At 71.8% G+C, this 226,574-nt stretch carries 196 protein-coding genes, 1 tRNA gene and 5 pseudogenes (2 of these 202 running past the window's edge); 110 read left to right on the forward strand and 92 right to left on the reverse strand.

Annotated elements, in window-relative coordinates:
- The 7 genes in view from ACWY4P_RS11605 to ACWY4P_RS11635 are tightly spaced (at most 22 nt apart) and all read left to right on the forward strand, a layout consistent with a single transcriptional unit that may run on beyond the window.
- A protein-coding gene (locus ACWY4P_RS11605) for a beta-galactosidase (protein WP_456210427.1) crosses the window boundary here: on the forward strand, positions 1-71 show its final stretch. It extends 3,646 nt beyond the left edge of the window; only the last 71 of its 3,717 coding nucleotides appear in the window; the start codon falls outside the window, past its left edge; the stop codon is at positions 69-71.
- The gene (locus ACWY4P_RS11610; RefSeq protein ID WP_456210429.1) at positions 71-2,074 is read left to right on the forward strand and encodes a glycoside hydrolase family 31 protein; all 2,004 of its coding nucleotides are present in this window, start codon (positions 71-73) and stop codon (positions 2,072-2,074) included. Before ACWY4P_RS11605 ends, ACWY4P_RS11610 begins: the two co-directional genes overlap by 1 nt.
- 22 nt (positions 2,075-2,096) lie before the next feature.
- Complete coding sequence (locus tag ACWY4P_RS11615; protein ID WP_456210431.1) at positions 2,097-4,244, forward strand: GDSL-type esterase/lipase family protein; 2,148 nt, start codon at positions 2,097-2,099, stop codon at positions 4,242-4,244.
- Positions 4,245-4,255: 11 nt separating this feature from the next.
- On the forward strand, positions 4,256-5,698 hold the full coding sequence (locus ACWY4P_RS11620) for an alpha-L-fucosidase (RefSeq protein ID WP_456210433.1): 1,443 nt from the start codon (positions 4,256-4,258) through the stop codon (positions 5,696-5,698).
- A gap of 5 nt (positions 5,699-5,703) precedes the next feature.
- A complete protein-coding gene (locus tag ACWY4P_RS11625; RefSeq protein WP_456210434.1) occupies positions 5,704-6,645 on the forward strand; it encodes a hypothetical protein in 942 nt (313 codons plus the stop codon).
- Entirely contained in the window at positions 6,642-7,553 is a 912-nt protein-coding gene (locus ACWY4P_RS11630; RefSeq protein WP_456210436.1) for a CARDB domain-containing protein, read from the forward strand. Before ACWY4P_RS11625 ends, ACWY4P_RS11630 begins: the two co-directional genes overlap by 4 nt.
- A 10-nt stretch (positions 7,554-7,563) precedes the next feature.
- Positions 7,564-10,686 carry an alpha-N-acetylglucosaminidase TIM-barrel domain-containing protein gene (locus ACWY4P_RS11635; RefSeq protein ID WP_456210438.1) on the forward strand — a complete coding sequence of 1,041 codons (3,123 nt, stop codon included), beginning with the start codon at positions 7,564-7,566 and terminating at the stop codon, positions 10,684-10,686.
- A gap of 230 nt (positions 10,687-10,916) precedes the next feature.
- On the opposite strand, the pseudogene ACWY4P_RS11640 reads toward ACWY4P_RS11635, so the two are convergent.
- The 5 genes and pseudogenes from ACWY4P_RS11640 to sucC form a co-directional block, all read right to left on the reverse strand.
- A pseudogene (locus tag ACWY4P_RS11640) lies at positions 10,917-11,096 on the reverse strand (hypothetical protein); the annotation flags it as partial.
- A 149-nt stretch (positions 11,097-11,245) separates the two neighbouring features.
- A tRNA-Leu gene (locus tag ACWY4P_RS11645) sits at positions 11,246-11,330 on the reverse strand.
- 145 nt (positions 11,331-11,475) lie between these two features.
- Complete coding sequence (locus ACWY4P_RS11650; RefSeq protein WP_456210440.1) at positions 11,476-13,020, reverse strand: aldehyde dehydrogenase family protein; 1,545 nt, start codon at positions 13,018-13,020, stop codon at positions 11,476-11,478.
- A 39-nt stretch (positions 13,021-13,059) separates the two neighbouring features.
- Positions 13,060-13,977, reverse strand: a complete 918-nt coding sequence (gene sucD, locus ACWY4P_RS11655) for a succinate--CoA ligase subunit alpha (protein ID WP_456210442.1) — start codon at positions 13,975-13,977, stop codon at positions 13,060-13,062.
- Between the two features lie 13 nt (positions 13,978-13,990).
- The gene (gene sucC / locus ACWY4P_RS11660) at positions 13,991-15,121 is read right to left on the reverse strand and encodes an ADP-forming succinate--CoA ligase subunit beta (RefSeq protein ID WP_456210444.1); all 1,131 of its coding nucleotides are present in this window, start codon (positions 15,119-15,121) and stop codon (positions 13,991-13,993) included.
- Between the two features lie 190 nt (positions 15,122-15,311).
- On the opposite strand from sucC, the gene ACWY4P_RS11665 reads away from it, so the two are divergent.
- From ACWY4P_RS11665 to ACWY4P_RS11690, 6 genes are all read left to right on the forward strand, one after another.
- Complete coding sequence (locus ACWY4P_RS11665) at positions 15,312-16,994, forward strand: thiamine pyrophosphate-binding protein (protein ID WP_456212889.1); 1,683 nt, start codon at positions 15,312-15,314, stop codon at positions 16,992-16,994.
- A gap of 11 nt (positions 16,995-17,005) precedes the next feature.
- Positions 17,006-18,235, forward strand: coding sequence for a formyl-CoA transferase (frc, locus tag ACWY4P_RS11670; RefSeq protein WP_456210446.1), 1,230 nt, complete (start codon positions 17,006-17,008; stop codon positions 18,233-18,235).
- Between the two features lie 71 nt (positions 18,236-18,306).
- Positions 18,307-20,421 carry an acetate--CoA ligase family protein gene (locus ACWY4P_RS11675; RefSeq protein WP_456212890.1) on the forward strand — a complete coding sequence of 705 codons (2,115 nt, stop codon included), beginning with the start codon at positions 18,307-18,309 and terminating at the stop codon, positions 20,419-20,421.
- Between the two features lie 75 nt (positions 20,422-20,496).
- Positions 20,497-21,888, forward strand: a complete 1,392-nt coding sequence (locus ACWY4P_RS11680) for an OFA family MFS transporter (RefSeq protein WP_456210448.1) — start codon at positions 20,497-20,499, stop codon at positions 21,886-21,888.
- A gap of 145 nt (positions 21,889-22,033) precedes the next feature.
- Positions 22,034-22,309 carry a ribosomal protein L7/L12 gene (locus ACWY4P_RS11685; RefSeq protein WP_456210450.1) on the forward strand — a complete coding sequence of 92 codons (276 nt, stop codon included), beginning with the start codon at positions 22,034-22,036 and terminating at the stop codon, positions 22,307-22,309.
- A 214-nt stretch (positions 22,310-22,523) separates the two neighbouring features.
- A complete protein-coding gene (locus ACWY4P_RS11690; protein WP_456210452.1) occupies positions 22,524-22,667 on the forward strand; it encodes a hypothetical protein in 144 nt (47 codons plus the stop codon).
- Between the two features lie 17 nt (positions 22,668-22,684).
- On the opposite strand, the gene ACWY4P_RS11695 is transcribed toward ACWY4P_RS11690, so the two are convergent.
- Positions 22,685-23,368, reverse strand: coding sequence for a GntR family transcriptional regulator (locus ACWY4P_RS11695; protein ID WP_456210454.1), 684 nt, complete (start codon positions 23,366-23,368; stop codon positions 22,685-22,687).
- Positions 23,369-23,531: 163 nt separating this feature from the next.
- Between ACWY4P_RS11695 and ACWY4P_RS11700 the strand changes: the two genes are divergently transcribed.
- Positions 23,532-24,923 (forward strand): L-lactate MFS transporter, encoded by a 1,392-nt coding sequence (locus ACWY4P_RS11700; protein WP_456210456.1) that lies wholly within the window; start codon positions 23,532-23,534, stop codon positions 24,921-24,923.
- The gene (locus ACWY4P_RS11705; protein WP_456210458.1) at positions 24,920-25,030 is read left to right on the forward strand and encodes an MFS transporter small subunit; all 111 of its coding nucleotides are present in this window, start codon (positions 24,920-24,922) and stop codon (positions 25,028-25,030) included. Before ACWY4P_RS11700 ends, ACWY4P_RS11705 begins: the two co-directional genes overlap by 4 nt.
- A gap of 187 nt (positions 25,031-25,217) precedes the next feature.
- On the opposite strand, the gene ACWY4P_RS11710 is transcribed toward ACWY4P_RS11705, so the two are convergent.
- Entirely contained in the window at positions 25,218-25,607 is a 390-nt protein-coding gene (locus tag ACWY4P_RS11710; RefSeq protein WP_456210460.1) for an ATP-binding protein, read from the reverse strand.
- 575 nt (positions 25,608-26,182) lie between these two features.
- On the opposite strand from ACWY4P_RS11710, the gene ACWY4P_RS11715 reads away from it, so the two are divergent.
- Positions 26,183-27,076 (forward strand): hypothetical protein, encoded by an 894-nt coding sequence (locus ACWY4P_RS11715; protein WP_456210462.1) that lies wholly within the window; start codon positions 26,183-26,185, stop codon positions 27,074-27,076.
- Positions 27,061-27,627 carry a GNAT family N-acetyltransferase gene (locus ACWY4P_RS11720; protein ID WP_456210464.1) on the forward strand — a complete coding sequence of 189 codons (567 nt, stop codon included), beginning with the start codon at positions 27,061-27,063 and terminating at the stop codon, positions 27,625-27,627. Before ACWY4P_RS11715 ends, ACWY4P_RS11720 begins: the two co-directional genes overlap by 16 nt.
- A 646-nt stretch (positions 27,628-28,273) precedes the next feature.
- Here ACWY4P_RS11720 and ACWY4P_RS11725 read toward each other — a convergent pair.
- A pseudogene (locus tag ACWY4P_RS11725) lies at positions 28,274-28,723 on the reverse strand (transposase); the annotation flags it as partial.
- 87 nt (positions 28,724-28,810) lie between these two features.
- Complete coding sequence (locus ACWY4P_RS11730) at positions 28,811-30,196, reverse strand: serine/threonine-protein kinase (RefSeq protein ID WP_456210466.1); 1,386 nt, start codon at positions 30,194-30,196, stop codon at positions 28,811-28,813.
- A gap of 159 nt (positions 30,197-30,355) precedes the next feature.
- On the opposite strand from ACWY4P_RS11730, the gene ACWY4P_RS11735 reads away from it, so the two are divergent.
- The 11 genes from ACWY4P_RS11735 to ACWY4P_RS11785 all read left to right on the forward strand — a co-directional run bounded on the left by ACWY4P_RS11735 (position 30,356) and on the right by ACWY4P_RS11785 (position 44,115).
- Entirely contained in the window at positions 30,356-32,326 is a 1,971-nt protein-coding gene (locus ACWY4P_RS11735) for a molybdopterin oxidoreductase family protein (RefSeq protein ID WP_456210468.1), read from the forward strand.
- A gap of 2 nt (positions 32,327-32,328) precedes the next feature.
- Complete coding sequence (locus ACWY4P_RS11740; protein ID WP_456210470.1) at positions 32,329-34,209, forward strand: NAD(P)H-dependent oxidoreductase subunit E; 1,881 nt, start codon at positions 32,329-32,331, stop codon at positions 34,207-34,209.
- On the forward strand, positions 34,206-35,066 hold the full coding sequence (locus tag ACWY4P_RS11745) for a 2Fe-2S iron-sulfur cluster-binding protein (protein ID WP_456210472.1): 861 nt from the start codon (positions 34,206-34,208) through the stop codon (positions 35,064-35,066). Before ACWY4P_RS11740 ends, ACWY4P_RS11745 begins: the two co-directional genes overlap by 4 nt.
- Positions 35,067-35,080: 14 nt before the next feature.
- Positions 35,081-35,935, forward strand: a complete 855-nt coding sequence (gene fdhD, locus ACWY4P_RS11750; protein WP_456210474.1) for a formate dehydrogenase accessory sulfurtransferase FdhD — start codon at positions 35,081-35,083, stop codon at positions 35,933-35,935.
- A gap of 158 nt (positions 35,936-36,093) precedes the next feature.
- Positions 36,094-36,678, forward strand: a complete 585-nt coding sequence (locus ACWY4P_RS11755) for a TetR/AcrR family transcriptional regulator (protein ID WP_456210475.1) — start codon at positions 36,094-36,096, stop codon at positions 36,676-36,678.
- Positions 36,679-36,756: 78 nt separating this feature from the next.
- Positions 36,757-38,124, forward strand: a complete 1,368-nt coding sequence (locus ACWY4P_RS11760) for an MFS transporter (protein ID WP_456210476.1) — start codon at positions 36,757-36,759, stop codon at positions 38,122-38,124.
- 78 nt (positions 38,125-38,202) lie between these two features.
- The gene (locus ACWY4P_RS11765) at positions 38,203-38,961 is read left to right on the forward strand and encodes an SDR family NAD(P)-dependent oxidoreductase (RefSeq protein ID WP_456210477.1); all 759 of its coding nucleotides are present in this window, start codon (positions 38,203-38,205) and stop codon (positions 38,959-38,961) included.
- A 203-nt stretch (positions 38,962-39,164) separates the two neighbouring features.
- Complete coding sequence (locus tag ACWY4P_RS11770; protein WP_456210478.1) at positions 39,165-40,355, forward strand: serine hydrolase domain-containing protein; 1,191 nt, start codon at positions 39,165-39,167, stop codon at positions 40,353-40,355.
- Positions 40,352-41,575 carry a serine hydrolase domain-containing protein gene (locus ACWY4P_RS11775; RefSeq protein ID WP_456210479.1) on the forward strand — a complete coding sequence of 408 codons (1,224 nt, stop codon included), beginning with the start codon at positions 40,352-40,354 and terminating at the stop codon, positions 41,573-41,575. Before ACWY4P_RS11770 ends, ACWY4P_RS11775 begins: the two co-directional genes overlap by 4 nt.
- Positions 41,576-41,622: 47 nt before the next feature.
- On the forward strand, positions 41,623-41,985 hold the full coding sequence (locus tag ACWY4P_RS11780) for a MerR family transcriptional regulator (protein WP_456210480.1): 363 nt from the start codon (positions 41,623-41,625) through the stop codon (positions 41,983-41,985).
- A gap of 165 nt (positions 41,986-42,150) precedes the next feature.
- Complete coding sequence (locus tag ACWY4P_RS11785; protein ID WP_456210481.1) at positions 42,151-44,115, forward strand: exo-alpha-sialidase; 1,965 nt, start codon at positions 42,151-42,153, stop codon at positions 44,113-44,115.
- Positions 44,116-44,125: 10 nt separating this feature from the next.
- On the opposite strand, the gene ACWY4P_RS11790 is transcribed toward ACWY4P_RS11785, so the two are convergent.
- A complete protein-coding gene (locus ACWY4P_RS11790) occupies positions 44,126-45,172 on the reverse strand; it encodes a bile acid:sodium symporter family protein (protein ID WP_456210482.1) in 1,047 nt (348 codons plus the stop codon).
- Between the two features lie 184 nt (positions 45,173-45,356).
- Between ACWY4P_RS11790 and ACWY4P_RS11795 the strand changes: the two genes are divergently transcribed.
- From ACWY4P_RS11795 to ACWY4P_RS11815, 5 genes are all read left to right on the forward strand, one after another.
- Complete coding sequence (locus ACWY4P_RS11795; protein WP_456212891.1) at positions 45,357-46,214, forward strand: LysR substrate-binding domain-containing protein; 858 nt, start codon at positions 45,357-45,359, stop codon at positions 46,212-46,214.
- Between the two features lie 225 nt (positions 46,215-46,439).
- Positions 46,440-48,266: an AMP-dependent synthetase/ligase gene (locus ACWY4P_RS11800; RefSeq protein ID WP_456210483.1), complete on the forward strand. Its 1,827-nt coding sequence runs from the start codon at positions 46,440-46,442 to the stop codon at positions 48,264-48,266.
- 20 nt (positions 48,267-48,286) lie between these two features.
- A complete protein-coding gene (locus tag ACWY4P_RS11805) occupies positions 48,287-49,006 on the forward strand; it encodes a hypothetical protein (RefSeq protein WP_456210484.1) in 720 nt (239 codons plus the stop codon).
- 261 nt (positions 49,007-49,267) lie between these two features.
- Complete coding sequence (locus tag ACWY4P_RS11810; protein ID WP_456210485.1) at positions 49,268-50,101, forward strand: aldo/keto reductase; 834 nt, start codon at positions 49,268-49,270, stop codon at positions 50,099-50,101.
- A 280-nt stretch (positions 50,102-50,381) separates the two neighbouring features.
- Entirely contained in the window at positions 50,382-51,572 is a 1,191-nt protein-coding gene (locus ACWY4P_RS11815; protein ID WP_456210486.1) for a S1 family peptidase, read from the forward strand.
- A 100-nt stretch (positions 51,573-51,672) separates the two neighbouring features.
- Here ACWY4P_RS11815 and ACWY4P_RS11820 read toward each other — a convergent pair whose 3' ends face one another.
- From ACWY4P_RS11820 to ACWY4P_RS11830, 3 genes are all read right to left on the reverse strand, one after another.
- Positions 51,673-52,599 carry a class I SAM-dependent methyltransferase gene (locus tag ACWY4P_RS11820; protein WP_456210487.1) on the reverse strand — a complete coding sequence of 309 codons (927 nt, stop codon included), beginning with the start codon at positions 52,597-52,599 and terminating at the stop codon, positions 51,673-51,675.
- A 95-nt stretch (positions 52,600-52,694) separates the two neighbouring features.
- Complete coding sequence (locus tag ACWY4P_RS11825; RefSeq protein WP_456210488.1) at positions 52,695-53,969, reverse strand: cytochrome P450; 1,275 nt, start codon at positions 53,967-53,969, stop codon at positions 52,695-52,697.
- 102 nt (positions 53,970-54,071) lie between these two features.
- Positions 54,072-54,377, reverse strand: a complete 306-nt coding sequence (locus ACWY4P_RS11830; RefSeq protein WP_456210489.1) for a 4a-hydroxytetrahydrobiopterin dehydratase — start codon at positions 54,375-54,377, stop codon at positions 54,072-54,074.
- A 94-nt stretch (positions 54,378-54,471) separates the two neighbouring features.
- Between ACWY4P_RS11830 and ACWY4P_RS11835 the strand changes: the two genes are divergently transcribed.
- On the forward strand, positions 54,472-55,275 hold the full coding sequence (locus ACWY4P_RS11835; RefSeq protein WP_456210490.1) for a helix-turn-helix domain-containing protein: 804 nt from the start codon (positions 54,472-54,474) through the stop codon (positions 55,273-55,275).
- On the opposite strand, the gene ACWY4P_RS11840 is transcribed toward ACWY4P_RS11835, so the two are convergent.
- Together ACWY4P_RS11840 and ACWY4P_RS11845 are read right to left on the reverse strand one after the other, a co-directional pair.
- Positions 55,265-55,651, reverse strand: coding sequence for a nuclear transport factor 2 family protein (locus ACWY4P_RS11840; RefSeq protein WP_456210491.1), 387 nt, complete (start codon positions 55,649-55,651; stop codon positions 55,265-55,267). The genes ACWY4P_RS11835 and ACWY4P_RS11840 overlap by 11 nt on opposite strands.
- A gap of 156 nt (positions 55,652-55,807) precedes the next feature.
- On the reverse strand, positions 55,808-56,590 hold the full coding sequence (locus tag ACWY4P_RS11845; protein WP_456210492.1) for a hypothetical protein: 783 nt from the start codon (positions 56,588-56,590) through the stop codon (positions 55,808-55,810).
- Positions 56,591-56,706: 116 nt separating this feature from the next.
- Here ACWY4P_RS11845 and ACWY4P_RS11850 point away from each other — a divergent pair, with 116 nt between their 5' ends.
- Both ACWY4P_RS11850 and ACWY4P_RS11855 read left to right on the forward strand, forming a co-directional pair.
- Positions 56,707-57,291, forward strand: a complete 585-nt coding sequence (locus tag ACWY4P_RS11850; RefSeq protein WP_456210493.1) for a TetR/AcrR family transcriptional regulator — start codon at positions 56,707-56,709, stop codon at positions 57,289-57,291.
- Positions 57,288-58,610, forward strand: a pseudogene (locus ACWY4P_RS11855) (MFS transporter); the annotation flags it as partial. The gene ACWY4P_RS11850 and the pseudogene ACWY4P_RS11855, both read left to right, overlap by 4 nt.
- On the opposite strand, the gene ACWY4P_RS11860 reads toward ACWY4P_RS11855, so the two are convergent.
- Complete coding sequence (locus tag ACWY4P_RS11860; RefSeq protein ID WP_456210494.1) at positions 58,611-59,999, reverse strand: amino acid permease; 1,389 nt, start codon at positions 59,997-59,999, stop codon at positions 58,611-58,613. It lies immediately after the preceding pseudogene.
- Positions 60,000-60,035: 36 nt separating this feature from the next.
- Entirely contained in the window at positions 60,036-62,198 is a 2,163-nt protein-coding gene (locus ACWY4P_RS11865; RefSeq protein ID WP_456212892.1) for a phage holin family protein, read from the reverse strand.
- Positions 62,199-62,436: 238 nt separating this feature from the next.
- Between ACWY4P_RS11865 and ACWY4P_RS11870 the strand changes: the two genes are divergently transcribed.
- Genes ACWY4P_RS11870 through ACWY4P_RS11880 form a run of 3 tightly spaced genes read left to right on the forward strand, consistent with a single transcriptional unit; the run spans position 62,437 to position 64,585 of the window.
- A complete protein-coding gene (locus tag ACWY4P_RS11870; RefSeq protein WP_456210495.1) occupies positions 62,437-63,177 on the forward strand; it encodes a cinnamyl alcohol dehydrogenase in 741 nt (246 codons plus the stop codon).
- A gap of 11 nt (positions 63,178-63,188) precedes the next feature.
- Positions 63,189-63,797: a hypothetical protein gene (locus tag ACWY4P_RS11875; RefSeq protein WP_456210496.1), complete on the forward strand. Its 609-nt coding sequence runs from the start codon at positions 63,189-63,191 to the stop codon at positions 63,795-63,797.
- Positions 63,794-64,585 (forward strand): fibronectin type III domain-containing protein, encoded by a 792-nt coding sequence (locus ACWY4P_RS11880; RefSeq protein ID WP_456210497.1) that lies wholly within the window; start codon positions 63,794-63,796, stop codon positions 64,583-64,585. The genes ACWY4P_RS11875 and ACWY4P_RS11880 overlap by 4 nt, the downstream gene beginning before the upstream one ends.
- A 34-nt stretch (positions 64,586-64,619) precedes the next feature.
- On the opposite strand, the gene ACWY4P_RS11885 is transcribed toward ACWY4P_RS11880, so the two are convergent.
- A complete protein-coding gene (locus ACWY4P_RS11885; RefSeq protein WP_456212893.1) occupies positions 64,620-65,645 on the reverse strand; it encodes a dipeptidase in 1,026 nt (341 codons plus the stop codon).
- A gap of 288 nt (positions 65,646-65,933) precedes the next feature.
- Here ACWY4P_RS11885 and ACWY4P_RS11890 point away from each other — a divergent pair, with 288 nt between their 5' ends.
- From ACWY4P_RS11890 to ACWY4P_RS11900, 3 genes are all read left to right on the forward strand, one after another.
- Positions 65,934-66,716 carry an MBL fold metallo-hydrolase gene (locus ACWY4P_RS11890; protein ID WP_456210498.1) on the forward strand — a complete coding sequence of 261 codons (783 nt, stop codon included), beginning with the start codon at positions 65,934-65,936 and terminating at the stop codon, positions 66,714-66,716.
- Positions 66,713-67,375 (forward strand): DedA family protein, encoded by a 663-nt coding sequence (locus tag ACWY4P_RS11895; protein WP_456210499.1) that lies wholly within the window; start codon positions 66,713-66,715, stop codon positions 67,373-67,375. Before ACWY4P_RS11890 ends, ACWY4P_RS11895 begins: the two co-directional genes overlap by 4 nt.
- A 161-nt stretch (positions 67,376-67,536) precedes the next feature.
- The gene (locus ACWY4P_RS11900) at positions 67,537-67,878 is read left to right on the forward strand and encodes a hypothetical protein (protein ID WP_456210500.1); all 342 of its coding nucleotides are present in this window, start codon (positions 67,537-67,539) and stop codon (positions 67,876-67,878) included.
- 88 nt (positions 67,879-67,966) lie between these two features.
- Here the strand turns inward: ACWY4P_RS11900 and ACWY4P_RS11905 are convergent, their stop codons facing one another.
- From ACWY4P_RS11905 to ACWY4P_RS11915, 3 genes are all read right to left on the reverse strand, one after another.
- Complete coding sequence (locus tag ACWY4P_RS11905; RefSeq protein ID WP_456210501.1) at positions 67,967-68,737, reverse strand: 2-phosphosulfolactate phosphatase; 771 nt, start codon at positions 68,735-68,737, stop codon at positions 67,967-67,969.
- A gap of 334 nt (positions 68,738-69,071) precedes the next feature.
- Complete coding sequence (locus ACWY4P_RS11910) at positions 69,072-69,194, reverse strand: hypothetical protein (RefSeq protein ID WP_358702876.1); 123 nt, start codon at positions 69,192-69,194, stop codon at positions 69,072-69,074.
- Between the two features lie 149 nt (positions 69,195-69,343).
- On the reverse strand, positions 69,344-69,691 hold the full coding sequence (locus ACWY4P_RS11915) for a hypothetical protein (RefSeq protein WP_456210502.1): 348 nt from the start codon (positions 69,689-69,691) through the stop codon (positions 69,344-69,346).
- A gap of 310 nt (positions 69,692-70,001) precedes the next feature.
- Here ACWY4P_RS11915 and ACWY4P_RS11920 point away from each other — a divergent pair, with 310 nt between their 5' ends.
- Together ACWY4P_RS11920 and ACWY4P_RS11925 are read left to right on the forward strand one after the other, a co-directional pair.
- Positions 70,002-70,745, forward strand: coding sequence for an XRE family transcriptional regulator (locus ACWY4P_RS11920; RefSeq protein ID WP_456210503.1), 744 nt, complete (start codon positions 70,002-70,004; stop codon positions 70,743-70,745).
- Positions 70,746-70,748: 3 nt separating this feature from the next.
- Positions 70,749-71,219 (forward strand): NUDIX domain-containing protein, encoded by a 471-nt coding sequence (locus ACWY4P_RS11925; protein ID WP_456210504.1) that lies wholly within the window; start codon positions 70,749-70,751, stop codon positions 71,217-71,219.
- 423 nt (positions 71,220-71,642) lie between these two features.
- On the opposite strand, the gene ACWY4P_RS11930 is transcribed toward ACWY4P_RS11925, so the two are convergent.
- Positions 71,643-73,268 (reverse strand): FAD-dependent oxidoreductase, encoded by a 1,626-nt coding sequence (locus tag ACWY4P_RS11930; RefSeq protein ID WP_456210505.1) that lies wholly within the window; start codon positions 73,266-73,268, stop codon positions 71,643-71,645.
- Positions 73,269-73,426: 158 nt separating this feature from the next.
- On the opposite strand from ACWY4P_RS11930, the gene ACWY4P_RS11935 reads away from it, so the two are divergent.
- The 12 genes from ACWY4P_RS11935 (at position 73,427) to ACWY4P_RS11990 (ending at position 84,320) form a co-directional block, all read left to right on the forward strand.
- A complete protein-coding gene (locus ACWY4P_RS11935; protein WP_456210506.1) occupies positions 73,427-74,629 on the forward strand; it encodes a SchA/CurD-like domain-containing protein in 1,203 nt (400 codons plus the stop codon).
- 138 nt (positions 74,630-74,767) lie between these two features.
- Positions 74,768-75,175, forward strand: a complete 408-nt coding sequence (locus ACWY4P_RS11940; RefSeq protein WP_456210507.1) for a cupin domain-containing protein — start codon at positions 74,768-74,770, stop codon at positions 75,173-75,175.
- On the forward strand, positions 75,172-76,437 hold the full coding sequence (locus tag ACWY4P_RS11945; protein ID WP_456210508.1) for a beta-ketoacyl-[acyl-carrier-protein] synthase family protein: 1,266 nt from the start codon (positions 75,172-75,174) through the stop codon (positions 76,435-76,437). Before ACWY4P_RS11940 ends, ACWY4P_RS11945 begins: the two co-directional genes overlap by 4 nt.
- 20 nt (positions 76,438-76,457) lie before the next feature.
- Positions 76,458-77,690: a beta-ketoacyl synthase N-terminal-like domain-containing protein gene (locus ACWY4P_RS11950; RefSeq protein ID WP_456210509.1), complete on the forward strand. Its 1,233-nt coding sequence runs from the start codon at positions 76,458-76,460 to the stop codon at positions 77,688-77,690.
- Positions 77,690-77,947 carry an acyl carrier protein gene (locus ACWY4P_RS11955; protein WP_456210510.1) on the forward strand — a complete coding sequence of 86 codons (258 nt, stop codon included), beginning with the start codon at positions 77,690-77,692 and terminating at the stop codon, positions 77,945-77,947. The genes ACWY4P_RS11950 and ACWY4P_RS11955 overlap by 1 nt, the downstream gene beginning before the upstream one ends.
- Position 77,948: 1 nt before the next feature.
- Entirely contained in the window at positions 77,949-78,413 is a 465-nt protein-coding gene (locus ACWY4P_RS11960; RefSeq protein WP_456210511.1) for an SRPBCC family protein, read from the forward strand.
- A gap of 2 nt (positions 78,414-78,415) precedes the next feature.
- Positions 78,416-78,745, forward strand: coding sequence for a TcmI family type II polyketide cyclase (locus ACWY4P_RS11965; protein ID WP_456210512.1), 330 nt, complete (start codon positions 78,416-78,418; stop codon positions 78,743-78,745).
- A gap of 24 nt (positions 78,746-78,769) precedes the next feature.
- On the forward strand, positions 78,770-80,812 hold the full coding sequence (accD, locus tag ACWY4P_RS11970; protein WP_456210513.1) for an acetyl-CoA carboxylase, carboxyltransferase subunit beta: 2,043 nt from the start codon (positions 78,770-78,772) through the stop codon (positions 80,810-80,812).
- On the forward strand, positions 80,809-81,420 hold the full coding sequence (locus ACWY4P_RS11975) for an acetyl-CoA carboxylase biotin carboxyl carrier protein (RefSeq protein WP_456210514.1): 612 nt from the start codon (positions 80,809-80,811) through the stop codon (positions 81,418-81,420). The genes accD and ACWY4P_RS11975 overlap by 4 nt, the downstream gene beginning before the upstream one ends.
- Before the next feature lie 5 nt (positions 81,421-81,425).
- Positions 81,426-82,904: an acetyl-CoA carboxylase biotin carboxylase subunit gene (locus ACWY4P_RS11980; RefSeq protein WP_456210515.1), complete on the forward strand. Its 1,479-nt coding sequence runs from the start codon at positions 81,426-81,428 to the stop codon at positions 82,902-82,904.
- Positions 82,905-82,973: 69 nt separating this feature from the next.
- Positions 82,974-83,534, forward strand: coding sequence for a hypothetical protein (locus ACWY4P_RS11985; RefSeq protein WP_456210516.1), 561 nt, complete (start codon positions 82,974-82,976; stop codon positions 83,532-83,534).
- A gap of 114 nt (positions 83,535-83,648) precedes the next feature.
- Positions 83,649-84,320 carry a class F sortase gene (locus ACWY4P_RS11990; protein ID WP_456210517.1) on the forward strand — a complete coding sequence of 224 codons (672 nt, stop codon included), beginning with the start codon at positions 83,649-83,651 and terminating at the stop codon, positions 84,318-84,320.
- 72 nt (positions 84,321-84,392) lie between these two features.
- On the opposite strand, the gene ACWY4P_RS11995 is transcribed toward ACWY4P_RS11990, so the two are convergent.
- From ACWY4P_RS11995 to ACWY4P_RS12010, 4 genes are all read right to left on the reverse strand, one after another.
- Positions 84,393-85,499, reverse strand: a complete 1,107-nt coding sequence (locus ACWY4P_RS11995) for a methyltransferase (protein WP_456210518.1) — start codon at positions 85,497-85,499, stop codon at positions 84,393-84,395.
- On the reverse strand, positions 85,496-86,569 hold the full coding sequence (locus ACWY4P_RS12000; RefSeq protein WP_456210519.1) for a right-handed parallel beta-helix repeat-containing protein: 1,074 nt from the start codon (positions 86,567-86,569) through the stop codon (positions 85,496-85,498). Before ACWY4P_RS12000 ends, ACWY4P_RS11995 begins: the two co-directional genes overlap by 4 nt.
- Before the next feature lie 118 nt (positions 86,570-86,687).
- Complete coding sequence (locus ACWY4P_RS12005) at positions 86,688-87,671, reverse strand: MBL fold metallo-hydrolase (RefSeq protein ID WP_456212894.1); 984 nt, start codon at positions 87,669-87,671, stop codon at positions 86,688-86,690.
- 374 nt (positions 87,672-88,045) lie between these two features.
- A complete protein-coding gene (locus tag ACWY4P_RS12010) occupies positions 88,046-89,293 on the reverse strand; it encodes an aminotransferase class I/II-fold pyridoxal phosphate-dependent enzyme (RefSeq protein WP_456210520.1) in 1,248 nt (415 codons plus the stop codon).
- 192 nt (positions 89,294-89,485) lie between these two features.
- Here ACWY4P_RS12010 and ACWY4P_RS12015 point away from each other — a divergent pair, with 192 nt between their 5' ends.
- The gene (locus tag ACWY4P_RS12015) at positions 89,486-90,094 is read left to right on the forward strand and encodes a hemerythrin domain-containing protein (RefSeq protein ID WP_456210521.1); all 609 of its coding nucleotides are present in this window, start codon (positions 89,486-89,488) and stop codon (positions 90,092-90,094) included.
- Here ACWY4P_RS12015 and ACWY4P_RS12020 read toward each other — a convergent pair.
- A complete protein-coding gene (locus ACWY4P_RS12020; RefSeq protein ID WP_456210522.1) occupies positions 90,030-90,821 on the reverse strand; it encodes an ANTAR domain-containing response regulator in 792 nt (263 codons plus the stop codon). The two genes, ACWY4P_RS12015 and ACWY4P_RS12020, sit on opposite strands and share 65 nt — an antisense overlap.
- Before the next feature lie 164 nt (positions 90,822-90,985).
- Here ACWY4P_RS12020 and ACWY4P_RS12025 point away from each other — a divergent pair, with 164 nt between their 5' ends.
- Positions 90,986-92,239, forward strand: a complete 1,254-nt coding sequence (locus ACWY4P_RS12025; protein ID WP_456210523.1) for a PAS domain-containing protein — start codon at positions 90,986-90,988, stop codon at positions 92,237-92,239.
- A gap of 4 nt (positions 92,240-92,243) precedes the next feature.
- On the opposite strand, the gene ACWY4P_RS12030 is transcribed toward ACWY4P_RS12025, so the two are convergent.
- Complete coding sequence (locus tag ACWY4P_RS12030) at positions 92,244-93,050, reverse strand: SigB/SigF/SigG family RNA polymerase sigma factor (RefSeq protein ID WP_456210524.1); 807 nt, start codon at positions 93,048-93,050, stop codon at positions 92,244-92,246.
- Positions 93,051-93,266: 216 nt separating this feature from the next.
- Between ACWY4P_RS12030 and ACWY4P_RS12035 the strand changes: the two genes are divergently transcribed.
- The 5 genes from ACWY4P_RS12035 (at position 93,267) to ACWY4P_RS12055 (ending at position 100,010) form a co-directional block, all read left to right on the forward strand.
- Positions 93,267-94,232, forward strand: coding sequence for a TIGR03557 family F420-dependent LLM class oxidoreductase (locus tag ACWY4P_RS12035; protein WP_456210525.1), 966 nt, complete (start codon positions 93,267-93,269; stop codon positions 94,230-94,232).
- Positions 94,233-94,255: 23 nt separating this feature from the next.
- Entirely contained in the window at positions 94,256-96,067 is a 1,812-nt protein-coding gene (locus ACWY4P_RS12040) for a thiamine pyrophosphate-requiring protein (RefSeq protein ID WP_456210526.1), read from the forward strand.
- 80 nt (positions 96,068-96,147) lie between these two features.
- Entirely contained in the window at positions 96,148-97,239 is a 1,092-nt protein-coding gene (locus ACWY4P_RS12045; RefSeq protein WP_456210527.1) for an enolase C-terminal domain-like protein, read from the forward strand.
- A gap of 108 nt (positions 97,240-97,347) precedes the next feature.
- Entirely contained in the window at positions 97,348-97,905 is a 558-nt protein-coding gene (locus tag ACWY4P_RS12050) for a type 1 glutamine amidotransferase domain-containing protein (RefSeq protein ID WP_456212895.1), read from the forward strand.
- Entirely contained in the window at positions 97,902-100,010 is a 2,109-nt protein-coding gene (locus ACWY4P_RS12055; RefSeq protein ID WP_456210528.1) for a catalase, read from the forward strand. The genes ACWY4P_RS12050 and ACWY4P_RS12055 overlap by 4 nt, the downstream gene beginning before the upstream one ends.
- Before the next feature lie 70 nt (positions 100,011-100,080).
- Here ACWY4P_RS12055 and ACWY4P_RS12060 read toward each other — a convergent pair.
- Positions 100,081-100,607 (reverse strand): annotated as a pseudogene (locus tag ACWY4P_RS12060) (TIGR03086 family metal-binding protein).
- 286 nt (positions 100,608-100,893) lie between these two features.
- On the opposite strand from ACWY4P_RS12060, the gene ACWY4P_RS12065 reads away from it, so the two are divergent.
- From ACWY4P_RS12065 to ACWY4P_RS12075, 3 genes are all read left to right on the forward strand, one after another.
- Positions 100,894-101,277: a DUF2795 domain-containing protein gene (locus ACWY4P_RS12065; protein WP_456210529.1), complete on the forward strand. Its 384-nt coding sequence runs from the start codon at positions 100,894-100,896 to the stop codon at positions 101,275-101,277.
- A gap of 146 nt (positions 101,278-101,423) precedes the next feature.
- Positions 101,424-102,251: a class I SAM-dependent methyltransferase gene (locus ACWY4P_RS12070; RefSeq protein ID WP_456210530.1), complete on the forward strand. Its 828-nt coding sequence runs from the start codon at positions 101,424-101,426 to the stop codon at positions 102,249-102,251.
- 33 nt (positions 102,252-102,284) lie between these two features.
- Positions 102,285-102,644 (forward strand): VOC family protein, encoded by a 360-nt coding sequence (locus ACWY4P_RS12075; protein ID WP_456210531.1) that lies wholly within the window; start codon positions 102,285-102,287, stop codon positions 102,642-102,644.
- Between the two features lie 9 nt (positions 102,645-102,653).
- On the opposite strand, the gene ACWY4P_RS12080 is transcribed toward ACWY4P_RS12075, so the two are convergent.
- The 6 genes from ACWY4P_RS12080 to ACWY4P_RS12105 form a co-directional block, all read right to left on the reverse strand.
- On the reverse strand, positions 102,654-105,056 hold the full coding sequence (locus ACWY4P_RS12080; protein WP_456210532.1) for a DUF5107 domain-containing protein: 2,403 nt from the start codon (positions 105,054-105,056) through the stop codon (positions 102,654-102,656).
- Positions 105,057-105,166: 110 nt separating this feature from the next.
- Positions 105,167-105,721 carry a GNAT family N-acetyltransferase gene (locus ACWY4P_RS12085; RefSeq protein WP_456210533.1) on the reverse strand — a complete coding sequence of 185 codons (555 nt, stop codon included), beginning with the start codon at positions 105,719-105,721 and terminating at the stop codon, positions 105,167-105,169.
- Between the two features lie 44 nt (positions 105,722-105,765).
- Entirely contained in the window at positions 105,766-106,524 is a 759-nt protein-coding gene (locus ACWY4P_RS12090) for a 4'-phosphopantetheinyl transferase family protein (RefSeq protein ID WP_456210534.1), read from the reverse strand.
- Positions 106,525-106,566: 42 nt separating this feature from the next.
- Positions 106,567-108,729 (reverse strand): prolyl oligopeptidase family serine peptidase, encoded by a 2,163-nt coding sequence (locus tag ACWY4P_RS12095; protein WP_456210535.1) that lies wholly within the window; start codon positions 108,727-108,729, stop codon positions 106,567-106,569.
- A 113-nt stretch (positions 108,730-108,842) separates the two neighbouring features.
- A complete protein-coding gene (locus ACWY4P_RS12100; RefSeq protein WP_456210536.1) occupies positions 108,843-110,192 on the reverse strand; it encodes a M20/M25/M40 family metallo-hydrolase in 1,350 nt (449 codons plus the stop codon).
- Complete coding sequence (locus tag ACWY4P_RS12105; protein ID WP_456210537.1) at positions 110,185-111,018, reverse strand: M55 family metallopeptidase; 834 nt, start codon at positions 111,016-111,018, stop codon at positions 110,185-110,187. The genes ACWY4P_RS12100 and ACWY4P_RS12105 overlap by 8 nt, the downstream gene beginning before the upstream one ends.
- A 114-nt stretch (positions 111,019-111,132) precedes the next feature.
- Here ACWY4P_RS12105 and ACWY4P_RS12110 point away from each other — a divergent pair, with 114 nt between their 5' ends.
- Complete coding sequence (locus ACWY4P_RS12110) at positions 111,133-112,011, forward strand: hypothetical protein (RefSeq protein WP_456210538.1); 879 nt, start codon at positions 111,133-111,135, stop codon at positions 112,009-112,011.
- 139 nt (positions 112,012-112,150) lie between these two features.
- Here the strand turns inward: ACWY4P_RS12110 and ACWY4P_RS12115 are convergent, their stop codons facing one another.
- A complete protein-coding gene (locus ACWY4P_RS12115; protein ID WP_456210539.1) occupies positions 112,151-112,360 on the reverse strand; it encodes a 4-oxalocrotonate tautomerase family protein in 210 nt (69 codons plus the stop codon).
- 120 nt (positions 112,361-112,480) lie between these two features.
- Entirely contained in the window at positions 112,481-113,248 is a 768-nt protein-coding gene (locus ACWY4P_RS12120) for an SDR family oxidoreductase (RefSeq protein ID WP_456210540.1), read from the reverse strand.
- A 78-nt stretch (positions 113,249-113,326) separates the two neighbouring features.
- Here ACWY4P_RS12120 and ACWY4P_RS12125 point away from each other — a divergent pair, with 78 nt between their 5' ends.
- Positions 113,327-114,232: a helix-turn-helix transcriptional regulator gene (locus tag ACWY4P_RS12125; protein WP_456210541.1), complete on the forward strand. Its 906-nt coding sequence runs from the start codon at positions 113,327-113,329 to the stop codon at positions 114,230-114,232.
- Positions 114,233-114,247: 15 nt separating this feature from the next.
- Here the strand turns inward: ACWY4P_RS12125 and ACWY4P_RS12130 are convergent, their stop codons facing one another.
- On the reverse strand, positions 114,248-114,661 hold the full coding sequence (locus ACWY4P_RS12130) for an ATP-binding protein (protein WP_456210542.1): 414 nt from the start codon (positions 114,659-114,661) through the stop codon (positions 114,248-114,250).
- Between the two features lie 120 nt (positions 114,662-114,781).
- On the opposite strand from ACWY4P_RS12130, the gene ACWY4P_RS12135 reads away from it, so the two are divergent.
- Together ACWY4P_RS12135 and ACWY4P_RS12140 are read left to right on the forward strand one after the other, a co-directional pair.
- The gene (locus tag ACWY4P_RS12135; RefSeq protein WP_456210543.1) at positions 114,782-115,603 is read left to right on the forward strand and encodes a helix-turn-helix domain-containing protein; all 822 of its coding nucleotides are present in this window, start codon (positions 114,782-114,784) and stop codon (positions 115,601-115,603) included.
- Positions 115,600-115,842 carry a DUF397 domain-containing protein gene (locus ACWY4P_RS12140; protein WP_456210544.1) on the forward strand — a complete coding sequence of 81 codons (243 nt, stop codon included), beginning with the start codon at positions 115,600-115,602 and terminating at the stop codon, positions 115,840-115,842. Before ACWY4P_RS12135 ends, ACWY4P_RS12140 begins: the two co-directional genes overlap by 4 nt.
- 910 nt (positions 115,843-116,752) lie before the next feature.
- Here the strand turns inward: ACWY4P_RS12140 and ACWY4P_RS12145 are convergent.
- Positions 116,753-117,481 (reverse strand): alpha/beta hydrolase, encoded by a 729-nt coding sequence (locus ACWY4P_RS12145; protein ID WP_456210545.1) that lies wholly within the window; start codon positions 117,479-117,481, stop codon positions 116,753-116,755.
- 130 nt (positions 117,482-117,611) lie between these two features.
- Here ACWY4P_RS12145 and ACWY4P_RS12150 point away from each other — a divergent pair, with 130 nt between their 5' ends.
- The gene (locus ACWY4P_RS12150; RefSeq protein ID WP_456210546.1) at positions 117,612-118,466 is read left to right on the forward strand and encodes a helix-turn-helix domain-containing protein; all 855 of its coding nucleotides are present in this window, start codon (positions 117,612-117,614) and stop codon (positions 118,464-118,466) included.
- An 8-nt stretch (positions 118,467-118,474) separates the two neighbouring features.
- On the opposite strand, the gene ACWY4P_RS12155 is transcribed toward ACWY4P_RS12150, so the two are convergent.
- The 4 genes from ACWY4P_RS12155 to ACWY4P_RS12170 form a co-directional block, all read right to left on the reverse strand.
- On the reverse strand, positions 118,475-119,605 hold the full coding sequence (locus ACWY4P_RS12155) for a hypothetical protein (protein WP_456210547.1): 1,131 nt from the start codon (positions 119,603-119,605) through the stop codon (positions 118,475-118,477).
- A gap of 4 nt (positions 119,606-119,609) precedes the next feature.
- Entirely contained in the window at positions 119,610-119,924 is a 315-nt protein-coding gene (locus ACWY4P_RS12160; protein WP_456210548.1) for a hypothetical protein, read from the reverse strand.
- A gap of 130 nt (positions 119,925-120,054) precedes the next feature.
- Complete coding sequence (locus tag ACWY4P_RS12165; protein ID WP_456210549.1) at positions 120,055-121,329, reverse strand: sensor histidine kinase; 1,275 nt, start codon at positions 121,327-121,329, stop codon at positions 120,055-120,057.
- Positions 121,319-121,996: a response regulator transcription factor gene (locus tag ACWY4P_RS12170; RefSeq protein WP_456212896.1), complete on the reverse strand. Its 678-nt coding sequence runs from the start codon at positions 121,994-121,996 to the stop codon at positions 121,319-121,321. Before ACWY4P_RS12170 ends, ACWY4P_RS12165 begins: the two co-directional genes overlap by 11 nt.
- Before the next feature lie 126 nt (positions 121,997-122,122).
- On the opposite strand from ACWY4P_RS12170, the gene ACWY4P_RS12175 reads away from it, so the two are divergent.
- Positions 122,123-123,898 carry a glycosyltransferase gene (locus tag ACWY4P_RS12175; protein ID WP_456210550.1) on the forward strand — a complete coding sequence of 592 codons (1,776 nt, stop codon included), beginning with the start codon at positions 122,123-122,125 and terminating at the stop codon, positions 123,896-123,898.
- Here the strand turns inward: ACWY4P_RS12175 and ACWY4P_RS12180 are convergent.
- From ACWY4P_RS12180 to ACWY4P_RS12205, 6 genes are all read right to left on the reverse strand, one after another.
- Positions 123,795-124,532 carry a class I SAM-dependent methyltransferase gene (locus ACWY4P_RS12180; protein WP_456210551.1) on the reverse strand — a complete coding sequence of 246 codons (738 nt, stop codon included), beginning with the start codon at positions 124,530-124,532 and terminating at the stop codon, positions 123,795-123,797. The genes ACWY4P_RS12175 and ACWY4P_RS12180 overlap by 104 nt on opposite strands.
- Before the next feature lie 94 nt (positions 124,533-124,626).
- Positions 124,627-127,188 carry an ATP-binding SpoIIE family protein phosphatase gene (locus ACWY4P_RS12185; protein WP_456210552.1) on the reverse strand — a complete coding sequence of 854 codons (2,562 nt, stop codon included), beginning with the start codon at positions 127,186-127,188 and terminating at the stop codon, positions 124,627-124,629.
- 101 nt (positions 127,189-127,289) lie between these two features.
- On the reverse strand, positions 127,290-128,243 hold the full coding sequence (locus ACWY4P_RS12190) for a hypothetical protein (RefSeq protein ID WP_456210553.1): 954 nt from the start codon (positions 128,241-128,243) through the stop codon (positions 127,290-127,292).
- 97 nt (positions 128,244-128,340) lie between these two features.
- Positions 128,341-130,911, reverse strand: a complete 2,571-nt coding sequence (locus tag ACWY4P_RS12195; RefSeq protein WP_456210554.1) for an MFS transporter — start codon at positions 130,909-130,911, stop codon at positions 128,341-128,343.
- A gap of 203 nt (positions 130,912-131,114) precedes the next feature.
- Positions 131,115-131,564 (reverse strand): SRPBCC family protein, encoded by a 450-nt coding sequence (locus ACWY4P_RS12200; RefSeq protein WP_456210555.1) that lies wholly within the window; start codon positions 131,562-131,564, stop codon positions 131,115-131,117.
- Positions 131,565-131,683: 119 nt separating this feature from the next.
- Entirely contained in the window at positions 131,684-132,262 is a 579-nt protein-coding gene (locus ACWY4P_RS12205; RefSeq protein WP_456210556.1) for a TetR/AcrR family transcriptional regulator, read from the reverse strand.
- Between the two features lie 215 nt (positions 132,263-132,477).
- Between ACWY4P_RS12205 and ACWY4P_RS12210 the strand changes: the two genes are divergently transcribed.
- From ACWY4P_RS12210 to ACWY4P_RS12220, 3 genes and pseudogenes are all read left to right on the forward strand, one after another.
- The gene (locus tag ACWY4P_RS12210) at positions 132,478-133,920 is read left to right on the forward strand and encodes an MFS transporter (RefSeq protein WP_456210557.1); all 1,443 of its coding nucleotides are present in this window, start codon (positions 132,478-132,480) and stop codon (positions 133,918-133,920) included.
- A 125-nt stretch (positions 133,921-134,045) separates the two neighbouring features.
- Positions 134,046-134,255: pseudogene (locus tag ACWY4P_RS12215) on the forward strand (carboxylesterase family protein); the annotation flags it as partial.
- A gap of 271 nt (positions 134,256-134,526) precedes the next feature.
- Complete coding sequence (locus tag ACWY4P_RS12220; protein ID WP_456210558.1) at positions 134,527-135,567, forward strand: Rv2578c family radical SAM protein; 1,041 nt, start codon at positions 134,527-134,529, stop codon at positions 135,565-135,567.
- 37 nt (positions 135,568-135,604) lie between these two features.
- Here the strand turns inward: ACWY4P_RS12220 and ACWY4P_RS12225 are convergent, their stop codons facing one another.
- A complete protein-coding gene (locus ACWY4P_RS12225; RefSeq protein ID WP_456210559.1) occupies positions 135,605-135,961 on the reverse strand; it encodes a MerR family transcriptional regulator in 357 nt (118 codons plus the stop codon).
- 70 nt (positions 135,962-136,031) lie between these two features.
- Positions 136,032-136,850, reverse strand: a complete 819-nt coding sequence (locus ACWY4P_RS12230; RefSeq protein ID WP_456210560.1) for an SDR family NAD(P)-dependent oxidoreductase — start codon at positions 136,848-136,850, stop codon at positions 136,032-136,034.
- Between the two features lie 58 nt (positions 136,851-136,908).
- Between ACWY4P_RS12230 and ACWY4P_RS12235 the strand changes: the two genes are divergently transcribed.
- Positions 136,909-137,445, forward strand: a complete 537-nt coding sequence (locus tag ACWY4P_RS12235) for an N-acetyltransferase family protein (RefSeq protein WP_456210561.1) — start codon at positions 136,909-136,911, stop codon at positions 137,443-137,445.
- An 87-nt stretch (positions 137,446-137,532) separates the two neighbouring features.
- Here the strand turns inward: ACWY4P_RS12235 and ACWY4P_RS12240 are convergent, their stop codons facing one another.
- A complete protein-coding gene (locus ACWY4P_RS12240) occupies positions 137,533-138,192 on the reverse strand; it encodes a HEAT repeat domain-containing protein (protein ID WP_456210562.1) in 660 nt (219 codons plus the stop codon).
- 494 nt (positions 138,193-138,686) lie between these two features.
- Between ACWY4P_RS12240 and ACWY4P_RS12245 the strand changes: the two genes are divergently transcribed.
- Complete coding sequence (locus ACWY4P_RS12245) at positions 138,687-140,426, forward strand: 3-hydroxyacyl-CoA dehydrogenase family protein (RefSeq protein WP_456212897.1); 1,740 nt, start codon at positions 138,687-138,689, stop codon at positions 140,424-140,426.
- A gap of 118 nt (positions 140,427-140,544) precedes the next feature.
- Positions 140,545-141,369, forward strand: coding sequence for a TetR family transcriptional regulator (locus ACWY4P_RS12250; RefSeq protein WP_456210563.1), 825 nt, complete (start codon positions 140,545-140,547; stop codon positions 141,367-141,369).
- Positions 141,370-141,459: 90 nt separating this feature from the next.
- On the opposite strand, the gene ACWY4P_RS12255 is transcribed toward ACWY4P_RS12250, so the two are convergent.
- Entirely contained in the window at positions 141,460-143,319 is a 1,860-nt protein-coding gene (locus tag ACWY4P_RS12255; RefSeq protein ID WP_456210564.1) for a glycoside hydrolase family 97 catalytic domain-containing protein, read from the reverse strand.
- A gap of 163 nt (positions 143,320-143,482) precedes the next feature.
- On the opposite strand from ACWY4P_RS12255, the gene ACWY4P_RS12260 reads away from it, so the two are divergent.
- The 8 genes from ACWY4P_RS12260 to pssA all read left to right on the forward strand — a co-directional run bounded on the left by ACWY4P_RS12260 (position 143,483) and on the right by pssA (position 154,525).
- The gene (locus tag ACWY4P_RS12260) at positions 143,483-146,344 is read left to right on the forward strand and encodes a glycosyl hydrolase family 95 catalytic domain-containing protein (protein ID WP_456210565.1); all 2,862 of its coding nucleotides are present in this window, start codon (positions 143,483-143,485) and stop codon (positions 146,342-146,344) included.
- 378 nt (positions 146,345-146,722) lie between these two features.
- Complete coding sequence (ccrA, locus tag ACWY4P_RS12265; protein WP_456210566.1) at positions 146,723-148,087, forward strand: crotonyl-CoA carboxylase/reductase; 1,365 nt, start codon at positions 146,723-146,725, stop codon at positions 148,085-148,087.
- Positions 148,084-150,120, forward strand: a complete 2,037-nt coding sequence (locus ACWY4P_RS12270; protein WP_456210567.1) for a protein meaA — start codon at positions 148,084-148,086, stop codon at positions 150,118-150,120. The genes ccrA and ACWY4P_RS12270 overlap by 4 nt, the downstream gene beginning before the upstream one ends.
- Entirely contained in the window at positions 150,117-151,091 is a 975-nt protein-coding gene (locus ACWY4P_RS12275) for an HpcH/HpaI aldolase/citrate lyase family protein (protein WP_456210568.1), read from the forward strand. The genes ACWY4P_RS12270 and ACWY4P_RS12275 overlap by 4 nt, the downstream gene beginning before the upstream one ends.
- Before the next feature lie 5 nt (positions 151,092-151,096).
- Positions 151,097-151,603: a MaoC family dehydratase gene (locus ACWY4P_RS12280; RefSeq protein ID WP_456212898.1), complete on the forward strand. Its 507-nt coding sequence runs from the start codon at positions 151,097-151,099 to the stop codon at positions 151,601-151,603.
- A 1-nt stretch (position 151,604) separates the two neighbouring features.
- Positions 151,605-152,825: an acyl-CoA dehydrogenase family protein gene (locus ACWY4P_RS12285; protein WP_456210569.1), complete on the forward strand. Its 1,221-nt coding sequence runs from the start codon at positions 151,605-151,607 to the stop codon at positions 152,823-152,825.
- A gap of 181 nt (positions 152,826-153,006) precedes the next feature.
- Positions 153,007-153,663 (forward strand): phosphatidylserine decarboxylase, encoded by a 657-nt coding sequence (locus tag ACWY4P_RS12290; RefSeq protein WP_456210570.1) that lies wholly within the window; start codon positions 153,007-153,009, stop codon positions 153,661-153,663.
- Positions 153,650-154,525 carry a CDP-diacylglycerol--serine O-phosphatidyltransferase gene (gene pssA / locus ACWY4P_RS12295; protein ID WP_456210571.1) on the forward strand — a complete coding sequence of 292 codons (876 nt, stop codon included), beginning with the start codon at positions 153,650-153,652 and terminating at the stop codon, positions 154,523-154,525. The genes ACWY4P_RS12290 and pssA overlap by 14 nt, the downstream gene beginning before the upstream one ends.
- 95 nt (positions 154,526-154,620) lie before the next feature.
- Here the strand turns inward: pssA and ACWY4P_RS12300 are convergent, their stop codons facing one another.
- Entirely contained in the window at positions 154,621-155,754 is a 1,134-nt protein-coding gene (locus ACWY4P_RS12300; RefSeq protein WP_456212899.1) for a glycerate kinase, read from the reverse strand.
- Positions 155,755-155,975: 221 nt separating this feature from the next.
- Here ACWY4P_RS12300 and ACWY4P_RS12305 point away from each other — a divergent pair, with 221 nt between their 5' ends.
- Positions 155,976-157,079 carry an ADP-ribosylglycohydrolase family protein gene (locus ACWY4P_RS12305; protein ID WP_456210572.1) on the forward strand — a complete coding sequence of 368 codons (1,104 nt, stop codon included), beginning with the start codon at positions 155,976-155,978 and terminating at the stop codon, positions 157,077-157,079.
- 13 nt (positions 157,080-157,092) lie between these two features.
- Here the strand turns inward: ACWY4P_RS12305 and ACWY4P_RS12310 are convergent, their stop codons facing one another.
- Positions 157,093-157,302 (reverse strand): DUF397 domain-containing protein, encoded by a 210-nt coding sequence (locus ACWY4P_RS12310; protein ID WP_456210573.1) that lies wholly within the window; start codon positions 157,300-157,302, stop codon positions 157,093-157,095.
- Positions 157,299-158,147: a helix-turn-helix domain-containing protein gene (locus ACWY4P_RS12315; RefSeq protein ID WP_456210574.1), complete on the reverse strand. Its 849-nt coding sequence runs from the start codon at positions 158,145-158,147 to the stop codon at positions 157,299-157,301. The genes ACWY4P_RS12310 and ACWY4P_RS12315 overlap by 4 nt, the downstream gene beginning before the upstream one ends.
- 154 nt (positions 158,148-158,301) lie before the next feature.
- Here ACWY4P_RS12315 and ACWY4P_RS12320 point away from each other — a divergent pair, with 154 nt between their 5' ends.
- Complete coding sequence (locus ACWY4P_RS12320) at positions 158,302-159,441, forward strand: Fic family protein (protein ID WP_456210575.1); 1,140 nt, start codon at positions 158,302-158,304, stop codon at positions 159,439-159,441.
- Positions 159,442-159,477: 36 nt separating this feature from the next.
- On the opposite strand, the gene ACWY4P_RS12325 is transcribed toward ACWY4P_RS12320, so the two are convergent.
- A complete protein-coding gene (locus ACWY4P_RS12325) occupies positions 159,478-160,221 on the reverse strand; it encodes a hypothetical protein (protein ID WP_456210576.1) in 744 nt (247 codons plus the stop codon).
- A gap of 118 nt (positions 160,222-160,339) precedes the next feature.
- On the opposite strand from ACWY4P_RS12325, the gene ACWY4P_RS12330 reads away from it, so the two are divergent.
- A complete protein-coding gene (locus ACWY4P_RS12330) occupies positions 160,340-161,086 on the forward strand; it encodes an SIR2 family NAD-dependent protein deacylase (RefSeq protein WP_456210577.1) in 747 nt (248 codons plus the stop codon).
- Positions 161,087-161,337: 251 nt separating this feature from the next.
- Here ACWY4P_RS12330 and tnpB read toward each other — a convergent pair whose 3' ends face one another.
- From tnpB to ACWY4P_RS12345, 3 genes are all read right to left on the reverse strand, one after another.
- Positions 161,338-162,801, reverse strand: a complete 1,464-nt coding sequence (tnpB, locus tag ACWY4P_RS12335) for an IS607 family element RNA-guided endonuclease TnpB (RefSeq protein WP_456210578.1) — start codon at positions 162,799-162,801, stop codon at positions 161,338-161,340.
- A gap of 276 nt (positions 162,802-163,077) precedes the next feature.
- On the reverse strand, positions 163,078-163,611 hold the full coding sequence (locus tag ACWY4P_RS12340) for a methylated-DNA--[protein]-cysteine S-methyltransferase (protein WP_456210579.1): 534 nt from the start codon (positions 163,609-163,611) through the stop codon (positions 163,078-163,080).
- Positions 163,612-163,640: 29 nt separating this feature from the next.
- Entirely contained in the window at positions 163,641-165,113 is a 1,473-nt protein-coding gene (locus ACWY4P_RS12345) for an AlkA N-terminal domain-containing protein (RefSeq protein WP_456210580.1), read from the reverse strand.
- Positions 165,114-165,263: 150 nt separating this feature from the next.
- On the opposite strand from ACWY4P_RS12345, the gene ACWY4P_RS12350 reads away from it, so the two are divergent.
- From ACWY4P_RS12350 to hemC, 5 genes are all read left to right on the forward strand, one after another.
- Positions 165,264-165,761, forward strand: coding sequence for a CU044_2847 family protein (locus ACWY4P_RS12350; RefSeq protein ID WP_456210581.1), 498 nt, complete (start codon positions 165,264-165,266; stop codon positions 165,759-165,761).
- A 3-nt stretch (positions 165,762-165,764) separates the two neighbouring features.
- Positions 165,765-168,227: a VMAP-C domain-containing protein gene (locus tag ACWY4P_RS12355; RefSeq protein ID WP_456210582.1), complete on the forward strand. Its 2,463-nt coding sequence runs from the start codon at positions 165,765-165,767 to the stop codon at positions 168,225-168,227.
- Positions 168,221-169,189: an AAA family ATPase gene (locus ACWY4P_RS12360; protein ID WP_456210583.1), complete on the forward strand. Its 969-nt coding sequence runs from the start codon at positions 168,221-168,223 to the stop codon at positions 169,187-169,189. Before ACWY4P_RS12355 ends, ACWY4P_RS12360 begins: the two co-directional genes overlap by 7 nt.
- 3 nt (positions 169,190-169,192) lie before the next feature.
- Positions 169,193-173,422 (forward strand): SAV_2336 N-terminal domain-related protein, encoded by a 4,230-nt coding sequence (locus ACWY4P_RS12365; RefSeq protein WP_456210584.1) that lies wholly within the window; start codon positions 169,193-169,195, stop codon positions 173,420-173,422.
- Between the two features lie 93 nt (positions 173,423-173,515).
- A complete protein-coding gene (hemC, locus tag ACWY4P_RS12370) occupies positions 173,516-174,451 on the forward strand; it encodes a hydroxymethylbilane synthase (RefSeq protein ID WP_456210585.1) in 936 nt (311 codons plus the stop codon).
- A gap of 99 nt (positions 174,452-174,550) precedes the next feature.
- On the opposite strand, the gene ACWY4P_RS12375 is transcribed toward hemC, so the two are convergent.
- Positions 174,551-175,552, reverse strand: coding sequence for a PhzF family phenazine biosynthesis protein (locus ACWY4P_RS12375; protein WP_456210586.1), 1,002 nt, complete (start codon positions 175,550-175,552; stop codon positions 174,551-174,553).
- Positions 175,553-175,649: 97 nt separating this feature from the next.
- Between ACWY4P_RS12375 and ACWY4P_RS12380 the strand changes: the two genes are divergently transcribed.
- The gene (locus ACWY4P_RS12380; protein ID WP_456210587.1) at positions 175,650-176,582 is read left to right on the forward strand and encodes a LysR family transcriptional regulator; all 933 of its coding nucleotides are present in this window, start codon (positions 175,650-175,652) and stop codon (positions 176,580-176,582) included.
- 31 nt (positions 176,583-176,613) lie between these two features.
- Here ACWY4P_RS12380 and ACWY4P_RS12385 read toward each other — a convergent pair whose 3' ends face one another.
- From ACWY4P_RS12385 to ACWY4P_RS12400, 4 genes are all read right to left on the reverse strand, one after another.
- Positions 176,614-177,060 (reverse strand): nitroreductase family deazaflavin-dependent oxidoreductase, encoded by a 447-nt coding sequence (locus ACWY4P_RS12385; protein WP_456210588.1) that lies wholly within the window; start codon positions 177,058-177,060, stop codon positions 176,614-176,616.
- Positions 177,061-177,169: 109 nt separating this feature from the next.
- A complete protein-coding gene (locus tag ACWY4P_RS12390) occupies positions 177,170-178,579 on the reverse strand; it encodes a phytoene desaturase family protein (RefSeq protein WP_456212900.1) in 1,410 nt (469 codons plus the stop codon).
- A gap of 62 nt (positions 178,580-178,641) precedes the next feature.
- A complete protein-coding gene (locus tag ACWY4P_RS12395) occupies positions 178,642-179,472 on the reverse strand; it encodes an inositol monophosphatase family protein (protein ID WP_456210589.1) in 831 nt (276 codons plus the stop codon).
- Between the two features lie 120 nt (positions 179,473-179,592).
- A complete protein-coding gene (locus tag ACWY4P_RS12400; RefSeq protein WP_456210590.1) occupies positions 179,593-182,856 on the reverse strand; it encodes an amidohydrolase family protein in 3,264 nt (1,087 codons plus the stop codon).
- 249 nt (positions 182,857-183,105) lie between these two features.
- Between ACWY4P_RS12400 and ACWY4P_RS12405 the strand changes: the two genes are divergently transcribed.
- Positions 183,106-184,023 carry a zinc-binding dehydrogenase gene (locus tag ACWY4P_RS12405; protein WP_456210591.1) on the forward strand — a complete coding sequence of 306 codons (918 nt, stop codon included), beginning with the start codon at positions 183,106-183,108 and terminating at the stop codon, positions 184,021-184,023.
- Positions 184,024-184,028: 5 nt separating this feature from the next.
- Here the strand turns inward: ACWY4P_RS12405 and ACWY4P_RS12410 are convergent, their stop codons facing one another.
- On the reverse strand, positions 184,029-186,506 hold the full coding sequence (locus ACWY4P_RS12410) for a sulfatase (RefSeq protein WP_456210592.1): 2,478 nt from the start codon (positions 186,504-186,506) through the stop codon (positions 184,029-184,031).
- A gap of 220 nt (positions 186,507-186,726) precedes the next feature.
- Between ACWY4P_RS12410 and ACWY4P_RS12415 the strand changes: the two genes are divergently transcribed.
- Positions 186,727-187,578: a hydrolase gene (locus ACWY4P_RS12415; protein ID WP_456210593.1), complete on the forward strand. Its 852-nt coding sequence runs from the start codon at positions 186,727-186,729 to the stop codon at positions 187,576-187,578.
- On the opposite strand, the gene ACWY4P_RS12420 is transcribed toward ACWY4P_RS12415, so the two are convergent.
- Positions 187,575-188,354, reverse strand: coding sequence for an AraC family transcriptional regulator (locus ACWY4P_RS12420; RefSeq protein WP_456210594.1), 780 nt, complete (start codon positions 188,352-188,354; stop codon positions 187,575-187,577). The genes ACWY4P_RS12415 and ACWY4P_RS12420 overlap by 4 nt on opposite strands.
- 147 nt (positions 188,355-188,501) lie before the next feature.
- On the opposite strand from ACWY4P_RS12420, the gene ACWY4P_RS12425 reads away from it, so the two are divergent.
- On the forward strand, positions 188,502-189,671 hold the full coding sequence (locus ACWY4P_RS12425) for an MFS transporter (RefSeq protein WP_456212901.1): 1,170 nt from the start codon (positions 188,502-188,504) through the stop codon (positions 189,669-189,671).
- Between the two features lie 29 nt (positions 189,672-189,700).
- Complete coding sequence (locus ACWY4P_RS12430; RefSeq protein WP_456210595.1) at positions 189,701-190,492, forward strand: maleylpyruvate isomerase family mycothiol-dependent enzyme; 792 nt, start codon at positions 189,701-189,703, stop codon at positions 190,490-190,492.
- Positions 190,493-190,519: 27 nt separating this feature from the next.
- On the opposite strand, the gene ACWY4P_RS12435 is transcribed toward ACWY4P_RS12430, so the two are convergent.
- Positions 190,520-191,131 carry an NADPH-dependent FMN reductase gene (locus ACWY4P_RS12435; RefSeq protein WP_456210596.1) on the reverse strand — a complete coding sequence of 204 codons (612 nt, stop codon included), beginning with the start codon at positions 191,129-191,131 and terminating at the stop codon, positions 190,520-190,522.
- A gap of 170 nt (positions 191,132-191,301) precedes the next feature.
- On the opposite strand from ACWY4P_RS12435, the gene ACWY4P_RS12440 reads away from it, so the two are divergent.
- Positions 191,302-192,159, forward strand: coding sequence for a helix-turn-helix transcriptional regulator (locus ACWY4P_RS12440; RefSeq protein ID WP_456210597.1), 858 nt, complete (start codon positions 191,302-191,304; stop codon positions 192,157-192,159).
- 67 nt (positions 192,160-192,226) lie between these two features.
- The gene (locus ACWY4P_RS12445) at positions 192,227-193,108 is read left to right on the forward strand and encodes a polysaccharide deacetylase family protein (protein WP_456210598.1); all 882 of its coding nucleotides are present in this window, start codon (positions 192,227-192,229) and stop codon (positions 193,106-193,108) included.
- A gap of 112 nt (positions 193,109-193,220) precedes the next feature.
- Here ACWY4P_RS12445 and ACWY4P_RS12450 read toward each other — a convergent pair whose 3' ends face one another.
- Positions 193,221-194,117: an alpha/beta hydrolase gene (locus tag ACWY4P_RS12450; RefSeq protein ID WP_456210599.1), complete on the reverse strand. Its 897-nt coding sequence runs from the start codon at positions 194,115-194,117 to the stop codon at positions 193,221-193,223.
- Between the two features lie 532 nt (positions 194,118-194,649).
- Between ACWY4P_RS12450 and ACWY4P_RS12455 the strand changes: the two genes are divergently transcribed.
- Complete coding sequence (locus ACWY4P_RS12455) at positions 194,650-195,060, forward strand: VOC family protein (protein ID WP_456210600.1); 411 nt, start codon at positions 194,650-194,652, stop codon at positions 195,058-195,060.
- 73 nt (positions 195,061-195,133) lie between these two features.
- On the opposite strand, the gene ACWY4P_RS12460 is transcribed toward ACWY4P_RS12455, so the two are convergent.
- The 3 genes from ACWY4P_RS12460 to ACWY4P_RS12470 all read right to left on the reverse strand — a co-directional run bounded on the left by ACWY4P_RS12460 (position 195,134) and on the right by ACWY4P_RS12470 (position 197,119).
- Positions 195,134-195,337 (reverse strand): DUF397 domain-containing protein, encoded by a 204-nt coding sequence (locus ACWY4P_RS12460; protein WP_456212902.1) that lies wholly within the window; start codon positions 195,335-195,337, stop codon positions 195,134-195,136.
- Positions 195,338-195,352: 15 nt separating this feature from the next.
- Positions 195,353-195,949 carry a DUF5753 domain-containing protein gene (locus tag ACWY4P_RS12465; RefSeq protein WP_456210601.1) on the reverse strand — a complete coding sequence of 199 codons (597 nt, stop codon included), beginning with the start codon at positions 195,947-195,949 and terminating at the stop codon, positions 195,353-195,355.
- A 438-nt stretch (positions 195,950-196,387) separates the two neighbouring features.
- A complete protein-coding gene (locus tag ACWY4P_RS12470) occupies positions 196,388-197,119 on the reverse strand; it encodes a phosphotransferase family protein (protein WP_456210602.1) in 732 nt (243 codons plus the stop codon).
- A 125-nt stretch (positions 197,120-197,244) separates the two neighbouring features.
- Here ACWY4P_RS12470 and ACWY4P_RS12475 point away from each other — a divergent pair, with 125 nt between their 5' ends.
- The 5 genes from ACWY4P_RS12475 (at position 197,245) to ACWY4P_RS12495 (ending at position 200,439) form a co-directional block, all read left to right on the forward strand.
- On the forward strand, positions 197,245-198,195 hold the full coding sequence (locus tag ACWY4P_RS12475; protein WP_456210603.1) for an SDR family NAD(P)-dependent oxidoreductase: 951 nt from the start codon (positions 197,245-197,247) through the stop codon (positions 198,193-198,195).
- Positions 198,196-198,227: 32 nt separating this feature from the next.
- Entirely contained in the window at positions 198,228-198,734 is a 507-nt protein-coding gene (locus ACWY4P_RS12480) for a hypothetical protein (RefSeq protein ID WP_456210604.1), read from the forward strand.
- A gap of 62 nt (positions 198,735-198,796) precedes the next feature.
- Positions 198,797-199,072, forward strand: a complete 276-nt coding sequence (locus ACWY4P_RS12485) for a type II toxin-antitoxin system Phd/YefM family antitoxin (protein WP_456210605.1) — start codon at positions 198,797-198,799, stop codon at positions 199,070-199,072.
- Positions 199,017-199,319 (forward strand): type II toxin-antitoxin system RelE family toxin, encoded by a 303-nt coding sequence (locus ACWY4P_RS12490; RefSeq protein WP_456210606.1) that lies wholly within the window; start codon positions 199,017-199,019, stop codon positions 199,317-199,319. Before ACWY4P_RS12485 ends, ACWY4P_RS12490 begins: the two co-directional genes overlap by 56 nt.
- Before the next feature lie 64 nt (positions 199,320-199,383).
- Positions 199,384-200,439, forward strand: a complete 1,056-nt coding sequence (locus ACWY4P_RS12495) for a lipoyl protein ligase domain-containing protein (RefSeq protein ID WP_456210607.1) — start codon at positions 199,384-199,386, stop codon at positions 200,437-200,439.
- Positions 200,440-200,464: 25 nt separating this feature from the next.
- Here the strand turns inward: ACWY4P_RS12495 and ACWY4P_RS12500 are convergent, their stop codons facing one another.
- From ACWY4P_RS12500 to ggt, 8 genes are all read right to left on the reverse strand, one after another.
- Positions 200,465-201,223: a polysaccharide lyase gene (locus tag ACWY4P_RS12500; RefSeq protein ID WP_456210608.1), complete on the reverse strand. Its 759-nt coding sequence runs from the start codon at positions 201,221-201,223 to the stop codon at positions 200,465-200,467.
- A gap of 63 nt (positions 201,224-201,286) precedes the next feature.
- A complete protein-coding gene (locus tag ACWY4P_RS12505; protein WP_456210609.1) occupies positions 201,287-202,855 on the reverse strand; it encodes an NCS1 family nucleobase:cation symporter-1 in 1,569 nt (522 codons plus the stop codon).
- Positions 202,856-202,959: 104 nt separating this feature from the next.
- On the reverse strand, positions 202,960-203,961 hold the full coding sequence (locus ACWY4P_RS12510; RefSeq protein WP_456210610.1) for a TIGR03842 family LLM class F420-dependent oxidoreductase: 1,002 nt from the start codon (positions 203,959-203,961) through the stop codon (positions 202,960-202,962).
- A 62-nt stretch (positions 203,962-204,023) separates the two neighbouring features.
- Entirely contained in the window at positions 204,024-205,427 is a 1,404-nt protein-coding gene (gene hydA, locus ACWY4P_RS12515; RefSeq protein WP_456212903.1) for a dihydropyrimidinase, read from the reverse strand.
- Positions 205,424-206,767 carry an aspartate aminotransferase family protein gene (locus ACWY4P_RS12520; RefSeq protein ID WP_456210611.1) on the reverse strand — a complete coding sequence of 448 codons (1,344 nt, stop codon included), beginning with the start codon at positions 206,765-206,767 and terminating at the stop codon, positions 205,424-205,426. The genes hydA and ACWY4P_RS12520 overlap by 4 nt, the downstream gene beginning before the upstream one ends.
- Positions 206,764-207,606 (reverse strand): nitrilase-related carbon-nitrogen hydrolase, encoded by an 843-nt coding sequence (locus tag ACWY4P_RS12525; protein WP_456210612.1) that lies wholly within the window; start codon positions 207,604-207,606, stop codon positions 206,764-206,766. Before ACWY4P_RS12525 ends, ACWY4P_RS12520 begins: the two co-directional genes overlap by 4 nt.
- Positions 207,607-207,769: 163 nt before the next feature.
- The gene (locus tag ACWY4P_RS12530; protein WP_456210613.1) at positions 207,770-209,473 is read right to left on the reverse strand and encodes a hypothetical protein; all 1,704 of its coding nucleotides are present in this window, start codon (positions 209,471-209,473) and stop codon (positions 207,770-207,772) included.
- 160 nt (positions 209,474-209,633) lie between these two features.
- Positions 209,634-211,523 carry a gamma-glutamyltransferase gene (ggt, locus tag ACWY4P_RS12535; protein ID WP_456210614.1) on the reverse strand — a complete coding sequence of 630 codons (1,890 nt, stop codon included), beginning with the start codon at positions 211,521-211,523 and terminating at the stop codon, positions 209,634-209,636.
- A gap of 131 nt (positions 211,524-211,654) precedes the next feature.
- On the opposite strand from ggt, the gene ACWY4P_RS12540 reads away from it, so the two are divergent.
- The gene (locus ACWY4P_RS12540) at positions 211,655-212,401 is read left to right on the forward strand and encodes a hypothetical protein (RefSeq protein ID WP_456210615.1); all 747 of its coding nucleotides are present in this window, start codon (positions 211,655-211,657) and stop codon (positions 212,399-212,401) included.
- Between the two features lie 215 nt (positions 212,402-212,616).
- A complete protein-coding gene (locus ACWY4P_RS12545) occupies positions 212,617-214,227 on the forward strand; it encodes an alpha/beta fold hydrolase (RefSeq protein WP_456210616.1) in 1,611 nt (536 codons plus the stop codon).
- A gap of 70 nt (positions 214,228-214,297) precedes the next feature.
- On the opposite strand, the gene ACWY4P_RS12550 is transcribed toward ACWY4P_RS12545, so the two are convergent.
- From ACWY4P_RS12550 to ACWY4P_RS12590, 9 genes are all read right to left on the reverse strand, one after another.
- Positions 214,298-215,017 (reverse strand): alpha/beta fold hydrolase, encoded by a 720-nt coding sequence (locus tag ACWY4P_RS12550; RefSeq protein WP_456210617.1) that lies wholly within the window; start codon positions 215,015-215,017, stop codon positions 214,298-214,300.
- A 48-nt stretch (positions 215,018-215,065) separates the two neighbouring features.
- Positions 215,066-215,911: a helix-turn-helix domain-containing protein gene (locus tag ACWY4P_RS12555; RefSeq protein ID WP_456210618.1), complete on the reverse strand. Its 846-nt coding sequence runs from the start codon at positions 215,909-215,911 to the stop codon at positions 215,066-215,068.
- A gap of 64 nt (positions 215,912-215,975) precedes the next feature.
- The gene (locus ACWY4P_RS12560; RefSeq protein WP_456210619.1) at positions 215,976-216,806 is read right to left on the reverse strand and encodes an alpha/beta fold hydrolase; all 831 of its coding nucleotides are present in this window, start codon (positions 216,804-216,806) and stop codon (positions 215,976-215,978) included.
- 220 nt (positions 216,807-217,026) lie between these two features.
- Entirely contained in the window at positions 217,027-218,250 is a 1,224-nt protein-coding gene (locus ACWY4P_RS12565; RefSeq protein ID WP_456210620.1) for a PucR family transcriptional regulator, read from the reverse strand.
- Between the two features lie 144 nt (positions 218,251-218,394).
- Complete coding sequence (locus ACWY4P_RS12570; protein ID WP_456210621.1) at positions 218,395-219,261, reverse strand: amino acid ABC transporter permease; 867 nt, start codon at positions 219,259-219,261, stop codon at positions 218,395-218,397.
- A complete protein-coding gene (locus ACWY4P_RS12575) occupies positions 219,258-219,902 on the reverse strand; it encodes an amino acid ABC transporter permease (protein ID WP_456210622.1) in 645 nt (214 codons plus the stop codon). Before ACWY4P_RS12575 ends, ACWY4P_RS12570 begins: the two co-directional genes overlap by 4 nt.
- Positions 219,903-219,937: 35 nt before the next feature.
- Positions 219,938-220,852: a glutamate ABC transporter substrate-binding protein gene (locus ACWY4P_RS12580; RefSeq protein ID WP_456210623.1), complete on the reverse strand. Its 915-nt coding sequence runs from the start codon at positions 220,850-220,852 to the stop codon at positions 219,938-219,940.
- 17 nt (positions 220,853-220,869) lie between these two features.
- The gene (locus ACWY4P_RS12585; protein ID WP_456210624.1) at positions 220,870-221,616 is read right to left on the reverse strand and encodes an amino acid ABC transporter ATP-binding protein; all 747 of its coding nucleotides are present in this window, start codon (positions 221,614-221,616) and stop codon (positions 220,870-220,872) included.
- Between the two features lie 139 nt (positions 221,617-221,755).
- Positions 221,756-222,196, reverse strand: coding sequence for a DUF6278 family protein (locus ACWY4P_RS12590; protein WP_456210625.1), 441 nt, complete (start codon positions 222,194-222,196; stop codon positions 221,756-221,758).
- 152 nt (positions 222,197-222,348) lie between these two features.
- Here ACWY4P_RS12590 and ACWY4P_RS12595 point away from each other — a divergent pair, with 152 nt between their 5' ends.
- A complete protein-coding gene (locus ACWY4P_RS12595) occupies positions 222,349-224,187 on the forward strand; it encodes an SGNH/GDSL hydrolase family protein (RefSeq protein WP_456210626.1) in 1,839 nt (612 codons plus the stop codon).
- Positions 224,188-224,212: 25 nt separating this feature from the next.
- On the opposite strand, the gene ACWY4P_RS12600 is transcribed toward ACWY4P_RS12595, so the two are convergent.
- From ACWY4P_RS12600 to pcaDC, 3 genes are all read right to left on the reverse strand, one after another.
- Positions 224,213-224,989 (reverse strand): exodeoxyribonuclease III, encoded by a 777-nt coding sequence (locus tag ACWY4P_RS12600; RefSeq protein WP_456210627.1) that lies wholly within the window; start codon positions 224,987-224,989, stop codon positions 224,213-224,215.
- 51 nt (positions 224,990-225,040) lie between these two features.
- A complete protein-coding gene (locus ACWY4P_RS12605) occupies positions 225,041-225,682 on the reverse strand; it encodes an MBL fold metallo-hydrolase (protein WP_456210628.1) in 642 nt (213 codons plus the stop codon).
- Positions 225,683-225,748: 66 nt separating this feature from the next.
- A protein-coding gene (pcaDC, locus tag ACWY4P_RS12610) for a bifunctional 3-oxoadipate enol-lactonase/4-carboxymuconolactone decarboxylase PcaDC (RefSeq protein WP_456210629.1) crosses the window boundary here: on the reverse strand, positions 225,749-226,574 show its 3' portion. 533 nt of this gene lie beyond the right edge of the window; the window shows 826 of its 1,359 coding nt (coding positions 534-1,359); its start codon lies off the right edge, out of view; its stop codon occupies positions 225,749-225,751.

Raw genomic sequence — 226,574 nt, forward strand, 5'->3', positions numbered from 1 at the left:
CCGGGGACGGCAACGCCCTGGACCACGCCGACTGGGCCGACGCCAAGCTGACCTGCGGCGGCGGTGCCTGATGCCCGGTGTGAGCCGAACCCTCCGCCGCTGCTCGGCGGCGCTGGCCCTGGCCGCCCCGCTGCTCGGCGCGGCCCCGGCAGCCGCCGAAACCGGGACGATCAACCTCGCGACGCCGGGCTACGAACTGCGCGTCGCGACGGACCGGCTGACCCTCACCACGGTACGGGCGGGCCGGACCGTCCTGGCCACGGCGGCGGGGGCGTTCCGGTTCCGGATCGGCGGTGACTGGTACCTCGTCCGGGAGGTCACCGGCAGCGCCCGCGACGGCGACACCCTGCGCGTCACCGCCGCCACCGATCTGCCGGGCGTCACCGTCGACCTGAGGATCACCCTGCGGTCCGACCGGTACGACGTGAAGTGGTCGCTGTCCGGGGCGACCGCGGACGCGCTCAGCACGGCATACGACCTGAACAGCGCTGTGCACTGGTACGGGCACGGCGAGAACAGCGACCAGACGGTCCAGCCGTGGCCACTGGACTCCGGGCAACTGGTGGACACCGGGTTCAGCCCGGCGTCGTACCAGGTGGTGTCCCCCTTCTGGTACACCGCGAGCGCCACCGGGCTGCGGGTCGACACCGGTGAACCGATGGACGTGCGCATCAACTCCGGCGGCAACGGGCTGGGAGAGTTCACCGTCACCGGGGAGCGGCCCGCCGCCTCCACCGTGTTCGTCGAGGACACCCCGGCCGAGGTGTATCGCGACCACATCGAGCTGGTCGGCAAACCCGAGCGCTCCGACACCCCCTACGAGCAATACGCCACCCCGCTGTGGAACTCCTGGGCCCAGCTCTACACGGAGCAGAATCAGGACAACGTCATCGACTGGGCCCGTTCGCTGGCCGACGCGGGACTCGACGGGCACGCGGTACAGGTCGAGGAGAGCGTGATCGCGGCCGACTTCGGCGAACGCTTCCCCGATCTGCCCGCCCTGTCCCAGGAACTCGGCCGCCTCGGATTCGACCTCGGCATGTGGACCGGTCTGTACATGCCCGAGACCGCTGCCAACTTCGCCTACGCCGTCGACCACGGGTATCTGCTGAAGGACCCCTCCGACCCGTCCAAGCCATGCCTGTTCACCTGGTGGAACGGCCGCCGGACCGGGCTGATCGACCTGGCGAATCCGGCCGCGCGGCAGTGGTACACCGAGGATCTGAAGGCGCAGACGCGCGAATCCGGAGTGGCCGGATTCAAGTTCGACACCGCCTTCTTCGACGACCGGTGCGCGCCCTACCCGGGAGCGACCCGTGCCGACTACGTGACCTACGGCACCGAACTGGCCGACGAGTTCGACCAGCAGGGGGCGGGGCTACGGGTCGCGTGGAACGCCGCGCAGGCCAAGGGCTTCGCCACCCGCACGGCCGACAAGCCGACCACCTTCGGGGGCCTGCGCGCCTCGGTCTCGGCCAACCTGGCGGTATCCACGGTCGGTTACCCGTTCGTCGAGACCGACATGATCGGCGGCTCGCTCCTGTATCCGCCGCCCACCAAGGCGGTCCTGGTCCGCTGGGCGCAGGCGGCTTCCCTCATGCCACTCATGTACGCGTCGACCTCGCCCACCGGCGTACGGGACGCGACGACCGGCGAGTGGGTCGGCTATGACCGGGAGACGGTCCAGCTCTACCGCGCGGCCATCGCCACGCACGAGCGGCTGGCCCCGTACATCTGGGACCAGGTGCAGCAGACGCTGAAGACAGGCGATCCGATCATGCGGCCTCTGTTCTTCGACTTCCCGAAGGACGAGGCAAGTTACACGGTCTCCGACGAGTGGATGCTCGGTCCGGCCGTGCTGGCCGCGCCCAAGCTCGACCAGGGCGCTACCCGGGACATCTTCCTGCCGTCCGGAGTGTGGCGCGACGTCAACCGCGGCACGGTCGTCCACGGCCCCGTGACGCTCAAGGACTACGCGGCGCCCCTCGGGATCACCCCGGCGTTCGTGAACCTCAAGGCCGACGGCGCCGCCAAGGCGCTCAAGGCACTCCACCATGCCGGCGCGGCGCGGTAGGAACCGTTCCTGAGGAGGACCCGTGCTCGGAGTGTTCAGAGGGCTCGGACACCGCGGATTCGCCGCCATGGCAGCGGCCATGGCGGCCACCCTGGCGGCGCTGCTCATGGCGGCGCCGGCCGAGGCCGGGCAGCCGGCCTGGACGGGTACGTGGGCCACCGCGCAGCATGCCTCGTACGACCCCGGCACCTCGGAGGTGACCGTACGCATACCGGTGCGCGTCAGCGCCGGCGGGTCAAGCGTGCGGATCCGGCTGACCAACGGATTCACCGACCAGCCGGTGACGATCGGTCACGCCACCGTGGGGCTGCGCGGCGGCGGTTCCGCCGTGGCGCACCCGTACGACCTGCGGTTCGGCGGGAAGCGCGAGGTGACGATCGCGGCGGGCGAGCAGGCGGTCAGTGACCCGGTCCGGCTCGCCGTGGCCGCCCGAATCGACCTGGTGGTCAGCCTGTACTTCCCGGGCCGGCTCACCCACATCAGCCAGCACTGGATGGGGCTACAGACCGTCTACTGGACCCCGGACGGCGGCGGTGACCACGCCGGGGACTCAGCCGGAAGCGCCTTCACCACGACCGACTCCACCTTCCCGTTCCTGACCGGGGTCGACGTTCGGGGCGGTGACGCGAAGGGCGCCGTGGTGGCGCTCGGCGACTCCATCACCGACGGGGCGTCGTCCACGGCGAACGCCAACCGGCGCTGGCCCGACTACCTGGCGGCCCGGCTTTCGGCCTGCTCGTCCACCGCCGGGGTGCTCAACGAGGGCATCAGCGGCAACCGGATCACCGCCGGGACCGACGGCAACCCGTCGGCGCTGGACCGGCTGGAGCGCGACGTGCTGTCCCAGCCGAACGCCCGGACGTTGATCCTTTTCGAGGGCGTGAACGACCTCAGCTGGGGTGGCGCCACCGGCGACCAGGTGATCGACGGTATGCGGCAGATCGCGCGGCGGGCCCACGCCCGCGGGCTGCGGGTGATCGGCGCGACCGTGGTCCCGTACCGGGGATGGGGCGACTGGTGGACCGAGGACAAGGAGGCCGACCGGCAGCGGGTCAACGCGTTCGTCCGTGACTCCGGCGGCGTCCTCGACGGGTACGCCGACTTCGACAAGGCGGTACGGGATCCGGCCGACCCCACCCGCTACGCCGCCGCGTTCGACTCCGGTGACCATCTGCATCCCAACGACACCGGGATGAAAGCGTTCGCCGACGCGGTCGACCTGGCCGCCCTCGGCGTGGCCCGCGACTGCCCCTCGGCCCGCGTCCGGCTGACCCCTTACCAGCCGAGCCTGCGGGCCGGTCAGGCCACGGAGGTGACGACGACCGTCACCAACACCGGCCCCACCGCCGTCACCCGCGTCAGCACCCGCCTGGAGCTGCCACACGGCTGGTCCGCCGAACCGGCCGGCAGCGCGCGGATCCGCACCCTCGCCCCGGGCGACAGTGCCGCCGTCACCTGGACCGTCACCCCCGCGGCCGACGCGGCATGGGGCACTCACCCGATCGGGACGGGCGTCTCCTACCGCCAGGGCGGCCGGCCACGGCACGACTCCGACGGCGTGGACGCCACCGTCGTGCCTGTCCCGTCCGAGGTGCGGGCGCCGTACCTGACGACCGCCACGGCCGACGACGCCCAGTATGCCCAGAACAGCGGTCCGAACAGTGGCCAGTTCGCCGTCTGGGCGGGCGGCCGGGACCTGTCCGGCGGGAAGGACGAGAAGGCAGCCGTCTATCTGCCCGGCGCCGCGCCGCGCTCGGGCAGCGTCACCGCCCGGGTGGTCGGCCAGACGGGCAGCGGGCCGTCCGCCAAGGCCGGGATCGCCGTCGCAGGCGACCTGACCGCGCCGGAGAAGGGCGGCTACGCCGTGCTGACCATGTCGGCGCAGTACGGCGTGGAGTTCATGACCGACAGCGACGGCGACGGCCGCCTGGACACCTGGGCCGGCGGCGGCGCCTCCTACCACCCCGCCTGGCTGCGGCTGGTCCGCGACGGCACGACGTACACCGCGTACGCCAGTACCGACGGCACCGCCTGGCAGCAGGTCGGCACCGCGACCGTGCCCTCGGCGAGCGGCACCGGGGACGCCGGTGTCGTCGCCAGCGCCGTCAACCTCAACTATCCGGGCCAGACCACCGCAGCCGTCTTCGACTCCTTCTCCGTCACCGAGTGAGAGGCACCTTCATGGCAGTCAGTCGCAGAAATCTCCTGACCACCGCGACCGCCCTCGGCGGGGCGGTACTGCTCTCCCCGCCCGGGGTCGCCCAGGCGCTCAGCAAACCCGCGCACACAGGCATTCCCGACTACACGGCCACCAAGGCCTCCCTCGACACCCACCCGGTGCCGCGCTGGTACAAGGACGCCAAGTTCGGCATCTTCGTCCACTGGGGCGTCTACTCGGTACCCGGCGGCACCGGACGGCAGAACGCCGCCGAGTGGTACCTGTGGTACACGAGCTACAAGGACACCGCCGAGTGGAAGTACCACCGCGACACCTACGGCCAGGATTTCGTCTACGACGACTTCATCCCGCAGTTCAAGGCCGAGAACTTCGACCCGGACTCCTGGGTGAAGCTCTTCGAGCAGGCGGGCGCCCAGTACTTCGCGCTGACCAGCAAGCACCACGACGGATTCGCGCTCTTCCCCAGCGAGGTCACCGACCGGCACTCCGTCGCGTACGGCCCGAAGCGCGACCTGGTCGGTGAGCTGATGACCGCCGCCCGCAAGCGCGGCACCGTACGGCCGGGCCTCTACTACTCGCTCGGCGAGTTCTTCAACCCGTCGATCGGCCGGCCGATGAAGAACTTCTACACCGACGAGGAAATCCCGATGGTCGGCTACAAGCCGGTCGAGGACTACGTCGGCGACTACGAGCTGAAGCAGCTCTACGAGATCATCGACCGGTACGACCCGGAGCTGCTGTGGGCGGACGGCCAGTGGTTCCGGCCGACCGGCGACCCGGCATGGCGCAGCCAGGAGCCCATGGCGCACTACTACAACCAGGCCAAGAACCGGCGGAACCCCAAGGGCGTCGTGGTCAACGACCGGTTCGACACCCACTTCGACTTCGCGACGTACGAGCAGCGCACCAACCCCACGATGGACCCGCAGAAGTGGGAGTGCTGCATCACCATGGGTTACTCCTGGGGCTACAACAAGCACGAGCTGGACGAGGACTACAAGACCTCCGAGTTCCTGATCCACCTGCTCGCCGACGTGGTCAGCAAGAACGGCAACCTGCTGCTCAACATCGGCCCCAAGCCGGATGGCACCATCCCCGCCATCATGCGGGAGCGGCTGCGCGACATCGGCGCCTGGCTGGACGTCAACGGCCCGGCGATCTACGGGTCGACGCCGTGGGTGCGGGCCGAGGAGGAGGGCAGCCCACTCGGCATCCGTTACACGGTCACCCCCGGCAGGTTCAACATCATCGCGCTGGGCGCCCCCAGCGGAACCCTGTCGGTGCCCGCCGACATCCCGGTCGGCGCCGGCTCCAGGATCCGGCTGCTCGGCCACCAGGGCCCGCTGCGGTGGACCCGCAAGGACGGCAAGATCCACATCACGGTCCCCTCCGCTCTCCCCAGCGACATCGCGAACACCTTCACCGTCGACTGGGACCGGGGATGAGCCTCATGACCGGACGCGACGAAACCCGATTCGACACCCTCGGGCCCACCCTCACGGTGACCACGGTGCCCGCGGACCCGGCCGGCGGCGACGCGGTGACGGCCACCGCCGTCCTCACCAACGACTGCCCGTTCCCCCTGCGCAACACCGTCCTCCACCTGATCGACCCGCGCACGACAACGGCCACCCGGACCATCGCCCTCGGCGACCTGCGACGCGGCGCGAAGGTGACCCGCAGTTGGCGGACCCGGATGCCCGCCGGTGTGGCCGGACAGGTGGCGTTCACCGCGCACGTGGTATTCGACGTCGACGCGCACAGCGCCGACTGCGCCCGCGCCGCCCGGACGTTCACCATCCCGTACACCCCCAACGAGGTGCGGGCGCCCTACAGGACGTACGCCACCGCCGAGGGCACCGAGTACGGCCAGTACGGCACCGAGCTGGTGATCTGGGCGGGCGGCCGGGACCTGTCAGGCGGTACCGACGAGAAGGGAATCATCTACCTCCCCGGCGCCGCCGCCGCGTCCTGCGTGGCCCAGGCCAAGGCGGTCAGCCTGACCGGCACCGACAACCCCGTCGCCAAGTCGGGGATCGCGATCGCCAACGACCTGACCGCGCCGGAGAAGGGCGGCTACGCCGTGCTGACCATGGCGGAACACTACGGCCTGGAGTTCCTGACCGACAGCGACGGCGACGGGCGCCTGGACACCTGGGCCGGCGGCGGCGTCTCGTACCACCCCGCCTGGCTGCGGCTGGTCCGCGACGGCACGACGTACACCGCGTACGCCGGCTCCGACGGCACCGCCTGGCAGGAGGTCGGCACCGCGACCGTCCCCTCGGCGAGCGGCACCGGGGACGCCGGTGTCGTCGCCAGCGCGGTCAACGTCAACTATCCCGGCACGACCGTCCAGGCGATATTCGACCACTTCACGGTGGAGGCAACGTGAGCGGCAACCCGGGCAGCCGGCCCTACCGGCCCGAGGAGGACTTCCTCAGCCCGCCCGTCTCGCTGACCGTGTCGCCGACGAGTCCGGAGGCGGGCTCGGCGGTGACGCTGACCGCCACCGTCACCAACACCGCCCCGATCGCGCTGGGTGACACGGTGCTCTACCTCGCCGTGGACGGCACGGGGCGGCCGTCCCGTCTGGGCAGCCTGGCGCCCGGTGCCACGGCCACCCGCAGCTGGCGGACCCGGCTCGCCGACGACGCCGAGGGCCTCGTCTCGTTCACCGCCCACGCGCTCTTCGACGTCCACCGCGACGGCTCCGACTGCGCCCGCGCCACCTCGTCGGTGCGGCTGCCGAACCTGTCGCTCGCCGGTGCCTTCGACAACGCGGGCATCGCCTCCGACGACGCCCTCACGGTCGCCGACATCGACGGGTCGCGGTCCAGCCTGTCCGCGCAGGCGCTGGCCTCGGTCGGGCTGACACCGGGGGCGGCGGTGACTTCCGACGGGACGGCCTTCACCTGGCCGGACACCCAGCCGGGCAACAAGGACAACGTCGTCGCCTCCGGGCAGACCGTGCTGCTGTCCGGTTCGGGCTCCCGGCTGGCCTTCCTCGGTACCAGCACCTGGGGCGAGGGCAAGGGCGAGGGAGCCGTCGTCTACGCCGACGGCACGCGGCAGGCGTTCTCCGTCGCCGTCCCGGACTGGTACGGGGCGAACGGCTCCGCCGCGGTGGTGGTGCCGTACCGCCACATCTCCACCGGCCGGGACGACACCCCGGTCAGCCTCTACGTGTTCGGCGTCGAAATTCAGGACAAAGAGGTGCGCGCCGTCGTGCTGCCGAAGGTCAGCGACGGCCTGCAGTCGGGCGTCCCCGCACTGCACATTTTCGCGATGACGGTCGCCTGAAAGGACATTCATGAACAGCAACGAAGGCGTCAGCCGCAGACGAGTGCTGACCGGAGCGGCCGCCGTGGGCGGCGCGCTGCTGCTGGCGCAGCCGCAGGCCGCCCGGGCCGCCGCCGAGAACGGGAGCGCCGGGCCGTTCGACACGGCACCGGCCGCTGCCGCGCTGCGGCGGCTGGTGCCCGGCCACCACCAGCAGGTCACGCTGCGCGCGGTGGCGGCCGGCGGCGGCGACCACTTCCGGGTCACCGGCCGGGCCGGGAGCATCACAGTGGAGGGCACCAGCCCCGCCGTACTGCTCACCGGGTTCAACCGGTACCTCGCCGAGGCCGCGAAGGCCGACATCTCCTGGAACGGCGAGCAGCTGAACCTGCCCCGGCTGCTGCCCTCGCCCGGCACGGAGATCACGGGAGCGGCGAACGTCGCCCACCGGTTCGCGTACAACGACACCAACGAGGGCTACACCGGCGCCTACCGGGGCTGGAAGGCCTGGGAGCGCGAGATCGACGTGCTCGCGCTGCACGGCATCAACGAGGTGCTCGTGTACATCGGTGCCGACGCCGTCTACTACGACACCTTCCGGGACTTCGGCTACTCGGACGCCGAGCTGCGGGCCTGGATCCCCGCCCCTTCCCACCAGCCCTGGTGGCTGCTCCAGAACATGTCGGGGTTCGGCGGTCCGGTGTCCAAGCAGCTCATCGACCAGCGGGCCGCCCTTGCCAAGAAGATCATCAACCGGGTGCGGGAACTCGGCATGACCCCCGTGCTGCCCGGCTACTACGGCACCGTGCCGGACGACTTCCTGGCCAAGAACCCCGGCGCGTCGCTGGTCGCCCAGGGCACCTGGGGCGCCTTCAAGCGCCCCGACTGGCTCGATCCGCGCACGGACCTCTTCGCCAGGGTCGCCGCCGCCTTCTACCGGCACCAACGGGAACGCTACGGCGACAGCTCGATGTACAAGATGGACCTGCTGCACGAGGGCGGCAACGCCGGTGACGTGCCGGTCGACGAGGCGGCCAAGGCCGTCGAGGCGGCGCTCCAGAAGGCACACGCCGGGGCGGTCTGGGCGATCCTGGGCTGGCAGACCAACCCGAGCCGGGAGATCCTCGGCGCGGTCGACAAGAGCACGATGCTCGTCGTCGACGGCCTGTCCGACCGCTACACCACCGTCACCGACCGGGAGAGCGACTGGGACGGCACCCCGTACGCCTTCGGCAGCATATGGAACTTCGGCGGTCACACACCGATCGGTGCCAACGCTCCCGACTGGGTGGACCAGTACCCGAAGTGGCGGGACAAGACGGGCAGCGCGCTCGCCGGGATCGCGATGATGCCGGAGGGCGCCGACAACAACCCCGCCGCGATGGCCCTGTTCACCGAGTTGGCCTGGACGCCCGGCACCATCGGCCTCGACGACTGGTTCGCCTCGTATGCCGTGTCCCGGTACGGCGGCGAGGACCCGCACGCCGTCGCCGCCTGGAAGGCGATCCGTGACACCGCGTACAACATGTCCCGCGCGGACGCGTGGAGCGAGGCGCCCGACGGGCTGTTCGGCGCCCGGCCGAGCCTGGGCGCCAACAAGGCCGCCGCGTGGGGCCCGGAGGCCGACCGCTACGACACCACGGCCTTCGACACGGCGCTCACCGAACTGCTCCAGGTCGCGCCGGGGCTGCGCGACAGCTCGGCCTACGCGTACGACCTGGCCGACGTGACCCGTCAGGTGCTGTCCAACCGCAGCCGGGTGCTGCTGCCCCAGATCAAGGCGGCGTACGAGGCCGGGGACCGCGGCCGTTTCGACCGGCTCACCAAGACCTGGCTCAGCTGGATGAAGCTGATGGACAAGGTGCTGGCCACCAGCGGCCAGCACCTGCTCGGACGGTGGCTGGCCGACGCCCGTTCCTGGGGCGCCACCAAGGCGGAGAAGGACCAGCTGGAGTACGACGCGCGGTCGATCATCACCACCTGGGGCGGCCGGGCGAGCAGTGAGGAGGGCCTGCACGACTACGCCAACCGGGAGTGGTCCGGGCTGCTCAGCGGCCTCTACCACCTCCGCTGGAAGACGTACTTCGACGAGTTGTCCGCGGCGCTCGCGGCCGGCCGGCAGCCGGCCGAGATCGACTGGTTCGCGCTGGAGGACCGCTGGGCGCACCAGCACGACAGCTACCCGGTGCGGACGTCGGGCGACATCCACAAGCTGGCCCGGAAGGTGCGGGACACCCTGGCCGCGGATCCCCACCAGGTGGCGCTGACCGCGTCCGCCGACCGGGGAGCGGTGGCCGAGGGCCGCCCGGTCACGGTCACCGTGTCGTTCACCAACCGCAATGGATTCGGCCCGGCGACGGATGTGAGCCTGTCGGTCGACGCGCCGGAGGGGATGGCCGCCGAGCCGGTCGGCACGACCACCGCGGCGTCCGTCGCCCCGGGCGAGACATTCTCGGCGAGCTTCCGGGTCACCCTCACCCCCGCGGCCGCCGGTGAGCTGGTCTCCCGGGTGCCGGTGGGCGCCTCCTACCGGACCGGCGGCTCGCGGGGCTCGGCCGCGGCGGCGGTCCGTCTGATGGCGGGCACCGGTGTACAAGCGCCTTACCGAACGGCTTCCTTCAACGACGCCGTCTTCGGCCAGTCGGGGGACAGACTCGCCATCGAGGGCGGGGGCGCCGATCTGTGGGGTGGCACCAATGAGTTCGCCACGATCCACCGGGTCGCCGCCTTCGGGTCCGGCTCGGTCGCCACGGTCCAGGTCACCTCTCAGGACAGCACTGGCGGCTGGGCCCGCGCCGGGCTGATGGTCCGTAACGACCTCTCCTCGAACGGCGACGGCTCGGCCGGGTACGTCAATCTGGCGGTGACTCCGTCCAACGGATGCGCGCTGTCCTGGGACGCCGACGGCAACGGAAAATTCGACTCGATCGAACTGGCCGGGTCCTTCACCGCCCCGGTGCATCTGCGGCTGACGCGCTCCGGCAACGCCTATACCGGCGAGTGCAGCGGTGACGGCGTCTCATGGACCACGGTCGGCACGGCCACCCCGGGCGGCGTTGCCGACGCCCAGGACATCGGGGTATTCATGACGGCTGCCAACGGCTGGACCGGCACCCGGGGGATCGCCGGTTTCCAGGGCTTCTCCGTCACCTGAGCCGGCGGGGTCCGCGCGGTCCTGTTCAAGGCCCGCTCCTCAAAGTGGCCCGAGGCATTGTTGCCCGTCGGGTACTGACGCGAGCCTCTTGAGGCCGCGGGATTCCCGGTCGGCGTCAGTGGCCGGGGTCCCTGCCGGTCCCATCGCGGTTCGTGGCCGCCGCGTCCGGGGTATGCGTGGGCGGTCATACGCCACGGGCGGGCGGCGTGGCGGCGGAGGGCGTCGGAGGTGATGCGCAGGCCGGTCCAGTCGAAGTCCGCGCGCCGGCGCAGGGCACAGCCCGCTTCGCGCGCGGCGGCCGCGAGGTGGTGGCAGGCGAGTTGGCGGAGGGTGAGGTGGAAGGACAGGCCCGTCTCGGCCGCCTCGGTCAGCCACCCCCATGGCGGAAGCTTGTGTACCGCACCGACCACGCCCGATAAGGCAAGGGCGGCATGAGATCGAGAGAAACCCCAGGCCGGCGCACTACCACCGCGACAATCTCACGCCACCCATTTCGACCGCCTGGTCGACGCCTCATGCAGAAAGCCTGGTCAGCGCGCTGACCAGGCCTTTGAGTGAGTGTCCGAGGGGGGACTTGAACCCCCACGCCCGATAAAGGGCACTAGCACCTCAAGCTAGCGCGTCTGCCATTCCGCCACCCGGACCAGGTGTGCTCCGCGGCTCCCCGCGGCGACAGGGACAACGATACCAAGGTTTTGGAGTGCGTTTCACCTGCGTAAGGACCGCGCCCCGGGCCGCGCCGACCTGCGGTGACGCGGCTCGGGGCCGGGCGGGGGTCACGGTGGGTGGTCAGGCGGGCATCAGGTGGTAGTCGGGGAAGTTGCCGGGGGTGTGGTCGGGGTCGGGGCCTTCGGTGACGGCGTGGACGAGGAGGTCGCCGCCGACGAAGGCGCCGCGCCAGGAGGCGCCGAAGCCGCCGAAGAGCTCGTCGCGGTCGCCGCGGGAGCGGGGTTTGCCGTGGCCGGTTTTGAAGGCGCGGATCTGGGGGGCGAGGCGCCGGTAGGTGGCGGGGTCGTCGCAGGAGAGGGTGGCGACGAGGGCGCCGTTGCTGGCGTTCATGGCGGCCAGCAGCTCGGCCTCGGTGTCGACCAGGACGAGGGTGTCGACGGGGCCGAAGGGCTCGGCGTGGTGGAGGGGGGAGGACGGGGGCGGGTTGAGGAGGGTGACCGGGGCCAGGTAGGCGGAGCGGTCCTGGTCGGGGAGGAAGTGGCCGTCGGCGAGGTCGCCGCGGTGGAGGGGGATGGCGCCGCGGTCGATGGCCTCGGCGACCTGGTCGCCGAGTTCCTTGGCCTTGGCGGCGTTGATCAGAGGACCGAAGTCCAGCTCGGGGAGGGGGTCGGCCGGGTGCGCGACGGCGAGGGGGTGGCCGAGGCGGATGGCGCGCACGGCCGGGAGGTAGACGGCGAGGAAGGCGTCGAAGGAGGAGCGCTGGACGACGAAGCGGGGGTAGGCGGTGCAGCGCTGCTTGGCGTAGTCGAAGGTCTTGCGGATCCGGGGGCCGAGCTCGTCCCAGCCGGTGAAGTTCCAGATGCCCCAGGCGTTGAGGCCCTCCTGTTCGAGGATGTGGCGTTTGCCGAGGTCGGCGACGGCGGTGGCGACGCGGGCGCCGGTGTCGCGGCCGCCGACGAAGGAGACGCAGCCGATCTCGGGCGAGCGGACCAGGGCCTCGGAGAGCTCACCGCCGCTGCCGCTGACCAGGGTGACGGGGATGCCCTCGCGGGCGGCGAGGGCGGAGGCGAGGGTGAGGCAGGCGAGGCCGCCGTCGGTGGGGGTCTTGGCGATCACGGCGTTGCCGGCCAGGGCCTGGACCAGCATGGCGTGGGCCAGGACGCTCATCGGGTAGTTCCAGCTGGCGATGTTGGAGACCGGGCCGGGGAGCGGGCAGCGGCCCTCCAGCATGCGGTCGCTCTCGTCCGCGTACCAGCGGACGCCGTCGATGGCCCGGTCCACGTCGGCCTGGGCGAGCCGCCAGGGCTTGCCGATCTCCCAGACCAGGAGGAGGGCGAGCAGTTCGCGGTGGGCGGCGAGCGCGTCGAGGGTGGCGGCGACGCGGGCGCGGCGTTCGGGGAGGGCGATGTGGCGCCAGGCGCGGTGCTGGTCGAGGGAGGCGCGTACGGCCTGGCGGGCGGTCGCCGCGTCCAGCCGGGGCGGGCCGGCGATGGGGGTGCCGTCGACGGGGGTGGTCGCGGGGAGGGGGTGGCCGTCGGCGTGCCAGCGGCCGTCCCACAGGTTGCGGACGCGGTCGTCCCGGAACGCCTCGGGCGCGGCGGCCAGGCTGCGCTGCCAGGCGTCGGCCCAGGTGGTGCCGGGTTTATGGGTGAGGGTGGCTGCCATCTGTGGACTCCGCTCTCGGGGCACGGGCGCGGTCACCGTTCACACCACCTTCCCCCGTCGGGCGCGGCTCGCCTCGCCCGCGTCCGCCAGAAGGGCGAACACCAGCGCGGCGGTCTCCGTCGGGGTGGCCCCGACCCGTACGCCGGCCGCCTCCAGCGCCTCCTGCTTGGCCCGGGCGGTGCCCGAGGAGCCGGAGACGATGGCGCCGGCGTGGCCCATGGTCTTGCCCTCGGGGGCGGTGAAGCCCGCTATGTAGCCGACTACCGGCTTGGTGACCTTCGCCTTGATGAAGTCCGCGGCGCGCTCCTCCGCGTCGCCGCCGATCTCGCCGATCATCACGATCAGGTCGGTGTCGGGGTCGGCCTCGAAGGCGGCCAGGGCGTCGATGTGGGTGGTACCGATCACGGGGTCGCCGCCGATGCCGACGCAGGACGAGAAGCCGATGTCCCGCAGCTCGTACATCAGCTGGTAGGTCAGCGTGCCGGACTTCGACACCAGACCGATCCGGCCCGGCTTGGTGATGTCGGAGGGGATGATGCCCGCGTTCGACTGCCCCGGGGAGATCAGACCCGGGCAGTTCGGGCCGATGATCCTGGTGGCGCGGGCCCGGGCGTAGGCCTGGAAGGCGACCGCGTCGTGCACCGGGATGCCCTCGGTGATCACGACGGCGAGCGGTATCCCGGCGTCGGCCGCCTCGGTGACCGCGGCCTTGGCGAACGGCGGCGGGACGAAGAGGACCGTCACATCCGCGCCGGTGGCGTCCATCGCCTCGCGCACGCCGCCGAAGACCGGCACCGTACGGCCGTCGACGTCGACCCGCGTCCCGGCCTTGCGCGGGTTGACCCCGCCGACGATGTCGGTCCCGGCCGCGAGCATCCGGCGGGTGTGCTTCATGCCCTCCGCGCCGGTCATGCCCTGGACGATGACCTTGCTGTCCTTGGTGAGGAAGATTGCCATGGCGTAAGCCCCCTTATGCGGCTGACACCGCGAGTTCGGCGGCCCGCGCCGCGGCGCCGTCCATGGTGTCCACCTGGTGTACGAGCGGATGGGCGCGCTCGGCGAGGATCGCCCGGCCGCGCGCCGCGTTGTTGCCGTCGAGCCGGACGACCAGCGGTTTGGTGAGGGTGACGGTGTCCAGGGCGCGGACGATGCCCTCGGCCACCGCGTCGCAGGCGGTGATCCCGCCGAAGACGTTGACGAGGACGGACCGTACGTCGGGGTCGCCGAGGACGACGGAGAGGCCGCCCGCCATGACCTCGGCCGAGGCGCCGCCGCCGATGTCGAGGAAGTCGGCGGGGCGGGCGCCGCAGCCCGCGACCACGTCGAGGGTGGACATGACCAGGCCCGCGCCGTTGCCGATGACGCCGACCCGGCCGTCCAGCTTGACGTAGTTCAGGCCCTTGGCCGCCGCCTGTGCCTCCAGATCGACGCCGCCGGTGTCCGCCTCGTACGCGTACGTCCTGCGGAAGCGCGCGTTGTCGTCCAGCGTCACCTTGCCGTCCAGCGCGACGATCGCCCCGCCACGCGTGGCCACGAGCGGGTTGACCTCGACCAGCAGCGCGTCCTGCTCGGTCAGCACGGTCCACAGACGGCGCAGGATCCCCGCCGCCGCGGCCGGCAGCCCGCCCGCCGCGGCGATCTCGGCGGCCTTCGCCTCGGTCACGCCCTCCCTGGGGTCCACCGCGATCCGGGCCACCGCCTCGGGGTGGCGGGCCGCCACCTCCTCGATCTCCATGCCGCCCTCGGCGGAGGCGATCGCCAGGAATCGGCCCAAGGCCCGGTCCAGGGCGTAGCCGACGTAGAACTCGCGTTCCACCTCGACCGGTTCGGCGACCATCACGCGGTGGACGGTGTGCCCCTTGATGTCCATGCCGAGGATCTGGCGTGCGGTCAGTTCGGCGGCCGCCGGGTCCGCGGCGAGCTTGACGCCGCCCGCCTTGCCCCGTCCCCCGGTCTTCACCTGCGCCTTGACGACGACTCGGCCGCCCAGCCGCTCGGCCGCCGCGCGGGCCGCGGGCGCCGAGTCGACGACCTCCACCCGCGGCACCAACACGCCGTAATGCTCGAAGAGTTCCCGTGCCTGATGTTCGAACAGGTCCATGCCCGCTCCTTTGGTCCCGGTCGCAGCGCTTGGTCAAACCCTTGCCGAACGCCCCCTGGACATCGATCAGTCGATGCGAGATAACAATGTTCATACCGCATAACGTCGACTGTATGCAATCTGGCTCCATGTGAGACATGTGAGCCACGCGAGACCGCACCCCACCCCCGACGAAGGGACGCGCATCGCCATGCCCGACGACAGCCAGGAACTCATCTCCGGCGGGCACTTGGTCGCCAAGGCGCTCAAAGCCGAGGGCGTCGACGTCATCTACACGCTCTGCGGCGGCCACATCATCGACATCTACGACGGCTGCGTCGACGAGGGCATCGACGTCATCGACGTGCGCCACGAACAGGTGGCCGCCCACGCCGCCGACGGCTACGCCCGGATCACCGGCAAGCCCGGCTGCGCCGTCGTCACGGCCGGCCCCGGCACCACCGACGCGGTCACCGGCGTCGCCAACGCCTTCCGCGCCGAGTCCCCCATGCTGCTCATCGGCGGCCAGGGCGCCCACACCCAGCACAAGATGGGGTCCCTCCAGGACCTCCCGCACGTCGACATGATGGCGCCGATCACCAAGTTCGCCGCCACCGTCCCGGACACCGCCCGCGCCGCCGACATGGTCTCCATGGCCTTCCGCGAGTGCTTCCACGGCGCCCCGGGCCCGTCCTTCCTGGAGATCCCGCGCGACGTCCTGGACGCCAAGGTCCCGGTCGAGAAGGCCCGTGTCCCCGAGGCCGGGAAGTACCGGGCCTCCACCCGCGCCTCCGGCGACCCCGAGGCCGTCGAGAAACTGGCCGACCTGCTGGTGCGGGCCGAGAAGCCGGCGATCCTGCTGGGCAGCCAGGTGTGGACCTGCCGGGCCACCGACGCGGCCATCGAGCTGGTACGGACCCTCAACGTGCCCGCGTACATGAACGGCGCGGGGCGCGGCACCCTGCCGCCCGGCGACCCGCACCACTTCCAGCTCTCCCGCCGCTACGCCTTCTCGAACGCCGACCTCATCGTCATCGTCGGCACCCCCTTCGACTTCCGCATGGGCTACGGCAAGCGGCTCTCCCCCGACGCGACGGTCGTGCAGATCGACCTCGACTACCGGACGGTGGGGAAGAACAGGGACATCGATCTGGGCATCGTCGGCGACGCCGGGCTCGTCCTGTCCGCCGTCACCCAGGCCGCCTCGGGCCGCCTCAACGGGGGCGCGGGCAAGCGCAAGGAGTGGCTGGACGAGCTGCGCGCCGCCGAGCAGACCGCGATCGAGAAGCGGCTGCCGCAGCTGCGGTCCGACGCCTCCCCCATCCACCCGTACCGGCTCGTCAGCGAGATCAACGACTTCCTCACCGAGGACTCGATCTACATCGGCGACGGCGGCGACATCGTCACCTTCTCCGGCCAGGTGGTGCAGCCCAAGTCGCCCGGCCACTGGATGGACCCGGGGCCGCTGGGCACCCTCGGCGTCGGCGTGCCGTTCGTGATGGCCGCCAAGCAGGCGCGCCCCGACAAGGAGGTCGTGACGCTCTTCGGGGACGGGGCGTTCTCCCTCACCGGCTGGGACTTCGAGACGCTGGTCCGCTTCGATCTGCCCTTCGTCGGCATCGTCGGCAACAACTCCTCGATGAACCAGATCCGTTATGGCCAGAAGGCCAAGTACGGCCAGCAGCGCGAGCGGGTCGGCAACACGCTGGGCGATGTGCCGTACGACCAGTTCGCGCGGATGCTCGGCGGCTACGGCGAGGAGGTCCGCGACCCGGCGGACATCGGCCCGGCCCTGCGGCGCGCCCGCGAGTCCGGCAAGCCGTCGCTGATCAACGTCTGGGTGGACCCGGACGCGTACGCCCCCGGAACGATGAACCAGACGATGTACAAGTAAGGGGCCGTGAGATGACCAAGGCTCTTGAGGGCGTGCGCGTCCTCGACATGACACACGTACAGTCCGGCCCCTCCGCCACCCAGCTGCTGGCCTGGCTCGGCGCGGACGTCATCAAGCTGGAGTCCACCACCGGCGACATCACGCGGGGGCAGCTGCGCGACCTTCCGGACGTCGACTCCCTCTACTTCACGATGCTCAACTGCAACAAGCGGAGCATCACCCTCAACACCAAGACCGAGCGCGGCAAGGAGATCCTCACCGAGCTCATCCGGCGCAGCGACGTCATGGTGGAGAACTTCGGCCCGGGCGCCGTGGACCGCATGGGCTTCAGCTGGGAGCGCATCCAGGAGATCAACCCGCGGATCGTCTACGCCTCGATCAAGGGGTTCGGCGAGGGCCCGTACACCAAGTTCAAGGCGTACGAGGTGGTCGCCCAGGCCATGGGCGGGTCGATGTCCACGACCGGCTTCGACGACGGGCCGCCGCTGGCGACCGGCGCCCAGATCGGCGACTCGGGCACCGGGGTGCACTGTGTGGCGGGCATCCTGGCCGCGCTCTACCAGCGCACCCGCACCGGGCGCGGCCAGCGCGTCAATGTGGCCATGCAGCACGCGGTGCTGAATCTGTGCCGGGTCAAGCTGCGCGACCAGCAGCGGCTGGCACACGGCGCGCTCGCGGAGTACCCGAACGACAGCTTCGGGGACGAGGTGCCGCGCTCGGGCAACGCGAGCGGCGGCGGGCAGCCCGGCTGGGCGGTCAAGTGCGCGCCCGGCGGGCCCAACGACTATGTGTACGTCATCGTGCAGCCCGTCGGCTGGCAGCCGATCACCGAGCTGATCGGGCGGCCCGAGCTGGCCGAGGACCCGGAGTGGGCGACGGCCGAGGCGCGGCTGCCCAAGCTGGCCAAGATGTTCCAGCTGATCGAGGAGTGGTCCAGCACCCTGCCCAAGTGGGAGGTGCTGGAGGCGCTGAACGCCCACAACATCCCCTGCGGGCCGATCCTGTCCACCAGGGAGATCGTCGAGGACGCGTCGCTCGCGGCCAACGAGATGGTGGTGAAGGTCGACCACCCCGAGCGCGGCACCTTCACCACCGTCGGCTCGCCGCTGAAGCTCTCCGACTCCCCGGTCGAGGTCGAGCGCTCGCCGCTGCTGGGCGAGCACAACGAAGAGATCTACGTCGGGGAGCTGGGCCTCGGCGACGAGGAACTGCGGCTGCTCAAGTCGAACGGAGTGATCTGACGGTGGCGGACGAGTCGGACCAGACGGACCAGACGGACCAGACGGACCAAACCAACTACGACACAGCGGCGGTGCGGGCCGTGCTCGACGCCGCGCGCGCCGAGGGGCGCTCGGCGCTGACGGCGCCCGAGGGCAAGCTGATCACCGACGCGTACTCCATTCCGACCCCGGCCGAGGGGCTGGCGGAGTGCGCGGACGACGCGGTGGCGCTCGCCGACCGGATCGGCTTCCCGGTCGCCCTCAAGATCGTCTCCCCGGACATCCTGCACAAGACCGACGCGGGCGGGGTCCAGGTGGGGCTGACCTCGGCGGCCGAGGTGCGCGGCGCGTTCACCGCGATCGTCTCCAACGCCCGCGCGTACGACCCGAAGGCCCGGATCAAGGGCGTGCAGGTGCAGCAGATGGTGCCGGCGGGCGGCCAGGAGGTCATCGTCGGCGCGGTCACCGACCCGACCTTCGGGAAGGTCGTCGCGTTCGGCCTGGGCGGGGTGCTGGTGGAGGTGTTGAAGGACATCACCTTCCGGCTGGCCCCGGCGAGCAGGGACGACGCGCTGTCGATGCTGGACTCCATCCGGGCCGCCGAGGTGCTGCGCGGCGTACGCGGCGGGGCGCCGGTCGACCGTGAGGCGCTGGCCGACCTGGTGGTCCGGATCTCCCGGCTGGCCGCCGACTTCCCGGAGATCGCCGAGGTGGACCTCAACCCGGTCTTCGCCTCCGCGAGCGGGGTGCTGGCCGCCGATGTGCGGATCCTGCTCAGTGACGCGCCGCCCGCCGAGCGCCGCCGCTACTCGCGCGAGGAGATCCTGGCCGCGATGCGGCGGCTGATGCAGCCGCGCTCGGTCACCGTGATCGGCGCGTCCAACGAGCAGGGCAAGATCGGCAACTCGGTGATGCGCAACCTCATCGACGGCGGCTTCCCCGGCGAGATCCACCCGGTGAATCCGAAGTCCGACGACATCCTGGGCCGCAAGGCGTACAGGTCGGTGACGGATGTGCCGGGCGAGGTGGATGTGGCGGTCTTCGCGATCCCCGCGAAGTTCGTCCCCGCCGCGCTGGAGGAGGTCGGCCGCAAGGGCATCCCCAACGCCGTCCTGATCCCGTCCGGCTTCGCCGAGACCGGCGAACACGAGCTGCAGGACCGGATCGTGGCGATCGCCGAGGAGCACGGGGTCCGGCTGCTGGGGCCGAACATCTACGGCTACTACTCCACCTGGCAGGACCTGTGCGCCACCTTCTGCACCCCGTACGACGTCAAGGGCCCGGTGGCGCTCACCTCGCAGTCCGGCGGCATCGGGATGGCGATCCTCGGCTTCGCCCGCACCACCCGCACCGGCGTCTCGGCGATCGTCGGCCTCGGCAACAAGTCGGACGTGGACGAGGACGACCTGCTCACCTACTTCGCCGAGGACCCCAACACCCAGTGCATCGCCATGCACCTGGAGGACCTCAAGGACGGCCGCGCCTTCGTCGAGGCCGCGCGCGCCACCGTGCCGAGGAAACCGGTCGTGGTGCTCAAGGCGGGCCGTACGGCGGCGGGCGCCAAGGCCGCGGGCTCGCACACCGGCGCGCTGGCCGGGGACGACGCGGTCTACGACGACATCCTGCGCCAGGCCGGGGTGATCCGCGCCCCGGGCCTGAACGAGATGCTGGAGTACGCGCGGGCGCTGCCCGTGCTGCCCACGCCACAAGGTGACAACGTCGTCATCATCACCGGCGCCGGGGGCTCCGGGGTGCTGCTGTCCGACGCCATCGTCGACAACGGGCTGTCGCTGATGGAGATCCCGGCGGACCTGGACGCGGCCTTCCGCCGCTTCATCCCGCCCTTCGGCGCGGCCGGCAACCCGGTCGACATCACCGGGGGCGAGCCGCCGGCCACCTACGAGGCCACCATCCGGCTGGGCCTTACGGACCCGCGCATCCACGCGCTCGTCCTCGGCTACTGGCACACCATCGTCACCCCGCCCATGGTGTTCGCGGAGCTCACCGCGCGGGTCGTCGAGGAGTTCCGGGCGCGCGGCATCCACAAGCCCGTGGTGGCCTCTCTCGCGGGCGACACCGAGGTCGAGGAGGCGAGCCAGTACCTCTTCGAGCACGGCGTGGTGGCCTACCCCTACACCACCGAGAAGCCGGTGGCCGTCCTGGGCGCGAAGTACCGCTGGGCCCGGTCCGCGGGGTTGCTCACATAAGGCCCACCGTTCTCCCGAGCACGAAGAGTTTGGACAGGGGGCGCTGGCCAGTTCCTTCGAAGCCAAGGGGACGTCATGAGCACAGAGCAACACCGGGATGGAACCGTGCCGTTCCGGGAAGTGCAGGACGGCAAGGGGCGCGTCTACCGCGTCGGCGAGACGGACCGCGACATTCTCGGCCACAGCCGGAAGTTGATGGTCTATCTGCCGTGGATCGCGATGATGGCCATCAGCGTGTCCGAGTACGCGTACGGGTCGGCCGAGGACACGCTCTCCGAGGCACACGGCTGGAGCCAGAGCAACACCTTCTGGATCCTGAGCGTGTGGGTGTTCTTCCAGGCGGGGATCGCCTTCCCGGCCGGCTGGCTGCGGGAGAGGGGGATACTGACCGCCCGCAGGGCGATGTTCATCGGGTCGGCGCTGTGTCTGGTCGGCTTCCTCGCCCTCTCCCACCTCGACAACGTTGCCGCCGCGATCTGCGGCTTCGGCGTCATCGGGGGGCTGGGCTCCGGGCTCGTCTACGCCACCTGCATCAACATGGTGGGCAAGTGGTTCCCGGAGCGGCGCGGCGCGAAGACCGGTTTCGTCAACGGCGGCTTCGCGTACGGCGCGCTGCCGTTCATCTTCATCTTCAACTACTGGTTCGACACCGGAAACTACAACGAGGTGCTCGACCTCATCGGTGTCTATGTGCTGATCGTGGTGGCGGTCTGCGCCTGGTTCTTCAAGGACCCGCCCAAGAACTGGTGGCCCGCGCACATCGACCCGATCCGCTTCAGCGGCAACGCCAAGACCGCGGCGAGCCTGGCCAAGAACCCGCCCGCGGTGCGGCAGTACACGCCCAAGGAGGCCATCAGGACGGGAGTGCTGCCACTGATGTGGCTGTCCCTCGTGATGACGGCCGGAGTGTCCATCTTCGGCATCTCCTTCCAGGTCGACTACGCCAAGGACGTGGGCTTCGGCCCGCTGGTCGCGGCCTCGTCGATGGGCCTCATGTCCGTCATCAACGGCGTGGGGCGCGGGGTCGTGGGCTGGCTGTCGGACATCTGGGGGCGCAAGAACACCCTGGTGTTCGTGATCCTGGTCCTCGGGCTCGCGCAGTTCGGCGTGATCTGGGCCGGGAACCTGCACAACGAGGCGCTGTTCCTCTTCTTCGCCTTCCTCTCCGGCTTCGGCGGCGGCGCCTTCTACCCGATGTTCGCCGCCCTGACCCCGGACTACTTCGGCGAGAACTACAACGCCACCAACTACGGCCTGGTGTACAGCGGAAAGCTGGTCAGCGGGCTGTTCGGCGGCGGCCTCGGCTCCATGGTGGTCGACGACTGGGGCTACGACGGTGCGTACGCGCTGGCCGGAGGCATCTCCATAGTGGCGGCCGGGGTCGCTCTGCTGCTGCGCCAGCCGGGCCGACCACGGATCCGGGACATCGCGCCCAACCCGCAGCCGATCAGCCGGGAGGCGGTCTGACGGTGGCGTGAGGACGTCGGTGTGAGGACGTCGGTGTGAGGACGGCCGTCCGACGGCGGCGGATCCGGGACGGCGGCACGCCTGGCACCACGGGCGTGCCGCCGTCCCGATTCCGCTTCCCCCTGTGATCGTTAGGATCGCGGCCATGGAGATTGCCGTATTCATGCTCATCCCGCTGATCGGCCTGATGTGGTCGTCCATCGAGCGCAGGATCGACAGGGCGAACCGCAGGACCGCACAGCTGACCCGCAAGGTCGACCTGATCCTCGATCACCTGGGCATCCAGGAACCCCAGCCGGAGCTGGAGCGGGTACGGGCTCTCGTCGGGGAGGGAAGGAAGATCCACGCCGTCAAGGCCTACCGGGAGATCACCGGGGCGGATCTGAAGGAGGCCAAGGAAGCGGTCGACCGCATGGGGTGAGGCGCGCCATGGGAAGCTCGTACACCACTTACCCCGAGCGCGGCTTCTGGGCTCGTGATGGCCACGTCGAGGTGTGGCTCCACCTCCTGTCCGAGGAAGCCGCCCAAGTCACCGAGCGTCCGGCGTGGCTCGACGCGGCTCAGGACCACTGGCGCTTCCAAGCCACAACGGCCCGCGGCTGCTGCGATGGGCACCAGCGATCCCCAAGGATGTCGTGAACGGCTTCGGCACAGGCGGCGAAGGTTCGTACTTCATCGGAGACTTGGACACGGGCCCCATGCTGAAGTTCGCCGACGCCTTCATCGTACTGCTGCGGGGCGAGATCACCGATGAACCAGGCACGGTCTGGGCCGGCTGAGACGGCCCAAGGACCGATCAGTCGCCGTCGCGCTCGCGCTCGTGGTACGTACGCCGGGTGTGCTCGGTGTGGGCGCGCATGACGTCCGTGGCGCGCTGTTCGTCGCGGGCGGAGATGGCCGCGATCAGCTCGCGGTGTTCGATCCAGGACTGCTTGCCGCGCTGGCGGGCCACCGGAGTGTAGTACCAGCGGACCCGGCGGTCCACCTGGGCGGCCAGCTCGGCCAGGACCGCGTTTCCCGCGAGCTCCATCACCTTGGCGTGGAACTCCGCGTTCGCCGCGACCGCGCCGTCCACATCATCCGCGAGCACCGCGCGCTCGCCCTTGGCGCACAGCTCCTCCAGGGCCTCGACCCCGGACGGCCCGGCGTGCGCGGCGGCCAGCCGGGCGGCCTCGGCCTCCAGGAGGGTGCGGACCGTGAGCAGCTGGTCGGCCTCCTCCTCGGTGGGCTCGTGGACGAACGCGCCCTGGGCGGGGCGCAGATCCACCCAGCCCTCCGTGTTCAGCCGCTGGAGCGCCTCGCGCACCGGCTGGCGGGAGACTCCGAGATGGCCGGCGAGCTCGCTCTCGACGAGGTGCTGGCCCGGGCGCAGGGCGCGGGTGGTGATCAGCTCCAGCAGTGCCTCGTAGACGCGCTCGCGGAGCGGCCCCGGCCGTTCCAGCTTCGGCACCGCGCCCTGCGGCAGTCCTCTGGCCAGCATCGGGCCCCCTTCGGATTCGTCGACTCGGGCTTCTCGGCTACTCGGGCTCCCTCGGCGGACAGGCTCCCCCGATTGGTTATTGTCTACAGTTTACTCATACTGTCCACGCATTGACCGTCTGACATCTGGTCAGGCAGTGGCCGAATTACTTAAAGTCCAGGCCATGCCCTCCACTCCCCGCCTCGCCTTCCTCGACCGCTCCCGCACCCTCGCACCGCCGGGCTGGAGCCGCTGGCTGGTCCCGCCCGCCGCGCTGTCCGTCCACCTCGCCATCGGCCAGGCGTACGCCTGGAGCGTGTTCAAGCCACCGCTGGAGTCCTCGCTCGACCTGTCGGGGACGGCGAGCGCACTCCCCTTCCAGCTGGGCATCGTGATGCTGGGCCTCTCGGCCGCCTTCGGCGGCACACTGGTCGAGCGCAACGGCCCGCGCTGGGCGATGTTCGTGTCCCTGGTCTGCTTCTCCTCCGGCTTCCTCGTCGCCGCGCTGGGCGCCGCCACCAGCCAGTACTGGCTGGTCGTGCTCGGCTACGGCTTCATCGGCGGCATCGGCCTCGGCATCGGCTACATCTCCCCGGTCTCGACGCTGATGAAGTGGTTCCCCGACCGCCCGGGGATGGCCACCGGCATCGCCATCATGGGCTTCGGCGGCGGCGCGCTCATCGCCTCGCCCTGGTCGACCCGGCTGCTGGAGGAGTTCGGCACGGACAGCTCCGGCATCGCGTCCACCTTCCTGGTGCACGGGCTCACCTACGGGGCCTTCATGGCGCTCGGCGTGCTGCTGGTACGGGTGCCGCCGGACGGCTGGCGGCCGGCCGGCTGGGAGCCGTCGAGCACGCCGGGCCGCCTGGTCAGCACCGCCGACGTCTCGGCCCGCAACGCCATCCGCACCCCGCAGTTCTGGTGCCTGTGGGTCGTGCTGTGCATGAACGTCACCGCGGGCATCGGCATCCTGGAGAAGGCCGCGCCGATGATCACGGACTACTTCGCGGACACCTCCACCTCGATTTCCACCTCCGCCGCCGCGGGCTTCGTGGCCCTGCTGTCGGCGGCGAACATGACCGGGCGGATCCTGTGGTCCTCGACCTCGGACCTGATAGGCCGCAAGAGCATGTACCGGATCTACCTGGGCGTGGGCGCGCTGATGTATCTGGCGATCGCACAGCTCGGGGACTCCTCCAAGCCGCTGTTCGTGGTCTGCGCGCTGGTGATCCTGTCCTTCTACGGCGGCGGGTTCGCGACCGTACCGGCGTATCTGAAGGACCTCTTCGGCACCTACCAGGTGGGCGCGATCCACGGGCGGCTGCTGACGGCCTGGTCGCTGGCGGGGGTCCTCGGCCCGTTCATCGTCAACAAGGTCGCCGACCACCAGAAGGAGGCCGGACACACCGGCCCCGGGCTCTACTCGCTCTCCCTGACCATCATGATCGGCCTGCTCGCCGTGGGCTTCGTGGCCAACGAGCTGATCCGGCCGGTCCATCCACGCTTCCACGAGCCCGCCGCAGAGCCAACCGACACCCGGGAATCCACCCCCGCCGAGAAGGGTACGGACCGATGAAGAACCGCACGGCGCTGACCGTGGCCGTCTGGGCCTGGGTGGTCCTCCCGTTCGGCTACGGGGTCTACGAGCTCGTCCGCAAGGCCAGCCAGCTCTTCACCGGCTGAGCCGAACCCCACCGTGTCCGGGCGGATTTGCGCCACTGGCGGATCCGTAGGCAGAGGCCCTGGCCGCCCGAACGTAACGGGCCAGGGCCTCTTCGTCCCGTCGCCCGGCCGGGGGAGCCCCTGGGGCTCGGTCCGGAGAGGGAGTCTCGCGGAGTTCACCAGCCGGTTTCGACGTTGAGCGGCAGGATCACGGGTCGAGGTGATCGTGCTCCGGAACCGGCTTGCACCGCATCTCACCCCAGACGTGCTTGCCCCAGCGGTACCGGTCCGTCCCCCATCGGTCTGTGAGTGCATCGACCAGTAGAAGCCCTCGACCTCGGGTGTTGTCGCCATTGGAGTCCGTCCGCATAAGAGGCATGGTCCGGGACCGGTCCACGACGCCGAGGCGGACGAACTTCTCGGACGGTCGGGTGACGACGACCCGGATCGACTCCAGACGGGCGTGGTTGACGGCGTTGGAAACCAGCTCGGTGATCACCAGCACGGCGTCCTCGATCAGGTCCTCCTGACCCCAGGCAGTCAGTGCGGCTCGTACCAGTTTGCGGGCGACTTCTGCGCTCTCAGGTACGCGGCGCATGGTCTGAGAATATCCGGGGTGCCCTGTGGGGCGAGGCGTAGCGGTCACAGTCATCAGGACCTCAGTAGGTGCGAAGTGAGCGGCCTTGTCCGAGTGAACGACGGCGCGCCGCACCGAGGGAGGAAACATCGCCGGGGTGCGCAAACCACCCAGCCGGTAATTTCTTGACCTACTCCTCTCACAGAGGGGACCCGCATGGCTACGGTGGGTACATGGAGGGGAACGAGAGACTCATCAGCTCCATGCAGGAGAGCGGACTCACCCAGGCCGAGTTGGCGGACGCGGTGAACACTCACCTGCTCAGCAACGGCTACGAAGGCACGGTCAGCGACCGGACGGTCCGCAACTGGCTGACCGGAAAAACCCGCTGGCCGCACCCTCGGCAGAGGGCGGCGTTAGAGGCAGTATTCGGATGTACTGCCGAAGAACTGGGATTCGTCCCACCGGCCCGAAGACACCCCACCACACAACCGGAGGAACCCGTGAGGCGCAGGAATTTCCTGACTGCCACCACTGGTACGACGGCCGCGGTTGTCGTACCTCTCGTCGCACAGCATTCCGTAGGCACCTCCGATGTGATCCGGCTCCGCTCGGGCCTGGACGCCCTGACGGCCCTGGACCAGAAATGGGGAGGCCACGACGGTTTGGAGCGCGCGGCCCTCGCCGGGGCCGCCGAGACGCTGGAGAAGCAGAAGCTGGGGGCCTCCCAGCGCATCCGGCTGCGGCTGTTCGGCATCGCCGCCGAATACACCACAGCTGCGGCGTGGAGCGCTCTGGACGCCCGGCAGCCCGACCGGGCCCAAGCTCTCCTGGACAAGGCGCTCTACCTCGCCGGGATGGCGAACGACCCCATCGCCGAGCTGGATGTCTGGAACTTGTACGCGATGCTGGCCCGCGAGCGCGGGGAGTACGCCGACGCCGTCGGCTCCGCACAGGCCGCCCAGCACACCGCTATCACGCGGCGGGACCCGCTGTTCGCCTCCCTCGCGCATGCCCGCACGGCCGTCGGGCACTCGTACCTGGACCGACAAGCCGCCTTACGGTCCCTCGGGTATGCCCACGAGGCACTGGACAAGGCGTCCTTCGATGAGCCCCGGCCGAGCTGGGTCGCCTTCTACGGGCCTGCCGAGCTGGCCGCCCTCACTGCCATCATCCAGGAGCGGATCGGCGATCCCGCGGAGGCCGAGGCCGCCTCGCACCGGGCTCTGGCCACCATCCCCAAGCAGTTCCACCGCAATCGTGCTATGACCACGGCACGGCTCGCCCTGGCCCAGCTCCACCAGCGCGACATCGACCAGGCGTGCGCCACCGCCTCCACGGTCTTCGGGCTGATGGCAGGCCATCCGATTCCCGGCCGATTGCGGTCCCTCCTCGGCGACTACTACCGCGACTTGATGACCCTTGCGCCGGACGCGAGCGTCGCCCAAGAGTGGGGAGACCGCTACCGATCAGAATGGAGCCGAGCTTGAGCGCCGCAGAACTGGACATCCGCCACTTCACCCACGAGGACCTTCCAGAGATACGCCAGACGCTGATCGACGTACACGCCGACGCCTATGCGGACGCGATGAACTTCGAGTTCAACCAGCGCTTCCCCTGGTTCGTAGATCACTGGGGCGGCCACCCGGAATTCTCATGCATGATCGCGTTCGCCGGTGACGAGGCAGTGGGCTTCGCCTACGGCGCCCCAGCTAACCCCGGTCGCGAATGGTGGCGTGAGCATCTCGACCCGGCCCCGGAGAAGAGCCGCACGTTCTCCTTTTCCGAGCTGGCTGTCCGTACGAAGTGGCGTAAGACGGGGCTGGCCGAGCGCCTGACCCGTGCACTCATGGAGGAGCGGGGTGAGGACCTCGTGGTGCTACTCGTCGACACGGAGCACCCTCGGGTGCAGGCCCTGTACGAGACTTGGGGCTTCCGGAGGGTGGGGAAGCGCCAGCCCTTCCCCGACTCCCCGGTGTATACCGTGATGCTCGCCGAGCTTCCACTGAAACCACTCAGGACGCACGAACCCGTCACCTGACCTCAATACCAGTGACTTACCCAGCCGAGGCATGGACTTGTGGTGAGTTTGAGACGGCGACACGCCGTCGCTTCGGCGTGTCGCCGTCTCAAACTCACCACAGCCTCACTGGCATTGCACCCGTCATTTGATGACGACTCGTCAGTCGGCCTGTCCGCTGGTGAAGGGCCAGTGCCCAGCGAGACGTCCTGCTTGTCGGAATGCGCGCGCGGGACTGAGGTTGTCCCGTATGGGGTGACAGTTAGCGCCCCCGGAGGGCCGTGTTGTGGAGCAGTTGGCTGGCTGGGCCAGGAATCAGGCCCCCCAGGGCCCCGCGTTCTGCCTCATGGTGTTCGCGGCGCTCAGCCCTCGTGCGAGTCCCTGGTCCGCTGCCGCACGCTCCAGTGCCCCGCGTTGCCCCGAACCGCCTCTGTGCCGCAGTACGGCCAAGCACGCCCCGACTGCGGCCGCGAGCACGACCGCCATGGAAACAACGAAGATCATGTGTCCCCCTCTTTGTCTGGTGGAACCGTCCCGTGGTCCCTCGTTGATCTGTATTGTCGCCTGCCGCCCGCTCACAGAAAAGCCTGATCTTTGCTTGGGCGCCGCGGACATGCCTCGGAGTACATGTTCCGCTGCGCCCTGCTCAAGAGAGGCAGTCTCTGGGGGCGTGCTCGACACGGGCCCTCGCACGTCGGTGGACCTGGTTCTCGGCTTCCTGCTGGGAGCTGAGTTGTTGCTGGCCTCGCCTCTTGCGGTGCGGCATCAGCGGTCCGGTGCCCAGGTAGCCGCCATCGGCGATCACTGGCACCCCTTGGCAGGCCCGGTCGACGCCGGATTCGGTAAAGGCCCGGCAGTCGTTGCGGCTGCCGGGAAGCGGATCGCCGATGGCTACCATCAAACGGCTGTTGGCGTCGATGACCACCCGCAGGTAGGTCGAGTACCGGTAGTTCTTGCTCGAGGCCGCGATACTGCGGTCACCGGTAAGAACCAGCGTGCCGTCCACGATGTACACGGTGTCCCTGCGTATCCGGCGAACCGGTGAGATCGCCAGCAGTGGCGCCAGATGATCAAGAATCCGGTCCGCAGCCGACTTCGAGATCCCGAACAGCGGCGCGCTCGATCCACTTCGGATCATCCGCTGAGATCACCCCACCCATGCCTGACCAACGCATCAACAACCACACCAGTTACGGGACAACATCTAGCTTCGACGAATGCACCAGTCGCGGGTGGACGGGAGTACGGCCATGACCACGGCGGCAGCCGCCGCAACGGCCGTCAGTGGGGCGACGACGAAGACAACCGTTGAGATGGGCGAGTCCTCCGTCAGGTTCGCGCCCGTCAGAAAGGCTTGCGCACTGGCGCTCGCACCCTGCAGGAACACCACGGCGCCGGTTGCCGCGATGATCCGGCGCCCGGCCGGAGCGCGCCGGGACAGCAGCCATGCACCCGTGGCGAGCATGACCATCGCCACCACGCCCACCACCAGATTCGCCCACAACAACCCCATCGGCGCACCGGGTTCTTCCAGGAATTCGGTCGCCTTGATGACAAGGACCAGAAGCCCTGGAAGGCACAACAGCGCCAGCGCCACCGCTCCGGTCGCGGTACCGCCACCGTGCTTGACCTCCGGCGCCGGGCGGCCCGCCGCCGGAGGGGTGGCCGTCCGGGTCTCCCATAGCCGTGTGTCGCCATCGCGCCGTTCGGGGCGGATCGGCTGCGGCCCGCCGCCGGAGGCGGGATGGGGCTCCGGGCGACGCAGGCGTTCGGCCACGGCGGATGCGTCGTCGGGCCGGTCATCGGGCCGTTTGGCCAGGAGATCCAGTACCAGGGTGCTCAACTGGTCGTCGATGTCGGGCCGCACGGACTGCGGCGACACCGGGGTTCGGTTCAGATGCCGGTGGAGGATGGCGCCGACGCTTGAGCCGGTGTCGGCGGTCTCCACCCACGTGGTCCCGGTCAGCAGTTGGTACAACACGCAGCCGAAGGCGTACAGGTCAGTGCGCGCGTCGACGGCGTGGCCCTCGATCTGCTCGGGCGCCATGTAGAGCGGAGTCCCCACGGACAGCCCGGTGGCGGTGATCTGGGTGGCGTCCGCGAGCCGGGAGATTCCGAAGTCGCAGACCTTCACCCGCCCGTCGTCGGTCAGGAAGAGGTTGGCCGGTTTGATGTCGCGGTGCACCACCTCGTGCCGGTGGGCGGCGGTGAGGGCGTCGAGGATCTGCACCGCCCAGTCCGTCACCTGCGCGATGGGCAGCCCGCCCGGATGGTCTTTCAGTACCGCGGTCAGATCACGCCCGCGCATCAGCTCCATCACCAGGAACAGGAGGCGCAGGCCTTCGTCGTTGTGATCGCCGATGTCGTGGACCGTGGTGATCCCCGGATGGTTCAACGCCGCGGCGTATTCGGCCTCCCGCCGGAACCGAGTCATCGCGGCCTCGTCGGCCGCCCCGCTCAGCGGCAGGATCTTCACCGCGACCGGGCGGCGCATGCGCAGGTCGATGCCCTGCCACACCTCGCCCATACCGCCCTGGCCGAGAGGTGCCTCCAGCCGGTACCGCCCGACCAGCTCCAGACCTCTGCGCATCAACTCTCCTCAGCCCGGGAGCCGTTAGCCAGACATACGCCACTTGGCTTGATCAGCTTAAGGGGTCGCTCTGGGCCTGCTCCGCAGCCTTCCCTAACCGCTTCAGCAGGCATACTGTATTCAATATCCTGTCGACGATGCCGGCGTTGCCGACGATGTATGAGCTGCCATAAGGAGCCCGTCGTGGCCCGTAACCGCAACCGACAGCCCAGGCGCTACCCCCGCCTCACCCACCCGCTCGTACGGGACCCGGCGAGCGGCGAACTGCGCCGCGCCACCTGGGTGGAGGCCCTCGACCGGGCCGCCGCCGGGTTCGCCGCCGCCACCGGGACGCACGGGCCCGACGCGTTCGGCATGTTCTCCTGCGCCCGCGCGACCAACGAGATGAACTACGTGGCCCAGAAGTTCACGCGCGTGGTCATGGGCACCAACAACGTGGACTCGTGCAACCGCACCTGCCACGCGCCCAGCGTCGCGGGCCTGTCGGCGGTCTTCGGCTCCGGGGGCGGCACCTCGTCGTACGCCGAGGTCGAGGACACCGATCTGATCGTGATGTGGGGCTCCAACGCCCGCTTCGCGCACCCCATCTTCTTCCAGCACGTGCTCAGGGGCATCCACAACGGCGCCCGGATGTACGCCGTCGATCCGCGCCGCACCTCCACCGCCGAGTGGGCGGAGAGCTGGCTGGGGCTCAACGTCGGCACCGACATCCCGCTCGCCCATGCCGTCGGCCGCGAGATCATCCACTCCGGGCTCGCCAACCGTGCCTTCATCGACCGCGCGACCAGCGGCTTCGAGGAGTACGCGGCCGAGGTCGAGCCCTGGACCCCGGCCGTCGCCGAGAAGGTCACCGGCGTGCCCGCCGCCGCGATCCGCGACCTCGCGCACGCCTACGCCACCGCCGAACGCGCCCAGCTCTGCTGGACGCTCGGCATCACCGAACACCACAACGGCACGGACAACGTCCGGGCGCTGATCAACCTGTGCCTGCTGACCGGCCACGTCGGCCGCCACGGCTCCGGGCTGCAGCCACTGCGCGGGCAGAACAACGTGCAGGGCGGTGGCGACATGGGCGCCATCCCCAACCGGCTGCCCGGCTTCCAGGACATCCTGGACCCGGCGAGCCGCGGGAAGTTCGAGGCGGCGTGGGACGTGGTCATCCAGCCGCGCTACGGGCTCAATCTCACCGAGATGTTCGAGGCGATGGAGGAGGGCCGGCTGCGCGCGGTCTACTGCGTCGGCGAGAACCCGGCCCAGTCCGAGGCCGACAGCGAGCAGGCCATCCGCAGGCTGCGGGCCCTGGACCACCTGGTGGTCCAGGACATCTTTCTGACGAAGACCGCCGAGCTGGCCGATGTCGTGCTGCCCGCCACCGCCGCCTGGTGCGAGACGGACGGCACGACCACCAACAGCGAGCGGCGGGTGCAGCGGGTGCGCAAGGCGGTGGATCCGCCGGGCGAGGCGCGTGAGGACATCGACATCATCTGCGAACTGGCCCGGCGACTCGGCCACGACTGGAAGTTCACCGGCGCCGAGGAGGTGTGGAACGAGCTGCGCGCCGTCTCCCCCGACCACTTCGGGATGACGTACGAGCGGCTCGCAGAACACCACGGCATCCAGTGGCCCTGCCCCAGCACCGACCGGCTGGAGCCCAGCTATCTGCACGGGCGGCTGTGGGCGGCGGACCCGGCCCGGCGCGGGCCGCGCGCCCCCTTCGGCCCGGTCAAACACGATCCGCCGGTCGACCTGACCGACGACCGCTACCCCATCCGGCTGACCACGGGGCGGCGCCTCGACTCGTACAACACCGGGGTGCAGAGCGGCGGTTTCGCCTCCCCGCTGCGGCGCGGCGAGTACATCGAGCTGTGTCCGGAGGACGCGGACCGCTACGGGGTGGTGGCCGAGGAGGAGGTACGCGTGGCGTCGCGGCGCGGCGCGGTGGTGGCTCCGGTGTGGATCGATCCGGGGCTGCGGCCCGGGCTCGCGTTCATGACCATGCACTTCCCCGACGAGGTGGACACCAACTCGCTGACCATCGAGGCGAATTGCCCGATCGCCGGGACGGCCGAGTTCAAGGCGTCGGCCATCCGGATCGAGAAGCTTCCCGTGCCCGCCGATGTGAGGAGCTGAGCGTGGATCTGCGCTTCGGTGACAGCAAGCCGACGGACGAGGAGCGGGCCGCCGTCGACGCGCTGCTCGGCCCGCCCGAGTCCGCCTGGGAGGGCGCCGACGACCGTACGGAAGGCGATCTGCGCTGGGCGCGCGGCGGGCGGGCGGCGCGCGAACGGCGCGACCTGCTGTTGCCGGGGCTGCACGCGATCAACGACCGCGTGGGCTGGATCAGCGAGGGCGCGCTGGACTATCTGTGCCGCCGGCTGACCGTGCCGCCCGCCGAGGGCTACGGCGTGGCGACCTTCTACGCGATGTTCTCGGTCCGCCCCCGCCCGGCCACTGTCGTCCACGTCTGTACGGACCTGGCCTGCGCAGCCCGCGGCTCGGACGAGGTGTGCGCGGGGCTTGAGCGCGACCTGGGGGCGGCGGGGTCGGCCCGGGCGGGCGGTGCGGTCTGGCAGCCGAGCCCGTGCCTGGGCCTGTGCGAGCGCGCCCCGGCGGCGCTCGCCATCCGCGCGGGGGCTCCCACGACCGCCGTCGTCGCCCCCGCCACCCCCGCCGCCGTCGTCGAGGCCGCCCGCGCGGTGGCGGACGCACCGGCCGAGCCACCCGCCGTGGCCGCCGTCCCGCAGGCCGGGGCCGGGGGCGGGGGCGGGGCCCACGGGCTGCGGCTGCTGCGGCGGGTCGGGGCCGTGGATCCGGCGAGCCTGGACGACTACCGCGCCCACGGCGGCTACGCCGCTCTGCGGCGGGCCTTCGCGCTCGGGCCCGCCGGGGTGATCCGCGAGGTGAGCGACGCGGGTCTGGTGGGGCGGGGCGGGGCCGCGTTCCCGACCGGGCGGAAGTGGGACGCCACCGCCCGGCAGCCCGACCACCCGCACTACCTGGTGTGCAACGCGGACGAGAGCGAGCCGGGGACGTTCAAGGACCGGGTGCTGATGGAGGGCGACCCGTACGCGCTGATCGAGGCCATGACCATCGCCGGGTACGCGATCGGCGCCCACCACGGCTACCTCTACCTCCGGGGCGAGTACCCGCGCGCCCTCGCCCGCCTCGAGCACGCCATCGGCCAGGCCCGCGCCCGCGGGCTGCTCGGCCCGGACGTGCTGGGCCAGGGGATCGCGTTCGACATCGAGATCCGGCGCGGCGCGGGCGCGTACATCTGCGGCGAGGAGACCGCGATCTTCAACTCGATCGAGGGGCGGCGCGGCGAGCCGCGCAGCAAGCCGCCGTTCCCCGTCGAGAAGGGCCTGTTCGGCAAGCCGACCGCGGTCAACAATGTCGAGACGCTGGTCAACGTCCTGCCGATCCTGACCGAGGGCGCCGAGGCGTACGCGAGCATCGGTACCGAGTCCTCCACCGGCACCAAGCTGTTCTGCGTCTCCGGCGCCGTGGACCGCCCCGGCGTCTACGAGCTGCCGTTCGGCGCCACGCTCCGCGAGCTGCTCGACCTCGCCGGACCGCCACCCGTGCTGCGCGCGGTGCTGCTCGGCGGGGCGGCGGGCGGCTTCGTACGCCCCGACGAGCTGGACGTCCCGCTCACCTTCGAGGGCACCCGGGCCGCGGGCACCACGCTGGGCTCGGGGGTGGTGCTGGTCCTCGACGAGAACGTGGAGCTGCCGCGCGTGCTGCTGCGCATCGCGGAGTTCTTCCGCGACGAGTCCTGCGGCCAGTGCGTGCCCTGCCGGGTGGGCACCGTGCGGCAGGAGGAGGCGCTGCACCGGATCAAGGACCGTACGGGGGCGGCCGCGGCCGGCGACATCGCGCTGCTGCGGGAGGTCGGGCAGGCGATGCGGGACGCCTCGATCTGCGGTCTGGGCCAGACCGCCTGGAACGCCGTCGAATCCGCCATCGACCGGCTCGGCGTCTTCGACGCCCCTCAGAACGGAGCCCCCGTATGACCGCCGTCCCGCTCCAGCCGCCGCGCCGCCTGGTCGACTTCACGCTCGACGGGGAGCCGGTGCGCGCCCCCGAGGGGTCCACGCTCCTGGACGCGTGCCGCGCCTCGGGCAAGGACGTCCCGACACTGTGCCAGGGCGACACGCTCACCCCCAAGAACGCCTGCCGGGTGTGCGTCGTGGAGGTCGAGGGCGCGCGGACCCTCGCCCCGGCCTGCTCGCGCCGTGTGGAGCCGGGCATGGAGGTGCGCACGGACACCGACCGGGCCCGGCACGGCCGAAAGGTGGTCCTGGAGCTGCTGGCCTCCTCGACCGATCTGTCGACAACGCCGCGCGCCGCCGAGTGGATCGAGGAGTACGGGGCCGAGCCGGGCCGCTTCGGGCCGGACGCCGCCCGGGTGGACGAGCAGCCGAAGGTCGACAACGACCTCTATGTCCGCGACTACGACAAGTGCATCCTGTGCTACAAGTGCGTGGACGCGTGTGGTGAGCAGTGGCAGAACACCTTCGCCATCGCGGTCGCGGGCCGCGGCTTCGACGCCCGTATCTCCACCGAGCACGACGCCCCGCTGACCGACTCGGCCTGTGTCTACTGCGGCAACTGCATCGAGGTGTGCCCGACCGGAGCGCTCAGCTTCAAATCGGAGTTCGACATGCGGGCGGCCGGGACCTGGGACGAGTCGGCGCAGACCGAGACCACGACCGTGTGCGCCTACTGCGGCGTCGGCTGCAACCTCACGCTCCATGTGCAGGACAATGAGATCGTGAAGGTCACCTCACCGCACGACAACCCGGTGACCCACGGCAATCTCTGCATCAAGGGCCGCTTCGGCTACCAGCACGTGCAGAACCGGGACTGACGGGACTGATCTATATGGGACGGGTCACCGAGCGCCGCCGCGTCATCCGCATCCGGGACGGCGCGGTCAGCACGCGCCCGGACACCCTCGTCGCCGAGGAGCCGCTGGAGATCCGGCTGAACGGAAAGCCGCTGGCGATCACCATGCGCACGCCGGGTGACGACTTCGCGCTCGCCGCCGGATTCCTGGTGAGCGAGGGGGTCCTGGGGCGGGCGGACGAGCTGGCGAACATCGTCTACTGCGCGGGGGCGACCGAGGACGGCTCCAACACGTACAACGTGGTGGACGTGAAGCTGGCGCCCGGCGTCCCCGTCCCCGACATCACCCTGGAGCGCAACGTCTATACGACCTCGTCGTGCGGGCTGTGCGGCAAGGCCAGCCTGGACGCGGTGCGCACCACGGCCCGCTGGCCGGTGGGCGACGACGGACACGCCCCGGTGCGGATCGCCCCGGAGACGCTCGCCTCCCTCCCCGACCGGCTCCGCGCCGCGCAGCGCGTCTTCGACCGGACCGGGGGGCTGCACGCGGCCGCGCTGTTCACGCCGGAAGGCGAGCTGCTGGACGTACGCGAGGACGTGGGCCGCCACAACGCGGTGGACAAGCTGGTCGGGCGGGCGCTGCAGCAGGGGCTGCTGCCGCTGTCCGGGGCCGTGCTGCTGGTCTCCGGCCGGGCCTCCTTCGAGCTCGCGCAGAAGGCGGTCATGGCGGGGATCCCGGTCCTCGCGGCCGTCTCGGCGCCCTCGTCGCTGGCCGTGGACCTGGCCGCCGAGACCGGGCTGACGCTGGTCGGCTTTCTGCGCGGCGCCTCCATGAACGTGTACGCGGGCGAGCACCGGCTTGCCCTGCGGACAGCGGCCGGCAGGGCCTGACACCGGTCTGCCCGCTGCACGGGATGACGGACCGGCCGGTGAGGAGCGCCCCCTGCGCCGGCCGGTCCTTCCCTCCTTGCCCCAACGATTGCCCCAACGATCTCACGCGGCGCGCCTTTTATTGACCGATCGTTCTCATTACATCTAGAGTCTGCGCCATGGCCAGGACCAAGGAATTCGACCCCGACGCGGCGCTGCAGTCGGCTCTTGAGCTGTTCTGGCGGCGCGGCTACGAAGCCACGTCGATGGCCGACCTCGTCGAGCACCTGGGCATCGGCCGCGCCAGCATCTACGCGACCTTCGGCAACAAGCACGAGCTGTACCTGAAGGCCCTGGACCGATACGCCGAGACACGCGACCCGCTCCTGCTGGGCGGCCTGTCCCAGCCGGGCCCCGCGCTGCCCGCGGTGCGGGCGCTGGTGCGCGGCTTCGCCGCCGAGGCCACCTCCCCGGAGGACCGGCGCCGCGGCTGCTTCATCACCAACAGCGCGGCGGAACTGGCCCCGCACGACCCCGCGGTGGCCCGGCGGGTCGAGATCAGCTGGGGGCATGTCGAGACCCCGCTGTACGCCGCGCTGATCCGCGCCCAAGCCCAGGGCGAGCTGCCCGAGGACCGCGATCCGCGCGCGCTGGCCCGGATGCTGCTCGTACTGATGCAGGGGCTGCGAGTGGTCGGCAAGGCGTCCGAGGACCCGGCCAGGGTCCGGGACGCGGCCGAGCAGGCGCTGGCCCTGCTGGACTGAGCCGCGCACACCAAACCCGGTCGAGCGCTCTTACGCATAGCCCAATAACAAACCGTTCGGTCAATAATCGGGGGATCCATGACCGCTACAGATGCCGCCCACGCCGCCACCGTCGGGCAGCGCGGCGCCTTCGCCCTGCTCGGCAGCGTCCAGGCCACACTGATCTTCACGCTCGCCGCGATCTCCGTACCGCTCCCCCGCATCGGGCGCGAATTCGGCCTCCAGCGCTCGGACCTGATCCTGCTGAGCGCCGCCTACGGGCTGACCTTCGCCGGGCTGCTGCTCTTCGGCGGGCGCCTGGCCGACCGGTACGGCGGACGGCGGACGCTCACCGCGGGGCTCGCGCTCTTCGCCGCCGCCTCGGCCGCCGCTCCGCTCGCCCCCGGCATCGAGGCCCTGCTCGCGACGCGGTTCGCGCAGGGCGCGGGGGCGGCGCTCAGCGCGCCCGCCGCCATGGCCGTGCTGCGCGCCGTCTTCCCCGCCCCCGCCGCGTACGGCAGGGCGATGGCGACCTGGGGCGGTCTTTCGGTGCTCGGCGCGACCGCGGGCAATCTGCTCTCCGGCGTCATCTCGACCCTGCTGTCGTGGCGCTGGAACTTCGCCGTACCGCTCGTGGTGGCCGGCGCCGCCCTCGCCCTCGCGCCGCGGCTGCTACCGGACACCAAGCCGTGCGGGGGCAGGGCGCTCGACCTCCCGGGCGCCTTCCTCGCCACCTGCGGCATCACCCTGGCCAGTTACGGGCTCGTGGTCACCGACGGCCACCCCTGGTCGTCGGCCGGCGTGCTCGTGCCGCTGCTCGCGGGGGCCGCGCTGCTCGCCGCGTTCTGGGGCGCCGAGCGCCGCGTCCGCGACCCGCTGCTGCCGCCCCGCTTCCTGCTCGACCGGCGGCGGGCGCTGGCGCTCTCGGCGATCGCGCTGACCGCCTGCGGGACCGCGATGACCTTCGTGACCCTCTCCCTCCACCTCCAGCAGGAGCGCGCCTGGTCGGCGCTGCGGACCTCGGCCGCCTTCGTGCCGTTCGCCGTCGCGCTGCTCGCCTCGGGGCGCGCGGCGGGGCCACTCATCGGGCGGTACGGGGCCCGGGCCGTGACCGCCGCCGGGCTCGGCGCGGGCGGCGCGGGGCTCGCCCTGCTCGCGCTCGGCGGGCTCGACGCGGACGCCCCGTACGCGTACGGGCTGCTGCCGGGTCTTGTGCTGCTGCCGATCGGTACGGCGGCCTCCTTCGCGGGCGCCGCCGTACTCGCCACCGACGGCGTGCCGCGGGGGCAGGCCGGGCTCGCGGGCGGCGTGATGAACACGGCGATGGAGTTCGGCCCGACCGTCCTGTTCGCCGTCCTGCTCACACTCGGCGGCGACGCCTCGTCCCTGGCCGCGACGGGGGCCGCCCTGGTGGCGCTCGCCGCCCTCACCGCGCTGAGCCGGCGCACTGAACCACTGCCGTCCTGAACCGCTGCCGTCCTGGACCGCTATGCCGCATCACCCGTCACCCATCACCTCACCCACCCATCTCTCAAGGAGTCACCCATGAACCGCTTCCCCGGCAAGACCGCGCTCGTCACCGGCGCGGGCTCCGGTCTCGGCCGCGCGATCGCGCTCGCCTTCGCCGCCGAGGGCGCGTCCGTGGTCGCCGCGGGGCGTACCGCGGCCACGCTGGACGAGACCGTCAGGCTCATCGAGGCCGTCGGCGGGACGGCCGCCGCCGTCGCGGCCGATGTCACCGACTCCGGGCAGGTCCGCGCGCTCGTCCGGGAGACCGTCACCCGGTTCGGCGGGCTGGACATCGCGGTGAACAACGCCGGGATCCTGCGCGGCACCGGGCCCGTCGGCGAGGTGAGCGAGGAGGACTGGGACGCGGTGCAGCGGACCAACGTCACCGGCGTCTGGCTGGCCATGAAGCACGAGATCGCGCACATGAAGGACCACGGCGGCGGCGCCATCGTCAACATCTCCTCCAACCTGGGCGTACACCACCGGATCCCCAACCTCGCCGCGTACATCACCTCGAAGGCGGCGGTGTCCGCGCTCACCCGCGCCGCCGCCCTCGACCACATCCCCCAGGGCATCCGCATCAACGCGGTCAGCCCCGGGGCCGCCGCCACCACGATGTCGCTGCGGCCCGGCGAGACGGAGGCCGAGCGGGCCGAGCGGATGAAGCGGGACACCCCGCTGGGCCGGGTCGCGGAGGCCGAGGAGGTCGCGGCCGCGGTGCTCTACCTCGCCTCGCCCGCGGCCGGCGCGGTGGTCGGCACGGACCTGGTCATCGACAGCGGGGCCTCGGCCTGACGGCTCGTCGGGGTAGGGCTGGCCATACCGGGGCGGTAGGGCTGGCGTGACCTTGGGACTAGGGCTGGCGTGATGGTCCCCGCACCGCCGGCTCCGGGATGGTGGTGAACATGAAAGCACCCGCTGTGACCTCCTCCGTCCCGACGTCCGCGCATAGGCTCCGACGGGGGCGACTCCATTCGAAGAAGCTCCGGTTAAGGGGCGTGGCCGCGGCCGCGGCGCTCGCCGTGGTCGCGGCCGGCGGCGTCGCGGCGGTCCCGGCCGCGGCGTCCTCGGACACCTCGCCCGGCCAGGAGGCGCTGCGGGCCGAAGTGGCCGAAACCCTGCGGGAGGCCGGGTACATCGGCATGTCCGTGGAGGTGCGCGACGGCCGTCGCCGGATACACGCCCGCGCGGGCGAGGCCGAGTTGCACACCGGCCGCCCGGTTCCGTACGGCGCCGACTTCCGGGCCGCCAGCGTCACCAAGACCTTCGTGGCCACCGTCGTCCTGCAACTGGTCGCCGAGGGGCGGCTGACGCTGGACGACACGGTGGACAAGTGGCTGCCCGGCGTCGTCAGCGGCCACGGCAACGACGGCCGCCGCATCACCATCCGGAATCTGCTCCAGCACACCAGCGGCATCTACAACTACGGCCTGGAGGAAGACCTGGGGGACACGGCCGAGGACTTCGAGCGGACGAAGCTCTACCACATCGATCCGGAGCAGAGCATCGCCGGAGCGATGCGGCACGACCCCGACTTCCCGCCCGCCGACCCGGACGACCCGGCACCGAAGTGGAACTACTCGAACCCCAACTATCTGCTCGCCGGCCTGATCATCAAGAAGGCCGCCGGGCGGCCCTGGGCCGACGAAGTGCGCGACCGCATCATCCGGCCGCTGGGGCTGAAGGACACCTACGAGCCCGGCGACGACCCGTATCTGAAGCAGCCGTACGCCCATACGTACCACCGCTTCCCCGGCTCCGGCCAATGGACCGATACCACTGTTCGAAATATCTCGTGGGCCGACGCCGCTGGGTCGCTGGTGACCAGCCAGCGGGACCTGGACCGGTTCTTCACGGCCCTGTTCGGCGGTCGCCTCCTGCCCGCCGCGCAGCTCGCCGAGATGCGCCGTACGGTCCCCGTGGGCGCCGACTTCGAGATGGCGTTCCCCGGGCTGCGGTATGGGCTCGGGCTGATGCGGCAGCCGCTGAGCTGCGGCGGATACCGCTGGGGCCACGGCGGTGACCTCGAAGGCGGCACGGTGCGGACGGCGTTCAGCGCGGACGGACGGCGGTCCGTGGTGATCAGTGCCAGCGGGACCACCTCGGACGACGAGCGGTTGCTCAGGGCCGAGAAGGCCGTACAGGCGCTTGTGGACCGTGTGATGTGCGGTGAGGTGGCGCGCCGATGAGCGCGGTGCGGCGGCGCCTGGCCGCGTCCCTGGCCACCCTGGCGGCCGTCGCCGCTCTGGCGGCGGCGGCCCCCGCCCAGGGTGAGGCCTACGCCCCAGCGGAGACCCACGCTCCGAGGAAGGGCGGCGCTCCGGGGATGGGCGGCGCGGAGGTGTTGCGGCGCGATACGGCGACGGTCCACGGGGCCGGGGTCGTGGGGGTCGCGGCCGTGCTGGACACTCCGTCCGGCACCGCGGCGGCCCGCGCGGGAGAGGCCGATCTGCGCACCGGCGCTCCCATGCGCACCGATGCCCATTACCGCGCGGGCAGCACGGTGAAGAGCTTTGTGGCCACCGTCGCGCTGCAGCTGGTGGGCGAGGGGCGGCTGGCGCTGGAGGACACGGTGGACAGGTGGCTGCCCGGCGTCGTCAGCGGCCATGGCAACGACGGCCGCCGCATCACGGTGCGGCAGTTGCTGCAGCACACCAGCGGGCTGCGCGGCTATACGAGCATCCGCGAGGTGTTCCCCGCGGGGTATTCCGCCCGGGGCTACTACGAGAACCGCTTCCGCCACTACACCGCCGGGGAGCTGGTGGCCGCCGCGGTGGGTTATCCCCCGAATTCCGAGCCCGGGGCGGCCTATCGCTACTCCAACACCAACTATGTCCTCATCGGAATGATCATCGAGAGGGTCACCGGACACCCCTGGCGCACGGAGGTCCGCGACCGGGTCATCCGCCCGCTGGGGCTCACCGGGACGTCCCTGCCGGGCGACCGCCCGTACCTGCCCGCCCCGTACGCCCACGGGTACCACACCTACTCGGAGGACGGGCGCCGCGTCGACACCACGGTCTTCAACTCCACGGCGGCCGACGCCTCCGGCGACCTGGTCACCACCCCGCACGACGTCAACCGCTTCTTCAGCGCGCTCATCACCGGCCGGCTGCTGCGCCCCGCCGAGTTCGCCGAGATGCGGCGGACCGTCCCGATACCCGACGAGCCGGGGCGCCGCGCCGGCCTTGGTCTGGAGACGACCCCGCTGAGCTGCGGCGGCTTCTACTGGCATCACGGTGGCAACGCCCTGGGCTACTCCAGCGAGAACGGCGTCACCACCGACGGGCGCCGCGCGGTGACCGTGTCGACCAACAGCTTCGACGAGTCCGACACGGCGGGGCAGGAGCGGGCCGACAAGGCCGTGAAGGCCCTCATAGACGACGCGCTGTGCGGTCGTGGCGGGTAAAGTCTGACACCAGCTGGAGGCTTAAGGGCGCAACGAGGGGACGTGGCATGCGCATCGGTGAACTGGCCCGGCGCACCGGGGTGAACGAGCGGCTGCTGCGCTACTACGAGCAGCAGGGACTGCTCCGGCCGAAGCGCCTGCCCAGCGGCTACCGCGTCTACCGCGAGTCCGACGTGCCCGCGGTGAACCGCATCCGCTCACTGCTCGCCGCCGGGCTGTCGACCGCCACGATCGCGCAGATCCTGCCCTGCCTGCGGGAGGAGGACGAGCGCCTGGTGCCCACCTGCCCCGACCTGATCGCACAGCTGCGGGAGGAGCGGGCACGGATGACCTCGGCCATCGAGGAGCTCGAGACCTCACGCTCACTGCTGGACTCGGTGATCATGGCCGGCCTGGCGACGGCTGGCTAGCGGCGCGCCGCTCGGCCCAACCCGCTTGGCTCGCACACGATCTGACGCACGGTCCTTGTCCGGCGCGGGGGCGAGACGGGACACTTCTCCGGCAGCACCCGATCAGACGTGGGACGTCTTGATGTCGTGATGTCCAGATGCCACTGAAAGGGCAGGTCGGTGACGATGGCGTCAGATCTTCGCGCTACACGCAAACGGTCCAGACCATGGCGGCGCCGCGCGTCGGCGTTCCTCGCCGCCGCGGCGCTGGCCCTGATCCCGATTCCGGTGCGGGCCGCGGAAGCGGAGTCATCCGCCGCCGCGGCCCGCACCGACTTCGAGCAGCAAGTTCTCTTCAAGTCTTCCCAGGACAGCGGATACTCGTGCTTCCGGATCCCGGCCATCGTGAAGTCGAAGGACGGCACGCTGCTGGCCTTCGCCGAGGGGCGGGTGGACAACTGCGGCGACGCCGGTGATATCGACCTGGTTCTCAAGCGCTCCACGGACGGCGGCCGCACCTGGAGCCCGCTACAGGTGATCAACAAGGGCGCCGGCGACACCCACGGCAACCCGGCGCCCATCGTGGACCAGCGCACCGGCCGCATCCTGCTCGCCAGTACGTACAACACCGGGCGCGACGACGCACAGGGCTGCGATGTGCCCTGTGACCGGACCCCGCACCTCCAGTACAGCGACGACGACGGCGCGACGTGGTCCACCCCGCGCGACCTGAGCGACTCGCTCCTGCCCGCCTCGTGGAACTCCTGGTACGCCACCGGGCCCGTGCACGGCATCCAGCTGACGCACGGCCGGCACCGGGGGCGGCTGCTCTTCACCGTCAACACCGAGAGCCACGACGGCACCCGGATCACCGCCAACCACGCCGCGCTGGCCTACAGCGACGACGGCGGTGACACCTGGCGCATCGGCGCGGTGGACAGCTGGCCGGTCGCGGCGGACGGCACCTTCCGCCAGAAGCCCTCCGAGATGACTCTGGTGGAGCGCGAGGACGGGTCGGTCTACGTCAACGGGCGCGAGCAGGACGGCACGGACCTCGGCCACCGCGACTTCGCCGTCAGCCGGGACGGCGGCGAGAGCTTCACCGGGCCGTTCCGCACCATCCCCGACCTGTACACCCCCCAGGTGCAGGGCTCGATCCTCCGGCTGCGGAGCGAGGACCGGGACGGCTACAGCCGCCTGCTGTTCGCCGCGCCCGCCGACCCCGACCGGCGCCGCACCATGATGGTCCGCTCCTCGTGGAACGAGGGCCGCGGCTGGGACGGCGTCGACCGCGGCAAGGTCGTGACCACCGACTGGTCCGGCTACTCGGACATGGTCGCCATCTCGCGTGACGAGGTCGGGCTGATGTACGAGGGCGGCGCGGTCGACGCCCGCGACGAGATCCGCTTCGCCCGCTTTACCGAGGACTGGCTCGGCCCGCGCCGCGGCCCCGACCCGACCACCTCCGACCGGGCGCCCGACGCCCGCCCGGCCACCGTGCTCGGCGGTCCGGCCCCAACCGAGGGGCGGTTCGGGCGGGGGCTCTCGTTCGACGGCACGGATGACGCCGTCCACGTCCCCTTCCGGCCCTCGCTGCCGCTGGGCACCCGCGACTTCACGGTGAGCCTGTGGTTCCGCTACACCGCCACCTCGGGCCAGCAGCCGTTCCTGTGGATGGGCGGCATCGGCAACCGGCAGCCGCAGGTGTGGCTGCGCGGCGAGCCCTCCAGCGGCCGGGTACGGGCGCTGATCACCACGGTCAACGGCACCGCCACCTTCACCAGCGCCTCGGTGAGCACCGACTCCGCGTACAACGACGGGCAGTGGCACCACGCCGCGCTCACCCGTGCCGGGGGCCGGCTGTCCCTGAGCGTGGACGGGGGCACGCCGTTCTCCACCGCCGATGTGCCCGGGCCGGTCAGCCGTACCTCGCCGTTCGGCATCCATGTCGGCGAGGCCGTCGACAGCCGCTCGCACCTGACGGGCGACCTGGACGAGGTGCGGATCTGGGGGCGTGCGCTGTCGGACAGCGAGCTGCGGCGGGTCCGTGAGTTCAACGCCACGCTGAACGGCCCGAACGGCCCGGGCGCCAAGGATTCCGCCGCGCTCGTACGGCTCCCCTTGGACCACGTCCGCCCCGCGGACGACTAGCGCCTGAGGCTCAGGCGCCGACCGGCGCCTGAGCCTCGTGCGGCTGGGCCGTCGCGGGGGTCGGCTCCGGGGCCACCGGCTCCGGAGCCGAGTCGGCGAAGCGCCGGGCCAGCACCGCGCAGACCATCAGCTGCATCTGGTGGAAGAGCATCAGCGGCAGCACGGCCAGGCTCGCCTGCGCCCCGAACAGCACGCTCGCCATGGGCAGCCCGGACGCCAGGCTCTTCTTCGACCCGGCGAAGACGATCGCGATCCGGTCCTCGCGGTGGAAGCCCAGCCGCCGGGAGCCGTGCCAGGTGAGCGTGAGCATCACCGCCAGCAGCACCGCCTCGACGGCCAGCAGCGCGCCCAGCCGCGCCAGGGTCACCTGGTGCCAGATGCCCCGGACCATGCCCTCGCTGAACGCGGCGTAGACGACCAGGAGGATCGAGCCGCGGTCGGCGTAGCCGAGGACCTTGCGGTGGCGGGCGACGAAGCCGCCGACCCAGGGGCGCAGCAGCTGCCCGGCGAGGAAGGGCGCCAGCAGCTGCAGGGCGATCTTCAGTATCGAGTCCGCCGAGATTCCGCCGCCCCCGCCGCCCAGCAACAGCGCGGCCAGCAGCGGGGTGACGACGATGCCGATCAGGCTCGAGAAGGAGCCCGCGCAGATGGCGGCCGGGACATTGCCCCGGGCGATCGAGGTGAAGGCGATCGAGGACTGGATGGTGGAGGGCACCAGGCACAGAAAGAGCAGGCCGGTGTAGAGCGGGTGCGTCAGCACATACGGCACCAGGCCGCGGGCGGCCGTGCCCAGCACCGGAAAGACCACGAAGGTGCAGGCCAGCACGGTCAGATGGAGCCGCCAGTGGCGCATTCCGTCCAGCGCCTCGCGGGTGGACAGCCGCGCGCCGTACAGGAAGAAGAGAAAGGCGACCGCGACGGTGGTCGCCCCGTCGGCGGCGGTCGCGGCGGGGCCGCTCGCGGGAAGCAGCGCGGCGAGGACGACGGTGCCGATCAGAGCGAGGATGAACCAATCCAGAGGAAGCCAGGACGGGAGGGTGATCTTACGGCGGTGCATGCGCTCGCTTTCTCGACGTTCTCGGCGTTCTCGGCGCTCTCGGCCGGCGCCCTGGCTTCTCGGCGCCCTGGGCGGCAGGGACGGATGCCCTCGCCAGCATGCTCTTGATCACCGCTATCGGGAATCCCACTGACCGCTCTGACTGTCATCGTGAACCGCGATGACCGCCGCCTACACTTGTGGTGTGTACGACCCCTCCCAGCTGCGCACGTTCCTCATGGTCGCCCAGACGCTGAGCTTCACCCAGGCCGGCCACCGCCTCGGCCTGCGCCAGTCCACCGTCAGCCAGCATGTGCGCAAGCTCGAGGACGAGGTCGGCCGGCCGCTGTTCACGCGCGACACCCACGGGGTGGAGCTGACCGAGGACGGCGAGGCGATGCTGGGCTTCGCCCGGACGATCCTGGAGGCGAACGAGCGGGCGGCGAGTTGGTTCCAGGGCACCCGGCTGCGCGGGCGGCTGCGCTTCGGCGCGTCGGAGGACTTCGTACTGACCCGGCTCCCCGAGATCCTGGAGGGGTTCCGCCGCGACCACCCCGAGGTGGACCTGGAGCTGACCGTGGAGCTGTCGGGCACGCTGCACGAGCGGCTGGCGGCGGGGAAGCTGGATCTGGTGCTGGCCAAGCGGTCCGAAGAACGGCCGGGGGGCCGGCTGGTGTGGCGGGACAAGCTGGTGTGGATCGGCGCGGAGCGGCTGCGGCTCGACCCCGACCGCCCACTGCCGCTGATCGTCTTTCCGCCGCCTGGCCTCACCCGGGCCCGGGCGCTGGAGGTGCTGGAGCGGCACGGCAGGCCCTGGCGGATCGTGTGCACGAGCGGCAGCCTCAACGGACTGGTCGCCGCGGCGCGTGCGGGCCTGGGGGTCATGGCGCATACGCGCGGCCTGATCCCGCCGGGCCTGGCGCGCATCCCGGACCGGGCCGGGCTGCCCGATCTGGGCCCGGTGGAGTTCGTACTGCTGCACGGGAGGCGGCAGCGGGACTCCGCGGCCCGGGCCGCGGCCGACCGGCTGGCCGCCGCGATCCTGGCGGGCCCCGTGCCCTGACCCACGCGCCGGCCCATGTCCTGACCCACGCACCGGCCCGTGTCCCGACCCGCGCCCCGGCCCGCGCACAAATCCGTGCCTGATGCATTGACCCGCGCCCCGAGCTGTGCCCTGATGGGAGAGATTCGGTGGAGAAAGTCGTCACACATGAGCCGCACAACGGGCTCATAGCCCCAGATCAGATACGGTCACGGCGCTGTGCGGAGCGCTTCAAGGAGCTAGTCATTGCGCGAGTTCACCGTCCCCCCGTTGACGAGCCCTCCGCAGACCGGAGGCCTGGCGGATCCCGTGTTCGAGCATGCGGACACGGATCCGGACCGGGTGGCGCTGGGGCGCAAAACGGAGGATGGCCAGTGGCTGGATGTGTCCTCGGGCGAGTTCCGTGACCAGGTGCTGGCGCTCGCGAAGGGGCTGCTGGCCCAGGGCGTGCGCTTCGGCGACCGCGTCGCCATCATGTCCCGTACTCGCTACGAGTGGACGCTGTTCGACTTCGCCCTGTGGTCCATCGGGGCGCAGAGCGTGCCGATGTATCCCACCTCCTCCGCCGAGCAGGTCTTCTGGATGCTGCATGACGCGGAGGTCTCCGCCTGTGTCGTGGAGCACGAGGACCACGCCATGACGATCGGCTCGGTGGTCGGGCGGCTGCCGATGCTGGCCCGGCTGTGGCAGCTGGACGCGGGCGCGGTGGACGAGCTGACCGCGGCCGGGGCGTCGGTGGACGACGAGGTGGTGCACCGCCACCGCAAGGCGCTCCAGCCGGAGAACCCCGCGACCATCGTCTACACCTCGGGCACCACCGGCCGCCCCAAGGGCTGCGTCATCACGCACGCCAATCTGATGGCCGAGTGCGACACCGTGGTCGCCCGCTACGAGGAGGTCTTCCACTCCAAGCGGGGCGACGAGGCCGCGACGCTGCTGTTTCTGCCGCTCGCGCATGTCTTCGGCCGGATGGTCGAGGTCGCCGCCATCCGCGGCCGGGTGAAACTCGCCCACCAGCCGAGCCTCACCGCGGCCGCACTGCTGCCCGATCTCCAGTCGTTCCGGCCGACGTTCTTCCTGGCCGTGCCGTACATCTTCGAGAAGGTCTTCGCCGCGGCCCGCAGAAGGGCCGAGGCGGAGGGCCGGCTCGGCCCGTTCGACAAGGCCGTGGACGTCGCGGTGCGGTACGCGGAGGCGCAGGAGGCCAAGGCCTTCGGCATCGGGCCCGGGCCGGGCGCCTCGCTGCGCATGCAGCACCAGTTCTTCGACAAGATGGTCTACAGCAAGGTGCGGGCGGCGATGGGCGGCCGGGTCCGGCACGCCTTCTCGGGCGGCTCGGCCATGGAGCGGCGGCTCGGACTGTTCTTCGCGGGCGCGGGCGTCACGATCTTCGAGGGGTACGGGCTCACCGAGACCACCGCGGCGGCCGTCGCCAACCCGCCCGACCGGACCCGCTTCGGCACGGTGGGCGTCCCGCTCCCGGGCACCACCGTGTACATCGAGGACGACGGCGAGGTCCTGCTGTCGGGCGACCAGATCTTCGACGGCTACCACGGCGACCCCAAGGCGACCGACGCCGTGCTGCGGGACGGCTGGCTGGCCACCGGTGACCTGGGCACCCTGGACGACGACGGCTATCTGACGATCACCGGGCGGAAGAAGGAGATCCTGGTGACCTCCAGCGGCAAGAGCGTCTCGCCGGTGGTCCTGGAGGAGCGGGTCAGGGCGCATCCGCTGGTCGCCCAGTGCATCGTCGTCGGCAACGACCGGCCGTATGTGGCGGCGCTGGTCACGCTGGACGCCGAGGCCGTCGCGCACTGGCTGACGATGCGCGGCCAACCGGAGCTGCCCGCGCAGGAGCTGGTCCGCGAGGCGGATCTGGAGATGGAGATCCGGCGGGCCGTGGTCGCCGCCAACACGCTGGTTTCCCAAGCCGAGTCGATTCGTACGTTCCGGATACTTGCCGCTCAGTTCTCGGAGGAGCATGGTCTCCTGACGCCTTCGCTGAAATTGAAGCGGAAGGCGATCGAGCAGGCGTATGCCGTCGAAATCGAGGCGCTCTACCATTCCTGAGCCGCAAAGGGGGCACGGAAATGATCGACATCATTCTCCCCGAACTTCCCGAGCGCGAGCTGGCACTGGTATCAGAGGAATTCTCCGGGCCTTCGGGCCATGTCCCGCGGCGGCCCGCCGCAACCGCGGCCGCCGCCCTGGCGGGGCGCGTCGCGCTGGGCGGGCCGTTGTCCGTGCCAGTGACGACGGAACTCGTGGGCCGGGTTCCGGAGCTGAAGGCGTATGTGGAATCGGAGGCCAACACGACAGACGAGGCAGAGAGCGCGGCCTACCACTTGGTGCATCTTTCGGTCAGCTGCGCGCGAGAAGCAGCCAATCCCCAACTGCATACGGTCAATCTTGATCTGACCCTCTCGGCCGAACCGGCCGGAAATCGCCGGGCCACCTTCCAGCCGGTGGCCTGGTCCATGACGCCGCTACAGCTCAGCGGGGAGGTCCGGGCCACCGGCCCGGCCCACCTCGGCCCGCGGCTGGGGTTCGTGGGGCAGGATCGAGCCGCGCGGGACGCACGGGTCTGTCTGGAGGCGCGGCGCGAGCTCAGGTCCGACCCGGGCTGGGAGATCCGCCGCACCCCCACGGCGAGCATCGGCGGCACCTACCGGCTGGCCATGGTGGTGCGGGCACCGCGCGCCACGGTCAGCCGGGCCGCCGTCGAGGTGGGCGCGACGGTGCGCGAAGGGCATGCCCTGCGGCGGTTCCGGGCGGAGCTCCCCGAACCGCTGCTGCTCGCCGCGGTGTGAGGATCCCGGCCTCGCACTGGCCGCCGAGTCCGCCCCGGTACCCCCTCCCGCGCGTTCTGGTCCGCGGTGGCCGAGTCGGTCGCCGCGGGCCGGGTGGCCGACGGCCGGCTGCGGGTGCCGGCCGCGGCCTGCCGTACATACCAGCGCGCCCGCCCCCACCTGCGGGAGAACCTGGTGGTGCTGCGCAGGAATGCGACTCGGCCCCAGCTCGTTGACATGGGAGATGTACGTACCCGTAATCGACGTAAGGATCGACCGCTCGTGAGCAAGGTCCCCTTCATCACCCTCAGCAACGGCGTCCGGATGCCCCAGCTCGGCTTCGGCGTCTGGCAGGTCCCGGACGACGAGGCGGCCGACGCGGTCCGCACGGCGCTCGACGCCGGGTACCGCAGCATCGACACCGCCGCGATCTACGGCAACGAGGAGGGCACGGGAAGGGCCATCGCCGCGTCGGGCATTCCGCGCGACGAGCTGTTCGTGACCACCAAGCTCTGGAACTCCGACCAGGGCTACGACTCCACCCTGCGCGCCTTCGACACCTCGCTGTCCAAGCTCGGCCTCGAGTATGTGGACCTGTATCTGATCCACTGGCCGCTGCCTGCGGTCGACAAGTACGTGGACACCTGGAAGGCGTTCGAGAAGATCTACGCCGAGGGCCGCGCCAAGGCCATCGGGCTCTCGAACTTCCACCCGACCCACATCCAGCGGCTGCTCTCGGAGACCGAGGTCGCCCCGGTCATCGACCAGGTCGAGCTGCACCCGCAGCTCCAGCAGGCGGAGCTGCGCGCCTTCAACGCCCGGCACAACATCGCCACCGAGGCGTGGTCCCCGCTCGGCCAGGGCAAGGGCCTGCTGGAGGACGACCGGCTGAAGGCCATCGCCGAGAAGCACGGCAAGTCCCCGGCCCAGGTGGTGCTCCGCTGGCACCTGGACCTGGGCAATGTGGTGATCCCCAAGTCGGTCACGTCGTCCCGCATCGAGGAGAACATCGACGTGTTCGACTTCGAGCTGGACGCCCAGGACCTCGCCACGATCGACGCGATGGACTCCGGCAGCCGCCTCGGCCCGGACCCGGAGCACTTCAACATGGTGTGATTCCGCGCCGCACACACGGCCGCGCCGCACACGGCCCGTCGAGCGCCCCGTCCTCTCCCGAGGGCGGGGCGTTCGCACAACCGCTGGATCGGCGGCGGCTGTTCGGGTGGCGTCGCCGTGCGCCGGGCCCCGGGCCGCCTCCGGCGGCGGGCTCGGGGCGGGCTGGCGGGCGGTCGTGCCGGGTCTGCCGCGGCGCGCAACCGGGGAGAGCGGGCAGGTGGGCGGCGCGTGTCGGACCGGCTTACGTTGACGCAAGCCCCACGACACAAGGAGACACCCGATGCTCCGCAGACACAGACCTGCCCTCACCGCTGGTTGTGCCCTCGCCATCGCCGCTCTCTCCCTGACCGCCATACCCGCCCTGGCGACATCCGCCGCGGCGGAACCCGGCCCCACGGCCGGGGCCCCCACCGGGGTCCCCACCGAAGTCCCCACCGAGATGCTGGACGCGATGCGGCGCGATCTCGGCCTCACGGCCGACGAGGCGAGGGCACGGATCACCAACGAGTACCGGGCCGGTACGGCCACCCCCGCCCTCCGCAGAAGCCTGGGGACCGCGTTCGGCGGCGCGTGGGTGACCGGCAAGACCGCCGAGCTCACCGTCGCCACCACCGACCAGGGCCGGCACGGCATGATCACCGCCGCCGGCGCCAAGGCCGTGACGGTCAGCCACAGCCTCGACGACCTCACCGCCGCGAAGGGCGCCCTGGACCGTGCGGCCGAGCGGCGCGCGCCGACGGCCACGGCCGCCGCCGTCTGGTACGTGGATGTGAAGAGCAACAGCGTGGTGGTCCAGTCGGCCGACCCGGACGAGGCCGCCGCCTTCGTCACCGCCAGCGGCGTGGACCGCGGCATGGTGCGGGTCGTGGAGTCCGCCGAGCAGCCGAAACCGCTGGACGACGTGCGCGGCGGCGAGGCGTACTACATCAACGGCACCGCGCGCTGCTCGATCGGGTTCTCGGTGACGAAGGACTCCCTGGGCGGCTTTGTCACCGCGGGCCACTGCGGCGACGCGGGCGCCACCACCACTGGCGTCAACAAAGCCGCCCAGGGCACCTTCCAGGGCTCGCGCTTCCCGGGCAACGACTACGCCTGGGTGGCGGTCAACAGCAGTTGGACGCCCACCCCCGTGGTGCTCGGCCCCGGTGGCTCCGTCGTCACGGTCGCCGGCTCCCAGCAGGCGCCGGTGGGCTCCTCCGTCTGCCGCTCCGGCTCGACGACCGGCTGGCACTGCGGCACGATCGAGCAGCTGGACACCAGTGTGCGGTACTCCGAGGGCCTGGTCAGCGGCCTGTCCCGGACGACCGTGTGCGCCGAGCCCGGCGACTCCGGCGGCTCGTACATCTCCGGCAGCCAGGCCCAGGGCGTCACCTCGGGCGGCTCCGGCGACTGCACGGCCGGCGGCACCACGTACTTCCAGCCGGTGAACCCGATCCTCGAGGCGTACGGCCTCACCCTCACCACCGGCTGAGGGCTCGGCGCGCCTCCGGAGCCCCCGCCCATGGCCCGGTCGCCCGGTGACCGGGCCACGGGCGGGGCCTGGTCACCAAAGTCCGGTCACCAGGGTCCGGTCACCGGGGCCTGACCGCCGCGTGGACGGTCTGTGCGCTCAGCCAGAACGCGTCCGGCCGGCGCAGCACACCCGCCTCGTCGTCCGGGTCGAGCAGCCGGTCGAGCGTGGCGCGGTCCGTCGCGTCGAGGCGGTCGGCCAGCCCCTCGGACAGGCGGGTGAGGTCGGCGTGCAGCAGGCGGCGGGCCGGGGCGTCGAGCGGGGCGGGCAGGTCGGTCAGGAAGGAGCGGCTGCGGGCCCCGGTCAGCCCGGCCGCCGAGAGCATGGCCGGCCAGTCCTCGACCGTCTCCTTGGCGTCGGGCAGCTCGGCCCGCATCTCGGTGTACACCTCCTCCTGCACGGCGTCGAGGCGGGTCAGCAGGCCGGGGCGGCCGATGCCGATGTCGCGGGGCAGCGCGCGCAGCGACAGCCCGCCCTCGACCAGGGCCAGCACCCCGCCGGGGCGCAGCGCGGCGGCGAGCCGGTCGACGGCTCCCTGCTGGTCCCCCAGGTGGTGCACCGCCCTGCTGGACCAGATCAGCTCCGCGTCGCCCACCTCGGCCAGCCCGTCGGGCAGTTCGGCCAGGTGGGTCCGTACGCGGTCGGCGACCCCGAGCCGCGCGGCGCGGTCGCGGGCCCGCGCCAGCAGCTCCGGGGTGCCGTCCACGGCCACCACCTCGGCGTCGGGGAAGGCACGGGCGAACAGGCACGTGGCGCCGCCGGGCCCGCTGCCCACGTCGAGCGTGCGGCGCACGTGTCCCTCATCGAGCCTGAGGAGCCCGCGCAGCCACTCGATGGCCTGCTCGACGGCGGGGGTGTATACATCCGCGCTCTGTTCGAGGAACTGCCCGAAGGCGGCCCAGTCCATGTGCGAGTGATCGCCATGGGCGGGGCCACCGTGGGCGTGTGTGTGGTCGGTGTGGGTGTGGGTGTGCTGGTGACCGGTCATGCCACGAGCCTGCTCCCGCACCGTGCGACCGACAAACTTTGTTGCCGTTTCCGCAAAGCGGGCCGCCGCATGTCCGCCGCGTGTCCCGGGCGGTACTAGCCCCCGGCGACCCGAGTGGGGGTGAAGGTGACCGGCAGCGATTCCAGACAGCGGTACCAGACGGAGTCCGCCCACTTCAGCTCGTCGGGGGCGACCGCCAGCGTCAGGTCCGGAACGCGGTCCAGCAGCACCTCGATCGCCGTCTCCGCGATGATCCTGGCCGTCTCGGGGCCGCCCACCGGACAGCCGTAGTCGCCACCGCTGAAGGCGACATGGGAGTGGTTCCCGGCGTGGCCGACGAGGCCGTCGGGCCACAGCAGCGGGTCGGCGTTGGCGGCGGCCAGGCAGAGGACGACGAGGTCGCCGGTGCGGATGCGCTGACCGCCGAGGACGGTGTCGCGGGTGGCGTACCGCCCGATGAGGTTCTGGAGCGGGGAGTCCGCCCACAGCACCTCGTTCATGGCCTCACCGATGCTGCGGCGGTTGCCCGTGAGGGTCATGGCGAAGCGCTCGTCGGTGAGCATCAGCCGGAGGGTGTTGCCGATCCAGTACGAGGTGAGCGGCAGCGCCGCCGCCATCAGCATCATCACGTCCGCGACATGCTGCTCCTCGGTGAGGTACGGGGTGCTCAGGAGGAACGTCGAGGTCAGGTCGGGGCCCGGCGCCTCGCGCTTGGCCTTCACCAGCCCCGCCACATACGCGGCGGCCCGCTGCTGGCCGGCCATGGCGTCTGTGTCGGAGACGAACGAGACGGTCAGCCCCTCCGCCAGGGCCGCGATTCCGGCCTCGTCCCCGGACAGGCCGAACACCTCGCCCATGGCGAGGGTGGGCACCGAGTAGATGTAGTCGTACACCAGATCCGCGCTACCGCTCAGGGTGAACTTGTCGATCAACTGGTCGGCGAAGCGCTCGCAGTGCCCGCGCAGCACGAAGGGGTCGATCGTGGCGAGGACCTCGCTGACGGCCGCCGCGCGCTGCCGGTGCTCCTCCCCCTCCGTGAAGGGCATCATCGGGCTGTACGCCACCCACGGCATGAGGGACCAGTCCGGCGGCACACTGTCCCAGCCGTTCCAGCGGCGCGGGTCCCGGCCGTAGGTATCGACGTCGGACAGCACCTGGCGCGTCTCGCGGTAGCCGACGACGAACCAGGCGGCGACGTCGCCTTCGAGCAGAACGCGGGCAACCTGCCCGTCGCGTCGTATCCGCCGGTAGGTCTCGGCCGGCTGCCGCCGGAACTCAGGCCCGTACAGCCGTGCGGCGTGGGCGGGGCAGCCCGGGGGCGGCGTGCCCGGTGTATTGCTCGGGTCCTGCGGTTCTTGGGGGTTCGTCACTGCATCGTCTTCCTCGGAGCGGCATTTCTGGGGGGGGCTGCCGGGAGGCTAACGAAGTGATCAGATCAGGCCAACTCCCGTATCAAATCCGCACGGATTTATCTAGGCAACGCCCTGCCCGCGCGCGATGTCCTCAATGCGGTGGGCGAGCCGGAGGTCGAGTTCGGTCACCTTGCCGCCGACGCTGTGCGTGTTCACCGAGACGCCGACCTTGTTGTAGCCGAGCGTCAGATCGGAGTGGTGCCCCAGCTCCTCCTGCGCCTCGGCGACCTCGGCCACCAGGCGGGCCGCGGCCGGGTGGCCGGGGAAGGAGTACCCGCGCACCAGCCGGTCGTCCCGCAGCGACCAGCCGGGAAGGTCCTCCAGGCCTCGCTCGATCTCCTCGTTCGACAGCGGCTCGACTGCCATGGCCCGTCCCTTCCGTCGTGACTGGTCCCACCTTCCCACGCCCCGCGCGGGCCGCACGCGAGGCGGGAGATCCATGTTCGGTTACCTTCGGGGCATGACGACTGCCGTGATTGCCCCTGGGGTGGGCGCGCTGCTGCGCGAATGGCGGGACCGGCGACGGATCAGCCAGCTCGAGCTCGCGCTGCGCGCCGACTCCTCCGCCCGCCACATCAGCTTCATCGAGACCGGGCGGGCCAGGCCCAGCCAGGAGATGGTGCTGCGCCTCGCGGAGCACCTCGACGTACCCGTACGGGAGCGCAACGCCCTGCTGATCGCGGCCGGTTACGCGCCGCACTACCCGGAGACCCCGGTGGACGACCCGTCGATGGGCCCGCTGCGCGAGGGCATGGAGCGGCTGCTGACGGGCTACGACCCGTACCCGGCCATCGTCGTCGACGGCATGTACCAGGTGGTGGCGGCGAACCAGGGCATGGCGATGCTGCTGGAGGGGGTCGCGGACCACCTCCTCCGGCCGCCGATGAACGCGATGCGCATCACCTTGCACCCGGACGGCCTGGCCCCGCGCATCCTCAATCTGCGCGAGTGGCGCGGCCATCTGCTGGAGCAGATGGAGCGGCAGCTGGCGCTGATGCGGTCCTCGCCACTGCGGAAGCTGTACGACGAGGTCAGCGCCTATCCGCTGGGCGCGGGGGGCCGGGAGGAGGCGGCCGTGGGCGGGGACCACGCGCCGTTCGCGCTGCCGATGGTGATCGAGCACCGCGGACATGTGCTGTCCTTCGTGTCCACGATCGCGACCTTCAACACCCCCATGGACGTCACCGTCTCCGAGCTGGCGATCGAGACCCTTCTCCCGGCCGACCCGGAGACGGCGCAGACCCTCCGGCGGCTCATGCCGTAGGCGCCGCCGGGACCCGGTCCAGGAAGCCGAGGACGGAGCGGATCCGGCCGTCCTCGGCCAGCGTGATCACGTCGGACCCGGCGACCGGTGCGGAGCCGTCGGCCGTCGAGACCAGCTCCCAGGTGAAGCGGGCGGTGTCGTGGTGTCCGTCGACGGTCCCGGTGTGCTGGAAGACGAATCCGGGGAACTGCTCCTGGGCCCCGGCGATGACCGCCGCGAGCTGGTCGTGGCCGCTGACCTGGGCGAGCGGGTCGGTGTAGCTGCCGTCCTCGCTCCAGGCGGCGGCGACGGCCTTGGCGCGGGCCTCGGCGTCGGTCGCGTTCCACGCCTCGAAGTAGCGGGCGACGGCGGTCTCGTACTGCGGCTGGGCGGTCATGGCAGGGCTCTCCTCGTGATGGAATCCGCTGGTGGGGCCGGGTTCCGAGCCGGAGTGCGCCGGCCCGGAACCCGATGCCTCCACCCTGCCGCCGACGGCTCGTCCGGTCGATTACCCGCCAGGTAATGGCGGTGGCCCGGCTCGGGACACCCCGGCTCAGGACAGTTCCGACCAGGCCTTCTCGGTCAGGTCCGCGACCTTGTCGGGCTGGTTGGCCACACCGCCGCCGAGCGTGCGGACCTGGACGGTGAGCCCGTCGCCCGTGCGCTGGCAGTAGCTGACGTGCACGGAGTCCGCGGTGGGTTTGGAACCGGCCGCGGTGGGCTGGTTGTACAGCACGCAGGAGACGTCGCCGAAGGTCTTGAGTTCGTCCTGCGGCTTGGCCAGGCCGAGGCGCTTCGGGTCCTGGTAGGGGACGTACGGCTGCGGGGACCGGCCACGGACCGCGACCAGCGTCACGGTCGTCTGGACATCGCTGTCGGCGTACCGCTGCACCACGGCGGCGGCACCGCCGTACGCCTCGGACAGCCGCTCACCGCTCTTGCGGTCCTCTTTGGTGATGGCGTCCGCCATCTCCTCGGCCTTGGGGACGCCCGCCGCGCGCTGGATCTCCGCGAAGGGTCTGAGCCCGTCGAGCTTCGCGGGAGCGCTGAGTTCACCGCTGCCGCCCCCGCCGCCGAAGCCCCCGCCGCCGTCGTCGTCCGAGAGCAGTACGGGTATGCCGACCGCGGCGAGGCCGACCACCAGGCCGAGGGCCGCGGTGACCAGCGGGGTGCGCAACGAGATCGGGCCCTGCCGCCGCGGGGGCGGGAGCGGGACCGCGGCGGGAAGCTGTCCCGGCTGCGGCGGGACGCCGGCGCCCGGCTGCGGCGGGACGCCGGCGGGCTGCGGGGGAAGCCCTTGGGGCTGAGGGGGCGTCGGGGGCTGCTGCTCAGTCATGTCGGCCTCAAGGTTTCTCACGAGTCGTCACCTATGTGTCGGTGCATCATTCTGGCCCAACAGGCTGGATCGTGACCCCAGTAGACACTGTCTACTCTTCCTGGTAGACAGTGTCTATGAGCGAGCAGGACACGGGGCTGCGGTCCCGCTTGATCGAGGTCGGCGTGGATCTGGTGACCAGGGAGGGGATGCAGTCCCTGTCTCTGCGGGAGATCGCCCGCCGGGCCGGGGTGTCCCACGGAGCCCCGCGCCGCTACTTCCCCACCCACCTGGTGCTGTTGTCCGCGATCGCGCGTCAGGGCTTCGGCAAACTGGCCGCCGGGGTCGCCGAGGCGGTCGGGGACGGGCGGGCGGAGCCGCGCGCCCAGCTGATGGCACTGGGGCGGGTCTACCTCGACTTCGCGCTGACCGACCGCGGCATGTTCGAGCTGATGTTCCGCCATGACCTGCTGGAGAGCGACCACCTCGGGCTGCGCGAGACCAGCCTGCCGCTCTTCGAGGTGCTGGTCGACCTGGTCGCCCGGGCGCGGCCACCGGCCGACGCCGCGCCCCAGGTCGTCGCGGGCGCGCTGTGGGCCAATCTGCACGGCATCGCCCAGCTGTGGGGCTGGGGCAGCCTCCAACTCGCGACGGCCACCGACGACGTCGACCCGCTGCTGCGCGCCGCGCTGGACGCGCACCTGGGCCCGGAGGAGCGATGAGCCCACAACACCACCGGCTGCTCACGCTCGTCGGCAGCGTCACCGGGGCCGCGATCGTCGCCCTGGACGGCACCGTGCTGACCATCGCGCAGCCCGCCATGCGTCGGGATCTGCACGCCTCGTTCGCCGCGGTGCAGTGGACCAGCACCGGCTATCTCGTCGCGGTGGCGGGCCTGCTCGTGTTCGCCGGCCGCCTGGGCGACCGGTACGGCCACCAGCGGCTGTTCGCCGTCGGCACCCTGGGCTTCGCCGCCGCGTCGGCGGGCATCGGCCTGGCGCCCGGAGTCGGCTGGGTGATCGGCCTGCGTGTCGCCCAAGGGGTGTTCGGCGCGCTGCTGCAACCGGCCACCCTCGGCATGCTGCGGGCCGCGTACCCGCCGGACCGGATCGGCATGCCCATCGCCCTGCGCACCAGCGCGATCGGGGTGGCGGCCGCGGCCGGTCCGCTGGTCGGCGGGGCGCTGACGGACCAGCTGGGCTGGCGCTCCGTCTTCTTCCTCACCGTGGCGCCGGCGCTGCTGATCGGTGTCCTGGCGCTCGTGGTCCGGATCCCGGAGCCGAAGCGGGTGCCCGATCTCCGGCTCGATCTGCCCGGCGCCCTCCTCCTCGCGGTGGCGCTGGCGTCTCTCGTCCACACGCTCGTCGCGCTGCCGGAGACCGGCCGGCCGGCGGCGACCGCGCTCGGGTTCCTCGTCACGGCGGTGGCGGGCGGCGCGTTCGCCCGGCATGCGCGGCGCACCGCGCACCCCCTGCTGCCGCCGAGCGTGCTGCGGTCGGCGGCCGTCGCCCCGGCGCTCGGCATCCTGGTGGCGGCGTCGGCCGCGATGTTCGGGGCCCTGTTCCTCGGCACGTACTTCCTCCAGGACGTGCTCGCGCTGGACCCGCTGCAGAGCGGGCTGAGAGCGCTGCCGCTGCCCGCGATGATGGTGCTGGGCGCGCCCGTCTGTGCCGTACTGCTGCGCCGGTACGGAGCCCGCCGGACGGCCATGGCGGGGATGGCGCTGCTCGCCCTCGGCGTCCTGCTGTTCTCCCGGCTCGACGAGGAGTCCACGGCCGTGGCGATCGGCGGCTGCTTCCTCGCGATCGGCGCCGGGTTCGGCGCGGTGATGGTCACCGCGACGGCCGTGATCGTGCGCCAGGCGCCGGTGGGTCACGCCGGGGTGGCCGGCGGGCTTCAGCAGACCGCCCTGAACGTCGGCCCGGCGCTGGGCGTCGCGGCGGCGACCATGCTGATGGCCCTCACCGCGAGGGGCACCACACTGGCGGTCCTGGCGGCCGTCGCCGGGGCCGGGGTGCTGCTCGCCGCCGCGCTTCCGGGGTCAGACGACGGTCTCGGCGGCCGGGGGCGCGCCGCCCGGGGGGACCGGCTCCGTGGCAGCCTCGGGGCCGGGCCGGGCGGCGGCGCGGCGGGCGGCCATGAGGATGTAGACCAGCACCCCGGCGAAGAGGAAGAGCGTGCCCTGGTACACGGCGGCGTATCCGGCGCCCGCGACCAGCCAGAAGGAGAAGCCGAAGCCGAGCAGCGCGAGCACCAGGTCCCGGGCGAAGCGGCCGGCGCGCACCTCGTCCCGGCGCCCCGACAGCAGGAAGTGGACCTGGGCGCCGGCGGCCAGCAGATACGGGACGGTCGCCGAGAAGGTGGTGATCAGGACCAGGGACTCGAAGACCCCGCCCGAGCCTGAGGTGTAGTTGAGGACGGTGAGCAGCGAGGCGAGGGCCGTGCCGACGAGCACCCCGAAGGTCGGCACCCCGCGCCGCTTGGCGGCGAACGCGGCGGGGAAGAGCCCGTCGCGGGCGGCCGCGTACGGCGCCTGGGCGCTCATCAGGATCCAGCCGTTGAGCGCGCCGACGATGGACACCACGGCGGCCAGGGCGATGAGGGTGCCGCCCCAGGAGCCGCCGAACATGGCGTCCACGGCGTCGGAGAAGGGCGCCGTGGAGTTCACCAGGTCCCGGTGGGCGACGGTGCCGAAGACCGACACCGTGCCGATGAGGTAGACCACGGCGGCGCCGACGGTGCCCAGCACGCTGGCCCGCCCCACATTGCGCTCCGGGTCGCGCACCTCCCCCGCGCTCATCGACGCCGACTCGACGCCCACATAGCTGTAGAGCAGGATCGCGGCCGCCGCCGACAGACCGCCGATCGCGCTGCCGCCGCCGGCGTGGAACGGGCCGAGGTTGTGCGGGTCGAAGAAGAAGAGCCCGGCGACGGCGACGAAGAGCAGCGGCACGAACTTCAGCACCGTGGAGACGATCTGCACCGCGCCGACCCACCGCGTGCCCGCCAGGTTCGCTAGCGCCGGGAGCCACAGCGCGAGCAGCGCCACGGCCAGGTCGGCACCCTTGGACTCGTGGCCGGGGGCGAGCACATGGACATAGCCGACGGCCGCCACCGCAAGCGCCGCGTTGCTCACCCAGGTCATGGTCCAGTACGACCAGGCGGACAGGAATCCCGCGAAGTCGCCGAACGCCGCGCGCGCGTAGACGTACGGCCCGCCGGTGCGCGGATCGCGCTCCGCCAGCCGTCCGAAGACCAGCGCGAGCGCGACCGCGCCGACGGTCAGGACGACGAAGGCGAGCAGACTGACGGTGCCGTACGGGGCGACGGAGGCGGGCAGCAGAAAGATGCCGCCGCCGATGATGTTGCCCATGACGAGCGCGGTCGCCGTGGGCAGGCCGAAGCGGCGGGCGGGGTGCGGGTCATGCATTCCGCCATGGTCAAGGAAGGTGCACGGTACACAAAATCAGCGGGTTTTGTCCGGCAGGGGCGGCGGGGCCGCCGGAGATGCTGCGGCGACATCGCCGAGGCGCCGTGGTTCCTCGCCCGGCCGCCCGTCGGCGCCCTGGCCCGCGGAGGCCGTCCGGCACGGGATCTGCGGGCCGTCCGCCTCCCGCAGCCAGCGCCGCAGCACCGCGTGCACCCGCTCGGCCCCCACCAGCTCCTCCCCCGGCCGGATGGGCGGGCTGAGCTCGAGGGGCCACAGCAGAAAGGGGCGGCTCTGTGCCCCGCCGAGCCCCCCGTGCGAGCCGATCTGCCCCTCGAAGGCGTGCACCTCGCCGGTCGCCGGGTCGTAGGCGGAGTTGACCATGATGTCGGCGGCGTTCGGAAAGCGCGCGGTGCGCCGTACGGCGGCCACGGCGCCGTGCCCGAAGGCCGTGAGCGGGCTGCGCCCCACGACCCGGCCGGTGTCGAGGTGGTGCTCGGCGCCGTCCGCGCCCAGCACCACCGCGCCGTGCCGATCGGACCGTACGAGCAGGAAGCCCACGCCGGGGTGGTCGGCGAGGGTGCGCAGCAGCGCGGGGTGGCGGCGGTCGATCTCCTCGCGGCTCATCCGTCCCGGCACATCGGGGAAGGACACCAGCCCCAGGTTGCCCGAGGCGAGCACCACCGGGTCGGACGGGCCGTGCCCGTCGCCGTCCCGCTCGGGCCTGCGCAGCGCGGCGCGCGCCGCCTCGCGCGCCTCGGCGCCGCTCGGTGTGCGCCCGGCGCGGCGGGGCACGGGCAGTGCGCAACCGGCCCGCACCAGGTCCTCCAGGGTGAGGCCGTAGGCGCCGGCGAAGGTCGGGCCAGGGCTCTGCCCGTGGTCGGAGAGCAGCACGATGCGGTAGTCGCGCGGCGCGTGCGCGACGACCGTGGCGATCAGCGCCACGCAGCGGTCGAGGCGGCGCAGCACCTGGTGGGTGTCGCGGCTGCGCGGCCCGGAGTGGTGGGCGACCTCGTCGTACGCCACCAGGTCGGCGTAGATCGCGGTGCGCCCGGACAGGATGTCCCCCATCACGGCGGCGACCACGACGTCGCGCTCCACGACGGTGGCGAAGGCGCGGATGAACGGGTACAGCCCGCCCCGCCCCACGCGTGGCGTCTCACGGCGCAGCCTGGCGCGCGCCGACTGGCCGAGCTCGCGGAAGATCTCGGCGAGGAAGGAGCCCGCGGTACGGGTCGCGTTCGCGGGGTCCCTGAAGTACGCGAAGTAGCCGCTCCGGGAGCGGTTGTGCCGGCCGCGCCGGGCGGCCACCGAGAGCACCAGGGCCAGTTCCTCGGCACCGCCGGTGAACAGGTTGCCGCGGCTGGCCCCGTCGACGGTGAGCAGCCCCTCGTCGCCGGTGCGGGCCGCGGCCCGGCGCTGGAGTTCGGCCGCGCTGGTCGGCCGGTTGCTGACGATGACCTGCCGGGTCTCCTTCTCGTACCAGCGGAAGGCCGGCACGTCCTCGGTGGAGCCGTGCAGGATGCCGAGCTGGCTGGCGCCGGTCTGGCTGGACCAGTCGGTGCGCCAGGGGGTGAGCGTATGGGTGGTGTCCACCCAGCCGGCGACGGTCTCCATGATCGGCGGCCGGTTGCCGCGGGGCCGCACCGCGTCCCGCAGCACCTCGTGTCCCACGCCGTCGATCTGGAGAAACACCGTCCCGGGCGGCTGCGGCGGCCCGCCAGTCTCACCTTGTCGGCGCCGACGGCGCCGTCGGCGGTCTGCGAGCCGCGCCAGCCGCCGGCGGTAGGCGCCGTCGTCCCGTACGGCCAGGAACGTGCTGGTCGCCGAGGACGCGGCGGACATCACGGCCGCGACCACCACGGCGGTCTCCGGCTCGGCGGCGCCGCGCCCGTCCGGGGTCAGATTCAGCGCGATCAGCAGCAGCGAGCCGTTGAGCGCGAACACCAGCAGCCCGAGCACAAACGCGGGCACCAGCAGCAGGGCCCGCACCAGCAGCGGCCACACCAGCGCGCTGAGCAGACCGAAGGCCCCGGCGCCGCTCGCGGCGGTGATCGCGACACGGGTGGTGCTGTCCCCGTCGGCGGACTGCAGCCGGAAGTCGGGGAGGATGCCCGCGAGGGCCAGCATGGTGAGCGTGGACACCGCCCACACCGCGATCACCCGCAGCAGGGCCGCGCCCACGGTTTTCCAACGGGGCATCTGCACGCCGCACTCACCTCGTGTTCCGGGCCCGCTCGGCACTCGCGGGCCGTCCCCCAGCCTGTCACAGCGGATCTCGGGCCCGGCCGGGGTCGTTTCTCCAGCCGGGGTCGTTTCCCTATAAGAATCTCGTTCATTGATATGGACACGCCATGCGCACAGGCCTACCGTGACTCTTGGTCTAGACCATGATCCATTCAGGGGGACATCAGGAGAACGGAACACTGGAGGTGATCACATGCCCGCGTTACGCATCAGAGTGGGAATCGCCGTCGCCGCGCTCGTGGGAGCGCTGACGGGCCTGGCATCAGGGGCACCCGCGACGGCCGGACCGGCCGCCGCGCCGACCGTGCCCGCCGGGTCTGCCGTGCCCGCCGGGTCTGCCGTGCCCGCCGTGCAGTCGCCTACGGACGGCTGGCAGCAGAAGTCCTTCAGCTACTCCATGCACAAGCCATGGAACCTGGACGTGAACGAGCGCTACAAGTACGACTCGGGCTCCAAGACACACACCATGTGGGTGTACTCCACCGACGAGCCGCTGGAAGAGGGCAGCTCGACCGATCCGCGCACCGAGATGCGCTGGAAGCAGGAGTACACCTCGGGCAAGCACATGTGGGACGCCGACGTGTACATCCCGTCCGGCACCAATGGCGCGGACTTCATGCAGATCCTGCGGGTCAAGCACCCGTCCGGCACCCCCGCGACCGACATCATGCTGCGGGTGTCCAGCGAGAACGGCGGCACCGTCAAGCGCTACACGGACCAGGTCATCAAGGCCGGCGTCTACAACAAGTGGTGGAACCTGAAGGTCGCGCACGACGCGGACGCCGGACGGATCCAGGTCTACGCCGACGACCAGCTGGTCCTGACCGTCGACGACCGGGGACCGGCGACCCGCCACTTCAAGAACGGCGTGTACCACCACGGCAGTGGCCGGGCCGAGGCCCGCTTCCGCAACATCCACTATTGGGTCAAGTAGAGGAGCGCGAGATGTCGGGGAAACACCGCGCGATCGCCGCGGTTTCGGCCGCCTGCGGACTGCTGCTGACAGCCGCGAACACCGCCCACGCCGAGGTCGAGCCCGGCGGCTGGACCTCGGAGTCCCCCTCGTTCAAGGTGCAGGAGCGGGGCTGCGGTCAGGTCGACGACCTGACCTTCAAGCTCACCTGCTCCACCGCCAGCGGGGACCAGCGCGCCGAGCGGCGGTACGACACGTACACCGGCGGCACCCGCCAGTTCGAGGGGTACTTCAAGGTCACCAGCATGGGCGGCACCCGGATCAGCCTGAAGCAGACGTTCAACGACACGGACGGCGACGCGGGCCCGTACTTCATGCTGGCCGTCGAGCGCGGCGGGCGGCTGTACGCCGTGCACGGCGGGGACACCCTCTCGGGCGCGGGGACCGTCGGCGCGACGGTGCGGGTGAACACCGTGCACCAGGTGGGCAAGGAACACCGCACCTACATCAACGGATCGCTGAAGCACACCGTCGACAGCCCCGGCGGCAGCTTCTACGACAAGTTCGGCGCCTACCGCACCAGCAGTGGCAACGGCCCGGCCACGGTGGTGTGGAGCAACGTCAAGTTCTGGCGCAAGTGAGCGGCGCGCTCCGAGCCCTGGCGGCGGCGGTCCTCGTCGTCGCCGGCCTGGCCGGCTGCTCGTCGCCGCAGCCGGCCGGGTCCCCGGCCCCGGCCCGCTCCGCCGCATCGGCCACCACCTCCGCCACCACCTCGGCCACCGGCACCAGGCTCACCGCGACCCTGACCTCGCCGGTCGACATCACTCTGAGGTGGACGGGCACGGAGCCGGGGGCCGCCGGGCGGATCGTGGAGTTCGCGACCGAGCCCGAGGGGCCGTACACGATCCTGGAGTACGTCCCGCTCAACCAGACCTCGTACAAGCACCCCGACCTGATGCCCCGGACACCCTTCTACTACCGCGTGCGCCCCTACTACGGGCCCGTCTCGCACCCCGTCGAAGTGCGGCTGCCGAAGGGGAAGTTCACGGCGAAGGAGCAGCAGAACGACCACGAGTGGGCGCCGCCCCGGACGCTGCGCCAAACGGCGGTGCGCACCGGCTCCGTCAGAAACGCCGCCACGGCCCGGGCGGCCGCGCCCACCGGCCTGAGGGCGACCGTCATGCACGCCAACGGCATCCGGTTCACCTGGACCGACCACGCCTCCGACGAGCAGGGCTACCTGCTGGAGGACCGGCCGCGGGGCGGCGACCGCTTCCGGCCGGTCGCCGTCCTGGACCCGGACATCAACTCCTTCGGCCTGATCACCCTGCCGAACGAGAAACGGGCCGCGTATCGGGTGCGGGCCTTCTCCTACGGCAAGGGGTCCAACGTCGTACACCTCAGGACGGGAGCCGCGCCGGAGCAGTGACGACCGGTAACGAGCAGTGACGAACGGTGACGGCTCACGCGGGGCGGCCGAGCTCCTTGCGGAACAGCTCCAGGACGTTTCCGCCGAGGATCTTGAGGATGTCGGCCTCGGGAAGGCCCCTGCGGACCAGCGCCTCCGTCACCAGGGGCAGGCCGCGGGGGCCTTCCAGGCCGGGCACCACCAGCTCGGCGTACTCCAGGTCCTCGCAGCACGGCGGGCTGGTGTCCGCGCTGACCTCCTTGATGAAGTCGGGCCCCAGGCCCACCCGGTCCACGCCCGCGACCCCGGCGATATGCAGGAGGTGATCGGCCAGCCGGTCCACCGTGCGCTCGGCGGGGTCGGTGGCCAGGAACTCGCCGAGGAAGTTCACGCACACCATGCCACCGGTCGCGACGACGCCCCGGATCTGCTCGTCGGTGAGGTTGCGGTGGTGGTCCAGCAGGGCACGGGCCGAGGAGTGCGTGGCCAGCACGGGCCGGGTGGCCAGCTCCAGCACATGGGCGACGCCCGAGGCGCCCAAGTGGGAGACGTCGAAGAGGATCCCCAGGCGCTCCATCTCCGCCAGCGCCGCCACCCCCGCCTCGGTGAGCCGGCTGCCGGTGGCGTCCTCACCGCTGCCGTCGGCCAGGGCGGTACGGCCCCAGTGGGCGATGGACGCCATGCGCACCCCGAGCCGGTGCAGGGTCGGGATGAGCTCCACGTTCGCGTCCAGCCCGGGGGCGCTCTCCAGCGCCAGGACCAGCGCGATCCTGCCCTCGGCCAGGGCGCGGTCGATGTCGTCCCCGTCCAGGCACAGCCGTACCTCGTCCGCGTTGCCCTCGGCCAGGGTGTGCGCGCACTCGATCATCCGCAGCGTCTCGCGCAGCGCGCCCTCGGGGCGGAACTGGTCCTCGATGAAGACCGGCAGCACCTGCAGATCCACCCCGCCCGCACGCAGCTGGGGCAGCCACTGGTCGCGGAAGAAGGAGGCCCAGCGGCGCGGCGGGCGGGCGGCGACCGCGATCAGCAGGTCGTTGTGGGCGTCGGCGACCACCGCGCGGCGGTGGAGTTCCAGGTCCAGGTCCAGGGACACGTAGGGGCTTTCCTTCGCGGTCGAGCTGTCACGAGGCGGGGTCGGGGCCGGGTTCGGGGCCGGAAGCGGCCATGGTGCCGTACGGGTCGGGCGCCGGGCCACGGAATATCCGGCGGGACAACGAGTGGGGGCGACAGGGCACGACCGGCACGACCACGCTCATCGGGCCTCGTGTCATCGAGGGAGTGCCGTTCAACCGCCGTCGTGCGCGGTGAGAGGATGCAACGAGCACATGCGCCCGCCGCGTGGGCGGCACGACGAGGAGGGAGGCTCCGAGTGTCGGTGGAGATCACCTGGTGGGGGCATGCCACCACCACCGTGCGGGACTCCGGCGTGCGGGTGCTGACCGACCCGCTGTTCGTACGGCGGCTGGCGCATCTGCGGCGCCGCCGGGGGCCCGTGCCGCCGCCCGCCGCCGCGGTCGCCGATGTCACGCTGGTCTCCCATCTGCACGCCGACCACCTCCACCTCGGATCGCTGATGCGGCTGCGGCCCGGCACCCGGCTGGTGGTGCCGCGCGGCGCGGGCCGGGCCGTGCCGGGGCTGGGGCAGGTGGCCCGGGCACGGGAGCTGCGGGTCACGGAGGTGCGGCCAGGCGAGGAGATCGCGGTGGGCGAGGTGCGGATCCGCGCCGTGCCGGCCGCGCACGACGGCAGACGGCTGCCGTACGGGCCGAGCCGGGTGCCCGCGCTCGGCTACGTCCTGCGGGGCGAGTCCACAACGTACTTCGCGGGCGACACCGGGCTGTTCGACGGCATGGCGCGGGCGGTCGGCGACTGCGACGTGGCGCTGCTGCCGGTCGGCGGCTGGGGCCCCTACCTCGGCCACGGCCACCTCGACGCCCACCGGGCCGCCCAGGCGCTGGCCCGGCTGGGCGCGCGCAGCGCGGTGCCCGTGCACTACGGCACGTACTGGCCGATCGGCCTCGACTGGGTCCGGCCGCACGAATTCCACGCGCCCGGCGACGACTTCGTCCGGCACGCCGGGCGGCTGGCCCCCGACGCGGTGGTGCATCCGCTGCGGCACGGCGAGTGCGTACGGCTGGAGACCGCCAGATGACCGGTGACGTACTCGACGGGCTCGGCGAGCTCGCGCGGAGCGTGCCGCCCGAGTCGACCCAGCAGGCGGTGGGCTATCCCTCGCTGTTCCTGCTGGTGGTGGTGGGCTCGCTGGTGCCGGTGGTGCCGACGGGCGCGGTGGTGAGCTCGGCCGCGGTGGTGGCGACCCACCAGAGCCTGCCGCCCCTGTCGCTGCTGGTCGTCTTCTGCGTGGCGTCCTTCGCGGCGTTCCTCGGGGACATCACCCTGTACTGGCTCGGCCGCCGCGGCGTCCGCTCGAAGAACGGCTCCCGCTGGCTCGCCCAACTCCACGGCCGCGCCGCGCCCGAACGCCTGGCCCAGGCGCGGACCCGCCTCGACGAGCACGGGGTGGCCGTACTCGTACTGTCCCGGCTGCTCCCGGCCGGGCGGATCCCGGTGATGCTGGCCTGCCTGCTCTCCCGCATGCCGATGCGCCGCTTCGCGCGCGGCGACGCCCCCGCGGTGCTGGCCTGGTCCGGGACCTACGCGCTGATCGGCATCCTGGGCGGGTCGCTCTTCGCCAGGCCCTGGGAGGGCGTGGCCGCCGCGGTCGCCCTGACCGTCCTCGTCGGCACCGCCCCCGCCCTCTGGCGCCGCACCCGCGCCCGCCGCCGCGCACACGGCGAGGCGACGGGCTGATCCGGTCGCCGCGCACCACACGGCCTTGGTGCCCCAGCAGAGCGACTCGTCGTCGAAGTACCACCAGCAGGACATCCAGCCGCACAGCCAGGGTTCAGCGGCCTCACGCAACTGGCAAAGAGCCAACCCCGTATCTCCCGCACGTCAAGCAAGGAGCTGTCTTGCGCTATCGCGGATTGATCCTCGACTTCGGTGGCGTGCTGACCACCCAAATGAGGCTGAACGGAGAAGCCTTTGAGAAGTCCGAAGGGCTCGAACCCGGCGCCTACTTCGTCGCGCTCGGACGCAACCCCGAGGGCGTCCGCGTCTACGCAGACCTGGAGGTCGGTCGTGCGACACAGGAGGACTGGAACCGGGTCATCGGCAAAATTCTCGGTGTCGACAGGCTGGGACGCGATGATCCTTTCCGAACTGGAGCAGGTCAGGAAGCCGTCCCCCATCATCTACCAGCGGTGCCTGGACGCGCTGGGGCTGACCGGCCCCGAGTGCATTTTCGTCGATGACCACGCCAAGAACCTGCCTCAACTGCTGCCCCCGCTCTGGGCTGGGTCCGGAGACCCTTCGAGAACGCAGCGCCCAGCCCCGGCCCAGCTATTGCGGGGTCGTGTCCGGCGAGCTGATGAAGGCCCCGTCGGTGAGCACGGGTACGGTCGCGGAGGCGTTCAACTCGACCGCGACGGCCACGTCCTCAGCGAACCCGCCCTCGGCCAGTTCGATCCCCGAGGAACAGGCGGCGACGGCAGCGGCCACGTCGAGGGTCTGCGCGAAGGAGGACCGTGCGGCGGCTGCCTCGGGGGCCAGCGGGCCGACGCCGTGCGACTCCAGCTCGGCGATGATCGCCCCGGCCCCCAGCGCGTCCTCCAGCGCGGGCCGCAGGGATCCGTCCGGCCAGCGCTCCCCCGCGGCGATCACCGCGAGCGGCCGTTCCGGGCTCCCGTAGCCGCTCCGCACCAGCCATCGGCCGACGGCCGCCGCGTTCCGCAGGCAGCCCGCCACCACCGTCGAGCCGCCCGCCGCCGCGGAGATGGCTGACCCGTTGGGCGAGGGCAGCACGAGCCGGGGAGTGAACGGCGCCCGCCGGAGCGCCGCCGGGGAGAGCGACCAGGGGGCGGCCGCGGTGGCAGCCCGCCGGCCCACGGCCAGTTCCGCGCCCTTGTCCCGCGCGAAGGCGGTCGCGGTCTCGTCGCGCCAGGCGTACGGAATGACCCGGGTGCCCGCCTCGACGGCGACGCTCACCGAGGTCGTGAAGGACAGCACGTCGACCACCACGAGACAGGCCACGTCCGGCGCGAGCCGCCGGGCGCCGATGGGGCCCCACTCGAATCGGACTCCGTAGCCCCGCTGCAGAAACCAGTCGCTCATGATGGTCGAGTCTGACACCGATGGGATCAACAGGGCCGAGGTCGCGTCAGGAGATCAGTTGCGGCAGGTGGCCATGAGGACACCGCACGCCGACTCGCCATCCCCGGCTGTGCCGTGCAGCTTGCCTTACGGCACCGGACCGCCGCCCGCGCCAACACGCCATTTCACGTGCCGTCGCCGCTGACAACCCCAACCGCATCGCCCCGAGCCGTCCGCAGCCGTAGCTGCTCGCAACCCCCTGCCCTACCACCCACGTTGCCGAACCAAGGGCGCGGGTGGTCCAGCATCGCTTATGAGGTTGTTGTGTGTGGAGCCCGACCAGGTTGGGCAGCCCTCAGTACCGCTGTCGGCCGCCGGGATAGTGGATCGGCTCGCGGCATTCCGGCGCGTCAGCAGGAGCGGGCTCGTTGCCCAGCGCGTAGCACAGGGCCGCGTGCAGTTGCTCCGCCTCTGCCACCGTCAACACCAGTGAAGCAAGGGCGACGTGCTGCCCGGAACGGACGACGTGAAGTGGCAGCGCAAGGTGACCATCCCTTTCACGGCGCAGACGCCGCCCCGGCACGGGCCCGACCTGCCACCCTTCTGACCCACCTGTCCGGGGTCGGCTCATTCGCACGCCCCCTTCTCAAGCTTCGGGTCATCGTCCAGGTCGTCGTCCGGGTCGCTATCGGCACAGGCGGGCAGCCGCCCGCCCCGACTCTCGGCGACCCGCAACGCATCGCGCAGCGCCTCACTCAGGCACTTCACGAGGAACCGCAGTTCCCCCGTGCCAACCTTGTGATCGCCGAGCATCTTGCCCGCATGGCCGAGAAGTTCGGCCCCCGCCTTGAGCTGAACTGCCTCCATCTCATCGGCGAGCCTCGCCAGACGACTGTTGCCGTCATCGTCCGTCACGAGATAGCAGCGCTTCCCGGCCGCGCTCGGCCACGGCAGCAGACGGGGCCGCGTGCTCATGACGCCACCGCCTTCGTCGGCGTATCTGGGCACCGGACACCTGGCCGGATTTCGGTGGCCCGGCGTCGACCTGGAGCGGGCAGCACCAGCTCTAACAGCCGTTCCACGAATCAAGCGATAGTCTTCCTCACGTTGACGCTCCTCACAGCGTTGACCGCGCTCCCGGGCCGCCTGCAACGGTCGCGGGAGTGTTTTCGCGATCATCGCGCTGTGATCAGGACGTAGGAACCTCCCGTAAACCCCACTTCGGGACGTCCCACATCGGGTAAAACGTCCCTAGTGCCGTCCCGACACGTGGGGAGAGACTCTGATGCCGAACGAGAGGCTACGCGCCGCCATGGCAGCCGGAGGCTGGACGTATGCCACCCTCGCCGCAAAGGTCGAGGTGGATCCCAAATCTGTTGAAAGATGGGTCAATCTGAACCGCACGCCGCGACGCACCACGGCCATGGTGACAGCGGAAACGTTAGGAGAAGACGTGCACGCCCTATGGCCAGCGCTCCGCCAAGCGCGCGCCGCCCGCGCGGTCAGTCCCGAGCTCGTGGCGCTTTACGAGCAGCGCGCGGACATCCCGGTATCCGCGTTCGTGGAGATGCTGACGCAGGCCCGCGAACGGATTGATGTACTTGTGTACGCCGCCGTCTTCCTGCACGAGGCGTACCCCCGCCTGAACGATCTTCTACGGGAGCGAGCCGCCGAAGGCTGCGCCGTGCGTATCGCCGTTGGCGACGCCGACAGCCCCAACGTCCAGCAGCGCGGCCAGGAGGAGAAGTTCGGCCACGGCATCGAGTCACGCTGCCGACTCGCCCTGATGCACTACCGGCCCCTGCTCGACACTCCGAGCATCGAGGTCCGGACGCACGGAACGACCCTCTACAACTCGCTCTACCGTGCGGATGATCAACTCATGGTCAACGCCCATGTCTGGGGCGTGAACGCGTACGGCGCACCCGTCTGGCACCTCCGCCGACACGACGAGGGCGGGATGTTCGACACCTACGCCCAGAGCTTCGACGCCGTATGGGCGACGGCGACGCCGGTGCAGGAGGGGTGACCCATGGCGCGGACCGAGTACTACGACGATCCCGACGCTCCCGGGCCGAACAGCTTGGTTGTCGCCGCGTCCGCCGTCGTCACCGACGAGACCGGGCTCATCCTGCTCCAGCGTCGCCGGGACAACGACCTCTGGGCTCTGCCCGGCGGCGGCATGGAGATGACCGACTCGCTACCGGGAACAGCGGTCCGCGAGGTCAAGGAAGAGACCGGACTCGACGTAGAGATCACCGGACTCGTCGGCACGTACACCGACCCACGCCATGTCATCGCCTACACAGACGGCGAGGTCCGCCGACAATTCAACGTATGCTTCACCGCCCGCATCGTCGGGGGTCAGCTTGCGATCTCCAAGGAGTCCACAGAACTCCGGTTCGTCCCGCCGGAGGAGCTTGCCGATCTCCCCATGCACCACACCCAGCGGCTCCGACTCCGCCACTTCCTGGAACACCGCGACCGGCCGTATCTCGGCTGACCCCGTGCACCCGGGGCGTGCCTCATCACCGCAGATCAGCGCGCCGCCCAAGGCACCGAGAAAGACATACTCTCGCGGACGGCTTGCGAGGGAGTCACCAACGTGACCCTCTTCAGGCAGGCCGAGGACGAGCGGTTGGTACGCATCGAGTGGCACCGCGAAGGACGCGCGTTGCGTGTCGAGTGACGTGCGCAATCCGGGCTTCCCTGCGAATGCGCGGCTTCGTTGACTGAACCGACTACTGGCGGTGCCGCTGAGCGGCGAACCAACGGACAAGGTTCCACGCGCGCCTGATGCGCTCGATCTCCGCCTCGGGGGAAGGCGGTGCCACGGCAGGCCGTGCTCCGGGCTCAAGCCGGCTGCGGGCCCGGCCGGCGCGAAGTCGCAGCGCGGTCGGCCGGGCCCGCCCGGATCGGTCGGGCGTCAGCGGCAGAGGACGGATCGGAGGACGTCGGTCAGGACCCGCTCCGGCTCGCGCTCGGCGTTCTGTGCGCGCCAGGCGATGAAGCCGTCGGGGCGGACGAGGACCGCGCCTTGGGGGGTGGTGCCGTGGAGTTCGGTCCAGTCGGTGCCGGGGTCGGGGGTCAGGTCGTGGGTGGGGTCGGGGCCGAGGCGGTAGGCGGCGAGGGGGATGTCGAGGCGGTCGGCGACGCGTAGGGCGGCGCCGTGCCAGGCGGCGCCTTCGGGGCCGGTGAGGAGGACGCAGCTGCGCTCGTAGAGGTCGAGGGTGGACATGCGGACGCCGTCGCGGTCGACCCACAGGTGCGGGGCGCGGCTGCCGGGGTCGCCGGTGGCGGTGAAGCGGTCGGGGACGACGGGGGTGGCGGGGTCGGCGCCGAGGACCGCGTCGGAGGCGTAGCGGTAGCCCATGGCCACCGCGAGCACATCGCGCTGCCGGCCGGTGGACGGTGGTGCGGTGTAGCCGGGGTGGTTGTGTTCGGCGGAGCGCGCGGCGGCGCGGGCGCTGGTGGCCACGGCGACCGGCTGGCGTTCGGCGCCGTAGGTGTCCAGCAGGCCGGGGCCGGCCCAGCCGCCGAGGACGGCGGCGAGTTTCCAGGCCAGGTTGTGCGCGTCCTGGATGCCGGTGTTGGAGCCGAAGGCGCCGGTGGGGGACATCTCGTGAGCGGAGTCGCCGGCGAGGAAGATCCGGCCGTCGCGGTAGCGCTCGGCCACCCGTTCGGCCGCGTGCCAGGGGGCCTTGCCGGTGATTTCGACCTCCATGTCACGGACGCCGGTGGCCATGCGGATGTGTTCGGCGCACCGCTCGTCGGTGAAGTCCTCCAGGGTCTCGCCGGTCTCGGGGTGCCAGGGGGCGTGGAAGACCCACTGTTCGACGTTGTCCACCGGGAGCAGCGCCCCGTCGGCGGCCGGGTTGGTGAGGTAGCAGGCGATGAAGCGGCGGTCGCCCACCACGTCGGCGAGCCGCTTGGCGCGGAAGGTGACGCTGACGTTGTGGAACAGCTCGCCGCGGCCGGTCTGGCCGATGCCGAGGCGCCTGCGTACGGAGGAGCGGGGGCCGTCGGCGGCGATGAGGTAGTCGGCGCGCACCACGGAGGTGCGCCCGGACTCCCGGTGCTGGACGACGGCGGTCACCCCGTCGGCGTCCTGCTCGAAGGAGATCAGTTCGGTGGAGAAGCGCAGCTCGCCGCCCAGTTCCTGGGCGGTCCGCAGCAGGACGGGTTCGAGGTCGTTCTGACTGCACAGGCACCATCCGGAGGGGCTGAGCCCGCGCATGGCGCCGCCCGGGTCGATCTCCCGGAAGAGCCAGTGGTGGTCCACTCCGGTGAGGGATTCGGCCTGGAGGATGCCGTGGTTGCCGGCCAGGACGGACGCGGCTTCGTGGATCGCGGACTCCACTCCCGCGGTCCGGAACAACTCCATGGTGCGGAGGTTGTTGCCGCGCCCGCGTGGGTGCGTGGAGGTGCTCGCGTGTTTCTCCACGAGCAGGTGTCCAACGCCCAGACGGCCCAGGAAGAGTGAGGCGGACAGTCCCACCAGGGATCCGCCCACGACGAGTACTGGCACACGCTCATCGACATGGGGATTCATCTCGCTGCTATTCCCGGGGTTTTGGCCCTGGTCAGGCGTCTGGCGGGCCCCTTCGCCCGGATGGCTCACATATCTCGCGGCATCCGTGGGAGCGCTCCACGATCGTCTAACGGGCGCCGCGTCCGGCGAAGGACGCCCCCGGAGGAGGAGTGGAACCTATGAGCACCCTGCCCAAGACTTCGCGGCGCGCGAAGTCCACGACGACGACCGAGCCCCCGCCCCGGCATTCCATGCTCACCGACGCCCGGCTGCGTGTGGTGTTGCTGGTGTCGGTGCACGCGGGCGCCGAAGAGCGTTTTTTGCATGCCTACGAGCAGTTGTCCCAACAGGTGGCCGCGGTCCCGGGACACATCAGCGACCAGTTGTGCCAGTCGATCGAGAACCCCTCGCAGTGGCTGATCACCAGCGAGTGGGAGAGCGCCCCGCCGTTTCTGAGCTGGGTGGAGAGTCCCGCGCACCGCGAGATGGTCAAGCCCCTCCACGGATGTGTGGAGGACACCCGGTCCCTGCGGTTCAGCGTGTTGCGGGAGACCTCCTCGGCCAAGGGCGGGTCCGGCCGCCGCGCCGCGCCCCCCGTGCAGCTGGCCCCGCGGGTCGGCGACGGCCTGGTGCGGCACGCCCTGACCTTCACCGTCAAGCCCGGCAGCGAGCAGAGCGTGGCCAAGATCCTGGCCGACTACGCCCCGCCCGAGGCCCGGGTGGACGAGAACACGCGGCTGTGCCGCACCTCGCTGTTCATGAGCGGCAACCGTGTCGTACGGGCGGTCGAGGTCAAGGGCGACCTGGTGGCGGCGCTGCGCCATGTGGCCAGGCAGCCGGAGGTCCGGGCGGTCGAGGAGGCCATCAACCCGCATCTGGAGGAGGACCGCGACCTGGACGACCCGGAGGCCGCGCGGGACTTCTTCATGCGGGCGGCGCTGCCCGTGGTGCACCACCTGACGGCGGACCCCAGCCGGCCGCCTCATCTCCAGCGCCACATGCTGCTGTACCCGGTCAAGGAAGGCTGCGGGCCGGCGGTGGCCAGCCTGCTGGCCCGTCAGGACGACCTCGCGGTGAGCAAGGCGAAGGCGGCGATGGCGGACGGCGGCGGCAAGGGGCAGCACACGATCGTGAGCAGCACGGTCTTCCAGCGCGACGACATCGTCGTACGCATGGTGGACATGGACGTGCCGCTCGACCGTGAGCTCGCGGTGGCGGCCGGGGTCAGCGGGTCGCGCGCGGCCGCCGTGCTGGGCCGGCTCCTCGACGCGGGTGACGACGGCAAGAAGAAGATCGATCTGTCGAGCGAGGCGGGGCTGCGGCGCTTCCTCACCGACTGCGACATGGAACCGGTCACCGACCGCCGCGCGGCGGACTACTGACACTCTCCCCTCCCCCGAGAACTCCCCCTCCCCCTTTCTGTCCCCCCCTCTGTCCCCTCTGTCTCCCTGTTCCCGCCCTTCCCGTACCCAGTTTTCATCCGTCGTGCGCGGCGGCCGCGCCGCCGTCTGGAGGCCACTATGACCACGCAGTCCCACCTCGTCGTCGACCTGTCCGCGGTCGCCCCCAACCGCCGCCGCGGCGGCGATGTGCGCGCCATGCTCACCCCCACCACGGTGGGCGCCACGAGCGGCTTCATGGGCATGGCCGTCGTGCAGCCCGGCGAGCGCGTCACCGAGCACTACCACCCGTACTCCGAGGAGTTCGTGTACGTCGTCTGCGGTGAGCTGGAAGTGGACCTGGACGGGACGGCGCACCCGCTCCGTGCCGACCAGGCGCTGCTGATCCCCACCCACATGCGCCACCGGTTCCGCAACGTGGGCGACACCGAGGCCCGGATGGTCTTCCACCTCGGCCCGCTGGCCCCGCGCCCGGAGCTGGGCCATGTGGACACCGAGACCGCCGAGCCCGCCGAGGCGGCGTCGTGACCCGACGGGTGGTGGTCACCGGACTCGGTGTCGTCGCCCCCGGGGGCGTGGGCGTCCCGGCCTTCTGGGACATGCTCACCGCGGGTCGCACGGCGACCCGCGGCATCACGCTGTTCGACGCCGCGAGGTTCCGCTCGCGGATCGCCGCCGAATGCGACTTCGACCCCGTGGCCTGCGGACTGTCGGCCGAGCAGATCGAACGCTCGGACCGGTATGTGCAGTTCGCGCTGGTGGCGGCCACCGAGGCGATGCGGGACGCCGGGGTTGCGCCCGGGGGGAAGGACCCGTGGCGGATAGGCGTGTCGATGGGGTCCGCGGTGGCCGCCTCCACCCGTCTGGAGCAGGACTACGTCAAGGTCAGCGAGTCCGGCGCGCGCTGGGACGTGGACCACCGGCGGGCGGGTCCGTATCTGCACCACGCCTTCTCGCCGAGCGCGCTGGCCTCCGGCGTGGCGGAGCTGGCGGGCGCCCAGGGGCCGGTGCAGACCGTCTCGACGGGCTGTACGTCGGGTCTTGACGCGATCGGGTACGCCTTCCAGACGATCGAGGAGAACCGGGCCGATGTGTGTGTGGCGGGGGCGGCGGACACCCCGGTCACCCCGCTCACGGTGGCCTGCTTCGACTCCATCAAGGCGACCTCGACGAACAACGACGACCCGGCCCACGCGTCCCGGCCGTTCGACGCCCACCGCGACGGCTTCGTCCTCGGCGAGGGCGCGGCCGTGCTGGTCCTGGAGGAGCTGGAGCACGCCCGGGCCCGGGGGGCCCACGCGTACTGCGAGTTCAAGGGGTTCGCCACCTACGGCAACGCCTACCACATGACCGGTCTGACCCAGGAGGGCCTGGAGATGTCCGAGGCGATCAACCATGCGCTCGGCCACGCCCGTATCGACAGCACCGAGATCGACTACGTCAACGCGCACGGCTCCGGCACCAAGCAGAACGACCGGCACGAGACCGCCGCGGTGAAGCGGTCGCTGGGCGCCCACGCGTACAAGACGCCGATGAGCTCGATCAAGTCGATGGTGGGGCATTCGCTGGGGGCGATCGGCGCGATCGAGCTCGCCGCCTGCGCCCTGGCGCTGGCCCACGGGGTGGTCCCGCCGACCGCGAACTACGAGACCCCGGACCCCGAGTGCGACCTGGACTATGTCCCGCGCACGGCGCGCGCCCTGCCGCTGCGCAATGTGCTGTCGGTCGGCAGCGGGTTCGGCGGCTTCCAGTCCGCGGTGGTGCTGAGCCGGGCGGGGGGTGCGGCATGAGCGTAGCGGGAGGGAGGCGCATGAGCTCCCGTGGGGCGGTGGTGACCGGGCTCGGTGTCATCGCGCCGAACGGCGTGGGCACCGACGCCTTCTGGAAGGCGACCCGGGAAGGGATCAGTTTCCTGGACCGGCTCACCCGCCGGGGCAGCGAGAACTTCCCGGTCCGGGTCGCGGGCCAGATCCGCGGCTTCGACCCGGCCACGATGATCGAGGAGCGGCTGCTGGTCCAGACCGACCGCTTCACCCATGTCGCGCTGGCCGCGGCCGACCTCGCGCTGGAGGACTCACGGCTGCCGGTCGACGACCTGTCGCCGTTCGCCGTGGGGGTGGTGACCGCGGCCGGTTCCGGGGGCGGCGAGTTCGGCCAGCGCGAGCTCCAGCAGCTGTACGGCAAGGGGCCGCGCCATGTGGGCCCGTTCCAGTCCATCGCCTGGTTCTACGCGGCCAGCACCGGCCAGGTCTCCATCCGCGGCGGCTTCAAGGGCCCCTGCGGCGTGCTGGCGGACGACGAGGCCGGCGGTCTGGACGCGCTGGCGCACGCGCGGCGGTCGATCCGGCACGGGGCGGACGCGATCGTCGTGGGCGCCACCGAGGCCGGGCTCGCCCCGTACTCGATGGTGTGCCAGCTGGGGTGGCGGGAGCTCAGCCGGGCCCGGGACGCGGGCCGGGCCTATCTGCCGTTCACCACCGACGCGTGCGGCTTCGTGCCCGGGGAGGGCGGGGCGATGTTCGTCGTGGAGGAGGAGGGGGCGGCCCGGCGCCGCGGGGTGCCGATCCGCGGGTTCATCAGCGGCCATGGGGCGACCTTCACCGGGGCCTCGCAGTGGGAGCGGTCCCGGGAGGGGCTGGCCCGCGCGATCCGGGTGGCGCTGGAGGACGCGGAATGCGCGCCCGAGGAGATCGACGTGGTGTTCGCGGACGCGCTCGGCGTGCCGGAGGCGGACCGGGCCGAGGCGCTGGCGATCGCCGACGCCCTGGGCCGGCACGGCACCCGCGTCCCGGTGACCGCGCCGAAGACCGGCTTCGGCCGGGCGCACTGCGCGGCTCCCGCGCTGGATGTGGCGGCCGCGGTGCTCGCCATGGAGCACCGCATGGTGCCGCCCACGCCGTATGTCACCGACGTCTGCCATGAGCTCGACCTGGTCACCCGCAGTCCCCGCCCCGCCGAGCTGCGGTGTGCGCTGGTGCTCAGCCGGGGGCTCATGGGTTACAACGCGGCGCTCGTGCTCCGCGGCCCGGAAGGAGATATGTGATGTCCCGTCAATTCAGCCACCAGGAGTTGGCCACGCTCATGAAGAAGTGCGCCGGCCTGACCGTCGACCCGACCGTCCTCGCGGGGTCGCCCGAGATGACCTTCACCGAGTTCGGCCTCGACTCGCTCGGTCTGCTCGCCATCGTCGGCGAGCTGGAGAACCACTACGGCACCCCGATCGAGCCGGGCGCCGAGAGCTGCAAGACCCCCAATGACTTCATCGACGTCATCAACGCCTCAATCACCGCAGGAGCATGAGATGCCCGGGCACACCGACAACGAGATCACCATCGCGGCGCCGCTGGACCTTGTGTGGGACATGACCAACGACATCGAGAGCTGGCCGGACCTGTTCAGCGAGTACGCCTCGGTCGAGGTGCTGCGGCGGGAAGGGGACACCACCACCTTCCGGCTGACCATGCACCCCGACGAGAACGGCAAGGTCTGGAGCTGGGTGTCCGAGCGCGAGACCGCCCGCGATGTGCACACCGTGTGGGCGCGCCGGGTCGAGACCGGCCCGTTCGCCTTCATGAACATCCGCTGGGAGTACGACGAGATGCCGGAAGGCACCCGGATGCGCTGGACCCAGGACTTCGAGATGAGACCCGACGCGCCGATCGACGACGCCGGGATGACGGACCTCATCAACCGCAACTCCAAGGTCCAGATGGAGCTCATCCGGGACAAGATCGAGCAGCGCGCCCGCGCGACGGTGGAGGCCTGACGATGTACCGCACCATGATCGTCGCCAAGATGAACCGGGACGCGGGGCCCGACATCGCCAAGGTCTTCGCCCACTCCGACCGGGGCGAGCTGCCGAAGCTGATCGGTGTCACCGGCCGCAGCCTGTTCCAGTTCGGCGATGTGTATCTGCATCTGATCGAGGCCGAGCAGCCGCCGGCCGAGCAGGTCGCCCGGTACGCCAAGCACCCGGAGTTCCGTGACGTCAGCGCGCGGCTCCAGCCGTTTGTGCAGGCGTACGACCCGGAGACCTGGCGCGAGCCGAAGGACGCCATGGCGCAGGAGTTCTACCGCTGGGAGCGCGACCGCGCCTGAGGAGGGCCGGAAGGGAGCACCACTGTGGTCGCGGACTGGGTGCGCTGCGAGCGCTGCGCCGACCTGATCTACGGCAAGAGGTTCGCGCGCACCCTGCGCGTATGCCCGGACTGCGGCTGGCACAGCCCGTTGACCGCGCGGCAGCGGCTGGACCAACTGCTCGACGCCGGCTCCGCGGCGCCGGTCGGCGAGGTGCAGCCGCTGCACGATCCGCTGGAGTTCGCCGACACCCGGCCGTACGCGGAGCGGCTGGCGGACGCGCGGGCGAAGACGGGCCTCACGGAGGCGGTGATCTGTGCCCTGGGCCGGATCGAGGACCAGCCCGTGGTCGTGGCGGCGATGGACTTCCGGTTCCTCGGCGGCAGCCTGGGCTGCGGAGTGGGCGCGCTGATCTGCGAGGCGGCACGGGTCGGCCTCGCCCGGCGCGTCCCGCTGCTGCTGGTCACCGCCTCCGGCGGGGCCCGGATGCAGGAGGGCACGCTGGCCCTGATGCAGATGGCCAAGACCGCGCAGGCGATGGCCGAACTCGACGAGGCCGGGATTCTGACGGTCTCGCTGATCACCGATCCGACGTACGGGGGCGTGGCCGCGTCCTACGCCACCCTCGCCGATGTGATCGTCGCCGAGCCCGGCGCGCGGCTGGGCTTCGCCGGGCCCAGGGTCATCGAGCAGACGACCGGGGAACGGCTGCCGGAGGGCTTCCAGACCGCGGAGTTCCTGATGGAACACGGCATGGTCGACGACATCGTGCCCCGCGCCGCCCTCCGCCCCACCCTGGCCCGACTGCTGTCCCTGGGCGCCCCGGCCCCGCCCGGCGTGCCCGACACGCCGGGCGGGGGCCGCGCGGAGGAGTCGGCCGGCGCGGCGCACGCGGCGCCGGCCGGCCCCACCGGCCAGGCGTCCGCCGCGGCGGACGCGCGGGCGGAGCGGGAGCGCGCCGCGCCGCGCGGCGAGCGGCAGGCCACCGCGTGCGGGCAACCGCACGCGGTGCCGAACGACGGGCCGGAGGCGTCCGCCGCCCACGGCCCCGCCGGTGCGCCGGCAGACGTACCGACCGCCGGGCCGCACGCCAACCCGGACAGCCGTCCGGGCGCCGCCATCGGGCACCTGGGCGTGGCGACGAGGGCGCGGGGCGCAGACGAGCCCACCACTCGGCGCGCCGCCCACGGCGAGACCGCGCGGGGCGCGGTCGTGCGGCGTGTCGGGGATGTGGCGGAGCGGGAGGCCTGGGAGGCGGTGCGGGCGGCCCGGCATCCGGATCGGCCCACCGTGATGGACTACATCGGGCATATCCTCGACGACTTCCACGAGTTGCACGGCGACCGGCTCACCGAGGACTGCCCCGCCGTGGTCGGCGGTCCCGGGCGGCTGGGCGGGCGGCCGGTGATGGTGATCGGGCAGCACAAGGGCGGGGCGAGCCTGGCGGAGCGGCAGGCGCACCGGTTCGGGATGCCCGCGCCCAGCGGCTACCGCAAGTCCGCGCGGCTGATGCGGATGGCGGCGAAGCTCGGGCTGCCGGTGGTCACCCTGGTCGACACGCCGGGGGCCAACCCGGGCCCGGACGCGGAGCGCGGCGGCCAGGCGCTGGCCATCGCGGAGAATCTGCGGCTGATGGCGCGGCTGCCGGTGCCCGTGGTGGCCGCGGTGGTCGGCGAGGGGGGTAGTGGCGGCGCGCTCGCGCTGGCCGTCGCCGACCGGGTGCTGATCAGCGAGGGCGGCGTCTACTCGGTCATCAGCCCCGAGGGCTGCGCCGCCATCTTGTGGAAGAACCCCGAGGCGGCCCAGGCCGCCGCGGCGGCCCTGCGGCTGGACCCGAGGGAGCTGTTGCGGCTCGGGGTGGTCGACGGGGTCGTACCGGAGCCGCCGGACGGCGCCCACCGCGATCCCGCCAAGGCCGCCGCCCTGCTCGGCGACGCGCTCGCCGAGACCCTGGGCGAGCTGGTGCCGTGGGACCCGGAGCGGCTGCTGGGGGCGCGGGCGGAGCGGTTCCGCCGCTTCGGGCTCGATACGGGGGTCCCCGCCGGGTCGGCCGGCGCGCAGCTACACACCGGGAGAGGTACATCGTGACAGCGGACAGCCACATCACGGACCATCGCGAGAACGGGCACCGGCCGGGCGCGGTCGTACTGCCTCCGCACGCCACGCTGGATTCCCTGTGCCGCAGTGTGACGGAGCTGGCGAAGGCGGCGGCGAAGCAGCCGCGCCGTATCACGCTGCGGCACGGGCAGACCACGGTCGAGATGGAGTGGCCCGATCCGGCCGGGCCGGACCACGCGCCGTCGTCCGGCCTCCCCCTGGCGCCGGCCCCCGCTCCCCCGCAAGCCCCCGCTCCCCAGCCGCAGCCGGCGGGGCCCGCCATGGCGGACGGGGTCGGCGCGGTGCGGCCGGAGGCCGGGCCGCGGCAGGCGGGGGCCGGGCCGCGGTATGTGTGCGCGTCGACGGTCGGCACCTTCTACCACGCGCCCGAGCCGGGCGCCCCGCCGTTCGTCGCGGTCGGGGACATGGTCAAGCCGGGGCAGCCGGTCGGTGTGCTGGAAGTCATGAAGATGATGAGCACCATCGAGTCGGACGTCGCCGGGCGGGTGGTGGAGATCCTGGTGCCCAACGGGCAGCCCGTGGAGTATCAGCAGCCCCTGATCGCGGTGGAGCCCGGGCCCGCCGCCGGGCCGGTGTGATCCGCGTGTTCTCCACCGTCCTCGTCGCCAACCGCGGCGAGATCGCGCTGCGTGTCCTGCGCGCCTGCCGGGAACTCGGCATGCGCACCGTCGCGGTGTACTCCACCGCCGACCGCGACTCGGCCGTGGTCAGGCTCGCGGACGAGGCCGTGCACATCGGCCCGCCGCAGTCGAAGGCCAGCTATCTCAGCGTCCCGGCGATCATCGAGGCGGCGCACCGCACCGGGGCGCGGGCCATCCACCCCGGATACGGATTCCTGTCCGAGGACCCGGACTTCGCGGAGGTGTGCGAGGACTCCGGGATCACCTTCATCGGCCCGCCGGCCACGGTGATGCAGCGGCTCGGCGACAAGGCGGCGGCCCGCGCGCTGATGGCGGAGGCGGGTCTGCCGGTGCTGCCGGGCAGTACGGGCGCGGTGGCCACGCCGGCCGAGGCCAAGGACATCGCCGGGCGGATCGGCTATCCGCTGATCCTCAAGGCGGTGGCGGGCGGCGGCGGCCGCGGCATGGCGGTGGTCCGCGCCCCGGACGCCCTGGTGCCCGCGTTCAACGAGACGCGGGCCCACGCCCGCGCGGTGTTCGGCGACGAGCGCCTGTACATGGAGCGGTTCGTGGAGGACGCGCGCCATGTGGAGGTGCAGGTGCTCGCGGACCGGCACGGCAAGGTGGTCCACCTCGGCGAGCGCGACTGCTCCGTACAGCGGCGGCATCAGAAGATGGTGGAGGAGGCCCCCGCGCCGAACCTGCCCCAGGAGCGGCGCACCGCGATGTGCGCGGCGGCGGTGCGCGGCGCGGCGGCGGTGGGCTATGTCGGGGCGGGCACCTTCGAGTTCGTGCTCACCCCCGACCATGAGTTCTATCTGATGGAGATCAACTGCCGGCTCCAGGTCGAGCACCCGGTCACCGAGATGGTGACCGGGATCGACATCGTCCGGGAGCAGATCCTCATCGCGGCCGGGCAGCCCCTGACGTTCGGTCAGAGCGACGTCGTACGGCGCGGAGCGGCGATCGAGTGCCGGGTCAACGCCGAGGACCCGGACCGCGGCTTCGCGCCCACACCCGGCTCGCTGACGGAGTTCGTGCCGCCCGGGGGGCCTTTCGTACGGGTGGACACGCACGCCTTCCCCGGCTGGCGGGTGGGCCCGGACTACGACTCGCTGCTGGCGAAGGCCGTCGCCTGGGCGCCCGACCGCGAGCAGGCGCTCGCCCGCATGGACCGTGCCCTGGGCGAGTTCCGGGTCGGTGGCGGGGGCGTACGGACCACGCTGGGCTTTCTGCGGCGGGTGCTGGCGCGCCCGGAGTTCCGGTCGGCGACGCACACCACCGGGCTGATCGAAACGATGGGCCGAAAAGATGACTCATCGTCAGCCCATTCGCGCGGCGAACGAGTGAAGACCACGGGGATCTCCACCCGGAGGGCTTACAACCAGGCCGAAAGCGGGCCGCGCCAAGTGGCAGCCGGGCCCCGCGTCGCTGACGGTTGATGAGACACCTACGCGATCCCTTTATCTGGCAAATGTCAGTAATCGTGCAGGTGCCGGAAGGACTGACTCATGCGATCAACTCGCGCACTCATCGCCGGGACCGCGCTTGCCGCATCCCTGACTCTGGGCGCACCCGCCGCCGCGTTCGCCGCTGACGTCTCCGACCCGGGCGGCCACGGGGGCTACTCCAGCGGTCAGGAGGCCGAGGACTACGGCTCCGGCGGCTCCTGGAAGGAGAAGGAGAGCAAGGGCAAGGAGGAGGGGGACTGGAGCGGTAGCAAGGGCAAGGAAGAGAAGGAAGAGGGGGGCTACGGCGACAAGGGGGGCTACAGCGACAAGGGGGACTACGGCAGCAAGAGCGACTACGGCAGCGATTACAGCAAGGGCTACGGCAAGGAAAAGGAAGAGGACAGCTACGGCAAGGGCAAGGACGAGCACAGCTGGGGCGGCAGCAGCTCGTACGGCAAGGAGCGCGAGCACGGCAAGCCGCACGGTGGTGTCCACACCGGTGGCGGCGGCATGGCCACCACCGGTGGCGGCATGGCCGCCGGCTCGGTCCTGCTCCTCGGCGGCCTCGGCGCCGGCGCCTACGCCCTGCGCCGCCGCAAGCCCGCTGGGACCGCGATCTGAGCTGACCGCTTTTCGTAGCCCCGCTGCCGTGGCCAACACCGCTTGTGGCGGTTGGCCACGGCAGCGCCACGCTCTCCGCCGGCGAGCTCTCCGCCGGCCAGAAAGGCAGAATCCATGGGCAAACAGGGCGGTGCCGACGGCAACACCCGCGTCATCCGCTGGGCCGCCGCTTCGGCCCTCATCGGCGTCTTCCTGATCTACAACTCGGTCGACGCGGCCTCCACCCAGCCGTCGCAGAAGAAGCCCGCGGCCTTGGGACCGACGCTCACCCCCCGCCCGCAGACGGCCGCCCCCCAGGAGGTCCGGCTCGGGCCGGCGCTGCCGCGCTCGCCCGCCAGGCATCTGGACATCCCCTCCATCAGGGTGAGCGCGCCGTTCACCGAGCTGACGCTCGACCGGTCGGGGGTGCTGATCCCGCCGCCCGCCGACAACAACAACCTGGTCGGCTGGTTCAACGGCGGCCCCTCACCCGGCGAGCGGGGAAACGCCATCGTGGCGGGGCATGTGGACACCAAGACGGGCCCGGCGGTGTTCTATCCGCTCAGCTCGCTGAAGACCGGGAGCCGGGTCACCATCACCCGCGCCGACGGGATCGTCGCGACGTTCGCCGTCGACTCGGTGGAGACGTTCAGCAAGGCGAACTTCCCCGATGAGCGGGTGTACGGGCAGACCCCCGACGCGCAGCTGCGCCTGATCACCTGTGGGGGTTCATACGACCGCGCCGTCCGCGACTACACCGCCAATGTCGTCGTGTTCGCCCACCTCGACTCCTTCCGGTGGGCCTGACCCCGCCCTGAAAAACCGCCAGGTGCCCGCGTGAACTCCGTCACGCGGGCACCTCCCGGTTGTGGTGCGCGGTCACGCGGCCACGCGGCCCGGCACACGGCTGTCGAACGCGTGCAGATAGGGGTTGACGGGGCTGATGCCGGTGACACTCAGTCCGGCCTCCGTCATGCGTGTCACCAGGCTGTCCGAGGAGTGTTTCCGGCCTCCCACGTTGAGGAGCAGAAACAGGTCCATGGCGGTGGTGAACCGCATCGAGGGGCTGTTGTCGAGGAGGTTCTCGATCACCAGGACCCGGGCGCCCGGCCGGGCCGCCGCCACCACGTTGGCCAGCGTCCGGCGGGTCGACTCGTCGTCCCATTCCAGGATGTTCTTGATGATGTACAGGTCGGCCCGCACCGGGATCTCGCGGCGGCAGTCACCGGGCACCAGCCGGGCGCGCGAGGCCAGCGGTCCGCCGTCGCGCAGCCGCGGGTCCGCGTTCGCCACCACCTGCGGGAGGTCGAGCAGCGTGCCGCGCAGCGCCGGGTGCTTCTCCAGCAGGGACGCCAGGACATGTCCCTGGCCGCCGCCGATGTCCGCCACCTCCGCGGCCCCGTCGAGGTCGAGGAAGGCGGCGAGCTCCGCGGCGGACTGTCTGCTTGAGGTGGTCATCGCCTTGTCGAACACGCGGGCCGAGTCCGGCGCGTCCTCGTGCAGATAGGCGAAGAAGCCCTTGCCGTGGATGTCGTCGAAGGCGCAGGTGTCGGAGCGTACGGCCTCGTCGAGCCGCGGCCAGGTCTCCCAGGTCCACGGCTCGGTGCACCACAGACAGATGTACTTCAGGCTGTCGGGGGCGTCCTCGCGCAGCAGCCGGGACATCTCGGTGTGCGCGATGCGGCCGTCGTCGGTCTCGGCGAACACACCGCAGCAGGACAGGGCGCGCAGCAGCCGGCCCAGCCGATCGGGCTCGGCGCCCACCGCGGTCGCCAGTTCCGCGACGGTGGCGGGCCGCTCCCCCAGGGCGTCGGCGACGCCCAGGGAGGCCGCCGCGCGGACGGCCGCCGCCCGGGCGGCGCCGAAGACGAGCTCCCGCAGCTGCGGGGCGGCCTTCGACGGGACGCCGTCGGCGGGGGCGGTGTTGGTGTTGGTGCCGGGGGAAGCGGTCGCCGCGGTGGGCGCAGCGGTCCTTATCGAGGTCATGACGTCTCCTTCTCGCACCGGCCGGCGGGCTCGGAGACCGTGCAGGTGTTGCCCTCGAAGGTGTTGCCGGGGCCGGCGTCCCGGTCGGCGAGGTCGGCGGGCAGGTTGTTGGTCAGCACGTTGTCCTTGATGGTGTTACGGGCGTTCTTGGTGCCCACGACGCTGGGGAAGAGCACGATCCCGCCGGACATCGTCGAGGCGCCCACGTTGTCCCGCACCGCGTTGCCCGTCACCCGCGTGTCCTCCACACCGGTGAGGAGGATGCCGGTGCCCTGGATGAAGCCGAGGCGGGGGTTGGGCGGGCAGTACTTGTTGTTCTCGTAGACCTTGTTGTTGATGACCGACAGGTCCCCGGCGCGGGGCGTCCCCTCGTCGCCCACGACGAACACGCCGCCGCAGTTGCCGGTGAGGGTGTTGCCCTGGACGGTGAGGACCCTGAGGCGCCGGATGCCGACCCCGACCCGGTTCCCGGTCAGCCGGTTGTCGCGGACGACCGCGCCCTTGGTGTCGAGGGCCGCGCCCTCCTCGTCGACGGTGTTGGCGAGGAAGATGCCCGACTGGCCGTTGTCCTTGGAGGTGTTGGAGCGGAAGGTGCCGCGGGTGGACTTCTCCTGGCCGATGCCCTGCTGGCCGTTCTGCGCGGCGGTCACCTGGCGTACGTCCATCCGGTCGGTGTGGATCCCCCAGATGCCGTTCTTGGTGAAGCCGGTGACCTTCAGCGAGCGGATCCGTACACCGGTGACGGGGTGTTCGGCCGTACCGGTGACGCAGATGCCGGTCTCGGCCTTGCCGCAGGTGTTCGCGGACGCCTTCTCGGCCGGTTTGACGACGGTCTTCTTGCCCTCCCCGCGCAGGGTCAGGCTCGAGGTGGTGATCAGCACGTTCTCCCGGTAGGTACCGGCCTTGACGACGATGGTGTCGCCGGGCTTGGCGGCCTTCACCGCGGCCTGGATCGACTCGCCCGGGTGGACGACGTGCTGGGTCTTGGCGTGGGCGGTGGGCAGCGGACCGAGTTCGATGACAAGGGCGGCCGTGAGGACCGCCAGGTAGCGAAGCTGTCGAGTGCGCATGAACAGGAAGCTAGGTGGGGTGCGCACCACCTGCCACTTATGACCACTGATGCACTAATTTCCACGACTCGTCATGGCTCACGCCCGCCCGGCGGTTCAGTGGTGGCTCAGCCGTGGCTCAGTCGTCGCGGTCGAGCACGCGCGAGCCCCCGACCGGCAGGTCCCACAGCGCCTCGCGCGGCAGCCCCGCCGCCTCCCACGCCGCGCGGACCCGGAACAGCGGCTGTAGCGGGGGCTCGGCGGAGAGCAGGAAGGTGGACCAGTGCATGGGCATCATCAGCCGCGCGCCCAGGTCCCCGAACGCCCGTACGGCCTCCTCCGGGTCAGTGTGCACCGGACGGAGCATCCAGCGCGGGTCGTACGCGCCGATGGGCAGCAGTGCCAGGTCGATGCCCGGGTAGCGGCGGCCGATCTCCCGGAACCAGTGTCCGTAGCCGGTGTCGCCCGCGAAGTAGGTCCGCCGGTCGCCCGGGGCGGTGATGACCCAGCCGCCCCACAGGGAGCGGCAGGTGTCGGTCAGGGTGCGCTTGCTCCAGTGGTGGGCGGGTACGAAGTCGAACCGCACCGGCCCGCCTTGGCCCGGCAGTTCGGCCGCCTCCCACCAGTCGAGCTCGGTGACGTCGGTGAAGCGGCGCACGCGGCACCAGGCGCCGAGCCCGGCCGGCACGAACAGGGGGGTGTCGCGCGGCAGCCGCCTGAGCGTGGGCGCGTCAAGGTGGTCGTAGTGGTTGTGGCTGATGACCACCGCGTCGATGGGCGGCAGATCCTCCCAGCGCACCCCGACCGGGGTGACCCGGGGCGGGGTGCCGAGGATCCGGCGGGACCAGACGGGGTCGGTGAGCACGGTCAGCCCGCCGGTCCGCAGCACACAACTGGCGTGCCCCGCCCAGGTGACCGCGGTGTCGCCGGGCCCGACGACCGGCGGCGGGCCCGGCTCGAAGGGGAGTTCGGGGATCTGCAGCAGCGCCTCGACGGGCGGGCGCAGCCGGCCCTCCCGGGCCAGCCGGGCCATCGCCCGGACACCGGGCAGCGGGGAGGTGAGGCGGTGGGCGAACGACCGCGGCCAGGTGCGGAGCTCGCCGCGGGCGCGTGGGGGTGCCAGGCCCGGTCCGGGCGGTCTCTGCTCCGACTCCCCCGGCCTTCGGCCGGGAGGTGCCCCCTGGGGCTGCCGCCGCGGGGCCCGCGGCGCCGGATGCAGGGGATCCGTCCCAGCGGTGGCCGGGGAAGGGGCGCCCTCGTACCGGGCGCCGCGGTCGATGTGCCGCTTCCGCGGCGCGGCGGGCGACTCCGGCAACTCCGCCGGGGACACCCCCAGCGGCGGCTGGGGGAGCCGTAGCCAGCGTCGCGGGCCCGAGAAGATCGCCCGGATGGGGCCCAGCCGCGGGGGCCCCGCCGGGGCGGGGCGCGCCCGCCCGGCGGGGCGTCGGTCGGCCGGCTGGCCCTGGTCGGCCGGTTGGGCGTGGTCGGCCTGGTCTGTCATGGCAGTGGGCTCCCTTCGGTGCCGGTCGGCCTCGGCCCGGCCTGGGTCAGCTCGCGGAAGGCCGTGTCGAAGGCGGTCAGCGCCTCGGCCACCTGCGGCACCCGCAGCGGGTCCGCGGCGGCGAGGGCGGCCAGCCGCGCCTGGTCCCCGGTGCCGAGCAGCGGCAGGGTCGACAGCCGCACCCGCAGGGTGTGCGGGGCGTCGCCGAAGCGGTGGCCGCCCGGTACGGGGCGGCGAAGCCGCCGGGTCAGCTCGCGCTCCAGCTCCACCGAGTCGGTGATGCCGCGGGCGGCGAGGTCGCCGCGCAGCTCGTCGAGGTCGGCGTACAGCTGGCGGCCGGCCTGCGGAGGGCGGCACAGCGCGCCGACCGCGGTGAGCGCGCGGTAGGCCGCCGCGGCCACCACCCCATGGGCGCGAGCCGCGGCCGCCGTGCGCTCGCGGACCGGCTCGGGCTCGTCGAGGGCGTGAGCGGCGGCCGCGGCGACGGGCGGCAGCAGCGTGGCCCGCAGCGCGTCCAGAGTGGACAGCACCCGGGCGCGCAGCTCGACGCCGCGCCCGGTGGCGGGGAACCGGGCGACCGCGGCGGGCCAGCCGGGCGGGGTGAAGGCGCCCGCCAGGTCGGTGAGCACCACCACCTCCTCGGGGCACATCTCGGCGGGGCTGAGCAGCACCGTGCCATGGGGGTGGTGCACGGTGTCCCGCCAGGTCTCGTCGCTCACGATCAGCATCCCCTCGGCCACGGCCGCCTCGCACACCTCGTGCAGCAGCTCGGGCGGGGCGGTGGTGCCGGTCGGGTCGTCGGCGACGGACAGCAGCAGCACCCGCGGCTCGCCGCCCTCCGCGCGCACCCGGCGGACGGTCTCCAGCAGCGCGAACGGGTCGGGGACGCCACCGCACTCGGCCGGCACCGGCGCGTGGTAAGTGGGGCGGCCGGCGAGCCGGGCCAGCGGCGCGTACCAGGAGGCGCTCGGCCGGGTCAGCAGGACGTCGCCGCCGGCCGCGGCGAGCAGGGAAAGCAGCAGCGACTGCCCGCCGGGCGCGGCCGTGACATGCTCCGCGTCGGTCCACAGGCCGCGCCGCTCCCAGTAGCCGCACGCGGCGGCGCGCAGGGCCGGGCCGCCGCCGACCGGCTCGGGCGCGGTACGGCCGGCCGCCCCGGCGAAGCGCGCGGCCAGCTCCGGGAGGACCGGCAGACCGCCGTCCTCCGGGTCCGCCGGAGCCGGGGCGGTCAGCTCCCGCTGCATTCGAAACACACCTCCGGATCGTCCGACTCGGCCGTGTCCGCTGTGTCTGCTGTGCCTGCTGTGCCTGCTGTTTTGGCTGCGTCTGTTCCGACCTGTCCACCTTCGCAGATCGGCGGATGCGGCGGCGGAGCCGACACGTGGCCGGTGCCGTTTGCCCGGGGCGGCGGCGGGCACCCGGCCCGCATGACAGGGATGCCTCAGCAACACGACGTGGTGGACCTGCTCACCGCGGACCACCGCGAGGTCCAGGGTCTCTTCGAGGGGTACCGGGCGAGCGCCGACCCCGGGGAGCGGCGGCTGCTGGTGGAACGGATCACCGTCGAGATCGTGCGGCACTCGGTCGCCGAGGAGCAGTATCTGTACCCGACGGTCCGCAAGGCGCTGCCCAACGGGGACGAGGTCGCCGAGCAGGAGATGGAGGAGCTCTCCGAGGCCGAGCGGATCCTGGGCGACCTGGAGCAGCTGGACGCCGCGGACCGGCGGTTCGACGCGCTGGTCCGCGAGCTGTACGACGTGGTGTCCATGCACATCCGGGGCGAGGAGGACGTGATCTTCCCCGAGCTGCGCGAGCGGCTCACCCCCGAGGAGCGGATGGCCCTCGGGCTACGGGTCGGCGAGGCCAAGACCGCCACCCCGACCCAGCCGTACTCCGGCCGGGCACAGAGCGGCCGGGCACAGAACGGCCGGGCACAGGGCAACCCGTCGTCCGACGCCGGCGGGGTCAGCAAGGGCAAGGTCAGCAAGGAGCGTCCGTTGGCCGAGCGGGTGCGGGAGTGGCTTCATGGTTCCGGCCCTGCCTGACGAGCCTGGCCAGGTCCTGCTCGATGCCGCGGCCCCGGGTGCGTACGACGGTCTCGGCGAGCTCGGCCAGCTTGCGGTTGGTCCGCTGGGACGTGCGCCGCAGCAGGTCGAAGGCGGCGTCCGCGTCGCAGCCCAGCACATGCATCACGATGCCGGACGCCTGGTCGACCACCGGGCGCGAGTGCAGCGCGGCGCCCAGTTGGTCGAGCTCGGTCAGCGCGGCGCGGTAGCGCCGGTCGCGCGCCAGGCTCTCGGTGGCGAGGTCGCCGAGCAGCCGGGTGGCGCCCTGGGCCGCCGCCTCCAGAGGGCCGGGGCGCAGCCCGTAGACGGAGACGGTCACGGTCAGGCCCTCGCACACGAAGGGCAGGGTGGTGCTGGAGCGCACGCCCGCGTCCAGGGCCCTGGCCCGGTAGCCCGGCCACCTCCGCTCGTGCAGCAGGTCGTCCGCGCCCGCCGGGCGGCCGGTGGCCCGGGCGGCCGGGATGGGGCCCTCGCCCGAGGCCAGCTGCACCGAGACCAGCGCGGACAGGTCGGGATGGGTGGCCGCGGTCGGCGGCTCCTCGGGGCCGGCCCCGCCGGGGTCCGGGCCGAGGAGGGCGGTGACGGTGGCTCCGCAGCTGGCGGGGGTGCACGACGCGGCCTGGTCCGCCAGCTCGGCGAGACCGCGGTCCAGGGAGGGGGCGTCGGTCCGGCAGGACCGGGCGCGGGTGAGGGCATGCTCCGGCATGGTGGGGTCCAGTCCTTTCTCTGCGGTCTCTGCGGTCTCCGGTATCGGGTGATGGCCCGGCTCCCGGCTCCTCGATGCATCCCGTCTCTTCGGCTGCCCGCTCCGTCCGGGGGGAAACGGGCGATGCCGCGATGCCCCTCACCCGGTCGGGCTACGGTGTGCCCATGGCCGGGGCACAGGAGTACGGCGCGGAGCTGGCGGATTTCCGCAGACGCGTTGACGAATTGCAGACCGCGCGGGCGCTGCCCCCGCACGAGCGGCTCTCCGTGCTGGACGCCGCCCTGATCGAGCTCCAGCACGTGGCGGATGTGCTCTGGCCGTGGTACGAGGAGCTGGCCGCGGCCGCCCGGGCCCCCGGCGCGGGCCGTACCGACCCGCGCGAACAGCAGTTGCTGCGCGCCCTCTTCCAGCGGCTGCCGATCGCCGTCGTGCTGCTGGACCACGACTGCGTCGTACGGCGGATGAACTTCTCCGCCACGGAGCTGTTCCAGACCCGCGCGGGCTACGCCACCGGTCGCCCGCTGACCGACTCGCTGCGGCCCGCCGGGCGGGCGGTGCTGCGCTCCCAGGCCGCCGCCGTCGCGCGCGGCGAGGGCGGGCGCGGCCTGGTGGTGCATCTGCCGGGGCCCGGAAGCGGCGGGGCGCTGCGGGTGACCCTCACGGCGCTGCGCCCGCCGGGCGAGTCGCACCCCGCCGTGCTGGCCACCTTCCAGCCCGCCGGCGAGGGCGCGGCGACCGCCGCGGCCCCCGCCGTGCCCGCCCGGGCCACCGGGGGCCGGCTGCCGGGGGGCCGGCCCGACCTGGACGCGGTGACGCGCCACGCCGAGTTGCTCGACCTGGTCGAGGACATGGCGACCGCGCTGCTCGACGCGGCGCTCGCCGACAGCGGGCCCGAGGCCGTGCTCAGCAGGGCGGCGGCCGTGCTGCACGGCCGCTTCGCGGACTGGGTGATCGCCGATCTGTGCCCGGACCCGGCGCGGCCCGGGACCGCCCGCCGGGTGGTGGCGCTGGGCCCGCCCGAGGCCGCGGGCGACCGCGCGGCCTCGGTGGCCGGACAGGATCCGGCCGACGCGCCGCTGGTGGCCGAGGCGATGCGCGACGGGGTGTCCGCGCTACAGGTGCAGCCCCATGACGCGGACGCCTTCGGCCGCGACGCCTCGAGCGCGCCGATCCTGACCCGCGAGGAGGTGACCTCGCTGCTGTGCGTCCCGCTGCGCGCCTCGCCCTCGGAGCCGGTGCGGGGCGTGCTCACGCTCTTCCGTACGGGCGGGCGCGGAGCGTTCCAGATGGCGGAGGCGGGTGTGGCGGACCGGGTCTCCCGCCTTGTCGCCGCGGCGATGGGCCGGCCCTCACGACAAGCGGCTGAGCCGGCGGCGGAAACGGCGGCGGCTGAAACGGCGGCGGCGCCCGGCTCGTAGGGCCTCAGGCCGCGTCGGCCTCGACCTGCTCACACAGCCGCGAGCAGGTCCGGCTGATCAGCCGGGAGACATGCATCTGGGAGATGCCGAGCCGGTCGGCGATCCGGCTCTGCGTCTCGTCGCAGAAGAAGCGCAGGTAGAGGATCTGCCGCTCGCGCTCGGGCAGCGCGCGCAGCCGCGGCTTGAGGGATTCGCGCCGCACCACCAGGTCGTACCCGGGCTCCGCCGAGCCGAGCGTGTCGACCAGCGCGAATCCGCCGTCCGCGCTGGGGAGTTCCGCGTCCAGGGACAGCGTGGAGAAGCTCTCCAGGGCCTCCATGCCGTCCCGGACCTCCTCCTCGCTCAGGCCGGTGTGCCGCGCGATCTCTGCCACGCCCGGCGTGCGGTCGTCGGGCGAGCGGGTCAGCTCGTGGACGGCCGTGCGCACGCGGCTGCGCAGCTCCTGGACGCGGCGCGGGACGTGCAGGCTCCACATGTGGTCGCGGAAGTGGCGCTTGACCTCGCCGACGACGGTCGGCACGGCGAAGCTCTCGAAGGCACTGCCGCGGTCCGGGTCGTACCGGTGGACCGCCTTGACCAGGCCGAGCATGGCGACCTGGCTCAGGTCCTCCGCGGATTCGCCGCGGTTGCGGAACTGCCGGGCCAGCCGATCGGCCATCGGCATCCAGGCGCGGACGATCCGCTGCCGCAGGGCGTCCCGCTGCGGGCCGTGAGGCAGAGTGGCCAGGCGGCGGAAGTCGGCGGCGGTATCGGGGGCGTCGTGATGGGGGTGCTTCCTACGGGCTCGTACGCGCGTTGCTGTGGACGTCATGCGCGGCTCTCCCTTGGCCTGTGGTGGGTGTCGCCAAAGGAGCGGACTCTGGCACGCCGAGCTGACCGCTCCATCGGCGTGCCTCCGGTCCGAAGCACGAGAAGCGCATGCCCCCCTCCCACGGCCCCAAACAGGGTTTCCTTCCCGGTCCCCCGGTTACCCGTCGTCCCGTGGCACCGGCGCCTTGACGGGCACGAGCGTTCGAGGAGGGTCCCCATGACCGAGTACGGCTATTTCCTGGCCGCCGAGGAACACGGGCCCGCCGACCTCGTCGAGCAGGCGCGGATGGCGGAACAGGCGGGCTTCTCCCACCTGTGGATCTCCGACCACTACCACCCCTGGAGCAGGGAGCAGGGCCAGTCCTCGTTTGTCTGGTCGGTGATCGGCGCGCTCGCCCAGGCGACCTCACTGCCCGTGCAGACGGCGGTGACCTGCCCCACCATCCGTATCCATCCGGCGATCGTCGCCCAGGCCGCCGCCACCAGCGGGGTGCTGCTGGAGGGCCGCTTCCGGCTGGGGGTGGGCTCCGGGGAGGCGCTGAACGAGCATGTGCTGGGCGACCGCTGGCCGCAGGCGGCCATCCGGCTGGAGATGCTGGAGGAGGCCGTGACGGTGATCCGCCAGCTGTTCGAGGGGCACCAGGTCAACCACCACGGCAAGCACTACACGGTGGAGAACGCGCGCCTGTACACGGTGCCCGAGGAGCCGGTGCCCATCGACATCGCGGCGTTCGGCTCGGCCGCCGCCGCGCTGGCCGGGCGGGTCGGTGACGGCTTCATCACGATGGTCCCCGACGCGGAGCTGGTCGCGCGGTTCCGGCGCGGCAGCGGCGCGGCCGGCAACGCCAAGCCGGTCCGCGGCGGTCTGAAGGTGTGCTTCGGCCCGGACGCCGACGAGGCGCTGCGCACCGTCCACCGGCTGTGGCCCACCGAGGCGCTGCCGGGCGCGCTGCTGACCCAGCTGGCCACCCCGTCCCAGTTCGAGCAGGCCTGCGAGCTCGTCACCCCCGAGCGGCTGGCCCAGCAGGTGACCTGCGGCGACGCCCCGGACGCGCATGTGGCCGCGCTCAGCGCGTACGCCCACGCCGGCTTCGACACCGTCTACGTCAACCAGATCGGCCCCGACCAGCGCGGCTTCTTCGACTTCTACCGCGCCAAGGTACTGCCGCAGCTGACCGGTTGAACCGGTCGACAGGAGTGACCACCATGACCATGAAAGTCGCCGACTACGTCCTGGCCCGGCTGCGCGAGTGGGGTGTCGAGCAGGTCTTCGGCTACCCGGGCGACGGAATCAACGGCCTGCTCGCCGCGTGGGGGCGGGCCGACAACGAGCCCCGGTTCGTGCAGTCGCGGCACGAGGAGATGGCCGCGTTCGAGGCCGTCGGGTACGCCAAGTTCAGCGGGCGGCTCGGGGTCTGCGCGGCCACGTCGGGTCCGGGCGCGATCCATCTGCTGAACGGCCTGTACGACGCGAAGCTCGACCACGTCCCCGTGGTCGCGCTGGTCGGCCAGACGCACCGCAGCGCGATGGGCGGCTCGTACCAGCAGGAGGTGGACCTGCACAGCCTCTTCAAGGACGTCGCCTCCGACTTCCTGGAGACCGTGACGGTCCCCGAGCAGCTGCCGAACGTGCTGGACCGGGCGATCCGCACCGCGTACGCCCGCCGCTCCCCCACCGCCGTGATCATTCCGGCGGACGTCCAGGAGCTGGACTACTCCCCGCCCACCCACGAGTTCAGGATGGTCCCCTCCAGCCTGGACCGCAGCGGCTGGTCGGCGGTGCCCTCCGCAAGCGCGGTGGAGCGGGCCGCGGATGTGCTGAACGCCGGCGACAAGGTGGCGATCCTGGTCGGCCAGGGCGCCGCGGGGGCGCGTGCGGAGGTCGAGGCGATCGCCGACCTGCTGGGTGCCGGGGTGGCCAAGGCGCTGCTCGGTCTCGATGTGCTCAGCGACGAGCTGCCGTATGTCACCGGCTCCATCGGCCTGCTGGGCACCCGGCCCTCGTACGAGCTGATGCGGGACTGCGACACGCTGCTGACGATCGGCTCCAGCTTCCCGTACGCCCAGTTCCTGCCGGAGTTCGGCAAGGTCCGGGCGGTGCAGATCGACCTCGACCCGCACATGATCGGCATGCGCTACCCGTACGAGGTCAACCTGGTCGGCGACGCCCGCGAGACCCTGCTGCGGCTGATGCCGCTGCTGCGGTCCAGGGAGGACCGCGAGTGGCAGGAGGAGACCATCGCGGAGGTACAGCGGTGGCGCGAGGTGATGCGGCACCGCGCCGAGCTGACCGCCGACCCGATCAACCCCGAGTACGTCGCCCACTGCCTGGACTCGCTGCTGCCCGGAGACGCCATCCTCACCTGCGACTCGGGCTCGGTGGTCAACTGGTACGCCCGCCATCTGCGGATGCGCGCCCAGATGCGCGGCTCGCTGTCGGGCACGCTGGCCACCATGGGCAGCGGGGTGCCGTATGCGATCGGCGCGAAGTTCGCACAGCCCAACCGGCCGGTGGTGGCGCTGGTCGGGGACGGCGCGATGCAGATGAACGGCATGGCCGAGCTGATCACCGCGGCCAAGTACCGGCACGCGTGGGACGATCCGCGGCTGGTGGTCGGGGTGTGGAACAACCACGACCTGAACCAGGTGACCTGGGAGATGCGGGCGATGAGCGGGGCGCCGCAGTTCCTGCCCTCGCAACAGATCCCCGATGTGCAGTACGCGCGGTTCGCCGAGTCGCTGGGCCTGACCGGCATCCGGGTGGAGAAGCCCGAGTACGTCGAGCAGGCGTGGCGCGACGCGCTGAACGCGGACGGCCCGGCGGTGGTCGAGTTCCTGACCGACCCGGACGTGCCGCCGATTCCGCCGCACGCGACCTGGGAGCAGCTGGAGGCCACCGTCGAGTCGATGGTCAAGGGCGATGCGGACCGGGCGGGCATGGCGCGTCAGGGTCTGAAGGCGAAGATGCAGGAGTTCCTGCCGCACCGGCCGCACCGCGGCAGGAAGAGCGAGGGATGACGGGGGACCGAGAACGTGGCCGCCGCACCGTGGAACGTGGCTGGAGCATGTCATGAAGAGCGTGCCATGAAGAGCGTGCCATGAAGGTGGAGCGGCTCGACGTCACGGCGTACACGGTGCCGACCGACGCCCCCGAGGCGGACGGCACCCTCGCCTGGAACGAGACGACCATCGTGGTGGTGGAGGCCCGCGGCGAGCAGACGACCGGGCTCGGCTGGACCTACGCCCCGGCGGACGCCGGGTCGGTGGTGTGCGATCTGCTGCGCGGCGAGGTGGTGGGGCGTTCCCCGCTGGATGTGGCGGGGGCGAACGAGGCGATGAGCCGCGCGGTGCGCAACGCCGGCCGCCCGGGCCTGGTGGCCTGTGCGATCTCCGCGGTGGACCTGGCGCTGTGGGACCTCAAGGCGCGGCTGCTGGGTGTGCCGCTGGTCCGGCTGATCGGCGCGGTGCGCGAGACGGTGCCGGTGTACGGCTCCGGCGGCTTCACCACGTACCACGACACCCATCTGGCCACCCAGCTGACCGGCTGGGTGCGCGGACACGGCATCGACCGCGTCAAGATCAAGGTCGGCGAGGACCGGGGACGGGCCGTCGAGCGCGACCTGGCCCGGGTGCGCCACGCCCGGGAGACCATCGGCCCGCACGCCGAGCTGTATGTCGACGCCAACGGCGCGTACACCCGCAAGGAGGCGGTGCGGGTGGGCCGGGCACTCGCCGAGCAGGGGGTGGGCTGGTTCGAGGAGCCGGTGTCCTCCGACGACCTGGAGGGGCTGCGGGTCGTCCGCGACGCGGTGGTGTGCGATGTGGCGGCCGGCGAGTACGGCTACGACCTGCCGTACTTCGCCCGGATGGCCCCGGTCGTCGACTGTCTGCAGGCCGACGCCACACGCTGCGGCGGGCTCACGGTGTGGCTGCGCGCCGCGGCCGTCGCCGAGGCCCACGGCCTGGAGGTTTCCGCGCACTGCGCACCGCACGCACACGCTCACGCCGCCGCGTGCGTGCCCAATCTGCGCCACCTGGAGTGGTTTCACGATCATGTGCGCATCGAGTCCGCGTATTTCACGGGCGCGCTCGACCCCACAGGTGGCACGGTGCGGCCGGGGGCGAGCGGCGAGCCGGGCCACGGCATGACCTTCCGGCACGAGGCCGCCGCCACATACCGCGTGCTGTGACACGCCTCCCCGGACGCGCCTCCCCGTCCACGGCGTTTCCGGTTTCGGCCCCACCCGGCTGGCTACCCGCTTCCGCGGAGCACTCGGAGCCGAAGGGACGTGATCACCATGCAGGTGGCCTTCCTTGTCGCGCCGGAGGGCGTTGAGCAGGTGGAGCTCACCGACCCCTGGCAGGCAGTTCTCAACGCCGGCGGCACGCCCCGCCTGGTGTCCACGAGGCCCGGCCGCGTTCAGGCGTTCCACCATCTCGACAAGGCGGACACCTTCGGCGTGGACCGGATCCTCGCCGACACGACGGTCGACGAGTACGACGCTCTGGTGCTGCCGGGCGGGGTCGCCAACCCCGATCTGCTGCGGCTGAACCCGAGGGCCGTGGGCTTCGCCAAGGGCTTCTTCGACGCGGGCAAGCCGGTCGCCGCGATCTGCCACGCCCCTTGGACCCTGGTGGAGGCCGACGTGGTGCGCGGCCGGACCCTCACCTCCTGGCCGAGTCTGCGCACCGACATCCGCAACGCGGGCGGCACCTGGGTGGACGAACAGGTGCGGATCTGCGAGAGCGGCCCCAACACCCTGATCACCAGCCGTAAGCCGGACGATCTCAAGGCGTTCTGCGGGGCATTCCTCGACGTGTTCGCCGGGCTCGGCAAGAAGGGAACGTTCCGATGACCGATCGCAAGGAACAGCAGCGCGAGGTGTACCGCGCCGCCGACCCCGCTGAGGGCCCGCTGACCACGGACCAGGGGGTGGCGGTCGACCACACCGACGACTCGCTCACCGTGGGCGAACGCGGCCCGACGCTGATGGAGGACTTCCACTTCCGCGAGAAGCTGATGCACTTCGACCACGAGCGGATCCCGGAGCGGGTGGTGCACGCGCGCGGCGCGGGCGCGTACGGCTACTTCGAGCCGTATGAGTCCTGTGCGGAGTTCACCCGGGCCGCCTTCCTCCAGGACCCGTCCGTGCGCACTCCGGTGTTCGTACGGTTCTCGACGGTGCAGGGGCCGCGCGGCTCGGCGGACACGGTGCGCGATGTGCGCGGCTTCGCCACGAAGTTCTACACCTCCGAGGGCAACTACGACCTGGTCGGCAACAACATGCCGGTGTTCTTCATCCAGGACGGCATCAAGTTCCCGGACTTCGTGCACGCGCTCAAGCCCGAGCCGCACAACGAGATCCCCACCGGCGCGTCCGCACACGACACGCTGTGGGACTTCGTGTCGCTACAGCCCGAGACCATGCACATGATGATGTGGCTGATGTCCGACCGGGCCATCCCGCGCAGCTTCCGCATGATGCAGGGGTTCGGGGTGCACACCTTCCGGTTCGTGGACGCGCGGGGCCGGGGGACCTTTGTGAAGTTTCACTGGAAGCCCAGGCTCGGGGTGCACTCGCTGGTCTGGGACGAGGCACAGGAGTGCCAGGGCCGCGACGCGGACTTCAACCGGCGCGACCTGTGGCAGGCGATCGAGGCGGGCGAGTACCCGGAGTACGAGCTGGGGGTGCAGCTGGTCCCGGAGGAGGACGAGTTCACCTTCGACTTCGATCTGCTCGACGCCACGAAGATCATTCCGGAGGAGCAGGTACCGGTCCGGCCCATCGGCCGGATGGTGCTCGACCGCAACCCGGACAACTTCTTCGCGGAGACCGAGCAGGTGGCCTTCCACACGGGCAATGTGGTGCCCGGCATCGACTTCACCAACGACCCGCTGCTACAGGCCCGTAACTTCTCGTATCTGGACACCCAGCTGATCCGGCTGGGCGGCCCCAACTTCGCACAGCTCCCTGTGAACCAGCCGGTGGCCCCGGTCCGCACCAACCAGCGCGATGGCTACCACCAGACGGCGATCCACACCGGGACGAGCTACTCCCCGAACTCGCTGGGCGGCGGCTGCCCGGCCCTCGCCGGCGCGGACGGGTACGCGTTCTCCCACTACGCCGAGCGGGTCGACGGCGCCAAGATCCGCAAGCGCAGCGAGAGCTTCAAGGACTTCTACAGCCAGGCGGCGCTCTTCTGGAACAGCATGAGCGACTGGGAGCGGCAGCACATCGTCGAGGCGTTCCGTTTCGAGCTGGGCAAGGTCGGGGCGGTGCAGGTGCGCGAGCGCACCGTCGGCCAGCTGGCACACATCGACTCGGCCCTGGCGACGTCCGTGGCCGAGGGCATCGGGGTGGTGCCGCCCGCCCCTGCGAACACCGAGCACAAGCCCCTGGCCTCCCCCGCGCTGAGCCTTGCGAACCTGCGCGGCGACGGCTCCATCCGCACCCGCCAGATCGCGGTGCTGGTCACCGACGGAGTGGACACCGGCCAGCTCACCCAGGCCCAGGAGGCGCTGAGCTCACAGGGCGCGGTCGTCGAGGCCCTGGCCGCGCACGACGGGAAGGTGCGCGGCAGCGACGGAAACGGCTATGCGGTGGACCGGGCGCTGCCGACGGTCGCCTCGGTGCTCTACGACGCGGTGCTGCTGCCCGGCGGGCCGACCGGCACCCCGGACCTGAGGTCGGACGAGACGGCGATGCGGTTCGTCCGCGACGCCTACCGGCACGGCAAGGCGATCGGGGCGCTGGGCTCGGGCGTGGGCCTCCTGGCCGCGCTGGTGTCCGCGCTGGAGCCGGAGGGGCTGCATGTCGCCTCGGGGCATGGGCATGTGTGCGCGGACCGGGGCGTGGTCACGGACGCCACGACCGGGTCCGCGAGCGAGGAGTTCACCCGGGCCTTCACCGAGGCCATCGCCGCCCACCGGCACTGGGACCGCCCCCGGCTGCGCTGCTGAGGAGCGGTAGGCAGGACTGAACGGGCACCGCGACTCGGGCGCGGTGCCCGTTCTCAGTCTTGTCGTTCGTTTAGGCCTCGCGGCCGAGGAGGGCGAGCAGCTTGGTCTGGGCGTCGGCCCCCGACGGGGGCTCGACGGCGGCGGCGAACATCCCGCTCTTCTCAGGTCCCACGCGTGGACCGCGGCGTCGATCGTCGTCTCCGCGCAGTACTCCGCGGCGGGGGTCTCGCCGAAGGAGAGATCGACCGTCCGCTCCAGGGCCCCCGGGGCGGTGAACGCCTCGCGCGCCGCGGCGGCCACCTCGTCCCAGGCGGCGACGGGGTCCCCGCCCAGCAGGTCGCCGTCGAAGCTTTCGCCCTGTTCGGCGACCGTCTGCCCGTCCCGTACCAGCGGCGGCACCCACATCTGCTCGACCGCCAGATGGTTGACCAGGTCGCGTACGGTCCACTCGGTGCACGGCGTCGGGTCGTCCCACTGGTCCGGCCGGATGGCGTGCACCCGCTCGGTGAAGAGGTCCAGCGCCTCGCCGTGCCTGGCGAGCAGCGGATTGCCGCGGCCGGACCGCTCGGCCTGTCGATCCCGCTCCCGGTCAGCCATGGCGTCCCTTCCCCTCGCGCAGTCGGGTGGCGGCAACCGCGCCACATCTGCGACAGGTACCCCTGCCCTGGACGGCCTAACACGGCCGCACCCCCAGCATGGACACGGCATGGACACGGCACCGGGCGCGGGCCCCTGAATTCCCGCACCCGATGCCGTTCCTCACTCCCAATGGCCGCTCGGCCGACCACCGGGTCCCCTCACGCGGGCGCCGTCAAACGTCGTGTCGATGGCCGCGCGGCGGGTACGCAGAGGGAGAACCAGAAGCGAACGTGAGGACGGTGCCATGCAACGAGGCAGCAACCGGTTGAGTGTCCACAAGGACGACGAGATGAAGCACGAGCTACAGGAGCTGATGCGCTCGGGCCGCCCCACCCGGGCCGAGGGGTGGTACGACCCCGAGCCCGCGGCCGACGACGACCCCGAGGTCACCACGGGGCCGGTGCCGCCCCTCGGCGCGGGTGGCGAGGCCGAGGCGCTGCGGTTCGAACTGGCCCGCCATCTGGGGCGCACCCCGTTCCCGGCCAAGCGCGGGGCCCTGCTGCGCGCCTTGCACCAGGCGCACGCCCCGGACCGGCTGACCGAGCAGGTGGCACGGCTGCCCGAGGACCACACCTACCGCACGGTGCAGGAGGTCGTGTCCGGGCTCGGTCTGCACCCCCGGGCATAGCGCCCGGACATAGCACCCGGGAGGCGCCCGGGGCACACCCGGGGCACACCCCCTCCGACCGGATGGTGAGACGCATCTCTCGCCATGCGAGATGACGGCGTACGGTGGCGACAGCCCGTCAGGTCGTCTCGAAGGGGAGCCGAGCCATGCCCGAGAACACCAGCGCAGCCACCGCCACCGCCGTCTACACCCACGGACACCACGAGTCGGTGCTGCGCTCCCACACGTGGCGCACCGCGGCCAACTCCGCCGCGTATCTGACCGGCCGGCTCAAGCCCCACATGCGGATCCTGGACATCGGCTGCGGCCCGGGCACCATCACCGCGGACCTGGCCGAGCTGGTCCCCCAGGGCGAGGTCATCGGGGTGGACGCCGCGCCCGCCGTCCTGGAGCAGGCCCGGGCGGTGGCCGCGGAGCGCGGAGTGTCCAATGTCCAGTTCGCGGTCGGCGATGTCCACGCGCTGGACTACCCCGACGACTCGTTCTGCGTCGTCCACGCCCATCAGGTGCTCCAGCACCTCGGCGACCCGGTGGCCGCGCTGCGCGAGATGCGCCGGGTGTGCAAGCCGGGCGGCATGGTGGCGGTGCGCGACTCCGACTACTCCGCCATGACGTGGTACCCGGCCGTCCCCGGCCTGGACGGCTGGGCGGCCCTGTACCAGCGGGTGGCCCGCGCCAACAGCGGCGAGCCGGACGCCGGCCGCAGGCTGCTGTCCTGGGCCCGCCAGGCGGGCTTCACCGACATCACCGCGACCGCCGGGACATGGTGTTACGCCACGGCCGAGGAGCGGGCGTGGTGGAGCGGCCTGTGGGCCGACCGCACCGTCGCCTCGTCGTACGCCCAGCAGGCGGTGGAGGGCGGCCACGCCACGGAGGACGAGCTGCGGCGGATCGCGGACGCGTGGCGGGAGTGGGGCGCGGCGGAGGACGGCTGGTTCACCGTCCTGCACGGTGAACTCATCTGCCGCGTCTGACGCCCCGGCGCCTCGTCAACTAGGCTCGCCCGCATGGACATTCTCGGGACCTCGCTACGGGTGTGCGTCAAGGATCTGGACGCGGCGATCGCCGTGTACGAACGGCTGACCGGCGCCGAGGCGCTGCGCTTCCAGCGCGGGGGTGTCTCGGTGGCGGCCGTCGGCTGCTTCTTCCTGATGAGCGGTCCCGAGGCGGAGCTGTCCATCCTCCGCAAGGTCACGGCGACGCTCGCGGTGAAGGACGTGGACGAGGCGGTGGCCGATCTGAAGGCGGTGGGCGCGGAGATCATCGCCGGTCCGCTGCCCACCCCGATCGGCCGCAACCTGGTGGCCCGTCACCCCGACGGCTCGGTCTTCGAGTACGTCGACCGCAATCCGGGACAGGCGCCCTGACGGGCGCCGTTACGCGGGCCGCATCCGGAACTCGTACCGCTCCGGGAGCGGGTGCTCGGCGCGCGCCCGCTCCCGGACGTCGTCGGACTCGGTCACCGGGTCCCCGTCGCCCGCGACGATCCGTTCCGCGATCGCGTACCAGGTGTCGCTGAGCGTCTCGTCGCTCTCGCGCAGATCCGCCACCTCGAAGCCCTCGTCGAAGACCGCCCGGGCGGCCACCGCGTCGCCCTGGGCCAGCAACACCTGGGCCGTGAGCAGCCGGAAGCGCCCGCGCTCGCGGACGGCGGGGCGCAGCGCCCCGAGCACCGTACGCGCCTCCTCGGCGCGCCCCACCGCGAGCAGCGCGACGACCGCCTCGCGCCCGAGCGCGGCCTCGGCCGCCTCCGTCGCGGCCGGATCCGCGAGCGCCGCCGACGCGGCGCGGCCGACGCCCCCGCCGACGCTCTCCTCCGCCGCCGTACCGGGCACGTGGCCGGCGCCCGCCCGCGCGGGGAGGTGCGCCGACATCCCCGCGCCCGGCACGTCCAGCGCCTCCGCGAGCCCCGGAGCCGACGCGGCGCGGCCGACGCCCCCGCCGACGCTCTCCTCCGCCGCCATGCCGGGCGCGCGGCCGGCGCCCGCCCGCGCGGGGAGGTGCGCCGACATCCCCGCGCCCGGCACGTCCAGCGCCTCCGCGAGCCCCGGAGCCGGCGCACGCTCGGACGACCCGGCCACCGCGGCCGGGACCCGGGCCGACCGGCCGCCGTTCGTCCGGGCGGGCAGCGGGGCCCCCGCGAGGATCAGGTCCATCGCGCGCAGCAGGCGGTCGGCGGCGCGGGCCGGGTGGCCGGCGGCGGTGTCGGCGACGGCCAGACAGCGCAGCGCCCATGGCGTCTCCGTGCACCGCAGCGACCGCTCCCAGCTGCGGGTGGCCTGGGCGCGGTCGCCCGCGTGCCACTGGGCCACGCCCAGGTGGTACTCGGCGGCGGCCGTGGAGGGCGCCGACTCCAGGAGGTCGCGCCAGGCCGGTGCGGCCAGGGAGCAGCCGGGGTCGGTCAGGGGCCGGCCCGCCTCCCAAGCCGGAAACGCGCCGGTGCGCAGCAGGCGGCGCCACGGCTCCTGGGGCTCGCCGAGCGTGTCCGGGTCGAAGGGGGTGCCCGGCAGCCGGTAGCCGCCGCGCTCCACCTCCAGCGCGCCCCAGCCGGAGCCGGTGGCCAGCCGCTCGCCGGGCTCGGCGTCGGCGTACGGGCGCCAGGCGGCGTAGGCCGCCGCCACGGCGGCGCGCGGCGCGGCCGACTCCAGCCGGGCCTCGACCTCCCGCCGGGCCGCCGCCCAGTCCGCGCCGTGGACCGCCGCCGGGTCGGCGGACAGCGGTCCGTACGCCTCCAGCCAGGCGAACTCCTCCCCCGCCTCCAGCCGGACATGCTCCAGCTGGGTGCGGGCGAGCCCGGCCTGGATCTCGGCGTAGCCCGCGGTGCCGGGCTCGGTCAGCCACCGCTGCCAGCGCCGGCCGCCCGGCCCCGCGCCCCACAGGAAGAGCTTGCGGCCGCGCAGCAGGTCAGTGGAGGTCTGGACGAGGCCATGGCCCTCCTGGTCGAGCGAGGCGATCCAGGGGCGCGCGTCCTCGGGCAGGTCGTAGAAGTAGTCGGCGGGGTAGGTGGCGCGCAGCGGGTACGTACGGTCGGCGCCGTCCCACTCCGGGACGGGGACGTGGCGCAGGGTGCGGCTGTAGCCGAAGTGCCAGGCGGCGTCGGCGGGGGCGAGGACGCGGGTGCCCTCGTCCTCGGGGACGGCGATGTTGGACCACCAGTAGACGGGCGCGGGCTGGTGGTGCGGGTTGCGGATCCGTACCCCCACATACAGGAAGTCGGAGTCCCGCGGCAGCCACAGGTCGACCTGGAAGGGCAGGTCGCGCAGCCGCTCCCACTCCCACAGCCGCACCATGTCGCCGCCGTCGGGCGCGGGGACGCGGGCGGCGTGCAGCGGGGCGCAGGCCAGGGTGGTGTGGCCGGTGGCGCCGATGTTCCACTCGATGCCGCCGGAGAACCAGGCGCCGCTCAGGCCGAAGTCGGCGGGCTGGAGCACGGGGTTGCGGTAGAGGAGTTCACGGCCGGTCGGCTTGTGGTGGAGGGAGTGCACCCGGCCGCCGAGGCCGGGCAGCACGGTGACCCGCAGCCGGTCGTTCTCGAGGACGAGGGCGTCGAGCCCGGCGGGGGCCCGCCCGCGCCCGTAGCCGTCGCGCAGCCGCACCGGCAGCACCGAGCGCAGCGGCTCGTACGCGGCCTGGCGGGCCATGTCGGCGGGCAGCGTGGCGCGCGTGTCCTCGTCGATACGGTGCACCTCGCGCGGGAGCCGCAGCGCGGGCAGGGGGTTCTCGGGCCCGAGCGGGGCGGTGGGAAGGGTCAGGGTGGTACGTCGCAGGCTCGTGGCCACGGGCTGCCTCACTCCGACTGCCTTGGGTCGCCCCCGGCTGCGGCGACCGTCCGATGACCATGGAACAACGGCGCGGCCGAGCTGAACAGAGCGTCAGCTGAACAGAGGCGTCAGCCCTGTGCGCCCTGCGCCTCGAATATGTCGCTGGTGATGGCGTAGCGCTCGTGGTCGCGCCACGCGCCCTCGATGTAGAGGTATTCGGGCGAGTAGCCCTCGTGCCGGAAGCCGTACCGCTTCACCAGCGCCAGCGACGCCTCGTTGCCGGGCTGGATGTTGACCTCGATGCGGTGCAGGGCGAGCGGCCCGAAGGCGTGGCCCAGCACGAGCCCGAGCCCTTCGGAGACATAGCCGTGCCCGGCGTGGGGCGCGAAGGCCCCGTAGCCGATGGAGGCGCCCTGGAAGGCGCCGCGGATGATGCTGTTGACGTTGATGAAGCCGGCGATCGCGCCGGTCTCGGGCAGGCAGACCAGGAACCCCTCGTGGTCGTCCCGCTCCAGCTTCGTCATGAAGGTGTCGAAGGCCTCGTCGGAGGCGGGCGCGGTCAGCCACGGGTGGTGGAGGGCGGCGCTGGTGCGGGCGAGCCGGGTGAACTCCGCGCGGTCGGTCCGCTCGATGTGGCGGATCGCCACGCGGGGTCCCATGGCAACGTACGGCGTGTCGGGCATCCGCACATCCTAAGCCGGTCGTGCCGCTGCCCGTCCGGCGGATTCTAGGGAGCCTTCTCCAGCAGCGCGTACGCCGCGGCGTACCCAGGTCCATCGGCAGAGTCGGAGTCGGTGGCGGCCGAGGCGAGGTGGCCGGTGGGAAGGTCGGTCAGTGTCCAGGGGCCGACCGGCACCGACTCCTCGCCCGTGCCGACGTAACTGATCGCCGGGTCCTGGGACAGGCCCGTGCCGATGCCCTTGAGATACGCCTCCTTACGCGTCCAGCAGCGCGCGAAGGCGGCGGGTCGGTCGGCAGCGGGGAGCGCGGCCAGCTCGGCGCGCTCGGTGGGATGCAGGCTCTGGGCCACCTGGTCCACGACGGACACGGGCTGCGTCTTCTCCACGTCGGCGCCGATCGGCGAGCCCGCGAAGGCGAACAGCACCAGGTCGCCGGCGTGCGACATGTTGAAGTGCAGCGGCATGCCGACGACGGCGGGGCGGCCGTGGGGTCCGCCGCAGCCGGGGCAGTCCTCCCGGGTGAACGGCACGGCCGCGGGCTCGATGTCCAGATAGGCGCCGAGCAGCTCCCGCAGGCCCAGGTGCGCGGCGGTGTACCGGTGCTGGTCCTCCGTCCGCACGAACTTCCCGGCGCGCTCCCGCTCCTCGGCGTCGAGGATCTTGCCGGGCGCGCCCTGGTCCATCGCGGAGATGTACCGGGAGACGCTGAGCAGCCAGGTCTCGGGCGCGCCGGGCGGCCACGCGCCGGCCACGGCGGCGGGCAGCGGATCGCGGCCGACAACGCGCGGGGCCGTTGGGGATATCAACTCGCTCCTCCAGGTGGGTCGGTGAGGCGGGCTCGGATCACACTACGAGGTTGAGTCGGCCAGCTCCAGGGCCGGAATGCCGGGCGGAGCCAGGCCGAACGCCCTTGCGTACAGGCCGAGTTCGGCCTCAACGGCGCGGATCATGGTGTCCGCCCGGCGGAAGCCGTGCCCCTCGCCCTCGAAGGTGAGATACGCGTGCGGGACACCGCGCCCGGCGACCGCCGCCAGGAAGCGCTCGCACTGCACGGGCGGGCAGACCCGGTCGTCCAGGCCCTGCAGCAGCAGGAAGGGCGAGGTGACCCGGTCGGCGCGGTACGCCGGGGAGCGGTCGCGGTAGCGGTCGGGGACCTCGGCGAGCGGCCCGATCAGGGACTCCATATAGCACGACTCGAAGTCATGCGTCCCGTCGTCGGTCCACTCCGTGAGGTCGAGGACCGGGTATTTGACCGTGGCGCACGCGTACAGCTTGGTGGTGGCGAGCGAGGCGGCCGCGGTCCAGCCGCCCGCGCTGCCGCCCCGGATGGCGAGCCGGGCCCGGTCCGCGCTGCCCTCCTCGGCCAGCGCCTCGGCGACGGCCGCGCAGTCCTCGACGTCCACCACGCCCCACTGCTCGCACAGCCGGTCCCGGTAGGCGCGGCCGTAGCCCGTCGAGCCGCCGTAGTTGACCTCGGCGACGCCGATGCCGCGCGAGGTGAAGTACGCGATCTCCAGATCGAGTACGAGCGGGGCGCGGTCGGTCGGGCCGCCGTGCGCCCACACCACGTACGGCGGCGCCTCGCCGTCGGGCGCGGTGTGGTCGGGGTTGTGCGGGGGATAGATGTGCGCGTGGACGTCCCGGCCGCCCGGCCCGGTGAAGGTGCGCTCCACCGGCCGCGGGTAGTAGGCCGGGTCGACGGGGTCGGTGTGCGCGGCGCCGATGACCCGGGCGTGGCCGGTACGGGTGTCCAGCTCCACCACCTCGTACGAGCTGTGCGGGCTCGCCGCGACGCCGACCACCCGGCTGTCGGCCACCGCAAGCGTCGCCTCCCACTCGGTCCAGCGGCCCGGCGCGTCGACCAGCTCGCCGCTGCGCGGATCGAGGATGCCGAGCCGGGCGGCGCCCCGCCCGTGCACGACGGCGATCAGCCCGCCGGGCAGCAGCGCGAACCAGCGCCTGCCGAGCCTCCACAGCGGCCCGCCGAACTCCTCCTCGCGTGGGCAGAGTACGACCGGCCGTGCCTCCCCCGCTCCCCCGTCGGTGCCCGGAGCGGCGTCGGCGTCGAGGGCCGCGCCGGCCTCGCGGCGTCCGCCCGTGTCGCCCGCCGGGCTCGCGCCTTCGCCTCCGGCGAGGGGCACGCCGCCTCCGGCCCCCGAGGCCGTGTCGGCGCATACCTCACCCAGGTCGAGCCGGTGCAGATTCCACCAGCCCGTGCGATCGGCGGCCGCGAGCAGCGTGCCGTCGGCGGCCCATTCGGCCTGGGCGACCGACTCGCCCGGCCCGCCCAGCACCGGGCGGGCTCCCGCGAACGTGCCATCCTTCGCCACCCGGGCCACCATCAACGCCGTGCCGTCCCACGGCATCTGCGGATGGTCCCAGGCGATCCAGGCCACCCGCCGCCCGTCCGGGGAGAGCTGGGGCCCGGTGACGAAGCGGTGCCGGTCGTCGGTGAGCTCGCGCACCGCCGTACGGTCGTCGGCGGCCGAGCCGTCCAGCGGCACCGCGGCGATCGCGCGGCGTACGTCGGTCGGCCCCTCGCCGGTGAACTCCTCCAGCACGCCCCACACTTCGCCACGGTCGGCGTGCAGCCGCAGATCCGCCCAGCGCAGCCCGCCGCCGACGTCCGACACCGGGGTCAGCGGGCGCGGCGGGGCGCCGGTCGGGTCGTCCGGCTCGTACGCGTACAGCTGCTGGTCGGCGAAGTGGACGAAGACAACGAGCGGGCCGCCCGCCGGGCGGGGCACGGCCGCCCACGGCAGACCGCCGTACTCCATGACCCTGCTGCATACGTTCCACGGCGCGGGCAGCACGCTGACCTCGGCGCCGCCGGGCCGGCGCCGCATCAGCGTGCGGCGGCCGCCCTCGTCGGGGCGCGGCGCGGTCCACCACACCTCGTCGCCGACCGTGCCCACGTACTCCGGGCGGCCGCCGTGCGACGCGGCGAGCGCGGCGTCGATCGGGGACCGCCAAGCGCCGTAGGGGGTCGTGGCCACCGTGCTGTCACCCATTCCGTCACCTAACCCCAATGCCATTGATTTTGCGGTGAGTTTGAGACGGTGACACGCCGTCGCTTCGGCGTGTCGCCGTCTCAAACTCACCGCAAGTCCAGCCTCGGCCCCGCTCACGCTCTCCGCAGGAAGTGGTCGAGCACCCGGACGCCGAAGTGCAGCGCGTCCACCGGCACCCGCTCGTCCACGCCGTGGTACAGCGCCTGGTAGTCGAAGCCCTCGGGCAGCCGCAGCGGCGAGAAGCCGTATCCGACGATGCCGAGCCGGGAGAACTGCTTGGCGTCCGTGCCGCCGGACATGCAGTACGGCACCGCGTGTGCGCCCGGATCGAAGTGTTCGACCGCGGCCCGCATGGCCGCGAAGACCGGGCTGTCGGGCGGGGCCTGAAGGGCCGGCGACCGGTGGTGGAACTCCCAGTCGACGTCCGGCCCGGTGAGCCGGTCCAGGGTGGCGTGGAACTCCTCCTCACCGCCCGGCACGATCCGGCCGTCCACATACGCCGTGGCGCTCCCGGGGATGACGTTGACCTTGTAACCGGCCTCCAGGACCGTCGGGTTGGCGCTGTTGCGGACCGTCGGCTCGATGAGGGCCGCGGCCGGCCCCAGCTCGGCGAGCAGCGCGTCGACGTCGAAGTCGGCCGCGCCCACGTCGGCCTTGACGCCGCGCAGCGCCGCGAGTTCGGTCAGCGCGGCCTTCACGGTCGGCGTCAGCCGCACCGGCCAGCGGTGTTCGCCGATCCGCGCCACGGCCGCGGCCAGCCGGCTGACCGCGTTGTCGCGGTTGACCTTCGAACCGTGTCCGGCCGTGCCCCGGGCGGTGAGCCTCAGCCAGGCCGTGCCGCGCTCCCCCGCCGCGATGGGGTACAGCCGTATCCCGGACCCGGCGTGGAAGGTGAAGGCGCCCGACTCGCCGATGCCCTCCGTACAGCCCTCGAAGAGCCCGGCGTGCTCGTCGGCGAGAAAGCCGGAACCGGCCTCCGCGCTGTCCTCCTCGTCCGCGGTGAAGGCCAGCACGATGTCGCGGCGCGGCCGCACGCCCGCGCGGGCCCAGGCGCGGACGACCGCGAGCACCATCGCGTCCATGTTCTTCATGTCGATGGCGCCCCGGCCCCACACCACGCCGTCGCGCACGTCCCCCGAGAACGGGTGCACGCTCCAGTCGGCGGGCTCGGCGGGCACCACGTCCAGATGGCCGTGGACCAGCAGCGCGGCAGCGGACGGGTCGGTGCCCTCGATGCGGGCGACGACGTTCGTCCGCCCCGGGTCCCGCTCCAGCAAGGTCGCGTCGATGTCCGCCTCGCCCAGCCGCTCCGCGACGTATTCGGCGGCGGGGCGCTCCGCGCAGTCGCCGCCACCGCGGTTGGTGGTGTCGATGCGGATCAGCTCGGAGGTGAACCGCACCACCTCCTCCAGCGCGAGCCCGTCGATCGCCTCGGGCACCTCTGTCAGCTGCGACTCAGCCATACTGCTCCTCCACCGCGGCCGACACGAGCGTGGTGACCGCCTTGAAGCAGCGGATGCCCTCATACATGCTCGGCGAGGTGTACGCCACGCGCCGCACCCCGCTGGGCTCCACCCCCGGCACGACGCTCGCCGCCCCCACCAGGTGCTCCGCGTCGAACTCCAGCTCCACGGTGAACGGCCCGGCCTGCTCGGGCTCATGACGCACCGCCAGCGCCGCCGCCTGCCGCGCGGCCGCCCGGATGTCCGCCGCCGTGCGGGCCGGGGTGCGGCACACCGCCGCGTACCGCGAGACGTAGTCCTTCACCGCGACCGACCGCGCCCCGGGCGCGTACCCCTTGGCGTCCTCGCAGGTCCGGTCGTCCCCGGTGACCAGCACCACGGGCACCCCGTACTCGGCGACGACCAGCGAGTTGAGCCGGCCCTCGCTCGCGGGCACACCGTCCACCCACACACCGGTGATGGAGTTGGCGAGGTAAGTGTGCGCGAGGACGCCCTCGGTCCCGGCGCCGGTGTGATAGCCGACGAACGCGATGCCGTCGACATCGCCGTGCTGCACACCCTCGACCATGCTCAGGCTCTTGTGCTTGCCCGTGAGCATGACGGCCCGCTCGTCCAGCTCCTCCAGCAGCAGATTGCGCATGGACCAGTGCGCCTCGTTGATCAGCACCTCGTCCGCGCCCCCGTCGAAGAACCCGGTGACCGCCGCGCTCACATCCGAGGTGAACAGACGGCGGCAGCGCTCCCACTGTGGTGTGCCGGGCAGCACGTCCGCGGGCCAGGTCACACCCGTGGCGCCCTCCATGTCGGCACTGATGAGGATCTTCAAGACTGTCCCCGCTCCTCCCAGGTCACGTGTCCACCTGACTATGCCCCAAGACGGCCCCGGTACGGCACGGCTTGGCTGCGGTGTCGGCCCGCCGGTGGGACCAGTGTCGCGATCATGCACATGGAGGAGACCGAGGACTTGTGGCGGACCGCTCTCGCCGACCGCGACCCGCGCGCCGTCGAACGGTTACTGCGGTGCAGTGCGGCACTGCCGAAGCTGCTACGGCACGGTGAACAGCCGGGGTCGATCGAGGCGGCCGAGTTGCGCGGGCTCCTGTTGCTGGGCGGCGACGGCGAAGTCCCGTTCGCCGCGGACTCCCCGTGGGGTACACCGGCCGGCGCCGACTTCGCCGAGGCCATGGCGCGCCTCTGGACACCCGTCACAGGATCCTGCCCTCGCTTCCTCGCGGCGCTGCACGCGGAAGTGCTCGGGCTGGCGCTGGTCGCCGTGAAGGGCGAGTACCTGCTCGCGTACCTGTATCTCGCCGACCGCTCGGGGGATCCGCCGCGCGACCTGGCGGACCTGCCCTCGAGGTCGCGGTACGAGTCCCTGGAGGTGCTGTGGGGCACAGCCTCGACCCACCTCGGTCCGACGGACGCCGTCCCCATACTGGACGAACCGCTCCCCGCGGCCGTCCGGGACCTCGCCGCGGTCCACGCCTCCCTCAGGTCCTTCGACTTCGATCTGCGCCTCGACCGCTTCACCACGACGCTCGGCGCCTCGACCCTCGCGAACTACGCGGGCGAGGACCCCGACGACTACGACGAGACTGACGACTTCGTCCGTGCGGTGAACGGCGAGTTCGACCGCTGGATACGGTTTTGCACATGCGACTCCGCTGCTGAGGCCTACTTCCTCGACATGGCCGACCGCGACGCCGACGGCACCCCCCGGGTCGCGCTGTCGGGCATCAACGGCACCTCCGAGCGGCCCGGCGCCCCCTTCTGGGACTGGGGCGACGAGGCGCTGCCGTCCCTGCTCTTCTGTCTTTGAGGGCGGCGGAACGCCGACGAGGACGGCGAGGAACAGGTGATCACCGAAGCGCGCGATATTGCGTGGGATGCAAGACCCGGAGGGGCTAGCTGTGTGGGGCTCGGCGCCACAGTGCCGGACCCCACACAGAAGGTGGAGGTCAGTCGTCGCCGTTGAGCATGGCGGCGGTCAGGACGTTGCCGCCGAAGCCCCAGCCGCCGTCGGCGACCTCGTCGACCAGCACGACGGTGTTGGGGCGGGCCCGCTCACCGTAGATCTCCGCGTACAGGTCGGTGGTGCGCTCGACGATCTTCTTCTTGTCCTCGGCGGTGATGGTGCCCGCGGGGACCTTGAAGTGGGCGAAAGGCATGGGTGTTTCTCCTTGAGTGGGTTCTTCCGTGATGCGGAAATACGTGTCGGAGAACTTGCGGCCATGGGGGCCGGTTCTCGGCTGGTGCCTACGTGGTCAGGGGCTGGCGTGGGTGCGTCCTCACACCATGCCCCCGTTGGCCCGCAGGACCTGGCCGTTCACCCAGTGCCCTGCCGGGCTGGTGAGGAAGGCGACCACCCGGGCGATGTCTTCCGGGGTGCCCAGCCGCTCCAGGGGCGGGGCCTTGGCGAGCTGGTCGATCTGCTCGGGCGTCTTGCCTTCGAGGAACAGGTCCGTGGCTGTGGGGCCGGGGGCGACGGTGTTGACGGTGACGTCCCGCCCGCGCAGCTCGCGGGCGAGGATCAGCGTGAGCGACTCGACGGCCGCCTTGCTCGCCGCGTACGCACCGTAAGCGGGGAACCGGGTACCGACCACGGAGGTCGAGAACCCCACGAACGAGCCGCCTGCGCGCAGTCGCCGGGCGGCCTGCTGGGCGACGACGAAGGTGCCGCGGATGTTGGTGCGGTGCACGGCGTCGAGCACCGCCAGGTCGAGGTCGGCGATGGGCGACAGAGCGAGTCGGCCGGCGCAGTTCACCACGGCGTCCACACCGCCGAACTCCAGCTCAGCACGGTCGAACAAGGCGGCGACCGCATGCTCGTCCGCGACATCCGCCTGCACGCGGATCGCCCGCCCGCCGACGGCGATGATCGCCGCCACCGTCTCCTCGGCGGCAGCCGCGTCGCGGGCGTAGTTGACCACGACAGCCAGGCCGTCTTGGGCGAGCTTGAGGGAGACCGCCCGGCCGATACCGCGTGATCCGCCGGTGACGACGGCAACCCGCCCGGCCGCCGGAGGGGGAGTGGGAGTGGGGTGGTTCGTAGTCATGTCCTCCACGATGCGCGGCACCGGCCGGCTGAACCAGGGGATGTCATCCCCTGTGTCGGTGGCCCGGCCGGACGCAGAATGGCAGGCATGGGTTCTGTGAAATACACCGAGCTAGGGGCTTTCCTGCGGTCGCGACGTGAGCGCATCCGCCCGGCCGACGTGGGGCTCCCTTCCGGGCCCCGGCGCCGGGTGCCCGGGCTGCGCCGCGATGAGGTCGCCCAGCTCGCCGGCGCATCGGTGGACTACTACAACGAACTCGAACGGGGAGCCGGCTCCCAGCCCTCCGAGCAGATGATCGCCGCGCTGGCGAGGGCCCTGCGTCTGACCGCTGACGAGCGCGACTACCTCTACCACCTGGCGGACCGCCCGGTGCCTGTGCACGGCTCAGCAGCCTCGCACGTTCACCCCGGCATGCTCGACCTGCTCACCCGTCTGACATCGACACCCGCACAGGTCATCACCGACCTGCACGTAACCCTGGTACAGAACCCGCTGGCGGTGGCACTGCTCGGGGACCACTCCGGCCTCCGGGGCGCCCGGGCCAGCTTCGTCCACCGGTGGTTCACCGCCCCCGACGCCCGGCAGCTGTATCCCGAAGCCGACCATGAGGACCAGTCCAGAGCCTTCGTCGCCGACCTGCGGGCAGCCGCCGCCAGACGAGATGCCAAAGACACCGAAGCCAGCTCAATGATCAGCTCGCTGCTCGACACCTCCCCCGAATTCGCCGCCCTGTGGGCCGACCACGACGTGGCGTTCCGGCGCGGCGACCGCAAACGCCTCAACCACCCCACACTCGGGCTGATCGAGGTCAACTGCCTCAACCTGTTCAGCGAGGACGGCCGACAGCGGCTGCTCTGGTTCACCCCCGCAGTCGGCACCGACAGCGCCGACCTCCTCGATCTGCTCGCCGTCCTCGGCACCCAAAAAGTCACCGGCCCGACACGCGTCAAGACTGACAACACGCCCACCCCGGCTCCGAGCTGACCACCACGCCAGGGCTCAGAGCCGGACCCGAGCCCAGACGGTCTTCCCGACGACACGCTCCCGCACGCCCCACGCCTCGGCGAACGCGTCCACGATCGCCAGCCCGCGCCCGGACTCGGCGTCCGGCGTCGCATCATTGACGACCGGCAGCCCATCGCCGGGGTCCGACACCTCGATGCCGATGAGCTTCTCGGCGTCGTAGGCGATACGTACCTCGTAGTACCTCCCCGGTACGCGGCCATGCCGCACCGCGTTGGCCGCCAACTCCGACAGCACGAGCAACGCGACCTGCGCGGAGCCCGGGGCCACCCCCCACCTGCACAGAGCGGCCCCGGCCGACTGGCGGGCGCGGTGAACAGACTGAGGGACGGGTGTAAACCTCTGCTTCCAGCCATGGCGGGGGTTTACATCATGACTTTGTGTGTTCATGCCCCCACTGTCCGTGCAGGTGACTAGCGTGACCAGTAACGGAACGTCGACCGCGGCTGCCGCCAACTCCGCTCGAACGGACGTTGATCGGCGTTGAGCCGCGTTGAGGGGGTGGATGGGATGTCGCAGCCCAAGAAGAAGGACTCCGCGCCACCGACGATGCAGTACTTCGCCGCTGTGCTGCGGATTCTGCGCGAGCACGCGGGGCTGACGCAGGAGGAGTTGGGCGAGCGGATGCACTACACGGGGTCGGCGGTGAGCGCGGTGGAGACGTGTGCGAAGCCGCCGACGGACGACTTCGTCGAAGCGGCCGAGAAGGCACTGGACGCGGGCGGGTTGCTACGCTCGGCAATCCGGTTTCTGCGGTTGGAGCGGTATCCGGAGTACTTCCAGGGCTTCGTGCAACTGGAGCAGGAAGCACTGAGTGTGTCGTCGTACTGCACGCAAGTGATCGACGGGCTCCTGCAGACCGAGGAGTACGCCCGCGCGCTGCTCCGCAGCAACTACCCGCCGTTCGAAGAGGACGAACTGGAACAGCTCGTCACGGCTCGAATGGATCGCAAGGCGCTGTTCGACCGCAAGCCTATGGCCCTGATTCACACCGTGATCGAAGAAGCAACACTGCGGCGACAGATCGGCGGCCTGGAGTCCATGGGCCGCCAGTACGAACACCTCCTCACCAGGGCGGCTCGCCCCAACGTAACGTTCCAAGTCATGCCAGCGAACTGCGCCGAACACGCGGGACTACGCGGGCCCATGAAGCTGATCGTGACGCCCGACGAGACTTCCCTGGCTTACATGGAAAGCCACGGAGAGAGCATGCTCGTCTCCAAGCCCAACAAGGTGGGCACACTCGTCCGGCGCTATGCGATGATCCGGGCGCAGGCCCTCAGGCCGGAGGAATCCGTAAGCTTCGTCGAGCAGTTGATGGGTGAGCTATGAACGAACTCGTATGGTTCAAGAGCAGCTACAGCGACTCCGGCGGCGGCGACTGCGTCGAGGTCGCCCTCGACTGGCACAAGTCCAGCTACAGCGACTCCAGTGGCGGCGAATGCGTTGAGATCGCCACCACTCCCGCCACCGTCCAGGTCCGGGACTCGAAGATCCCTGACGGGCCGAACCTCCACATACCCGCCGACGCCTGGGCGGACTTCCTCGCCTTCGCCACCCGCTACCGGTAAGCGGGGCGGGCTGCGCTTCGCCCGCGCCTATGCGCCATCTCGCGGCATTCGGCTCACGCGGGTGCGGCTTTCGTCTCGGACCCTCCGGGTCCAAAGCGCCAGCGAGAAGGGGGAAAGGGGCGGCTGGCCCGGCGTCCCGATTCCTCGGCCCGGCAGGCGGCTGAGCTCAAAGAGGCTCCGCTGCGCTCCGCCGCGACTGCTGCCGCGCGGTGGCTGGCCGGTCAGCCCAGCGGTGCGCTGGACCGAGGCCCGGGAGCGCGACGGATGGGCGAGCACCGGGGGACGGGATCGGTTCTCCCCCCACCTGCTCTAGGAAATACGTTTGATGCAGTACTTGATGCAGATCAAGTGTTTTTTTGAGAGCAGGTGGAGAGAGAGCCCCAACCGGACCGGCCTCCACCGCTTCGGGCGCCCAACCGCCGTCCCCCCGCTCGCGAGCCGGTGACGCCCCCTTGGGCTGGACGGCGACGAAGCCTCCGGCCGCCCCCACCCCTTCCCGCTGCTGGCCGCTGTGCGCCGAAGGCGCGAGACGATGCCGCCCGCGGCAACCGGACCATGCCGTCCAACGGCGCTGGCCCGTACGTCGCGCTCCCGCGCCCCGGTCCAGCGCATCGCTGGTCCCCTTGCCCAGCCACCGCGCGGCAGCAGCTGCGGCGGAGCGCAGCGGAGCCTCTTTGAGCCCAGCCGCCCACCGGGCCAAGGAACCGGGACAACGGGCCAGCCGCCCCCCTTCCCCCTTCTCGCCGGCGCTTTGGACCCGGAGGGTCCGAGACGAAACCCGCACCGCCCGAACCGAATGCCGCGAGACGGCGCACATGCACAGGCGTAGCGCAGCGAAGCCAACCAGCGCAGCAAAGCGAAGCCACCCGCGCAGCCGGCAGCACACAGCAGTCAGCCCGAACCGAAAACCTCAGTAGCCGAGCTTGAGCAAGAGGTCGGCGAGCTCGACCGGCGTGGTGATCATGCAGTCGTGGCCGGTCGCCAGTTCCCACACCTGCGCCGGGGTGCCGTTGGGCTGAATCGCGGGGACGGGGCGCCGGGTAAAGCCTTCGGGCTCGCCGACAACGCAGTGGATATGCGTCCGCGGGATCGTGTTCACGGCCGGGTTGTCCAGCCGGACCGGTTGCTGGAGGCAGCGCACGGGCTGATCCGACAGCATCGTGCGCAGCCACGCGACGTCCGCCGGGTCGGTGACTCCGAACAGGCCCATGGGTGGCGGCATTTCGGGGAGCGGCGGAACGCGCCAGCCGCTGGCGGACGCCAGGGTACGGTCGATCAGGTTCTGGGTCACGGGGAGGACATCGGCCGCGGTCTCGCCGTCCTCCGGGACCATCGCGTCGAGGTAGACCAGATGCGCTATCCGGTCCGGGACCTGGTTGGCCGCGGATGAGATGACCAGCCCGGCGTAGCTGTGTCCCACGAGGATCACCTCATTCAGGTCCTCCTCGGTGATCAGCCTGACGACGTCGTCGACGTGCGTGTCGAGCCCCACCTCGGGGCTGAGCAGATGGGCTTTGTCGCCGTAGCCGGTCAGCGTCGGCGCGGACACCTGGTGTCCGGCCGACGCCAGCAACGGGACCACCCGCTCCCAGCACTGTCCGCTGTGCCAGGCGCCGTGTACCAGCAGATACGTAGACATGGTTTCGCTCCTTGCCGTTGCTTGTCGGCTGACCACGCTGCCGACCGGGCCCCGGCCGAGCCAGAGCCCCCGCGATCCTGGGGGTGACAGGACCAGGCACACACGCAGTGGCACGCATTACCGTGGCGAGATGACGGACGAACCGAACCTGCTGGGCGATTACGTGCGCGCCCGCCGTGAGCTCGTCACTCCTGAGCAGGTCGGTATCCCCGCTGTGGGGGTACGGCGCGTGCCGGGCCTACGACGGGAGGAGGTCGCGATGCTCGCCGGCATCAGCGCCGACTACTACCTGCGCCTGGAGCAGGGCCGCGACCGCAACCCCTCCGTGCAGGTCCTGGAGTCTCTTGCGCGCGTGCTGCGGCTCGACGAGGACGCGACGGCGTACCTGCTGCGCCTCGGCGCCGACAAACCCCGACGGCGCCGACGCCCGCGCCGGAGGGAAACCGTCCCTCCGGGCATCGTCAAGTTCGTGGCCACGCTCCCGCTGCCCGCGTTCGTCGAGGGCCGCTACTTCGATGTGCTCGCCGCCAACGGCCTGGCGACTGCCGTGTCACCGCGCCTCACGGTGGGAGGCAACCGCCTGCTGGACGCGTTCCTCGACCCGGCCGAGCAGGCCCTCTACCCGGACTGGGAGAACGCCATCGTGGGCATGGTCGCCGGGTTCCGCGAGTCCGTCGGGACCGATACGGACGACCCTCGCTTCATCGAGCTCGTCGGTGAGCTCTCCCTCGCCAGCCCCCGCTTCAGCAAGCTGTGGGCTCGCCATGACGTAGTGGTGTGCGAAGGCACGACCAAGTGCATCGACCACCCCCAGGTCGGTCGCCTGCGGCTGAACCAGGAGCGGCTGGGCATCGGCGGCGCGGCAGGCCAGACGCTCATCGTCTTCCACCCGGACCCCGGCAGCGACAGCGCCGACAAACTGGCGCTCCTCGCCTCCGCCGTCCAGACACCGGCCGCACCTCGAGGAGCGGGCCACCCGAGGTAGCCGATGGCTTATGAAACTGTTCGCTGCGGGGGCGGCCCCGGCTCCCTCCATATATGCGTATTCGGAGTCTCAATAGGAGAACTGTCGAACGGTACGCGTTTCCCGTTGTCCCACGCCTCTTCCCGTTGACCAGCCGGCCAATGAGGCGTCGAGTTCAGGCCGGGCTCGATAGAATTCCCCGGGTTCTCCCGGGTTTTCGACTGCGCCAGGAACTGGGGCGGGTGACCCGCACGATACTGAAGCAGCTCGAAGTTCGGGTACGCATCACCCTCGAGCTTGACCTGGGAGCCACCCGAATCGTTCAACTTGATTCCGATGTCCCCGTTCACGGCAAAAACTGGCATTTTGCTGTTGATACCCTTGTACTTCACCTGGAGAGAGCCGTTGTTGTCCAGGTAAACCTTGACCTTGTTCTCCCAGAAGCCATTACCGATATCCTTTGCCGGAATTACCTTTGTCGAGGGCGGTATGTATGTCTTTCCCACCATCCGACCCGGGATGATCTCCACCGACGGGGTGACGGTGTAGGTGATCTTTCCGGTGGCCGTATCCCACGCGAAGGCTACACGGTACGGAGCGTTCACATTAGCCGAGAATGAGCGATTGTCGCCCTCCAGTACGCCGAATGCCCCCGTTTTGTACGGGATGAAGAACCTGCCGAGGATGACCCCATGATTGCCGCTCAGCGGGCGGACCCATGTCGTTGTCCGTGACGACATCGGAGGTATCGCGCCGAAGTATTTATCGTATACGTCGGCCAGTTGGCGCGCCTGGTTGATTCTGTCATCCGTCGTGACGACGAACCCGAGTGAAGGCAGCAAGCCCGGGTTGGTTACTTTCGCCCCGCCGCCGCCCCCCGCCACTTCGAATGCCTTGCCAACAGCCTTCACCTCGGTGTCGGTGGCCACAATCGCTCCGAGGTTATTGAGCACCTCGCCGTCCACAGCGCCTCCGCTGGGTCCTCCCCGCGCGATGGTCAGATTGCTGATGTCGTTTCCGAAGTCCTTCGCGCCCGCCTGGTAGGACGAGATCGCCGGAGACAACACACCGGTAATCCACCCCTTCAGATCCCGGACGGCACCGGTCGTCTTATCAGAATAATTATAGAGATTTTGCGGAACCGCAGATGCTTCACCCATGCGCTCAGTTCCCTTCGGGATTCTTGAGGAGGGCCGCACGGGCCTTTTCCGCCTGCGAGGTCGCATGGTCGACCTTGGCTTTGATACCGAGTACTTCCTGGCCAAGTCTGCCCAATGCGGCCTGCTGGGCATTGAACTCGGATTCGAACTTCTGACGCTTCCCGCCTCGCCATTCCCTCGTGAACTGATTGAACTGCGCCGCGCGTTGCCCTGCGCGCAGCTCTGCGAGCGCTTTTATTTTGTCGTGGAACAGGGCGAGCCCTTTGCTCAGCGCTTCCGCGGCGTTGAAGTCGTATGCGACCTGCTTCGGGGCAGTCACTACCCTGGCCTCCTTGCCTCAATAATTTCCCCGTGCCGCCTTTCCGAGCCGCATACCGGGGCGCAGGTAAGCGGCAACTTTGTCACTAGAGGGCCGGAATGTCATTGATGCCCAGCGCACAGCTCTTGACCTACCGTGCAATGGACGGCAGCCGCCCGACGGCACACGTCCCGTGCGCCGTGTCCGCGAAGTGGAGGGTGCCACCATGGCGGACCGCGATCTCGCGGGCGATGGCCAGGCCGAGCCCGGCTCCGCCGGACTTTCGGGTGCGGGCGTCCTCCAGTCGGCTGAACCGTTTGAAGACCCGCTCCCGGTCCGCCGCGGGGATTCCGGGGCCGTCGTCGCGGACCTCGAACACGACGGTGTCCCCGCCCTCGTGGCACTCTGCACCGACCGCGACCTCGACCGTGGTGCGGGCGTAACGGCAGGCGTTGCCCAGCAGATTGCGCAGCAGCCGTTCGAGCTGGACGTCGCTGCCACGGACCCAGACCGGCGGGTCGTCGGCGACACAGCGGATGTCGAGCGGTCGGGGGTGGCGCAGATGACGGTGTTCCACCGCCAAGTCGTGGGCGAGGTCGGTGAGGTTCACCCTCGTGTCGGCGGCGGGCGCGCCGCCCTCCAACTGGGCCAACAGCAAGAGGTCGTGGCTGAGGTTCTGAAGCCGCACGATGTCCCGGAGGGCGTCGCGTACGCGGGCCTCCCAGTCGACGCCGTCCGGGTGCGTCAGTGAGGATTCCAGGGAGGCCCGGAGCCCGGCGAGGGGGCTGCGCAGCTCGTGGGAGGCGTCGGCGACAAAGCGCTGCTGGAGTTCGGCCGACCGCTCCAGCCGGTCCAGGGTCGTATTGATGGTGCGTGCGAGCCGGGCGATTTCATCGGCCGAGCCCGAGGACGAGACCGGCACCCGACGGCCAAGCGACCGGGCCGTGATGTCCTCGAGTTCCCGGCGGATGGCCTCGACCGGGCGCAGCGCCCGGTCCGCCGCCATCCACGCGGTGACGGCGAGGATCACGACGGCGAGGGGTCCCCAGAACGCCAGGCCCCATCCGAGACCGGCCAGGTAGCCGAACGCGGATCCGCCGGTCTGGACCGACCACCAGAGTTCGGCGGCGAAGAGGAGGGCCGTGGCGGCGCCGACCACGAGCGCGACGCGCAGCCGCAGGGAGAGAGCCTGTCGGGCGGGCCGCGCGAACGCCCACACCGTGGCTCCGAGGATCAGCATGACGGCCGGGCCCTCGACCTCGGGCCTCCGTACCAGCTCCAGGACATCCACGTTCGGGAGACACACGGCGGCCGCGATGAGCAACCAGGCCACGGTGAGTCCGGCCCGGACGGCGGCGCGTATGTGCGGCGCGACCGCCTTGCGCCAGGGGCGTGCCACCCGGGTGTTCGGCGCTTCAGACGCCATGGCCGGTCATGCGGTAGCCGATGCCCCGGACCGTTTCGATCGACGCGCAGCCGAAGGGCGTGTCGATCTTTCGGCGCAGGGCGCTCACATACACCTCGACGATGTTCAGATCGCCTTCGAAATCCGCCGACCAGACCTGATCCACGATATCTATCTTGGGGACGACTTCACCGGCCCGCCGCGCCAGGCATTCGAGCACCGCGAACTCCTTGGCGGTCAGTCTGATCTGGACGTCGCCGCGGCCGCTGGACCGGTTGGCGGGGTCGACCCACAGATCGCCGATGCGCAGCACGGTGCGGGTCCGGGCGCCTCCCCGGCGGAGCAGGGCCCGCAGCCGGGCCTCGAGCACCACATACGAGAAGGGCTTGGCCAGGAAGTCGTCGGCGCCGGTGTCCAGCGCCTCGGCCTCGTCGTACTCGCCGTTCTTGGCCGTCAGCATCAGGATGGGCGTCTCGATGTCCTCCGCCCGCAGCCTGGCGCAGACCCGGTATCCGTTCAGGCCGGGCAGCATGATGTCGAGCACGATCGCCTGATACGGGTTCTGGCGCGCCATGTACAGGCCGACCAGGCCGTCATGGGCCACGTCCACCGCGTATCCGGCCGCTTCCAGGCCCCTTTTCAGGGCGACCGCGAGCCCTTCCTCGTCTTCCACCACCAGTAGCCGCACCGCCTCAGTATCCACAGCCGTTCCCGCTGCCCCTGAAGAGGTCTTCAGGATCCTTCAGCGTCGTCTCAGCAGCTCCGGGTGAGCATCGGGCCCTTCCCTGCTGCCCTTCGGCCCTCGAGGTGACCTGTGACCATCACCCGCATCAGCCCCGCCCCGGTGCCCGGCGCCCCGGACACCTCCGGAGAAGTCAGGACGCCGCGGGGCCGGTGGGTGGCTCTGGCCGTGGCGGTCGTGACGACGCTCGCCGCCGTCGTGCAGCAGGTGCTGCACGCGGTGGGCGTCGCCGGCGGGCAGCCCTGGCCCTGGCTGCTGGTCGCCGCCCCGGCGTGGCTGCTCGCCCGAAGGACCCCGCGGGCGGTGCACCATCCACCGCCCGTGGTCGTACGAGCTGTCGACCGGCTGAGGCGAATACCCGCGTGGGCGGGCGCCGTCGGGGTGCTGGCCCTGGCCGCCGCCGTATGGGCCGCTCTTCAGGACCACGAGCCGCTGATCGGCCACGAGGAGGCGGTGTACGGCAACAAGGCCCGCTCCTGGCTTGACGGCACCCCGGACGCGGGCTGGGGCACCTACCGCCCGGTGGGGCTCCCCGCGCTCGGCCGGATCGCCCTGGCCGTGTACGACGGCGTGGGGGCGCTGCGCGTGGTCGCGCTGCTCCTGACCCTGTTCACCCTCACCACGACGTATTTGGTCGCCGCTCGGCTGACCACTCCCCGACGGGCCGTGGTGGTGGCGCTTCTGCTCCTCAGCGGACTGGGCTTCCTGCGCCGCGTCCCGCTGTTCCTCAACGACATCGGCGCCACGGGCCTGCTCCTGATCGTGGTCTATCTGCTCGTCCGCGCCCAGGAGAAGCCCGGTTCACGAGCGCTGGCGCTGCTGCCCTTCGCGGCGCTCGCCGCCTTCTATCTGCGGTACGGCGTGGTGGGCACCCTCGCGGCCGTCGTCGTCGCCGCCGTCCTCGCGTACGGCCCCCGGGCCTGGCTGGCCCAGGGCCGCCGACTGGCCCTGTGCGCGGGCGTCTTCCTCGCCGGGCTCATACCGCACTTCGTCTACGCCACCGAGGTCACCGGCAGCCCGCTCGGCCTGATCCTCTCCGCGACCGCGCAGGCCGGCCGGGCCTACGTGGGCGACGGTCTCGTCTACTACCTGGCCGTCTTCCCGTACCGGCTGGCAGGCGACCTCGGCGCCGTCGTCATGGCCGCGGGGCTCTGCGGCCTGGGCGCCGCGGTCCGGCGCCGCCGACAGCAGCAGCGGCGGCCCCACGATCGGCGCCGTGTCTTTCTCGGCATGTCCGCGGTCCTCACCTTCGTCGTGCTGGGGGTGGCCACGGACGGCGAGCCGCGCTTCGTCTATCTGCCGGTCGTCCTGCTGACCGTGCTCGGGGTACAGACCCTCGCCGAGTCGGCCGGCCGCTGGTCCGCGACCGTGCTCGCCGCCGTCGCCGCGCTGGCCGCCGTCACCGTGCCGGCGACCGCCCAGTACGTGGCGCACGCCGCGATGCCGGGCCCGACCGCCCAACGTGTCTCGACCCTCGCCGTGGCACGGCAGCTCTCCGGTGACCGGCCCTGCCTGCTGGTCACCGGCTACGAGCCCGACCTCGGCTGGTACTCCGGCTGCGACGCGGTCACCTTCGGCCAGTACCGGCGGATGGCACCGGCCTCCGGAGTCGAGGTGAGCCTCATCCTCTTCGAACGGGGTCGGCTTCAGCCCGGCCCGGCGTCCTTGCGCCACCTCATCGGCGGGCGTGCCACCACGACCCGCACGATTCCCACCGAAGGCTCCCTCGGCACGGCCACCGTCATCACGTTGCAGGCCGAACGCCACCCGGGGCGACCACGAACCACTGCGCCGGCAGGTCGATCCGCGTCCCGTCCGCCCGGTACTCGGTCTGGGGCAGCGTCGTGAGCCCGTGGGCCAGCACCGTCAGTCCCGCCTCGCGCAGCAGCTCCGGCACCTCCGCGGTGTGCGCGTCGGCGGGGCGCAGGCCGTGGTCGAACACCCGGCGCAGCTTCGGCGGCGGACCGCTCGGGCCCCGCGCGGCGTCCCGTAGCACGGCCTTGGACTCCTCGGTCAGCTCGGCCACGAACGCCCGCCCGCGCCGCCCCAGCAGGGTGGCCACCGCCTCGGCGACCGGCCGCCGGTCCGGCGGGTCGCTCTGGTGGATGACGGCGCGCATGTACACGTTGGCGTCGCCGAGCCGCTCGTGGAGTTCGCGTACGCGCGCGGCGTCGGTCAGGTTGAGCTGCTCGAACTCCGCCGCCTTCGCCGTATCGGCGCGTTGCGCGTGTTCGATGGCGGCCCGTGACAGGTCCACGCCGATGGCGCGGGGGAAGTGGGAGGCCAGATAGCGGGTCTGGGTGCCGTTGCCGCAGCCGAGGTCGGCGATCGGCAGGGCGGTGTCGGCGTGCGGGGCCAGCAGGTCCAGGTGCGGGGCCGCGGCCAGCGACGGGTCGGCGTCCCAGATGGCCTCCCCCGGCGCGTCCGAGGTGTTCTGCCAGTAGCTCTCCCACGCCTGCCGGTAGCGCTCCGACACGCTCATCCGCCGCTCCCCGTAGTAGTGGCCTCCCTCCGCCCGTACGCTCCAGGTGACTATCGCCGCTCCCGGGGCCCGGGCAAGGGCCCGGCGCTTTCCTTCACGCGATTTTCGCGCCCGCGCGCGCCGGGTGGGGAGGGCGGGGAGGGCGAGGAGGACCGGAAAGGGTCTGCTCGAACCAGACGGTCTTGCCGTCCGCCGACCGGCTGCTGCCCCACTCCCGCGCCAGGCCGCCGACCACCCGCAGCCCGCGCCCCGTCTCGTCGTCGCGGCCCGCGCTCAGCAGCGTCGGCAGTTCGTGGTCGTCGTCGAAGACCTCCCACAGCAGCGCCTCCGTACGGACCAGGCGCAGCACGACATGGTGGGTGTGGGCGTGCCGTATCGCATTGGTCACCACCTCGCTGACCAGCAGCTCCGCGGTCTCCACGGCCTCCGGAAGCCCCCATTGGAGCAGCCGCTCCCGCACCAGCCGCCGCGCCCGGCCCACTTCGCGTTCCTCCAGCGCGAGCCGCCACTGCGCCACGTCCCCCGCCGGTATGCCGTTCAGCCGGGCCATCAGCAGCGCCACGTCGTCCTTGCGGCCGCCCCGGGTGTTGAGGGCTCGGATGATGGTGTCGCATGCCTCGTCCATCGACGCCGCCGGGTGTGCGGCGGACTCGCACAGCGCCGCGAGCCCGGCGCCTATGTCCTGACCGCGCACCTCGACCAGGCCGTCCGTGCACAGCACCAGGCGGTCGCCGGGCGCCACCCGTATCCTGGCCGTCTCGAAGGGCACCCCGCCGACCCCGATGGGCGCCCCGGTCGGCAGGTCGAGCAGTTCGCTGCGGCCGTCCTCGGCGCGCACCAACACGGGTGGGATATGGCCCGCGTTGGAGATCAGCAGCTCGGAGCGGATGGGGTCGTAGACCGCGTAGAGGCAGGTGGCGAGGTAGTGCTCGCCGAGCCGCTGTGCCAGGTCGTCCAGGTTGCGCAGCAGCTGGGCGGGCGGCAGGTCGAGGGCCGCCATGGTCTGTACGGCGGTGCGTAACTGGCCCATCATCGCGGCCGCGTTGAGCCCGTGTCCCATGACGTCGCCGACGACGAGGGCGGCGCGCGAGCCGGACAGTTTGACGCAGTCGAACCAGTCGCCGCCGACCCGGCCGAGCCGGGTGCCCGGTAGATAGCGGGTGGCGGTGTCGCATCCGGCCATGCGCGGGGTGATCTGGGGCAGCATGCTGTCCTGGAGCGTCTCGGCGACGTTCTCCTGGTAGGTGTACATCCGGGAGTTGTCGAGCACCAGGCCCGCGCGGGCGGCGAGTTCGGCGCCCGTCGTACGGTCCATGTCGTGGAACCGCTCCCGTCCGGCGCGGCGCATCAGCACCATGAAGCCCAGCACCACGTCACGCGCCTTGAGCGGCACGATCAGCAGGGACCGCCCGTTGATCAGCGGGCGCAGGTCCCGCTTCTCGAACTGCCCGGCGATCCGGTCGCCCAACGCGTCGTCGATGTAGGTGATCAGCACGGGGTCGCCGGTGACCATGCACTGGAAGAACGGCGTGTGTTCGGGGAACGCGATGGTCTCCCCGACCGGCACGGTGTCGTCCCAGCGGCCCGGTTCGTCGTTGTGCTCGACCCACACCCGGTGCCAGACGGTGGTGACGTCGGGCGGGCCGTCGGGGAATCCCTCGCCGGCCAGCACCTGGGCGCGCAGATGCGTCCCTGCGAAGTCGGCGAAGCGGGGCACGGCGGCGCTGGTGACCTCACGGATGGTGCGGGCGAGGTCGAGCGAGGTGCCGATGCGCCCGCTGACCTCGTTGAGGAATTCCAGGCGCTCGCGGACGGCGGCGTACTCCAGGTCGAGGCCTTCGGGCGCGTACGGGTCTTCAGATGCGTACGCGTCTTCGGGTGCGTACGGCACACCGGGGGCGTGCGACGCTTCCCGCGCGCCCCCGGCGGACGCCGCGCGCCGTGCTGCCTCCTGACGCTCCTGCCGCGCCTGCCGCGCCTGACGCTCGCGATAGCGGGGCATGCCCCAGTCCGGGGTCACCGGCACCCGCTCGTGCCTGCTGATCTCCATTACCGGATAGCCGAGTTCAAGCATCTGCGCGACGATCCGGCCGGCCCTGACCGGGCCCATGTTGGGCAGGATGTCCGGCAGCCGCCCGGCGAGCCGGTCCGCGCCGGGGAACTCGGTGTGCAGCGCGAAGCCGGGCGAGAACCGCTCCCGCTCCCCACCGGCCGCGCGCTCCGCCTCGGCCGGCCCCGACGCGTCGGCCGCGAGCACGAGCAGCCGCTCCGGCCCCGGCCCGACCAGCGGATAGGCCCACCACAGCACATCGACCGGGCCGTCCTCCCGATCCGCCATCCGGGCCCGCCCGGCGGTGGGGTAGGGCGCCGCCCCGCCCAGCGGGGCGTCCAGGCCCGGCCCGCGCTCCCCGCCCTCCCAGTCCGCCCCGCCGAGCGCGCCCGAAACCGGCATCAGATCGACGGCCCGGCAGCCCACGGCCTCCTCCCGGCTCCGCCCGAAGAGCCTGCGCGCACCCGAACTCCAGTGCGTCACCAGCCCGTCGCCGTCGACGACCACCACCGCGAGCGGCATCCTCCCGGACCCGCCACCTCGCTGCACCGGCACCCGTGGCACCCCGCCCAGCTCATCGTCGCCGCGCGACGTGCCACGGTCCATAGCCGGAAGACTCCTTAGCCAGGCAAGATCTGCTCCCCTGCTACCCACGGTACGACCGCCGCGGGGCGCCGCGCGCCGCAATACCCGAATAGGGGGATCTCTCAGCCGCGTATGGTCACGCCGTGGCGCGTGCGCAGTCGGCGCAGCTCCCACAGGGAGACCCCGGTCACCGACAGCGGGCCGCCGAACAGGGAGCAGAACTGGGCCCACAGCGGCCCGCCCGGCATACCGCTCCCGGTCGCGTTCAAGACTGCGATGATCCACACCATCACCACGGTGATCACGGCCGGCAGCGCGGCGTGCACATAGGCGGTGTTGAAGGCGGAGCGGGCTACATAGGCCGAGGCCATGAACAAGAACGGCAGCAGCCACAGCACGAACCAGAGCGCCGGGACCGCGGCCACGAACAGCCACACCCCGTGCAGCCCTTCCAGCACCTCGGGGTTGGCCGAGATCGCCCACGCCGTGGCGGCGAGGGCGGCCACGGTCAGGACGTACCAGCCGACGGTCTTCGCCGGGACGCTGAGCCGGGAGCGCAGCAATCGCCGCCGCTCCGGGGGCGCGTAACGGATGAAGAGGGCGATGACCACCGGTCCGGCGATGAGGAGCAGGATCGGGGTCAGGAGGAGCTGGGCGGCGCTCTCGCTGGCCTGGTCCTTCAGGCCGTCGTCCGACCCGTACATGTAGTAGAGCGCCAGCGTCGCGAGGACGCCGAGCACCGTCCGGGCGATCTGGACGCGGTCCACCACGGGGTCGTGGACGCGTCCGCCGCCGTCCTGGTCGAACAGTTTCCGCGCGGGCCGGTGCGACAGGCGGAGCAGGGGGACGAGGAAGGAGAGGAAGGGCACCCGCCGGTACCAGCGCCGACCCGTGGGCGCCGGCCGGTAGGGCCCGGGCGGTGGCGGCGGGGGCGGCCCGTAGGGGTTCGGCGTCGGCGGTCCGTACGGATCGGGCGTCGGCGGCGGCCCGTACGGATCGGGTGCCGGGGGCTGCGGTCCCCAGCGGTTTCCTCCCTGCCCGGGGCCGTTCGGCGGACCCCATCCCCCCGTTGCCATGATGACTCCTCTTCACCCGTGCGTTCGACGACGCGTTCTCGCCAGTGGCGGGGAAGTCTAAGGCACGAAAACCAACTGCCCGCGTGCCCCGGAGCGCTCAGTCCTCGTGGCCGAGTTGCAGGTCACGCTCGGTGCGGCCGCCGCCCGCGATCTGAAGGACCGTGGCGATCGGCGGGTAGCCGGCCGCGATCACCGTGTACTCGCCCGCCGAGAGGTCGACGAAGCGGAAGGCGCCGTCCACCGTGGTGGTCGCCGTGTCGACGACGTTGCCGGCCGCGTCCAGCAGCGTGACGCGCGCGTCCTCGACGAGCCGTCCGCCGCCCGCCCGCACCACGCCGCGCAGCACCGCGCCGCCCGCGAGCTCGATGTCCTGCCGGGTCTCGCGGGCGGCCTGGACGGTGACCGGCAGCGCGGCGGGGCGGAAGGCGGGGGCGCTGGAGGCGAGGGTGTACTCGCCCGCCACCAACTCCGCGATCACATAGCCGCCGTCGAGCCCGCTGCGGGTGGTGGCGACGACCTCGCCGCGCACATCGGTGAGGGTGACCATCGCGTCCCGCACCGGCGCGCCGTCCGCGGTGCGCACGGTCCCGGCCAGCCGCCCCGCGCCGCCGAGCACGACATCCAGGTCGACCGGGCGGTCGCCGACCGTGACGCTGACCGCCCGCGGCTGATGGCCGCCGGCCGCGGCGATCAGGACGTACGAGCCGGCGCCCGGCGTGCTCAGCGCGTACCGTCCGTCCTCCCCGGTGGCCCCGCGCCCGATCTGGCGTCCCGCGACGTCGATGAGGGTGAGCGCCGCCCGTGGGACCGTGGTGCCGTCGTGGTGCTGGACGGTGCCGCAGACCGGGATGCCGGCGGTGGTGGGTGCCGGGGCGGTCCGGGGCACGGTGCGCGCGGCCGGGACGACGGGGTCTTGCTGGACGGCAAAGTCGGTGTGGGACACCAGAGGTTTCTCCTTCAGCAGGAAGGCGAGCAGGAAGCCCAGGACGAGCACCGGCACGAGATAGAGGAAGATCCGCGGCATGGCGTCGGCGTACGCCGCGATGTAGCCGTCGCGCAGCGCACTGGGCATCGAGTGCACCAGTTGCGGGGTGACCGACTCGGGGTCGGAGATCCCGGAGGCGGACGCCCCCGGATCCGAGCCGGCTGCGGGGAGTTCGACCACGAGCCGGTCGGCGAGGCGGTGGGCGAAGAGGGTGCCGAAGACGGCCGCGCCGACGCTGCCGCCCATCTGCCGGAAGTAGTTGTTGGCGCTGGTGGCGGAGCCGATGTCGGCGGGGCGTACGGAGTTCTGGACGGCGAGGACCAGCACCGGGAGGACCAGCCCCATGCCGAGCCCGAGGATCCCCATCCACAGGCTGTAGTCCTGGCGGGAGGTGTCTTCGTCCAGCCGGGAGAGCAGCCACATGCCGACGGCGGAGAGCGCGCCGCCGAGGACGGGGAAGATCCGGTACCGGCCGGTGGCGCTGATGAGCTGGCCCGCGGCGACGGAGGCCACGACCATGCCGCCCATCATGGGCAGCAGCAACAGCCCCGACTCGGTGGCGCTGACGCCGTCGACCATCTGGAGAAAGGTGGGCAGATAGCTGGCGGCCCCGAAGAGCGCCACGCCGAGGACCGCGCCGATGAGCCCGGTGACGCAGAAGACCGAGTCGCGGAACAGCCGCAGCGGCATGATCGGTTCCAGCGCCACGGACTCGACGACGACGAAGAGGATCGCGCTGCCCAGCGCCCCGAGCGCGAGCCCGAGGATGACGCGGGACTTCCACGGGTACTCGGTGCCGCCCCAACTCGTCAGCAGCACCAGGCAGGTCGAGGACACGGCCAGGAGCAGCGCGCCCAGGTAGTCGAAGCGCGCCTGTCGGGTCGGCCTGGGGAGCTTGAGCGCGACAGCCACGACGGCCAGGGTGACCAGGCCGAAGGGCACATTGACGTAGAAGCACCAGCGCCAGGACAGATGGTCGGTGAAGAAGCCGCCGAGCAGCGGCCCGGCGACCGACGCGAGGCCGAACGAGGCGCCGATGAGCCCCATGTAGCGGCCGCGCTCGCGGGCCGGGACGATGTCCGCCATGATCGCCTGGATGCCGATCATCAGGCCTCCGGCGCCCACGCCCTGGACCGCCCGGAAGGCGATCAGCTCCTCCATCGTGCGGGACCAGCCCGCGAGCGCGGAGCCGGCCACGAAGACGGCGATGGCGACGAGGAAGACGCTCTTGCGCCCCATGAGGTCGCCCAGCTTGCCGTAGACCGGGAGCACGATGGTCGAGGCGAGGAGATAGGCGGTGACGGTCCAGGACATCTTGTCCAGGCCGTGCAGTTCACCGACCACCTTCGGCAGGGCGGTGGCCACGATGGTCTGGTCGAGGGCCGCCAGCAGCAGCGTGAGCACCAGCCCGAAGAAGACCATCCGGACCCGGGCCGGGCTGAGCCCGGCCGGAGCGCCACCGCCCGCCGCACCGGGGCCCGGTGTCTCCCGGGCGGCCTCGTGCGCCGTCTGCCGCGCCGCCTCTTGCGCCTGCTGGGCCTGCTGGGCCGCCTGCTGGGCTTGTTGCGCCTGCTGGGCCTGCTGGGCCGCTTCTTGCGTCGTCCGGGCCCAGCCGGGTACGGGAGCGGCGGCGCGCCCCGGCTCGCCCCCCTTGGCCAGGGGGGTCCAGGTGATCCCGCCCACGTCCTTCTCCCCTCGTCGCGCCTGCACCGCCGCCCATTTCTCGCATTACGCGACAACTGTGAGCAAGCGCGACGAATCGCCGCTGACCGGTGGGGAGAGGGACGTGAAAGGCTTTCGCCCCGGTCGGAGGGTGTGCGGCGGCTCATCGCGCCGCGGAGAAAACCACCCGATCCGGTGAGCCTTCGGTTACTTCTGCTTCGCGACTACTTCTGCTTCGCGACCTCGGTGGCGAGGTTGGCGAGCAGCGCGTCGTAGATCCGGGCCAGGCCCTTGGGTGCGAAGGTCCGCTCGAAGAAGCCGCCGATGCCGCCCGCGCCCTGCCAGGTCGAGGTGACGACCACCCGCGCCTGACCCTCGCCCGCCGGGGTCACGGTCCAGGTGGTGACCATCGAGGAGTTGCGGTCCTTCTCGACCAGCTGCCCGTCGGTCGGCTCGGTCACCTCGAGCAGACAGTCACGCACCCGCTTGCTGGTGGCCTGGAGCTTCCAGTGGACCAGCGTGCCCTCACCGTCGCCGCCCTCGCGCACCTCGTACTCGCTGAACTGCTCCGGGAGCACCCCGCCGCGCGTGCCGCTGTAGTCGGCCAGCGCGTCGAACACGTCCTCGGGGCTGCCCGCGACGATCCGCTCGGTGGTGGCCTCGACCTGGCCCATTGCTCTCCTCCGCTCGTTCCCGGCGCCCCGGCCTGCGGCGCCCTCGACTGCGGCAAGCCAACCATTTTTGCTGGGACTTTGCACAATTGACGAGCACCCTCGGCCAGGCGGCCACCGGCTCAGCGCGGGGCGCGGACGCCATCGAGCGCCACGCCGAGGACGCGGTCGCGCTGGGCGTCGTCGAGGAAGTTGGTCGCGGTGATCCCGGCCACCATCCGCAGCAGGTCGTCGAAGTCCATATCGGTGCGGGCCTGGCCGGCCTGCCGTGCCCGGTCGAAGAGCGGGCCGCCCGCCCGGTACATCGACTCGCGGCAGGCCTGGAAGATGTCCGACTCGCCGTCCATGGCCTCGCGGATCGCCCGCTTGGTGACGCTGTAGCCGACGAACCGGCGCAGCCACGAGGCCAGCGCCTCCCAGGGCTCCAGCGCGGCGACCTCCTCGGCCACCCGGCAGAGCGCGGCGACCTCGTCCGCGTAGACGCTCTCGAAGAGATGGCGGCGGGTGGGGAAGTTCCGGTAGAGCGTGGCGATGCCCACCCCCGCGCGGCGGGCGATGTCCTCCAGCGGCGCCTCCGCGCCGCTCTCGGCGAAGACCTCGCGCGCGGCGGAGAGCAGCGCGTCGTAGTTGCGCGCGGCGTCCCGGCGGTGCGGGCGCTGGGCCTCGACGATCTCGTCGACGGGGAGCTGCGGGACGGTCACGGGGGCCTCCGGGTGGAAACGGTTCGAGGCAGTCGGTTGAAAGTGGAGGTTCGCCTCCGCTAGAGTGGAGGTACACCTCCACTTTACCAGTTTCGGGGCCGTGCACCATCGGCCGCGCACCCTCGTGCGCCCGCCGCTCCACCGTGCCCGCGCCCCTGGTCAGCCGCGCCCCGGCGCGCGCCGGCCCGTCCCCTGCCCCATCCGGAGAGGTTTCCATGCCCCGCAACTCCGCCCGCCTCACCTTCGCGGTCCTCGCGACAGGCGCCGGCGTGTTCTCCATGCTCCAGTCGCTGATCGCCCCGGCCCTGCCGACCGTGCAGCACGCCCTGCACACCTCGCAGTCCACCGCGACCTGGGTGATGACCGCGTATCTGCTCTCCGCCTCGATCTTCACCCCGATCCTCGGCCGCGTCGGCGATCTGATCGGCAAGAAGCGCACTCTGGTCGCGGTCCTCGGCGCACTGACGGTCGGCTGCCTGCTCGCGGCGCTCGCGCCCACGATCGGCGTCCTCATCGTCGCCCGGGCGATCCAGGGCATCGGCGGCGCGCTCTTCCCGCTCTCCTTCGGCATCATCCGCGACGAGTTCGCCGCCGAGAAGGTGAGCCCCAGCATCAGCAACCTCTCGGCGGTGATCGCCGCGGGGGGCGGCGTCGGCGTGGTCGCCGCCGGGCCCATCGTCGCCGCGCTCGACTACCGCTGGCTGTTCTGGCTGCCCGTCGGCGTCGTCGCCGCCACCGCGCTGATCGCCCTGCGCTTCATCCCCGAATCCCCCACCCGCGCCGCCGGGCACGTCAACTGGGCCGGCGCCCTGCTGCTCTCGGGCTGGCTGGTCGCGCTGCTGCTGCCGCTCAGCCAGGGGGCGGTCTGGGGCTGGGGATCGGCCCGCGTGATCACGCTCTTCGCGGCCGCCGCGCTGCTGTTCGCCCTGTGGCTGCTGGCCGAGGCCCGCTCCGCCAACCCGCTGATCGACCTGCGCGTCATGCGGCTGCCCGCCGTGTGGACCACCAACGCCGCGGCGCTGCTGTTCGGCGCGGGCATGTACGCCATCTGGTCCTTCCTCCCCGGCTTCGCGCAGACCCCGTCCGCCGCGGGATACGGCTTCGGCGCCGACGTCACCGGAGCCGGGCTGCTGATGCTCCCCATGCTGATCGCCATGTTCGGCGCGGGCGTGCTCAGCGGCCGTCTCGAGCCGCGCCTCGGCGCGAAGCGGCTGCTGGTGACGGGCGCCGCGCTCGGCGCCGTCGCCTGCGGCTTCCTCACCCTGTGGCACGACCGGCAGTGGCAGGTGGCGTTCGTCGCCGGAATCTTCGGCCTCGGCATCGGCCTGGCCTTCGCCTCGATGGCCAACCTCATCGTGGGCAGCGTCCCCGCCGAGCAGACCGGCGCCGCGACCGGCATGAACGCCAACATCCGCACCATCGGCGGCTCCATCGGCGCCTCGGTCACCAGCGTGCTGGTCACCAGCCGCCTCCAGCCCTCCGGCCTGCCGTACGAATCCGGCTACACCCACGGCTTCGCCCTGCTGACCTTCCTCTGCCTCGCCGCCGCCCTCGCGGCCCTGCTCGTCCCGGCGCGCCGCGCACGCCACACGACCGGCTCCCTCCGCGCCGCCGGCGGCCCGGCGCAGGCCGTGCTGTCCCGTGTCCCTGAAGCCTGAGCTCGTGCCATCGCTTCCCACCGTCCGAGCCATCCGTAAATCGCTGGCGCGGCATCCGGATACGGCGGATGATTCGCGGGGTCGGGGGCCACCGCGACCCTTCTCCGTCCGGAGGGGAAGTTGTGATGACCGTTGCCGATTCCGAGCCGTCCGGGTCCCGGCCCGAAGTCCGCGCGGCGGCCGGGGGGCTGCGCGGCAGCCGGGAGTCGGGGGTGGCGGTCTTCCGTGGCATCCCGTTCGCCGAGCCCCCGGTCGGCGCGTTGCGATTCGCCGCGCCGCGCCCGATACGGGGCTGGAGCGGGGTCCGGGAGGCCGTCGCGTACGGCCCGCCGCCCACGGCGACCCCGGCTGGCCCGCGTACGACCCCGGTCAACGCCTCGTTCAGCTCTTCGACGCCCGGCCGGCTGTCACGGCCTACCCGGAAGAGCCCTCCCGCCTGATCTGGGAGAGCCACACCTTCCCCGTGCTGCCGCTGATCAGCCGGTAGCGTCGGCCGCCGCCCGAGTTCCTCCTCCACCATCACCGCCCGACCGGGCCGCGGGGGTGCCCGCGAATGAAACATGTGTTCTAATTCTGGGGACGAGCGAGACCCCGGAGGTGCATGCCATGCGCTGGGACAACCTGACCGACGGCGACGGGGCGTCCGCGCCCGCCCTCTTCGCGGCGGACACGGTGACCACCCGCACCTTCGACACCCCCGAGTTCCGCGGGATCACCTTCCACGAGATCCGCGCCCGCTCGATCGTCAACCGGGTGCCCGGCGCCTCCCGGATGCCGTTCGAATGGACGGTGAACCCGTACCGCGGCTGCAGCCACGCCTGCGTCTACTGCTTCGCGCGCAAGACGCACAGCTATCTCGACCTCGACACCGGGCTCGGCTTCGACACCCAGATCGTGGTGAAGATCAACGCCCCCGAGCTGCTCCGCCGCGAGCTGGCCTCCGGCCGCTGGCGCGGCGAGCACATCGCCATGGGCACCAACGTCGACTGCTACCAGCGGGCCGAAGGCCGCTACCGGCTGATGCCCGGCATCCTCACCGCCCTGGCCGAACGCGCCAACCCCTTCTCCATCCTCACCAAGGGCACCCTGATCCTGCGCGACCTGGAGCTGCTGCGGCGCGCGTCCCGCGTCACCGACATCGGCGTCTCCGTCTCGGTCGGCTTCACCGACCCCGAGCTGTGGCGCACCGTCGAGCCGGGCACGCCCTCGCCCCAGCGCAGGCTGGAGGCGGTGCGCACGCTGACCGACCACGGCATCCCGTGCGGGGTGCTGATGGCCCCGGTGATCCCCTTCCTCGGCGACTCCCCCGAGCAGTTGCGCGCGACCGTACGGGCCGTCGCCGCGGCCGGGGCCACCTCCGTGACGCCACTCGTGCTGCATCTGCGGCCCGGCGCCCGTGAGTGGTTCACGGCCTGGCTCGCCCGCCACCACCCGCACCTGGTGCGCCGGTACGAGGCGCTGTACGGCGGCGGGACGTACGCGCCCCGGTGGTATCAGCGGCGGATCACCGGGATGGTCCACGAGTTCGCCGACGAGTACGGCATCGGCCCGTACCGCGCGGGCGCCCACCGGGGCGTCCCGGACGCGGCCGGTGTGCCGGACGCCCCGGCCACGACCGCCGCGCCCGACCAGCTGACACTGCTGTGAGCGCCTACGGCACGTCCGCGCGCCGGGTGCGGGGGCGTTATGCGGGCGTGTCCACCCCGCTCAGGGCGGCCGCCAGCCGGTCGCGGGCCTCGGTCTGGGCGGCGATGCGCGCGTCGAGGACGGCGAGCCGTTCGCGGGCGATCCTGAGTCCCTCGGCGGCGGGCCGCGCGCTCGTCATGTCGCCGTCCAGGCACGGCAGGAAGCAGCGGACGTCGTCCAGCGTGAGGCCCACGGCGAGCAGCTGGCGGATGTTGCGGACGCGGACGGCGGCGCGCTCGTCGTAGTCGCGGTACCCGTTGTGCTCGCGCGAGGACGTGATCAGCCCCGCCTGCTCGTAGTGGCGCAGCGCGCGCGGCGTAACGCCCGTGGCCTTCGCCAGTTCCCCGATCCGCACCGGTCCCACCTCCGGTGCCCGTTTCTACCAGCCGCGCGGGGCGCCGCGGAACGCGCCGCGGAAGCCGCGCTCAGCCGACCACCGCCCCGCCGTCCACCGGCAGGACGACGCCCGTCACGAACGACGCCCCGGGCGAGGCCAGTTGGACGATCGCCCACGCCACCTCCTCCGGCCGCCCGATCCGCCCCAGCGGGGTGTGGGCCAGCTGCCAGGCCCGTACCTTGACGCGCTGCTCGGGCGTCAGCCCCTGGTGCTCCCCGATCGGCGTCTCGATCGCGCCGGGCGCGACGGCCACCACCCGCACCCCGCGCGGCGCCACCTCCACCGCCCAGCTGCGGGTCAGCGTTTCGAGGGCCGCCTTCGTCGCCGCGTAGAGGGAGTTGCCCGGCCAGGCCCGCTGGCCGATGGAGGTGCTGACGTTCACCACCACGCCGCGGGTCTCCTCCAGCGGGCCGAGCGCCGCCCCCGTCAGCAGGACGGGCGCCAGGAGATTGGTCGCCAGCAGCGGGGTGGCCGCCTCGCGGGTGATGTCGCCCAGCGGCGCGGAGCGCACGATCGCGGCGTTGTTGACCAGCACGTCGAGTCGGCCGTGCGCCTCGGTCACGCGCCGCACGATGTCCTCGGCGCCGCCCTCCGCGGTGATGTCGGCCGGGAGGGGCTGAATCCGCGGGTGGCCCGCCGCGGTCTCGGCCAGCGGCCCGGGCCGCCGCCCGACCGCCACCACCCGCGCCCCCTGTCCGGCGAGCGCCCGGGCGGTGGCCCGGCCGATCCCGGTGCCCGCGCCGGTGACGAGGGCGACCTTGCCGTCGAAGCCGTCAAAGCCGTCAAAGCCGTCAAAGCCCTTGAACGGGTCGGTGGTCTTGGTGTTCATGTCGCTGCTGTGGTCCATGGCAGGGATCCTGCGAGCCTGCCGCCAATGGCAGGGTCAAGCGGCCTACGGTGGACGGATGAACGGCGTACGTGTGAGGGACATGACGGAGGCGGACATCGAGGCCGTGGCGGCGGTGCGGGTGCGCGGGTGGCAGGCGGCCTACCGGGGGCTGGTACCGCAGACGCACCTGGACGGCATGAGCGTCGAGAAGGACGCGGAGCGTCGCCGGGAGTTCTTCTCCAGAGGCGTGGGCGACGTCGTCAACCTCGTGGCCGAGAGCGCGGCCGGCGAGGTGGTCGGCTGGGCGTGTTTCGGCCCGTACCGGGACCGTGATCTGCCCTCGGGGGACGCGGAGCTGTACGCGATCTACGTACGCCCCGAGCTGGTCGGCGACGGCATCGGGCACGCCTTGATGGCGGAGTCCGTCAGCCGCGCCGCCGAACGCGGCTTCCCGCTCCTGCGGCTGTGGGTCCTGGAGGGCAACGCCCACGCCCGGCGCTTCTACGAGCGCGCGGGGTTCGCCCCGGACGGCGGCCAAGAGGACTACGAGGTGGACGGCGTCCCCGTCCCCGAGCTCCGCTACGCACGGGCGCTCGCCCCCATAACCGTCTGAGGCCCCGGCCCCCTGCGGCGTATCAGTGGCATATCAGCGGCGGGGGCGGCGGGCCCGCGGGCCGGGCCGACCGCCCACCGCCACGCGTCAACGCACCCGCGCCCGGCCCGGCTTGTCCGGGGCGGGGCGGCGTGGGGCGAGGCCGCCGCCCCCGCCGCTGATGCGCGCCAGCGCCGCCGCCGCTGCCGCGCTCAGGCGGGGGTGGCGGGCGGCGGAGGTGAGAGCGGGGACGGCGCGCTCGTCACCGATCGCGCCGAGGCCCTCGACGCAGGCGCGGGCGATCAGCCAGTGGCGGTCCCGCGCGCCCAGTTGGCGTTCCAGGGCGGCGACGAGGGCCGGGACGGACTCGGGGGCGCGCAGTTCGACGAGCAGCCGGATGGGGTGGAGGGAGTACGCGGTGCGCAGCGGGTTGGTGGCCAGGGCGGCCGCGGCGCGGGCGGTGCGTGGGTCGCCGAGGCGGGCCAGGACGCGGGCGGCGGTCGCGCAGCGGGCCGGTTCGCGGTAGTTGAGGAGGAGGACGAGGGTCTCGAAGGCGCGCCGGTCGCCCGCGCTGCCGAGCACGAACGCGGCGGTCTCCCGCGCCCACAGCGGCTGCTCGGGCGCGACGAGGATGCGGGCGAGCTGTTCGCGGGCGGCGGGGCTGCCCTGCCGTACGAGAGCGAGCAGCGCGGCGTGCGCCCTGGTCTCCTCCGGGGACGAGAGCGAGGCCCGCACCCGGTCGGTCAGCACGCGGAATTCTTCGTCCATGTCGTGGTCTCCCCTCCCCGGTGACCGGCGCCCCGGCGCGCGGGTCACGAAATGAGCTCTGGCGTCTTGGTTACCCGCCAGTTAAACTGGCGACACGAGCAGCACCCCTGCTCTGGCGGCCTGGTGACGCAGCCGCCGTGTGAAGTCGGTTCGGCAGTGCAGATGTGTACGGCGTGGCCCCGGGACAGGGCCGGCCGTGTGTCTCCCACGGGCAGTTTCCTCCGTGTGGCGCTGTCCGTCAGGGAGCGTGCAAGCCCTTCCGCCGGAGTTTCGTGTCAGCCCTCCGCGCATGACCGAAAGCTCCTCTCAGTCGTCACGTCATCCCCACTTCCGGGGAACACCCTCTGGAGTCCGCGATGGACCGTCTTCCGACCAACGACGCCGGCCGTCCCTCCGGCCGTCCCTCTGGCCGTACGCCCAGCCGTACGCCCTCCCCAGATATCTCCCCCTCCGGGGCCCCGCTCACTACTGTCGCCGTCATCGGGCTCGGCACAATGGGCACCGGAATCGCCGAACTGCTGGCCCGGGCGGGCCGCGAGGTGGTCGGCGTCGACATCAGCGAGAGCGCCGCCCGCCGGGCCGTCGCCGCGCTGGAGACCGCCACCGCCCGCGCCGTACGCCGCGAGCGGATGACCGAGCGGGAGCGACAGGAGGCCCTGGCCCGCTTCCGCGTCTGCACCGATCTGCGGGCCGCGGCCGACGCCGACCTGGTGATCGAGGTGGTGCCGGAGAGCTATGACATCAAGCACGAGGTCTTCACCGCGCTGGATGCCGTCGTCCGGCCCGACACCATCCTGGCGACCGGCACCAACGCGCTGTCCGTGACCCGGCTGGCGGCCGACTCCGCCCGCCCGGAGCGCGTCCTCGGCCTGCACTTCTTCAATCCCGCGCCCGCCATGAAGCTCGTCGAGGTCGTCTCCAGCGTGCTGACCGCCCCGGCGGCCGTCGCGGCGGTCACCGCGCTCGCCCGCGAGCTGGGCAAGGAGCCGGTGGCGCTCGGCGACCGGCCGGGGTTCGTCGCCGACGGGCTGCTGTTCGGGTATCTCAACCAGGCCGCCGCGATGTACGAGGCGAAGTACGCCGCGCGCGAGGACATCGACGCCGCGATGCGGCTGGGCTGCGGCCTGCCGATGGGGCCGCTGGCGCTGCTGGACCTGGTCGGCATCGACACGGCCCGTACCGTCCTCGAGGCGATGTACGCCGCCTCCGGCGACCGGCTGCACGCGCCCGCGCCCATCCTGGGCCAGCTCGCCGAGGCCGGGCTGACCGGCCGCAAGGCGGGCCGCGGCTTCTACACGTACGAGGCGCCGGGCAGCGGCGTGGCGGTCCCGGACGCGCTGACCCCGGACCCCGCCGGCCGGGCCCCGGCCGCCGCGCGCCCGGTCCGCGCGGTGGGGGTCGCGGGTTCGGGCACCATGGCGAGCGGGATCGCCGAGGTCTTCGCCAAGGCGGGCCACGAGGTCGTCCTGGCCGCCCGCACCCCGGAGAAGGCGGAGGCGGCCAAGGCCAGGATCGCCCGGTCCCTGGCGCGGTCGGTGACCAAGGGCCGGCTGACCGAGCAGGCCCGCGACGAGACGCTGGCCCGGATCGTCCCCGCCGGGTCGCTGGACGCCTTCACGGATGTGGACCTGGCGGTCGAGGCGGTCGCGGAGGACCTGGCCGTCAAGCAGCAGCTGTTCGCGACGCTGGACAAGGTCTGCCGGCCGGGCACGGTGCTGGCCACCACCACCTCCTCACTGCCGGTGATCGCCTGCGCCCGCGCGACCTCGCGCCCACAGGACGTGATCGGCCTGCACTTCTTCAACCCGGCGCCCGCGATGAAGCTGGTCGAGGTGGTGCGTACGGTCCTCACCGCGGACGACGTGCGGGCCACCGCGCACGCGGTGTGCCGGGCCGTGCGCAAACACCCGGTGGACTGCGGCGACCGGGCCGGCTTCATCGTCAACGCCCTGCTGTTCCCGTATCTCAACAACGCGGTGAAGATGGTCCAGGAGCACTACGCCTCGCCGGACGCCATCGACGCCGCGATGAAGCTCGGCGGCGGCTATCCGATGGGCCCCTTCGAGCTGCTGGACGTCGTGGGCCTGGATGTGTCCCTGGCCATCGAGAAGGTGCTGCACCGAGAGTTCCGCGAGCCCGGCCTGGCGCCCGCGCCGCTGCTGGAACACCTGGTCGCGGCGGGGTGCCTGGGGCGGAAGACGGGGCGCGGCTTCCGCGAGTATGCGAAGGCCTGAGGAGCGGGCGGGCTGGGGCGGACTGCTGGAGCCCGCTCCAGGTCCGCCCCCGCACGAGCACTCCGAGGCATGCGGGGTCCAGGGCGCATCCCCCCGGAAAATGCAGTACGTTCCCCCCATGTCCCAGCCTCTGAAGGCCACCCGTACGCCGCGTACGAACCGCTCGAACTCCTCCACCGGCAGCGCGGGCACCGGCACCCGCCGGGCCACCGCGCAGCGCCTGACCATGCGCCGCAAACTGGCGGCATCGGCCATGGAGTTGTTCGCCACCCAGGGCTATGAGGCGACGACGGTCGACGAGATCGCGGCGAGAGCGGGGGTCGCCCGCCGCACCTTCTTCCGCCACTTCCGCTCCAAGGAAGAGGCGATCTTCCCGGACCACGACGACACGCTGGTGCGGGCCGGGGACGTGCTGGACGCGGCGCCGCCGCACGAGCACCCGCTGGACACGGTGTGCCGGGGGATCAAGGAGGTCATGCGGATGTACGCCGCCTCCCCCGCGGTCTCCGTGGAGCGCTACCGCCTGACCCGCGAGGTGCCCGCCCTGCGCGAGCGCGAGATCGCCTCGGTGGCCCGCTACGAGCGGCTCTTCACCCGCTATCTGCTGGGCCACTTCGACGAGGGCGCCCACCACGACGGCGACGACGACCCGCTGCTCGCGGAGGTCGCCGCCTCCGCCGTGGTGACGGCGCACAACCACGTCCTGCGGCGCTGGCTGCGCGCGGGCGGTGTGGGCGATGTGGAGGGGCAGCTGGACCACGCCTTCGACATCGTCCGCCAGACCTTCGGCACGGGCATCGGCGCCGCCCGCCCCGTCGCCGGGCGCCCGGCGGCCACGGTGTCGGCCAAGGGCGAGGAGGAGGACGTGATGGTGATGGTCGCGCGGACGGACGCCCCGCTGGACGAGGTGATGCGGACGATCGAGCGGGCCCTGAAGCGGTAGCCCCCATCGCTGGTTGTCTCCCCCGCCCGCCCCTCCCCTCCCGATCTGCCGCCGGGGAGGGGAGGGGCGGACTGAGGGAAGAACCCCCCGCTAGCCGGCCGGCGTGAAGCGGACCGCGAAGCCGCCGTTCTTCGGGACGGCGACCGAGAGCCGGGAGTCGGCCGTCACCTCGCGGGTCTCGGTGACGATCTGGCCGTCCGCGCCGTCCTTGTAGAGCTCGGCGCGCCACTTGCCGGCGCCCAGGAAGCTCAGGCGCTCGTCCAGTGTGCGCGCGTCGCCCGAGGTGATCGCGCCGAGGTACCAGTCGTCGCCGGACCGGCGGGCGAACACCGCGCGGTCGCCGGGGGCCCCGTCGACCAGCTCGGTCTCGTCCCACACCGTGGGCACGGACCGCAGGAACGTCCGGGCGAGCGGCTTGCTGTCGTACGACTCGACGCTGTCGGCGAAGTGCTGCACGCCCGACTCGTACACCACGGACAGCGCGAGCTCCGCCGCGTCGCTGGTGGGCCGCACCCCGGTGAAGGTGACGGGCGTGAAGTCCATGGAGCCGATGAGGTTCCGGGTGAAGGGCAGCGTGGTGTAGTGCGCGGCCGGGAAGGGTTCGCGGCCGGGCTTGGGGCGGGTGCCCTCGGCGCCCTTGACCGCTTCGGTGCTCATCAGCTGGGGCCAGGTGCGCTCCTGGCCGCGCGGGATGGTGGCGCCGTGGAAGTTCAGCATGAACTGGTACTTCGCGCTGTCCTTGAAGACCGCGTCGTACCAGCGCATCCGGTCCTGCCCGTCGGACTCCAGGAAGTCGATCTTCAGCCCGACCACGCCCCAGGACTTCCACAGCGGCATCAGCCGGTCGCGCTCGCTCTGCGCGTCGATGGTCTGCCAGCGGGCCCACAGCCAGACGCCGACGCCCTTCTCCTTGGCGTAGGCGGTCAGCTCGGGCATCCAGTCGTTGCTCCAGCCGGAGTCGACGAGGACGTAACTCCAGCCCTCCCGGGCGGCGAAGTCGACGAACTTCTTCTGGGCGGCGAGGCTGGTCGGGCTCTGCCCGTCGGACCACCAGGACCACGCGGCCTTGCCCGGCTTGATCCATGAGGTGTCGGCGACCTTGGAGGGCGCGGCGAGGTCGGTGGGCAGGTCGCTCTCGGTGACGGTGGCCAGGTCGCCGATGACCAGGGTGCGCCAGGGCGTGGTGAGGCCGGGGGAGCTGACCTCGGCGGGGTCGGGGAGGGTCAGCTTGAAGCGGTCGGTGGCGGCGTCGAGGGTGAGGCGGGAGCCGCCGTAGGAGCTGTTGAGGTCGGCTTCCTCGACGAGCAGCCAGCTGTCGCCGACGTGGAAGAGCGACGGGTAGCCGTAGTCGCCGGCCTTCGCGTCGGCGACGGTGGTGTGGTCGTGGGCGGACTCGTAGTCCTGGCGGCCGTTGTCGTACGGCAGCAGGAAGGAGTCCGCGGTCGGCGGGACGGCGAACTCGGTGGTCTCGCCGAGCACGGTGACCGTGCCCTTGCCGGGCAGCACGTAGCGGTAGGCCAGCCCGTCGGCGGAGACCCGGAAGACGACCTTCAGGGTCTGTCCCTGCTTGCGGAAGGTGAAGGTGGACTCGGAGGCGTCGGAGGTGTGGTGGGTGCGGCGGCCGGTGGTGGTCGTGTACGTCTCGTGGATCCGCTTGTCGCTGCGGCCTTCGTAGCGCAGCCCGGCGCTGAAGTCGGCGTCGGCGGTGCGGATGCCGAGCGCGGAGGGGCGCAGGACGGTGGTGCGGCCGTCCTGGGCGGACAGGGTGAGCCCGCCCTCGCGGGTCAGCGTCAGCTGCCCGCTGACCTGGCCCTGCCCGGTCAGCCGCCAGCTGCGGTCATCGGCTTTGGCGTTCGCCGCAGCCCCCTCGCCTGTCAGTGGCACGAGGACGGCCGCGGCGCAGGCGATGGCCGCGGCGGCTCTGGTGACCCTGGATCGTATGACGCGCAACGTTCCCTCCCGATGGGGTCGGCTCTAGGTGTGCGGCCCGATACATCTGACCTATCAGGTGTCTTGACGCATCATTAGCCCCTACCTACGCTCCCGTCTAGCCAAATCATCGGATCAATCTGCCGAACAATCTGGACGTCTCTTGGGACGGAGCTGAAAGAAAATGGCAGTCAGCAGACGTGGATTCCTGGGCCGGGTGGCGGCCGGCGCCGCCGCCGGGACGACGGCGGGGGCCACCCTCGCCGAGCCGGCCTCGGCGGCGGCGCAGCAGCCCGTGGCCCTGCGGGGCATGCGGACCGACAGGGAGTGGGAACGGTTCCTGGCCGGGCAGGACCTGCTCTGGAAGCGGATGCCGCGCACCTGGTACGAGGGGCCCTTCCTCGGCAACGGGCTGTTCGGCTCGATCGTCTACCAGGAGCCGGGCGAGAACGCCCTGCGGTTCACGGTCCACCACAGCGAGTCCCAGGACCACCGCCCCGACCAGGGCGGCAGCGACTGGGGCGTGGCACGGCTGCCGGTCGGCAATCTGCTGCTGCACCCGGTCGGCGCCATCACCGGCGTCGATCTGCGCCTGGACCTGTGGAACGCCGAGGCGAGCGGCACGATCACGACCGACAAGGGCACGCTGAAGCTGCGCGCCCTGGTGCACAACGACCGGACGATGCTGCTGGCCACCGTGGAGGCGAGCGCGGGCGAGGAGGGCTTCCGCTGGGAGTACCGCCCCTCCCCCGCGGTCAGCCCGCGCATCGTCCGCGAGAACCCGCCGGCGGGCTTCGAGCCGAACCCGGCCCCGGTCAGCCGCACCGAGGACGGTCTTGGCATCACCGTCCAGTCGCTGGTCCCGGGCGGGCAGACGGCCAGCGTGCACAAGGAGCGCGGCAAGGGCCGGGAGCGCACGTACTACCTGGCGGTCGCCCACTCCTTCCCCGGCACGGACGCGGAGGGCCGGGCCCGGACCACCGTCCGCAAGGCGTCGGCGCTGCCCGTCTCCAGCCTGCTGCGCTCCCACCGCGACTGGTGGCACCGCTTCTACCGCAAGAGCTTCATCTCCGTACCCGACGGCATGCTGCAGAGCTTCTACTGGATCCAGCTCTACAAGCTGGCCTGCGCGGCCCGTGAGCACGCCCCCGTCATGGCCACCACCGGCCCCTGGGTGGAGCCCACCCCCTGGCCCGGGGTGTGGTGGAACCTCAATGTGCAGCTGGAGTACTGGCCGGTCCACGGCTCCAACCACCTGGAGCTCGACGCGATCCCGCGCACCCTCACCGAGAACACCGATGTCCTCATCAAGGCGCTGGGGCCCGAGTACCGGGCCGACTCGGCCGGGCTGCGCCGCTCCACGGACGCGCAGTGCGAGGACAACGGCTCGATGCCGGTCCCGGGCGTCGGCGACGCGGAGGTCGGCAATCTGCCGTGGGCGCTGCACAACGTCTGGCTGACCTACCGGCACTCCATGGACCGGGGCCTGCTGGAGGATGTGCTCTACCCGCTGCTGCGCCGCTCCACCAACTACTACCTGCACTTTCTCCAGGAGCAGCCGGACGGCAGGCTGCATCTGCCGAAGACCTTCTCCCCCGAGTACGGGTCGGCCCCGGACTGCAACTACGACCTGGCGCTGCTGCGCTGGAGCTGTACGACCCTGCTGGAGACCGTCGAGCTGCTGGGCAAGGACGACGAGCTGGCGCCGAAGTGGCGCGAGGTGCTGGACAAGCTGGTGGACTACCCGGTGGACGAGAACGGCTTCATGATCGGCACCGGGGTGCCGTTCGCGAAGTCGCACCGCCACTACTCCCACATGCTCTCCGTCTACCCCCTCTACCTGGTCAACTGGGACCAGAAGGAGAGCCGCGACCTGATCGAGCGCTCCCTGGACCACTGGATCAGCTTCGAGGGCGCGCTGCGCGGCTACAGCTTCTCGGGCGCGGCCTCGATCTCCACCCAGATGGGCCGGGGCGACGACGCGCTGAAGTATCTGCGCGAGCTGGTGGCGCGGTTCATCCAGCCCAACACGCACTACTACGAGGCGGGCCCGGTGATCGAGACCCCGCTGTCGGGCGCGCAGTCCATCCACGACATGCTCTGCCAGAGCTGGGGCGACACCATCCGCTTCTTCCCGGGCGTGCCGGGCGAGTGGCGGGATGTCGCCCTGCACGACTTCCGCACCCAGGGCGCGTTCCTGGTCAGCGGGGTGCGCAAGGGCGGTACGACGCGGTGGGTGCGGGTGCGCAGCCTGGCCGGGGAGCCGTGCCGGGTCCGGCACTCGATCGCCGGGCGGGTGACGGTGGCCGGGGTCGGCGGGCCCGCCCCGAAGTGGCGCGAGGTGTCCGACGGCGTGATCGAGCTGGAGCTGGACCGGGACGAGGAGGCGGTGGTGTACCCGGCGGGGTCGCGGCCTGACTTCGAGATCGCGCCCGTGAAGGTCACCGTACCCGCCGAGCGCTGGGGGCTGCCGGCGCTGCCGGAGACGGGCGCGGCCACCCAGGTGGATCTGGTCGGCCACTTCGACAACGACGCCATCACCACCGAGATGTACTACGGGGACGGCGACTTCGACGGCACCGGGCGGACGTATCCGATGGTCCAGCTGCCGCAGACCGGGCAGACGGAGGACGACGGGATCACCTTCTCGTTCACCAACGGCAGCGAGGGCTCCAACAACAACGTCGTCGCGGCCGGCCAGAAGATCTCCGTCCCGGCGGGCTCGTACGTGAAGCTGCATGTGCTGGGCTCCGGCGACACGGCGGATGTGACGGTGCCCGCCGAGATCGGTTACGCGGACGGCTCGACCGCGAAGGTGGACGTCCGGCTCACGGCCTGGCTGTCGGGCCCGAAGTACGGCGAGACGGAGGCGGTGCGCACCAGCCAGATCCACACCCGCACCGGCCCGCTGGGCACCAAGGCGGCGATCTTCCACCAGAAGGTGGAGCTCGACCCGGCCAAGGAACTGTCCACCGTCACCCTGGGCGCCCCGTCGGGGACCGCGAGGGCGCACATCTTCGCGCTCACCCTGGAGAAAACCGGCTGACAGCGCGAAGAGCGGATACCTGTTCGCACACAATCACACACCGAACGCAACGGCCGTCCCTTCCGGGGCGGCCGTTGCCGCTCATGTGTGCCCTCAAGATGACAACTGAGAGAATTTGTTGGCACGCAGTGTCTTGCGACCTGGCACAGGGTGCCATACCGTGAAGTTGTCCGGGTGGACGACGCGCAGGAAAAACTTGGCGCGCCGACTGTCCCCGCGAACCGCTTTGCGCGCCCGGACCGCCTGCGTCACCAGGCACCCTCCGCGCTACCCGCGCGCCGCTCAGCAGCACCTCCGCCGAACCGACGGCACCAGCAGCAACCGTCAATGAGCCCAGCGTTCCCTCAAGCGTCCCCCGACGCTTCGCCGGAGGCACCGATGAACGAAATCCTGGACGCGATCCTGGCGTCGACAGCGACCGACCACGGCTCCCCCGCGCTGGGGCCCGCGGACTTCGCGGCCCTGCCCGTCCCCGAGTCGTACCGCGCGGTGACCGTGCACAAGGACGAGGCCGAGATGTTCGCCGGCCAGACCACCAAGGAGAAGGATCCCCGCAAGTCACTGCACGTGGACGAGGTGCCGGTGCCCGAACTCGGCCCCGGCGAGGCTCTGGTGGCCGTCATGGCCAGCTCGGTGAACTACAACTCCGTGTGGACCTCGATCTTCGAGCCGCTGCCCACCTTCGGCTTCCTGGAGCGGTACGGCAAGCTCTCCCCGCTCGCCAAGCGGCACGACCTGCCGTACCACATCATCGGCTCCGACCTCGCGGGCGTCGTGCTGCGCACCGGCCCGGGCGTGAACATCTGGCGGCCGGGCGACGAGGTCGTCGCGCACTGCCTCTCCGTCGAGCTGGAGTCCGCGGACGGCCACAACGACACCATGCTCGACCCCGAGCAGCGGATCTGGGGCTTCGAGACCAACTTCGGCGGTCTCGCCGAGCTCGCCCTGGTCAAGTCCAACCAGCTCATGCCCAAGCCCAGGCACCTGAGCTGGGAGGAGGCGGCCGCCCCCGGCCTGGTCAACTCGACCGCGTACCGGCAGCTGGTCTCCCGCAACGGCGCCGGGATGAAGCAGGGCGACAACGTCCTGATCTGGGGCGCCAGCGGCGGCCTCGGCAGCTACGCCACCCAGTTCGCCCTCGCCGGCGGCGCCACCCCGATCTGCGTGGTCTCCTCGCCCCGCAAGGCCGAGATCTGCCGGGCCATGGGCGCCGAGGCGATCATCGACCGCAGCGCCGAGGACTACCGCTTCTGGAAGGACGAGCACACCCAGGACCCGAGGGAGTGGAAGCGCTTCGGCAAGCGCATCCGCGAGCTGACCGGCGGCGAGGACGTGGACATCGTCTTCGAGCACCCGGGCCGGGAGACCTTCGGCGCCTCGGTCTACGTCACCCGCAAGGGCGGCACCATCGTCACCTGCGCGTCTACGTCCGGCTACACCCACGAGTACGACAACCGCTACCTGTGGATGTCGCTCAAGCGCATCCTCGGCTCCCACTTCGCCAACTACCGCGAGGCCTGGGAGGCCAACCGCCTGATCGCCAAGGGCAGGATCCACCCCACCCTCTCCAAGGTCTACTCCCTGGAGGACACCGGCCAGGCCGCCCACGACGTGCACCGGAACGTCCACCAGGGCAAGGTGGGCGTCCTGTGCCTCGCCCCCCAGGAGGGCCTGGGCGTGCGCGACCCGGAGCTGCGCGAGCGCCACATCGACGCCATCAACATCTTCCGGGGCGCCGCATGACGGCCCGCGAAGAACGGAGCGAAAAGCGGAGGGAAAAGGACCGGCCCTGGCTGATGCGGACGTACGCCGGCCACTCCTCCGCCGAGGCGTCCAACGAGCTGTACCGGCGCAACCTCGCCAAGGGCCAGACCGGCCTGTCCGTCGCCTTCGACCTGCCGACCCAGACCGGCTACGACCCCGACCACATCCTGGCCCGCGGCGAGGTGGGCCGGGTCGGCGTCCCGGTCTGCCACCTCGGTGACATGCGGCTGCTGTTCCAGGACATCCCCCTGGAGCGGATGAACACCTCCATGACCATCAACGCCACCGCCATGTGGCTGCTGGCGCTGTACCAGGTGGTCGCGGAGGAGCAGGGCGCGGACGTGGCCGCGCTCCAGGGCACCACGCAGAACGACATCGTCAAGGAGTACCTGTCGCGCGGGACGCATGTCTTCCCGCCCGGGCCGAGCCTGCGGCTGACCACCGACATGATCGCGTACACGGTCAGGGCCATCCCCAGGTGGAACCCGATCAACATCTGCAGCTACCACCTCCAGGAGGCCGGGGCCACCCCGGTGCAGGAGATCGCCTACGCGATGTCGACCGCGATCGCCGTGCTGGACGCCGTACGGGCCTCCGGGCAGGTGCCGCAGGAGCGCTTCGGCGATGTGGTGGCCCGTATCTCCTTCTTCGTGAACGCGGGCGTCCGGTTCATCGAGGAGATGTGCAAGATGCGCGCCTTCGGCCGCATCTGGGACCGGATCACCCTGGAGCGCTACGGCGTCCAGGACCCCAAGCACCGCCGCTTCCGCTACGGCGTCCAGGTCAACTCGCTGGGGCTGACCGAGGCCCAGCCGGAGAACAACATCCAGCGCATCGTGCTGGAGATGCTGGCGGTCACCCTCTCCAAGGACGCCCGCGCCCGCGCCGTACAGCTCCCGGCCTGGAACGAGGCCCTGGGGCTGCCGCGCCCCTGGGACCAGCAGTGGTCGCTGCGCATCCAGCAGGTCCTCGCCCACGAGAGCGACCTGCTGGAGTACGACGACATCTTCGCCGGCTCGCACGTCATCGAGGCCGAGGTCGACGCGCTGACCGAGGCCGCCATGGCCGAGATCGACCGGATCCAGGAGATGGGCGGGGCCATGGCCGCCGTCGAGTCCGGCTATCTCAAGGCGCAGCTGGTCGCCTCGCACGCCGAGCGCAGGGCGCGCATCGAGGCGGGCGAGGACAAGATCGTCGGCGTCAACTGCTACGAGTCCACCGAGCCCAATCCGCTCACCGCCGACCTGGACACCGCGATCATGACGGTGGACCCGGCGAACGAGGCGCGGGTGGTCCAGGCGCTGGGCGCCTGGCGCGACCGGCGTCAGGAGAGCCGGGCCCGGGACTCCCTGGCCGCGCTCAAGAAAGCCGCCGCGGGCAGCGACAACCTCATGGCCGCGACCCTGGAGTGCGCCCGCGCGGGCGTCACCACGGGCGAGTGGGCCTGGGCGCTGCGGGATGTGTTCGGCGAGTTCCGCGCCCCGACCGGGGTCGGCGGCGCGCCCGTGGCGGTCGCCGCCGAGGAGGGCACCCCGCTCGCCGCCGTCCGCGCCAGGACCGCCGCGACCGCCGCCGACCTCGGCGTCGGCAAGCTGCGGCTGCTGGTCGGCAAGCCCGGCCTGGACGGGCACAGCAACGGCGCCGAGCAGATCGCCGTACGGGCCCGGGACGCCGGCTTCGAGGTGATCTACCAGGGGATCAGGCTCACCCCCGAGCAGATCGTGTCGGCGGCCGTCGCCGAGGACGTGCACTGCGTCGGCCTGTCCATACTCTCCGGCTCGCACACCGAGCTGGTGCCGGATGTGCTGGCCCGGCTGCGCGCGGCCGGGGCGAGCGACATCCCGGTGATCGTCGGCGGGATCATCCCGGCCGCGGACGCCCTGGCGCTGCGCGAGGCCGGAGTGGCTGCCGTCTTCACCCCGAAGGACTTCGGTATCACAGAGATCATCGGTCGTATCGTCGACGAGATCCGCACCGCGAACCAGCTCGCCCCCCTGGAGGTCCCCGTATGACCGCGCCCCTTCCCTCTGTGAACCGCTTGCGTCCGCGCCGCTCGTGCCTCGCCGTGCCCGGCAGCAACCCCCGCTTCCTGGAGAAGGCGCAGGGCCTGGCCGCCGACCAGGTCTTCCTGGATCTGGAGGACGCGTGCGCGCCGCTGGCCAAGCCCGAGGCGCGGCACACCATCGTCAAGTACCTCAATGAGGGCGACTGGACGGGCAAGACGCGGGTCGTGCGCGTCAACGACTGGACGACCGAGTGGACGTATCGCGACGTCGTGACGGTGGTGGAGGGCGCGGGCCCGAACCTCGACTGCATCATGCTGCCGAAGGTGCAGAGCGCCCAGCAGGTCGTCGCGCTCGACCTGCTGCTGACACAGATCGAGAAGACGATGGGGTTCGAGGTCGGCCGGATCGGCATCGAGGCGCAGATCGAGAACGCCCAGGGCCTGAACAATGTCAACGCGATCGCGCAGGCCTCCCCGCGCATCGAGACGATCATCTTCGGCCCGGCCGATTTCATGGCGTCGATCAATATGAAGTCGCTGGTCGTGGGCGAGCAGCCGCCCGGCTACCCGGCCGACGCCTACCACTACATCCTCATGAAGATCCTGATGGCCGCCCGCGCCAACGACCTCCAGGCGATCGACGGACCGTATCTCCAGATCAAGAACGTCGACGGCTTCCGCGAGGTGGCCGGCCGCGCCGCCGCGCTCGGCTTCGACGGCAAGTGGGTGCTGCACCCGGGCCAGGTCGAGGCCGCCAACGAGGTCTTCTCGCCCTCACAGGAGGACTACGACCACGCCGAGCTGATCCTGGACGCGTACGAGTACTACACGTCCGAGGCGGGCGGCAAGAAGGGCTCGGCGATGCTCGGCGACGAGATGATCGACGAGGCCAGCCGCAAGATGGCGCTGGTGATCGCCGGCAAGGGCCGGGCCGCCGGCATGGCCCGTACGTCCCGCTTCGAAGCCCCGGAGGCGTGAGCGCCATGCAGTTCGGCCGCACGTATGAGGAGTTCACAGTGGGCGATGTCTACCGGCACTGGCCGGGGAAGACCGTCACCGAGTACGACGACCACCTCTTCTGTCTGCTCACCATGAACCACCACCCGCTCCACCTGGACGCCCACTACGCCGAGAAGACGACCGACTTCGGCAAGAACGTGGTGGTCGGGAACTACATCTACTCGCTGCTGCTGGGCATGTCCGTGCCGGACGTCTCCGGCAAGGCCATCGCCAATCTGGAGATCGAGTCGCTGCGGCACGTCGCGCCCACCTTCCACGGCGACACGATCTACGGCGAGACCACGGTGCTCGGCAAGACCCCGTCGAAGTCCAAGCCCGACCGGGGCGTGGTCCATGTGGAGACCAAGGGCTACAAGCAGGACGGCACCCTCGTCTGCGTCTTCCGGCGCAAGGTGATGGTGCCGACGGCGACGTACATCAAGGAGCGGGGCGGCGAGCAGCCCGGCCGGCCCCAGCTGGGAGAGGACTGAGATGAGCCGCCTCGCGCAGACCGACGGCCTGACGGACGTCCAGCAGGAGATCCTGGCGACCATCAGGGACTTCGTCGACAAAGAGATCCTGCCGGTCGCCACCGAGCTGGAGCACCGCGACGAGTACCCGGCCCAGATCGTCGAGGGCCTCAAGGAGCTCGGCGTCTTCGGGCTGATGATCCCCGAGGAGTACGGGGGGCTCGGCGAGTCGCTGCTGACCTACGCGCTGTGCGTGGAGGAGATCGCCCGTGGCTGGATGAGCGTGTCCGGCATCATCAACACCCACTTCATCGTCGCGTACATGCTCAAGCAGCACGGCACACAGGAGCAGAGGGAGTACTTCCTGCCCAAGATGGCGCTGGGCGAGATCCGCGGCGCCTTCTCGATGTCGGAGCCGGGCCTGGGCTCGGATGTGTCCGCGATCACCACCAAGGGCGTCCGGGACGGCGATGACTATCTGCTCACCGGGCAGAAGATGTGGCTGACCAACGGCGGCACCTCCACGGTGGTGGCGGTGCTGTGCCGCACCGACGAAACGGGCGCGGCGGGCTCGGCGGACGGCGAGCTGCCCCCGCACAAGTCCATGACCACCTTCCTGGTGGAGAAGGAGCCGGGCTTCGGCGAGGTCCGGCCCGGGCTCACCATCCCCGGCAAGATCGAGAAGATGGGCTACAAGGGCGTCGACACCACCGAGCTCATCATGGACGGACTGCGCATTCCGGCGGATCGCGTCCTCGGCGGCACGACCGGCCGGGGTTTTTACCAAATGATGGACGGAGTGGAGGTCGGGCGGGTCAATGTGGCCGCCCGTGGCTGCGGCGTGGCGCGCCGCGCCTTCGAGCTCGGCGTTGCATACGCACAGCAGCGGCACACCTTCGGCAAACCCATCGCGCAACATCAGGCCATCCAGTTCAAACTGGCAGAAATGGCCACAAAGGTCGAGGCGGCTCATGCGATGATGGTGAACGCGGCCCGTAAGAAGGACTCGGGCCGGCGCAATGACCTGGAGGCGGGGATGGCCAAATACCTGGCCTCCGAGTACTGCAAGGAGGTCGTGGAGGACGCCTTCCGCATCCATGGCGGCTACGGCTTCTCCAAGGAGTACGAGATCGAGCGCCTGTACCGTGAAGCCCCGATGCTTCTCATCGGCGAAGGCACCGCTGAGATCCAGAAAATGATTATCGGACGACGACTGCTGGAGGAGTACCGTATCCACGGCTGAATGTACCTTTTGGCATGGTATTGCGGTGGTAGCCGCGAGAAGAAGATCACACCAAGCCGGGGAGACTTCAGCCATCGACAGGCCCTGGCGCTTGCCCAGTTACCGCTCGCAACCGATACGATCCCGGAAAGCCGCCGTCCCCAGTGTTATGTTGCGGCACCCTCCGCTACGAAGGTCATCCATGCCCCACAGCCAATCCTCTGCACCACGCGACAGCCTGGCCGGCGTACGCCTCGCGCGCGGAGCGTCGCCGTGGCTCCTCCCGACCGTCGCCACCGCGGCGGTCAGCCTCACTCGCGCCCGCCGCTCCGGACGCTGGGCGGCAGTCGCCGTGCCCGCCACCGCTCTCGCGGCGGGCATGCTGTGGTTCTTCCGCGACCCCGAGCGAGAGATCACTCAGGGCCGGGTCATCTCTCCGGCCGACGGCGTGGTGCAGAGCATCATGCCGTGGAAGGACGGGCGCACCCGCGTCGCCATCTTCATGAGCCCGCTGAACGTCCATGTCAACCGCGCCCCGCTGGCCGGCACCGTGACGTCCGTCGAGCACATCCCCGGCGGCTTCGTCCCCGCGTTCAACAAGGAGAGCGAGAACAACGAGCGGGTCGTCTGGCACTTCGACACCGAGCTCGGCGACATCGAGATGGTGCAGATCGCCGGGGCCGTGGCCCGGCGCATCGTGCCGTACGTGCCCCAGGGCACCAAGGTGGAGCAGGGCGAGCGGATCGGCCTGATCCGCTTCGGTTCGCGCGTCGACATCTACCTCCCCAAGGGCGTCGACGTCGCGGTCGAGGTCGGCCAGGCCACCACAGCGGGGGTGACTCGCCTTGACCGTCACTGATCCCGAAACACAGGCCGCCACCTGGGTCCCCGAGGCCGAGGTGGGCGGGGCCGACGAAGACATGGACGAGACGGACGACATGCCGCTGTCGACGCGCCTGTCGATAGCGGACACGCTCACCCTCGGAAACGCGACCTGTGGCTTCCTGGCGGTGTACTTCACCACCACCGGCGTCCTCATCCCGCACCTGACGGGCAGCGAGGACGGCGGCATGACCCGGCACAGCGCCGCCTCCGCGGTGATGCTGATGCTCCTCGCCTCCGTCTTCGACCTGTTCGACGGGCTCGTCGCGCGCAAGCTGCGCAGCTCGGCGATGGGCGCGGAGCTGGACAACCTCTCCGACCTGATCAGCTTCGGGCTCGCCCCCGCGTACTTCGTGGTGGTGTGGGGCATGGTCGCCGACGACGCGTACCAGCGGGTGTCGGCGGTCGCCGCGATCGTGGTGCTGCTGGCGGTGGTACTACGGCTGGCGAGATTCTCCTGCGTGACCATGCCCCACGGCGTCTTCCAGGGCATGCCGAGCCCCTTCGGCGCGCTGACCGTGGTGTCGGTCGTACTGCTGGGCCTGCCGTTCGTCCCCACGCTGCTGGCGATCGTCGGCGTCGCCTGGCTGATGGTGAGCCGGGTGGAGTACCCCAAGCCCCGGGGCCGGCTCGCGGTCGCCATGCTGAGCTGGATCGTCACCAGCATGGCCCTCCTGGCGGCCTGGGCCTTCGAGGCCCCCGGCGGCGAGCTGCTGCTCCAGACCGCCTGCGCCCTGCAGCTGGTCCTCGGCGCGGTGATCCCCCTCTTCGCCATGGCCCGCCGGGTCAACACCTTCCGCGACAACCGCCGCGAGGCGAGGACGGCGCAGCTGCCGTAGCGCAGTGATCAGGCAGACGGAAACGGGGTGGGCCCGAGCGAATCGCTCGGGCTCGCCCCGTTTCGTGCCCGGCAGGCGTTCCAGGCAGAACGTGCTCAGGCGAGGAAATCCGCCGCGAGCTGTTCCGCCGCGCGTTCCAGGAGGGGGCCCGCCTCGGCGATGCAGCGGGCGGGGTCCGGCTCCAGGGCGGTCAGCGGGTAGGCCCGGCTGATGCCCGCGTCGGCCAGCGCCTCCGGGGACAGTGCGAGACGGCCACAGACCGCGACCACCTCGACGCCGCGCGCCCGCGCCGCGGCCGCCACGCCCGCCGGGGCCTTACCGTGCAGGGTCTGCTCGTCCAGCGAGCCCTCGCCGGTGATCACCAGGTCGGCGCGTTCCAGCGCGGGCGCGAAGCCGAGGACGTCGAGCATGACGTCGATGCCGGGGCGGAAGGCCGCGCCGAGGCCGACGAGCGCGCCATAGCCGATGCCGCCCGCCGCGCCCGCGCCGGGCGCCTGCGCGCACTCCGCGGCCCGCGGCCCCACGGACCGCTCCAGGACCTCCGCGTAGTGGGCGAGCGCGGAGTCCAGGACCACGACATCGGACTCGGTCGCGCCCTTCTGCGGGCCGTACACCGCCGCCGCGCCCTTCGGCCCGGTCAGCGGATTGTCGACATCGCTGGCCAGGACGATCTCGGTGTCCGCCAATCGCGGGTCCAGACCGCTCAGGTCCGCCGTGGCGAGATGCCGCAGCGGACCACCCCCGTGTTCGACCGGCTCGCCCGCGGCGTCCAGCAGCCGGGCGCCCAGCGCGGCCAGCATGCCCGCGCCACCGTCGGTGGTCGCGCTGCCGCCGACGCCGAAGACGACGGTACGGGCGCCCGCGTCCAGCGCCGCGCGCAGCAGCTCCCCGCTGCCGTACGTGGTCGCGGCCAGCGGCGCGAACAACCCCTCCGGCAGATGGCGCAGCCCGGACGCCTCGGCCATCTCGACCACCGCCACCTCGCCGCGCAGCGCGTACGCCGCGGTCACCGGCTCGCCCAGCGGCCCGGTCACCCGCGCCGTACGCCGCTCGAACCCGGCCGCGACGGCCGCGTCCACCGTCCCGTCGCCACCGTCGGCGACGGGCAGCGCCTCGACGCTCACCGCCCCGGCCCCGCCCGGCGCCCCGCGCCGCAGCCCGGCCGTCACATGCGCGGCGACCTGCACGGCCGTCAGCGAGCCCTTGAACTTGTCCGCGGCGATCAACACCCGCGCCGGCGCCCCCGGCCGTATCCCGGCCCGCGCCTGTGTCGCGGCGTGTGCCTGTGTCTCCGCGTGTGCCTCTGTCTGCGCAGCATCCGCCACGGTGGTAACCCCTCGCTCTCGCCCCCAGCCGATCCGCCCACCCCGCAGCGACCCTATCCGGACGGTCTGCCAGGCGCGATGGTGTCGGCCTGCGGCCCGGCGTCGGCTCAGGTACACCTGACAACATGACCCATGGCGGGAGCGCACTCGCGGACAAGATCCTCGGCGGCTGGCTCGGCCGTATCGCCGGAAACATGCTCGGCAAGCCCGTGGAGCGCGGCAACCACTGGACCCGCGAGCGGATCGACCGCTATCTGCGCCGCGCGGACGCCCTGCCGCTGACCGACTACTTCCCCGCGCTGGAGCCCCGGCCCGACCCGGTGGAGTTCGAGCTGCGCCCGGAGTGGCAGGAGTGCGTCCGGGGCCGGATCCACGGCAGCTGCCGGGACGACGACGTGGACTACACCCTGCTGGGGCTGCACCTCCTGGAGACCCACGGCTTCGACTTCACCACCGAGCAGGTCGGCGACCTGTGGCTGCTGCGCCTGCCGTATCTCCAGACCTTCACCGCCGAGCGGGTCGCCTACCGCAATCTCGCCGCCGGGGTGAAGCCACCGCTCACCGCCACCCTCGACAACCCCTACCAGGAGTGGATCGGCGCCCTGATCCGCGCCGACATCCACGGCTGGGCAAACCCCGGCGACCCGCGCGCCGCCGCCGCGATGGCCCGGCGCGACGCCGTGCTGTCGCACACCGGCAACGGCGTGTACGCCGCGATGTGGGCGGCCGCGCTGATCGCCGCCGCCTTCACGGCCGACGGCCCGCGCGACGCGATCGAGGCCGCCCTGGACCGCATCCCGCCGCGCTGCCGCCTGGCCCGTACGGTCCGCAGGGCCGCCGCCCTGTACGAGGCGGGGGTGAGCCGACCGGACGCGCTGGACCAGCTGGAGCGGGAGACGAGCGGGCTGCACTGGATCCACGCCGTGCCCAACGCGGCCGTCATCACGGCCGGGCTGCTCTACGGCGAGGGCGACTTCACCTCGACCATCACCCTCACCGTGCGCGGCGGCCTGGACACCGACTCCAACGGCGCGACCGCCGGATCGGTCGCGGGCGTGCTGTGCGGCGCGGCGGCGATCCCGCCGCAGTGGACCGAGCCGCTGCGGGACCGGGTGCGCAGCGCGGTGTTCGGCTTCGACGGGGCCCGGATCAGCGACCTGGCGACGCGTACGCACCGGCTGGCGATGGCGGGGGCCCTGCGGCCCACCGCCCGGCCGCTCGCGGGCTGAACCGAGCCGGGGTTCAGCCGCGCGCCACGTACCGGACGAACCGCGCCCAGTCGGTGTGCCCGACGGCGAGGTGCGGCCGCGACACGTCCTTGGAGTCCCGGACCCGGACTATGTGCTCGGTCACGGCGACCTCGACGCACTCGCCGCCCTCACCCCCGCTGTAGCTGCTCTTGGCCCAGGCAAGCGCGGCGGAGATGTCAGACGCTGGCGCCTCAATGTTCATCGTTCCCCCAGCAGTTTCTCGATCAGGCCAAGTGACTCGCGCGGAGTGAGGGCCTGTCCTCGGATGCTTCCGTATCGCGCGGCCAGGATACGGACATCTGCCGGGTCAGTGATGAGGCGGCTGACGCCTTGCACCTCCAAATAGCCAACCTGAGGCTTCCCTTTGGGGTGGAGGAGGATGAACGGGCCGTCGACACCTGCGTACTCCTCGCAATCGAGCGGCAGGATCTGGAGCGTGGTGCTGCGCAGGCATCCCACTTTGAGCAGGTGTTCCAACTGGCCGCGTTGAACCTCCCGGCCGCCGATCTCCCTCCGGAGAACGGATTCGTCGATCACGGCAGTGACACGTGGTGAGGGCCAGCCGGCCAGCACTTCCTGTCGATGCAGCCGGGCGGTGACACGTTGCTCGATGGTCTCATCGTCGAGAAGCGGCTGCCGTACGGAGAAGGTGACGCGCGCGTAGTGCTCCGTCTGAAGCAGCCCGGGCACCGTGACCGTACTGAAGAAGTCGATGCCCTCTGCCTCACGCTCCAGCCGCGCGTAGTCCTTGAACCACGTTGGATGGCGAACCCGCGCCTTCGCCTTGGCCCGCTCGACGTCCTCCTTCGCGGCCTTCAACACCCCATCCGCACCCAGCAGATCGTCCACCGCGTCCAGCAACTCCGGCTGCGGGATCCGCCGTCCCCGTTCGACCGCCGAGATGGTCTCCTCCGCGTACCCGAGCTGCTCCCCCAGCTGTCTCTGCGTGAGTCCGGCCCGTTCCCGCAACACCTTGATCTGCCGCCCCAGCGCGCGGAACAGATCCACCGCACCGTCGCCCGCGTCCTCGTCCGTTGGGTCCGCCACCGGCAGCCCACCCCCTCGCCATACGCACCTGGGCAGTCACCCAGCGTGCAGGACTGGATTTCGGCCAGCGTAGGGCGCGTCAGCCACAGGGAGAGCCACGGGCCCGGAACATCACCCTGACGAGTGAATGATAGGAGCGAGGTATCATGGCGCCGTGCTGTATCAGACACCCCACCTCGACCCCATGGACCACAAGGTCCTGGACGAGGTCGACAACATGCGCGACCAGTTGCGGCACGCCGTGCAGCAGGTGCCCACGAAGTGGACGCTCGACCTGCGCAAAGCACTCACCGCCAGCGCGATCGCGGCGTCGAACACGATCGAGGGCTACCGGGTCGACGTCCGGGACGTCGCCGACCTCATGGACGGCGAGCGCGAGGTCGACGTCAGCGACGAGAACAAGGCGGAGACGCTGGCCTACCAGCGGGCCATGACGTTCATCCAGTCCCTGCACGACGTCGCCGACTTCCGGTACAGCAAAGAACTCCTCAACAGCCTCCACTGGATACTCCAGGGCCACCATCACCCGCGGAAAACCGCGGGCCAGTGGCGCAAATCGGCCATCCGCATCACCGCTCCCGGCGATGAGCTCGCCACGGACTACGAAGGCCCGGACCAAGAGCTGGTCCCCGGTTTGATGAGCGAACTGGTCGACTGGCTCAACGAGGGCGACCTCGACCAGCACTTCCTCATCCGCGCCGCGATGGCGCACCTGAACCTCGTGAAGATCCACCCGTGGTCCAACGGCAACGGCCGGATGTCACGTTCCCTGCAGACCCTCCTGATCGCCCGTGGCGGGGTTCTCGCCCCCGAGTTCTCCTCCATCGAGGAGTGGCTGGGCATGCCGGGCAACACGTGGGAGTACTACAAGGTGTTGCGCACGGTCGGTGGCCCCGTCTGGTCACCGCAGCGGGAGACCCTGCCGTGGATCAAGTTCAACCTCCTCGCCTACCACCAGCAGGCCCAGCGGGTGCGGCGCCGCGTCGACCGGTCCAACGACTGCTGGACGCAGCTCATGGAGGCGGCCGAGGAGTACGGGATCACGGAACGGCAGGTGACCGCTCTGCACGAGGTGGCCATGGTGGGCCGGGTGCGGCGTTCTCGACATGAGAAGGCCGAAGGGCTCAACACCCAGCAAGCGACGCGGGACTTGCAGGCCCTGACGAAGGCCGAGCTGCTGACCGCCATCGGACAGACAAAGGGCCGACATTACGTCGCAGGACCCCGCTTCCCACGGAACGTGCTGACCACCGCCCAGCGCCGGCACACCATCGTCGACCCGTACGCCGCATAGTCCAGCGCGTTGTGGTCCGTGGTTCGGGACCGCCCGTTACGCGCGACTGCGGTCCACCGCGTCCCACGCGTCGCCCAGCCAGCTGTCGTGGCTGTCGAGCAGCGCGAGGAGCGACGCGGTCACGCGCTCGTCCCACCCGTCCGCCACCACGTCGAGCTCGAAGTTGTCCGCCACCCCGTTGTGCCAGTCGAGGACGACCCGGTCCCCCGCGCGCCACTTCGTACGGCGCGGCATACGCGCGATGTCGCCGCTGGCCGCGATCAGGCTGCCGACCATGATGACCAGCTGGATCGGGGAGATCAGCCACCACACGCCCCACCAGAAGGCCCGCCCCTTGAGTCCGGCGACGGGCTGTGCCCCGGCCGGCTGGACGGTCCAGCGGGTGCGGACCCTGCCGCCCTTCATGGCCGGTTCGCGGGTGATGAGAGCCAGGGGCTCGCCCGCGGCGCCCAGCACCTCGTACGTGGCGGGGCCGCCCTTGGCCGCCGACTTGGTCACGACCTGCGCGAACACGTGGGTGCGGTGCGGGTCGGCCCAGAGGATGAAGGCGCGGACACCCTGTTTGCGGGCTGCGCGGTACTCGTCGTGGCCGCCGCCGGGCGGAAGCAGCCGCTCGGGGAAGGCCACGGTCCGGATGGTCCGGCCGCCCTCGGGGTCGGGGCCGTCGGAGGTGCGTATCTCCAGGGTGACGCGCCCGTCCTGGGGCGGCGGCGGATCCCCCTTCTTCTTGTCCCACTTGTGCTGCACGCTCGTATCGCTCAGCCACACAGACCGCGTCATCTGGAACTCTTCGCCTCCGCCGCGCCGATCACCTACGGAGGCGGACTCTACCTCTCCGTATAAACGGTCCGGATAAACGCGCTCGCCGACCTCCGTTGCCGGTGCGTACGCTCGCCCCATGAGCACCGAAGCGACGCGCCGACCTCTCGTGGCGATCCTGAGCGGGGCGGGCATCTCCACGGACTCCGGGATCCCCGACTACCGCGGCCCGCAAGGGCTGTGGCGGCGCGATCCGGAAGCCGAGAAGCTGGTGACGTACGAGTACTACATGTCCGACCCGGACATCCGCCGCCGCTCCTGGCAGATGCGGCGGGACAGCCAGGCGCTGCGCGCCAAGCCGAACCGGGCGCATGAGGCCGTGGCGCGGCTGGAGCGGTCGGGTACGCCGGTCCGGGTGATCACGCAGAACGTGGACGGGCTGCACCAGCTCGCCGGGCTCCCCGCGCGCAAGGTCCTGGAGCTGCACGGCACGGCGCGGGCCGTGCAGTGCACACGCTGCGAGGCGCGCTCCGAGATGGCGGAGGCCCTGGAGCGGGTGGCGGGCGGTGAGCCCGACCCGGCCTGTCTGGCATGCGGCGGGATTCTGAAGTCGGCCACGGTGATGTTCGGGGAAAACCTCGATCCGGAGGTGCTGACGGGCGCGGTCGCGGTGGCGGAGGCGTGCGAGATCTTCATCGCGGTCGGCACCAGCCTCCAGGTCCAGCCCGCGGCCTCGCTCACCGGGATGGCCGCGGAGTCGGGCGCCCGGCTCATCATCGTCAACGCCGAGCCCACGCCGTACGACGAGCTCGCGGACGAGCTGATCCGCGAGCCCATCGGCACGGCGCTGCCCGCGCTGCTGGAGCGCATCGCGGCGGAGGGGTGAGGCGGTACGGCGCCCGTCCGTGTGCCGAGCGGACGGGCGAGCGCCCGGCGCAGCTGGATGCGCAGCTCGGCGGCGTGGGTGTCGCCGCCGGTCAGGAGGGTCGCCGTGCGCATCAGCGCGGGCGAGCGAGCGCGCCGCGGCGAATTCGCGGAAGCGGCGCTCTCTTCCTCGTCATTCATGGTTCCGTTACTCAAAGTCTCAGTGACTCTCAGCATTTCCAGACGTTTCCGTCTGAAAGGTCCGTGACGGTGTCACCAGAGCGCGAGTTGCGCTTCGGCGTCCTGACGACGGTCTCCCGTTTCCTTCCGCCGCGGATGCGGCAGGCTTGCGCCACCTGCCCGCCCGCCTCGGCCGGTGTTCCGGCCAAGGCGTTGACGGCGGGTCTTACGGTCGGCTCCACGGGGCTTCGACACGCCTGGCGTGTCCTGGTCTCCGGCCACTCCGGTACCAGTGCTGCAGGCCGCCACGAGAGCGACCAGATTGCGCCCGGCGTTCTCGTCCCGGTCGAGGACCAGGCCGCAGGCGTCGCAGGCGAAGACTCGGACGTGCAGCGGCAGCTTGGCTTTCGCTACGCCGCAGTTCGAGCAGGTCTTGGAGCTGGGGTACCAGCGGTCCGCCACGATGGTGGGGCAAGCATTCCGCCGGCCCTTGTAGGTGAGCTGGCGCCGGATCTCCCCGAACCCGGCATCGGCCACACGGCGGGCAAGCCGTTTGTTGCGGAGCATTCCGGCGACGTTGAGGTCTTCGACCACCACCGTGCCGTACTCGGCGCGCACGCGGGTGGTGAGCTTGTGCAGCGCATCGGCGCGCAGGTTCGCCACCCGGTGGTGGAGCCTGTTGCGCTCGCGGTTGGCCTTCTCCCACCGCCTGGACGGCTTCCGGCCGGTCCTGCGGTCAGGCCCCTGCCGCCGGCAGACGCGGCGGGAATGAAACCTCAGCAGCTTCAGGGCGCCGTCCAGGTGCTTCGGGTTCGGCTCATAGCGTGTCCCTCCGGAACTGTCGGCCAAGACCGCGAGGTGCTTGACGCCCAGGTCGATCCCGACCACCACATCCGGCCGGGCAACGCGGATGATCTCCCGGGCTGCCTCCACCTGGAACGAGACGAACCAACGCCCGCGCTCATACCGGACCGTCGCGGACAGAACGCGCGCCGTCCCGGCCTGGATACGGACAAGGAGCTTCCGCGTGGGTTCATGGGTGCGGATCGTGCCCAGCCGGGGCAGCGTGACATGTCGGCCGTCCGGCTCGACGCGGATCGTGCCGGTAGTGAACCGGCAGGCCAGGCGGGCCTTCCGCTTCGGCTTCCGACGCGGGACACCCACCCGGCACCCCTTGCGCTTGCCCTGCTTGGACTTGGCGTAGTTGTCGAACGCGGCGGCCGCGTTCGACAGGCCGGTGTTATATGCCTCCTTAGAGTTCTCTCGCCACCACTCAGCGAATCTCGGGTCGGTGGTCTTGATCCGGTTGAACTCCTTGCGCAGCGCGGGCAGCGTCCAAGGCCGCCACGGCGTCAGCTCCTCCTCACCGATGCCGTAGGAGGCTTCGGCCTTGCGCTGCCACCACGAGGCCGTCACCCAGGACACTGCCCAGTTATAGGCGGCGCGGGCGGCACCACAGTGCGAACGCAGCGCCCACTCCTGCCCGGAGTTCGGATCGAGAGCGAACCTGTATGCCTGCACCACACAGCCGGACCGCGGCCCGAACTTCCCCCTCACGTCGCTGCCTCCCCCCTGCTCGACGAATCCCTCACCGCACCCAACGAGCACCACGCGCAAAGGTCACAGATTCGATGAAGGAACGCCCGTTTCCATCCGGGAAGGCAAAGACCCGGGCCTATACAAGGCGGGGAAGAGGCTGAGATGCGCTTGATGGATTACTCAGCAGCTTTCAGCCCCGTGATCGGTCGTCTTCGTCTCGCGCTCGTGTGTCACCTCCTTGGACGTGTGCGGGGGCGCGCTGCTATGCCTGGTCCGTCAAAAAAAAGGGGGCCGTCAAAAGAGTTCGAGCTCGGGCCGGCGTCCCCGCGCCTCGAAGTCCAGCAGCTGCCGCTTGCGGTCGAGCCCGCCGCCGTAGCCGGTGAGGCTGCCGGTGGAGCCGACCACGCGGTGGCAGGGGACGATGATCCCCACCGGGTTCTTGCCGTTGGCCAGGCCCACGGCGCGGGCGGCGGTCGGCTGGCCGAGACGGTCGGCGAGTTGTCCGTACGAGAGGGTCTCGCCGTACGGGATGCGCTGCAGCTCGGACCAGACGCGGCGCTGGAACGGGGTGCCGGACAGCCGCAGCGGCAGGTCGAACTCGGTCAGCTCGCCCGCGAAGTAGCGGCGCAGCTGGCGGATGGTCTCGGCGAACGGGGACTCGTCGGGGTCGCCGGGGGCGCCGAAGGTCTCCTCGGCCGGGCGGTGGCGCTGGTCGGTCATATAGAGCCCGGCCAGGGCGGTTTCGGTGGCGGTCTCGGTGGCGGTTTCGTCGGCGACGAGGGTGAGCTGCCCGTACGGGCTGTCGATGACGGTGTGGGTGCGGGACATGGTGGGTTTCTTTCGCTTCCAGAGATTTCTTACTGCGCGGGCAGGTAGTTGATCGGGTGGTCGCCGGTGGCCCACAGGTACTGGACGGCATACGCGCGCCAGGGCCGCCACCGGGTCGCGTACCGGGTCAGCGCCCCCGGGGTGGCGGGCAGCCCCAGCTCGGCGGCGGCGTGCCGCACCCCGAGGTCGGTCGGGAGAAACGCGTCCGGGTCGCCGAGGGCGCGCATCGCGATGACCTCGACGGTCCACGGCCCGATCCCGGGCAGTTCGGCCAGGCGCGCCCGTGCCTCGTCCCAGTCGCTGCCGATGCCGAGGGCGAGGCGGTCCGAGGCGAGCGCGTCGATCAGCCCGATGAGCGTGGCGCGGCGGGTGCGCGGCATGGCCAGCGCCTCGGGGTCCAGGCCCGCCAGGGCCCGCGCGGTCGGGAAGAGATGGGTCAGCCCGCCCGCCGGGTCCTCGACCGGCTCGCCATGTGCGGTCACCAGCCGGGCCGCGTGCGTACGGGCCGCCGCCGTGGACACCTGCTGCCCGAGCACCGCGCGCACCGCGAACTCGTCGGCGTCCACCGAGCGCGGCACCCGGCGCCCCGGTGCCTTGTCGACGAGCGGCGCGAGGTCGGGGTCGGTGCGCAGCAGGTCACAGGTCGCGGCGGGGTCGGCGTCCAGGTCCAGGAGGCGCCGGCATCTGCTGATCGCCCCGGCCAGGTCGCGCATGTCGGTGAGGGACAGCTGGCAGGCGATGTGGTCCGGCTCCGGGCGCAGTGTCACGACCCCGTGTCCGTACGGCAGGCGCAGCGTGCGGCGGTACGCACCGTCGCGCCACTCCTCCACGCCGGGCACTGCGGTGGCGGCCAGGTGGCCGAAGAGGTTGTCCGGGCACAGCGGCGCCCGGAAGGGCAGCCGCAGGGTCAGCGCGCCCGGCGCGGCGGACCGTCCGCCGTGCTTCGCCCGCTGCCGCAGCTCGGTGGGCGAGAGCGCGAACACCTCGCGGACGGTGTCGTTGAAGGCCCTGATGCTGGCGAACCCGGCCGCGAAGGCGATGTCCGCCATCGGCAGCCCGCTGGTCTCGATGAGCAGCCGGGCGGTCTGCGCGCGCTGCGCCCGGGCCAGGGCGAGCGGGCCCGCGCCGAGCTCGGCGCGCAGCTGCCGCTCGATCTGGCGCGTGCTGTACCCGAGGCGGGCGGCGAGGCCGGGCACCCCGTCGCGGTCGACGACCCCGTCGGCGATCAGCCGCATGGCGCGGGCGACCAGGTCGGCGCGCTCGTTCCACTGCGGCGAGCCGGGGCTGGCGTCGGGGCGGCAGCGCTTGCAGGCGCGGAAGCCGGCCTGCTGGGCGGCCGCCGCGCTGGGGTAGAAGCTCATGTTCTCGGGCTTGGGGCCGACGACCGGGCAGCTCGGGCGGCAGTAGATGCGGGTGGTCACGACGGCCACGAAGAACCAGCCGTCGAACCGCGCGTCCTTGGCCTGGGCGGCGCGCAGGCACCGCTCGGTGTCGGTATGCATGGCTCAAGCATCGGGGATGGGGAGGGGCGAGGCTCGCGAGAATCCGACATCGAGGTTCGCGGGCCGGTGCGCGCCCCATCCTCGTGCGGAGGCCCGGCGCGTTGGGGCGAACGGGCAGACCAGAGGCGCCCAGATCGGCATTATGGGGGTGTGACGGACTACGCCGAGATACTGCTTGCCGACGACACCTCCGTACGGCTGGAGCTGGCCCCCGTGGGCGTGGCCCCGAGCAGCGAAGCGGGAGGGCCACCGGGTGGGATCGGCGGCGTGGGCGGCGTGACCGCGGTGGGGCGCAGGTCGCGGGCCGCGGCGGCGCTGGCCCAGGAGGGGCTGCGTGCGGTGCTGCGGCCGCTGGGGCCGCTGCTCCAGGAGGTGCACGACGCGGTGCGCGCCGTGCCGAACCCGCCGCACGAGATCAATGTGCAGTTCGGTGTGCAGGTGGGGCAGGACTACAAGTTGGGCATCGTGGGCGCCAACGGACAGGCCAGCCTGACCGTTTCGGCCACCTGGCAGCTGTCGGCCGAGGCAGAGGCAGAGGCTGAGCCGGACGCGCAGGCGAACAGGCTGGACGCCGGCCAGGGAGACCACCAGGGCCGGGTGGCCGCCGTGCGGCCGGACGATGGCTCCGGCTCCGGCCCCGCCGCCTGAGCCATGGGGTGGTTCCACACGCACGGGCCCTCCTCACGGCCCGCGGTCTCCGTCCTGACCGAGGCCGACGGCGGGCCCGCCGGCTCCGCTGTGCTGCTGCCCGGGCAGCACCTGCTGACCTGCGCGCATGTCGTCAACAGCGCCCTGGGCAGGCCCGACCTGCTGGCCCCGGACCACCCGGGCCCGGTCGCGGTGCGGGTGCGGATCATCGTCCGGGGGGTCACCGCCGAGCGCGAGGCCGAGCTGACGGCGTGGATCCCGCCGCGGCTGCACGACGGCGGGCTGGGCGGCTACGAGTGGAACGGCGATCTCGCGGTGCTGCGCGTGACCGGGTCGCTGCCGCCCGCGTTCCAGCCGCCGCCCTGGCACGCCATGGCGAAGGCACAGCGCATCCGCGCCTGGCACGGCAGCGGGGAGCCGGGGGTCTTCGTCGACTCCAAAGTGACCGACTGCGACGGCCAATTCGGCTACTTCGACGGGGACGAGCACTCCCTGGACGTCGGACAGTCCTACAGCGGCGGCCCGCTGTGGTCGGACGACGAGAGCGTCGTGGTCGGGCTCGTCACCGCGAAGCTGGACATCCACGGCGGTCGCGTCCGCCGCGCCTGGGGCATCCCCTGGCAGCGCGTCCGGCAGGAGCTGGGCGGCAAGGGGCTGGCCCATCTCACCGCCGGTCCCGAGGACGGCGCACGCGACCACCCCGCCTACCCGGAGCTGGTCGCCCTGCTGGACGGGCCGCTGCCGCCCGGCGAGGTCTGGGCGCGCTGCGGGCGGGCCGTCGCCCGGCAGTGCGGCCTCGGCCACCGCGCCGACGGGGCGCCGCCGGTCGAGGAGTTCGCCCGGCTGCTGCTCACCCAGGAGCGGGCGCTGCCCGCCCTGGTGGAGACCCTGCGCTCCACCGCGCGGGACCTGGCGGACGAACTGCTGGCCGTGGCACGCCGGCGCGGGCTGCCACGGCTGCTCTCACCTCAGGAGTACAAGCGGCTGGTCGGGCTCCTGGACGCGCTGCCCGCGCCCGCCGCGGCCCGTATCCCCGCCGCCGTACGGGCTGCGCTGCCGCTGGCCGCCGTGCCCGCGGCGCTGTTGAACGGCGGCGGAAGCCACGCCGCGCTCGTCGAACACCTGGAGACCCTGCACGGCGACAGCGTGCCCGACCCGTACGGCGGGGTGGCCGTGCCGAGGCTGCTGCGCGCCGTCGAGTACGTGGCGGCGGCCTGCTCCGGGGCCGGCGCGGCGGGCGCGGGCGCGGGCGGGGGCCCGGGCACGGCGCTGCGGCAGTGGTGCGACTGGGTCGCCGAACGGCTCGGCGTACACGAGACGGCGCTGTGGGACCGCCGTAAGGACGCCGCTGACTGGGCGAAGAAGTGGCGGCCGACCCCGCCGCGCGTGCTGGTCGAACTGCGCGCGTCGGCCACCAGCGACGACGGCCCCGAGCGCTATCGCAGGCGGCTGTGGTGCGACGACGGGTCCGGCCCGCAGCCGGTCTCGGAGCAGGACCAGCGGCCCCGTACGTCGGGCGAAGTGGCCCGGGAGATCCTGGCGGTCGTCGGAACGCTGCGCCGGGCGGACGGGCTGCTTCCCGTCGTCGAACTGGTCGTGGACCGCGACTCGCTGGAGCTGCCCCTCGACGACTGGGAGGACCCGGACCAGTTGCTGCCGCGGGTGCTCGGCGCGGAGTACCCGGTGGTGGTCAACTGCCCGGAGCTGCGCGAGCTGGGCGGCGACACGATCCTCTCCGACTGGCGGGAGCGGTGGCGGCGGCTGGACATCGAGGAGCCGCTGCACATCGACGACGAGGCGGCCGAAAGCTCGCGGGCCCTGTACGGGCTGCTGATGGAACGGCGGTTCGCGGGGCGGGCGGACATCGTGGCGTCGGGGCAGCGCCGTTCCACCGCCGTGCAGACGTGTCTGGCCGCGGGTGTGCCCGTGGTGCTGTGGGACCGCGGCGACAAGCCCGGCTGCCCCGCCCTCAGCCACCTCACCGACGCGCACGGGCAGCTGCCGGAGCAGGTACGGATCTACCGGACCATGGCGCTCCAGCGCCCCTTGCCCTGCCCCGGCCGCCCGGTGCTGGCCTGGGCGGACCCCGATCTGCTGCCGCCGGACGGGGCGGGGCGGCCGGTGCCGGAGGAGGAAGAGCGGCTGTACGAGCGGCTGGCGATGGACGAAGTCCGTACGCCCCCGCCGGCCGAGACGGTCACCACCGACATGATCCGGCAGCCCAGCTGGTGGTTGCAGGAGGACCAGCTCGTGTTGGCCGCCGCACCAGGCACCGCACCAGACACCGATCCGCTGCCGGACCATCCGCTGTTGCCGGACGCCGACGCGCCGCCGCACTCGGACCCCGACGTGCCGCCGCCGCCACTGGACGCGGACGGGCCGCTGCCGAACGCCGGCCGGCCGCTGCCCGTGCTGGAGCTGACGGACCCGACCGACTTCGACGACCCGGAGGATTTCGCATGGTGACCACATACGACAGCTGGCGGCTGTTCCACGGAGACGGCCGACAGCGCCCGGTCGAGATGCCGCCCGCCCCGCCCTGGCGCACCTTCGGCCCCGTCGCGCCCGACGGCGGCCCGGCCGACGGCCCCGCCCCCGCCCGGCCGTATCTCATCTCGCCGGAACACGCCGACGTGGTGAACGCGGCGCTGCACCTGCGCCGCCCGCTGCTGGTCACCGGCCAGCCGGGGACGGGCAAGTCCTCGCTTGCGCGCGCCATCGCCCACGAGCTCGACCTGGGCGAGGTCCTGCACTGGCCGGTCAACAGCCGCTCCACCGTGCAGGACGCGCTCTACCGCTACGACGCGATCGGGCGGCTGCGGGAGACCTCGCTCAGCCGCGACCGCGGCGAGACCGAGCCATCCCTGGGGAGCTTCGTACGGCTCGGGCCGCTCGGGACGGCGCTGGTGCCGGGCCCGCGGCCCCGGGTGCTGCTGGTCGACGAGCTCGACAAGGGCGATGTGGATCTGCCGAACGACCTGCTGACGGTCTTCGAGGAGGGCGAGTTCGAGATCCCCGAGCTGGCCCGGCTGCCCGAGGAGCAGTCGGTGGTCGAGGTGCTCACCGAGCGCGCGGACGAGCGGGCCACGGTACGGCGGGGGCGGCTGCGCTGCCAGGAGTTCCCCGTCGTCGTGATCACCAGCAACGGCGAGCGGGACTTCCCGCCCGCCTTCCTGCGCCGCTGCGTGCGCCTGGAGCTGCCCACCCCCGACGAGGCCCGGCTACGGGAGATCGTCACCGCGCATCTGGGCGAGGACGCGCTGGAGGACGTCGACCGCCTGCTGGAGGCGTTCCTGCGCCGCCGCTCCGCCCGCCAGCTGGCCACCGACCAGCTACTGAACGCCGTGTTCCTGCGCGCGAGCGGCGTGGACCTGTCGGCTGACGGGCTGCTGGACGCGGTGCTGCACCGGCTGGGCGGGGTGGTGTGACCCGTGGCAGGGGAAGGGCGGGGCGGGCGGCGGCCGGGGGCGCTCGGGCTGCTGGATGACGCGCTCGCGATCCTCGCGGACAGCGGTGCGCGACTCTCCCAGGAGCAGCTGCTCGACGCGCTCTGGCTGGCTACACGGCTGCCCGCGGGGGCAGCGGGTGCGGCTGGGCCGGGGGCGACTGGGCCGACCGGGTCGACCGGGTCGGGGGCGCCGCTGGAGCGCGCCCGTACGGCCGCCACCTCCGGCGCCTCCCCCGACACCACCACCCGGCCGCCGGACCCCGGCGCCCGGCCCCGTACCCCCGTATCCCCCGTATCCCCCGTATCCCCCCTGCCGCCGAAGTCGCGCGTCGAGCCCTCCGAGCCCCCCGTACCGCCGCGGCACGGCGGGCCGGGCGACGGCACGAGCGGTCTGTACGGAGCGGCCGAGACGCCGCCGACCGACCCCGGCGCTCCCCCGCCGTCCCCCGCGCGCCGCGCGCTGCCGCTGCGGGTGCCGGAGGCCAAGGCGCTCCGCGCCGAGCTGCCCATCGGGCGGGCGCTGCGCCCGCTCAAGCAGCACCGGCCCAACCCGCTCAAGCGGGAGGTCGACGAGGTCGCCACCGCGACGGCGCTCGCCGAGACCGGCCTGCCCGACGTGGTCACCCGCCCGGCCCGCGAACGCTGGCTGGACCTCGCGCTCGTCGTCGACGACGGGATGTCGATGCTGCTGTGGCGGCGGCTGGCGGTCGAGCTGCGCACCCTGCTGCAGCGCGCGGGCGCCTTCCGCGTCGTACGGGTCCTGGGCCTCCACACGCGGGGCGCCGACGCGCCCGTGCTGCGCGCCAAGCCGTACGTCCCCGAGGCGCCCACCCTCCCCGTCACGGCGGTGTCCGACCCGTCGGGGCACACGCTGGTGCTGGTGCTGAGCGACGGGGTGGGCGCGGCGTGGCGCGACGGCCGGATGACCGCGGTACTGGAGCGCTGGGCGGGCCTCGGCCCGACGGCCGTGATGCACGCCCTGCCGCCGCGCCTGTGGGAGGGGACCGGGATCCGCGCGCAGCGCTGGCAGGTGCGCACCCGCAGGCCCGGCTCGCCGGGCACGGACTGGACGGTCACCGACCCCGTACTGCCCCCGGAACTCGCGCGCTTCGACGGCGTCCCCGTACCCGTCCTGGAGCCGGACGCCGGGCCGCTGGCCGACTGGGCCCGGCTGATCGCCTCCGCGAGCGGCACAGCCGTACTCCCCCTGCTGACCCCACCGCGCCCCCGCCGCCCTGCCGCCACGCCCTCCGCCCCCGCCAGGCCTGGGGACGAGCTGAGCCGCCTCAAACGCTTCCGGGAGGCGGCCTCGCCCGAGGCGTACCGCCTGGCCGCCCACCTGGCCGCGGTGGCCCCGCTGCCGGTGCCCGTGATGCGGCTGGTGCAGGAATCGGTGGAGTGGCAGGCGGACACGGGGCACCTGGCCGAGGTCTTCCTCGGCGGGCTGATGCGCCCGACCGAGCCCCCGTCCTCGGCGGGCCCGGGGCCGTTTCCGCCCCAGCAACGCCCCTTCACCTTCACCGACACAGTCCGGCGCGCGCTGCTGGGCGCCGTGCCGCTGCCCGAACTCAACGAGACCCGCGAGCTGATCGGCCGCCGCCTGAAGGAACTCGCGGGCAACTCCCCCGACTTCCCGGCCTGGCTCGCCCACCCGTCGGGCGCCGACCGCCTCCGGGCGGGAGCCCGGCCCTTCGGCACGGTGGGGCGGCGGTTGGCGGCCCGGCTGGGCGCGTCGCCGGTCGCGAGGGCAGCGCCACTGCCGGCGCACCGCTGGCGTCCGCTAGGGCCCGAGGACCCGCGCGCCATCGGCCCGTACACGCTGCGGATGACCGACCCGTCGGGGTTCCGCGTCACCACCTACATCGGGGACGAGGACGCGTACGGCGAACAGGTCGTCATCCACACCGCGCTCACGGTGAACGGGCCGTGGGCCGCCGACCTGCTCCGTGTGCAGTCGGAGGCGTTGCGCCGGATGAACGGACGGTACGCGGCCAGGCTGCTGCGGCAGGACCTCGACTGCGCGACTCCATGGATCGCCGAAGAGCCCTTCACCGCGGAGCGGCTGAGCGAGATGCCACTGAGCGGCGACGGAGACAGGGCCTTCGCGGTCGCCCGGCAACTCGCGGACGCGGTGCGGGTGTGCGCTGCCGAGGACATGGCGCACGGGGACCTCCGGCAGGCCACCGTCTATGTCTCCGACGACGGGCTCTTCCTGACCGCCTGGTCCGCGGCCTGCATCGACGGCGTCCCGTCACCGGCCAACCCCGGCGTGCTGCCGACCCCCGAGGACAATGTGCACGAACTCGCCGAGATCCTGCTGGACCTCGGCGGCGGGGCACGCTTCGGGGCCCACGGCGACCCGTACGACCTGTCGCACTGGCGCGGCCCCTGGCGGTCGGTGCGCGATGTCGTGCTGGCCTGTCTGGCGCCCGATCCGCACGACCGGCCGACGGCGCAGGAGGTCTGGGAGGCGTTCGAGCGGCCCGATCCGGCCGTCCCGCCCCCTGTGACCGAGTCCGCCCCGGAGCTCACCAGAGAGCAGCGGGCCCATGGCTGGGCCCCCCTGTCGGACCAGGACCCGCGCTCGCTCGGCCCGTGCACCCTGCACGGCCACATCCGTACCCACAACGGCACGACCGCGTACCTGGGGCAGGGCCCCAACGGGGAGCCCACCCTGCTGCGCACGGTGGGCCAGGGGTCCGGGCGGCGGGGCGCGTTCGCGGAGCTCGGCACGGAAGCGGAAGCGCTGCGCCGGATGGCGGGCCGCTACGCGCCGAAGCTGTTGGGGCAGGACCTGGACGGAGAACCCCCGTGGATCGCCGAGGAGCTGATCCTCGCCTCCGACGGCTCCCCGGCCCGAACGCTGACCGCCCTGCTGTCCGACGGCACGGCGGACGGCTGGGACGCGCGGGCGGCGGTGCGCCTCGGCAGCCAGGTGGCCGAGGCGGTGAGTCTCTGCTGGGCCGAGGGGATGGTGCACGGCCAGCTGACGACGGATACGGTGCTCGTCGCCGATGGCACGGTGAAGCTGATCGGTTGGCAGACGGCCGTCATCGACCGGGGGCCCCGGCGCCTGAGCAGGCGTCTCACTCCCTCAGACGATGTCTTCGCGCTCGGCGAGATCCTGATGGCTCTGGGCGGCGGCCGGCCGACCGCCTCCGAGCGGCGCGGGCTCATCAGCACCATCGGGTGGTACCCCAGCACGGCCGGAACCTACACCGAAAAGGCCGTCGACTGGGCCGGGTCCCGATGGGATGGCGCGGTCTGGGAGCCGTTGCGGACCCTGGTCTCCTCCTGCTTGTTCAACCCGCGCCGGGACCGGCCGACGGCGGCCGAGATCGCGGATGTCTTCTCCCGTATGGTGATGCGCACAGCTCCCAGCTCGGGAACCGACGACGGCACTCGGGAACGCGAGCGGGAACTCCTCCTCGCGCCGTTGCCGTCCGGCCACCGCGTCGTGGTACTCGGCCTCCAAGGAGATACCGAGGCAACCGGGATGACCCTCCAACTCGGCAAGGTCTTCGCCGAGGCACGGCCCGATCGCGTCATCGTGCTCGGCATCCGTCCGGGGGCCGGCAGAGCGAGCCGCCCGTCACAGCGCGAGGCCGGTACGGAGTTGCGGGACCTGGCCGACCTGGCCGACCGGCTCGGCCGCCTACTGCCTGATCTGTATGTCGTCACTGAGCTGCGACGGACCAGCGACGGCGGCTTCAGAGTCCGCCGTGAGAGGCCCTCTCCAGACGGCCGTCCCATCAACGAAGCGGGCCACCCAGCCCAGCCGGTCATAGAGGCCCTGAGCGCAACGCATCCGCTCGCGCTCATCCACGTGACGCCCGACACGGAGAGGACCGTGCCACCCGGAGTCCTCGACCTCGCCGATCAGTTGGTCATCGTCTGGTCGGCGAAGGACGGCAGAAGACCGACCGACGTCGACGCGACCTTTGGCTGGATCACCGCACAGGGCCACGCCGAGCTGCTGCGCCGCAGCATCGTCGTGATCACGGGGGAAGACAACTTCAACCCGCTCGAATACTCCAAGCTTGTCCCCCAACGCGAGTGCCGCGCCATGGTAGCCATCCCTTACGACCCTGGCCTGGCGAGCGGGCAGATGGTCGTCAGCGCCCTGCCCCCGAAGACTCTCGCCGCCTACCGGCAGCTGGCCGTCCTTCTCGCTGAGGGCTTCACCTCACCGGGCGGCGGTCGAGCGGGCTGAGCGGGCGCTCTCACCAGCCCGGACGGGCGAAGCGTACGGGGGTGCCACCGGCCGGTGCCCGGGGCGCGTGGCCGAGGCCCTATCGTGTACGCCATGTCGTCCACCGACCTCATCCGCATTGTCTCCCGCTCCTCCCCCATGGCCCTCGCACAGGTCGAGCGAGTCCGCGCCGAGCTGGCCGCGCTGCGTCCCGGCATCCGTACCGAGGTGGTGCCGGTCACGACGTCCGGCGACCGGTGGATGGGCGACCTGTCGGCGCTCGGCGGGAAGGGCGCGTTCACCAAGGAGGTCGACGCGGCGCTGCTGGCGGGCGAGGCCGATCTGGCCGTGCACTGCGTCAAGGACATCCCCGCCGACCGGCCGCTGCCCGCGGGTACGGTCTTCGCCGCCTACCTCAAGCGCGACGACATCCGCGACGCGCTGGTCCACCCCGGCGGGTTGACGCTCGATCAGCTGCCGGAGGGCGCGCGGATCGGCACCTCGTCGGTGCGCCGCGTGGCGCAACTGGCCGTGTCCCACCCGCATGTGGAGTGCGTGCCGATGCGCGGCAACGCCAACCGCCGCCTGGAGAAGCTGGACGCGGGCGAGTGCGACGCGCTGCTCCTGGCCGTGTCCGGGCTCGAGCGCATCGACCGTATGGACCGGATCAGCGAGATCCTGCCCGTCGAGACGATGTGCCCGCCGATCGGCGCCGGGGTGCTGGCGCTCCAGTGCCGCGAGGACGACACCGCGACCATCGAGGCGGTCTCCGGGCTCGGCGACGCCGACGCCTGGAAGGAGATCACGGCGGAGCGCATGCTCCTGCATGTGCTCCAGGGCCACTGCAACTCCCCCATCGCGGGCTACGCCCGGGCCGAGCGCGACGGCCGCCTCTCGCTGCGCGCCCGTGTCTTCAGCCCGGACGGCAAGACGGTGCTGGACGCGCACGAGTGGGCGGGCCCGCTGGACCCGGCCACACTCGGCACCTCGGTGGCGGTGGCCCTGCTGCGCCAGGGGGCGCGCGAGGTCATCGACACCATCCCGCACTGAGCGCCAGTGAGTTTGCGACGGTGACACGCCGGCGACACGCCGTGCCGTCGGCGTGTCACCGGCGCAAACCCACCGCAAACTGAGGCGCCGGACGCACCCCTACGCTCCCGGGATCGCCACCGCCCGGCCCGTGACCCGCACCCGCTCGTCGTCGGGCCGTACGTCGACGAGAAGGTTGCTGGGGCGCCCCATGTCCTCGCCCTGCCGGATCCGGACCCTGGTCGGCTCCGTCACCAGCCCGAGCGCCCGCAGATAGCCGCCGAAGGCGGCGGCCGCCGCGCCCGTGGCCGGGTCCTCCACGACGCCGCCGGGCGGGAACGGGTCGCGGGCGTGGAAGTCGAAGCGGTCCGCGGCCTCGCGCCACACCAGGTGGACGGTGGTCCACTCATGGACCCGCATCAGCTCCTCCAGCGCGTCGAAGTCGTAGTCCAGGTCGGCCAGCCGCTCGCGGGTGGCGGCGGCGAGGACGAGGTGGTCGTTGCCCGCGAAGGCGATATGCGGCGGAAGGGCCGGGTCCAGGTCGTCCCGGGTCCAGCGCAGGGCCTTCAGCACCTGATCGGTCAGGGCCTCGTCGGCCGGGCGGGAGTGCGCGGGCGCGCTGGTGAGAGTGGCCTGCGGCGCCCCGCCGTCCCCGCCAGCCCCATCGGCCCCATCGGCCCCATCGGCGCCATCGGCGCCATCGGCGCCATCGCCCAGGGTCGTCGCCACGCGGATCTCGCCCGCCATCGTGTCGAAGACCAGTTCGCCGGGGCCGACGCGCTCGGCGAGCGCGACGGCGGTGGCGATCGTGGCGTGCCCGCAGAAGGCCACCTCGGCGCGGGGGCTGAAGTAGCGCAGCCCGTAGCGGCGCGCGGCCTCGTCCCGCGTCGTGATGAACGCGGTCTCGGAGTAGCCGACCCGGGCGGCGACGGCCACCATCTCGGCGTCGTCGAGCGCCGCGGCGTCGAGGACTACCCCGGCGGGGTTGCCGCCGGAGGGGTCGGTGGTGAAGGCGGAGTAGCGCAGGACCTGGTCGGCCTCAGCGGCCGGTACCCCGGGGGTGCCGTGTGTGCTGTGTGCCGTGTCTGCGGTGTGTGCCGTGTGTGCCGTGTGTGCGGTCATGGAGCCACCGTTTCACCGGCCCTCCCATCGTGTCCAACGATTCTTTTCGCTCACTCCCATCGAGAACTCCGATAGCCCCAGGTAGGCTGCGGTACCCATGGACACCCGACTTCTGCGCACCTTCGTGGCCCTGGCCCGCACCGGCAGCTTCACCGCCGCGGCCACCGAGCTGCACCTCGCCCAGTCCACCGTCACCGTCCAGGTCCGCTCGCTGGAGCGGGAGCTCGGCACGCGCCTGTTCGACCGGCTGCCCGCCGGCACGACCCCGACCCCGTCCGGTCGGCGGCTGCTCGAAGAGGCGGAGCGGGTGCTGGACGCCGAGGCCCGGCTGCGGGCGACCGCGGCGGCCGGGAACGGCGAGGGGGCGGGCGGGGCGGTGGAGGGCCAGGTGGCCCTCGGCGCGGGCGAATCGCTGTGCGCGTCACATCTGCCCCGGGTGATCGCCTCGCTGCGGCGCACCCACCCGGGCGTGGACGTCCATCTGCACGCGGCCGATACCGCCGGGGCCGTGGAGGGGCTGCGCTCGGGGCGGCTCGATCTCGCGCTGCTGCTGGAGCCGGATGTCAACGACGCCGGCAACGACACGGCCGCCGATCTGGTGGCGCGGCCCATCGCACACGAACCGCTGATGTACGTGGCCGCGCCCGACCACCGGCTGGCCGGGCGCGAGGCGGGGTGGCAGGAGCTGGCCGAGGAGAGCTTCTTCGTTCACGAGGAGGGCTGCTCGTACAGCGACCGGCTGGTGCGCACCCTGCTCGCGCTCCCCGGCGCACGGCCCCGGCTGACCCGGTTCGGCAGCATCGAGGCCGCCCGTTCCTGCGTGGCCGCCGGGCTCGGGCTCACGCTGCTGCCGCAGGCGACCGTCGAGCGGCAGCTGCGCGACGGCCTCCTGGCCCGGGTCGACGGGCCGCCGATGCCGCCGGTGCCGGTCCAGCTCACCCGGCACCGCAGGCGCTGGACCTCCCCTGCCGCCCAACTGGTCGCCGACGAGCTGACGCGTCTGATCGGCGGCGACCGGAGCGTCAGCTGAATCAGCCGCTGAATCAGCCGCCAGGGATCTGTCAGTGGTCCTCGGCCGCGGGCTCCAGGACGAAGACCGGGATCTGGCGGTCCGTCTTCTTCTGGTAGTCGGCATAGTCGGGGTACGCCTCGACGGCCCGCGCCCACCACCGGGCCTTCTCCTCCCCGTGGACCTCCCGGGCTGTCATGTCCCGGCTCACCGTGCCGTCCCGCAGCTCGACCCGGGGGTCGGCCACGACGTTGTAGTACCAGACGGGGTGCTTGGGGGAGCCGCCCAGCGAGGCGACCGCGGCGTAGGCGCCCTCGTGTTCGACCCGCATCAGCGGGGTCTTGCGGATCTTGCCGCTTTTCGCGCCCCGGGTGGTCAGGAGGATGACCTGCATCCCTCGAAGCGACATCCCCTTGGTGCCACCAGAGCTCTCGATCCGCTCGACCTGATCGCGCACCCACTTCTCGGTGCTCGGCTCGTACTCGCCCTGCAGAGGCATGGTTTCCGTCCCATCGTCGACGACTTGCGGCTCTCGCAGGGTGCAACGCCCGGCCGCGGCCTCGGCATTCCGGGCGGCCGGGATCAGCGGCCGGGATCAAGGGGCCGGGTCAGCCTCGGCCGCGCAGCCGCCGCCACACCGCGCGCGCCGCGTGGTGCCCGGACATGCCGTGCACCCCGGGCCCCGGCGGGGTGGCCGAGGAGCACAGGAAGACCGACGGATGGGCCGTGGCGTACGGGACGCGGGCCAGCTTGGGGCGGATCACGGTCTGGAGGCCCGCGAAGGCGCCGCACCCGATGTCCCCGTCGACGTAGTTCGCGTTGCGCGCCGCGAGCTGGGGCGGCCCGGCCACGGCGCGCGCGAGCACCAGGTCCCGGAAGCCGGGCGCGAAGCGCTCGATCTGCCGCTCTATGGCCTCGGTCGCGTCCCCGTCCCAGCCGCGGGGCACATGGCCGTAGGCCCAGAAGACGTGCTTGCCCGCCGGGGCGCGCGAGTCGTCGACCAGGCTGGGCTGGGCGGTGATCAGGAAGGGGACGGCGGGGGCGCGCCCCTCGGTGGCGGCCCGCAGCGCGGTGCCGATCTCGCCGGCGGTGGGTCCGACGTGGACGGTGCCGGCGCGCCGGGCCTCCGGCGCGGTCCAGGGCACCGGGGCGTCCAGAGCGTAATCGATCTTGAAGACGCTGGCCCCGTAGCGGAAGTGGCGGTACGCGTTGCCGAGCCCGGCGATCCGGGCCAGGGCGGTCGGCGAGGTGTCGAAGACGTACGCGCGGGCGGGCGGCAGCTCGTCCAGCCGCTTGACCTCCACGCCCACGTGGATCGCGCCGCCCTGCTCGCGCAGATACGACCCGAGCGCGTCCGAGATCGCCTGCGAGCCGCCGCGCGGGACGGGCCAGCCCACCTCGTGTCCCGCGAGCGCGAAGAAGAGCGCCAAGCCCGCGGTGCCGATCCCGCTGGTCGGCGAGATGGCGTGGCCCGCCATTCCGGCGAGTATCGCGCGCGCCTTCGCGTCGCGGAAGCGGCGGTTGAGGAGGGAGACCGGCTGGGCGGCGTGGAGTCCGAAGCGCGCCCAGGTCACCGGGTCGGCGGGCACCCCGTCCCACTGGGTGCGCAGAAAGTCGCGGGCGAGGGTGTCCCATCTGCCGACGTACGGGGCGACCAGCCGGCGGTACGTACCGGCGTCGCGCGGGCCCAGCGACATGGCCGTCTCGCCGACCGAGCGGGCCAGGACGGCGGCCGTGCCGTCCGGGAAGGGGTGGGCCAGCGGCAGCTCGGGGTGCAGCCACTCCAGGCCGTACCGGGCGAGCGGCATGGCGCGGAAGGCCGGGGAGCCCACGCCCAGCGGGTGCACCGCGGAGCAGGGGTCGTGCCGGTAGCCGGGGAGGGTGAGCTCTTCGGTGCGGGCGCCGCCGCCGATCGCCTCGGCGGCCTCGAAGACCTCCACCTCAAGGCCGCGGCGGGCCAGTTCGACGGCCGCGGTCAGCCCGTTCGGCCCGGCACCCACCACGACCGCGTCGAGCATGGACGGCACGTCGGGTCTCCCTCCCCGTCCTTGAGGAATGCGTGAGGACTCCTGAGAGTCCGTCAGCCGGCGGCTGACAGCAGGCTCAGGATATGCCGTACGGTCGCCTCGTCCCGCGCCGCTGTGAAAGGAAGCGCGTTTCCGCCCGCGATGCGGAACGGTTCGCCGGTCAGCGTCGCGCTCGCGCCGCCCGCCTCCTGGACCAGCAGCAGCCCGGCGGCGTGGTCCCAGACGTTCTCCCAGGTGAAAGCAACCGCGTCGAGCAGGCCACGGGCCACGTTCAGATACTCGAGACCGGCCGAGCCGCACGGCCGCGACGCGACACCCGGTGTCCGCAGTACGGACAGGGCACGCTTCTCCGCGTCCGTGGTGAAGTCGTAGTGCGAGATCGCGACGTCGAGCACCTCGCCGGGCTCCGGGTGGCCGGAGCGTATCGGCTCGCCGTTCAGCACCGCTCCCCCGCCGCGGCACGCGACCGCCATCAGGTCGAGCGCCGGGGCGTAGGTCCACGAGGCCAGCAGCTCGCCGCGGTGGGCGAGGGTGACGAGGGTCGCGAAGCCCGGGTCGCCGTGGACGAACTGCCGGGTGCCGTCGACCGGGTCGACGATCCACACCGGCGCGTCGCCGCCCAGCGCGCCGAGCACCGACGGGTCGGCGTGCACGGCCTCCTCGCCCACCACGGCCGAGCCGGGCAGCAGCGCGGTGAGCGAGGCGGTCAGATGCTCCTCGGCCTGCCGGTCGGCGATCGTCACCAGGTCGTGCGGGCCGTTCTTCTCGACGATCTCGTGGTCGGCGAGCTGCCGGAACCTCGGCATGACCTCGGTGGCGGCCGCCTTGCGTACCGCCTCCTCGACGTCGGACAGTGCACCGGAGACGAGAAACTGCTCGATCATGTCTGTATCGAACCATGTTCCGGCGACAGCCGGTGACCGGGCGGCGGCCATGGGATGGCCGCCGCGTGAACGGCCTCGGCAGCGCGTGTCTCGGCGGCACGTGCCTCAGCAGCACGTGCCTCAGCAGCAGGTGTGGTGGGCGTGCTCCTCGCGGTGCCACCAGTAGCGCTCGCGGGCGGGACCCTGCGGCACGTCGGCCACGTGGGCTGAGGTGGAGGCGGAGGCGGAGGCGTTCCGCAGGGGCGCCGCGTCCGTGGAGGCCTGCTTGGCCGCGCCCGAGGACTCCCCGCTCACCAGGTCGTCCACCGAGTGCACCGCACCCCCCAGCACCACGCTCCGCACCGCCGCGGCCGCCCGGATGTCGCTCAGCGGGTCGCCCTCCACCAGCACCAGGTCGGCCAGCTTCCCCGGCTCCACGGTGCCCATCCGCGCGCTCATACCCAGTGCCCGCGCGCCCTCGACGGTCGCGGAGCGCAGCGCCTGGTGGGGGGTGGCGCCGTAGCGGACCATGGCCTGAAGGTTCAGGTGGTAGTAGATGGCCGGGGGCACCAGCGGGCTGTCGGTGCCCACCCCGACGTGCGCCCCGCCCTCCAGCAGCCTGCGCACCGTGGCCCCGTGCCGGGCGACGAAGGCCAGCAGGTCGGTGGGGACGGTCTGCTGCGCGTCCGCCACCCCGGTGCGGAACTCCTCGTACTCCGCCTCGCTCATCAGCGAGGTGAGCCGCCGGTCGCCGACCGCCCATCCGGCGTAGCGGTAGAGCGCCGCCCGGGTGGCGGGCAGGCCCGCGCCGGACAGCCCGAAGGTCGGGGTGAAGGCCATACCGGAGGCGATCAGCGGCTCGGTCATGTCGTCGTAGGCGTGGCCGAGGTGGGTCTCCTTCTGGCGCCGGCCGTAGCGGCTGGTGCCGCCGAGGTGCTCGGTGCCGTCGGCGCCGAGGCCGAGCGGGCCGAAGAGGTAGTGCGAGGTGGCGCGCAGCCCGAGCCGGTGGCCGCCGCGGATGGCGGCGCGCTGCATCGCGTACGGCAGCCGCACATACGTCTTCACCAGGTCGTGGCCCAGCGCCTCGGCCTTCGCGAGCTCGCGCTCCAGCTCTTCGGTGTCGGTCACCGGGCGGCCGGAGGAGTAGTAGATGCGCGAGCCGTCGATCAGGTCGCCCGCCGCGAAGACCCGGGGGCCGACGCGGCGTCCGGAGGCGGTGGCCTCCTTGGCCTCGACGGCCGCGTAGTGGGCGGTGCCGGGCGAGCGGACCGCCGTCACGCCGTAGGACAGCCACAGCTTCATGGTGTCGGCCCGCTGCCAGGGGCCGTGCTCGTGGACGGCGATCAGGCCGGGCATCGCGGTCAGGTGGCGCGCGTCGACGGTACGGCCACCGCTCCCGGCGCGGACCGATCCGCGCGCCACGACGGCCTTGATGCGGTCGCCCTCGATGACGATGTCGACGTCGCGGCGCAGCGTCTCGCCCGTGCCGTCCCACACCGCGCCCACCTGCACCACCGTGCGCCCGGTCGGCTTGGCGGGGCGCCAGGTCAGCTTGACCGGGACGGTCCGCGCGCGGCCGGTACGGGCGTCGGCCAGGCGCAGCCGGCCGTTGGAGAGGTAGAGCAGCGAGCGGGAGTCGGCGCTCCAGCTGGGGGCGTCGGCGGTCTCACCGTTCAGCTCGCGCGCTGTCCCGGTCGGCCGCCCGGCGGAGTCCAGGGCGCTGAGGTGCAGGGTGCCGGCGACGATGTACGCGGTGTGCTTGCCGTCGGGCGAGTGGACCGGGCCCGCGTCGATGCGGTTGGCCAGGGACTTGCCGGGGACGGGGTCGTCGTAGTGCGCCTCGCCGCTGGTGAGGTCGACGGTCAGCACGCGGTTGAAGCCCTCGCGGTAGCGGGGGGTGACCGGCACCAGGGCGGCCAGGGAGAGCTTGCCGCCGTCGGCGGAGAAGGTGGGCCTGCCGGGCGCGTTGAGCGGGCCGGCGACCTTGCGTACGGCGCCGGTGGCCACGTCCACGGTGTGCAGGGTGCCCGAGCCGAGGCCGAAGGCGACGTTCGCGCCGTCGGGGCTGAACGCGGGGCCCGCGGCCGCGTCCTGGAGGTCGGTCAGCCGGCGCGTCGTACCGCCGGCGATGTCGTACGTCCACAGGTCGGCCGCGCCGCCCCGGTCGCTGACGTAGACGAGGGTGGAGCCGTCCGGGGACCAGGCGGGGTCGGTGTTCAGGTGTCCGTCCGAGACGACGGCCTTGGGGGTCTTGTCCTTGCCCTTGCCCGGGTTGACGGGCGCGATCCAGATGTCGCCGAGCGCGGCGAAGGCGATCCGTTCGCCGTCCGGGGAGAGGGACGGGCTGACGATGCCCTTGACGGGGCGGGGGGCGGCGGAGGCCGGGGCCGCGTCGCTGTCGTGTGCGGCGGGCCGCTCCTGGACGCGGGGGACGGTGAGCTGGGCGGCAAAGGAAATGTCCTTCGCCTTTCCGGCCTGTGCCTTGCCTCCGGAGAGCTTTCTGCGGCGGATCTTGCCATCGGCGGTGTAGAACACCTCGTCCGCGGACGGCCAGCGGGCCGCGAACGGGAAGACGTCCTCCTCCTCGTCCGACACGGTCTCGCCGTCGACCACGAGGGCGGTGGCCGCCGAGCCGAGGTGGACGTAGGCGAAGCGGGCGCCGTCCGGCGAGAAGGAGGGGCCCGCCACCCGCCCCTCGGTGACGGTGGCGAGCGTGGTGCGCTTGCCGTCGGCGTCGGCCTGGACGACGGTCTGCGGGGCGTCGCCCTTGCCGGAGGTGAAGGCGATCGCGGTCCCGTCGGGGTGCCAGAAGGGCTGCGCCTGCTGGGTGGTCGCGTCCGTGCTCGGCGCCCACACCTTCGTGGCGCCGCTGTCGAGTTCGAGGACATGGATCGCGTACCGGCCGTCGGCCTCCGCCGCGTAGGCGATCCGCTTGCCGTCCGGGGAGAACCGCGGCTCGCGGTGGTCGGTGCCGCCGCTGGTCAGCCGGCGTGCCCCGGTGCCGTCGGCGCGGGCGAGCCAGAGGTGGAAGTTGCCGTCGGTGTAGGACTGGTAGACGAGATGGCGGCCGTCGGGCGAGAAGTCGGGCTCGGTCGCCTCCTGGTCGATACCGGTGAGCCGGCTCGCCTCGCCACCGGCGGCCGGGACCGTCCAGAGCAGGTTGAGCAGATCGAGGACGACGGTCCGGCCGTCCGGGGAGAGCGCCGCGGAGGCGTTGGTCGCCTGGGTGACGGTGATCCGCCGGGTGGCATCGCCTGTGGCGCCCTCGGCGTTCTCGGCGTTCTCGGCGGCGCTCGCCACCGGAACCGGCCCGGTCAGCTGCCCGCCCAGCCACAGACTCCCGGCCCCGGCCGCGGCCGCCGCCTGTCCGCCGCGCCGGATCAGTGTCCTGCGAGATATACCCACGGCCGTACCCTCCGCTTGAAGATCACGATCTCGCCGAACTTAAAGGCAGGGTCAAGCGGAGGAACAGCCCGCGGAAATAGGTGTTACCTGAACTTAACCGCGTCCCCGGCCTGTCGGCCCCCCGCAAAACACTCATAACCAGCGGCTATGACAACAGGTCTTGGACGACAGCCACGCCACGGCGCACCGTGAATCGCAACCGCGCCAACCCCGGCGCAGGGCCAAGCGACCGGAAAGGACGCGACCGCGATGCGCGCTCTGCTGTACGACCCCGAGGCCCCTCAGGGCCTGCGACTCGGTGCGGCCCCGGAGCCGGAGCCGGACGAGTCGCAGGCTCTGGTCGAGGTCCGCGCCGCCTCCCTCAACTTCGGCGAACTCGCCTACCGGGAGGAGCGAGCGCGCCCCGGGCAGGTGCTCGGCTGGGACTCGGCGGGCGTCGTCGTCCGCGCCGCCGCCGACGGCTCCGGTCCCGCGGTCGGCACCCGTGTGGTGTCCTTCGGGCCACCAGGAGCATGGGCCGAGCGGCGGGCGGTCGACATCGCCGAACTCGCCGTGGTGCCGGACCCGGTCGACCTCGGCGCGGCGTCCACCCTGCCGGGCGCGGGGGTCTCCGCGCTCCAGGCCCTGCGCCGGCTGGGCCCGGTGATCGGGCGCCGGGTGCTGATCACCGGCGCTTCGGGCGGCCTGGGGCGCTTCGCGGTGCAGCTGGCCGCCCTCGCCGGTGCGTATGTCATCGCGGCGGTGGGCAGCCCGGAGCGCGGCGAAGGGCTGCTCGAGCTCGGCGCCGACGAGGTCGTCGTCGGCCTCGAAGGCATCACCGCACCGGTCTTCGGTGTGCTGGACAACGTGGGCGGCTCGCTGCTGGCCGAGGCGTTCGCCCTGGTCGAGCCCGGAGGCTCGGCCCAGTCCATCGGCAAGGCGTCGCTCGAACCGACCACCATCGACTTCGAGCGGGAGCGGCTGGCGGGCGGCGGCAGGCGGCTCGAGCCCTTCGTGGTGCGCTCACCCTTCGGTCCCGACCTGGCGTATCTGGTGGGCCTCCTGGCCAAGGGGCGGCTCAACCCGCAGATCGGCTGGCGCGGCTCGTGGAAGCGCGCACCGGAGGCGGTGGAGGCGCTGCTGGGCCGCCGCGTACGGGGCAAGGCGGTGCTGGACATCGACGGCTGACCCGCTCAGCGAGACGGCTTGGAACCGGTCGGCTTGGAGTCGGACTGCGCTGAGCCGGACGACTCGGAGCCGGACGACTCGGAGCCGGACGACTTGGAACCGGACGACTTGGAACCGGACGACTTGGAGCCCGGCTGCGGGCCGTAAGCGTTCAGGAAGCGGTCACGGAAAGTGTCCATCCGCCAGACCGGGGTGTCCGCGCCGGGCCTCAGCCCGTCCTGCCACCCCCAGTCGGAGATCCGCTTCAGCACGGCCGGGTCGTGCGCGACGATCGCGACCGGCACATCCCGGCTGGCGTGGTCGCCGCTGACCTTCGCCATGGGCTGGTGGTCGCCGAGGAAGACAAGCACGGTGTTCTTGTTGCCGTACTTCACCACGTAGTCGATGAGGCTGTTCAGCGAGTACTGGATGGACTTGCCGTACTCGGCGCGCGCCTGGGTGGAGTCCGTGAACACGTCCTTGGGGTCCTTGCCCGCCTTCTTGATGTCGCCGTAGACCGAGCCGTCACCGACCTCGTCCCAACCGATCATCTTGGGGATGGGCGCCCACGGCTGGTGGCTGGAGGTCAGGATGATCTCCGACATCAGCGGCTTGTCATGCTTCTTGCCGTGCTCAAGACGCTCGAAGGCCGTCAGGGCGTACTGGTCGGGCATGGTCGACCAGCTGAACTTCGGGCCCTGGTAGCCGAGGTCCCGGGAGTCGTAGACGTTGTCGAGGCCGTAGAACTTCGCCTCCGGCCACCCCTTGGTGACACCCGGCATGATGCCGACCGTGCGCCAGGCGCCGGTGCGCTTGAAGGCGCGGGTGATGGTGAGGTGGTCGCCCGCGGTGACGGTGCGGTAGCGGCTCTGGTTGTCGATCCACAGGCCGGACAGGAAGGTGGAGTGGCCCAGCCAGCTGTTGCCGCCGTACGTCGCCGAGGTGAGCCAGCCGCTCTTGGACGAGTACCCGGCGTCGCTCAGCTCCTTGGTCTTCTCGTCGAGCACCGCGTCGACCCCGGGCGCGATCTCCGGGTCCTCGATGGCGCTGCGGCCGTAGCTCTCGATGAAGGTGAAGATGACGTCCTTGCCGCGCAGCCCGGTCAGCAGCTGATCGCCCGGCACGTCACCGAAGGAGTCGACGGCGGCCACCTTTTCGAACTCCCGCTCGTCCTTCAGGGTCGCCTTCACCCACTTCACGCGGTTCTGGACGAGCACGACCGTGTTCCTGGAAGCGATCGGCGCCCCGGACGCCTGTAGGCCGAGCGCCGTGCAGACGACCCACGCGGTCCCGAGCACCAGGACGGTACGGGTCGCCACGGTGTTGTTCCGGGCCATGACTTTGCCGATCCGCAGGCACGCCAGCGTCATGACGGAGAACAGGGCGAGAACGAGCACCACGGCCCCGACCGCGGCGAGTGTGGCGGTCGTCGAGCCGAGCGAGTCCTCGAGGTACGACTGGGCGTCGTCGAGCAGGATCCAGTCGAGCACCACGTTGAACCCGCGCCCGAGGAACTCGTTGTAGCCGATGTCGAGGAGGTTGAGGATGGTCAACAGGCCGAGGAACACCCCGGCGAGCACCGCCGCCACCCGCCTCGGGATCGGCGGCAGGATGAGCAGCACCCCGGCGCCGAGGACCGCCTCCACGGGGATGTGCACGAAGGCGCTGGGCGTGATGAGGGCGAGCCGATTCGGCAGGAGCAGGGCGAACAGCACCAGCGCGACCGACACGGCGGTGGTCACCCACGCCAAGGCCCGCGCGGCGACCGGGTACTTGCCCCGCCAGCCGCGGCCCGTGACGGCCTCGACCGGGGACTGGTCGGTGGCGGGGTCGTGGGGGGAGGTGTCACCGTCGCCGGCGGCGGCATCGCCTGGGGCGGGGGCGTCCGGGGCGGGGGCGTCCGGGGCGGTGTCGCGCGCGGCGGCGCCTGGGGAGGTGTCACCGTCGCCGCTTTCCCGCGCGGCGAGGGCGCCCGCACCGGCATCAGCCGCGGAAGCGCCCACAGCGGCGCCCCTCTCGGGGGCATCGCCGCGGGCGGCGGTGCTCGTAGAAGCACCATGGTCGGCGGAGGCGGCTGTGCCTGCCGAGGCGTCAGCCGCCACGGCCTTGTCGGCAGCGGCGTCGGCGGCAGCGGTGCCCGCGACGTCACCCGCTACGGCCTCGTCGGCAGCGGCGTCACCCTCAGCTTCACCCGCGGCGTCGCCTGCGGAGGTGTCGCCACCGACCCCGCCCTCAGCGGCGGCACCCGGCGCGACGGCACCCGAAGCGGTGGCGCCCACAGAGCTGCCGCCCTCGGCAGCGGCACCCGGCGCGACGGCACCCGCAGAGCCGTCCGCAGCCGTGTCACCCGCGGCGACCGCGTCCGCAGACGTGCCGCCCGCGGCGGCATCGCCCGTGGCGGCCTCGTCCGGCGTGTGCGCTGCGGTGTCGTCCGGCGCCGGGTCCTCCTCAGCGTTCGCCTTGTCCCTGTCCGGCAGCTGACGAGAGCGCGTGAAGAGCGACACCCCGAAGTTCCTTCCGTGCTTGCGAAGCCCGATGGTGGCACAGCGGACCAGGCTCGGGAGGTCAGGACCGCCGTTATCCCTTACGGCTCGTCGACGGCTTCGGTTCAAAACACCCCGAGCTGACTTCCCGACTGTCATGCTCACGGCTACATTCCATCAGTGGGAGCGCTCCCAATCTCGTGCGTGCAACCCGGACGTGTGCAGCCCCGAAGGAGGATCCATGGCACCCGACCCGCACCCCCTCCCCCACCCCCGTACGTCCAAGCGCATCCGCGCCCTCGCGGCGCTGACCGCCACGCTGGCCACGGCGGCGGCCCTCACCCCCGCCGCCTCCACCGCCTCCGCCTCGTCCGCGCCCGCCCGCGCGGCGGCCGCGTGCTCGGCGAACGGCTTCTGCGAGGACTTCGAGTCGCAGACCGGCCCCGCCCCCTCAGGCCGCTGGACCACGAACGTGGCCAACTGCTCCGGCACCGGCACCGCCACCGTGGACTCCACCGTCGCCCACGGCGGCACCAAGTCCGTCCGGGTGACCGGCAAGGCCGGGTACTGCAACCACGCCTTCGCCGGTACCTCCCTGTCCGACGTCCCGGCCGGCTCCGAGCTGTACGCGCGCTTCTGGGTCCGCCACACCACCGCGCTCCCCGCCCAGCACGTCACGTTCGCCGCCCTGCGCGACACCAACGACAACTCGAAGGACCTGCGGATGGGCGGGCAGAACAAGGCGTTGCAGTGGAACCGCGAGTCCGACGACGCGACCCTGCCCGCGCAGAGCCCGGCGGGCGTGGCACTGTCCACGCCGCTGCCGCTCAACACCTGGACCTGTCTGGAGTTCCGGCTCGACCGCTCGGCGGGCCGCCTGGACACCTGGGTCAACGGCTCCCTCGTCACCGGCCTGGTGGTGGACGGCACCCCGACCCAGGACGTCGACCAGCAGTGGCTGGCCCGGGGCGGCTGGCGCCCCGCGCCCACGGATCTGCGGCTGGGCTGGGAGAGCTACGGCGAGGGCGACGACACGCTCTGGTACGACGACATCGCCGTCGGGACCGCGCGGATCGGCTGCAACACGCTTTAGGCGCAGGTCTGCGCGCGGTAGCTGCCGGGGGTGTGCCCGAACGCGCGGCGGAAGACATCGATGAACGCGCTGGCCGAGGCCCAGCCGCAGCGGTGCGCGACCGCGGTGACGGTGACGCCGTCGGAGAGCAGCAGCAGGGCGTGGTGCAGCCGTAGTTGGGTGCGCCACTGGGGGAACGTCATGCCCATCTCGGCGCGGAAGAGGCGGGTGAGCGTGCGGGCGCTCGCCCCCACCCGGGCGCCCAGCTCGGCGAGCGGCCGGGGATCCGCTGGGTCGTGCTGGAGGATGGCGCACACGGCGGCCAGGCGCGGGTCCTGGGCCGTGGGCAGATGCAGGGGCTGCTGGGGCGCGTGCCGCAACTGGTCGAGCAGGACGGCGAGCAGGCGGCGGGACTCGACGGCCCCTGGGTCGGCGTCCGGGCGGCTGTACGCGATGATCAGCTCGCGCAGCAGCGGGCCGACCGCCAGCACGGCGGGCCGGTCCAGGCCCAGCGGGTTGGCCTCCACCGGCAGGCCGACGCCGTGCAGCACGGTCCGGCCGTAGGCCCGGTGTTCGTGCAGGGTGCCGACGGGGATCCAGATCGCCCGGGCGGCCGGGGCGACCCAGCTCCCGCCCTCAGTGGTCACCGACAGCACGCCGCGGCCCGCGTAGACGACTTGGTGCACATCGTGGCAGTGAGCGGACACGCCGGTGCCCGGGTCCAGGAATCGGGTGGTTGTCGGCGTATGCGACCGGGCCGGGACGGTTCGGCGGGGCGCTTGGCGGGATACCGACATCACCTGGCAGATTACCGGAAGCCTGCCAACCGCCGCCCGTCGAGGATCATTGGCGTGACCAGGAAAACCCACTCCGTATCGCACGACCACTCCGCATCGCGCGAGCACTCCGTATCGCGCGACCACTCCGTATCCAGACCGATCACGATGATGGCCATCGGCCACGCGACCGTGGACTTCTACCAGGGCGCTGTGCCCACGCTGGTGCCGTTCCTGGTGGCCGAGCGCCACTACGGCTATGTGGCGGCGTCCGGCATCGTGTTGGCGGCCACGCTGCTGTCCTCGATCGTGCAGCCCCTGTTCGGGGCGTTGACCGACCGGTGGACGATGCCCTGGCTGATCCCCGCGAGCTCCCTCGGCGCGGGGCTGGGCATAGCCCTGTCCGGGCCCGGCGATTCGTATCTGCTCACCTGGCTGGCGGTCGCCCTCTCGGGCATCGGGGTCGCCGCCTACCACCCCGAGTCGGCGCGGCTGGCCCGGACGGCGAGCCGCGGCAGCCATGTGGCCATGGGCTGGTACTCCCTCGGCGGCAACATAGGCTTCGCCCTTGCCCCCGTCGCCGTGTCCCCGGTCCTGTCCGCCGGAGGCCTGAGCGCGTCGCCTTGGCTGGTGGTGCCCGCGGTGGCCGGGGTGGTGCTGACGGCGTCCGCGATCCGGTCCCTGGCCCGGCGCGCGGCAGTCGAGCAGGCCGCCACGCAGGGCACCGGCCGTGACAACTGGCCGGAGTTCCTGCGGCTCTCGGCGGTCATCGTCTGCCGCTCGATCATCTTCGTGGGCCTGAGCGCGTTCATCGCCCTGTACGCCCAGCAGCGCGTGCCCGGAGGCTCGGCCACGGGGTCGGCGGCGCTGTTCACGCTGTTCGCCGGGGGCGCGGTGGGCACCGTACTGGGCGGTCCGCTGGCCGCGCGCTGGGGGCGCGTCCGTACGCTCCGCATCGCGTATGGGGCAGGGGTCCCCGCCGTCGCCGGGCTGGTGTTCATCCCCGGGCCGGCCCTCTACGCCTTCGCCGCCCTGACGGCCGCCGCCCTGTACGTGCCGTTCTCGCTGCACGTCACGCTGGGCCAGGACTACCTGCCGAACCGGGTCGGCACGGCCAGCGGCGTCACGCTGGGCCTGGCCGTCAGCGTCGGGGGCGTGGCCAGCCCGGCCATCGGCGCCCTCGCCGATGTCGCCGGTCTGCGCACCGCGCTGGCTCCGCTGATCGCGCTGTGCGCCCTGGCGTGGCTCATCGCGGGCACGCTCACGGAGCCGGAGCCGGAGGCCATCCCCAAGCGGGAGCCCGCCCCCGGGGCCGGAGCATCCCCCGGCACCCGCTGATTGTCAGTGGTACGTCCTACTGTGACGTTATGACCCTTCTGAGTCACGATCGCCAGTGCGCCGAGATCGCCGCGCAGACCGATCTGTTGCAGCCGATCGTCAAAGGCGCGGACCTGACGGCCCCCGTGCCGTCCTGCCCCGGCTGGAATGTCGGCCAGCTGCTGCGCCACCTCGGCGGCGGCCAGCGCTGGGCCGCGGAGACCGTACGGACGCGGGCGGCGGGCCCGCTCCCCGACGACGACTTCCGCGACCTGTCGCCGTACGCCCATGAGGACCCCGCCGTGCTCGGCCCCTGGCTCACCGAGGGCGCCGAGCTGCTGGCGGACGCGCTGCGCGCGGCCGGGCCCGACGCGAAGGTGTGGACCCCGGTCCCCGGCGGGACCGCGGCCTTCTTCGCCCGCCGGTTCACGCATGAGACGGTCGTCCACCGGGCCGATGCGACCCTGGCCCTCGGCGCGGAGTTCACCGTCGCCGAGGACGTCGCCCTCGACGGCCTCGACGAGTGGATGGAGCTCGGCGCGCTGCCGATGCACTTCGAGATCCATCCCCGGATGCGTGAGCTGCTCGGCCCCGGCCGCACCCTTCACCTCCACGCCACCGACACCGCCCCCGATACGGCGGCGGAGTGGGTGGTCGACCTCACCGGCGAGGTGATCACCTGGCGCCGGGCCCATGAGAAGGCCGCCGTCGCCGTGCGGGCCCCGCTGACCGATCTCCTGCTGCTGGTCTACCGCCGGCGTCCGGCCCACGGCGAGGGCGTCGAGGTGCTGGGGGACGCGCAGTTGCTTGACTTCTGGCTGGACCGGGTCGCCTTTGGCTGACGGCCCCGGCCGGGAACCGCACTCCCCCTACGACGCGGCGAAGGGGCGGTCGCGCCGGGCGTCGTGGAGGACCGAGCCCCACCACAGGAGCTGGTCCAGCATCGCCTTCGCGGCGGCGTTCGGGCCCTCGGGGTCCTTGAGCGTGCCGTCGGGGCCGAACAGCTCGTAGTACTTGGGGAAGGAGACGTAGTCGCGGACCGTGTGGGCCTGGAGCTCGTTGAAGACCTGCCGCAGGCCCTCGATGGCCAGCAGGCCGCCGCTGGCCCCGCTGTAGCCGACGAAGCCGACCGGCTTGGTCTGCCACTCGACGTAGTGCCAGTCGATCGCGGCCTTCAGCGCGGCCGGGTAGGCGCGGTTGTAGTCCGGCGTCAGCACGACGAACGCGTCGGCCGCCGCGAGCCGCGCGGTGAGGTCCGCCATCTCGGCGGGGCGGGGCAGGTTCGGCTGCATCGCGGGAGGCACGGGTGGCAGGGCGAGCGGCAGCGGGGTGTCTGCCAGGTCGATGAGGTCCACGGCGAACCGGCCGTGTGCCTCGGCCTGTTCGACGAACCAGTTCGCGACCGTCGGGCCGAACCGGCCCTCCCGGACGCTGCCGAGGATCACTGCGAGCTTGAGGGTCTGGCTGGTCTGGCTGGACATGGCTGGGCTTGCTCCTTGTTCCTGCTGAGGTGGTTCCTGCTGAGGTGGCGAAGTGGCCGGGAGGGCCACGCCCTCCAACCTGCCGGGCCGCGCCAGGACCAGGAAGGCCGGGCCGAGACTGGTAGTGGCAGGGCCACGATCCCGCTCGGCGCGGCTGTTACGTTCGGAGGGTGAGCGACAACGAGCTGGGCATGTTCCTGCGCCTCCGCAGGGAGGCGGTCACCCCCGCCGAGGTGGGGCTGCCCACCGGCCCCCGCCGCCGTACGCCCGGCCTGCGCCGGGCCGAGCTGGCCACGGTCGCCGGGGTCAGCGTGGAGTACGTGACCCGGCTGGAGCAGGGCCGCGACCGCCGGCCCTCCATGCAGGTGCTCGCCGCGCTGGCCGACGCGCTCCGCCTCACCCCCGCCGAACGCGTCCATCTGCACCGGCTGACCAAGGGCGCGGAGGGCGGCTTCAGCTGCATGGGCGGCGCGGACCCGGCCCGTACCGTGCGCCCCACCGTGCGGGCCCTGCTCGACCGCCTGGAGCCCGCCCCGGCCGTACTGCTCAACCGGCTCAGCGAGATCCTCGCCCACACGGCCGGCTACGAACGGCTGGCGGGCCCCGTCGGCCTGCTGGACGGCAACCCACCCAACCTCACCCGCTTCGTCTTCACCGACCCGCGCGCCCGCACCGCGTACCCCGACTGGGCCCATGTCGCCGACGAGCAGGTCGCCGCCCTCAAGCAGGGCCCCTTCCGCGCGGACCCCCATGTCGCCCACCTCGCCGACGAGTTGACGGTCACCACCGGAGACGCCTTCACCGAGCGCGTGGCCACCCTGCCCGGCCTCCCCCGGTCCAACGGGGTCACCCGGCTGCGCCACCCCGAGGTGGGCGAGCTTCGCCTGGCGTACGAGACCCTCGAACTGCCCGCCGACGACGACCAGCGCCTCATCGTCCACCTCCCCGCCGACGACGCCACCTCCGCCGCCCTGGACCGCCTCACCGGCCGCCGCCCGGGGGCGCTGCGGGCGGTGTCGGCGAGCTGAGGCCCGGGGCGGCCCCCCGGCACGTAATTCCCGGGCGCGACCGCGTGCCCCGCCCCACACTGAGCCCATGGACACCGCCCCCATACACACCTCGGTTCAGTCCAGCGAGCTGCTCGGCTTCCCTCCCGACGCCCGTGTGCTCATCGTCAACGCCGACGACCTCGGGATGTACCACGCGGTCAACGCCGCGATCGTCGACTCCATCGAGCAGGGAATCGTCACCTCCTCCAGCCTGATGGTGCCGTGTCCATGGACCCGGCACGCCATGCACCTGCTGCGCGACCGACCCCACATCCCGTTCGGCATCCACCTCACGCTGGTCTGCGACACGGCCCACTACCGGTGGGGGCCGCTGTCCCCGAAGGACAAGGTGCCCTCCCTGCTGGACGACAGGGGCGAACTGTTCATCCCCACGCCCGCCGGGCGCGCCGAGCTCCTCGCCCAGGCCCGTCTCGACGAGATCGAGCTGGAGTTCCGCGCCCAGATCGACGCCGTGGTCAACACCGGCCTGACCCCGACCCACCTCGACTTCCACTGCCTGGCCGACGGCGGACGCGATGACATCCTGGACCTGACCATGGCGCTGGCCGCAGAGTACGGCCTGGCGGTACGGGTCTGGCTCGCCCCCGGACGCCGGAAGGCACGGCGGCGCGGCCTCCCGGTCACCGACAACGACTTCCTGGACAGCTTCTCCCTCGACCTCGACGACAAGCCGGCCCGCTACGCCCAGCTGCTGCGCGACCTGCCGACCGGCCTCAGCGAATGGGCGGTCCATCCAGGGCTGGGCACGGAGGAGTCCCGGGCGATCGAGCCCGACGGCTGGCGTGTGCGCCGGACCGACTACGAGTTCCTGACCTCACCCGAGGCTCGCGAACTCCTCCGGCAGGAGCAGATCACCGTGATCGACTACCGGACCGTCCAGCGGAAGTGGTCCGGGCCACTCCCGTGACGGACTCCGCCCCGGCCATCCGCCTGAGGTTGCGGTGAGTATGGGACAGCGACACGCCGTGGCGTCGGCGTGTCGCTGTCCCATACTCACCGCAAAGTCACTGGCATTGGCCCTAGCCGGCCAGTTGGTCGAGGATGCCGGCCACCTCCGCCGGGTGGAGCAGGAATCCGGTATGGCTGGTCTCCAGGGTGCGCACGTCGTACGGGTTGTCGGGGGTCAAGGCGTCGGCCTCGGCGATCAGCCGGTCCTGCATGGCCACCGGAAGCGACCGGTCGTTGGTGAGACGAACATAGGTGCGGGCGATCGTGCCCCAGGTATCGGCGTGCCCACGGGCGTCGGCCGTCATCACCGCGAGGGACTCGTCCGGTTGCAGGATGTTGAGGAAGGCCCGGAACTGCTCATCGGTGCCGTCCGCCATGACCGCCGCCTTGAGGGCCGCGAGCAATGCCGGATCGGCGGTTCGGTAATTGGCCCGGCCGGCGCCGAGTGCTGCCGCGTCCCCGACGTTCAACGCGTACAGCGGGGCGAGCAGGTTGGCGGCGAACTCGGGCTCCTGCATGTACTCGACGGGGCTCGACCGTTGCACACACGACCACGCGGAGATGTACACGAGCCGGTCCACCAGATCAGGGACCGTGTTGCCCACCCCGGTGATGGTGGTTCCACCGAGGCTGGCGCCCACCAGCACCACCGGTCCGTGCTCGGCCACGCGTCGGACGACGTCAACGACCATGTCTACGTTGTCCTGCAAGGTGACTCCGGCCAGCGTCGACGGCTCGGCCGCCCACGCATCGAGGTCCTGTGGGGCCTGGTAGGCAACGGAGTATTGCGCGTCGAAGCCGTGCCCCGGCAGATCGACGGCGAAGCTGCGGTGTCCGAGCAACGCGAGTTCGCGCTGGACCGGAGCCCACATGAACGAACTGGAGCAAGAACCGTGGACCAGCACAAAGGTGGGACCGCCACCGCGGGCCCGACGAGAACGCGAGGAGCCGGTGGATACAGACGGCATACAGATCAGTCCTGTTCGAAAGGGCGGCCTGGCAGGCATCTCCGCTTACCGATGCCGACGCCATGAGCCACGCTGCTGAAGGGAAGCACGCGAGTAACCGCGGGAAAAGGCACACGGTTCGGTGATGGCGCGGATAGACCGGTGGCGCAGGGTCGAGTGCACCCACGCGGCGGTACAAGCCGGAGACCACGGGTGGTCTCCTGTGGGTTTCCTCGACTGCCGTTGGTCGCTCAGCGACCAACGGAGCACACCGTCTCAGAGAGTGCGAACGCGCACGAACACGTAGGTCATGACCCGACCCTATCGGTCCCGACACAGCGCACGCGAAGGATTTCCAGCTCCTCGCCGCCGGGGCCTCGCGGAAGCAGACCCTGGGGGAGGTGACGGACTCACCGGATAGATTCCGAAACCGCGCTGGACTTACATGAGGACCTAAGGCCAACGCCTGATAGTCACGTGATCATTTGCTCACTACTCTTCGGTACGACGGTTCTTCTCTCACGACAGGCCAGCCCCAGCAGGAGGCGCCAGGATGCCAGCCAACGCCAGTGCGCATGTGCGCATCGCACGTCCGTCACGTGATCTGCGAGCGGCGGAAAGGTTCTGGGTCTCGGGTCTCGGCCTCGACATCCTGTACCAGCATGCGGCGGACGGCACTCCTGGCCAGCACTCACTCTTGATGGTCGGCTGGCCCCATGCCGCCTGGCACCTTGAGCTCACCCACGATCCCCTTGCGCCAATGGACCCGCAGCCGACCCCCGAGGACCTCTTGGTGATCTACCTCGGCGAACCGGTGCCGGACTCCCTGACAGCGAGACTCGAACAGCACGGTGGCAAGCGAGTGCCAGCACACAATCCTTACTGGGACACCTGGGGCGTGACTGTTCAAGACCCGGATGGCTATTTGCTGGTGTTGTCCACCCGCTCTTGGTCCAACTCGTGACAACGTCAACGAATGCGCTGATCACGGGCCCCCGACCTGGGCGGGGTGGGGACCCGCGGGCAACAGGGGGAACCTACCCCCTGACCTCGAACTCGCCTGCCTGCACGCCACGTATGAACATGGTCCATTCGGAAGCGGTGAAGGTGAGCACGGGGCCGTTGGGGTCCTTGGAGTCGCGGAGGTCCATACCGCTTACGGCCTGATTCCGCACCTCAATACATTCGCCGTTCTGGCCGCTGTAGCTGCTCTTGAACCATCCGGACCGGTTTCCCTGCATTTCCACGCTTTCTCTCTATTTGACGACTTCTTTCGCGATGTCCGCGATGAGGGCCTGGCTCTTCAACTCCCCCAGTGCCGTGGCGCGCAGGTGGTTGAAGATGTCCGCGTAGAAGCCGATGTCATTGGGGTTCTCAAGATACGTGTGGCTGATATGGCTCTCCAGCAGCACGACCTCCATACTGGAGGGCTCCGGGAAGCGGTAGATCTTGAAGGGGAAGGGACTACCTCGGTACGCCCCCACGGAATAGGGTAGTACCTGCAAGGTTACGTTCGGAAGGCGCGCAAGCTCGATCAGATGCAGAAGCTGATCGCGCAACACGCCTACGCCACCGCACTGCTGACGCAGCGCCGCCTCCCCCAGGATCATCCACACCGTGATCGGGTTCTCGGAACGCGTCAGCGCCTTCTGCCGTTCGAGCCGGACTTGCAGCTTCGTCTGCGCATTCTCGTCGAGCGGCCCGGCGGACCCACCCCCGATCACAGCTTCCGCGTATTCCTTGGTCTGGAACAGGCCGTTGACGATTCCGGGTTGGAATCCCCGGCAGTACGACGTGTCCTCCTCCAGCCCGATGAAGTCGAGGAAATCCTGAGGCAAACGGTCTTCCAGCACCCGCCACCACCGCTGCTTGCGACTTTCCCGGGCAAGTGACAGCCAACCTGCCCGCGTGGCCTCGTCCTTGACGCCATACAGGTCGAGCAGCGCCTTGAGATCAAGCGGCCGGACCGGGCTCTGACCGCTCCCCCACCCCGCCCGTCGTCAGCCATCCGGACTGGATCGCCGAAACGGGCCGTGGGCTGTGGCTGCTCCGCGAACTCGCCGACGACTTCGGATACGAACCGACTGCCGACGGCAAGAAGGTCTGGATCCGGATCGACGCGGTTCCAGAGCAAGAGGAGCCGGTGAACGAAGGGCCGGAGACCGCACCGTGCGCGCGGCGGCCCTGATCACCGTCCGGGTCCGTGGCGGCGCCCCGACCCGCGACGCGTGCACGCAGGCTGCTGTCCTGCCCGCAGCTTGGTCGGACCGGATCGCCGTTCCCCGCTGCTGTCAGTGCAGGGCTGCTGCGAATGCCTCGCGGTTGGCCGCAGTGTGGGCGTACTCCCGCTCGGACCAGCGAATGCGCTCGGTGATCTGGTGGTCGTCGGCCACGCGCGGGCATAGGCGCGTGAGGTGGCTGCGCCACCACTGGGCGTTGCGGACTTGGCGGTCGAGTATGGCGTCGATGAGGCGGGGGCGGGAGGCCGCGTCGACTCCGTAAGCGTCCGCGAGGATGCGTACCTGAGCGGCTTGGACGGTGGCGGGCGGCGCCTCGCGTTTGGAGGAGACGCACCAGGTCCACGCCATGTCGCCGAGATCTTCGAGGGGGTCGCCTGGCGCGGCGGTGTCGAAGTCGATGAAGGCGACAGGTACGGCGTCGGAGAAGACGGTGTTGTTCGGGCCTGGGTCGTGATGACAGATCACAGGATGCCACCCTGCGAGGCGGCTGCCACGGGTGGCGTCGTGCAAGGCACGGAGCAAGGCCCCGGCGGCGGTGACTTGGGCGTCGGTCCAGCGCTGGAAGCGTGCGGGAACCCAGCCAGGCAGATAGCTCAGGACATCACGCCCGGCTGCGTCGGACCCCAGGTGGCGCGGGGCGCCGGTGAAGCCCTGCTGCTGAAGGTGGCCGAGCAGTTCCGCGACGAACGGGGACGCTGCGGTCACCGGCCGCCGGACGGTGCTGCCGACCCTGACCACTCCGGGGGTGATGCGTCCGCCGGCCAGCGGCACCTCATTCTCCATGTCTTCATGCTGCACGGTCTGTGGCACATGGCGCCGAGGGCGATCGGCGATCTGTCGACGGCGTGTCGGTGACCGCTGTGACGCTGAACGGGTCCGACATCCCCCGCCAGCCGCAAGGAGCTCACATGCCCTCCACAGCCCCGACCGAGCCATGGGACGTTCATCGGCTGCCACCCGCCACAGGCAAGAACTTCCTGGTCACCGGCGGCAACGCGGGGATCGGGTACTTCGTCGCCGAACAGCTCGCCGGTACGGGGGCCACTGTCGTGCTCGGCAGCCGGGACACGGCGAAGGCCGAAACCGCGGCGGCCTCCATCCGGTCCAGGGTCCCCGGCGCGCGGGTGCGGTGGATCCGGCTGGACCTCGCCGACCTCTCCTCGCTCAAGGCATCGGTGGAAGCCCTGCGCCTGGACCGCCTCGACGCGGTCGTCCACAACGCCGGGGTGATGTTCGACCACCCGCCACGCCGCGAGACCGAGGACGGCCATGAGTTGATGTTCGCGACCAACCACCTCGGACACTACGCGCTGACCTGGTGGCTCGCGCCGCTGCTCGCGGCGGCCCCCGAAGGCCGCGTCGTCACCACCGGCAGCTTCGCGGCCAAGTCCGAGCGGCTGGACCTCGACGACCTCCAGAGCACCCGGGACTACCAGCCCAAACGCACCTACGCACGCTCGAAGCTGGCGCAGATGCTCTTCGGCCTGGAACTCGACCGGCGCCTGCGGGCGGCCGGCAGCGCGGTGCTGAGCGTGGTGGCCCATCCCGGCGGCGCGCTGGACTCCCTCACCCCCTCGCGCCCACCCGTACATGTCCGGACCGCCGGCGACCGGCTGCGCACCCTGCCCGCCGGTGTCCTCGTCCAGGGCAAGGACGCCGCCGCGTGGCCCGCGGTGCGCGCCGTGCTCGACCCGGCCGTGACCGGCGGGCAGCTGTGGGCTCCCCGGGTGTTCGGGCTGCGGGGCCTGCCTCGGCTCGAACCCCTCTGGAACCAGCTGACCGACACCTCGGTCGCGGCGCGCCTGTGGGACGCGAGCTGTGAGCTGACCGGTGTCGACCCGAGCTCCGGCCTCGCATAAGGGGCGTGACGGGCGACTGGCACACTGATCGCGTGTTCGACTTCGGGATCGAGGGCTACCGGCCGCACTGGACGAGCGGCCCCCGCGCGGTCGGGGAAACCCACGGAGCCCGGCTGCGCGCCCTGGTCGGGCGCGCTCTGACCCGGCTGTGGGTGGTGTGGGACCTCGAGGACGACGAGTGGTTCTGCGACTGCCCCGTGTTGCTCGACTTCGACGGTGAGCAGGTGGAGATCAACCACTGGAAGCTCGACGACCTTTCGATCACCTGGAACTCCATCGATCCGCGTCGCCCTGTCGAGTGGCCAAACTTCACCCTGCTCTGGCGCGACGACGCCGTCCCCGAAGCGGGATCTCTGCTCGGCCGGCCCCTCCAGGGCGTCGAACTCCTCGAATGGACCGGCCACGACGCGGCCCGAGGGACCGTCGATGTCAGCTTCGTCTTTCCGGAGGGCCGCATCACTGTCTACAACGCCCTCGACGAGAACGGTCTGTCCTTCGCCCCACCGCACCACCAGTCGCGACCGCACCCGCTCGGCTGAGTCCCCGACCCGCCTCGCTGAATCAAAGACAGTACACACTTGCGGGTGCGTACAATTCTGGCATGGAGATCTATTCGCTCGTGGAAGCCCGAAACCAGCTCGGGCAGCTCGTCGGACGCGTCCGGCACGGCCGGGAAGAGATCGTCATCAGCGAGTACGGCAAGCCCGCCGCTGCTTTGATCCCCATAAGCGAGCTCGAAGAGCTACAGCGCCTACGTGACGCCGCAGACATCGCTGAAGCCGCGACGCGTGAGGCGACGCCGACCGGCCCGTCCATGACGCATGACGAGTTCATGGCCCAGCTCGAGGCCGAGGACCGTCGGGCAGCTGCCTCGTGACCAATGTCGTGGTGTGGCAGCACCAGGCCATGGCCGAGTTCCGTCGACTGCGCCAGATCGACCCAGTGGGAGCGAAGGCTTGCGCCAGTGCGGTCCGAGCCCTGGCGATGACCCCTGTCCGGCGGGGGCTCGCGCCCTGGGCGGCTCTGGCTACTGGCGGCTGTCCGTTGACCACTGGCGTGTGCTGTACCGGCCGGACGGCGACACCGTCACCGTGCACATCCTGAAGGTTGGCCGCGTCACCTGAGTGCCGGGTGCTCACAAGCATCTGCAAGAAGTGTCGAACAAGAGACAAGAACGAGGGTGCGCGGATGCACGGTGAGTACAAGGTGCCGGGCGGGAAGCTCGTGGTCGTGGACCTCGAGGTCGAGGGCGGAAGGCTGAAGGACGTCCGGGTCGCCGGTGACTTCTTCCTGGAGCCCGACGAGGCGCTGCTCGCCATCAACCGCGCGCTGGAGGGCGCGCCCGCCGACACCGACGCGCGCGGGCTCGCGGCCCGGGTCGAGGCGGCGCTGCCGGAGGGCACGGTCATGTTCGGGTTCACGGCCGATGCCGTGGGCGTCGCGGTGCGGCGGGCGCTGGCGCACGCCACCGACTGGACGGACTACGACTGGCAGCTGATCTACGAGGGTCCGCAGCCGCCCGCCCTGCACATGGCGCTGGACGAGGTGCTGACCGAGGAGGTCGCGCTGGGGCGGCGGCCGCCGACGCTGCGGGTGTGGGAGTGGGCCTCCCCGGCCGTGATCATCGGCAGTTTCCAGTCGCTGCGCAACGAGGTGGACCCCGGGGGCGCGGAGCGGCACGGCGTCGAGGTGGTGCGGCGGATCAGCGGCGGCGGGGCGATGTTCGTGGAGCCCGGCAACACCATCACATACTCGCTGTACGTGCCCGAGTCGCTGGTGTCCGGCCTGTCCTTCGCAGACTCGTACGCGTACCTCGACGACTGGGTGCTGGGCGCGCTCGGCGACATGGGCATCGCGGCGTGGTACCAGCCGCTCAACGACATCGCGACCGACGCCGGGAAGATCGGCGGCGCCGCGCAGAAGCGGGTGGTGACCGGTTCCGGGGCGGTGCTGCACCACGTGACGATGTCGTACGACATCGACGCGGACAAGATGGTCGAGGTGCTGCGCATCGGCCGGGAGAAGCTGTCCGACAAGGGCACCAGGAGCGCGAAGAAGCGCGTGGACCCGTTGCGCCGGCAGACCGGCCTGCCGCGCGCCGCCGTCATCGACCGGATGATCGCCTCCTTCCGCGAGCGGTACGGGCTCGCGGACGGCAAGGTGACGGAGGAGGAGGCGGCACGGGCGCAGCGGCTGGCGGAGGCGAAGTTCGGCTCGCGGGAGTGGACCACGCGGGTGCCGTGACGGCGGCGGCGGGGCGGGGTCGTGGTCAGGTCCAGTTGGCCGGCTCCGCCAGCGCGTACGACGCGGCGATCCGGTGCTGGTCGTGGAGGACGGTCAGCGTGGACGCCCCCGCGGGTGTGCCGTCCCGCCAGGCCGTGCAGTAGATGCCGCTGGACCAGCGGATGGTCCGCGAGGTGGACGGCAGCAGGGTGATGCCCGTCGAGCTGACGGTCTTCCGTCCGTTGAGCCACACCTCGTACGCGCCCTGGCCGTCGCCGGCCAGCTTGAGCCGTACGACCAGCCTGATCCACGTGCCACGCAGGTCGGTGATCTTGCCGACGGTCCCGGAGACCGCGCGGCCGCCGTAGCGGATCTCGTCCCCTTGGACGAACATGAGCAGCCAGGGGCCCTCCGGGTCCTCGGGGGACCACTGCTGGAAGGTGACGTTCTGGTTGTGGAACCGCCAGTCGGGCGCCAGGCGGATGGCCTGGCCGTAGTAGCGGTCCTGGCCGACGCTCTGCGCGCCCCGCTGGAGGACTTCGGAGTGGTAGCCCCCGGTTTCGTCGATGTAGGTCTGGGTCGCCTCCAGTGAGTGCGCGCCCTTGTAGGTCGGGGTGTCGACGGTGCTGATCGATCCCTGTTTCTGGGTGTAGCTGTAGTCCCAGCCCTCCACGCTGCCGCGGTTCTGGAAGTAGACGCCCTCCGGCAGTTCGGCGGCCGATGCCCTGCCGGAGGGCGCGAGGGTGGCGAGTGGTCCGGCTAAGCCCAGACCTCCGAGCAATGTGAGTGCTTGTCGTCGCTTCATGCCGGAAGATGATTGGTGTCAGCGCGCCAAGCGTCAAGGACCTTGCCGGAAAAGGTCCGAGGATTACGCCGCGGAAGCCGCCGTCTCCCGCCGCCGCAGCATCAGCAGGGTGTACACGGCGAGGGAGGTCCCGAGCCCGACCGCCCAGCCGTAGTCGCCCAGCGGCTTCAGGAACGGGATCAGCCCGTCCTCCGGGAACGGGCCCGCCTTTCCGGGGTCGGTGTGCGCGCCGCCGATCGCGAGCGCCCCGCCCGCCGCGAAGGCGGCGAGCGCCCGCCAGTTCCAGCCGCCGGAGTACCAGTAGCGGCCGCCCTCACGGTAGAGGTCGGGGAGGTGGAGGAAGGCGCGGCGGATGATCCAGTAGTCGGCGATCAGGATGCCCGCGACGGTGCCGAGGAGGGCGCCGACCGTGTCGAGCCAGGTGAAGATGTACACGTCGGGGCTGGAGTAAAGCTTCCAGGGGAAGATGACGACCCCGACGACCGCGGCGATCATCGCGCCCACCCGGAAGGTGATCTTTCCGGGCGCCATGTTGGACAGGTCGAAGGCGGGCGAGACGACGTTGGCCGCGATGTTCACGGACACCGTGGCGATCAGGATCGTGATCAGGGCGAACAGGATGCCCGCCCAGTTGTCGATCTTGGCTGCCACCTGCTCGGGCTGCCAGATGGGAGCGTCATAGACCGCCTGCGTACCGGAGGTCACCAGGACCGAGAGCAGGGTGAAGAGCGTCATGGTGGTGGGCAGGCCCAGCGACTGGCCCCAGAACTGGGAGCGCTGGTTGGCCCCATAGCGCGTGAAGTCGGGGATGTTGAGCGACAAGGTCGACCAGAAACCGATCATCGGCATCAGGGCGGGGAAGAACACCGACCAGAAGTCGCCGCCCCAGCCGAGCTGGGAGGGCTGGTCCAGCAGCGGGCCCAGGCCCCCGGCCTTGTTCGATATCCAGATCAGCAGGGCGACCGCGCCGACGATGACGAAGGGCGCCGCCCAGTTCTCGAAGCGCCGCAGGGTGTCCATGCCGCGCACGATGATGGCGATCTGGAGGGCCCAGAAGAGCGCGAAGGACAGCCAGTGGGTCCACGGGTAGCCGCCGAAGGAGGCGGCGCCGGTCCACCAGTCGCCGAGCAGCTTCCCGGCGAGGAGGAAGATGGCGGCCCCGCCGATCCACGTCTGGATGCCGAACCAGGCGCACGCGACGGCCGCGCGGATCAGCGCGGGGAAGTTCGCGCCCCGTACGCCGAAGGAGGCGCGGGCGAAGACGGGGAACGGGATGCCGTAGCGCGGGCCGGCATGGCCGGTGAGCAGCATCGGCACCAGCACGACCACATTGGCCACGGCGATGGTCAGCACCGCCTGCTTCCAGTCCATGCCGAGCTGGATGAGGCCGGAGGCGAGCGTCCACGTGGCCGCGTTGTGGGCCATGCCGACCCATAGGGCGGTGAAGTTGTACGTGTTCCAGGTCCGCCGGGCGACGGGGACGGGCAGCAGGTCCTCATTGGCGTACGGCCCGGTGGGGGCGGCCGCGCCCACGGGGAGCTCGACGCGGCCGTCCGGGTGCGTCGTCTGGGCGGCCGCGCCGACGGGCCCGGCGGATCCGGCGGACGGCGGGGGCGGTGCGGTGGCGGTCATGCGACCCCTCTTCGTTCGACAGCGGTGAGGACGGGGACAGGGGCGCGGATCGGTGTCAGTGGAAAGGAGGTGTCAGGGGAAAGGAGGTGTCAGGGGAAGACCGCTCAGCCCGCCAGCGCCGGGATGACGCGTGCGCCGTACGCGTCGATGGTCGCCTCCTTCGCGTCGTGCATGGCGTAGACCGCGAACTGGTCGACCCCCAGCGCGCGCAACGCCCGCAGTTTCTCGATGTGCGCCTCGGCCGGGCCGAGCAGGCAGAAGCGGTCGACGATCTCGTCGGGGACGAAGTCCGTGCTGGGGTTCCCGGCGCGGCCGTGGTGGCTGTAGTCGTAGCCCGCCCGCTCCTTGACGTACGCGGTCAGGGACTCGGGGATGGCGTCGGAGTGCTCGCCGTAGCGGCTCACCAGGTCGGCGACGTGGTTGCCGACCATGCCACCGAACCAGCGGCACTGCTCGCGGGCGTGGTCGAGGTCGTCCCCGACGTACGCGGGCGCGGCGACGCAGATGGTGAGCGCGTCCGGGTCGCGCCCGGCCTCAGCGGCGGCTGCCCGCACCGCCTTGACCATCCACTCCGTGAGATACGGGTCGGCGAGTTGCAGGATGAAGCCGTCGGCCTTGCGCCCGGCGAGGGCGAGCGCCCTGGGCCCGTAGGCGGCCATCCAGACGGGCAGCTTGCCGTTCTCGACCCAGGGGATGCGCACAGGGGCGCCGTCGACGGCCGCCTCCCGCCCCTCGGCCAGAGCGCGGATGGCGTCGATGGCCTCGCCGAGGCGCGCGAGCGTGTTGGGTTTGCGGCCCGCCACGCGCATCGCGGAGTCGCCGCGGCCGATGCCGCACACGGTGCGGTTGCCGTACATCTCGTTGAGCGTGGCGAAGGTGGAGGCGGTGACCTCCCAGGTGCGGGTGGAGGGGTTGGTGACCATGGGGCCGACGATCAGCCGCTCGGTGTGTTCCAGGATGCGGCTGTAGATGACGAACGGCTCCTGCCACAGCACGGCCGAGTCGAACGTCCAGCCGTGTGTGAAGCCCGCGCCCTCCGCGCGCCGCATCAGGCCGACGACTTGCGACGCCGGCGGATCGGTCTGCAGGACGAGTCCGAAGTCCATAACTCGCTCCCAGCTCCAGTCCAGATATGGGCAGGTCAGTCCAGGTACAGGTCAGGTACAGCTCAGTCCAGGTACTGGCAGGTGTCGCGCGCGATGTACCGCCCGTGCCCCGCGCGCCCCGTGAACCGCCGCCGGTCGATGACGGTTTCGCCGCGCGACAGCACGGTCTCCACCTGCCCGGTGACCCGCTTCCCCTCGTACGCCGAGTAGTCGACGTTCATGTGGTGGGTCTCGGCGGACAGCGTCTGCTCGGCCCGCGGGTCGTAGATGACGAGATCGGCGTCCGCCCCGGGTGCGATGGTGCCCTTCTTCGGGTAGAGGCCGAACATCCGGGCCGGGGTGGCGCAGGCGATCTCGATCCAGCGGCGGCGCGAGATGTGCCCGTCCACGACCGCCTGATGGAGGAGATCCATCCGGTTCTCCACGCCCGGCAGCCCGTTGGGGATCTTGGAGAAGTCGCCGCGGCCCAGTTCCTTCTGGCCCGTGAAGCAGAACGGGCAGTGGTCGGTGGAGACGACCTGGAGGTCGTTGGTGCGCAGCCCGCGCCACAGCGCGGCCTGGTGTTCGCGCGGCCGCAGCGGGGTGGAGCAGACGTACTTGGCGCCCTCGAAGTCCGGCTCGGCGAGGTTGTCCGTGGACAGGAAGAGGTACTGGGGGCAGGTCTCGCCGAAGACGGGGAGCCCCTTGTCGCGGGCCTGGATCAGCTCCGCCACGGCCTCCTCGGCCGACACGTGGACGACGTACAGCGGGGCCCCGGCCACCCGGGCCAGCTGGATCGCGCGGTGGGTCGCCTCCGCCTCCAGCAACGCCTTGCGGACCTCGCCGTGGTAGCGGGGGTCGGTCTTGCCTTCGGCGAGGGCCTGCTCGACCAGGACGTCGATGGCGATGCCGTTCTCGGCGTGCATCATGATCAGCCCGCCGTTGGCGGCGCCGCGCTGCATGGCCCGCAGGATCTTTCCGTCGTCGCTGTAGAAGACGCCCGGGTAGGCCATGAAGAGCTTGAAGGAGGTGACGCCCTCTTCGACGAGGAGGTCCATCTCCTTGAGCGAGGTCGCGTCGACATCGGAGAGGATCATGTGGAAGCCGTAGTCGATCGCACACTGGTCCGCCGCCTTCGCGTGCCAGGCGTCAAGGCCCTCGCGCAGCGAGTGGCCCACCGACTGGACGGCGAAGTCCACGATGGTCGTGGTCCCGCCCCAGGCGGCGGCGCGGGTGCCCGTCTCGAAGGTGTCGGAGGCGAACGTGCCGCCGAAGGGCAGCTCCATGTGGGTGTGCGCGTCGACCCCGCCCGGGATGACGTACTTGTCGGTGGCGTCGATCGTACGGTCGGCTGTCCAGCCCTGGGCGTACGCGCTGTCGGGCGCGGCGAGGGCGGCGATGCGGCCGTCCTCGACGAGGACGTCGGCCCGGGTCTCCTCGGCGGCGGTGATGACGAGGCCGCCACGGATCACGGTGCGGGACATCAGAGTGCGCTCCTTCCGGCCTCGTCGGCCGCTTCCGCGGATCCGTCCGCCATGCCCTGCGCCGCGCGGAGCGCCGCCGCGAGGATCTCCGCGCCCTCCTCGGCCTCGGCGGCGGTCAGGCTCAGTGGCGGGGCGATGCGCAGCACGCTGCTGTTGTGGCCGCCGCCCTTTCCGAGCAGCAGCCCGCCCTCGCGCGCGGTCTCCAGGACGGCCGAGGCCGCCTCGGGCGAGGGCCGGTCGCTGCCCGGCTCGACCAGCTCGATGCCGATCATCAGCCCCCGGCCGCGTACCTCGCGCACGACGTCGAGACCGGCGGCCGCGGCGTGCAGCCGCTCCATGAGCAGCCCGCCCACTCGGCGCGCGTTGCCCGGTAGGTCGTGTTCGAGGAGGTGGGTGAGGTTGGCGAGGCCGGCGGCCATGGTGACCGGGCTGCCGCCGAAGGTGGAGATGGAGTTGGCGCCCAGGCAGTTCATGACCTCGGCGCGGGCGACGACGCCGCCGATGGACATGCCGTTGCCGATGCCCTTGGCGAAGGTGAGGAGGTCCGGCGGGCCGGAGGCGGCGTGTGCCTGCCAGCCCCAGAAGTGGTCGCCGGTCCGCCCCCAGCCGGTCTGCACCTCGTCGCTGATCCACAGGATCCCGTGCCGGTCCAGGACCTCGCGGAAGGCGGCGAACAGCCCGTCCGGCGGGGAGGTGAACCCTCCGACGCCCTGCACGGGCTCCGCGATCAGCGCCGCGACCTGGCCGTACGACTGGCCCAGGACGTCCTCCAGGTCGGCGACACACGCCTTGATGAACTCGGCGTCCGACAGCCCGGCGTACGGGCCGCGGCCGCGCACCCCGCCGTGTACGTACAGCGTCTGAAGCGGGGACAGGCTGGTCGGCGACCACGTGCGGTTGCCGGTGATGCCGACGGTCGAGAAGGACCGGCCGTGGTAGCTGTTGCGCATCGCCAGGATCTGGTTGGAGCGCCGGTACGTCGTGGCCAGGAGCAGGGCCGTGTCATTGGCCTCCGTGCCGGAGGTGGTGAAGAAGACACGCGGGTCGGGGATGCCGGACAGCTCCGCGACCCGCTCGGCGAGCTCCACCATGGGGCGGTCGAGATAGAGCGTGGAGCTGTGCAGGATCCGCGCCGCCTGCTCGCTGACCGCCTTGGTGACCTCGGGGAGGGCGTGGGCGGTCATGGTGGTGAGGATGCCGCCGAAGAAGTCGAGGTAACGGTTGCCGTCGGCGTCCCAGACGTGGCGGCCCTCGCCGTGCGTCAGCTCGATCGGCCGCTCGTAGTAGAGGGCGAGCCAGTCGGGCAGGACGGCCTTGTGCCGGGCATGAAGCTCACCACTCACGGCTTCACCAGCCCCTCGTACGCGTCCGGCCGTCGGTCCCGGTAGAACGCCCACTGCTGGCGCACCTCGTCGATCAGGCCGAAGTCCAGGTCCCGGACGACCAGCTCTTCTGTCTTGTCGTCGGCTGCCTCGCCGACGAGCTGGCCGCGCGGGTCCACGAAGTAGCTGGTGCCGTAGAAGTCGTTGTCGCCGTACTCCTCCACGCCGACGCGGTTGATCGCGGCGATGAAGTACTCGTTGGCGACCGCTGCCGCCGGCTGTTCCAGCTGCCACAGGTACGCCGAGAGGCCGCGCGAGGTCGCCGAGGGGTTGTAGACCAGCTGGGCCCCGGCCAGGCCGAGCTCGCGCCATCCCTCGGGGAAGTGGCGGTCGTAGCAGATGTATACGCCGACCTTGCCGACCGCGGTGTCGAACACCGGCCAGCCCAGGTTGCCCGGTTTGAAGTAGTACTTCTCCCAGAACCCCTTGACCTGCGGGATGTGGTGCTTGCGGTACTTGCCGAGGAAGCTGCCATCCGCGTCGATCACCGCCGCGGTGTTGTAGTAGAAGCCGGACTGCTCCACCTCGTACACCGGCGCCACGATCACCATGCCGGTCTCCCGGGCCAGCTCCCGCATGCGCCGGACCGTCGGCCCGTCCGGGACCGGCTCCGCCCAGCGGTAGTGCTCCGCCTCCTGCACCTGGCAGAAGTAGGGGGCGTTGAACACCTCCTGAAAGCCGATCACCTTGGCGCCCTGGGCGGCCGCCCGCCGGGCGTACTCCTCGTGCTTCGCGATCATCGATTCGGTGTCGCCGGTCCAGGTGCACTGGACGAGGGCGGCACGTACCACATTGGCCATGATCAGCTCCTTCGGCGTCTACGCACGTAGATTCCGGCTGTGGGAAGAACGTAGAAGCGCACTGACCACTCTGGCAATACCGCGGCGGTTACTCAACGAAGACGTTCGCGTTTCGTGTTATGTCAGGTGACTTCGGTACGGCGCGCCTGTCGGAAACATGCCCTCAGGCAGGGCCGGGCACGCCCGGCAGCCCCGCGACGCGCAGGGCGTGCGCGAGGTCGTGGTGGCTGCTGGAGGACACGCCGCTGGCGGCGTCCAGCAGCAGCGGCACCAGCTCGGCCGGGGCGTTCGCCGCGGCCTGCGCGGCCTCGTCGGGTCTACGGGCCCGCACCAGCGCCTCCAGCAGAAACGCCGCCTCCGCGCGGCTGCCCGAGGCCAGCAGCGCGAGCACCGTCTGCGCCACCTCGGTGACGGGGCGCGCGACGCTCTGCCGCAGCAGCCGCGCGCCGTCGTCGCCGCGCCCCGCGGCGACAAGCGCGCCGGCGGCGGCCGCCAGGGCGGCGGGCGGCAGACAGGCCACCTCCCACAGCAGGGTGGCCACGTCCGCCTCGAGCCCGGCGCGGTCGAGCTCGGCGGCGAGCAAAGGGAGCCAGGGGGCGGGCCGGGCGGCGGCCTCGCACAGCAGGACGTGCGCCTCCCCGCTCCGGCCGTCCGTCCGCAGCCGCGCCAGCCGGTCCACGGCCTCGGCGGCGGCCTGCCGCGCCTCGGCGGTCCGCGCCGCCTCCTGCGCCGCGCGCCGCCCGGCCTCCTCCTGCGCCTTCAGCCGCCTGCGCCGCTTCGCGCCGTCCCCGCCCTCGTACGCCCCGGCGAACCGCGCGCCCCGGGGCGTGACCGGATCCCCGGCCGCCGCGGCCTCCTCGGCCCGGGCGGCCCCGGCGGGCTCGACCGGCGCGGCGGGCCCGACCGGCGCGGCCCCCGCGAACCGGGCCCCGCGCGGACGCGTCACGGGCGCGGGCTCCTCCAGCCCGGCGAACCGGGCCCCGCGCGGCCGGGAGCGCGGGGCCGCCTGGGCATCGCCCGCCGCCGGGGCGGGTCCGGCCACGTCCGGTCCTACGGCGCCCATGGTGCCACCGGGCCCGGCGACGGCCCTCATGCCACCGGACTCCGTGCCCGCCGCGGCGCCGGCCCCGAGGGGCCCCGTCGCAGCTGCGCCAGGGCCGCCGGCGCCGCCCGCCGTCCCGCCGTCATCCGCCGACGGCGCCACGGCTCCGCCGTGCGCGGCGCCGGTTGGTGTCGGCTCGTCCCGGAACCACCCATCGGGCGCGGCGAGACCACCCCGTGCGCCCGAACCACGCGCGCCCGCGGACGACGAACCCCCGCGGGAGGCGGGGGCGCGGGACGACCGGGCGTCCAGGGCGGTCAGGCGGGCACGGAGCTCCTCGCAGCGGGCGGTGGCCCGCTCCCAGTCGTCGCGGGCCCAGGCGAGGTCCGTGGAGAGGCGTTCCCGGGCGTCGGCGTCGTCTTCGGCGGTGGCGTCGCGTACGGCGGCGTGGAGTTCGCGTTCGCGCTTGGCCGCGTGCCGCTGCTCACGGAGCATCGCCTCCAGCCGGTCCTGGAGGGCGGCACGGCCGCCGACCGCGGTGTCGTAGGCGGTGACGGAGGCGCGGTAGAGCCCGGCGGCGCGGGCGGCGGCCTCCTGGGCCACGTCGGGGCCGCGCTGGGCGGACAGGTCCTGGAGCAGGGCCTGGACCACGTCCCAGGGCGGCACCTCCCGGCCGTCAAGACACGCGCGCAGGCCCTCCGGGTCGCGCTGCCCGAAGACGCCGTACCAGCCCTTCTCCGCGTCCAGACGTCTTGTCAGCGCGCGCAGATAACGCGCGAACTCCGCAACCTCGGCCGGGAGTTGACCGCCAGCCATGGTCGTCATCTTCTCCCCCGGCTCCCCGTCGACGATTCCCCCTCCAGTGGGCACGCATTCGACACCCTTTGTGTTACGGGAATGGTTACGAACGTGCTACGGGAGTTTTTCCGACTCCGCACACACCGGCCGACCGCGACTCATTCACGGTCGGCCGCGTCGCGCGGGGTCACTTCGCCGGGCTGACCACCATCGCCGAGCCGCCGCCCCGCCGTACGGTCTCCGCCGCCGCGAGCCAGCGCCCGCCGGACAGCCGCTGCACGCCCGTCGCCGCCCCGATCTCGGGGTTCTGCTTGAAGGAGTGACCCAGTGTCGTGAGCTGTCCGCGCAGCGGGCTGTTCCACAGCCCCGGCTCCAGCTCGGTCTGCGCGGCGTTGCGCTGGCTGGCGCGTGGCGCGGCGATCGCGTCGACCAGCGGCATGCCGCGGTCCAGGTGGTTCAGCAGAGTCTGGAGCACGGTGGTGATGATGGTGGCGCCGCCGGGCGAGCCGAGGGCGAGGACCGGGCGGCCCTTGTCCGTCACGATCGTCGGCGACATGGACGAGCGCGGCCGCTTGCCGGGGCCGGGCAGGTTCGGGTCGTGGACGGCGGGGTTGGCGGGCGCGAAGGAGAAGTCGGTGAGCTCGTTGTTGAGCAGGAAGCCACGGCCCGGCACGGTGATGCCGCTGCCGCCGGTCTGCTCGATGGTGAGGGTGTAGGCGACGACGTTGCCCCACTTGTCGGCGACCGTGAGGTGCGTGGTGTTCTCGCCCTCGTACGTGGTGGGGGCCGCGGTCCCGCCGGTGTCGCAGCCGGTGGGCCGGCTGGGGTCACCGGGCGCGAGCGGGCTGCTCAGCACGGTGTCGGCCTTGATCAGGCAGGCCCGCGAGTCGGCGAACCGCTGCGAGGTGAGGCCCTTCGTCGGCACGTCCTCGAAGGCCGGGTCGCCGACCCAGCGGCCCCGGTCGGCGAAGGCTATCCGGCTCGCCTCGATGTAGCGGTGCAGGTAGTCGCGGTCGCTGAGCTTGGTGAGGTCGGTCTTCTCCAGGATGTTGAGCGCCTCGGCGACCGTGGTGCCGCCGGAGGAGGAGGGGGCCATGCCGTACACGTCGAGGCCGCGGTACGAGGTCTTGGTCGGGGCCTGGCGCTTGACCTTGTACGCGGCGAGGTCCCGCGCGGTCAGATCGCCGGACCGTACGACGCGCTGCGCCGTGGGGTCCACGGGCGGCTTGCGCACCGTCTGGACGATGTCGCGGCCCAGCTCGCCCTTGTAGACGGCGCCGACGCCCTTCTTGGCCAGCAGGGCGTAGGTGCGGGCCAGGTCGGGGTTGGTGAAGGTGGAGCCGACGGCCGGCAGCTCGCCGCCGGGCAGGAACAGCTTGGCGGTGGCCGGGAAGTCCTTGAAGCGGGCCTGGTTGTCGGCGGTCTGCTGACGGAACGTCGTGTCGACGGTGAAGCCGTCGCGGGCGATGCGCTGGGCGGGCCTCAGCACCTGGGTGAGCGAGCGGGTGCCCCAGGTGTCGAGCGCGGTGTCCCAGGTGCCGGGGGTGCCGGGGGTGCCGATGCCGAGTCCGCTGGTGACGGCGTCGGCGAAGGGGATCGGCTTGCCGTCCTTGTCCAGGAAGAGCTTCTCGTCCGCGCTGCGCGGCGCGGTCTCGCGCCCGTCGAGGGTGAACACTTTGTGCTGCTTGGCGCTGTAGTAGACGAAGTACCCGCCGCCGCCGACGCCCGCCGAGTACGGCTCGGTGACGCCGAGCGCGGCCGCGGTGGCCACGGCCGCGTCCACCGCGTTGCCGCCGTGCCGCAGCACCTCGATGCCGGCCGCCGAGGCGTCGGCGTCCACGCTGGAGACCGCGCCGCCGTAGCCGACCGCCACCGGGGTCTTGGCGGGCGTACCGGCCGGGGCCGCCTCGTCCGCCGCGCCGCCTCGCGCCCCCGCCGGGGCGATGCCGAGGGCGACGACCAGACCGGCCGTCGCGGCGAGGGCCGGCAGTCGGCGCAGAGCCGTGGAAGTGGCTGAACCGGCTGTTGGCGCGGCTGTTGTGGTGGACGATGCGGCTGGTCTTGCGGGGTGCTCCATCCGGGCCTCCAAGCGAGCGGCAGGGGCCGGAGCCTACCGGTGACCGTCCCGGAAACGACAGGGGGCGCACAGGAGGCGAACGCGCCCACATGCTCGAACAAACACCCGCATCACGGCTACGATGCCCGGCCATGACTGACACCGTGCAGGACCTGATCGCTTCCGGCGCGGCCCTGGTCGTGGGCCTGGCCCTCGGCTGGGCCGTGCACTCAGCCTACGCGCGCCGCAAGCGCACCCGCGAGCAGAGGTTCTTCGGTCTGCCGGACGGCTCGGAGTGCGTGCTGGTCACGCACCGGGACAGCACGTCCGCGCACTGGAGCATCCCGCGCCATGACGCGCTCGCGCTGCTCGGGCTCGCCGCCGTCGTGGAGAACTGCGGCGCGCACGCCGAGGTGGCCCCGCACGACACCGGGCTACAGGGCTTCGGCGCGCGCACCGAGTTCTGCGTCGGCGACCCGACCGCGCACCGCCGGCTCGCCGCCCATATGGGGAATCTGCTGCCGGGCGTCGCGGTCCACCAGGGCGACGAGACCCAGGAGCGCGGCTCGTTCACGATAGGCGGGACCGAGTACCGTCCGGAGCCTGGTGAGGTGGAGCATGTGCTGCTGGCCCGGCTCTCGGCGGCCGAGGGCGGCCGCCCCGTGTTCCTGGCCGCGGGCCAGCGCCCCGTCACCCACCGCGCCGCGATCCGCCACCTCGTACGCAACCGCACCCGGCTGGCCCGCAAGTACGGCGCGCACGGCTCCTTCTGCCTGCTGCTGAAGGTCATCAACTCCCAGGCGTACGGCCCGGACGTGGTCGAGCTCGTCGCGGATGTCACCAAGGCCGCGACCTCGAACCCGGGCGGGCGCTCGCGCGCCGCCCACAAGTCGGACTGAGCACATTTGCGGGGAATACGGGACGGCGATACGCCGACGCCATGGCGTGTCGCCGTCCCACAAGCCCAGGGAGCCGCACGCATTGATCGTTACCCATGCGTAACTTACCCGGCTATTACCACGGGTAAGTCGCCATGGTTACCGTCGGGTCACTTAAGGGCTGTCAGGCGCCGGACACGCCCTCCCGCCGGTCCACTCCCCCTTCAGGAGCGACAGTGACCCACGCCCGCAAACCCCTGCGCGCCACCGCGGCAGGCGCCGTCTCCGCGACCGTGCTGGCCGGTGCCGCCCTCTGTCCCGCCCCCGCCGCTCAGGCGGCGCCCCTGGCCCCGCCGCCGACCGCCGCCCAGTCGGCGGGCTCGTCCGTACGGTTCGTCGACATCCCCGGCGACGGCGGCGTCACCCTGGCCGCCAACGTCGTCACCCCCAGCGGCGCCAGTGGCTCCGACGGCTCGCAGCGCCTTCCGCTCGTCGTCCTGCCCACCAGCTGGGCCCTGCCCCAGGTCGAATATCTCGCCCAGGCCCAGAAGCTGGCCGACTCCGGCTATGTCGTGGTCAGCTACAACGTCCGCGGCTTCTGGCAGTCCGGCGGGGAGATCGAGACCGCCGGTCCGCCCGACGTCGCCGACGTCTCCAAGGTCATCGACTGGTCGCTCGCCAACACCCCCGCCGACCCCGACCGGATCGGCATGGCCGGGGTGTCGTACGGCGCCGGGATCAGCCTGCTCGCCTCCGGCTTCGACAAGCGGATCAAGGCCGTGGCCGCGATGAGCGGCTGGGCGGATCTGGTCGGCTCCATCTACAGCGGCCGCACCCAGCACGCCCAGGCCGCCGCCCTGCTCAGCGGGTCCGGTGAGCTGCTCGGCCGCCCCAGCGCCGAACTCCGGCAGATCTTCCAGGACTTCCTCGGCTCGGACCTCGCCAAGGAGAAGGACATCGTCGCGTGGGGCAAGAAACGCTCCGCCGCCACCTACCTCGACCGGATCAACGCCAATGGCGCGGCGATCATGCTGGCCAACGCCTGGGGCGACTCCATCTTCCCGCCCAACACCTACGCCGGCTTCTACGAGAAGCTGACCGGCCCCAAGCGCCTGGAGTTCCGGCCGGGCGACCACGCGACCGGCGAGCTCACCGGGCTGCTCGGCCTGCCCAACGACACCTGGAACGACGCCAGGCGCTGGCTCGACCGCTACGTCAAGGGCGAGCGCAACGGCATCGACCAGGAGCGGCCCGTCCAGCTCAAGTCCCGCACCAGCGGCGGCTACGAGGGCTATCCGAGCTGGTCTGCCGTGCCCTCGGCGCAGCGCAGGGTCGACCTCGGCGAGACCCGGGAGATCGCCGCGAACGCCGACTCCGGCGCCAACGCGGGCACCGTGCTGCTGACCGGCGCGCTGGACCAGTTCCTGAAGATCCCGCCGCTGGTCTCGGTCCCGCTGCTGTCGCGCGACCGCGCCGCCGTCTGGCAGACCGGGCGGTACGACGCGGCGCAGCGCATCCGCGGCACGGTGACGCTGCACACCACCGTCACCAGCGACAAGTCCAGCGGCACCGCCGTGGCCTACCTCTACGACGTGGACGCGCTCGGCGTCGGGAAGCTCATCACCAACGCCCCCGTCACCTTCCACGACCGCACGCCCGGCACGCCCTTCGCCGTCGACCTCGACCTGTTCTCGACGGCGTACGACGTCCCGGCCGGACACCGCCTCGCGCTGGTCGCCGACACCGTCGACCCGCTGTACATCGAGCACAACCCCGACGGCGCGCACCTCACCTTCTCCTCCCCCCAGACCGACCCCTCGTATCTGTCGGTCCCGGTCCGCGACTAGGCGAGCCGTCGCCCGCCCCTCGCGAAGGGCTGCGCGGACGGCCGGAAGGTCGTCCGCGCGACCGCGTGGCTCAGCTCGTCGCGCGCACGGCGTCGCGGATCAGGTCCGCGACCGCCGTCGGCCGGGATACGGCGACGGCATGGGACGCACCCTCCATCTCGACGGTCACGGCCCCCGCCCGCTTCGCGCCGAAGCGCTCCACCTCGGGGTTGATGGCCTGGTCCGCGCCGGCCACGATCGCCCAGGAAGGCTTTGTCTTCCAGGCGGCCGCGGAGGCGGTCTCCGTGAACGCCGACACGGCGAGTGGACGCTGGGAGGCGGCCAGGACCTTGGCGACGGCTTCGGAGACATCGGCGGCGAAGACCGCGGGAAAGGCCTCCTCGGCGATGCCGACCTCCTCGGCGAGGTCGCCGCCTTCGACCGGGTAGGTCCACTGCTTCAGGCTGCTGACCAGTGCGGAGGCGGGGAAGCGGCCCTGTAGCTCGCCGAGGCTTTCGCCCTCTTCGAGAACGTAGGCCGCGACATAGACGAGTCCGACGACGTTCTCCGTGGTGCCCGCGACGGTGATGATCGCGCCGCCGTAGGAGTGGCCGACGAGCACCACGGGGCCGGCTGTCCGGGCTGCCACGGAGGCTATGTAGGCGGCGTCGGAGGCCAGGCCGCGCAGCGGGTTCGGGGGTGCGATGACCGGGATGCCGTGGCGCTGGAGTTCGTTGATGACCCCGAACCAGCCGGCCGCGTCCGCGAACGCGCCGTGAACGAGGACCACCGTGGGAGTGGAAGTGGACATGTGCTGGCTCTCTCCTCCGGGTGGGCAGTTGAAAGGTCGCCTTTTTTCTCACTGAGAAACGGAGGCCGAGGCCTGCCACTCCCTCGGGGACATGCCGTAGGCCTGGCGGAAGAGCCGGCTGAAGTGGGATGGGCTGGCGAAACCCCAGGTCTGCGCCACCGCGGCCACGGTGCGCCGGCGGTTCGGCGCCCGGGTGAGGTCGAGGCGGCAGGAGTCGAGTCTGCGCTGTCGCACCCACGCGCTCACCGTGACGCCATCGCTCTGGAACAGCTTGTGCAGGTAGCGGACGGATATGTGATGCGCGCGGGCGATCGACTCCGGCGACAGGCCGGGATCCATCAGGTTCTTCTCCAGGTAGGCGCGGATGCGGGCGAGCATCTCACTGCCCGCGTCCGGTACTTCGGCTCCGCGAGATTCAAGGAGTTCCGCCACGAGCAGCGCGACGAGATCCACGGCGTTGAGCGCGAGCCGCCGGCCGCTTTCCGAGGCGTGGACATCCACCTCGCCGGTGAGCATGGTCAGGAATTTCGAGACAAGCGCGGCGACGCCCCTGCCGCCACTCACCTGCGTATCCGCGAGGAAGCACAGGTCGTCTCCCGAAATGCCCAGGTAAGAGCAGGGTATTCGAAAGAACGCGAAGCCGTCGTGGCGAAGGTAGGCGGACCGCGGGGAGTCGGCGAGAACCAGATCGCCAGGCCCCGGAGACGGCTGTGACTCCTCGCCCGGAGGCCGCCGCGAACCGGAGATGTTCAGCCCCAGATACAGGCATTCGCTCTCTCCTCCCGGCGACGGCCAGGGAAGGACCGTGAAGCGCCCCGAACCGTCGTGGGGAACGCGTTCAATCATTTGCTTTTCCGTGTTTTTTGGCATGCATGATATGAACGACTTGGTCATGGTGAACTCCAGTCGCACCAGGTTTGGTTATTTTGCCGTAAGGGTTTCCGCGTCGCCCCGAGTCCTATGACAGGAATTTATCGACAACGGAATTGAAAGCGGGCGGGTTCTCGAGGAACGGGAAGTGTGAGCTCGCCACGCCGGTCGGGAAAACATGGAGCCGGGCATCGGGGATCCGGCTTGCGATGAACCGCTGTGAACTGGGGTTCACATGGCTTCCGTCGCAGCCGATGACCAATGTCGGCACGTCGATACGGGGAAGGACATCGCGCCAGTCCTGCGCGCAGTGGTCGAAGAGGAGGGGTACTCCGGCGTAGGCCGGCGTCGACTTGATCTCCTCGGCGACGAAGGCGAGGAGTTCGCGGTCGGGGTCGCCGGAGAACATGCCGCGCACGAAGTCGTCACGCGCACGGTCGCCGTCGGGCCCGGCGAGCGCGGCACCGAGTTCCAGCAGGCCGGCCACGTCGAAGATGGCGCCGCAGTCCTGCTGCTGCTCAGGGCTCATCCAGGGGACGGCCGCGACGGCCGCCGGCTGGTCCACCGCGACGAACCGGCGGATCCGGCCGGTGCCGTACCGGTCCATGAAGCTCCACCACACCGAGACGCCCATCGACCAGCCGAGCGCGTCGAAACGGTCGAGCCCCAGGTGGTCGACGAGGTCGAGGACGTCGTGGGCCAGGCGTGCGACGCGGTATCCATGCCGCGGCTTCTCCGACACTCCATGGCCCCGCAGATCCAGCGTGACAACGCGACGGGTCGGGGCCAGACCGTCCAACTGGTGCCGGAACATCCGCTGGGTCTGACCCCAGCCGTGCAGCATGATCAGGGGGACTCCGGCGCCCCCGCTGTCCCGGTACACCAGCCGCACACCGTCGTTCGTCGTCAGCTCGCCCATGGCCCTCTCCGTCCTCCCCGCCCGACCTTCGTGGCAGATCCCGGTCCACCGCGTCGGCGACCGCATGTGCGTACAAGCCACGCCATGGTCGGCGCCCGCATAACCCATTCTGGATTCACCGGGCCGGTCGCCACCACCGCGCTACGTAGCGATTGGCGGAGGAAAACCTCATCACTCTGTAGCGCCCGGGCCGGCCGGGGCAGGAAAGGTATGAGCCCGCTCACCCGGCGGTGTTGTCACCGCGCGGCGCCAGGAGCTCGTGGATGCGAAGGCCCAGATGCAAGGTCAGCCGGTCGGCGCCGCTGTCCAGATCGAGCCCGGTGACCTCCTGGATCTGCCGCAGCCGGTAGTACAGCGAGGTCCGGTGGATCTGGAGTGCTTCCGCGGTCCGGGGTATCGAGCCGGCGTGCTCGAGAAAGCACCGCAGGGTCTCTTCCAGCCGGTGCCCGCCGGGAGCCTCCAGCAGAGCGCGCAGCGGCCTCGGCAGCAGGGTCTCGTTCAGGAAGCGGTCCGGAAGCTGAAGGAGCACGGCGAACTCCCCGAGCTCCTCCCAGTCGCCGATGCCCTTCAGATGAGGCATCCGACGCGCGGCGCGGGCCGCCACGAGCGCCTGCTCGTAGGAGGTCCACGCATCAGCCACACCGCTCTGGCGGCCGCCGATGCCGAGCACGGGAGCCGCCGAGGCGTCGAGGTAGGTGGCGAGCGCTTCGATGATCTGGGTGGACTGCTCCGTGAGCTCCTGCCGGCTCATCGGCCGGTCGCCGAGCTGGAGCAGGATCGCCTGGTCCGCGGTGACGGCCACGATGCCTTGTGCCGACCGGGTCTGGCGGAACCTCTCCAGCGAGCCGCGCAGCGCGACCTCCACCTGCCCAGGAGGTTCCTGGGAGGGAGAGAGCTGGACGACGCTGACCACGGCCTGCGCGGCGTCGGGGAGCAGCCCGCGGTCGAGGAGCCGCTGCTGGGCAGCGCTCCGCTCGACCGGGCTCGCGCCGAGCAGCGCCAGCAGCAGTTCCTGCGTCCCCGTCTCCTCCGCCCCGGCCGCCAGGTGCTCCGCGTACATCTGCGCGGTTATGGCCGGGGTCGCCTGGGCGATGGCGTCGGTCTCCTGCGGCGTCAGCGTCTTGTCCGGTGAGACGACCATCAGCAGGCCGAGCAGGTGCCCGTGGGTGCGCAGCGGTACGCAGTAGCGGGCGAGCAGCCCCAGGTCGTCGCTGCCCTCGATGTACCCCGGCTTGGGCCACTGGGCGACGCCCTGGTCGAGAACGTACCGGATGACCTCGCTGTCGGCGCGGCCCTGGAGAAGGCTGCGGATGCGTACCGGGTCCTCGTCGCCGAAGTGCCGGCTCGAGCAGATGAACCGGACGAGAGGATCGTCCAGGACCACGGAGCGGCGAAGTTCCTCCGCGAGCTTCTCGACGAGCGCCTGCAAGGCGTCACTGCCCACGCGAGCTCGTTGCAGCCGTTCAGCCATAGCGTTCCTCTCTCACGGCCTTCTTTCTACAAGTCGTGAAAGTGGGAGAGCAAATCTTCGACAACCTGAGGACGGCGTGGGGTACGCGTGGCCCGTTTCGGGGGCGGGTCGGCCGGGTCACGTCCGTGTGTCGCCCGGCGGGAGCATCGTGGCGGGCTCGGCCGGGGCCACCTCCACCGCCTTGGTCTTCGGGCTGCGCCGCTCCTGCTTGGCGACCCAGTTGGCGAACCACGACAGCAGCATGCACATCCCGATGTAGACCGGGGAGATGACCATGACGACCGGGATGAAGGGGAGGCCGTAGTCGAGGTTGCCGGCGATGAGCTTGCCCGCGTGGAGAAACTCCTCGTAGGTGATGAGAAAGCCGAGCGAGGTGTCCTTCAGGGCCACCACCAGCTGGCTGATGATGGCCGGGAGCATCGCGCGCACCCCCTGCGGCACCAGCACCTGCGTCATGACCTGCGTCTTGCGCATACCGAGGGAGTACGCGGCCTCGCGCTGCCCGCGCTCGACGGAATTGACGCCCGCACGGAACACCTCGGCGAGCACCGAGCCGTTGTAGAGGGTCAGTCCGGTGACGAGCGCGGGCAGTGGCTGCACCTTCAGCGCCACGAACACGAAGAAGATCATCACCAGCACGGGCATCGCGCGGAAGAACTCCACGACGAGTGTGGCGACCCAGCGCACCGGGCGGTGGTCGGACAGCCGCCCGGCCGCGAGGACCGCGCCGAGGGCGAGGGAGAAGACCGCGGCGAGGGCGAAGGCCTTGAGGGTGTTGCCGAGGCCGCGCAGCAGCAGGAGCTGGATGCCCTTGTACTCGAAGGGCCGCCACTTCTCGGCCGCGAACTGGCCGGTGTCGATGAGCAGATAGACGATCCAGCCGATCAGGAGCAGCAGGACGGCCGCGGCGAGGAGGCCGTAGGTGCGGTGGCGGGCCCGCGCGTGGGGGCCGGGGATGTCGTAGAGGGCGCTGGCGGAGGTCATCGGGGCACTCCCCAGCGGCGCTCCAGCACATGGAACAGCCCGCTGATGGCGAGCGTGATGATCAGATAGCCGAGGGCGATCCAGACGAAGGTCCAGATGATGCTGTAGCCGCGCTCATTGAGCGGTTTGTAGGTGCCGAGCAGCTCGGTGACGCTGAACGATCCTGCGATGGCGGAGTTCTTGGCGAGCGCGATCAGGGTCGAGCCGATCGGCGGGATGACGGTGCGGAAGGCCTGCGGCAGCACCACCGTGCCGAGCGTCTGCGGGAAGTTCATGCCCAGGCTGCGGGCCGCCTCGCCCTGCCCGACCGGCACGGTGTTGATGCCGGAGCGCACCGCCTCGCAGATGAACGCCGAGGTGTAGCAGCCGAGCGCGAGCACCGCGAAGGTGAAGAACGGCAGGATGAGCCCGAAGCGGGGCAGGCCGAGCATCACCGCGAAGAAGAGCAGGGTCAGCGGCGTGTTGCGGAGCACCGTCACCCACCCGGTGCCGAAGGCCCGCAGCGGGGCGACGGGCGCCACCCGGAAGCCGGCCATCAGGACGCCGAGCGCGAGCGCGAGCAGCGAGGCGTAGACGGTCAGCTGGACGGTGCCGAGGAAGCCCTCGCCGTAGAGGGAGAAGTTGTGCGTGAGAACGTCCATGGGGGGTGGTCCTGAGCTCGATCGGAGTGGGTTTCTCAGCGCGGCGGGTAGCGGTCGACGCGGGGTGGCTCGGGGGCGGGCACACCGGACAGGCCGAGGGTCGCGTTGTACGCCTTCAGCCAGTCGCCGTTGCGCTCGTGGGCCTCGATGGCGTTGTCGAGGGCGAGGCGCAGCGCGGTGTCCTTCTTCGGCACGCCGATGCCGTACGGCTCCTTCGAGAACGGCTTGCCGACGACCTTCAGCTCCTCCGGGGCCTTGGCCGCGTAGCCCAGCAGGATGGTGTTGTCGGTGGTGACCGCGTCCACCTGGAGGCTGATGAGGTTGTCGACGCAGACCGAGTAGGTGTCGTACGCGACGGCGTGGGCCTTGGGGTAGTCGGACTGGATGCGCATCAGCGGGGTGGAGCCGGCCACCGAGCACACGGTCTTGCCGGCCAGGTCCCGCGGGCCGTGGATGTCCTTCTCGTCCTTGCGGACCAGCAGCGACTGGCCGGCCATGAAGTAGGGGCCGGCGAAGCCGACCAGGCGTTTGCGCAGCGGGTTGATGGTGTACGTGCCGACGTAGTAGTCGATCTGGCCGTTCTGGAGGGCGGTCTCGCGGTTCGCGGAGGCGATGGTCCTGAACCTGATCGTCTTCGGGTCGAAGCCGAGCGAGGCCGCCATCATCTTGGCGATCTCGATGTCGAAGCCGGAGTAGCGGCCGGTGGCCGGGTCCTTCTCGCCCAGATACGGCTGGTCCTCCTTGACGCCCACCACGAGGTGTCCGCGGCGCTTGGCCTTCCGCCAGGTGGGGGAGGCCGTCAGCCGGAAGCCGGTGGCCACCTTGTAGGCGGGCAGCGCCTCGGGCTTGGGCCCCTTGACCGGGGGGCTGCCCTCCTTGCCGCAACCGCCGGCGGCGAGCAGCGCCAGGGTGAGGGCCAGGGCCGCGAGCGCGCGGCGGATGCGCGTCATGTGGTCCACCCGGGGGCTCAGTGCTTGAGGATCTTGGAGAGGAAGTCCTTGGCGCGCTCGGTGCGCGGCGCGGCGAAGAACTCGTCCGGCGGGCGGTCCTCGACGATCTTGCCGCCGTCCATGAACACCACGCGGTTGGCGGCATAGCGCGCGAACCCCATCTCGTGGGTGACCACGACCATCGTCATGCCGTCGCGGGCCAGCTGGCGCATGACCTCCAGCACCTCGTTGATCATCTCCGGGTCGAGCGCCGAGGTCGGCTCGTCGAAGAGCATCGCCTTCGGGTCCATGGCCAGCGCGCGGGCGATGGCCACCCGCTGCTGCTGGCCGCCCGACAGCTGCGCGGGGTACTTGTCCGCCTGGTCGGCGAGCCCGACCCGCGCCAGCAGCTCGCGGGCGCGCCGCTCGGCTTCCTGCTTGGTCCGGCCGCGCACCTTGAGCTGGGCGAGCATCACATTGGCCAGCACGCTCTTGTGGGCGAAGAGGTTGAAGGACTGGAAGACCATCCCGACGTCGGCGCGCAGCCGGGCCAGCTCCTTGCCCTCCTCGGGCAGGGGGACCCCGTCGACGGTGATGACGCCGGAGTCGATCGACTCGAGGCGGTTGATCGTCCGGCACAGGGTCGACTTGCCGGAGCCGGAGGGGCCGATGACGACCACCACCTCGCCGCGGCCGACGGCGAGGTCGATGTCCCGCAGGACGTGCAGCGCGCCGAAGTGCTTGTTGACCTCGCGCAGCTCGATCAACGATTCGCCGACGGCCATACCGGGCCACACCCACTTTCAGCTGTGTCGGGCTCAGCGCAAACTATCCGCACATAAGGGGTGTCTTGCCGACGACACGCATCAATGGGTATTTAACCCCCCAGAGGGGCCGGGCGGGGGAACGCGGCTCGAACGCGGCTCAGATCTCGGCGACCTCCGCGTACACATACGAGAGCTCGGGCGCGCCGTCGGCCGCCCACTCATGGCCCGCCCCCACCACGTCGATCTCCCGCCCGGAGGCGAGCCGGACGACGGGCCGCCCGTTGGGCCACACCTGCCACAGGGCGCCGGGCACGGTACGGATGATCACCGTGCCCAGATACAGGCCGGCGTCGTTGCCGAGCCACGGCACCTCATCGGGGTCGTCGCGCCAGCGCGGCAGCAGCTGGTCCAGCGCCTCCAAGGAGGCCGCCGAGTCGTCGAGTCCGACCCCCACGGACGCCGCCCGGGCGCGCAGCAGCTCACACTCCGACAACAGCTGGGCCACGCCCTGCGGATCCGCCTCCCGAGCGGTCATGACAGCCGTGCCGTGCGCCTGGTCGTGTCGCTTGCGCCAGTTGCCCAAGAACGGGATGTTCATACCACTCAGCCTGGCACCCCCACGCCCAGCACACCACAGGGCGCGCGGGCTCCCGTGATCCGATCATTGTCTTGACGACACCCATCCGTCTCCCTACGTTCGTCCCGCACCTGTCGGATCACCGGTTGGGTTGGTTGCGAGAGGGGACACGCATGCTCGTCGGCAGACGGTGGACAGCGACCGCGTTCGTCACGGGAGGTGTCGCCCTCTCCTTCGCCTGGACGGCGGCGCCCGCGGGCGCCGCCGCGCCGGGGTCGCCCGGCGAAGAACCCCGAAAGCCGCTCCCCTTGGAGCGGCTTTTCGACAACAAGGCGGTCAGCGACGACGCCGGCCCCGGCGGCGCGGACTTCGACGGGGCCGGCAACTCGCTGTCCGCGCAGGATCTGCGGGCCGCCGGCTGGGCCCCCGGCCGCACCCTCACCATCGACTCGGCCCGGCTCACCTGGCCCCGGACAGCCGACAACCCGCGCGCCGACAACGTACGGGCCGACGGGCAGGCGGTACGGCTGAGCGGGCGCGGCGACGCGCTGTCCTTCCTGGTCGCGGGCACCGGCGGCGAGGCGAGCGGCACCGGCGTCGTCCGCTACCGCGACGGGTCGAGCAGTACGTACACGCTCACCGCCCCGGACTGGCGCTCGGGCCCGACGGCCACCCGGGCCGTCGCCCTCCCCCACATCAACAGCGGTGCGGGGCAGCGGGTGGAGACCGCGCGGCTGTACGCGGTGACGGTGCCGGTGGAGCGCGGCCGGGACATCTCCTCGGTGGTGCTGCCCCGCGACCCGGGCGCGGCCGATCTGCATGTGTTCGCCGCCTCGGTGCGCCGGGCCGCCGAGGGCTGGACGGGCAGCTGGTCGGCGAGCACCAGCGGCTATACGGCGGTCGGCCCGTGGACCGACCAGACGCTGCGGCTCGTGGTGCACACCAGCGCGGGCGGCCCCCGGGCCCGGATCCGGCTGGCCAACACCTTCGCGGCGGCCCCGGTGCGGATCGGCCACGCCACGGTCGCCCTCCAGGCGGGCGGCTCGGGCGGCTCCGGCGGTGCGGCGACGGACGGCGACCCGGTGTCGCTCACCTTCGGCGGCCGGGAGGGGATCGAGATCGCGGCGGGGGCGCAGGAGTTCAGCGACCCGGTGGGCTTCGATGTCCCGCCGGACGCCAATCTGCTGGTGAGCATCCATCTGCCGGACCCGGTCCAGGCGGTGCCGGTGCACAGCCAGGCCACCCAGCGCTCGTATCTGAGCCCGCCGGGCAGCGGGGACCACACGGCCGACCCGGGCGGCGAGGCGTACACCGGCACCCTGACCACCTGGCCGTTTCTGACCGGTGTGGACGTCGGGGGCGGGCCGGGGTCGGTGGTGACCCTCGGCGACTCGATCACCGACGGCACCAAGTCGACCACCGACGCCAACCGGCGCTGGCCGGACGTACTGGCCCGGCGGCTGCGCGGCCAGTCCGACGTCCCCGCGTACGGGGTGCTCAACCAGGGCATCTCCGCCAACCGCGTGGTGACCGACCGCTACCCGGGCGAGGGGGTGAGCACGGACACCGGCGGGGTGAGCGCCGAGCACCGGCTGGAGCGCGATGTGTTCGCCCAGACGGACGTCCGCACGGTCCTCGTCTTCGAGGGCATCAACGACCTGCGGTGGGGCGCCTCGGCCGAGCAGCTGACCGCCGGGCTGCGCGCCATCGCCCAGCGCGCGCACGAGCGGGGGGTGCGGGTGGTGGTGGCGACGATCGCGCCGTGCGAGGGCGAGTCCCTGTGCACCGCGGACGTGGACGTCCGGCGCACCGCCGTCAACGCCTTCATCCGTGAACACGGCGGCAACGGCGGGGAGTTCGACGCGGTGCTGGACTTCGACGCGGTGGTGCGGGATCCGCTGCGGCCGCAGCGGATCCTGCCCGCCTACGACAGCGGCGACCATCTGCACCCCGGCGACGCGGGGCTGGAGGCGATGGCCGACTCGATCGACCTGCGGCAGCTGACGGGGTGACGAGCCGCGGCGGGCGGCTCGGCCCTCAGACGTCGAGGTCGACGACGACCGGCGCGTGGTCCGAGGCGCCCTTGCCCTTGCGCTCCTCACGGTCCACATACGCGTCGCCCACGGCCTTGGCGAAGGCCTCGTTGCCGTACACCAGGTCGATCCGCATGCCCTTGTTCTTCGGGAAGCCCAGCTCCCGGTAGTCCCAGTACGTGAAGGGGTGGTCGTACTTCAGGGGGCGCGGCATCACGTCGGACAGGCCCACCTCGCGCAGGGCGGCCAGCGCCTCGCGCTCCTTGGTGGTGACATGCGTCGAGCCCTCGAAGAGAGCGCGGTCCCACACGTCCTCGTCGGCCGGCGCCACATTGAAGTCGCCGAGGACGGCGAAGGGGCGGCCGGCCGCCGCGTCGGCGGCGGAGGTCCGCAGGGCCTCGAGCCAGCGCAGCTTGTAGTCGTAGTGCGGATGCCCGATCTCGCGGCCGTTGGGCACGTACACCGACTGGACGCGGACGGCGCCGCAGGTCGCGGCGAGGGCGCGGGGCTCCTGCTCGCCTTCGTAGTCCGGGCCGCCGGGCAGGCCGGGGGTCACCTCCGCCAGGCCGACCCGGGAGATCACCCCCACCCCGTTCCACCGGCCGGTGGCGTTGACCGCGGCCTCATAGCCGAGCTCGCGCAGCGGCTCGTACGGGAAGGCGCTCTCGGCGCACTTGATCTCCTGTATGCACAGCACGTCCGTGCCGCTGCTCTCCAGCCAGGCGAGCAGGCGGGGCAGCCGCGCGGTGATCGAATTGACGTTCCAGGTCGCGATGCGCATAGGGGACAACCTACCGCGCGGGTCCGACAACGCTCACCGCGTAGGAGACCCTCAGACCGTCGTGCTCTCCCCCGGCACCAGGTGCACATGCTCGGCGCCGATTCCGGGGCCCTCGGGGCCGAGCATGCGGCCGTAGAGCAGCGGCGCGACGTCGGACAGCAGGGCATCGTGGATGTCGAGCGCGCGGCTCGGCGCGACCTCGCGGACGTAGTCGACGATCTCGGCGAGCTTGTTCCACGGCGCGTGGACCGGCAGCAGCAGGGTCTCCACCGGCCGCCCGGGCACCGTGAGCGCGTCGCCGGGGTGGAAGACGGAGCCGTCCACCACATATCCCACGTTGGTGATCCGCGGGATGTCCGGGTGGATGACGGCGTGCAGCCGACCGTGGACCTCGATGTCGAATCCCGCGGCGGTGAAGGTGTCGCCCTCTCCGACGGTGTGCACTCGTCCCGGGAAGGCGTCCGCGATCTGCTCGGCGACGGCGGCGAGCGTCCAGATCCGCGCGGCGGGGTTGGCGTCGAGCGCCGCGCGCAGCCGCCGCTCGTCGAAGTGGTCCATGTGCTCGTGGGTGACCAGGATCGCGTCCGCGCCGACCGCGGCGTCCTCCTCGCTGAACGCGCCGGGGTCGATGACGAGCGTCTGGCCGTCCTTCTCCAGCCGGACGCAGGCGTGGCCCTTCTTGGTGAGCTTCATGGAGATCATTGTGCTCCCGGCGGGCGCGCCGGGCGCTCCCGGGGCAGCGTCACCCCCCGGGCAGCGTCACCCCTCGGGTGTGGTCTCCTCGCGGATGACCCGCTGGGCCACGGCGAAGGCCGAGTTCGCGGTGGGCACCCCGCAGTAGATGGCGGTGTGCAGCAGCACTTCCTTGATCTCGGCGGGGGTCAGCCCGTTGCGCAGCGCGGCGCGGGTGTGGAAGGCGAGCTCGTCGAGGTGGCCGCGGGCGGCGAGCGCGGTGAGGGTGATCACGCTGCGGGTGCGCCGGTCCAGGCCGGGCCGGGTCCACACCTCGCCCCAGGCGTAGCGGGTGATGAAGTCCTGGAAGTCGCCGGTGAACTCGTCGGCGTTGGACTGGGCGCGGTCCACATGGGCGTCGCCGAGCACCTCCCGGCGCACCCTGATCCCCTTGTCGTACGCGTCCGAGCGGGTGTCGACGAGGGCGGAGCCGGGCTCGACGTAGCCGATCTCGGCGACCGGGGCGCCGGTGACCGGAACGCCGTTGAAGGGGGCACCGTTCACGGGGGCGCCGTGCACGGGGACGCCGGTGGGCGGCGCGGTGGCGAGCGCCGCCCGGGACGCGGGGGCGGGGATCGCGGTCATACCGGTCGGCTGGTCCGCGGACTGCCAGGAGGTGGAGAAGTGGCGCACCAGGAGGTCGGTGACGGCGATGGGCTGTTCGACGGGCGCCAGGTGGGAGGCGCCGGGGACCAGCGCGAGCCGGGCGTCGGGGATCCCGGCGACCAGCACCCGGGCGTCGGCCGGCGGGGTCACCTCGTCGTCGGCGCCCACCACGACCAGGGTCGGCGCGCCGATGCGGCCGAGCTCGGCGCGGATGTCGAAGGCGGCCAGGGCTTCGCAGGCGGCGATG

The organism is Streptomyces sp. LZ34, from assembly GCF_053890475.1.

Bases quoted from the DNA above. Each gene is read 5' to 3' on its own strand.
- ACWY4P_RS12180 (WP_456210551.1), bottom strand. From the start codon at position 124,532: ATGAGCGTGTCGGAGCGCTACCGGCAGGCGTGGGAGAGCTACTGGCAG.
- ACWY4P_RS12510 (WP_456210610.1), bottom strand. From the start codon at position 203,961: ATGGACTTCGGACTCGTCCTGCAGACCGATCCGCCGGCGTCGCAAGTC.
- ccrA (WP_456210566.1), top strand. From the start codon at position 146,723: ATGAACGAAATCCTGGACGCGATCCTGGCGTCGACAGCGACCGACCAC.
- ACWY4P_RS12530 (WP_456210613.1), bottom strand. From the start codon at position 209,473: ATGACGACCATGGCTGGCGGTCAACTCCCGGCCGAGGTTGCGGAGTTC.
- ACWY4P_RS12185 (WP_456210552.1), bottom strand. From the start codon at position 127,188: ATGGACCGTGGCACGTCGCGCGGCGACGATGAGCTGGGCGGGGTGCCA.
- ACWY4P_RS12305 (WP_456210572.1), top strand. From the start codon at position 155,976: ATGACCCATGGCGGGAGCGCACTCGCGGACAAGATCCTCGGCGGCTGG.
- ACWY4P_RS11815 (WP_456210486.1), top strand. From the start codon at position 50,382: ATGCTCCGCAGACACAGACCTGCCCTCACCGCTGGTTGTGCCCTCGCC.
- ACWY4P_RS12245 (WP_456212897.1), top strand. From the start codon at position 138,687: ATGGGCACCGGAATCGCCGAACTGCTGGCCCGGGCGGGCCGCGAGGTG.
- ACWY4P_RS11710 (WP_456210460.1), bottom strand. From the start codon at position 25,607: ATGCGCCGCGTACCTGAGAGCGCAGAAGTCGCCCGCAAACTGGTACGA.
- ACWY4P_RS12075 (WP_456210531.1), top strand. From the start codon at position 102,285: ATGGACATTCTCGGGACCTCGCTACGGGTGTGCGTCAAGGATCTGGAC.
- ACWY4P_RS12010 (WP_456210520.1), bottom strand. From the start codon at position 89,293: ATGCAGCGGGAGCTGACCGCCCCGGCTCCGGCGGACCCGGAGGACGGC.
- ACWY4P_RS12575 (WP_456210622.1), bottom strand. From the start codon at position 219,902: ATGGACGTTCTCACGCACAACTTCTCCCTCTACGGCGAGGGCTTCCTC.
- ACWY4P_RS11870 (WP_456210495.1), top strand. From the start codon at position 62,437: ATGCCCGCGTTACGCATCAGAGTGGGAATCGCCGTCGCCGCGCTCGTG.
- ACWY4P_RS12580 (WP_456210623.1), bottom strand. From the start codon at position 220,852: ATGACGCGCATCCGCCGCGCGCTCGCGGCCCTGGCCCTCACCCTGGCG.
- ACWY4P_RS12095 (WP_456210535.1), bottom strand. From the start codon at position 108,729: ATGGGTGACAGCACGGTGGCCACGACCCCCTACGGCGCTTGGCGGTCC.
- ACWY4P_RS12025 (WP_456210523.1), top strand. From the start codon at position 90,986: ATGGCCGGGGCACAGGAGTACGGCGCGGAGCTGGCGGATTTCCGCAGA.
- ACWY4P_RS12155 (WP_456210547.1), bottom strand. From the start codon at position 119,605: ATGGGTGAAGCATCTGCGGTTCCGCAAAATCTCTATAATTATTCTGAT.
- ACWY4P_RS11760 (WP_456210476.1), top strand. From the start codon at position 36,757: ATGACCGCTACAGATGCCGCCCACGCCGCCACCGTCGGGCAGCGCGGC.
- ACWY4P_RS11940 (WP_456210507.1), top strand. From the start codon at position 74,768: ATGACCACGCAGTCCCACCTCGTCGTCGACCTGTCCGCGGTCGCCCCC.
- ACWY4P_RS12115 (WP_456210539.1), bottom strand. From the start codon at position 112,360: ATGCCTTTCGCCCACTTCAAGGTCCCCGCGGGCACCATCACCGCCGAG.
- ACWY4P_RS11680 (WP_456210448.1), top strand. From the start codon at position 20,497: ATGAGCACAGAGCAACACCGGGATGGAACCGTGCCGTTCCGGGAAGTG.
- ACWY4P_RS12560 (WP_456210619.1), bottom strand. From the start codon at position 216,806: ATGGGCGAGCTGACGACGAACGACGGTGTGCGGCTGGTGTACCGGGAC.
- ACWY4P_RS12505 (WP_456210609.1), bottom strand. From the start codon at position 202,855: ATGACCGCCACCGCACCGCCCCCGCCGTCCGCCGGATCCGCCGGGCCC.
- ACWY4P_RS12600 (WP_456210627.1), bottom strand. From the start codon at position 224,989: ATGCGCATCGCGACCTGGAACGTCAATTCGATCACCGCGCGGCTGCCC.
- ACWY4P_RS12145 (WP_456210545.1), bottom strand. From the start codon at position 117,481: ATGTCTACGTATCTGCTGGTACACGGCGCCTGGCACAGCGGACAGTGC.
- ACWY4P_RS12340 (WP_456210579.1), bottom strand. From the start codon at position 163,611: ATGTCCCGCACCCACACCGTCATCGACAGCCCGTACGGGCAGCTCACC.
- ACWY4P_RS12390 (WP_456212900.1), bottom strand. From the start codon at position 178,579: ATGCTCGACGCGGTCGTGGTGGGTGCCGGGCCGAACGGGCTGACCGCG.
- ACWY4P_RS12230 (WP_456210560.1), bottom strand. From the start codon at position 136,850: ATGGACCACAGCAGCGACATGAACACCAAGACCACCGACCCGTTCAAG.
- ACWY4P_RS12555 (WP_456210618.1), bottom strand. From the start codon at position 215,911: ATGACCAAGTCGTTCATATCATGCATGCCAAAAAACACGGAAAAGCAA.
- ACWY4P_RS11875 (WP_456210496.1), top strand. From the start codon at position 63,189: ATGTCGGGGAAACACCGCGCGATCGCCGCGGTTTCGGCCGCCTGCGGA.
- ACWY4P_RS11985 (WP_456210516.1), top strand. From the start codon at position 82,974: ATGCGATCAACTCGCGCACTCATCGCCGGGACCGCGCTTGCCGCATCC.
- ACWY4P_RS11925 (WP_456210504.1), top strand. From the start codon at position 70,749: ATGGCGCGGACCGAGTACTACGACGATCCCGACGCTCCCGGGCCGAAC.
- ACWY4P_RS11965 (WP_456210512.1), top strand. From the start codon at position 78,416: ATGTACCGCACCATGATCGTCGCCAAGATGAACCGGGACGCGGGGCCC.
- ACWY4P_RS12050 (WP_456212895.1), top strand. From the start codon at position 97,348: ATGCAGGTGGCCTTCCTTGTCGCGCCGGAGGGCGTTGAGCAGGTGGAG.
- ACWY4P_RS12030 (WP_456210524.1), bottom strand. From the start codon at position 93,050: ATGACGTCCACAGCAACGCGCGTACGAGCCCGTAGGAAGCACCCCCAT.
- ACWY4P_RS12345 (WP_456210580.1), bottom strand. From the start codon at position 165,113: ATGCATACCGACACCGAGCGGTGCCTGCGCGCCGCCCAGGCCAAGGAC.
- ACWY4P_RS12430 (WP_456210595.1), top strand. From the start codon at position 189,701: ATGACCCTTCTGAGTCACGATCGCCAGTGCGCCGAGATCGCCGCGCAG.
- ACWY4P_RS12045 (WP_456210527.1), top strand. From the start codon at position 96,148: ATGAAGGTGGAGCGGCTCGACGTCACGGCGTACACGGTGCCGACCGAC.
- ACWY4P_RS11950 (WP_456210509.1), top strand. From the start codon at position 76,458: ATGAGCTCCCGTGGGGCGGTGGTGACCGGGCTCGGTGTCATCGCGCCG.
- ACWY4P_RS12035 (WP_456210525.1), top strand. From the start codon at position 93,267: ATGACCGAGTACGGCTATTTCCTGGCCGCCGAGGAACACGGGCCCGCC.
- ACWY4P_RS12085 (WP_456210533.1), bottom strand. From the start codon at position 105,721: ATGCCCGACACGCCGTACGTTGCCATGGGACCCCGCGTGGCGATCCGC.
- ACWY4P_RS11990 (WP_456210517.1), top strand. From the start codon at position 83,649: ATGGGCAAACAGGGCGGTGCCGACGGCAACACCCGCGTCATCCGCTGG.
- ACWY4P_RS11790 (WP_456210482.1), bottom strand. From the start codon at position 45,172: ATGCACCGCCGTAAGATCACCCTCCCGTCCTGGCTTCCTCTGGATTGG.
- sucC (WP_456210444.1), bottom strand. From the start codon at position 15,121: ATGGACCTGTTCGAACATCAGGCACGGGAACTCTTCGAGCATTACGGC.
- ACWY4P_RS11805 (WP_456210484.1), top strand. From the start codon at position 48,287: ATGATCGACATCATTCTCCCCGAACTTCCCGAGCGCGAGCTGGCACTG.
- ACWY4P_RS12130 (WP_456210542.1), bottom strand. From the start codon at position 114,661: ATGAACACACAAAGTCATGATGTAAACCCCCGCCATGGCTGGAAGCAG.
- ACWY4P_RS12120 (WP_456210540.1), bottom strand. From the start codon at position 113,248: ATGACTACGAACCACCCCACTCCCACTCCCCCTCCGGCGGCCGGGCGG.
- ACWY4P_RS11915 (WP_456210502.1), bottom strand. From the start codon at position 69,691: ATGAGCACGCGGCCCCGTCTGCTGCCGTGGCCGAGCGCGGCCGGGAAG.
- ACWY4P_RS11820 (WP_456210487.1), bottom strand. From the start codon at position 52,599: ATGACCGGTCACCAGCACACCCACACCCACACCGACCACACACACGCC.
- ACWY4P_RS11955 (WP_456210510.1), top strand. From the start codon at position 77,690: ATGTCCCGTCAATTCAGCCACCAGGAGTTGGCCACGCTCATGAAGAAG.
- ACWY4P_RS12015 (WP_456210521.1), top strand. From the start codon at position 89,486: ATGCCTCAGCAACACGACGTGGTGGACCTGCTCACCGCGGACCACCGC.
- ACWY4P_RS11835 (WP_456210490.1), top strand. From the start codon at position 54,472: ATGACGACTGCCGTGATTGCCCCTGGGGTGGGCGCGCTGCTGCGCGAA.
- ACWY4P_RS12550 (WP_456210617.1), bottom strand. From the start codon at position 215,017: ATGTCCACTTCCACTCCCACGGTGGTCCTCGTTCACGGCGCGTTCGCG.
- ACWY4P_RS12190 (WP_456210553.1), bottom strand. From the start codon at position 128,243: ATGGCAACGGGGGGATGGGGTCCGCCGAACGGCCCCGGGCAGGGAGGA.
- ACWY4P_RS11635 (WP_456210438.1), top strand. From the start codon at position 7,564: ATGAACAGCAACGAAGGCGTCAGCCGCAGACGAGTGCTGACCGGAGCG.
- ACWY4P_RS11850 (WP_456210493.1), top strand. From the start codon at position 56,707: ATGAGCGAGCAGGACACGGGGCTGCGGTCCCGCTTGATCGAGGTCGGC.
- ACWY4P_RS12470 (WP_456210602.1), bottom strand. From the start codon at position 197,119: ATGGAGAATGAGGTGCCGCTGGCCGGCGGACGCATCACCCCCGGAGTG.
- ACWY4P_RS12355 (WP_456210582.1), top strand. From the start codon at position 165,765: ATGGGGTGGTTCCACACGCACGGGCCCTCCTCACGGCCCGCGGTCTCC.
- ACWY4P_RS11765 (WP_456210477.1), top strand. From the start codon at position 38,203: ATGAACCGCTTCCCCGGCAAGACCGCGCTCGTCACCGGCGCGGGCTCC.
- ACWY4P_RS12040 (WP_456210526.1), top strand. From the start codon at position 94,256: ATGACCATGAAAGTCGCCGACTACGTCCTGGCCCGGCTGCGCGAGTGG.
- ACWY4P_RS12070 (WP_456210530.1), top strand. From the start codon at position 101,424: ATGCCCGAGAACACCAGCGCAGCCACCGCCACCGCCGTCTACACCCAC.
- ACWY4P_RS11620 (WP_456210433.1), top strand. From the start codon at position 4,256: ATGGCAGTCAGTCGCAGAAATCTCCTGACCACCGCGACCGCCCTCGGC.
- ACWY4P_RS11905 (WP_456210501.1), bottom strand. From the start codon at position 68,737: ATGAGCGACTGGTTTCTGCAGCGGGGCTACGGAGTCCGATTCGAGTGG.
- ACWY4P_RS12360 (WP_456210583.1), top strand. From the start codon at position 168,221: ATGGTGACCACATACGACAGCTGGCGGCTGTTCCACGGAGACGGCCGA.
- ACWY4P_RS11610 (WP_456210429.1), top strand. From the start codon at position 71: ATGCCCGGTGTGAGCCGAACCCTCCGCCGCTGCTCGGCGGCGCTGGCC.
- ACWY4P_RS12395 (WP_456210589.1), bottom strand. From the start codon at position 179,472: ATGATCGAGCAGTTTCTCGTCTCCGGTGCACTGTCCGACGTCGAGGAG.
- ACWY4P_RS12125 (WP_456210541.1), top strand. From the start codon at position 113,327: ATGGCAGGCATGGGTTCTGTGAAATACACCGAGCTAGGGGCTTTCCTG.
- ACWY4P_RS11745 (WP_456210472.1), top strand. From the start codon at position 34,206: ATGACCGCCGTCCCGCTCCAGCCGCCGCGCCGCCTGGTCGACTTCACG.
- ACWY4P_RS11840 (WP_456210491.1), bottom strand. From the start codon at position 55,651: ATGACCGCCCAGCCGCAGTACGAGACCGCCGTCGCCCGCTACTTCGAG.
- ACWY4P_RS12475 (WP_456210603.1), top strand. From the start codon at position 197,245: ATGCCCTCCACAGCCCCGACCGAGCCATGGGACGTTCATCGGCTGCCA.
- ACWY4P_RS12310 (WP_456210573.1), bottom strand. From the start codon at position 157,302: ATGAACATTGAGGCGCCAGCGTCTGACATCTCCGCCGCGCTTGCCTGG.
- ACWY4P_RS11930 (WP_456210505.1), bottom strand. From the start codon at position 73,268: ATGAATCCCCATGTCGATGAGCGTGTGCCAGTACTCGTCGTGGGCGGA.
- ACWY4P_RS12240 (WP_456210562.1), bottom strand. From the start codon at position 138,192: ATGGACGAAGAATTCCGCGTGCTGACCGACCGGGTGCGGGCCTCGCTC.
- ACWY4P_RS12420 (WP_456210594.1), bottom strand. From the start codon at position 188,354: ATGTCGGTATCCCGCCAAGCGCCCCGCCGAACCGTCCCGGCCCGGTCG.
- ACWY4P_RS12055 (WP_456210528.1), top strand. From the start codon at position 97,902: ATGACCGATCGCAAGGAACAGCAGCGCGAGGTGTACCGCGCCGCCGAC.
- ACWY4P_RS12065 (WP_456210529.1), top strand. From the start codon at position 100,894: ATGCAACGAGGCAGCAACCGGTTGAGTGTCCACAAGGACGACGAGATG.
- frc (WP_456210446.1), top strand. From the start codon at position 17,006: ATGACCAAGGCTCTTGAGGGCGTGCGCGTCCTCGACATGACACACGTA.
- ACWY4P_RS11960 (WP_456210511.1), top strand. From the start codon at position 77,949: ATGCCCGGGCACACCGACAACGAGATCACCATCGCGGCGCCGCTGGAC.
- ACWY4P_RS11705 (WP_456210458.1), top strand. From the start codon at position 24,920: ATGAAGAACCGCACGGCGCTGACCGTGGCCGTCTGGGCCTGGGTGGTC.
- ACWY4P_RS12290 (WP_456210570.1), top strand. From the start codon at position 153,007: ATGCCCCACAGCCAATCCTCTGCACCACGCGACAGCCTGGCCGGCGTA.
- ACWY4P_RS12200 (WP_456210555.1), bottom strand. From the start codon at position 131,564: ATGGGCCAGGTCGAGGCCACCACCGAGCGGATCGTCGCGGGCAGCCCC.
- ACWY4P_RS11920 (WP_456210503.1), top strand. From the start codon at position 70,002: ATGCCGAACGAGAGGCTACGCGCCGCCATGGCAGCCGGAGGCTGGACG.
- ACWY4P_RS12275 (WP_456210568.1), top strand. From the start codon at position 150,117: ATGACCGCGCCCCTTCCCTCTGTGAACCGCTTGCGTCCGCGCCGCTCG.
- ACWY4P_RS12380 (WP_456210587.1), top strand. From the start codon at position 175,650: ATGGACACCCGACTTCTGCGCACCTTCGTGGCCCTGGCCCGCACCGGC.
- ACWY4P_RS12570 (WP_456210621.1), bottom strand. From the start codon at position 219,261: ATGACCTCCGCCAGCGCCCTCTACGACATCCCCGGCCCCCACGCGCGG.
- ACWY4P_RS12165 (WP_456210549.1), bottom strand. From the start codon at position 121,329: ATGGCGTCTGAAGCGCCGAACACCCGGGTGGCACGCCCCTGGCGCAAG.
- ACWY4P_RS12525 (WP_456210612.1), bottom strand. From the start codon at position 207,606: ATGGCCAATGTGGTACGTGCCGCCCTCGTCCAGTGCACCTGGACCGGC.
- ACWY4P_RS12595 (WP_456210626.1), top strand. From the start codon at position 222,349: ATGCTCGTCGGCAGACGGTGGACAGCGACCGCGTTCGTCACGGGAGGT.
- ACWY4P_RS11865 (WP_456212892.1), bottom strand. From the start codon at position 62,198: ATGCCCCGTTGGAAAACCGTGGGCGCGGCCCTGCTGCGGGTGATCGCG.
- ACWY4P_RS11685 (WP_456210450.1), top strand. From the start codon at position 22,034: ATGGAGATTGCCGTATTCATGCTCATCCCGCTGATCGGCCTGATGTGG.
- ggt (WP_456210614.1), bottom strand. From the start codon at position 211,523: ATGGAGCACCCCGCAAGACCAGCCGCATCGTCCACCACAACAGCCGCG.
- ACWY4P_RS12405 (WP_456210591.1), top strand. From the start codon at position 183,106: ATGCGCGCTCTGCTGTACGACCCCGAGGCCCCTCAGGGCCTGCGACTC.
- ACWY4P_RS12110 (WP_456210538.1), top strand. From the start codon at position 111,133: ATGCACATGGAGGAGACCGAGGACTTGTGGCGGACCGCTCTCGCCGAC.
- ACWY4P_RS11780 (WP_456210480.1), top strand. From the start codon at position 41,623: ATGCGCATCGGTGAACTGGCCCGGCGCACCGGGGTGAACGAGCGGCTG.
- ACWY4P_RS12000 (WP_456210519.1), bottom strand. From the start codon at position 86,569: ATGCGCACTCGACAGCTTCGCTACCTGGCGGTCCTCACGGCCGCCCTT.
- hemC (WP_456210585.1), top strand. From the start codon at position 173,516: ATGTCGTCCACCGACCTCATCCGCATTGTCTCCCGCTCCTCCCCCATG.
- ACWY4P_RS12540 (WP_456210615.1), top strand. From the start codon at position 211,655: ATGACTGACACCGTGCAGGACCTGATCGCTTCCGGCGCGGCCCTGGTC.
- ACWY4P_RS11895 (WP_456210499.1), top strand. From the start codon at position 66,713: ATGACCGGTGACGTACTCGACGGGCTCGGCGAGCTCGCGCGGAGCGTG.
- ACWY4P_RS12490 (WP_456210606.1), top strand. From the start codon at position 199,017: ATGACGAGTTCATGGCCCAGCTCGAGGCCGAGGACCGTCGGGCAGCTG.
- ACWY4P_RS12435 (WP_456210596.1), bottom strand. From the start codon at position 191,131: ATGTCCAGCCAGACCAGCCAGACCCTCAAGCTCGCAGTGATCCTCGGC.
- ACWY4P_RS11775 (WP_456210479.1), top strand. From the start codon at position 40,352: ATGAGCGCGGTGCGGCGGCGCCTGGCCGCGTCCCTGGCCACCCTGGCG.
- ACWY4P_RS12455 (WP_456210600.1), top strand. From the start codon at position 194,650: ATGCCAGCCAACGCCAGTGCGCATGTGCGCATCGCACGTCCGTCACGT.
- ACWY4P_RS12325 (WP_456210576.1), bottom strand. From the start codon at position 160,221: ATGACGCGGTCTGTGTGGCTGAGCGATACGAGCGTGCAGCACAAGTGG.
- ACWY4P_RS12150 (WP_456210546.1), top strand. From the start codon at position 117,612: ATGACGGACGAACCGAACCTGCTGGGCGATTACGTGCGCGCCCGCCGT.
- ACWY4P_RS12280 (WP_456212898.1), top strand. From the start codon at position 151,097: ATGCAGTTCGGCCGCACGTATGAGGAGTTCACAGTGGGCGATGTCTAC.
- ACWY4P_RS12485 (WP_456210605.1), top strand. From the start codon at position 198,797: ATGGAGATCTATTCGCTCGTGGAAGCCCGAAACCAGCTCGGGCAGCTC.
- ACWY4P_RS11730 (WP_456210466.1), bottom strand. From the start codon at position 30,196: ATGCGCAGAGGTCTGGAGCTGGTCGGGCGGTACCGGCTGGAGGCACCT.
- ACWY4P_RS11845 (WP_456210492.1), bottom strand. From the start codon at position 56,590: ATGACTGAGCAGCAGCCCCCGACGCCCCCTCAGCCCCAAGGGCTTCCC.
- ACWY4P_RS11785 (WP_456210481.1), top strand. From the start codon at position 42,151: ATGGCGTCAGATCTTCGCGCTACACGCAAACGGTCCAGACCATGGCGG.
- ACWY4P_RS11860 (WP_456210494.1), bottom strand. From the start codon at position 59,999: ATGCATGACCCGCACCCCGCCCGCCGCTTCGGCCTGCCCACGGCGACC.
- ACWY4P_RS12425 (WP_456212901.1), top strand. From the start codon at position 188,502: ATGATGGCCATCGGCCACGCGACCGTGGACTTCTACCAGGGCGCTGTG.
- ACWY4P_RS12135 (WP_456210543.1), top strand. From the start codon at position 114,782: ATGTCGCAGCCCAAGAAGAAGGACTCCGCGCCACCGACGATGCAGTAC.
- ACWY4P_RS12460 (WP_456212902.1), bottom strand. From the start codon at position 195,337: ATGCAGGGAAACCGGTCCGGATGGTTCAAGAGCAGCTACAGCGGCCAG.
- ACWY4P_RS12495 (WP_456210607.1), top strand. From the start codon at position 199,384: ATGCACGGTGAGTACAAGGTGCCGGGCGGGAAGCTCGTGGTCGTGGAC.
- ACWY4P_RS12385 (WP_456210588.1), bottom strand. From the start codon at position 177,060: ATGCCTCTGCAGGGCGAGTACGAGCCGAGCACCGAGAAGTGGGTGCGC.
- ACWY4P_RS12330 (WP_456210577.1), top strand. From the start codon at position 160,340: ATGAGCACCGAAGCGACGCGCCGACCTCTCGTGGCGATCCTGAGCGGG.
- sucD (WP_456210442.1), bottom strand. From the start codon at position 13,977: ATGGCAATCTTCCTCACCAAGGACAGCAAGGTCATCGTCCAGGGCATG.
- ACWY4P_RS12585 (WP_456210624.1), bottom strand. From the start codon at position 221,616: ATGGCCGTCGGCGAATCGTTGATCGAGCTGCGCGAGGTCAACAAGCAC.
- ACWY4P_RS11720 (WP_456210464.1), top strand. From the start codon at position 27,061: ATGGAGCCGAGCTTGAGCGCCGCAGAACTGGACATCCGCCACTTCACC.
- ACWY4P_RS11935 (WP_456210506.1), top strand. From the start codon at position 73,427: ATGAGCACCCTGCCCAAGACTTCGCGGCGCGCGAAGTCCACGACGACG.
- ACWY4P_RS11695 (WP_456210454.1), bottom strand. From the start codon at position 23,368: ATGCTGGCCAGAGGACTGCCGCAGGGCGCGGTGCCGAAGCTGGAACGG.
- ACWY4P_RS12285 (WP_456210569.1), top strand. From the start codon at position 151,605: ATGAGCCGCCTCGCGCAGACCGACGGCCTGACGGACGTCCAGCAGGAG.
- ACWY4P_RS12450 (WP_456210599.1), bottom strand. From the start codon at position 194,117: ATGCCGTCTGTATCCACCGGCTCCTCGCGTTCTCGTCGGGCCCGCGGT.
- ACWY4P_RS11735 (WP_456210468.1), top strand. From the start codon at position 30,356: ATGAGCTGCCATAAGGAGCCCGTCGTGGCCCGTAACCGCAACCGACAG.
- ACWY4P_RS11995 (WP_456210518.1), bottom strand. From the start codon at position 85,499: ATGACCTCGATAAGGACCGCTGCGCCCACCGCGGCGACCGCTTCCCCC.
- ACWY4P_RS12445 (WP_456210598.1), top strand. From the start codon at position 192,227: ATGGACACCGCCCCCATACACACCTCGGTTCAGTCCAGCGAGCTGCTC.
- ACWY4P_RS11755 (WP_456210475.1), top strand. From the start codon at position 36,094: ATGGCCAGGACCAAGGAATTCGACCCCGACGCGGCGCTGCAGTCGGCT.
- ACWY4P_RS12590 (WP_456210625.1), bottom strand. From the start codon at position 222,196: ATGAACATCCCGTTCTTGGGCAACTGGCGCAAGCGACACGACCAGGCG.
- ACWY4P_RS11650 (WP_456210440.1), bottom strand. From the start codon at position 13,020: ATGGCAGCCACCCTCACCCATAAACCCGGCACCACCTGGGCCGACGCC.
- ACWY4P_RS12220 (WP_456210558.1), top strand. From the start codon at position 134,527: ATGCGCTGGGACAACCTGACCGACGGCGACGGGGCGTCCGCGCCCGCC.
- ACWY4P_RS11665 (WP_456212889.1), top strand. From the start codon at position 15,312: ATGCCCGACGACAGCCAGGAACTCATCTCCGGCGGGCACTTGGTCGCC.
- ACWY4P_RS12235 (WP_456210561.1), top strand. From the start codon at position 136,909: ATGAACGGCGTACGTGTGAGGGACATGACGGAGGCGGACATCGAGGCC.
- fdhD (WP_456210474.1), top strand. From the start codon at position 35,081: ATGGGACGGGTCACCGAGCGCCGCCGCGTCATCCGCATCCGGGACGGC.
- ACWY4P_RS11830 (WP_456210489.1), bottom strand. From the start codon at position 54,377: ATGGCAGTCGAGCCGCTGTCGAACGAGGAGATCGAGCGAGGCCTGGAG.
- ACWY4P_RS12500 (WP_456210608.1), bottom strand. From the start codon at position 201,223: ATGAAGCGACGACAAGCACTCACATTGCTCGGAGGTCTGGGCTTAGCC.
- ACWY4P_RS12020 (WP_456210522.1), bottom strand. From the start codon at position 90,821: ATGCCGGAGCATGCCCTCACCCGCGCCCGGTCCTGCCGGACCGACGCC.
- ACWY4P_RS12375 (WP_456210586.1), bottom strand. From the start codon at position 175,552: ATGACCGCACACACGGCACACACGGCACACACCGCAGACACGGCACAC.
- ACWY4P_RS12270 (WP_456210567.1), top strand. From the start codon at position 148,084: ATGACGGCCCGCGAAGAACGGAGCGAAAAGCGGAGGGAAAAGGACCGG.
- ACWY4P_RS12415 (WP_456210593.1), top strand. From the start codon at position 186,727: ATGGCACCCGACCCGCACCCCCTCCCCCACCCCCGTACGTCCAAGCGC.
- ACWY4P_RS11700 (WP_456210456.1), top strand. From the start codon at position 23,532: ATGCCCTCCACTCCCCGCCTCGCCTTCCTCGACCGCTCCCGCACCCTC.
- ACWY4P_RS12250 (WP_456210563.1), top strand. From the start codon at position 140,545: ATGTCCCAGCCTCTGAAGGCCACCCGTACGCCGCGTACGAACCGCTCG.
- ACWY4P_RS12210 (WP_456210557.1), top strand. From the start codon at position 132,478: ATGCCCCGCAACTCCGCCCGCCTCACCTTCGCGGTCCTCGCGACAGGC.
- ACWY4P_RS12260 (WP_456210565.1), top strand. From the start codon at position 143,483: ATGGCAGTCAGCAGACGTGGATTCCTGGGCCGGGTGGCGGCCGGCGCC.
- ACWY4P_RS12100 (WP_456210536.1), bottom strand. From the start codon at position 110,192: ATGGCTGAGTCGCAGCTGACAGAGGTGCCCGAGGCGATCGACGGGCTC.
- ACWY4P_RS12605 (WP_456210628.1), bottom strand. From the start codon at position 225,682: ATGAAGCTCACCAAGAAGGGCCACGCCTGCGTCCGGCTGGAGAAGGAC.
- ACWY4P_RS12140 (WP_456210544.1), top strand. From the start codon at position 115,600: ATGAACGAACTCGTATGGTTCAAGAGCAGCTACAGCGACTCCGGCGGC.
- ACWY4P_RS11625 (WP_456210434.1), top strand. From the start codon at position 5,704: ATGACCGGACGCGACGAAACCCGATTCGACACCCTCGGGCCCACCCTC.